This is a genomic window from Pseudomonas sp. HS6-2, from assembly GCF_049325675.2.
Taxonomy (GTDB): domain Bacteria; phylum Pseudomonadota; class Gammaproteobacteria; order Pseudomonadales; family Pseudomonadaceae; genus Aquipseudomonas; species Aquipseudomonas putida_N.
Genome location: NZ_CM143906.1, coordinates 3789457 through 4010513, shown reverse-complemented (window position 1 = coordinate 4010513; position 221057 = coordinate 3789457). Strand labels below are relative to the sequence as shown.

At 63.4% G+C, this 221057-nt stretch carries 216 protein-coding genes, 1 tRNA gene, 2 pseudogenes and 2 riboswitches (2 of these 221 only partly in view); of the genes and pseudogenes, 89 read left to right on the top strand and 130 right to left on the bottom strand.

Annotation, left to right across the window (positions count from 1 at the left end):
* Positions 1–1382, bottom strand: partial view of a glycogen synthase GlgA gene (gene glgA / locus ACOKS3_RS18595; protein ID WP_103448097.1) — the 5' portion only. Its footprint begins 178 nt before the window's first position; 1382 of the gene's 1560 nt are visible here — the first part of the coding sequence; its start codon is at positions 1380–1382; its stop codon lies off the left edge, out of view.
* 521 nt (positions 1383–1903) lie between these two features.
* Positions 1904–2071, bottom strand: a complete 168-nt coding sequence (locus ACOKS3_RS18590; protein ID WP_165837327.1) for a DUF6026 family protein — start codon at positions 2069–2071, stop codon at positions 1904–1906.
* A gap of 204 nt (positions 2072–2275) precedes the next feature.
* Here ACOKS3_RS18590 and gnd point away from each other — a divergent pair, with 204 nt between their 5' ends.
* The 7 genes from gnd to ACOKS3_RS18555 all read left to right on the top strand — a co-directional run bounded on the left by gnd (position 2276) and on the right by ACOKS3_RS18555 (position 8410).
* Positions 2276–3256, top strand: coding sequence for a phosphogluconate dehydrogenase (NAD(+)-dependent, decarboxylating) (gene gnd, locus ACOKS3_RS18585; RefSeq protein WP_103448096.1), 981 nt, complete (start codon positions 2276–2278; stop codon positions 3254–3256).
* Complete coding sequence (gene zwf, locus ACOKS3_RS18580; RefSeq protein ID WP_422763517.1) at positions 3256–4761, top strand: glucose-6-phosphate dehydrogenase; 1506 nt, start codon at positions 3256–3258, stop codon at positions 4759–4761. The genes gnd and zwf overlap by 1 nt, the downstream gene beginning before the upstream one ends.
* A 128-nt stretch (positions 4762–4889) precedes the next feature.
* A complete protein-coding gene (locus ACOKS3_RS18575; protein ID WP_422763518.1) occupies positions 4890–6686 on the top strand; it encodes a glycoside hydrolase family 15 protein in 1797 nt (598 codons plus the stop codon).
* Between the two features lie 106 nt (positions 6687–6792).
* Positions 6793–7071, top strand: a complete 279-nt coding sequence (locus ACOKS3_RS18570; protein ID WP_103448093.1) for a type II toxin-antitoxin system RelE/ParE family toxin — start codon at positions 6793–6795, stop codon at positions 7069–7071.
* Positions 7072–7086: 15 nt separating this feature from the next.
* On the top strand, positions 7087–7374 hold the full coding sequence (locus ACOKS3_RS18565) for a HigA family addiction module antitoxin (RefSeq protein WP_103448092.1): 288 nt from the start codon (positions 7087–7089) through the stop codon (positions 7372–7374).
* A 59-nt stretch (positions 7375–7433) separates the two neighbouring features.
* Positions 7434–7790 carry a VOC family protein gene (locus ACOKS3_RS18560; RefSeq protein ID WP_422763519.1) on the top strand — a complete coding sequence of 119 codons (357 nt, stop codon included), beginning with the start codon at positions 7434–7436 and terminating at the stop codon, positions 7788–7790.
* Entirely contained in the window at positions 7790–8410 is a 621-nt protein-coding gene (locus ACOKS3_RS18555) for a TetR/AcrR family transcriptional regulator (RefSeq protein WP_103448289.1), read from the top strand. The genes ACOKS3_RS18560 and ACOKS3_RS18555 overlap by 1 nt, the downstream gene beginning before the upstream one ends.
* Positions 8411–8450: 40 nt before the next feature.
* Here ACOKS3_RS18555 and preA read toward each other — a convergent pair whose 3' ends face one another.
* The 3 genes from preA to hydA all read right to left on the bottom strand — a co-directional run bounded on the left by preA (position 8451) and on the right by hydA (position 12627).
* Complete coding sequence (gene preA / locus ACOKS3_RS18550; protein ID WP_422763520.1) at positions 8451–9725, bottom strand: NAD-dependent dihydropyrimidine dehydrogenase subunit PreA; 1275 nt, start codon at positions 9723–9725, stop codon at positions 8451–8453.
* Positions 9726–11093, bottom strand: a complete 1368-nt coding sequence (locus ACOKS3_RS18545; RefSeq protein ID WP_422763521.1) for an NAD(P)-dependent oxidoreductase — start codon at positions 11091–11093, stop codon at positions 9726–9728.
* A 94-nt stretch (positions 11094–11187) separates the two neighbouring features.
* Positions 11188–12627 (bottom strand): dihydropyrimidinase, encoded by a 1440-nt coding sequence (hydA, locus tag ACOKS3_RS18540; protein ID WP_103448088.1) that lies wholly within the window; start codon positions 12625–12627, stop codon positions 11188–11190.
* A gap of 617 nt (positions 12628–13244) precedes the next feature.
* On the opposite strand from hydA, the gene ACOKS3_RS18535 reads away from it, so the two are divergent.
* Together ACOKS3_RS18535 and ACOKS3_RS18530 are read left to right on the top strand one after the other, a co-directional pair.
* The gene (locus ACOKS3_RS18535) at positions 13245–14744 is read left to right on the top strand and encodes an NCS1 family nucleobase:cation symporter-1 (protein WP_422763522.1); all 1500 of its coding nucleotides are present in this window, start codon (positions 13245–13247) and stop codon (positions 14742–14744) included.
* Positions 14745–14755: 11 nt separating this feature from the next.
* The gene (locus tag ACOKS3_RS18530; protein ID WP_422763523.1) at positions 14756–16039 is read left to right on the top strand and encodes a Zn-dependent hydrolase; all 1284 of its coding nucleotides are present in this window, start codon (positions 14756–14758) and stop codon (positions 16037–16039) included.
* A gap of 39 nt (positions 16040–16078) precedes the next feature.
* On the opposite strand, the gene ACOKS3_RS18525 is transcribed toward ACOKS3_RS18530, so the two are convergent.
* The 3 genes from ACOKS3_RS18525 to ACOKS3_RS18515 all read right to left on the bottom strand — a co-directional run bounded on the left by ACOKS3_RS18525 (position 16079) and on the right by ACOKS3_RS18515 (position 18374).
* The gene (locus ACOKS3_RS18525; RefSeq protein ID WP_422763524.1) at positions 16079–17041 is read right to left on the bottom strand and encodes a ribonuclease Z; all 963 of its coding nucleotides are present in this window, start codon (positions 17039–17041) and stop codon (positions 16079–16081) included.
* A 60-nt stretch (positions 17042–17101) separates the two neighbouring features.
* Positions 17102–17665: a lipocalin family protein gene (locus tag ACOKS3_RS18520; RefSeq protein WP_103448084.1), complete on the bottom strand. Its 564-nt coding sequence runs from the start codon at positions 17663–17665 to the stop codon at positions 17102–17104.
* A gap of 73 nt (positions 17666–17738) precedes the next feature.
* A complete protein-coding gene (locus tag ACOKS3_RS18515; RefSeq protein WP_422763525.1) occupies positions 17739–18374 on the bottom strand; it encodes a dihydrofolate reductase family protein in 636 nt (211 codons plus the stop codon).
* Between the two features lie 163 nt (positions 18375–18537).
* Between ACOKS3_RS18515 and ACOKS3_RS18510 the strand changes: the two genes are divergently transcribed.
* Together ACOKS3_RS18510 and nudC are read left to right on the top strand one after the other, a co-directional pair.
* Positions 18538–19350, top strand: a complete 813-nt coding sequence (locus ACOKS3_RS18510; protein WP_422763526.1) for a crotonase/enoyl-CoA hydratase family protein — start codon at positions 18538–18540, stop codon at positions 19348–19350.
* Positions 19351–19386: 36 nt separating this feature from the next.
* The gene (gene nudC, locus ACOKS3_RS18505; protein WP_422763527.1) at positions 19387–20217 is read left to right on the top strand and encodes an NAD(+) diphosphatase; all 831 of its coding nucleotides are present in this window, start codon (positions 19387–19389) and stop codon (positions 20215–20217) included.
* Positions 20218–20346: 129 nt separating this feature from the next.
* Here nudC and ACOKS3_RS18500 read toward each other — a convergent pair whose 3' ends face one another.
* The 5 genes from ACOKS3_RS18500 to ACOKS3_RS18480 all read right to left on the bottom strand — a co-directional run bounded on the left by ACOKS3_RS18500 (position 20347) and on the right by ACOKS3_RS18480 (position 25448).
* On the bottom strand, positions 20347–21126 hold the full coding sequence (locus ACOKS3_RS18500) for a TSUP family transporter (RefSeq protein ID WP_027919712.1): 780 nt from the start codon (positions 21124–21126) through the stop codon (positions 20347–20349).
* A gap of 175 nt (positions 21127–21301) precedes the next feature.
* Entirely contained in the window at positions 21302–22132 is an 831-nt protein-coding gene (locus tag ACOKS3_RS18495) for an alpha/beta fold hydrolase (RefSeq protein ID WP_103448080.1), read from the bottom strand.
* Positions 22133–22252: 120 nt separating this feature from the next.
* Positions 22253–23599: a glutamine synthetase family protein gene (locus ACOKS3_RS18490; RefSeq protein ID WP_422763564.1), complete on the bottom strand. Its 1347-nt coding sequence runs from the start codon at positions 23597–23599 to the stop codon at positions 22253–22255.
* Positions 23600–23614: 15 nt separating this feature from the next.
* Entirely contained in the window at positions 23615–24166 is a 552-nt protein-coding gene (locus ACOKS3_RS18485) for a helix-turn-helix domain-containing protein (protein ID WP_054887258.1), read from the bottom strand.
* The gene (locus ACOKS3_RS18480) at positions 24159–25448 is read right to left on the bottom strand and encodes an NAD(P)/FAD-dependent oxidoreductase (protein ID WP_103448077.1); all 1290 of its coding nucleotides are present in this window, start codon (positions 25446–25448) and stop codon (positions 24159–24161) included. The genes ACOKS3_RS18485 and ACOKS3_RS18480 overlap by 8 nt, the downstream gene beginning before the upstream one ends.
* 131 nt (positions 25449–25579) lie before the next feature.
* Between ACOKS3_RS18480 and ACOKS3_RS18475 the strand changes: the two genes are divergently transcribed.
* The 3 genes from ACOKS3_RS18475 (at position 25580) to ACOKS3_RS18465 (ending at position 28767) form a co-directional block, all read left to right on the top strand.
* On the top strand, positions 25580–26467 hold the full coding sequence (locus ACOKS3_RS18475) for a LysR substrate-binding domain-containing protein (protein ID WP_103448076.1): 888 nt from the start codon (positions 25580–25582) through the stop codon (positions 26465–26467).
* Between the two features lie 93 nt (positions 26468–26560).
* The gene (aguA, locus tag ACOKS3_RS18470; RefSeq protein ID WP_422763528.1) at positions 26561–27670 is read left to right on the top strand and encodes an agmatine deiminase; all 1110 of its coding nucleotides are present in this window, start codon (positions 26561–26563) and stop codon (positions 27668–27670) included.
* Entirely contained in the window at positions 27670–28767 is a 1098-nt protein-coding gene (locus ACOKS3_RS18465) for an extracellular solute-binding protein (protein WP_422763529.1), read from the top strand. Before aguA ends, ACOKS3_RS18465 begins: the two co-directional genes overlap by 1 nt.
* A gap of 112 nt (positions 28768–28879) precedes the next feature.
* On the opposite strand, the gene ACOKS3_RS18460 is transcribed toward ACOKS3_RS18465, so the two are convergent.
* The 8 genes from ACOKS3_RS18460 to ACOKS3_RS18425 form a co-directional block, all read right to left on the bottom strand.
* Positions 28880–30823: a DNA topoisomerase III gene (locus tag ACOKS3_RS18460; RefSeq protein WP_422763530.1), complete on the bottom strand. Its 1944-nt coding sequence runs from the start codon at positions 30821–30823 to the stop codon at positions 28880–28882.
* A gap of 204 nt (positions 30824–31027) precedes the next feature.
* Entirely contained in the window at positions 31028–31456 is a 429-nt protein-coding gene (locus ACOKS3_RS18455; protein ID WP_060511170.1) for a GNAT family N-acetyltransferase, read from the bottom strand.
* Complete coding sequence (locus ACOKS3_RS18450; RefSeq protein ID WP_103448072.1) at positions 31449–32615, bottom strand: ribosomal protein uL16 3-hydroxylase; 1167 nt, start codon at positions 32613–32615, stop codon at positions 31449–31451. The genes ACOKS3_RS18455 and ACOKS3_RS18450 overlap by 8 nt, the downstream gene beginning before the upstream one ends.
* Positions 32616–32696: 81 nt before the next feature.
* Positions 32697–34067 (bottom strand): adenylosuccinate lyase, encoded by a 1371-nt coding sequence (gene purB, locus ACOKS3_RS18445; protein WP_422763531.1) that lies wholly within the window; start codon positions 34065–34067, stop codon positions 32697–32699.
* 77 nt (positions 34068–34144) lie between these two features.
* Positions 34145–34771, bottom strand: coding sequence for a high frequency lysogenization protein HflD (gene hflD, locus ACOKS3_RS18440; protein ID WP_103448070.1), 627 nt, complete (start codon positions 34769–34771; stop codon positions 34145–34147).
* Positions 34768–35892 carry a tRNA 2-thiouridine(34) synthase MnmA gene (mnmA, locus tag ACOKS3_RS18435; protein WP_103448069.1) on the bottom strand — a complete coding sequence of 375 codons (1125 nt, stop codon included), beginning with the start codon at positions 35890–35892 and terminating at the stop codon, positions 34768–34770. Before mnmA ends, hflD begins: the two co-directional genes overlap by 4 nt.
* A gap of 59 nt (positions 35893–35951) precedes the next feature.
* On the bottom strand, positions 35952–36392 hold the full coding sequence (locus tag ACOKS3_RS18430; protein ID WP_103448068.1) for an NUDIX hydrolase: 441 nt from the start codon (positions 36390–36392) through the stop codon (positions 35952–35954).
* Positions 36393–36520: 128 nt separating this feature from the next.
* Complete coding sequence (locus ACOKS3_RS18425; protein ID WP_103448067.1) at positions 36521–38746, bottom strand: NADP-dependent isocitrate dehydrogenase; 2226 nt, start codon at positions 38744–38746, stop codon at positions 36521–36523.
* 427 nt (positions 38747–39173) lie between these two features.
* Here ACOKS3_RS18425 and icd point away from each other — a divergent pair, with 427 nt between their 5' ends.
* Positions 39174–40430 carry an NADP-dependent isocitrate dehydrogenase gene (gene icd, locus ACOKS3_RS18420; RefSeq protein WP_103448066.1) on the top strand — a complete coding sequence of 419 codons (1257 nt, stop codon included), beginning with the start codon at positions 39174–39176 and terminating at the stop codon, positions 40428–40430.
* Positions 40431–40502: 72 nt separating this feature from the next.
* Here icd and cspD read toward each other — a convergent pair whose 3' ends face one another.
* Positions 40503–40763: a cold shock domain-containing protein CspD gene (gene cspD, locus ACOKS3_RS18415; RefSeq protein ID WP_103448065.1), complete on the bottom strand. Its 261-nt coding sequence runs from the start codon at positions 40761–40763 to the stop codon at positions 40503–40505.
* A 230-nt stretch (positions 40764–40993) separates the two neighbouring features.
* On the opposite strand from cspD, the gene clpS reads away from it, so the two are divergent.
* Positions 40994–41356, top strand: coding sequence for an ATP-dependent Clp protease adapter ClpS (gene clpS / locus ACOKS3_RS18410; RefSeq protein ID WP_016488124.1), 363 nt, complete (start codon positions 40994–40996; stop codon positions 41354–41356).
* Positions 41357–41386: 30 nt separating this feature from the next.
* Positions 41387–43657 (top strand): ATP-dependent Clp protease ATP-binding subunit ClpA, encoded by a 2271-nt coding sequence (gene clpA / locus ACOKS3_RS18405; protein WP_152955990.1) that lies wholly within the window; start codon positions 41387–41389, stop codon positions 43655–43657.
* 87 nt (positions 43658–43744) lie between these two features.
* Here clpA and infA read toward each other — a convergent pair whose 3' ends face one another.
* The 3 genes from infA to aat form a co-directional block, all read right to left on the bottom strand.
* Positions 43745–43963, bottom strand: a complete 219-nt coding sequence (gene infA / locus ACOKS3_RS18400; RefSeq protein ID WP_002553999.1) for a translation initiation factor IF-1 — start codon at positions 43961–43963, stop codon at positions 43745–43747.
* A 101-nt stretch (positions 43964–44064) separates the two neighbouring features.
* Positions 44065–44772 (bottom strand): arginyltransferase, encoded by a 708-nt coding sequence (locus ACOKS3_RS18395; protein WP_054886817.1) that lies wholly within the window; start codon positions 44770–44772, stop codon positions 44065–44067.
* 56 nt (positions 44773–44828) lie between these two features.
* The gene (gene aat, locus ACOKS3_RS18390; protein ID WP_103448063.1) at positions 44829–45509 is read right to left on the bottom strand and encodes a leucyl/phenylalanyl-tRNA--protein transferase; all 681 of its coding nucleotides are present in this window, start codon (positions 45507–45509) and stop codon (positions 44829–44831) included.
* A 302-nt stretch (positions 45510–45811) separates the two neighbouring features.
* Between aat and ACOKS3_RS18385 the strand changes: the two genes are divergently transcribed.
* The 6 genes from ACOKS3_RS18385 to cysG all read left to right on the top strand — a co-directional run bounded on the left by ACOKS3_RS18385 (position 45812) and on the right by cysG (position 53483).
* The gene (locus tag ACOKS3_RS18385; protein WP_374755304.1) at positions 45812–48385 is read left to right on the top strand and encodes a DNA translocase FtsK; all 2574 of its coding nucleotides are present in this window, start codon (positions 45812–45814) and stop codon (positions 48383–48385) included.
* Between the two features lie 62 nt (positions 48386–48447).
* A complete protein-coding gene (gene lolA / locus ACOKS3_RS18380) occupies positions 48448–49071 on the top strand; it encodes an outer membrane lipoprotein periplasmic chaperone LolA (protein WP_422763532.1) in 624 nt (207 codons plus the stop codon).
* Positions 49072–49083: 12 nt separating this feature from the next.
* Positions 49084–50409 carry a replication-associated recombination protein A gene (locus tag ACOKS3_RS18375; protein ID WP_103448060.1) on the top strand — a complete coding sequence of 442 codons (1326 nt, stop codon included), beginning with the start codon at positions 49084–49086 and terminating at the stop codon, positions 50407–50409.
* Complete coding sequence (gene crcB / locus ACOKS3_RS18370; protein WP_103448059.1) at positions 50406–50780, top strand: fluoride efflux transporter CrcB; 375 nt, start codon at positions 50406–50408, stop codon at positions 50778–50780. Before ACOKS3_RS18375 ends, crcB begins: the two co-directional genes overlap by 4 nt.
* Positions 50781–50810: 30 nt before the next feature.
* Positions 50811–52091: a serine--tRNA ligase gene (gene serS / locus ACOKS3_RS18365; RefSeq protein WP_103448058.1), complete on the top strand. Its 1281-nt coding sequence runs from the start codon at positions 50811–50813 to the stop codon at positions 52089–52091.
* The gene (gene cysG, locus ACOKS3_RS18360) at positions 52092–53483 is read left to right on the top strand and encodes a siroheme synthase CysG (RefSeq protein WP_422763533.1); all 1392 of its coding nucleotides are present in this window, start codon (positions 52092–52094) and stop codon (positions 53481–53483) included.
* A gap of 33 nt (positions 53484–53516) precedes the next feature.
* Here cysG and ACOKS3_RS18355 read toward each other — a convergent pair whose 3' ends face one another.
* From ACOKS3_RS18355 to ACOKS3_RS18320, 8 genes are all read right to left on the bottom strand, one after another.
* Positions 53517–54476, bottom strand: a complete 960-nt coding sequence (locus ACOKS3_RS18355; RefSeq protein ID WP_103448056.1) for a glutathione S-transferase family protein — start codon at positions 54474–54476, stop codon at positions 53517–53519.
* A 93-nt stretch (positions 54477–54569) separates the two neighbouring features.
* Complete coding sequence (locus ACOKS3_RS18350; RefSeq protein ID WP_422763534.1) at positions 54570–55574, bottom strand: glycosyl transferase family protein; 1005 nt, start codon at positions 55572–55574, stop codon at positions 54570–54572.
* Positions 55571–55906: a TusE/DsrC/DsvC family sulfur relay protein gene (locus ACOKS3_RS18345; protein WP_103448054.1), complete on the bottom strand. Its 336-nt coding sequence runs from the start codon at positions 55904–55906 to the stop codon at positions 55571–55573. Before ACOKS3_RS18345 ends, ACOKS3_RS18350 begins: the two co-directional genes overlap by 4 nt.
* Positions 55903–56199: a sulfurtransferase complex subunit TusB gene (gene tusB / locus ACOKS3_RS18340; protein ID WP_103448053.1), complete on the bottom strand. Its 297-nt coding sequence runs from the start codon at positions 56197–56199 to the stop codon at positions 55903–55905. Before tusB ends, ACOKS3_RS18345 begins: the two co-directional genes overlap by 4 nt.
* Positions 56199–56558: a sulfurtransferase complex subunit TusC gene (gene tusC, locus ACOKS3_RS18335; protein ID WP_103448052.1), complete on the bottom strand. Its 360-nt coding sequence runs from the start codon at positions 56556–56558 to the stop codon at positions 56199–56201. The genes tusB and tusC overlap by 1 nt, the downstream gene beginning before the upstream one ends.
* A gap of 1 nt (position 56559) precedes the next feature.
* Complete coding sequence (gene tusD, locus ACOKS3_RS18330) at positions 56560–56952, bottom strand: sulfurtransferase complex subunit TusD (RefSeq protein WP_159409694.1); 393 nt, start codon at positions 56950–56952, stop codon at positions 56560–56562.
* Between the two features lie 87 nt (positions 56953–57039).
* Positions 57040–58419, bottom strand: a complete 1380-nt coding sequence (locus ACOKS3_RS18325; RefSeq protein WP_103448050.1) for a nucleobase:cation symporter-2 family protein — start codon at positions 58417–58419, stop codon at positions 57040–57042.
* 179 nt (positions 58420–58598) lie between these two features.
* Positions 58599–59270, bottom strand: a complete 672-nt coding sequence (locus tag ACOKS3_RS18320; protein WP_060511118.1) for a Bax inhibitor-1/YccA family protein — start codon at positions 59268–59270, stop codon at positions 58599–58601.
* 132 nt (positions 59271–59402) lie between these two features.
* On the opposite strand from ACOKS3_RS18320, the gene ACOKS3_RS18315 reads away from it, so the two are divergent.
* From ACOKS3_RS18315 to ACOKS3_RS18305, 3 genes are all read left to right on the top strand, one after another.
* A tRNA-Ser gene (locus ACOKS3_RS18315) sits at positions 59403–59490 on the top strand.
* Positions 59491–59576: 86 nt separating this feature from the next.
* Positions 59577–60206, top strand: a complete 630-nt coding sequence (locus ACOKS3_RS18310; RefSeq protein WP_422763535.1) for a LysE family translocator — start codon at positions 59577–59579, stop codon at positions 60204–60206.
* A 109-nt stretch (positions 60207–60315) separates the two neighbouring features.
* Positions 60316–60978, top strand: coding sequence for a hypothetical protein (locus tag ACOKS3_RS18305; RefSeq protein WP_181004507.1), 663 nt, complete (start codon positions 60316–60318; stop codon positions 60976–60978).
* Between the two features lie 38 nt (positions 60979–61016).
* On the opposite strand, the gene ACOKS3_RS18300 is transcribed toward ACOKS3_RS18305, so the two are convergent.
* Complete coding sequence (locus ACOKS3_RS18300; RefSeq protein ID WP_422763536.1) at positions 61017–61271, bottom strand: hypothetical protein; 255 nt, start codon at positions 61269–61271, stop codon at positions 61017–61019.
* A 132-nt stretch (positions 61272–61403) separates the two neighbouring features.
* A complete protein-coding gene (locus ACOKS3_RS18295; RefSeq protein WP_103448047.1) occupies positions 61404–61583 on the bottom strand; it encodes a hypothetical protein in 180 nt (59 codons plus the stop codon).
* Between the two features lie 143 nt (positions 61584–61726).
* Here ACOKS3_RS18295 and ACOKS3_RS18290 point away from each other — a divergent pair, with 143 nt between their 5' ends.
* Complete coding sequence (locus tag ACOKS3_RS18290) at positions 61727–62605, top strand: LysR substrate-binding domain-containing protein (protein ID WP_103448046.1); 879 nt, start codon at positions 61727–61729, stop codon at positions 62603–62605.
* Positions 62606–62687: 82 nt separating this feature from the next.
* On the opposite strand, the gene ACOKS3_RS18285 is transcribed toward ACOKS3_RS18290, so the two are convergent.
* The gene (locus ACOKS3_RS18285; protein WP_422763537.1) at positions 62688–63905 is read right to left on the bottom strand and encodes an amidohydrolase family protein; all 1218 of its coding nucleotides are present in this window, start codon (positions 63903–63905) and stop codon (positions 62688–62690) included.
* Between the two features lie 273 nt (positions 63906–64178).
* On the opposite strand from ACOKS3_RS18285, the gene ACOKS3_RS18280 reads away from it, so the two are divergent.
* Both ACOKS3_RS18280 and ACOKS3_RS18275 read left to right on the top strand, forming a co-directional pair.
* Positions 64179–65333: an MFS transporter gene (locus tag ACOKS3_RS18280; protein WP_422763538.1), complete on the top strand. Its 1155-nt coding sequence runs from the start codon at positions 64179–64181 to the stop codon at positions 65331–65333.
* 108 nt (positions 65334–65441) lie between these two features.
* On the top strand, positions 65442–65831 hold the full coding sequence (locus tag ACOKS3_RS18275; RefSeq protein WP_103448044.1) for an NUDIX domain-containing protein: 390 nt from the start codon (positions 65442–65444) through the stop codon (positions 65829–65831).
* 47 nt (positions 65832–65878) lie between these two features.
* On the opposite strand, the gene ACOKS3_RS18270 is transcribed toward ACOKS3_RS18275, so the two are convergent.
* From ACOKS3_RS18270 to ACOKS3_RS18260, 3 genes are all read right to left on the bottom strand, one after another.
* Complete coding sequence (locus ACOKS3_RS18270; protein WP_422763539.1) at positions 65879–66064, bottom strand: hypothetical protein; 186 nt, start codon at positions 66062–66064, stop codon at positions 65879–65881.
* Between the two features lie 345 nt (positions 66065–66409).
* Positions 66410–67183 carry an AraC family transcriptional regulator gene (locus ACOKS3_RS18265; protein WP_103448286.1) on the bottom strand — a complete coding sequence of 258 codons (774 nt, stop codon included), beginning with the start codon at positions 67181–67183 and terminating at the stop codon, positions 66410–66412.
* Positions 67184–67217: 34 nt separating this feature from the next.
* Complete coding sequence (locus tag ACOKS3_RS18260; RefSeq protein ID WP_103448042.1) at positions 67218–68453, bottom strand: MFS transporter; 1236 nt, start codon at positions 68451–68453, stop codon at positions 67218–67220.
* Positions 68454–68722: 269 nt separating this feature from the next.
* On the opposite strand from ACOKS3_RS18260, the gene ACOKS3_RS18255 reads away from it, so the two are divergent.
* Positions 68723–69010: a DUF3303 domain-containing protein gene (locus tag ACOKS3_RS18255; protein ID WP_103448041.1), complete on the top strand. Its 288-nt coding sequence runs from the start codon at positions 68723–68725 to the stop codon at positions 69008–69010.
* A gap of 9 nt (positions 69011–69019) precedes the next feature.
* On the opposite strand, the gene ACOKS3_RS18250 is transcribed toward ACOKS3_RS18255, so the two are convergent.
* Both ACOKS3_RS18250 and ACOKS3_RS18245 read right to left on the bottom strand, forming a co-directional pair.
* Positions 69020–69256: a hypothetical protein gene (locus ACOKS3_RS18250; protein ID WP_103448040.1), complete on the bottom strand. Its 237-nt coding sequence runs from the start codon at positions 69254–69256 to the stop codon at positions 69020–69022.
* Positions 69249–70028 carry an MlaA family lipoprotein gene (locus ACOKS3_RS18245; RefSeq protein ID WP_103448039.1) on the bottom strand — a complete coding sequence of 260 codons (780 nt, stop codon included), beginning with the start codon at positions 70026–70028 and terminating at the stop codon, positions 69249–69251. The genes ACOKS3_RS18250 and ACOKS3_RS18245 overlap by 8 nt, the downstream gene beginning before the upstream one ends.
* Positions 70029–70195: 167 nt before the next feature.
* Between ACOKS3_RS18245 and ACOKS3_RS18240 the strand changes: the two genes are divergently transcribed.
* Positions 70196–70906, top strand: coding sequence for a response regulator (locus tag ACOKS3_RS18240; protein ID WP_422763540.1), 711 nt, complete (start codon positions 70196–70198; stop codon positions 70904–70906).
* Positions 70903–72258 (top strand): sensor histidine kinase, encoded by a 1356-nt coding sequence (locus tag ACOKS3_RS18235; protein WP_103448038.1) that lies wholly within the window; start codon positions 70903–70905, stop codon positions 72256–72258. Before ACOKS3_RS18240 ends, ACOKS3_RS18235 begins: the two co-directional genes overlap by 4 nt.
* Here ACOKS3_RS18235 and ACOKS3_RS18230 read toward each other — a convergent pair whose 3' ends face one another.
* Together ACOKS3_RS18230 and ACOKS3_RS18225 are read right to left on the bottom strand one after the other, a co-directional pair.
* On the bottom strand, positions 72259–72723 hold the full coding sequence (locus tag ACOKS3_RS18230; protein ID WP_103448037.1) for a nuclear transport factor 2 family protein: 465 nt from the start codon (positions 72721–72723) through the stop codon (positions 72259–72261).
* A gap of 150 nt (positions 72724–72873) precedes the next feature.
* On the bottom strand, positions 72874–74325 hold the full coding sequence (locus ACOKS3_RS18225; protein ID WP_422763541.1) for an alpha/beta hydrolase: 1452 nt from the start codon (positions 74323–74325) through the stop codon (positions 72874–72876).
* Positions 74326–74405: 80 nt separating this feature from the next.
* Here ACOKS3_RS18225 and ACOKS3_RS18220 point away from each other — a divergent pair, with 80 nt between their 5' ends.
* Positions 74406–74879 carry a sn-glycerol-3-phosphate transporter gene (locus ACOKS3_RS18220; RefSeq protein ID WP_422763542.1) on the top strand — a complete coding sequence of 158 codons (474 nt, stop codon included), beginning with the start codon at positions 74406–74408 and terminating at the stop codon, positions 74877–74879.
* Positions 74880–74921: 42 nt separating this feature from the next.
* Here the strand turns inward: ACOKS3_RS18220 and dkgB are convergent, their stop codons facing one another.
* The 4 genes from dkgB to ACOKS3_RS18200 all read right to left on the bottom strand — a co-directional run bounded on the left by dkgB (position 74922) and on the right by ACOKS3_RS18200 (position 79738).
* A complete protein-coding gene (dkgB, locus tag ACOKS3_RS18215; protein WP_422763565.1) occupies positions 74922–75671 on the bottom strand; it encodes a 2,5-didehydrogluconate reductase DkgB in 750 nt (249 codons plus the stop codon).
* 239 nt (positions 75672–75910) lie between these two features.
* Positions 75911–77479, bottom strand: coding sequence for a hypothetical protein (locus ACOKS3_RS18210; RefSeq protein WP_422763543.1), 1569 nt, complete (start codon positions 77477–77479; stop codon positions 75911–75913).
* Between the two features lie 128 nt (positions 77480–77607).
* Positions 77608–78102, bottom strand: a complete 495-nt coding sequence (locus ACOKS3_RS18205; protein ID WP_422763544.1) for a DUF934 domain-containing protein — start codon at positions 78100–78102, stop codon at positions 77608–77610.
* Positions 78086–79738 (bottom strand): nitrite/sulfite reductase, encoded by a 1653-nt coding sequence (locus ACOKS3_RS18200; protein WP_422763545.1) that lies wholly within the window; start codon positions 79736–79738, stop codon positions 78086–78088. Before ACOKS3_RS18200 ends, ACOKS3_RS18205 begins: the two co-directional genes overlap by 17 nt.
* A gap of 214 nt (positions 79739–79952) precedes the next feature.
* Between ACOKS3_RS18200 and ACOKS3_RS18195 the strand changes: the two genes are divergently transcribed.
* Positions 79953–81029, top strand: a complete 1077-nt coding sequence (locus tag ACOKS3_RS18195) for an ABC transporter substrate-binding protein (protein ID WP_103448031.1) — start codon at positions 79953–79955, stop codon at positions 81027–81029.
* 276 nt (positions 81030–81305) lie between these two features.
* On the opposite strand, the gene ACOKS3_RS18190 is transcribed toward ACOKS3_RS18195, so the two are convergent.
* Positions 81306–81524 carry a DUF2970 domain-containing protein gene (locus ACOKS3_RS18190; RefSeq protein ID WP_103448030.1) on the bottom strand — a complete coding sequence of 73 codons (219 nt, stop codon included), beginning with the start codon at positions 81522–81524 and terminating at the stop codon, positions 81306–81308.
* 154 nt (positions 81525–81678) lie between these two features.
* A complete protein-coding gene (metH, locus tag ACOKS3_RS18185; protein WP_103448029.1) occupies positions 81679–85386 on the bottom strand; it encodes a methionine synthase in 3708 nt (1235 codons plus the stop codon).
* Positions 85387–85575: 189 nt separating this feature from the next.
* On the opposite strand from metH, the gene ACOKS3_RS18180 reads away from it, so the two are divergent.
* From ACOKS3_RS18180 to ACOKS3_RS18160, 5 genes are all read left to right on the top strand, one after another.
* Positions 85576–87876, top strand: a complete 2301-nt coding sequence (locus tag ACOKS3_RS18180) for a fatty acid cis/trans isomerase (RefSeq protein WP_103448027.1) — start codon at positions 85576–85578, stop codon at positions 87874–87876.
* 104 nt (positions 87877–87980) lie between these two features.
* Positions 87981–89015, top strand: a complete 1035-nt coding sequence (locus tag ACOKS3_RS18175; RefSeq protein WP_422763546.1) for an acyltransferase family protein — start codon at positions 87981–87983, stop codon at positions 89013–89015.
* Positions 89016–89073: 58 nt separating this feature from the next.
* The gene (gene nfuA, locus ACOKS3_RS18170; protein WP_027919855.1) at positions 89074–89658 is read left to right on the top strand and encodes a Fe-S biogenesis protein NfuA; all 585 of its coding nucleotides are present in this window, start codon (positions 89074–89076) and stop codon (positions 89656–89658) included.
* Positions 89659–89855: 197 nt separating this feature from the next.
* Entirely contained in the window at positions 89856–90464 is a 609-nt protein-coding gene (locus ACOKS3_RS18165) for an SCO family protein (RefSeq protein WP_060511040.1), read from the top strand.
* On the top strand, positions 90465–90947 hold the full coding sequence (locus tag ACOKS3_RS18160) for a copper chaperone PCu(A)C (protein ID WP_103448025.1): 483 nt from the start codon (positions 90465–90467) through the stop codon (positions 90945–90947).
* Between the two features lie 48 nt (positions 90948–90995).
* Here ACOKS3_RS18160 and ACOKS3_RS18155 read toward each other — a convergent pair whose 3' ends face one another.
* From ACOKS3_RS18155 to ACOKS3_RS18120, 8 genes are all read right to left on the bottom strand, one after another.
* Positions 90996–91223: a hypothetical protein gene (locus tag ACOKS3_RS18155; protein ID WP_027593874.1), complete on the bottom strand. Its 228-nt coding sequence runs from the start codon at positions 91221–91223 to the stop codon at positions 90996–90998.
* A gap of 73 nt (positions 91224–91296) precedes the next feature.
* The gene (locus ACOKS3_RS18150; RefSeq protein WP_103448024.1) at positions 91297–92130 is read right to left on the bottom strand and encodes an AraC family transcriptional regulator; all 834 of its coding nucleotides are present in this window, start codon (positions 92128–92130) and stop codon (positions 91297–91299) included.
* The gene (locus ACOKS3_RS18145) at positions 92127–92441 is read right to left on the bottom strand and encodes an AzlD domain-containing protein (RefSeq protein ID WP_103448023.1); all 315 of its coding nucleotides are present in this window, start codon (positions 92439–92441) and stop codon (positions 92127–92129) included. The genes ACOKS3_RS18150 and ACOKS3_RS18145 overlap by 4 nt, the downstream gene beginning before the upstream one ends.
* Entirely contained in the window at positions 92438–93139 is a 702-nt protein-coding gene (locus ACOKS3_RS18140; RefSeq protein WP_103448284.1) for an AzlC family ABC transporter permease, read from the bottom strand. Before ACOKS3_RS18140 ends, ACOKS3_RS18145 begins: the two co-directional genes overlap by 4 nt.
* Positions 93140–93234: 95 nt before the next feature.
* Positions 93235–93900, bottom strand: coding sequence for a hypothetical protein (locus ACOKS3_RS18135; RefSeq protein ID WP_103448022.1), 666 nt, complete (start codon positions 93898–93900; stop codon positions 93235–93237).
* 182 nt (positions 93901–94082) lie between these two features.
* Positions 94083–95177, bottom strand: coding sequence for a hypothetical protein (locus ACOKS3_RS18130; RefSeq protein WP_103448021.1), 1095 nt, complete (start codon positions 95175–95177; stop codon positions 94083–94085).
* 39 nt (positions 95178–95216) lie between these two features.
* Positions 95217–95846 (bottom strand): LysE family translocator, encoded by a 630-nt coding sequence (locus ACOKS3_RS18125; protein ID WP_103448020.1) that lies wholly within the window; start codon positions 95844–95846, stop codon positions 95217–95219.
* A 2-nt stretch (positions 95847–95848) separates the two neighbouring features.
* Positions 95849–96631, bottom strand: coding sequence for a YqcI/YcgG family protein (locus ACOKS3_RS18120; RefSeq protein ID WP_422763547.1), 783 nt, complete (start codon positions 96629–96631; stop codon positions 95849–95851).
* A gap of 161 nt (positions 96632–96792) precedes the next feature.
* Here ACOKS3_RS18120 and ACOKS3_RS18115 point away from each other — a divergent pair, with 161 nt between their 5' ends.
* A complete protein-coding gene (locus ACOKS3_RS18115; RefSeq protein WP_103448018.1) occupies positions 96793–97713 on the top strand; it encodes a LysR substrate-binding domain-containing protein in 921 nt (306 codons plus the stop codon).
* On the opposite strand, the gene ACOKS3_RS18110 is transcribed toward ACOKS3_RS18115, so the two are convergent.
* The gene (locus ACOKS3_RS18110) at positions 97694–98590 is read right to left on the bottom strand and encodes a LysR family transcriptional regulator (RefSeq protein ID WP_103448017.1); all 897 of its coding nucleotides are present in this window, start codon (positions 98588–98590) and stop codon (positions 97694–97696) included. The genes ACOKS3_RS18115 and ACOKS3_RS18110 overlap by 20 nt on opposite strands.
* Before the next feature lie 118 nt (positions 98591–98708).
* On the opposite strand from ACOKS3_RS18110, the gene ACOKS3_RS18105 reads away from it, so the two are divergent.
* The 7 genes and pseudogenes from ACOKS3_RS18105 to ACOKS3_RS18075 all read left to right on the top strand — a co-directional run bounded on the left by ACOKS3_RS18105 (position 98709) and on the right by ACOKS3_RS18075 (position 109691).
* Positions 98709–99893 carry an MFS transporter gene (locus tag ACOKS3_RS18105; RefSeq protein ID WP_422763548.1) on the top strand — a complete coding sequence of 395 codons (1185 nt, stop codon included), beginning with the start codon at positions 98709–98711 and terminating at the stop codon, positions 99891–99893.
* 34 nt (positions 99894–99927) lie between these two features.
* A complete protein-coding gene (locus ACOKS3_RS18100; protein WP_422763549.1) occupies positions 99928–102288 on the top strand; it encodes a DNA polymerase II in 2361 nt (786 codons plus the stop codon).
* A 77-nt stretch (positions 102289–102365) separates the two neighbouring features.
* Complete coding sequence (locus ACOKS3_RS18095) at positions 102366–106850, top strand: NEL-type E3 ubiquitin ligase domain-containing protein (RefSeq protein WP_422763550.1); 4485 nt, start codon at positions 102366–102368, stop codon at positions 106848–106850.
* Between the two features lie 275 nt (positions 106851–107125).
* A complete protein-coding gene (locus ACOKS3_RS18090; protein WP_103448013.1) occupies positions 107126–107689 on the top strand; it encodes a DUF4174 domain-containing protein in 564 nt (187 codons plus the stop codon).
* A gap of 121 nt (positions 107690–107810) precedes the next feature.
* Positions 107811–108065: pseudogene (locus ACOKS3_RS18085) on the top strand (HvfA family oxazolone/thioamide-modified RiPP metallophore); the annotation flags it as partial.
* Positions 108066–108175: 110 nt separating this feature from the next.
* On the top strand, positions 108176–109012 hold the full coding sequence (locus ACOKS3_RS18080; RefSeq protein WP_103448012.1) for an HvfB family MNIO-type RiPP peptide maturase: 837 nt from the start codon (positions 108176–108178) through the stop codon (positions 109010–109012).
* Positions 108993–109691, top strand: a complete 699-nt coding sequence (locus tag ACOKS3_RS18075) for an HvfC family RiPP maturation protein (protein ID WP_103448011.1) — start codon at positions 108993–108995, stop codon at positions 109689–109691. Before ACOKS3_RS18080 ends, ACOKS3_RS18075 begins: the two co-directional genes overlap by 20 nt.
* 34 nt (positions 109692–109725) lie before the next feature.
* Here ACOKS3_RS18075 and ACOKS3_RS18070 read toward each other — a convergent pair whose 3' ends face one another.
* The 4 genes from ACOKS3_RS18070 to ACOKS3_RS18055 all read right to left on the bottom strand — a co-directional run bounded on the left by ACOKS3_RS18070 (position 109726) and on the right by ACOKS3_RS18055 (position 113014).
* A complete protein-coding gene (locus ACOKS3_RS18070) occupies positions 109726–110214 on the bottom strand; it encodes an HvfX family Cu-binding RiPP maturation protein (protein ID WP_422763551.1) in 489 nt (162 codons plus the stop codon).
* A gap of 15 nt (positions 110215–110229) precedes the next feature.
* Positions 110230–110850 (bottom strand): ferric reductase-like transmembrane domain-containing protein, encoded by a 621-nt coding sequence (locus tag ACOKS3_RS18065; protein ID WP_422763552.1) that lies wholly within the window; start codon positions 110848–110850, stop codon positions 110230–110232.
* Positions 110851–110993: 143 nt separating this feature from the next.
* Positions 110994–112277: a sensor histidine kinase gene (locus tag ACOKS3_RS18060; RefSeq protein ID WP_422763553.1), complete on the bottom strand. Its 1284-nt coding sequence runs from the start codon at positions 112275–112277 to the stop codon at positions 110994–110996.
* Positions 112274–113014 carry a response regulator gene (locus ACOKS3_RS18055; RefSeq protein WP_103448008.1) on the bottom strand — a complete coding sequence of 247 codons (741 nt, stop codon included), beginning with the start codon at positions 113012–113014 and terminating at the stop codon, positions 112274–112276. Before ACOKS3_RS18055 ends, ACOKS3_RS18060 begins: the two co-directional genes overlap by 4 nt.
* Before the next feature lie 221 nt (positions 113015–113235).
* Here ACOKS3_RS18055 and ACOKS3_RS18050 point away from each other — a divergent pair, with 221 nt between their 5' ends.
* On the top strand, positions 113236–113511 hold the full coding sequence (locus ACOKS3_RS18050; protein WP_103448007.1) for a DUF2790 domain-containing protein: 276 nt from the start codon (positions 113236–113238) through the stop codon (positions 113509–113511).
* Positions 113501–114040: a thioredoxin family protein gene (locus tag ACOKS3_RS18045; protein WP_103448006.1), complete on the top strand. Its 540-nt coding sequence runs from the start codon at positions 113501–113503 to the stop codon at positions 114038–114040. Before ACOKS3_RS18050 ends, ACOKS3_RS18045 begins: the two co-directional genes overlap by 11 nt.
* Before the next feature lie 88 nt (positions 114041–114128).
* Here ACOKS3_RS18045 and ACOKS3_RS18040 read toward each other — a convergent pair whose 3' ends face one another.
* Together ACOKS3_RS18040 and aroQ are read right to left on the bottom strand one after the other, a co-directional pair.
* Positions 114129–114977, bottom strand: a complete 849-nt coding sequence (locus ACOKS3_RS18040) for a shikimate dehydrogenase (protein WP_103448005.1) — start codon at positions 114975–114977, stop codon at positions 114129–114131.
* On the bottom strand, positions 114974–115423 hold the full coding sequence (gene aroQ, locus ACOKS3_RS18035; protein ID WP_103448282.1) for a type II 3-dehydroquinate dehydratase: 450 nt from the start codon (positions 115421–115423) through the stop codon (positions 114974–114976). The genes ACOKS3_RS18040 and aroQ overlap by 4 nt, the downstream gene beginning before the upstream one ends.
* A 217-nt stretch (positions 115424–115640) precedes the next feature.
* On the opposite strand from aroQ, the gene ACOKS3_RS18030 reads away from it, so the two are divergent.
* Genes ACOKS3_RS18030 through ACOKS3_RS18020 form a run of 3 tightly spaced genes read left to right on the top strand, consistent with a single transcriptional unit; the run spans position 115641 to position 121252 of the window.
* Positions 115641–116894: a TolC family protein gene (locus tag ACOKS3_RS18030; RefSeq protein ID WP_103448004.1), complete on the top strand. Its 1254-nt coding sequence runs from the start codon at positions 115641–115643 to the stop codon at positions 116892–116894.
* Positions 116887–118098: an efflux RND transporter periplasmic adaptor subunit gene (locus ACOKS3_RS18025; protein WP_103448003.1), complete on the top strand. Its 1212-nt coding sequence runs from the start codon at positions 116887–116889 to the stop codon at positions 118096–118098. Before ACOKS3_RS18030 ends, ACOKS3_RS18025 begins: the two co-directional genes overlap by 8 nt.
* A gap of 16 nt (positions 118099–118114) precedes the next feature.
* Positions 118115–121252 carry an efflux RND transporter permease subunit gene (locus ACOKS3_RS18020; protein ID WP_422763554.1) on the top strand — a complete coding sequence of 1046 codons (3138 nt, stop codon included), beginning with the start codon at positions 118115–118117 and terminating at the stop codon, positions 121250–121252.
* A gap of 33 nt (positions 121253–121285) precedes the next feature.
* Here ACOKS3_RS18020 and ACOKS3_RS18015 read toward each other — a convergent pair whose 3' ends face one another.
* The 6 genes from ACOKS3_RS18015 to ACOKS3_RS17990 form a co-directional block, all read right to left on the bottom strand.
* Positions 121286–122620: an MFS transporter gene (locus ACOKS3_RS18015; protein ID WP_103448001.1), complete on the bottom strand. Its 1335-nt coding sequence runs from the start codon at positions 122618–122620 to the stop codon at positions 121286–121288.
* A gap of 350 nt (positions 122621–122970) precedes the next feature.
* A complete protein-coding gene (locus ACOKS3_RS18010) occupies positions 122971–125121 on the bottom strand; it encodes a TonB-dependent receptor (protein WP_422763555.1) in 2151 nt (716 codons plus the stop codon).
* Between the two features lie 68 nt (positions 125122–125189).
* A complete protein-coding gene (locus ACOKS3_RS18005; protein WP_103447999.1) occupies positions 125190–125600 on the bottom strand; it encodes a DUF2946 family protein in 411 nt (136 codons plus the stop codon).
* A gap of 64 nt (positions 125601–125664) precedes the next feature.
* On the bottom strand, positions 125665–126441 hold the full coding sequence (locus ACOKS3_RS18000) for a ParA family protein (protein WP_103447998.1): 777 nt from the start codon (positions 126439–126441) through the stop codon (positions 125665–125667).
* Positions 126442–126584: 143 nt separating this feature from the next.
* Positions 126585–127604 (bottom strand): UV DNA damage repair endonuclease UvsE, encoded by a 1020-nt coding sequence (gene uvsE / locus ACOKS3_RS17995; RefSeq protein ID WP_103447997.1) that lies wholly within the window; start codon positions 127602–127604, stop codon positions 126585–126587.
* 80 nt (positions 127605–127684) lie between these two features.
* Positions 127685–128164, bottom strand: coding sequence for a hypothetical protein (locus ACOKS3_RS17990; protein WP_422763556.1), 480 nt, complete (start codon positions 128162–128164; stop codon positions 127685–127687).
* 108 nt (positions 128165–128272) lie between these two features.
* Between ACOKS3_RS17990 and ACOKS3_RS17985 the strand changes: the two genes are divergently transcribed.
* Together ACOKS3_RS17985 and ACOKS3_RS17980 are read left to right on the top strand one after the other, a co-directional pair.
* Positions 128273–128773: a GNAT family N-acetyltransferase gene (locus tag ACOKS3_RS17985; RefSeq protein WP_422763557.1), complete on the top strand. Its 501-nt coding sequence runs from the start codon at positions 128273–128275 to the stop codon at positions 128771–128773.
* A gap of 105 nt (positions 128774–128878) precedes the next feature.
* A complete protein-coding gene (locus ACOKS3_RS17980; RefSeq protein WP_103447994.1) occupies positions 128879–129190 on the top strand; it encodes a hypothetical protein in 312 nt (103 codons plus the stop codon).
* On the opposite strand, the gene ACOKS3_RS17975 is transcribed toward ACOKS3_RS17980, so the two are convergent.
* From ACOKS3_RS17975 to lpxO, 9 genes are all read right to left on the bottom strand, one after another.
* A complete protein-coding gene (locus ACOKS3_RS17975; protein WP_103447993.1) occupies positions 129176–130522 on the bottom strand; it encodes an OprD family porin in 1347 nt (448 codons plus the stop codon). The two genes, ACOKS3_RS17980 and ACOKS3_RS17975, sit on opposite strands and share 15 nt — an antisense overlap.
* 18 nt (positions 130523–130540) lie before the next feature.
* Entirely contained in the window at positions 130541–131320 is a 780-nt protein-coding gene (locus tag ACOKS3_RS17970; protein ID WP_422763566.1) for an ABC transporter ATP-binding protein, read from the bottom strand.
* 5 nt (positions 131321–131325) lie between these two features.
* Positions 131326–132339, bottom strand: a complete 1014-nt coding sequence (locus ACOKS3_RS17965; protein ID WP_103447991.1) for a FecCD family ABC transporter permease — start codon at positions 132337–132339, stop codon at positions 131326–131328.
* The gene (locus tag ACOKS3_RS17960; RefSeq protein WP_103447990.1) at positions 132336–133349 is read right to left on the bottom strand and encodes an ABC transporter substrate-binding protein; all 1014 of its coding nucleotides are present in this window, start codon (positions 133347–133349) and stop codon (positions 132336–132338) included. The genes ACOKS3_RS17965 and ACOKS3_RS17960 overlap by 4 nt, the downstream gene beginning before the upstream one ends.
* A gap of 108 nt (positions 133350–133457) precedes the next feature.
* Positions 133458–133659: riboswitch (cobalamin riboswitch) on the bottom strand.
* A 30-nt stretch (positions 133660–133689) separates the two neighbouring features.
* Positions 133690–134856 (bottom strand): acetyltransferase domain-containing protein, encoded by a 1167-nt coding sequence (locus tag ACOKS3_RS17955; protein WP_422763558.1) that lies wholly within the window; start codon positions 134854–134856, stop codon positions 133690–133692.
* Between the two features lie 141 nt (positions 134857–134997).
* On the bottom strand, positions 134998–137115 hold the full coding sequence (locus ACOKS3_RS17950) for a TonB-dependent receptor (RefSeq protein ID WP_103447988.1): 2118 nt from the start codon (positions 137113–137115) through the stop codon (positions 134998–135000).
* 109 nt (positions 137116–137224) lie between these two features.
* Positions 137225–137430: riboswitch (cobalamin riboswitch) on the bottom strand.
* A gap of 34 nt (positions 137431–137464) precedes the next feature.
* The gene (locus ACOKS3_RS17945) at positions 137465–138034 is read right to left on the bottom strand and encodes a GNAT family N-acetyltransferase (RefSeq protein WP_422763559.1); all 570 of its coding nucleotides are present in this window, start codon (positions 138032–138034) and stop codon (positions 137465–137467) included.
* Positions 138035–138112: 78 nt separating this feature from the next.
* Positions 138113–138457, bottom strand: a complete 345-nt coding sequence (locus ACOKS3_RS17940) for a carboxymuconolactone decarboxylase family protein (protein ID WP_027919898.1) — start codon at positions 138455–138457, stop codon at positions 138113–138115.
* Between the two features lie 130 nt (positions 138458–138587).
* On the bottom strand, positions 138588–139487 hold the full coding sequence (gene lpxO / locus ACOKS3_RS17935; protein WP_103447986.1) for a lipid A hydroxylase LpxO: 900 nt from the start codon (positions 139485–139487) through the stop codon (positions 138588–138590).
* Positions 139488–139644: 157 nt separating this feature from the next.
* Between lpxO and thpR the strand changes: the two genes are divergently transcribed.
* Positions 139645–140190: an RNA 2',3'-cyclic phosphodiesterase gene (gene thpR, locus ACOKS3_RS17930; protein ID WP_103447985.1), complete on the top strand. Its 546-nt coding sequence runs from the start codon at positions 139645–139647 to the stop codon at positions 140188–140190.
* A 6-nt stretch (positions 140191–140196) separates the two neighbouring features.
* Here thpR and ACOKS3_RS17925 read toward each other — a convergent pair whose 3' ends face one another.
* Positions 140197–140796: an NAD(P)H-dependent oxidoreductase gene (locus ACOKS3_RS17925; RefSeq protein WP_103447984.1), complete on the bottom strand. Its 600-nt coding sequence runs from the start codon at positions 140794–140796 to the stop codon at positions 140197–140199.
* A gap of 93 nt (positions 140797–140889) precedes the next feature.
* Here ACOKS3_RS17925 and ACOKS3_RS17920 point away from each other — a divergent pair, with 93 nt between their 5' ends.
* Positions 140890–141489 (top strand): TetR/AcrR family transcriptional regulator, encoded by a 600-nt coding sequence (locus ACOKS3_RS17920; protein ID WP_103447983.1) that lies wholly within the window; start codon positions 140890–140892, stop codon positions 141487–141489.
* Between the two features lie 12 nt (positions 141490–141501).
* Here the strand turns inward: ACOKS3_RS17920 and ACOKS3_RS17915 are convergent, their stop codons facing one another.
* Positions 141502–142407, bottom strand: coding sequence for an AraC family transcriptional regulator (locus ACOKS3_RS17915; RefSeq protein ID WP_103447982.1), 906 nt, complete (start codon positions 142405–142407; stop codon positions 141502–141504).
* A 181-nt stretch (positions 142408–142588) separates the two neighbouring features.
* Between ACOKS3_RS17915 and calA the strand changes: the two genes are divergently transcribed.
* Both calA and ACOKS3_RS17905 read left to right on the top strand, forming a co-directional pair.
* Complete coding sequence (gene calA, locus ACOKS3_RS17910; RefSeq protein ID WP_103447981.1) at positions 142589–143641, top strand: vanillin reductase; 1053 nt, start codon at positions 142589–142591, stop codon at positions 143639–143641.
* Between the two features lie 164 nt (positions 143642–143805).
* Positions 143806–145005: a sugar transporter gene (locus ACOKS3_RS17905; protein WP_103447980.1), complete on the top strand. Its 1200-nt coding sequence runs from the start codon at positions 143806–143808 to the stop codon at positions 145003–145005.
* Here the strand turns inward: ACOKS3_RS17905 and ACOKS3_RS17900 are convergent.
* Both ACOKS3_RS17900 and ACOKS3_RS17895 read right to left on the bottom strand, forming a co-directional pair.
* Positions 144983–145180 (bottom strand): annotated as a pseudogene (locus ACOKS3_RS17900) (AraC family ligand binding domain-containing protein); the annotation flags it as partial. The gene ACOKS3_RS17905 and the pseudogene ACOKS3_RS17900 overlap by 23 nt on opposite strands.
* Before the next feature lie 53 nt (positions 145181–145233).
* Positions 145234–146133 (bottom strand): LysR family transcriptional regulator, encoded by a 900-nt coding sequence (locus ACOKS3_RS17895; protein ID WP_422763560.1) that lies wholly within the window; start codon positions 146131–146133, stop codon positions 145234–145236.
* A gap of 104 nt (positions 146134–146237) precedes the next feature.
* Here ACOKS3_RS17895 and nfsB point away from each other — a divergent pair, with 104 nt between their 5' ends.
* Together nfsB and ACOKS3_RS17885 are read left to right on the top strand one after the other, a co-directional pair.
* Positions 146238–146891, top strand: coding sequence for an oxygen-insensitive NAD(P)H nitroreductase (gene nfsB, locus ACOKS3_RS17890; protein WP_103447978.1), 654 nt, complete (start codon positions 146238–146240; stop codon positions 146889–146891).
* A 109-nt stretch (positions 146892–147000) separates the two neighbouring features.
* On the top strand, positions 147001–147375 hold the full coding sequence (locus ACOKS3_RS17885) for a DUF1801 domain-containing protein (RefSeq protein ID WP_103447977.1): 375 nt from the start codon (positions 147001–147003) through the stop codon (positions 147373–147375).
* 7 nt (positions 147376–147382) lie between these two features.
* Here ACOKS3_RS17885 and ACOKS3_RS17880 read toward each other — a convergent pair whose 3' ends face one another.
* Together ACOKS3_RS17880 and ACOKS3_RS17875 are read right to left on the bottom strand one after the other, a co-directional pair.
* Entirely contained in the window at positions 147383–148537 is a 1155-nt protein-coding gene (locus tag ACOKS3_RS17880; protein WP_103447976.1) for a cysteine desulfurase family protein, read from the bottom strand.
* Between the two features lie 192 nt (positions 148538–148729).
* Entirely contained in the window at positions 148730–149656 is a 927-nt protein-coding gene (locus ACOKS3_RS17875; protein ID WP_103447975.1) for a LysR family transcriptional regulator, read from the bottom strand.
* A 138-nt stretch (positions 149657–149794) separates the two neighbouring features.
* Here ACOKS3_RS17875 and ACOKS3_RS17870 point away from each other — a divergent pair, with 138 nt between their 5' ends.
* The gene (locus tag ACOKS3_RS17870; RefSeq protein WP_103447974.1) at positions 149795–151024 is read left to right on the top strand and encodes an acyl-CoA dehydrogenase; all 1230 of its coding nucleotides are present in this window, start codon (positions 149795–149797) and stop codon (positions 151022–151024) included.
* Between the two features lie 137 nt (positions 151025–151161).
* Positions 151162–152298, top strand: a complete 1137-nt coding sequence (locus ACOKS3_RS17865; RefSeq protein WP_422763561.1) for a PAAR domain-containing protein — start codon at positions 151162–151164, stop codon at positions 152296–152298.
* A gap of 1053 nt (positions 152299–153351) precedes the next feature.
* Here the strand turns inward: ACOKS3_RS17865 and ACOKS3_RS17860 are convergent.
* The 7 genes from ACOKS3_RS17860 to ribBA all read right to left on the bottom strand — a co-directional run bounded on the left by ACOKS3_RS17860 (position 153352) and on the right by ribBA (position 161509).
* Positions 153352–154416 carry a TerC family protein gene (locus tag ACOKS3_RS17860; protein ID WP_103447971.1) on the bottom strand — a complete coding sequence of 355 codons (1065 nt, stop codon included), beginning with the start codon at positions 154414–154416 and terminating at the stop codon, positions 153352–153354.
* 159 nt (positions 154417–154575) lie between these two features.
* A complete protein-coding gene (locus ACOKS3_RS17855) occupies positions 154576–155883 on the bottom strand; it encodes a substrate-binding domain-containing protein (protein WP_103447970.1) in 1308 nt (435 codons plus the stop codon).
* Positions 155884–156112: 229 nt separating this feature from the next.
* Complete coding sequence (locus ACOKS3_RS17850; RefSeq protein WP_103447969.1) at positions 156113–157261, bottom strand: ABC transporter ATP-binding protein; 1149 nt, start codon at positions 157259–157261, stop codon at positions 156113–156115.
* 19 nt (positions 157262–157280) lie between these two features.
* Complete coding sequence (locus tag ACOKS3_RS17845; RefSeq protein ID WP_027919924.1) at positions 157281–158090, bottom strand: ABC transporter permease; 810 nt, start codon at positions 158088–158090, stop codon at positions 157281–157283.
* Positions 158091–158096: 6 nt separating this feature from the next.
* The gene (locus tag ACOKS3_RS17840) at positions 158097–159014 is read right to left on the bottom strand and encodes an ABC transporter permease (protein WP_422763562.1); all 918 of its coding nucleotides are present in this window, start codon (positions 159012–159014) and stop codon (positions 158097–158099) included.
* Entirely contained in the window at positions 159011–160036 is a 1026-nt protein-coding gene (locus tag ACOKS3_RS17835) for a polyamine ABC transporter substrate-binding protein (protein WP_103447967.1), read from the bottom strand. Before ACOKS3_RS17835 ends, ACOKS3_RS17840 begins: the two co-directional genes overlap by 4 nt.
* Before the next feature lie 351 nt (positions 160037–160387).
* Positions 160388–161509 (bottom strand): bifunctional 3,4-dihydroxy-2-butanone-4-phosphate synthase/GTP cyclohydrolase II, encoded by a 1122-nt coding sequence (gene ribBA / locus ACOKS3_RS17830; protein WP_103447966.1) that lies wholly within the window; start codon positions 161507–161509, stop codon positions 160388–160390.
* Between the two features lie 78 nt (positions 161510–161587).
* On the opposite strand from ribBA, the gene ACOKS3_RS17825 reads away from it, so the two are divergent.
* Positions 161588–161881 (top strand): DUF1330 domain-containing protein, encoded by a 294-nt coding sequence (locus ACOKS3_RS17825; protein WP_025339641.1) that lies wholly within the window; start codon positions 161588–161590, stop codon positions 161879–161881.
* Between the two features lie 98 nt (positions 161882–161979).
* Here the strand turns inward: ACOKS3_RS17825 and ACOKS3_RS17820 are convergent, their stop codons facing one another.
* Complete coding sequence (locus tag ACOKS3_RS17820) at positions 161980–162702, bottom strand: pirin family protein (protein WP_103447965.1); 723 nt, start codon at positions 162700–162702, stop codon at positions 161980–161982.
* 55 nt (positions 162703–162757) lie between these two features.
* A complete protein-coding gene (locus tag ACOKS3_RS17815) occupies positions 162758–163777 on the bottom strand; it encodes an alpha/beta hydrolase (RefSeq protein WP_103447964.1) in 1020 nt (339 codons plus the stop codon).
* 146 nt (positions 163778–163923) lie between these two features.
* On the opposite strand from ACOKS3_RS17815, the gene ACOKS3_RS17810 reads away from it, so the two are divergent.
* Positions 163924–164808 (top strand): LysR family transcriptional regulator, encoded by an 885-nt coding sequence (locus ACOKS3_RS17810; protein WP_103447963.1) that lies wholly within the window; start codon positions 163924–163926, stop codon positions 164806–164808.
* Positions 164809–164884: 76 nt separating this feature from the next.
* Here ACOKS3_RS17810 and ACOKS3_RS17805 read toward each other — a convergent pair.
* The 7 genes from ACOKS3_RS17805 to purU all read right to left on the bottom strand — a co-directional run bounded on the left by ACOKS3_RS17805 (position 164885) and on the right by purU (position 173187).
* Positions 164885–166257 (bottom strand): IS3 family transposase gene (locus ACOKS3_RS17805; RefSeq protein WP_422764683.1). Its coding sequence is split into 2 segments (ribosomal slippage): positions 164885–165781 and positions 165784–166257, totalling 1371 coding nucleotides; the frame shifts between segments, so codons are not numbered across the junction.
* Positions 166258–166362: 105 nt separating this feature from the next.
* Entirely contained in the window at positions 166363–166968 is a 606-nt protein-coding gene (locus ACOKS3_RS17800; protein ID WP_103447962.1) for an aminomethyltransferase family protein, read from the bottom strand.
* A 3-nt stretch (positions 166969–166971) separates the two neighbouring features.
* On the bottom strand, positions 166972–169875 hold the full coding sequence (locus tag ACOKS3_RS17795) for a 2Fe-2S iron-sulfur cluster-binding protein (protein ID WP_422764335.1): 2904 nt from the start codon (positions 169873–169875) through the stop codon (positions 166972–166974).
* Positions 169872–170177 carry a sarcosine oxidase subunit delta gene (locus tag ACOKS3_RS17790; protein WP_103447960.1) on the bottom strand — a complete coding sequence of 102 codons (306 nt, stop codon included), beginning with the start codon at positions 170175–170177 and terminating at the stop codon, positions 169872–169874. Before ACOKS3_RS17790 ends, ACOKS3_RS17795 begins: the two co-directional genes overlap by 4 nt.
* A gap of 12 nt (positions 170178–170189) precedes the next feature.
* Positions 170190–171431: an FAD-dependent oxidoreductase gene (locus tag ACOKS3_RS17785; protein ID WP_103447959.1), complete on the bottom strand. Its 1242-nt coding sequence runs from the start codon at positions 171429–171431 to the stop codon at positions 170190–170192.
* Positions 171413–172324 (bottom strand): bifunctional methylenetetrahydrofolate dehydrogenase/methenyltetrahydrofolate cyclohydrolase FolD, encoded by a 912-nt coding sequence (gene folD / locus ACOKS3_RS17780; protein WP_422764336.1) that lies wholly within the window; start codon positions 172322–172324, stop codon positions 171413–171415. The genes ACOKS3_RS17785 and folD overlap by 19 nt, the downstream gene beginning before the upstream one ends.
* Positions 172321–173187, bottom strand: coding sequence for a formyltetrahydrofolate deformylase (gene purU / locus ACOKS3_RS17775; protein ID WP_103447957.1), 867 nt, complete (start codon positions 173185–173187; stop codon positions 172321–172323). The genes folD and purU overlap by 4 nt, the downstream gene beginning before the upstream one ends.
* Before the next feature lie 224 nt (positions 173188–173411).
* Here purU and ACOKS3_RS17770 point away from each other — a divergent pair, with 224 nt between their 5' ends.
* From ACOKS3_RS17770 to ACOKS3_RS17750, 5 genes are all read left to right on the top strand, one after another.
* Entirely contained in the window at positions 173412–173813 is a 402-nt protein-coding gene (locus tag ACOKS3_RS17770; RefSeq protein ID WP_103447956.1) for a hypothetical protein, read from the top strand.
* A gap of 88 nt (positions 173814–173901) precedes the next feature.
* Positions 173902–174123 (top strand): MbtH family protein, encoded by a 222-nt coding sequence (locus ACOKS3_RS17765; protein ID WP_103447955.1) that lies wholly within the window; start codon positions 173902–173904, stop codon positions 174121–174123.
* The gene (locus ACOKS3_RS17760; RefSeq protein ID WP_422764337.1) at positions 174120–174839 is read left to right on the top strand and encodes a thioesterase II family protein; all 720 of its coding nucleotides are present in this window, start codon (positions 174120–174122) and stop codon (positions 174837–174839) included. The genes ACOKS3_RS17765 and ACOKS3_RS17760 overlap by 4 nt, the downstream gene beginning before the upstream one ends.
* Positions 174840–174896: 57 nt before the next feature.
* Positions 174897–175448 carry a hydrolase gene (locus ACOKS3_RS17755; protein WP_422764338.1) on the top strand — a complete coding sequence of 184 codons (552 nt, stop codon included), beginning with the start codon at positions 174897–174899 and terminating at the stop codon, positions 175446–175448.
* Positions 175449–175474: 26 nt separating this feature from the next.
* Positions 175475–176527, top strand: coding sequence for a DUF1615 domain-containing protein (locus tag ACOKS3_RS17750; protein ID WP_103447953.1), 1053 nt, complete (start codon positions 175475–175477; stop codon positions 176525–176527).
* A 49-nt stretch (positions 176528–176576) separates the two neighbouring features.
* Here the strand turns inward: ACOKS3_RS17750 and ACOKS3_RS17745 are convergent, their stop codons facing one another.
* The 9 genes from ACOKS3_RS17745 to ACOKS3_RS17705 form a co-directional block, all read right to left on the bottom strand.
* On the bottom strand, positions 176577–177446 hold the full coding sequence (locus tag ACOKS3_RS17745; protein WP_103447952.1) for a metal ABC transporter solute-binding protein, Zn/Mn family: 870 nt from the start codon (positions 177444–177446) through the stop codon (positions 176577–176579).
* On the bottom strand, positions 177443–178342 hold the full coding sequence (locus ACOKS3_RS17740; RefSeq protein WP_103447951.1) for a metal ABC transporter permease: 900 nt from the start codon (positions 178340–178342) through the stop codon (positions 177443–177445). The genes ACOKS3_RS17745 and ACOKS3_RS17740 overlap by 4 nt, the downstream gene beginning before the upstream one ends.
* Positions 178342–179088 carry a metal ABC transporter ATP-binding protein gene (locus tag ACOKS3_RS17735; protein WP_103447950.1) on the bottom strand — a complete coding sequence of 249 codons (747 nt, stop codon included), beginning with the start codon at positions 179086–179088 and terminating at the stop codon, positions 178342–178344. Before ACOKS3_RS17735 ends, ACOKS3_RS17740 begins: the two co-directional genes overlap by 1 nt.
* Entirely contained in the window at positions 179085–179987 is a 903-nt protein-coding gene (locus ACOKS3_RS17730) for a metal ABC transporter substrate-binding protein (protein ID WP_103447949.1), read from the bottom strand. The genes ACOKS3_RS17735 and ACOKS3_RS17730 overlap by 4 nt, the downstream gene beginning before the upstream one ends.
* A gap of 15 nt (positions 179988–180002) precedes the next feature.
* Positions 180003–180587 (bottom strand): DUF6162 family protein, encoded by a 585-nt coding sequence (locus ACOKS3_RS17725; RefSeq protein WP_103447948.1) that lies wholly within the window; start codon positions 180585–180587, stop codon positions 180003–180005.
* An 11-nt stretch (positions 180588–180598) separates the two neighbouring features.
* Positions 180599–180919 carry a hypothetical protein gene (locus tag ACOKS3_RS17720; protein ID WP_103447947.1) on the bottom strand — a complete coding sequence of 107 codons (321 nt, stop codon included), beginning with the start codon at positions 180917–180919 and terminating at the stop codon, positions 180599–180601.
* Positions 180916–181455: a thiamine pyrophosphate-binding protein gene (locus tag ACOKS3_RS17715; protein WP_103447946.1), complete on the bottom strand. Its 540-nt coding sequence runs from the start codon at positions 181453–181455 to the stop codon at positions 180916–180918. The genes ACOKS3_RS17720 and ACOKS3_RS17715 overlap by 4 nt, the downstream gene beginning before the upstream one ends.
* Entirely contained in the window at positions 181452–182645 is a 1194-nt protein-coding gene (locus ACOKS3_RS17710; protein ID WP_103447945.1) for a PepSY-associated TM helix domain-containing protein, read from the bottom strand. The genes ACOKS3_RS17715 and ACOKS3_RS17710 overlap by 4 nt, the downstream gene beginning before the upstream one ends.
* Before the next feature lie 168 nt (positions 182646–182813).
* Complete coding sequence (locus ACOKS3_RS17705) at positions 182814–184148, bottom strand: lysine N(6)-hydroxylase/L-ornithine N(5)-oxygenase family protein (RefSeq protein ID WP_103447944.1); 1335 nt, start codon at positions 184146–184148, stop codon at positions 182814–182816.
* A gap of 200 nt (positions 184149–184348) precedes the next feature.
* Between ACOKS3_RS17705 and ACOKS3_RS17700 the strand changes: the two genes are divergently transcribed.
* Positions 184349–184786: a hypothetical protein gene (locus ACOKS3_RS17700; protein ID WP_103447943.1), complete on the top strand. Its 438-nt coding sequence runs from the start codon at positions 184349–184351 to the stop codon at positions 184784–184786.
* Between the two features lie 58 nt (positions 184787–184844).
* Here the strand turns inward: ACOKS3_RS17700 and pbpG are convergent, their stop codons facing one another.
* The 3 genes from pbpG to ACOKS3_RS17685 all read right to left on the bottom strand — a co-directional run bounded on the left by pbpG (position 184845) and on the right by ACOKS3_RS17685 (position 186632).
* Positions 184845–185771: a D-alanyl-D-alanine endopeptidase gene (pbpG, locus tag ACOKS3_RS17695; protein ID WP_103447942.1), complete on the bottom strand. Its 927-nt coding sequence runs from the start codon at positions 185769–185771 to the stop codon at positions 184845–184847.
* A gap of 242 nt (positions 185772–186013) precedes the next feature.
* Positions 186014–186196, bottom strand: coding sequence for a hypothetical protein (locus tag ACOKS3_RS17690; protein ID WP_103447941.1), 183 nt, complete (start codon positions 186194–186196; stop codon positions 186014–186016).
* 94 nt (positions 186197–186290) lie between these two features.
* The gene (locus ACOKS3_RS17685; protein WP_103447940.1) at positions 186291–186632 is read right to left on the bottom strand and encodes a hypothetical protein; all 342 of its coding nucleotides are present in this window, start codon (positions 186630–186632) and stop codon (positions 186291–186293) included.
* Positions 186633–186793: 161 nt separating this feature from the next.
* Between ACOKS3_RS17685 and ACOKS3_RS17680 the strand changes: the two genes are divergently transcribed.
* Entirely contained in the window at positions 186794–187627 is an 834-nt protein-coding gene (locus tag ACOKS3_RS17680) for a shikimate 5-dehydrogenase (protein WP_103447939.1), read from the top strand.
* On the opposite strand, the gene ACOKS3_RS17675 is transcribed toward ACOKS3_RS17680, so the two are convergent.
* From ACOKS3_RS17675 to ACOKS3_RS17665, 3 genes are all read right to left on the bottom strand, one after another.
* The gene (locus ACOKS3_RS17675) at positions 187597–187878 is read right to left on the bottom strand and encodes a hypothetical protein (RefSeq protein ID WP_422764339.1); all 282 of its coding nucleotides are present in this window, start codon (positions 187876–187878) and stop codon (positions 187597–187599) included. The two genes, ACOKS3_RS17680 and ACOKS3_RS17675, sit on opposite strands and share 31 nt — an antisense overlap.
* A gap of 96 nt (positions 187879–187974) precedes the next feature.
* A complete protein-coding gene (gloA, locus tag ACOKS3_RS17670; RefSeq protein WP_054883228.1) occupies positions 187975–188502 on the bottom strand; it encodes a lactoylglutathione lyase in 528 nt (175 codons plus the stop codon).
* 227 nt (positions 188503–188729) lie between these two features.
* Positions 188730–189089 (bottom strand): histone-like nucleoid-structuring protein, MvaT/MvaU family, encoded by a 360-nt coding sequence (locus ACOKS3_RS17665; RefSeq protein ID WP_103447938.1) that lies wholly within the window; start codon positions 189087–189089, stop codon positions 188730–188732.
* 358 nt (positions 189090–189447) lie between these two features.
* On the opposite strand from ACOKS3_RS17665, the gene ACOKS3_RS17660 reads away from it, so the two are divergent.
* Both ACOKS3_RS17660 and cobF read left to right on the top strand, forming a co-directional pair.
* On the top strand, positions 189448–190737 hold the full coding sequence (locus tag ACOKS3_RS17660) for an OprD family porin (protein WP_103447937.1): 1290 nt from the start codon (positions 189448–189450) through the stop codon (positions 190735–190737).
* Between the two features lie 21 nt (positions 190738–190758).
* Positions 190759–191508: a precorrin-6A synthase (deacetylating) gene (gene cobF / locus ACOKS3_RS17655; protein ID WP_103447936.1), complete on the top strand. Its 750-nt coding sequence runs from the start codon at positions 190759–190761 to the stop codon at positions 191506–191508.
* Positions 191509–191524: 16 nt separating this feature from the next.
* On the opposite strand, the gene ACOKS3_RS17650 is transcribed toward cobF, so the two are convergent.
* Positions 191525–191875 carry a response regulator gene (locus ACOKS3_RS17650; RefSeq protein WP_103447935.1) on the bottom strand — a complete coding sequence of 117 codons (351 nt, stop codon included), beginning with the start codon at positions 191873–191875 and terminating at the stop codon, positions 191525–191527.
* Between the two features lie 237 nt (positions 191876–192112).
* Between ACOKS3_RS17650 and ACOKS3_RS17645 the strand changes: the two genes are divergently transcribed.
* Genes ACOKS3_RS17645 through ACOKS3_RS17625 form a run of 5 tightly spaced genes read left to right on the top strand, consistent with a single transcriptional unit; the run spans position 192113 to position 198612 of the window.
* Positions 192113–195580 carry a response regulator gene (locus ACOKS3_RS17645; RefSeq protein ID WP_103447934.1) on the top strand — a complete coding sequence of 1156 codons (3468 nt, stop codon included), beginning with the start codon at positions 192113–192115 and terminating at the stop codon, positions 195578–195580.
* The gene (locus ACOKS3_RS17640; RefSeq protein WP_103447933.1) at positions 195577–196398 is read left to right on the top strand and encodes a CheR family methyltransferase; all 822 of its coding nucleotides are present in this window, start codon (positions 195577–195579) and stop codon (positions 196396–196398) included. Before ACOKS3_RS17645 ends, ACOKS3_RS17640 begins: the two co-directional genes overlap by 4 nt.
* Positions 196395–196970 (top strand): chemotaxis protein CheB, encoded by a 576-nt coding sequence (locus tag ACOKS3_RS17635; RefSeq protein WP_103447932.1) that lies wholly within the window; start codon positions 196395–196397, stop codon positions 196968–196970. The genes ACOKS3_RS17640 and ACOKS3_RS17635 overlap by 4 nt, the downstream gene beginning before the upstream one ends.
* Positions 196964–198190 carry a hybrid sensor histidine kinase/response regulator gene (locus ACOKS3_RS17630; protein ID WP_103447931.1) on the top strand — a complete coding sequence of 409 codons (1227 nt, stop codon included), beginning with the start codon at positions 196964–196966 and terminating at the stop codon, positions 198188–198190. Before ACOKS3_RS17635 ends, ACOKS3_RS17630 begins: the two co-directional genes overlap by 7 nt.
* 44 nt (positions 198191–198234) lie before the next feature.
* Positions 198235–198612, top strand: a complete 378-nt coding sequence (locus ACOKS3_RS17625) for a response regulator (protein ID WP_023629509.1) — start codon at positions 198235–198237, stop codon at positions 198610–198612.
* Between the two features lie 50 nt (positions 198613–198662).
* On the opposite strand, the gene ACOKS3_RS17620 is transcribed toward ACOKS3_RS17625, so the two are convergent.
* From ACOKS3_RS17620 to ACOKS3_RS17610, 3 genes are read right to left on the bottom strand one after another with little or no spacing between them, the layout of a single operon-like run.
* Positions 198663–199244, bottom strand: coding sequence for a TetR/AcrR family transcriptional regulator (locus ACOKS3_RS17620; protein ID WP_103447930.1), 582 nt, complete (start codon positions 199242–199244; stop codon positions 198663–198665).
* Positions 199245–199256: 12 nt separating this feature from the next.
* Positions 199257–200105, bottom strand: a complete 849-nt coding sequence (locus ACOKS3_RS17615; RefSeq protein WP_103447929.1) for a 3-hydroxybutyryl-CoA dehydrogenase — start codon at positions 200103–200105, stop codon at positions 199257–199259.
* A gap of 12 nt (positions 200106–200117) precedes the next feature.
* Positions 200118–201302: an acetyl-CoA C-acyltransferase family protein gene (locus ACOKS3_RS17610; RefSeq protein WP_103447928.1), complete on the bottom strand. Its 1185-nt coding sequence runs from the start codon at positions 201300–201302 to the stop codon at positions 200118–200120.
* A gap of 168 nt (positions 201303–201470) precedes the next feature.
* Here ACOKS3_RS17610 and ACOKS3_RS17605 point away from each other — a divergent pair, with 168 nt between their 5' ends.
* Entirely contained in the window at positions 201471–202517 is a 1047-nt protein-coding gene (locus tag ACOKS3_RS17605; protein WP_103447927.1) for an AraC family transcriptional regulator, read from the top strand.
* On the opposite strand, the gene ACOKS3_RS17600 is transcribed toward ACOKS3_RS17605, so the two are convergent.
* Together ACOKS3_RS17600 and ACOKS3_RS17595 are read right to left on the bottom strand one after the other, a co-directional pair.
* Positions 202486–203937: a catalase gene (locus ACOKS3_RS17600; RefSeq protein WP_258035873.1), complete on the bottom strand. Its 1452-nt coding sequence runs from the start codon at positions 203935–203937 to the stop codon at positions 202486–202488. The genes ACOKS3_RS17605 and ACOKS3_RS17600 overlap by 32 nt on opposite strands.
* 198 nt (positions 203938–204135) lie before the next feature.
* Complete coding sequence (locus ACOKS3_RS17595; RefSeq protein WP_099814564.1) at positions 204136–204678, bottom strand: WYL domain-containing transcriptional regulator; 543 nt, start codon at positions 204676–204678, stop codon at positions 204136–204138.
* 218 nt (positions 204679–204896) lie between these two features.
* Between ACOKS3_RS17595 and ACOKS3_RS17590 the strand changes: the two genes are divergently transcribed.
* Positions 204897–205142, top strand: a complete 246-nt coding sequence (locus tag ACOKS3_RS17590) for a type II toxin-antitoxin system Phd/YefM family antitoxin (RefSeq protein ID WP_103447925.1) — start codon at positions 204897–204899, stop codon at positions 205140–205142.
* Positions 205132–205362, top strand: a complete 231-nt coding sequence (locus ACOKS3_RS17585; RefSeq protein ID WP_103447924.1) for a type II toxin-antitoxin system RelE family toxin — start codon at positions 205132–205134, stop codon at positions 205360–205362. Before ACOKS3_RS17590 ends, ACOKS3_RS17585 begins: the two co-directional genes overlap by 11 nt.
* Before the next feature lie 47 nt (positions 205363–205409).
* Here ACOKS3_RS17585 and ACOKS3_RS17580 read toward each other — a convergent pair whose 3' ends face one another.
* Positions 205410–206330, bottom strand: coding sequence for a LysR family transcriptional regulator (locus ACOKS3_RS17580; RefSeq protein WP_422764340.1), 921 nt, complete (start codon positions 206328–206330; stop codon positions 205410–205412).
* Between the two features lie 154 nt (positions 206331–206484).
* On the opposite strand from ACOKS3_RS17580, the gene ACOKS3_RS17575 reads away from it, so the two are divergent.
* Genes ACOKS3_RS17575 through ACOKS3_RS17565 form a run of 3 tightly spaced genes read left to right on the top strand, consistent with a single transcriptional unit; the run spans position 206485 to position 210082 of the window.
* Complete coding sequence (locus tag ACOKS3_RS17575; protein WP_422764341.1) at positions 206485–207789, top strand: MFS transporter; 1305 nt, start codon at positions 206485–206487, stop codon at positions 207787–207789.
* A gap of 29 nt (positions 207790–207818) precedes the next feature.
* Entirely contained in the window at positions 207819–209060 is a 1242-nt protein-coding gene (locus tag ACOKS3_RS17570) for a Zn-dependent hydrolase (RefSeq protein ID WP_422764342.1), read from the top strand.
* On the top strand, positions 209060–210082 hold the full coding sequence (locus tag ACOKS3_RS17565) for a histone deacetylase family protein (RefSeq protein WP_422764343.1): 1023 nt from the start codon (positions 209060–209062) through the stop codon (positions 210080–210082). Before ACOKS3_RS17570 ends, ACOKS3_RS17565 begins: the two co-directional genes overlap by 1 nt.
* Positions 210083–210180: 98 nt before the next feature.
* Here ACOKS3_RS17565 and ACOKS3_RS17560 read toward each other — a convergent pair whose 3' ends face one another.
* The 4 genes from ACOKS3_RS17560 to ACOKS3_RS17545 all read right to left on the bottom strand — a co-directional run bounded on the left by ACOKS3_RS17560 (position 210181) and on the right by ACOKS3_RS17545 (position 214073).
* Complete coding sequence (locus tag ACOKS3_RS17560) at positions 210181–210447, bottom strand: hypothetical protein (protein ID WP_422764344.1); 267 nt, start codon at positions 210445–210447, stop codon at positions 210181–210183.
* The gene (locus tag ACOKS3_RS17555) at positions 210444–211421 is read right to left on the bottom strand and encodes an S-type pyocin domain-containing protein (protein WP_422764345.1); all 978 of its coding nucleotides are present in this window, start codon (positions 211419–211421) and stop codon (positions 210444–210446) included. Before ACOKS3_RS17555 ends, ACOKS3_RS17560 begins: the two co-directional genes overlap by 4 nt.
* An 8-nt stretch (positions 211422–211429) precedes the next feature.
* Positions 211430–212188, bottom strand: a complete 759-nt coding sequence (locus ACOKS3_RS17550; RefSeq protein WP_422764346.1) for a hypothetical protein — start codon at positions 212186–212188, stop codon at positions 211430–211432.
* A 460-nt stretch (positions 212189–212648) separates the two neighbouring features.
* Entirely contained in the window at positions 212649–214073 is a 1425-nt protein-coding gene (locus ACOKS3_RS17545) for an aminotransferase-like domain-containing protein (protein ID WP_103447916.1), read from the bottom strand.
* 324 nt (positions 214074–214397) lie between these two features.
* Between ACOKS3_RS17545 and ACOKS3_RS17540 the strand changes: the two genes are divergently transcribed.
* A complete protein-coding gene (locus tag ACOKS3_RS17540; protein WP_422764347.1) occupies positions 214398–215810 on the top strand; it encodes an amino acid permease in 1413 nt (470 codons plus the stop codon).
* Between the two features lie 3 nt (positions 215811–215813).
* Here the strand turns inward: ACOKS3_RS17540 and ACOKS3_RS17535 are convergent, their stop codons facing one another.
* On the bottom strand, positions 215814–215993 hold the full coding sequence (locus ACOKS3_RS17535; RefSeq protein ID WP_103448281.1) for a hypothetical protein: 180 nt from the start codon (positions 215991–215993) through the stop codon (positions 215814–215816).
* A 97-nt stretch (positions 215994–216090) separates the two neighbouring features.
* On the opposite strand from ACOKS3_RS17535, the gene tam reads away from it, so the two are divergent.
* Positions 216091–216867 carry a trans-aconitate 2-methyltransferase gene (tam, locus tag ACOKS3_RS17530; protein ID WP_103447914.1) on the top strand — a complete coding sequence of 259 codons (777 nt, stop codon included), beginning with the start codon at positions 216091–216093 and terminating at the stop codon, positions 216865–216867.
* Here the strand turns inward: tam and ACOKS3_RS17525 are convergent.
* Both ACOKS3_RS17525 and ACOKS3_RS17520 read right to left on the bottom strand, forming a co-directional pair.
* Positions 216864–217229 (bottom strand): DUF2784 domain-containing protein, encoded by a 366-nt coding sequence (locus ACOKS3_RS17525; protein ID WP_422764348.1) that lies wholly within the window; start codon positions 217227–217229, stop codon positions 216864–216866. The genes tam and ACOKS3_RS17525 overlap by 4 nt on opposite strands.
* Positions 217230–217309: 80 nt before the next feature.
* Positions 217310–218179 (bottom strand): LysR family transcriptional regulator, encoded by an 870-nt coding sequence (locus tag ACOKS3_RS17520; protein ID WP_103447912.1) that lies wholly within the window; start codon positions 218177–218179, stop codon positions 217310–217312.
* A 243-nt stretch (positions 218180–218422) separates the two neighbouring features.
* Here ACOKS3_RS17520 and ACOKS3_RS17515 point away from each other — a divergent pair, with 243 nt between their 5' ends.
* From ACOKS3_RS17515 to ACOKS3_RS17505, 3 genes are all read left to right on the top strand, one after another.
* The gene (locus ACOKS3_RS17515; RefSeq protein ID WP_103447911.1) at positions 218423–219739 is read left to right on the top strand and encodes an MFS transporter; all 1317 of its coding nucleotides are present in this window, start codon (positions 218423–218425) and stop codon (positions 219737–219739) included.
* Positions 219740–219864: 125 nt separating this feature from the next.
* On the top strand, positions 219865–220575 hold the full coding sequence (locus tag ACOKS3_RS17510; RefSeq protein ID WP_051097568.1) for a YebC/PmpR family DNA-binding transcriptional regulator: 711 nt from the start codon (positions 219865–219867) through the stop codon (positions 220573–220575).
* A gap of 123 nt (positions 220576–220698) precedes the next feature.
* A protein-coding gene (locus ACOKS3_RS17505) for a LysR family transcriptional regulator (RefSeq protein WP_103447910.1) crosses the window boundary here: on the top strand, positions 220699–221057 show its 5' portion. 586 nt of this gene lie beyond the right edge of the window; only the first 359 of its 945 coding nucleotides appear in the window; it begins with the start codon at positions 220699–220701; the stop codon falls past the right edge of the window.

Sequence of the window (221057 nt, the reverse complement as noted above, 5' to 3'; positions counted from 1 at the left end):
GTCGACTCATCGAACAGGAAACCAGTGACGCCGTTCTCGATGGTGTCGGCCAGGCCACCGGTGTTGCGTGCCACCGGCAGCGAACCAAAGCGCTGGGCGTACATCTGGCTCAGGCCGCAGGGCTCGTAGCGCGAGGGCATCAGCAAGAAGTCGCTGCCGGCGAACATGCGCCGGGCGTCGGTTTCGTTGAAGCCGATGCGCACGCCGATGCGGCCTGGGTGACGCAGGGCCAGTTCACGCATGGCCTGCTCTTCTTCCGGCTCACCGCGGCCGATGATCGCGATCTGCCCACCTTGCCCGACGATGTAGTCGGCAACGCCAAGGGTCAGGTCCAGGCCTTTCTGGTAGACCAGCCGCGAGACCACGGCGAACAGCGGCCCTTCGGACGGCTCCAGTTCGAACAGTTTGCGCACTTCGGCGCTATTGCGAGCTTTGCCGTCCCAGTCATTGATGCTGAAGTTGTGTTGCAAGTGCTGGTCGGTGGCCGAGTCCCAGCTTTCGTCGATGCCGTTGGGGATGCCGCCGAGCAGGCCTTGCTGGGCCTTGCTGGCCAGGAAACCATCGAGCCCGCAGCCAAATTCCGGGGTGGTGATTTCCTGGGCGTAGGTGGCGCTGACCGTGGTGATGTGGCTGGAGTAGGCAAGGCCGGCCTTGAGGAACGACAGCTTGCCGTAGAACTCCATGCCTTCCTGTTGCATGGCATGGTCGGGGATCGCCAGCTCTGGGCTGCAGCCGCGGCTGTAGACGCCCTGATAGGCCAGGTTGTGAATGGTGAACAAGGTCGGCGTGTTCAGCCCGCGCCAGTGCATGTAGGCCGGCGCCAGGCCGGCGGGCCAGTCATGCGCATGGACCACTTCGGGCTTCCAGTGGATCTTGCCTTCGCCGGCCGCGATCTCGGCTGCGGCCAGGCCCAGGCGGGCGAAACGGATATGGTTGTCGGGCCAGTCGCGGCCATTGTTGGCACCATAGGGGGTGCCGTCGCGTTGGTACAGCTCGGGGCAGATCAGCACGTAGATGACCAGCCCGTCGGCCATGTCCATGCGGCCGATCTTGCACGGTGGCAGGGCCGCGTGGCCGCCGAGTTCGCCGACGATATGAATCGGGTTATCGCTTTCCATCACTTGGCGGTAGCCGGGGATCAGCACCCGCACATCGTGCAGGTGCGCCAGCGCGCGGGGCAGCGCCGCAGACACGTCGCCGAGGCCGCCGGTCTTGACCAGATCAGCAATTTCAGAGGTGACGAACAGGATTTTGCGCTTGTTCGGGTTGTGCTGGCGCTGGGCGCCGGGTGCCGTGCCTGTCTTGGCGAAGTCCGGGGTGAGCGGTTCGCGGTTGTCCGGGTTGAATGAATCTACGTGAGGCTCGACAGCGGCACTGATCATACTTCTCTCCGTCCCTAAGTGTTGGCAGGGTGCTGGCACCCGTTGCGATCTTTCGTGTTGGTCTCTCTGAATTTTGTCGTTGCGTAAAGCGATCCATGCCCCGAAGTCGTGCGCACAGGCACAACGCGATCAGCATTCCGGCCGACGGCGATTGGACTGGCTGGGGTAGGCGGGCCGTGCGAAGGAAGTCCTTTTGCGTTTGGCCTACTCAGTAGCTGACACGCCCCCGTTTCCAAAAGTTCGACTTTTTTACGTCGCTCTTCCTCTGAGCAAATGGCGGGCCGAAACCTGAGTGTAGGAGAGCGGGAGATAAAAAAGTGACCCATTGGTCACTTTCGTTATGACGCGAGATAGACGCAAACGTTGGCGTGTGTGACCGAATGTGAACCGAGGTGTTCTAGGGTGGGGCAGGGCTAATTTACGCGTGCGCCATCGGGTGGCCGGCCAGCGTGTTGCGCACCATGATGGGGCGAGATTTCAGCAGTGTGGGAGCGGGAAGCTCCCACCGGGGAGGGGATAAATCAGAGGCTGACGGTTTTGCCGTCGCTACGCGCCTGTTCCAGCAACATATGCAACTGAGCAACCTGCTGGCGCAGCTGGTCACGTTCGTCCTTGAGTTTACGCAGCTCATCGCGGCGCACGGAGACATAGAGGGTCTGGGTTGGAGTAGCAGGCATCAAGGTACCCATGAGCACACCTCGCGGTTTTGGCTGGTGACAGTTAAAGCGTAGTCGCTTCACGCGGCGCGCATTCTGAATTCTTTCTCGGCTCATGGGAACTTTTTTGTTTAACGTTGTCGCGCCGTTCGTCGCTGAACCCTCAGGCGTCGTGCTGGACTAATCTGGAAAGTTGAACTGTGTTTGTCATCCATTTCGAAAGGGGAGCATCGGCTCATGCAATTGGGAATCGTCGGGCTGGGCCGCATGGGCGGCAATATCGCAAGGCGGCTGATGCGCGCCGGCCACCAAACCGTGGTGCACGATCGTAACCGTGATGCCGTCGATACCTTGCATCGCGAGGGCGCCCTGGGCGCCCATGACCTCGGCGCGCTGGTGCAGAAGCTCAAGGCGCCACGCGCGGTGTGGGTGATGCTGCCGGCGGGCGAGCCTACCGAGCAGACCATCGCCCAGCTGGCCGAGCTGCTGGAGCCGGGCGATGCCATCATCGACGGTGGCAACACCTTCTATAAGGATGACATGCGCCGTGCGGCCGAGCTGAGCAAGCGCGGCCTGCATTACCTGGACGTCGGCACCTCTGGCGGTGTCTGGGGCCTGGACCGCGGTTACTGCATGATGATCGGTGGCGAGCAGGAGGTCTTCGAGCGCCTGGAACCGCTGTTCAAGGCGCTGGCACCGGGTGTCGGCGACATTCCGCGTACCCACGGCCGCAACGGTGAGCACCAGCGTGCCGAGCACGGCTACATCCATGCCGGCCCACCGGGCGCCGGGCATTACGTGAAGATGGTGCACAACGGTATCGAGTACGGCCTGATGCAGGCCTACGCCGAAGGCTTCGACCTGCTGCGCAGCAAGGGCGGCAACGAGCTGCCGGAAGACCAGCGCTTCGACCTGAACGTGGCCGAGATCGCCGAGGTCTGGCGACGTGGCAGCGTGGTCACCTCCTGGCTGCTCGACCTCACCGCCGATGCGCTGGTAGCGGACCCACAGCTGGCGCAGTTCAGTGGCTCGGTGTCCGACAGCGGCGAAGGTCGCTGGACCATTGACGCCGCCGTTGAACAAGCGGTGCCGGTGCCGGTGCTGTCCAGCGCGCTGTTCGCCCGCTTCCGCTCGCGTCAGCAGCAGGGCACCTATGGCGACAAGATTCTCTCGGCCATGCGCCTGGGCTTCGGTGGCCACGTCGAGAAAAAAGACTGATGAGCAAACAGACCATTCCTGCTGCTCCGCCCTGCACGCTGTTGCTGTTTGGCGCCAACGGTGACCTGGTCAAGCGCCTGCTGATGCCGGCGCTTTACAACCTCAGCCGTGACGGTTTGCTGGACCGCAACCTGCGCATTGTCGGCGTCGACCACAACCCGGCCACGGCCGATGAATTCGCCGGGCGCCTGCATGCCTTCATGCAGGAACGCGACAAAGGCGGCGAGGGCGCTGCCAAATGCCTGGACGAAAAACTCTGGGCCCGGCTGGCGAAACGTCTGGACTACCAGACTGGCGACTTTCTCGACCCTGCGACCTATGCGGCGTTGGCCAAACGTATCGAAAAAACCAGCCACGGCAACGCCATCTTTTACCTGGCCACTTCGCCGCGCTTCTTCCCCGAGGTGGCTCAACGCCTGGGCGCAGCCGGCCTGCTCGACGAGTCTGCCGGCGGCTTCCGACGTGTGGTGGTGGAAAAGCCCTTCGGCACCGACCTGGCCAGTGCCGAGGCGCTCAATGCCTGCCTGCTGAAGGTGATGAGCGAGCGGCAGATCTACCGCATCGACCATTACCTGGGCAAGGAAACGGTGCAGAACATTCTGGTCAGCCGTTTCTCCAACGGCCTGTTCGAGTCGTTCTGGAACAACCACTACATCGACCATGTACAGATCACCGCCGCCGAGACGGTTGGTGTCGAGACCCGCGGCGCGTTCTATGACACCACCGGTGCCCTGCGTGACATGGTACCCAACCACCTGTTCCAGCTGCTGGCGATGGTGGCCATGGAGCCACCGGCGGCGTTTGGCGCCGATGCCGTGCGTGGCGAGAAGGCCAAGGTGATCGGTGCCATCCGCCCCTGGTCGGCAAAGATGGCCCTGAAGAACTCGGTGCGTGGCCAATACGTGGCGTGCAGGCAGGGCCGCAAGCCGCTGCCGGGGTATCGCCAGGAAAACAACGTCGCAGCCGACAGCCAGACCGAAACCTACGTGGCGCTCAAGGTGATGATCGACAACTGGCGCTGGGCCGGGGTGCCGTTCTACTTGCGTACCGGCAAGCGCATGAGCGTACGCGACACCGAGATCGCCATCTGCTTCAAGCCGGCGCCCTACGCGCAGTTTCGCGAGTCGGAACTGGAACGGCCCAAGCCCAATTACCTGAAGATCCAGATCCAGCCCAACGAAGGCATGTGGTTCGACCTGCAGGCCAAGCGGCCAGGGCCGGAGCTGGTGATGGAGAACATCGAGCTGGGCTTTGCCTACAAGGACTTCTTCAAGATGACCCCGGCCACGGGTTACGAAACGCTGATCTATGACTGCCTGACCGGCGACCAGACTTTGTTCCAGCGGGCCGACAACATCGAGAATGGCTGGCGCGCGGTACAGCCATTCCTCGATGCCTGGGCCCAGGGGGGCGAGGTGCATGAGTACCCGGCAGGGCAGGATGGCCCCGAAGAAGGCAATGAACTGCTGACTCGCGACAAGCGCGAGTGGCACAAGCTGGGGTGACAGTGCTTTGTTGCCTGCTCGGGCCCCTTCGCGGGGCAAGCCCGCTCCTACAGGAGTACGCAACTCCCTGTAGGAGCGGGCTTGCCCCGCGAAGAGGCCGGCACAGGCAACCTCATAAAGGAGGTTGAATGCCCGCCCACATCGAAGACTACGCCCTGCTCGGCAATTGTCGCAGCGCCGCCTTGGTCAGCCGCGATGGCTCGCTCGACTGGTTATGCCTGCCGCGCTTCGACGCCCCGGCCGTGTTTGCCGCGCTGCTGGGCAACGAAGAGAACGGCCGCTGGCGCCTGGCACCCAGCGACCCCGTCGAGCACTGCAGCCGCCAGTACCTGGGCGACACTCTGGTGCTGGAAACCACCTGGGTCACCGCCAGCGGCCGCGCCCGGGTGCTCGACTTCATGCCGCTGGACGAGGTCAACTCGGTAGTGCGCATCGTCGAGGGGCTGTCCGGCGAGACCAACTTTGAAATGGACCTGGTGCTGCGCTTCGACTACGGTCGCAGCGTGCCGTGGGTAGAGAAAATCGACCCGCTGACGCTCAGCGCGGTGGCCGGCCCCGATCGTGTGATCCTGCGCAGCAGCGTGGTACCCCACGGCCTCGACCACCACACCGTCGCCCGTTTTCGCGTGGGGGCTGGTGAGCGCCAGCTCTTCAGCATGCGTCACCAGCCCTCGCACTTACCGGTGCAACCCGACTGCGACATCGACCAGGCGCTGCATCACACCCTTACCCACTGGCAGGCGTTTGCCGACCGTTGTCCCGAGGTCGGCCCCTACACCGGCCTGGTCCGCCGTTCGCTGCTCACCCTAAAGGCCATGACCTACGCGCCCACCGGCGGCATCGTCGCAGCGGTCACCACCTCGCTGCCCGAACGCATCGGTCACGAGCGCAACTGGGATTACCGCTTCTGCTGGCTGCGCGACGCCACCATGACCTTGCTGGCGTTCATGAACCTCGGCTATTTCGACGAAGCCCAGGCCTGGCGCGAATGGCTGCTGCGCTCGGTGGCCGGCAACCCTGAACAGATGCAGATCATGTATGGCCTGGCCGGCGAGCGCGACCTCACCGAGTACACCTTGCCCTGGCTGGCCGGCTACGAACACTCGCAGCCGGTGCGGGTCGGCAATGCCGCGTCGGAACAGGTGCAGCTGGACATCTATGGCGAACTGGCCGATGCCATGACCCAGGCGATCAAGGGCGGCCTGCCGCGCCACCCGCGCAGTGCGGCGATCTCCCGGCTGATCCTGCCTTATGTCGAGCGCATCTGGCGCGACCCTGACGAAGGTATCTGGGAAGTGCGCGGTGGCCGTCAGCATTTCGTCCACTCCAAGGTCATGGCCTGGGTCGCCTTCGACCGTGCGGCGGGGCTGGCCGACACCACCGAGGAAGGCCGTGAGCATGGCCGCCACTATCGGCAGGTGGCTGACGAGATTCATCGGGAGGTCTGCGCGCGCGGGCTCGATGACAGCGGCCAGCACTTCGTCCAGGCTTACGGTTCGAGTGAGATGGACGCCAGCCTGTTGCAGATCGCCTTGACCGGTTTCCTGCCAGCCGAGGACCCACGCTTTCAGCGCACCTTGGCGCAGATCGAGCAGCGCCTGCTGAAGAATGGCCTGCTGCTGCGCTATGACAGCGACAGCTGCAGCGACGGGCTGACGCCGGGGGAGGGCACGTTCCTGGTGTGCTCGTTCTGGCTGGCGGATGTGTACGTGCTGCTGGGGCGCGAGGCCGAGGCCCGGGCGCTGTACGAAAAGCTCACCGGGCTATGCAACGACGTCGGCCTGCTGGCCGAACAGTACGACCCTGCTGGCAAGCGCATGCTCGGCAACTTCCCCCAGGCGTTCAGCCATATCGGCATCATCAACACGGCGCTGAACCTGCACCGGGCAGAGTGCCCGGTGCGCGATCGGGCACGTTGTGGCTAGGGATCAACTTAGTGTGTGACGCATTGCGTCACACATGATACTTTGCTTCGTGTGATGCATGGGGTCACACTCTGGCTGTCTCCCAAATGGACGCGGCGAGCTACCCATGATCATCAGTTTTCGACACAAGGGACTGCGATTCTTCTACGAAACGGGTAACACCCGGGGTATTCAGGCCACTCACGCAAAACGCTTGCAGCGGCAGCTGCAGTTTCTCGACCGCGCCATCGTTGCGCAGGACTTGAGTCTGCCAGGCTGGCAACTGCATCCGCTCAAGGGTGAGCTTTCGGGCTTCTGGTCAGTGAGTGTTTCCGGTAACTGGAGGTTGATCTTTCGTTTCGTGGGTTCGGATGCCGAATTGGTCGATTACCTTGATTATCACTGAACAGGAGGGCTGATCATGCCTTTGCACAATCCGCCGCATCCCGGCGAAACCTTGCGTGAGGATGTCTTGCCAGCGCTTGGCCTGACGGTTAAGGACTTCGCAGCGCATCTGGGTTTTTCTCGAGAAGCGCTTTCGCGGGTACTGCATGGCCGCGCGGCCATGTCGCCAGACTTGGCAGTGCGCCTGGAAATGGCAGGTATCAGCACTGCACGGCTGTGGCTGGCCATTCAGGCCGACTATGACATCTGGCAGGCTCGCCATCGCCATCAGCCCGTAATCACCCGGTTGTTTCAGGCGGCCTGATTCTATCGGGTGAACGTACCGGAGTAGACTAAGGCAACCCCATTCGGCAAGGAGCACGCATGAGCGTTCGTGGCCACGATCGGCAGATCGACAACATCGAGTTCAACGTCAGCGACATCGCACGGAGCAAGGCTTTCTACGGCAGCGTGTTCGGCTGGCGCTTCACCGACTACGGGCCGACCTACACCGAGTTCAGCGATGGTCGCTTGACCGGCGGCTTCTCCACCGGCGAAGCGGTGCGGCCGGGCGGGCCACTGGTGATCCTGTATGCGGACGACCTGGAAACCACGCTACAGCGGGTCGAGGCGGCCGGGGCAAGCATCAGCCGGGCAACCTTTGCCTTTCCGGGTGGCCGGCGTTTCCACTTCATCGACCCGGACGGGTACGAACTCGCTGTGTGGACGGCCCAAGCCTGATGGCCAACCACAAGATCGAAATCCGCCGTCGCAATATCGAGAAAATCCTCATCGCAGCGGAAAAGGTGTTCGCCGAAAAAGGCTACGGCGCCACCTCGATGGGTGACATTGCCGAACAGGCCGAGCTGCCGCGCTCCAACCTGCACTACTACTTCAGCACCAAGGACGAGTTGTTCCGCGCAGTGCTGCAGGACCTGCTGGATGTGTGGAAACAGGACGCGCTGTGCTTCGAGAACTTCGATGACCCGCGGGTGGTGTTGACCAGCTACATTCGCGCCAAGATGGGCCACTCACGTTCACGGCCGCTGGGCTCGAAGATCTGGGCCGAGGAAATGCTGCATGGGGCACCGGTGCTGGGGGTGAACCTCGCTGAGAGCCTGGTGCCTTGGGCGAAACTCAAGGAAGACAAGATCCGTCGCTGGGTGGCGGAGGGGCGCATCCTGCCGGTGGAACCTTCGGCGCTGCTCTACATGATCTGGGCGTCGACCCAGCACTATGCCGATTTTGGTTATCAAGTGATGTTGCTGAACGAGGGTGAGCCTTTGTCGGACATGGCATTCGAGAGTGCGGTGCAGACGGTGACCTGTGTGATCTTGCGCGGTATCGGGCTGGAGCCATGAGTGGATGGGGCTGCGAAGCAGCCCCATCGACCGCCAGTATTCAGCTGGCCTCGCGGTAGGGGTTGCGCGGATCCTGGGTCCAGTTCAGGTAAGGCTTGCCGGTATCCTGTGGCACCATCTCGATGCAGTTCTCCACCGGGCAGGTGATCTGGCACAGGTTGCAGCCCACGCATTCGTCCTCGATCACGCTGTAGGCATGCGTCCCGTCTGCCTTCAGCGTGCTGGCAATCGCCTGGTGCGAGGTGTCCTCACAGGCGATGTGGCAACGCCCGCAACCAATGCACGCCTCCTGGTCGATCTGCGCCACCGACTTGTAGTTGATGTCCAGGTACTTCCAGTCAGTGGTGTGCCCCACGGCCTGGCCGCGGAAGGCCTCCAGGTTGCGGTGGCCGTGCTGGTCCATCCAGCGTTCCAGGCCATCTTTCATGTCTTCGACGATGCGGAAGCCATGCAGCATCGCCGCCGTGCACACTTGCACCGCACCGCTGCCCAGGGCGATGAACTCGGCAGCATCGCGCCAGTTGCCGATCCCGCCGATCCCGCAGATCGGCAAGCCTCGGGTTTCCGGGTCGCGAGCGATTTCGGCAACCATGTTCAGGGCGATAGGCTTGACTGCCGAGCCGCAGTAACCGCCGTGGGTGCTCTGGTCGCCAACGATGGGGTGGGCGACCATGCGGTCCAGGTCGACGCTGGTGATCGAGTTGATGGTGTTGATCAGCGACACCGCATCCGCGCCACCGCGATGGGCCGCACGGGCCGACTGGCGAATGTCGGTGATGTTTGGCGTGAGCTTGACGATCACCGGCAGCGAGCAGTGCAGCTTGCACCAGCGGGTGACCATCTCCACGTACTCCGGCACCTGGCCGACTGCCGCCCCCATGCCGCGTTCAGGCATGCCGTGGGGGCAGCCGAAGTTCAGCTCGATGCCATCGGCGCCGGTGGCTTCCACCAGTGGCAGGATGAACTTCCACGACTCCTCCACGCAGGGCACCATCAGCGACACGACCAGTGCGCGGTCGGGCCAGTCCTTCTTCACCTGGGTGATTTCCCGCAGGTTGATCTCCAGCGAACGGTCGGTGATCAGCTCGATGTTGTTGATGCCCTGCACCTGGCGGTTGGGGCCGTAGTGCGCGGAATAACGTGACGACACGTTGACCGCCGCCGGGTCCTCGCCCAGGGTCTTCCAGACTACGCCGCCCCAGCCGGCTTCGAAGGCGCGGACCACGTTGTAGGCCTTGTCGGTCGGTGGCGCGGAGGCCAGCCAGAAAGGGTTGGGCGCCTTGATGCCGGCGAATTCGATGGACAGGTCGGCCATTTACGCTGCCTCCACGTTGAGCATGAGTTGGGCATGGATGGCTTCGGCGGCCAGCTTGCCGTGTTGCACGGCCTGGACGGTGAGGTCCTGGCCCAGAGCGGTGCAGTCGCCGCCGGCGTACACGCCTGGGAGGCTGGTGCGCATGTGGTCATCGACGCGGATACGCTCGCCGTCGCGGGCCAGTTGCGCGGCGACCGGGTCGCCGAGGCTGGCATCGTCGAAGTGTTGGCCGATGGCTTTGAAGATGGCGTCGGCGGCCAGCTCGAACGTTTCGCCAGTGTCGCGCAGGCGGTCGTCGGCCAGTTCGGTACGCATGAAGCGCATGCCGCAAACACGGCCGTCGTCATCGAGCAGCACGGCATCGGGGCGGGCCCAGGTGTGCAAGCGCACCTGATTGGCCTTGGCAATGTCCTGCTCATGGCCGGTGGCGCCCATGTCGCCGTGGCCACGGCGGTACACCAGGTTGACGTCGCGGGCACCCAGGCGGCTCATCTGCACGGCCATGTCGATGGCGGTGTTGCCGGCACCGATCACCAGGCAGCGGTCGGCCAGTGGCAGTTGCGCCAGGTCGTCGGCCTGACGCAGTTCGCGGATGTATGCAGTGGCGGCGAGCAGGCCAGGGGCTTCTTCGTCGGCCAGGCCGAGCTGGCGCACGGCGTTCAGGCCCAGGCCGAGGAACACTGCGTCGTACTGGTCGCGCAACTCGCCCAGGCCAAGGTTGGCGCCCAGGCGCTGGCCGTGACGGATCTCGATACCGCCGATGCCGAGCAGAAATTCCACTTCGCGCTGGGCGTAGTCATCCACCAGCTTGTAGCGGGCGATACCGTATTCGTTGAGGCCGCCGGCTTTCTCGCAGGCCTCGAACACCACCACGTTATGGCCATGCATGGCCAGGCGATGGGCACACGACAGCCCGGCGGGGCCGGCACCGACCACGGCGATGCGCTTGCCGGTGGCGGGTGAGCGCTTGAACGGGTGCTCGCTGAAGTGGGCATTGTCCAAGGCGTAGCGCTGCAACTGGCCAATCAGCACCGGGGCGCATTCCTGGGCGTTGTTACGCACGCAGGCTTGTTGGCAGAGGATTTCGGTGGGGCACACGCGGGCGCAGCTGCCACCGAGGATATTGGCCGAGAGGATACGCTCGGCGGCGCCTTGCAGGTTCTCGTCGCTGATGCGGTGGATGAACGACGGGATGTCGATTTCGCTCGGGCAGGCGTTCACGCAAGGGGCGTCGTAGCAGTACAGGCAGCGGGCACTCTCGACCGCAGCCTGGCGGGCGGTGAGCGGCGGGGCCAGGTCGGTGAAGCGCTCGGCCAGTTGGTCGCTGCCGGCACGCGGGCGCGGCAAATGGTTCAGGGCATCGATCACGGTTGTAGCCTCTCTTTTCTTTTTTGGTTGTGGCAGTCAACGGCAATACGGCGCCGCCCGGCCTCTGGGGGCTGGTACGGCAATGCGGGTCAGCTCAGCGCTGAACGGGTGTCGGGCGCTGTTGCTCGGCGCGCCGGCCCAGCACCTCGTACACCGAAGGGTAGGCCGGGCGCTCCACGTAACGACCGGCGCCCGGCTCGGCACGCAGGTCGCCATCTGCCCAGAGCACCTTGCCCTGGCTGATGGTGTGGCTGGGGATGCCGCGCACGGTGCGGCCTTCGAAAATGTTGAAGTCGACCCGCTGGTGGTGGGTCTGGGCGGAAATGGTACGCGTGCCCTGCGGGTCCCACAGTACCAGGTCGGCGTCGGCACCGACGCGGATGGCACCTTTGCGCGGGAACAGGTTGAAGATCTTCGCGGTGTTGGTCGAGGTCAGCGCGACGAACTCGTGCATCGACAGTCGACCGCTGTTGACCCCGGCGTCCCACAGCACCGCCATGCGGTCCTCGATGCCGGCAGTGCCGTTGGGGATGCGGCTGAAGTCGTTGCGGCCCATGGCCTTCTGCTCGGCGCAGAAGCAGCAATGGTCGGTGGCGGTGGTGTGCAGGTTGCCCGATTGCAGTCCGCGCCACAGCGCCTCCTGATGTTCGCGCGGGCGGAATGGTGGGCTCATCACATAGCCGGCGGCGGTCGCCCAGTCCGGGTGGCGGTAGACGCTGTCGTCGATCAGCAGGTGGCCTGGCAGCACCTCGCCGTACACTGGCTGGCCCTTGGCCCGGGCGTAGGTGATTTCGTCCAGCGCTTCACGGCTGGAGATGTGCACCACGTAAAGCGGCGTGCCGATGGTCTCGGCGATGCGGATGGCGCGGCTGGCGGCTTCGCCTTCGACTTGTGACGGGCGCGACAGCGGGTGCGCCTCAGGCCCGCTCAGGCCCTGGGCCAGCAGCTTCTGTTGCAGGTGATAGACCAGTTCGCCGTTCTCGGCATGCACCGTGGGCACGGCGCCCAACTGCAGGCAGCGCTCGAAGCTGGCCACCAGGGTGTCGTCGGCCGCCATGATGGCGTTCTTGTAGGCCATGAAGTGCTTGAAGCTGTTGACCCCATGTTTGCTCACCAGCTCGCCCATTTCTTCGGCGACCTGCTCGCTCCACCAGGTGATAGCGACGTGGAAACCATAGTCGGACGCACTTTTCTGCGCCCAGCCGCGCCAAGTGTGGAAGGCCTCCAGCAGCGACTGCTGGGGGTTGGGGATGACGAAATCGATGATCGAGGTGGTGCCACCGGCCAGCCCTGCGGCGGTGCCGCTGAAGAAGTCCTCGCTGGCGACCGTGCCCATGAAGGGCAACTGCATGTGGGTGTGCGGGTCGATGCCGCCGGGCATCAGGTACCGGCCGCTGCCGTCGAGGATCTCGCAGTCGGTCGGGGCTTCGAGGTCTTTGCCGATGGCGCGGATCTGGCCATCGACACACAGGACATCGGCGGGATAGCTCTCTTCATGGGTAACCACGGTGGCGCCACGGATCAACAGGGACATGCCGTCTTCCTCGCAGGCTGACCGGTCTGTGCCGGTTCTTGAAGTTGTTATGTGCCAGGGGCTGAAGGCGGCGTACTAATCCTGTCAGACCTGACAAGATTGGAATTTAGATGCAGTTTCAGGATTGTTCAAGAAAATAATTTATATGCTTATGACACTAATAACTAATTGATAATTAACGATTAATTGTTGAAATCACCAAAATGGTGAGGCCTTTCACCATTTTGACGCACTTGACAAGAAGCCAAATTGGTCAAGATTTTCCATGCAAAATCAGCTGCTTGATTCCTGGCTTCGAGGCGCAGGCCGCGCCGTTGAAAAACCAGGCTGCACCAGTTTGAACCTGTTGCAGGGGCCAAGGCCGGCCCACGGCGGCGCAAGCGGCAGGCGAGGGGATAACCGTGCCCGCGCCTGCCGCGCAACAATGCTATGCAGATCAGTTGTTTACCTCCGGTCGGCGGCGGCCGGCCGGGTAGGCGCAAGCCAACCCGGCACGCAATTTGAGTACGGCCACAACCGCCAGGCCGGACCGGAGGAGCAGTACTGGTGGTGTGTGTACTCCGGCCATCGCGTTAGCCCGATGAGCAAACAACTAGAAGAAATCTGGAGAAGGCCCCATGCAACAGAGCAGATCGGAAGTGATCGAGCAGGCAGGCCTGTTCGAGCTGTCCGCGGGCAGTGACGTCCTCGACAGCCCGCGCTACAACCACGACATCGCGCCGACCAAGGTGCACCAGCGCACCTGGAACAAATGGCACATCACTGCGCTGTGGGTGGGCATGTCCATCTGCGTGCCCACCTACACCCTCGGCGGCGTGCTCACGGCCTACTTCGGCCTGAGCGTGGACGAGGCACTGCTAGCGATCCTGCTGGCCAACCTCATCGTGCTGATCCCGCTGACCCTCAACGCCTTTCCCGGCACCAAGTACGGCATTCCGTTCCCGGTGTTGCTGCGCTCGTCGTTCGGCATCCTCGGCTCCAACGTGCCGTGCCTGATCCGCGCGGTGGTGGCCTGCGGCTGGTTCGGCATCCAGACGATGTTCGGCGGCCTGGCCATCCACCTGTTCCTCGGCTCGATCTTCGACGGCTGGAAGGCGCTGGAAGGTACCGGCGAGGTGATCGGATTCATGATCTTCTGGGCGCTGAACCTGTGGGTGGTGCTGCGTGGCGCCGAGTCGATCAAGTGGCTGGAAACACTGTCGGCACCGCTGCTGGTAGCGGTCGGGTTCGGCCTGCTGTTCTGGGCCTTGCCGCACATGTCGATGAGCGAACTGCTGGCGCAGCCGCCCAAGCGCCCGGAAGGGGCCAGCGTGGTCGGTTACTTCTGCGCCGGGCTCACCGCCATGGTCGGCTTTTGGGCCACCTTGTCGCTGAACATTCCCGATTTCAGCCGCTATGCCAAGAGCCAGAAGGACCAGATTCTCGGGCAGATCTTCGGCTTGCCGTTGACCATGTTCCTGTTCGCTTCGCTGGGGGTGGTGATGACCGCCGCCTCGGCGTCGCTGGTGGGGGAAACGGTGTCCGACCCGGTCAGCCTGATCGGCAAGATCCACAGCCCTGGCTGGGTGGCGCTGGCTATGGCGCTGATCGTGATCGCCACGCTGTCGACCAACACCGCCGCCAATATCGTTTCGCCAACCAACGACTTCCAGAACATCGCCCCACGCCTGATCGGGCGCAGCCGCGCCGTGTGGCTGACCGGCTTCATCGGCCTGGCGCTGATGAGCCACGAACTGCTGAAGAAGCTTGGCTGGATCGTTTCCGACCTGAGCCTGGAGAGCGTCTATTCCAACTGGTTGCTGGGTTACTCCAGCCTGCTTGGGCCGATCGCCGGGATCATGGTGGTGGACTACTTCCTGGTCCGCCGCCAGCGCCTGGACCTGGCCGGGCTGTACCGCGACGACGTGTATCCGGCGTGGAACTGGGCGGGCTTCGCCGCCTTCGCCTTGCCTGTGGCGCTGACCGTGCTGGCCATCGGCAACAGCAGTTTCAGCTGGTTCTACGACTATGGCTGGTTCACCGGGTCACTGCTGGGCGGGGCGCTGTACTACGCCCTGGGCGGCATGGCGGTGCGCGAGCCGGCGATCGCGCCAGTACAAACCAAAAAAAGTGCCTGAGGAGAAACACCATGAGCCAATCCCAGCATGTCTTGAAATCTACCGAACGCCACGTCGACAGCGCACGCCTGTGGCAGTCGCTGATGGACCTTGCCCGCCTCGGCGCCACGGCCAAGGGCGGCGTGTGCCGGCTGGCACTGACCGACCTCGATCGCCAGGCGCGCGACCTGTTTGTTCAGTGGACGGAGGCCGCTGGTTGCACCGTCAGCGTCGACGCGGTGGGCAACATCTTCGCCCGCCGCCCCGGGCGTAACCCCAAGCTGCCACCGGTGATGACCGGCAGCCATATCGACACCCAGCCAACCGGCGGCAAGTTCGATGGCTGTTTCGGCGTGATGGCCGGGCTGGAAGTGCTGCGTACCCTCAACGACCTGGGCATCGAGACCGAGGCACCGCTGGAAGTGGTGGTGTGGACCAACGAAGAAGGTTCACGCTTCGCGCCCTGCATGATGGGCTCGGGTGTGTTCGCCGGCAAATTCACCCTGGAAGAAACCCTGGCCAAGCGCGATGCCCAGGGCGTTTCGGTCGGCGAGGCGCTGAACGCCATCGGCTATGCCGGCCAGCGCGCGGTGCTCGGCCACCCGGTCGGTGCCTATTTCGAAGCGCATATCGAACAGGGGCCGATCCTTGAGGACCAGGCCAAGACCATCGGCGTGGTGCTCGGTGCCCTGGGGCAGAAGTGGTTCGACCTGACCCTGCGTGGCGTCGAAGCCCACGCCGGGCCGACGCCGATGCACCTGCGCAAGGACGCCCTGGTAGGCGCCGCGGCCGTGGTCGAAGCGGTCAACCGCACCGCCCACGCGCATCAGCCGCACGCCTGCGGCACGGTCGGGTGCCTGCAGGCCTACCCCGGCTCGCGCAACGTGATCCCGGGCGAGGTGCGCATGACCCTGGACTTTCGTCACCTGGAGGGCGACCAGCTGGATGCGATGATCGCTGATGTGCGTGCAGTGATCGAGACGACCTGTGCCAAGCATGGCCTGAGCCATGAGCTGGTCCCCACGGCGGACTTCCCGGCGCTGTACTTCGACCGCGGTTGCGTCGATGCCGTTCGCCAGTCAGCGCAAGCGCTGGGGTTGCCGCACATGGACATCGTCAGCGGGGCAGGGCATGACGCGATCTTCCTCGCCGAACTGGGGCCGGCGGGGATGATCTTCGTGCCTTGCGAGAATGGCATCAGCCACAACGAGATCGAGAACGCCACGCCGGAGGATCTTGCAGCAGGTTGCGCGGTGCTGCTGCGGGCCATGCTGGCGGCGTCGGAGGCGATTGCCAACGGGCGCTTGGCGGCATAGCAGCGCACTGACAGGGGCCGCCATGCGGCCCCAGCGATCTCAAGACTGAACGGTGACCAGGCACCCATCACGGTCGATATGATAACGCTGCAGATCCTGGGCCAAAGTCAGGTGCCCACTGTAGTGTGCCAACGCCTCATCCCGCACATCTTCAATGGATGGGCTGCGTTTCGGGTCTCCCTGGTACCGCGCACTGAAATGCGTCAGCACCAGATTGCGCACCCCAGCCGCTTCAGCGAACTGCGCTACCGCCGCCGCCGTACTGTGGCCAAACGCATTGCCGCTGCGCTCGACAATGGGCTGGGTATAGGTCGCCTCATGCACCAGCACATCCGCGTCCTTGGCAACCTCGGCGAGCAATGCCGGGCTGTCGTTATCGCCACAGACGATCACCCGCCGCGGCGGCCGCGAGGCTTTCAGGTAGTCACGCGGCTCTAGCCGCTTTCCGTCCAGCTCGACCACCAGTCCCTTGGCCAGGTCACCCCACAACGGCCCGCGCGGGACCCCTTCGGCTTCCAGCCGCTGAATGTCCAGGCGTGGTTCAGGGTTAAGCTCGGTAAACACGAAGCCAACGCTCGGCACCCGGTGCGACAGTTGCACGGTACTGATCTGGACGTGCTCGCTCTGCCACTGCCCCAGGTGCTCGACCGGCACCAGGCGCAGTTCGAACGGCAGGTAGGTTTCGCTGGCTGCCAGGCTCAGGCGCACCCAATCCTGCAAGGCGGCGGGCAGGATCACGTCGAGCGGTTCGCTGCGCCCGCCCATCCCGGCACTGGCCAGCAGCCCCGGCAGGCCGAAGCAATGGTCACCATGCACATGGGTGATGAAGATGCCGCGCAGGTCGCGGACCGAGAGTGAGCTGCGCAGCAACTGCTGCTGGGTGCCTTCGCCGCAATCGACCAGGTACCAGTGCTTGCCGCTGGCTTCAATGACAGCGGTGGCGCTGACGTTGCGGGCTTTGGTGGGCACCCCGGAAGAGGTGCCCAGAAACTGCAGGTCCAATGTTTCGCTCCATGCGTGGGGGAGCCACACCTTAGACGGATTGCTGCAGGGCGTCGATGCTCATGGCACGGTAGGGGCGTCCTGACGCCAGATCAGCTTGCTGGTGTCGTAACCCTGCTTGCGGGCAATCGCCAGCAGTTGGTCGCGGGTCTGGTCGGTGATCGCCGGCGTGCGCGACAGCAGCCACAGGTATTCGCGGTTGGGGTGCCCGACCAGCGCCACGCGGTAGTCCTTGTCGTGGTACAGCACCCAGTACTCGCCCTTGGTCATCTCTGGCGCCAGGCGGCTGAACCAGTTGTCGAAACGCACCCAGAGCTTGTCGGTCTTGCCCGGCACCTGGGCTTCGGCAATGCCGCGGGCTTCGTTCCATGTGCCGTCTTTTTCCTTGCAGCGGTTGGTCACGTCGATGCGGCCATCCTCGCGTAGGCCGTAATGGGCTTCGGACTGCACGCAGTTGCGCTGGAAGAACATCGGCAGGCGCGCCAGCTCGTACCAGGTACCCTGGTAGCGTTGCAGGTCGACCTGTTCGGTGGTCGGCGGGGTGTGGTGATCGTCGTTGGAACCGACGCAGCCCATCAGGGCCAGGGTCATGCAGGAAAGCATCAGGGCCGTGCGCATCGCCATGGCAAACCTCCTGTCAGTGAATGTGGGGCTCACCCTTGGTTCGATGCGGTCACCGCGCAAAAGTTGTATCGGTTCAGGCATTGTCCGGTGGCAGGTCGAATGAGCCGGTCTGTACTTCGCCCACACGCACATAGCGGGCAATGATCACGCCCTTGGGCGTAACCCGCGAATGTTGCAGAGTGAAGGCCCCTGGTGCAGCATCGTCGCCGAACAGGCGCTTGCCATGGCCCAGTAACACGGGGTGAATAAGCAACTGAAGCTCATCGACCAGCCCGGCAGCGAGCAGTTGTTGCACCACATCGGCACTGCCCTGGGTCAGCAGATCGGCACCCTCCTGCTGCTTGAGGGCACGTACCGCCGCGACAACATCTGTGCCCAGCGCATGGCTGTTGTGCCAATCAAGGCTGCTTGGATCATGGGTGGCGACATGCTTGGCCACGCTGTTGAACAGGTTGGCGATGGAGAAATCCTCGGTATCGTCTTTCACCTTCGGCCAGTAGCCGGCAAAGATGTCGTAGGTGCGCCGGCCTAACAGCAATTCGAAAGGCTGGCTGAACAGCGCCTGCATGGCCTGGTCGAACACTTCCTCGGCATGGGGCACGAGCCAGCCGCCAAAGGTAAAACCGCCGCTGGTGTCTTCCTGTGGGCCGCCGGGGGCCTGCATGACGCCGTCGAGGCTGACGAATGCGGCTACGATGAGTTTGCGCATGGGGGGCTCTCCTGAAAGGCTTGTCGAGGGTGATGATTCACCTATGGTCGAACGGCGTGCGGCGATTTCGACAGGGCATGCAGTCCCGTTTTTGGCACAAGCACGGTCATCCGCCTGAGTTACCATCCACGCCGTGAACCCTATCCCCACAGGAGTGCCGCCCGTGACCGAATACACCGCGTTCAAGGTCGAACTGACCGACAACATCGCCCATGTACAGATCAACCGCCCGGAAAAGATCAACGCGATGAACGCGGCCTTCTGGTCGGAAATCGTCGACATCTTCCAATGGATCGACGACACCGATGCCGTGCGCGCGGTGGTGATCAGTGGTGCCGGCAAGCATTTCTCCGCCGGTATCGACCTGATGATGCTGGCCTCGCTGGCCGGGCAGATGGGCAAGGATATCGGCCGCAACGCACGCTTCCTGCGCAAGACCATCCAGCGCCTGCAGGCATCCTTCAATGCCGTGGACAACTGCCGCAAGCCGGTGCTGGCGGCGGTCCAGGGCTACTGCATTGGCGGTGCCATCGACCTGATCTCCGCCTGCGACATGCGCTACTGCAGCCGCGATGCGCAGTTCTCGATCAAGGAAATCGACATGGGCATGGCCGCCGATGTCGGCACCTTGCAACGTTTGCCACGTATCATCGGCGACGGCATGATGCGTGAGCTGGCCTTCACCGGGCGCAATGTAGAGGCCGACGAGGCGCTGCGTATCGGCCTGGTCAACCGGGTCTATGATGATCAGGCCGCGTTGCTCGACGGGGTCTTTGCCATTGCCCGCGAGATTGCCGCAAAATCGCCGATCGCCGTGGCCGGCACCAAGGAGATGCTCAGCTACATGCGTGACCATCGCATCGACGATGGCCTGGATTACATCGCCACCTGGAACGCCGCGATGCTGCAGTCCGAAGACCTGCGCGTGGCCGTGGCGGCGCACATGAGCAAACAGAAACCGACGTTCGCCGACTGACCGGGCCGGGGGACGCGCAGTAAAGGAACCCCCGACATGTCAGCTCGCTGGACTACCGCAGTACTTGACCCACAGCTCACCGGGGGGCTGGCCGTGGCCCGCAGCCCGGAAGGGTTCCTGGTGGACGCCAACGGTGCGCTGTTCCCCCGTGACTGGCTCAAACGCCAGGACCTGGACGTGCTGTGCGAGCACGGTATCGGCCACTTCGACGGCGAGCCGGTATTTCTGTTGGAGTTGCGCAGCGCGGTCGAGGTGCCGGGCTGTAGCTGGCATGGCTTGCGTGCATTCATGCTGGAAGGCGACTTCGACACCTACAAAGTGCTCGGCTATGCCGCGCAGATCGGCACCTGGGCCCGCGAACACCGCTTCTGCGGCAGCTGCGGCCAGGCGATGACGCAGATCCGCTGGGAGCGGGCGATGTACTGCCAGCCCTGCGACCTGCGCAGCTACCCGCGCATCTCGCCGAGCATGATCGTGCTGGTGACCCGTGGCGACGAGATCCTGCTGGCCCGCTCGCCGCGCTTCGTCACGGGCGTTTACAGCACCCTGGCGGGCTTTGCCGAGCCGGGCGAATCCGCCGAGGACTGCCTGGTGCGCGAGGTGCGCGAAGAGGTGGCGGTGGAGGTGCGCAACATCCAGTACGTCGGCAGCCAGTGCTGGCCGTTCCCGCACTCGATGATGCTGGGCTTCCATGCTGAATATGCCAGTGGCGAGATCGTCATGCAGCCGGATGAGATCGAGGACGCCAAGTGGTTCAGCGTCCATGACCTGCCGCCGCTGCCGGCCGGGCGCTCCATCGCCCGCTATCTGATCGACCTTTATGTGGCGCGGCGGCTGGGCTGTGATACCCCTGCTTTACCGTCCTAGCTGCAGTGAGAAATGTTCTCCGACTAGGCGCAGGGCTTGGCAATGGTCATTCCATTGCCAAGCCCTGCAACGACGGCGGAGGACATTTCTCGCGCAGATAGGGCGGCAAAGCAGGGGTATCACAGCCCATCAGGCCTGCCCGAACCAGTGCTGCCACGCTAGGCGCACGGTCAATGCCAGCACCACGGTGATGAAGACGGGGCGGATGAACTTGCTGCCACCGCTGATCGCCGTGCGTGCGCCGAAGAAGGCGCCGACCATGACCGACAGGCCCATGCACAGGCCGACGATGTAATCCACCTGCCCGGAAATGATGAACACCGTCAGCGCCGCGATGTTGCTGACGAAGTTCATGCTGCGCGCCACGCCGCTGGCGCGGACCAGGTCGATGGGGTAGAGCAGCAACGTGCTCACGGTCCAGAACGCACCAGTGCCAGGGCCGGCCACGCCATCGTAGAAACCGAGGGTGAAGCCTTGGGGGAACTGCCACTTCTTCTTGATCGGCGCATCGGCATCCAGCGGTGCCTTGGGCGTGCCGCCGAACAGCAGGTAGATGCCGCAGGCGAAGACGATCACCGGCAGCATCTTGTTCAGCCACTCGGCCGGCATGTAATGGGCCACCACCGCACCGATCGAGGCACCGACCAGCGTTGCGAACAGGGCCGGGCGCCATTGTGCCGGGTGGAACAGCTTGCGCTTGTAGTAGGTGAAGCCGGCGGTGGCTGAGCCGAAGGTCGAGCTGAGCTTGTTGGTGCCGAGCACCAAGTGCGGCGGCATGCCAGCGGTGAGCAGCGCTGGCGTAGTCAGCAGGCCGCCGCCGCCGGCGATGGCATCGATGAAGCCGGCGACAAAGGCGACCAGGGCGAGGATCAGCAGGGTAAGCGGTTCTACGGTAAGTTCGAAGGGCATGGGTGTCTGGCAGGCAGAGGGTATGGCATGCGGCAAATGGCCGCACTGGAAGGGAGACATGGTAAGCCTGGGTGCAAACGGTTGCCAGTGCCGGCCTCTTCGCGGGACAAGCCCGCTTCCACAAACTCTGTAGGAGCGGGCTTGTCCCGCGAAGAGGCCGGTACAGGTAAACCAATCAGCTCTGGATGAATGCCAGCAGATCCGCGTTGATCACATCGGCATGGGTAGTCGGCATGCCATGCGGGTAGCCCTTGTAGGTCTTCAAGGTTCCATTGGGCAGCAATTTGGCTGACAGCGGCCCGGAGTTTTCATAGGGCACGATCTGGTCGTCATCGCCATGCATCACCAGCACTGGCTGCTTGATACCCTTGAGATCCTCGGTGAAGTCAGTCTGCGAGAACGCCACGATGCCGTCGAAATGCGCTTTGGCGCTGCCGATCATGCCTTGGCGCCACCAGTTGCCGATGATGCCTTCCGACGCCTCCACACCCGGCCGGTTGTAGCCATAGAATGGCCCGGTCGGCACATCACGATAGAACTGCGCGCGGTTGCTGGCGACCTGGGCCTGGAAGCCATCGAACACCGACTTGGGCAGGCCGCCAGGGTTGGCCGGTGTCTGCACCATCAGCGGTGGCACGGCGGCGATGAGCACGGCCTTGGCCACCGGGTCACCAGGGTGCCGAGCCATGTAGCGCACCACTTCGCCGCCACCGGTGGAGTGGCCGACATGCACCGCGCCCTGGGTACCGAGGTGCGCGACTACGGCGGCCACATCGTCGGCATAGTGGTCCATGTCGTGGCCATCCCACACCTGGCTGGAGCGCCCGTGGCCGCGGCGGTCGTGGGCGACCACGCGAAAGCCCTTGGCGAGGAAGAACAGCATCTGCGCGTCCCAGTCGTCAGCGCTGAGCGGCCAGCCGTGGTGGAAGTGGATGACCGGCGCATCGCGCGGGCCCCAGTCCTTGTAGAAGATCTGAACGCCATCCTTCGTGGTTACATAGCTCATGGTCGTGTCTCCTCAGTGCAGGAACCGAAGTGAGCTGTTGAGAATAGGAGGGATTTCGAAATTTGTGCTGGTAGTCCGGGCCTTTTCGCGGGCAAGCCCGCGAAGAGGCATTCACTTATGTCACATGAACCAGCGATACTCCCGCGCACTGACCTCCTGCATGAACGCCAGATGGTCCTGGCGCTTGTTCTCGCAATACACCATCACGAACTCTTCCCCCAGCCCTTCGTTCACCGCCGGGTGGCTGCGCATGGCCGCAACTGCACCGAGCATGTCCTTGGGGAAATCGATGCCGCTGCTGCGATCTTCGTTCAGCGGTGCAATGGGTTCCTGCCCGGCATCCAGCCCATGCTCCATGCCGCACAGGATCGCCGCCAGCACCAGGTACGGGTTGGCATCCGCCCCCGCCAGCCGATGCTCGATGCGCAAGTTGCGGGCATCCGATTCGGGAATGCGAATGCACGCATCGCGGTCTTCGAAGCCCCAACTGGCGCGGCTGGCAGCATTGACCATGGCGCCATAGCGGCGGAACGCGTTGTGGTTGGCGGCGAAGATCGGCATGCAGTGCGGCAGCAGCGCCAGGCAGCCGGCCACGGCATGGCGCAGCGGGCGTTGCTGGTCGGCGGCCAGCAGGTTGTTGCCGGCCTGGTCGTACAGGCTCACGTGCACATGCATGCCGCTGCCCGGTGCCTGCAGGTAGGGCTTGCTCATGAACGAGGCGCGCAAACCGTGCTTGAGCGCCACACCCCGGGTGCTGCGGCAGAACAGGGCGGCCCAATCGGCGGCTTGCAGGCCGTCGTCGCAGTGGCCGAAGTTGATCTCGAACTGGCCGGGGCCCAGCTCGGCGGTGATGACGTTGGCGTCCACACCTTGCACGTTGGCGGTCTCGACCATGTCGTGCAGCACCTCGCTGAAGCGCGACAGCCGTTCGATGTGCATGTTGGGCTGGTCGTCCGGGTCATCGCTGAGCGGGTCGCGGGGGAACTGTGGCAGGCCTTGCTTGAGCGCGCGGTCGAACAGGTAGAACTCCAGTTCGAACGCCACCACCGGGCGAATGCCGCGTCGCTCCAGGCGCTGCAGCACACGGGCGAGGACCTCGCGGGGTTCGAACTCGATCGGTGCGCCAGTGCCGTCAGAGCTGATCAGCATCTGCCCCAGCGGCTCGCGCTCCCAGGTAACCGGCTTGAGCGTGCCTGGGATCAGGCGGCGGATGGCATCCGGGTCGCCGTCGTTGAAGCAGTAGTCGCCAATCGGGAACAGCCCACCTTGTACGCCTAGTAGTACGCAGTTCTGCGGCAGTTTCAGCGGGCTGCCGGCGGCGACTTTTTCCAGCATGTCGATGGGGTAGCGCTTGCCATAGAAGTGCCCGGGGATGTCCAGGCTGAGCAGGTCGACATGGCTGACGTCGGGGTAGCGGGCACGGAACGCGCGGACTTCACTGAGCAGATCGGGAAAGCCTGTTGTTATGGTCATGCTGTGCTCTCATCGGAAAACCCAGAGGACGCGGGTCGTCTGGTCGGTCAGGTTGGCGTAGCGGAAATGACGGTTGGGCGGCAGCTGGAAGCTATCGTTGGGCGCGAGGGTCACGGCTTGCTCGTCGTCTGCCAGCCAGAGGGTCAGTTCACCTTCGAGGACGAAGCCGCCTTGCTCGGAGCTGTCGTCCAGGTGCCCCTCGCCACTGCTGGCGCCGGGCGCCAGGTGGCTTTCGAGCATGGCGAAACGACCGTTGAGGGTGGGCGAGACCAGCACGTCGCTGATGCCTTCGGCGTAGTAGATGGTGCGCCGCTCGCCGGGGCGGGTGACCCAGTCCAGCGCGGGTGGTTGGCTGGCCTGGTAGAAGTAGGTGGTCGGCACCTGCAGGGCTTCGCTGATCGCTGTCAGGTCGGCCACGGTAGGTTGCGACAGGCCGCGTTCGACCTGGGACAGAAAGCCCAGCGAGCGTTTGACCTTGCCCGCCAGCTCATCGAGGGTCAGCCCGCGGTGCTTGCGCAGGTCGCGGATCAGCAGGGCCAGGCCCTGGGCGTCTTCAGACATGATCGCGCATCCGGTACCAGGCCTTGGCCGCGGCCTCCAGCGGCGCAGCCAACAGGTCGCCGCCCGGGAAGCGGCCGTTGTCGATGCCCTGGTACAAGGCCAGCAGGTCGTCGTCGCCGAGGATGGCATCGCTCACTGCCCGCGCGGCGGCCAGGGTCGGCAGCACGCCGTGGCCGGAGAAACCTTGCAGCCAGTAGCGCTGGCCCTCGCGACCGACGTCCGGGGTGCGCTGGATGCTGCAGTCGATGTGGCCGCCCCAGGCATAGTCAATGGCCACCCCGGCCAGTTGCGGGAACACCCGTTCCAGGTAGGGGCGGGTGGCGCTGGCGACGTCCTTGGGGATACCGCCCAGGTAGGTGCAGCCGCCGCCGAACAGCAGGCGGTGGTCGGGGGTGATGCGGAAATAGTCGGGCACGAACTGGTTGTCGATCACGCAGCTGTTGCGCGGCAGCAGCGAACGGGCAAACTCGGCATCCAGCGGCGCGGTGGCCACCTGGTACGAGCCGACCGGGAGCAGCCGGCGCGAAAGGCCGCGGTCGAGGCGGTCGATGTAGGCGTTGCAGGCCAGTACCAGCACCCCGCAACGTACCTCGCCATGCTCGGTGCGGGCCACATAGCCGTCGGCGCCGGGTTGATAGTCGAGCACCTGGCTCTGCTCGAAGATGCGCCCGCCATGGGCTTCGATTGTCGCGGCCAGGCCCTGGGCCAGTTTCAGCGGGTTGAGGTGCGCGCCCCTGGCGTCGTACAGCGCGGCCTGGTAGCGCGGGCTGTCGATCCATTGCGGCAGCTCGTCGCGACCGATCAGGCGCAGGGCGTCGTAGCCCCATTTGTGCTCAGCATCGTGCAGGGCTTCTTCGAGCATCTTGATCCGCCGAGGCAGCACGGCGGTCCACAGGCTGCCAAGCCGGTAGTCGATGTCGAAGCCATGGCGCAGTGGCAGCTCGCGCATCTCGTCGGCGGCCCAGCACATGCTGTCCCATAGGCGCCGGGTGCGTTCCACGCCCAGCGCTTTCTCCAGTGGCGGCATGTCGCACGACCAGCCCAGCAAGGCCTGGCCACCGTTGCGCCCGGAGGCGGCCCAGGCAACCCGGCTGGCTTCCAGCAGGGTCACGCGCTTGCCGGCAAGGGTCAGGCGCAGGGCGGTGTGCAGGCCGCTGAAGCCGGCGCCGACGATCAGCACATCGGTGTCTTGCGGGCCTTGCAGGGTAGGGCGCAGGGGGATGCTGGCGGGGTAGGTTTGGGCGTAGTAGCTGGCGACGTGCTGGGCGGATTGCTTGAACATGCCTTGGCCTCGTGAAATTTATTGTGGTTATTTTCATGAAAATTTAGCAGGTAATTTTCATGGTGCCAGCACCGTTCGTCTTTCTTGATGGGTTGTATATGATCCGCAGGCCGCTCTGACAGGAGATCCCGATGCGCCGTCTGCCTTCCCTGACTGCCCTGCGTACCTTCGAATGCGCCGCCCGCCATGGCCATTTCGGCCGCGCCGCCGCCGAGCTGTGCGTCACCGACAGTGCCGTCAGCCACCAGATTCGCCAGCTCGAAGAGCAGCTCGGCGTTGCCCTGTTCGAACGCGTGGGGCGCCAGGTGCGCCCCAGTGCCGAAGCCGAACGCCTGCTGCATCATTTGCAACAGGCCTTCGAGCTGATCGGCAAGGCCTGCGACGAACTGCGCGACCCGGCCTCGCAAGCGGTGCTGCGGGTCGCGGTGACGGCGGAGCTGGCGCAAAAGTGGCTGGTCGCACGCCTGGCCGACTTCAGCAGCCGTTACCCGCACATCACCTTGCACCTGCTCGATCAACCGATCGATGCTGGCGCCCCGGCGCTGGACGTCGACCTGGCCATCACCTACGGCACCAGCGCCCTGGACGCCAGTACCCACTTCGTCCGGCCACTGCCGCTGCTGCAGTTCTTCCCCGTCTGCAGCCCGGGCCTGTTCAACCAGGGCGGCCTCAAGCGCCCGCGCGACCTGGTCCGCCACTGCCTGCTGCACGACGACCAGGATGGCCGCACCTGGACCACCTGGCTGGCGACCCATGCCGAGGACGCCTTGCCCACCCGCCAGCTGTACTTCCCCCATGCTGCGCTGGCGCTGGAGGCCGCGTTGCTGGGGCAGGGCGTGGCGATGGGCGATAACCTGACCTGCCAGGCCGACCTGCAGAGCGGCCGGCTGGTGCGCCCTTTCAGTGCCAGCGTGACGGCCCAGGGGCAGTACGCACTAGTGTGCGAACGGCTGCGGCTGGAGCGGGCGCCAGTGGCTGATTTCATCGAATGGTTCATCGAACAGCTGGGCGATAGCTGAATTTAATTCAGCTATCGCTGAGTTTTCATCGTTGGATGCCGCAAGCGGGGCGGCGTAGCGTGCAGCCATCACTCACCGACACGAGGTTGACCCATGGCACGTTCGCTCACCACCACTCCCAAGGCCGATGGTTTCCGCCTGCCCGGCGAATTCGAGCGCAAGGCAGGCTGCTGGCTCGGCTGGCCAGAGCGACCGGATGTCTGGCGCAATGGTGCCAAGCCTGCGCAGAAAGTCTGGGTCGAGATCGTCAGCGCGATCGCCTCCAGCGAGCCGGTCACGGTCTGCGCCTCCGCTGCCCAGTACGCCAATGCCCGGCGCCTGCTGCCACCGCAGGTGCGGGTGGTGGAAATGACCTGCAACGACACCTGGTTCCGTGACAGCGGTGCCTGCTTCGTGGTCAATGACAACAGTGGTGAAGTACGTGGCGTCGACTTCGAGTTCAACGCTTACGGCGGGCTCGAGGGTGGCCTTTACTACCCGTGGGACAAGGACGACCAGATCGCCCAGAAGATACTCGAGATCGAAGGCCTGGACCGCTACCGCGCGCCGCTGATCGCCGAGCTGGGCGGCATCCAGAGTGATGGCCAGGGCAGCTTGCTGACCACCGAGCAATGCCTGCTCAACCGCAACCGCAACGCCCACCTGGGCAAGGCCGAAGTGACCCGTCGCCTGGAAGACTACCTGGGTGCCGAGCAGGTTATCTGGCTGCCGCGTGGCTGCAAGTTCGACGAAACCGATGGCCACGTCGACGACCTGGCCTGCTTCGTACGGCCTGGTGAAGTGGTGCTGCAATGGACGGACAAGCGTGACGACCCGCAGTGGGAAATCTACCAGGAGGCCTACGACATCCTGCGCAGCACCCGCGATGCCCGTGGCCGTGAACTGAAAGTGCACAAGCTGCCACAGCCCGACGTGCTGCAATGGACAGCCGAAGAAGCCGCAGGGCTGGACCAGGTCGAAGGCACTCACTTGCGCGAGGCAGGCACCCAGATTTGTGCTTCGTACATCAACTACTACGCGGGCAACTCGGCCATTGTCGTGCCGCTGTTTGGCGACCGCAATGACGCCATTGCCCAGGCGACCCTGGCGGAGCTGTTCCCCGGTCACCGCATCATCGGTATCGAGAACTCCCGCGAGATCCTGCTCGGTGGCGGTAACGTCGCCTGCATCACCATGCCGCAATACGCTGGAGGCCGCCGCTGATGAAGCTGAGCGCACTCACCCTTGCGCTCGCCCTGGGCTGCGCCGCCTCGGCGGCCCAGGCTGCCGACGCACAACAGCCGACCGTCAACCTGTACATCTGGGGCGAGTACCTTGCCCCCGATACCTTGACCCAGTTCGAGAAGGAAACCGGCATCCGCGTGGTCGCCGACCACTTCGACTCGCTGGAAACTGCCGAGACCAAGCTGTTGACCGGTGGTAGTGGCTATGACGTGGTGCTCACTGCCGGCCAGCACCTGAGCCGGGCCATTGCCAGCGGCGCCCTACAGCCGCTGGACAAAGCCCAGTTGCCGCACTTGGCAGGGGTGGGTGAAGAGTTTCGCCAGCACATGGCCCTGTTCGACCCAGGCAACCGCTATGCCGGGACCTATGCCTGGGGCACCACCGGGGTGGGCTACCAGCAGCAGGCGGTGACTGCGCGCATGGGCGATGCACCACTGGACAGCTGGGCGATGCTGTTCGACCCGCAGGTGGTGGCGAAATTCGCTGACTGCGGGGTGAGCCTGCTCAACGACCCCAACGAAGTGTTCGCCGCGGTGATGCGCTACATGGGCCTGGACATCAACCAGCAGCGCCTTGAGGACCTGAAGGCGGCAGAGGTGCAACTGCGCAAGGTGCGCCCGCACATTCGCTACTTCGACAATGACCGCAACATCAACGACCTGGCCAATGGCGAAACCTGCGTGGCGATGTCGTGGAACGGCAACGTGGCCATCGCCGAAGGACAGGCGCAGCAGGCCGGCAAGGCGTTTGTGCTGGACTACAGCATCCCGAAGGAGGGCACGTTGATCTGGCTGGACGCGCTGGTGGTGCCCAAAGATGCGCCGCATCCGGATGCGGCGTGGAAGCTGGTGGATTACCTGATGCGGCCGGATGTGATTGCGCCGATTACCGACACCATTCATTACGCCAATGCGATAACGGCGGCGGATGGGCTTGTGGATGCACGGATCAGGAATGCGCCAGGGACCTATCCACCGGCCGAGGTGCGGGCGCGGTTGTATGGCAAGAATGATAATGGCAAGGCGTTCAACCGCGAGTTGACACGGGCATTCAGCCGGTTGAAGAGTGGGACCTAGCTTGTGTGGTGGCTGTACCGGCCTCTTCGCAGGACAAGCCCGTTCCTACAGGAGTACGCAAATCCCTGTAGGAGCGGGCTTGTCCCGCGAAGAGGCCGGTGCAGGCAACCCATCAACTGGAGGCTTTACGCTTCGGTTGTCGTGGCTTGCCACCGGTCGCCTTGGCCTTCCCGCTGCTCCGCCGCTTCTTCTTCCAGGGCGCCGCCTTGCCCACCGCTGGCCCGGTAATGGTCATGCGCATCCCGCGGCAACGCTCCACCAGCTTGCCCATCCACGCCGACTGCCGGGCAACGAACTCCTCCAGGCTCATCTCGCCACTCTGCACCATGTCCAGCGCCTGCTCCCAGATTGCCGTTGTGCCAGGGTCGGCAATGGCGCGGGGCACGGCGTCGATCAGGCTGAACGCTGCTGGGGTGGCGGACAAGGCCTTGCCGTTCTTCACCAGGTAGCCGCGGTCAAGCAAGCCCTGGATGATGCTGGCACGGGTGGCTTCGGTGCCGATGCCGGTGGTTTCCTTGAGCTTCTGTTTCAGCCTTGGGTCATCCACCAGCTTGGCGACGTTCTTCATCGCCTTGATCAGGTCGCCTTCGGTGAAAGGTTTGGGCGGCTGGGTCCACAGGTCCTTCAGTTGCAAACCGTGCACATTGCAGTCCTGTCCCTCACGCAGGGTTGGCAGCACCTGGGTTGGCTGGGCCTCGCGGCCCTTGGCCGGGGTCAGTGCCTCGGGCAGGGCGCGGCGCCAGCCGGGTTCGACGATCTGCTTGCCGACGGCGCGCAGGGCATTGCCGGCGCAGTCGAATTCGGCCTGGGTACGGTCGTATTCGTGGTTGGGCAGGAACTGCGCCAGGTAGCGGGCACGGATCAGGGTGTAGACCGCCTTGTGCTTGGCTGGCAGGCGTGCCGGGTCGCTGGCGGCTGCCGTGGGGATGATGCCGTGGTGGGCGCTGACCTTGGCGTCGTTCCACGCGCGTGAGCGGCGCTGCGGCTCCAGATGCGCTTGCAGCGGCGCCAGGCTGGCGTCGGCACGTTGCAGCGCGGCAAGGATGGCTGGCGCCTCGCCGTGCTGGCTGACCGGCAGGTAACCGCAGTCGCTGCGCGGGTAGGTGATCAGCTTGTGGGTTTCGTACAGCGCCTGGGCGATGTCGAGGGTTTCCTGTGCGCCGAGGCCGAACTTTTTCGAGCACAGCTCCTGCAGGGTGCCGAGGTCGAAGGGCAGCGGTGCGGCCTCGCGCACGCGTTCTGTGGCAACTTTCAGTACTCGCGCCGTACCCGCATTGCTCATGTCGGCAGCGGCCTGCTGGGCCAGCGCCTGATTCAGGCAGCGGCCCTGGTCGTCGCAGGTGTCTTCCGGTGCGCGCCACTGGGCGTTGAAAACCTGGCCCGCGCTTTCCAGTTGGACATCGATGGCCCAGAACGGCACCGGCACGAAGTCAGCGATGCTGCGGTCGCGGTCCACCACCAGGCGCAGAGTCGGAGTTTGTACCCGCCCCACCGGCAGTACGCCCTGGTAGCCGGACTGGCGGCCGAGCAGGGTGAACAGCCGGCTCATGTTCATGCCGATCAGCCAGTCGGCGCGGGAGCGGCCCAGGGCCGAGTGGTACAGGTTGAAGGTTTCCTGGCCAGGCAACAGGCGCGCCAGGGCCTTGCGGATCGAGGCGTCATCCAGGGCCGACAGCCACAGGCGCTGGATCGGGCCACGGTAGCGACAGTGCTCGACCAGCTCGCGGGCGATCATCTCGCCTTCGCGGTCGGCGTCGGTGGCGATCACCAGTTCGCGGGCTTCGCCAAGCAGGCGCTTGACCGCCTTGTACTGGCTGGCGGTCTTGGGCTTGACCAGCATCTTCCACTTTTCCGGAATGATCGGCAGGTCGGCGAGGTTCCAGCGCTTGTAGCGGTCGTCGTAGCTGTCGGGCGGGGCGGTTTCCAGCAGGTGGCCAATGCACCAGGTCACGCAGACGTCGGTACCCTGCCAGCAGCCGTCAGCCTTGCGGTTGGCACCGAGCACCTTGGCGATGTCTTTGGCCTGGGAGGGTTTTTCGCAGAGGAACAGGCGCATGGCCGGGAACGCTTCATCGGGGAATGATGGGCACTAGGATGCGCAAGCGGGGGCGCGGAGGCAAGTTTTATCTGGATGGATGTACAGGTTTTGTCAGCTGATGTGTTGCTACCTGTGCCGCCCTTCGCGGGAAAAGCCCGCTCCTGCAGGCCCGTGCGGTACCTGTAGGAGCGGGCTTGTCCCGCGAAGAGGCCAGTGCAGGGATCAGGCGCGCGAGTCGCGCACCATGTCCACATGCGGGATGCCGGCTTCGAGGAATTCTTCGCTGACTACGCGAAAGCCCAGGCGCTCGTAGAACGGCGTGGCATGCACCTGGGCACTGAGCATCTGCTGCTTCAGGTCACGGTCCTGCGCCTCGACGATCACTGCATTCATCAGCGCATCGCCGACCTTCAGGCCGCGCCAGTCCTTGAGCACCGAGACCCGACCAATGGTGCCGTCGGGCAGCAGGCGCGCAGTGCCGATCGGGTAGTCGCCTTCCAGCGCCAGGAAGTGCGCGGCGCTCGGATCGTCCGAGTCCCACTCCAGCTCTGGCGGTACATGCTGCTCGGCAATGAACACGGCTTCGCGGATACGGCGGATATCAGCGTTGTCCTTGTGCCAGTCGGCTAGGCGCACACGAATCTTATTCATTGGCGAATCCCAGGCTTCCTTGTTTGATCAGCTGCTGTACCAGCATAAGGCCATCTTCATCCTGCAACCACTGCTCAAGGTTGTCGATGTGTAACGCATCGGCCGAGCACACCAGCTTCAGCAGTTCGCGCAGCTTGGCCGGCAGTGGGCAGCTGCGGCCGCTGGCGAACAGCATCAGGTCGTCGCCGAGCTCGGACCAGGCCATGCGGGCGCTAGGATTGCGGATCAGGATGGCACCGTCTTCCAGGGCTTCGATCAGCTCGTCTTCGTCCATTTCTTCACCAACCACCTGCTCCGGGTAGCGCGGCTCGGTCATGAACTGGCCGAACCAGGTCAGCAGCAGGTCCTTGTCGTTGGTGTGCTTGTCGATCAGCGCCTTGAGGCGGTCGAGAGCGTCGTGCTGGATCTGGTGCGGGTCGCTGGCAGGCTGCGCGTCGGCGTCGCTGTAGCGCTCTTCTTCCGGCAGGAACTGGCCGAGGAAGTCGGTGAAGTGGGTCAGCACTTCGGCGGCGCTTGGGGCGCGGAAGCCGACCGAGTAGGTCAGGCAGTTGTCCACGGCGACGCCGTAGTGGGCCAGGCGCGGTGGCAGATAGAGCATGTCGCCGGGCTCCAGAGTCCACTCGTCGCTCTGTTCGAATTCGGCGAGGATGCGCAGGTCGGCGTGCTCCAGCAGCGGGCTGTCGCTGTTGCACATCTGGCCGACTTTCCAGTTGCGCTCGCCGTGGCCCTGCAGCAGGAACACGTCGTAGTTGTCGAAGTGCGGACCGACGCTGCCACCCGGGGTGGCAAAGCTGATCATCACGTCATCGATACGCCAGCTTGGCAGGAAGCGGAAGTGCTCCAGCAGCTCGGCGACTTCCGGGACGAACTGGTCGACGGCCTGCACCAGCAGGGTCCAGTCCTGTTCCGGCAGCTCGGCGAAGGTGTCTTCGGTGAACGGGCCGCGGCGCAGTTCCCACGGGTGGGCGCCGTGTTCAAGGACGATGCGCGACTCGACTTCCTCTTCCAGGGCCAGGCCGGCCAGCTCGTCGGGGTCGATCGGGCTTTCGAAGTCCGGGAAGGCCTGGCGCACCAGCAGCGGCTTCTTCTGCCAGTAGTCGCGCATGAATTCGCGGGCCGAGATGCCGCCGAGCAGCTGCAGTGGAGTATCAGGATTCATGTTCAACCTATTGAAAAAACGTAATTTTCGTCCGGGAATAAAAACGCCCGGCCAGGCCGGGCGTTGAACGCGACGGTCAGCTTAGATGCGTTTGGCCTGGGCTGCCGCGTTACCGATGTAGGTAGCGGGGGTCAGCAGCTTCAGTTCGGCCTTGGCGTCGGCCGGCATGTCGAGGCCGTCGATGAAGGTCAGCAGCGCTTCTGGCGTGATGCCCTTGCCACGGGTCAGCTCCTTGAGCTTCTCGTAGGGGTTCTCGATGTTGAAGCGGCGCATCACGGTCTGGATCGGCTCGGCGAGGACTTCCCAGCAGGCGTCCAGGTCGGCAGCGATACGGGCTTCGTTGACTTCCAGCTTGCCGATGCCTTTCAGGCTGGCTTCGTAGGCGATGACGCTGTGGGCAAAGCCCACGCCCAGGTTGCGCAGCACGGTGGAGTCGGTCAGGTCACGCTGCCAGCGCGAGATCGGCAGCTTGCTGGCCAGGTGCTGGAACAGTGCGTTGGCGATGCCCAGGTTGCCTTCGGAGTTTTCGAAGTCGATCGGGTTGACCTTGTGCGGCATGGTCGACGAGCCGATTTCGCCGGCCACGGTCTTCTGCTTGAAGTAGCCCAGCGAGATGTAGCCCCAAACGTCGCGGTCGAAGTCGATGAGGATGGTGTTGAAGCGGGCGATCGCGTCGAACAGCTCGGCGATGTAGTCGTGCGGCTCGATCTGGGTGGTGTACGGATTGAACTGCAGGCCCAGTTCGTCTTCGATGAAGGCGCGGGCGTTCTGCTCCCAATCGATCTGCGAGTAGGCCGACAGGTGGGCGTTGTAGTTGCCCACGGCGCCGTTGATCTTGCCCAGCAGCGGCACGGCAGCGACCTGGGCGATCTGGCGCTCCAGGCGGTACACGACGTTGGCCAGTTCTTTGCCCAGGGTGGTCGGCGAAGCCGGCTGGCCGTGGGTGCGCGACAGCATCGGCACGTCGGCGTGGGCGTGGGCCAGGGCGCGGATGGCGTCGGCGATCTGGCGCATCAGCGGCAGCAGCACGTCGTCACGGCCAGCGCGCAGCATCAGGGCGTGGGACAGGTTGTTGATGTCCTCGCTGGTGCAGGCGAAGTGGATGAACTCGCTGACCTTGGCCAGCTCAGGCAGCTTGGCGGCCTGCTCCTTGAGGAGATATTCGATCGCCTTGACGTCGTGGTTGGTGGTGCGCTCGATTTCCTTGACGCGTTCGGCGTGCTCGAGCTTGAAGTCGGTGGCCAGGCTGTCCAGCAGGGCGTTGGCTTCGGCGGAGAACGCCGGCACTTCACTAATCTGCGGGTGGGCGGCCAGGCGCTGCAGCCAGCGCACTTCGACCAGAGCGCGGAAACGGATCAGGCCGAATTCGCTGAAAATGGGGCGCAAGGCCTGGGTTTTGCCGGCGTAACGGCCGTCTACAGGGGAAACCGCAGTGAGCGAAGAAAGCTGCATGGGGTGTTCTCGGACAGTCAGGCTTTTGGAAGGGCGCATATCATACATGAAAATTGCGCCCGAGTCGGTGTCGCCTATCAGGAAGGCGAACGCATCATGTCGTACAGTTCGTTGAGCAGCTTGCGCCGGCTGAACACCAGCTGCCAGCGATGCCCGCCCAGCTGGCGCCACAGGCGCGCGGCGCGGATGCCGGCGAGCAGCAGGGCGCGGATCTTCGAGGCGTTGCTGGCCTGCTGCAGGAAGCGCATGTCGCCGTGCACCTGGATGCGCTGGCGCAAGGTGCTCAGGGTGTCCTGGTACAAGGCTCCGCTGGAGGCGATGACATTTTCGTGAACCAGGCCGAAATGGTCGGCCTGGGACTGGATCTGTGGCAGGCGGTTGCCGATGGTGTCGAGCAGGTCGTCGCGTTTGTTCAGCTGGCGCTCCAGGCCGAGCATCGACAGCGCGTAGCGCAGCGGCTCGCGCTGCAGGCTGCTGGGGTCGCGTTCGAGGGCGCCAACCAGGGCACGATAACCGTCACGCAGGTTGAGGTCGTCGCCGCCGAACACCTCCAAGGTATCCTTGGGGTCACGTACCAGCAGGCTGCCAAGCATGCAGCCAATGTTGGCTTCGCTGGCCTGGCCGGTGCGGGCGATGCGGTCGACCAGCACGGCGGCCTGGAACACACCGCCCAGGGCAATCAACTGCTCCTGCAGGTTGCTCATGCGCGCGGGCTCCACGGCTCGGCGGTTTCGATCACGCCGCCGCCCAGGCACACCTCGCCGTCATAGAACACCACGGACTGGCCCGGGGTCACGGCGCGCTGCGGCTCGTCGAACACGGCACGGTAGCCGGTTTCGGTCAGCTCCAGGGTGCATTGCTGGTCGCTCTGGCGGTAGCGCACTTTGGCGGTCAGCTGGCGCGGGCTGCTCAGGTCGATCGGGTTGACCCAGAAGATTTCCGAGGCGAGCAGGGCGCGGGAGAACAGCCATGGGTGTTCGTTGCCCTGGCCTACCACCAGCACATTGCGGGTCAGGTCCTTGTGCAGCACGTACCACGGCTCGTCACCAGCGTCCTTCAGGCCGCCGATGCCCAGGCCCTGGCGCTGGCCGATGGTGTGGTACATCAGGCCGTGGTGGCGGCCGATCACTTCACCTTCGGTAGTTTCGATGTTGCCTGGCTGGGCCGGCAGGTATTGCTTGAGGAAGTCGCTGAAACGGCGCTCGCCGATGAAGCAGATCCCGGTGGAATCCTTCTTCTTGGCGGTGGCCAGGCCGTGTTTTTCGGCGATGGCGCGCACTTCCGGCTTTTCCAGTTCACCGACCGGGAACAAGGTACGGGCAATCTCTTTGCCGCCGACGGCGTGCAGGAAGTAGCTCTGGTCCTTGTTCGGGTCCAGGCCCTTGAGCAGTTCGGTCAGTTCGTCAGTGTCGCGGCGGCGCACGTAGTGGCCGGTGGCGATCAGGTCGGCACCCAGCGACAGGGCGTAGTCGAGGAACGCCTTGAACTTGATTTCGCGGTTGCAGAGGATGTCCGGGTTGGGCGTGCGGCCGGCCTTGTATTCCTCGAGGAAGTGCTCGAACACGTTGTCCCAGTATTCGGCGGCGAAGTTGGCGGTGTGCAGCTTGATGCCGATGCGGTCGCACACGGCCTGGGCGTCGGCCAGGTCTTCACGGGCGGTGCAGTATTCGGTGCCGTCGTCTTCTTCCCAGTTCTTCATGAACAGCCCTTCCACCTGGTAGCCCTGTTCCATGAGCAGAAGGGCGGAGACGGAAGAGTCCACGCCGCCGGACATGCCGACGATGACGCGGGTCTTGGCGGGGTCTTTGAGTGCTGGGCTGGTCATGGGTACCGGTGTGTATCAAGGGGGAAAAACGCCGATTCTATCAAAACCGGCGCGGCGCGTCAGTCACGCAGCAATTCGAGGCTGTGCAGCGGGCCAGCGAGGTAGTCGTCGAGGCAGCGCGGGACGAGCTCGCTGCGCCAGCGGGTGGGGTCGGCCAGCAGTTCTTCGCGGGTCAGCCACACGGCGCGGACGATGTCGCTGTCCAGGGCCAGGTCCTGGTGGTGGCGCACGGGGCGGGCGGCGAAGCAGATGCGCTGGTAGGTCACGCCGTTGCTTGGGGCGGTATAGAGGTAGATGCCGACCACGCCAGTGAGCTCGACTTCCCAGGCGGTTTCTTCCAGGGTTTCGCGCAGGGCGGCCTGGGGCAGGGTCTCGTTGGGTTCGAGGTGGCCGGCGGGCTGGTTGAAGACGTGCTGGTCGGCCTTGAATTCTTCGACGAAGAGGAACTTGCCCTCGTGTTCGACGATGGTGGCGACGGTGATGTGGGGTTGCCAGGTCATTAACAGCTCCATCAGGGCCAGCGCGAACCCTGTGGGAGCGGGTTTGCGTTGGCCGCTGGAAATCATTAATCCAGAAAGCACAAACCCCGGTGCGTGGCCGGGGTTTGTGCTGTTACTTCAAGCGAACCTTACAGGGCGGCAATGGCGCTGTTAAGGGTCTTGCTTGGGCGCATCACCTTGGCGGTCAGCGCGGCATCCGGAGCATAGTAGCCACCGATGTCGGCTGGCTTGCCCTGGACGGCGTTGAGCTCGGCGACGATGGTCTCCTCGTTCTCGGACAGGGTCTTGGCCAGTGGGGCGAAGCGCGCCTGCAGGGCGGCGTCGTCGCTCTGGGTAGCCAGGGCCTGGGCCCAGTACAGGGTCAGGTAGAAGTGGCTGCCGCGGTTGTCGATACCACCGACTTTGCGCGAAGGCGACTTGTTGGTGTCGAGGAACTTGCCGGTAGCCTGGTCCAGGGTGTTGGCCAGGACCTTGGCGCGCGGGTTGTCGTAGGTGTTGCCCAGGTGCTCCAGGGAAGCGGCCAGGGCCAGGAATTCACCCAGCGAGTCCCAGCGCAGGAAGTTCTCTTCCACCAACTGCTGCACGTGCTTTGGTGCCGAACCACCGGCGCCGGTTTCGAACAGGCCACCGCCGTTCATCAGCGGCACGATCGACAGCATCTTGGCGCTGGTGCCCAGTTCCATGATCGGGAACAGGTCGGTCAGGTAGTCGCGCAGCACGTTGCCGGTCACCGAGATGGTGTCCTTGCCTTCGCGGATGCGAGCCAGGGAGAACTTGATCGCGTCGACCGGTGCCAGGACGCGGATGTCCAGGCCTGCGGTGTCGTGATCCTTCAGGTACTGCTGCACCTTCTCGATCATCACGCCGTCGTGAGCGCGGGCCGGGTCCAGCCAGAACACCGCCGGGGTGTTGCTCAGGCGGGCACGGTTGACGGCCAGCTTGACCCAGTCCTGGATCGGCGCGTCTTTGGTCTGGCACATGCGGAAGATGTCACCGGCTTCGACGTTCTGCTCCAGAACGACCTTGCCCTTGCCATCGACCACACGGACAACGCCGTCGGCCTGAATCTGGAAGGTCTTGTCGTGGGAACCGTACTCTTCGGCCTTCTGCGCCATCAGGCCGACGTTCGGTACGCTGCCCATGGTGGTCGGGTCGAAGGCACCGTTGGCCTTGCAGTCTTCGATGGTGGCCTGGTAGATGCCGGCGTAGCAACGATCCGGGATGATCGCCTTGGCATCCTGCAGTTCACCGGCGGTGTTCCACATCTTGCCCGAGTCACGGATCATCGCTGGCATCGAGGCGTCGACGATGACGTCGCTCGGCACGTGCAGGTTGGTAATGCCCTTGTCGGAGTTGACCATGGCCAGCGCTGGGCGCTCGGCGTACAGGGCCTGGATGTCGGCTTCGATCTCGGCCTGCTTGTCAGCTGGCAGGTCCTTGATGCGGGCGTACAGGTCGCCGATACCGTTGTTGGCGTTGAAGCCGACTTCAGCCAGGACAGCGGCGTGCTTGGCCAGCACGTCGTTGTAGAACTCTTCGACGATGACGCCGAACATGATCGGGTCGGAGACCTTCATCATGGTGGCTTTCAGGTGCACCGACAGCAGCACGCCGGAGGCCTTGGCATCGGCGATCTGCTCGGCGATGAAGGCTTTCAGGGCTTTGCGGCTCATGGTGGCGCAGTCGACGATTTCGGCGGCCTTGACGGCGGTCTTGGCTTTGAGCACGGTGGTGCTGCCATCTTTGCCGACCAGCTCGATGCGCAGGCTGTCGTCAGCCTCGATCAGTGCAGCTTTTTCGCTGCCGTAGAAGTCGCCGTTGTTCATGTGGGCAACGTGCGACTGCGAGTCGGCAGCCCAGGCGCCCATCTTGTGCGGGTGCTTGCGAGCATAGTTCTTGACCGACAGCGGCGCGCGGCGGTCGGAGTTGCCTTCGCGCAGCACCGGGTTCACCGCGGAGCCCTTGATGCGGTCGTAGCGGGCGCGGGATTCTTTCTCGGCCTCGGTGGACGGCTCGTCGGCGTAGTCAGGGATGTTGAACCCCTTGCCTTGCAGTTCCTTGATCGCGGCCTTGAGTTGCGGTACCGAGGCGCTGATGTTCGGCAGCTTGATGATGTTGGCTTCAGGGGTGGTAGCCAGCTGGCCCAGTTCCGCCAGGTGATCGCCTACTTGCTTCTCTGCGCCCAGTTGCTCCGGGAAGGCGGCAAGGATACGGCCAGCCAGGGAGATGTCGCGAGTTTCGACGGCGATGTCAGCGCAAGCTGTAAAGGCTTCGACAATCGGCAGCAGCGAGTAGGTGGCGAGGGCGGGGGCTTCGTCGGTGAAGGTATAGATGATCTTGGAACGGGTGGGCATGCGGGTTAACTCTCTGTGTGCTGAGCGTGCTCGAGTCTCGTGTTGCGCAGGGTAGGCGCATCGCCCTGGCAACGCCATGAGCGGAAAGTCGAGAGGCTGCGAGCGGTGATGGTGGATGCATCAGTCGAGCGTCAATGCTGAGCTGCGGTAACAGTCCAGACTTTTCTGGCCAGGCTTTTCGGCCATTCATGGCCAAGGGCGGTCCGCATTTTCCTGGGATTCGCCCCGATGACCCTTCGGTCGCGGCGGAGTATACCAAACCATTTGGGCTAATCAGCAAGGCGAAGTGACATCGGCGCCATTTATAAGACCAAAGACGTAGGGGCAATGTGGTGTATTGCCGCAGTGCTTGCAGGTCAGCAGATGTGGTTTAGGCTCAGTGGATCGCACGATGTCCAATCACACCCGACAGCGGAGTAGTGCAAGCATGGGATACCAGAAAATCAAGGTTCCGACCGACGGCACCAAGATCACCGTCAATGCAGATCATTCGCTCAACGTTCCTGACAACCCGATCATTCCTTATATCGAAGGCGACGGGATTGGCGTCGATGTCTCGCCGGTGATGATCAAGGTGGTCGATGCCGCCGTGCACAAGGCCTACGGCGGCAAGCGCAAGATTGCCTGGATGGAGGTGTACGCTGGCGAGAAGGCCACCCAGGTGTATGACCAGGACACCTGGCTGCCCCAGGAGACCTTGGATGCGGTGAAAGACTATGTGGTCTCGATCAAGGGGCCGCTGACCACGCCAGTCGGTGGCGGTATCCGTTCGCTCAACGTGGCCCTGCGCCAGCAGCTCGACCTGTATGTGTGCCTGCGTCCGGTGCTGTGGTTCCAGGGGGTGCCGAGCCCGGTGAAGAAGCCCGGCGACGTCGACATGGTGATCTTCCGCGAGAACTCCGAAGACATCTATGCCGGGATCGAGTGGAAGGCCGGCTCGCCCGAGGCGAACAAGGTGATCAAGTTCCTAAAGGAGGAAATGGGTGTCACCAAGATCCGTTTCGACCAGGACTGCGGCATCGGCGTCAAGCCGGTCTCGCGCGAGGGCACCAAGCGCCTGGTGCGCAAGGCCCTGCAATACGTGGTCGACAACGACCGCGAGTCGCTGACCCTGGTGCACAAGGGCAACATCATGAAGTTCACCGAAGGGGCCTTCAAGGACTGGGGCTATGAAGTGGCCCGCGACGAGTTCGGTGCCGAGCTGCTCGATGGTGGTCCGTGGATGAAGTTCAAGAACCCGAAAACCGGCCGTGAGGTGATCGTCAAGGATGCCATTGCCGACGCCATGCTCCAGCAGATCCTGCTGCGCCCGGCCGAGTACGACGTGATCGCCACCCTCAACCTCAACGGTGACTACCTGTCCGACGCCTTGGCGGCGGAGGTGGGCGGCATCGGCATTGCGCCGGGTGCCAACCTGTCCGATACCGTGGCCATGTTCGAGGCTACCCACGGCACTGCGCCCAAGTATGCGGGGCAGGACAAGGTCAACCCCGGTTCGGTGATCCTCTCCGCAGAGATGATGCTGAGGCACATGGGCTGGACCGAGGCGGCTGACCTGATCATCAAGGGCACCAATGGCGCGATTGCGGCCAAGACCGTGACCTACGACTTCGAGCGCTTGATGGATGGCGCTACATTGGTGGGCAGCTCGGGCTTTGGTGATGCAATGATCAAACATATGTAAGGCAATTGAAAACCGGCCGCTTCTGCTAAAGAAGCGGCCGGTTCTTTCGTATACCGGCAGAGAGCGGGGTGGTCAGACTTGCACGGTCTCGTCCTCGGACTGGCCGACAGCCTTGGCGGCTGCAGCCGTTGCGGCGTCGATGATCTTGATCGCGTGCAGGCCTTTGGGGCCCTGGATGATCTCGAATTCCACGGACTGGCCGGCCTTGAGCGTCTTGTAGCCGTCCATCATGATCGCCGTGTAGTGGGCGAACAGATCCTCGGCTTTACCCTCCTCATTGACGAATCCGTAGCCCTTGGCATTGTTGAACCACTTGACTTTACCGCTTGCCATCCCTATGTCCCTCTGCAAAGGACTCCATCACTGGAGTATCATCCACTTCATCCGCATACGAACCATGCGAAAAATCTGGTTGACTGCGCGGATCTTTATCGACCACGGTGGGTTCTTATTGGTTGTAACACCGTTTTGCCGATAGTCAAGGTCAGGTGGCGCGTGCGCCAGCGGCCGCAATTGCAGTCAACCCACAACCTTAACCTGACGCTCATGATGAAATTCTTTCCATGCATGCACCCAGTGAGATTCGACTAACATTCAATCAGGATCGCCCGCAAACGAACGAGGACGACGGCTCAGGTCTTGCCGTTCAGGAAGCCAAGCCGATCCTGCAGGCACCACCTATGTACAAGGTGGTTTTGTTCAACGATGACTACACGCCGATGGATTTCGTCGTCGAAGTGCTCGAAACGTTCTTCAGTCTGAACCGCGAGCTGGCGACCAAGATCATGCTGACCGTCCATACCGAAGGGCGGGCAGTGTGCGGATTGTTTACCCGTGACATCGCCGAAACAAAGGCCATGCAGGTCAACCAATACGCCAGGGAAAGCCAGCATCCGCTACTCTGTGAAATCGAGAAGGACGGTTAATCGCCGACCACTTGGGTATGAGGTGAAGCTATGTTAAACCGCGAGCTCGAAGTCACCCTCAATCTTGCCTTCAAGGAGGCTCGTTCGAAGCGTCATGAGTTCATGACCGTCGAACATCTGCTGCTGGCACTCCTTGACAATGAGGCTGCTGCGACCGTTCTGCGCGCCTGTGGCGCCAATCTCGACAAACTCAAGCACGACCTGCAAGAGTTCATCGACTCCACTACACCCCTGATCCCCGTCAACGACGAAGACCGCGAAACCCAGCCGACCCTGGGCTTCCAGCGTGTGCTGCAACGTGCCGTGTTCCATGTGCAGAGTTCCGGCAAGCGCGAAGTCACCGGTGCCAATGTGCTGGTGGCGATCTTCAGCGAACAGGAAAGCCAGGCCGTGTTCCTGCTCAAGCAGCAGAGCGTGGCCCGTATTGATGTGGTCAACTACATTGCCCATGGCATCTCCAAGGTGCCGGGCCATGGTTCGCATTCCGAAAGCGACCAGGAAATGCAGGACGAAGAAGGTGGCGAAACCTCCTCTTCGAGCAACCCGCTGGATGCCTACGCCAGCAATCTGAACGAGCTGGCCCGTGCCGGCCGTATCGACCCTCTGGTGGGGCGCGAGCAGGAAGTCGAGCGCGTGGCGCAGATTCTGGCCCGCCGACGCAAGAACAACCCGCTGCTGGTCGGTGAGGCCGGCGTCGGCAAAACCGCCATCGCCGAAGGCCTGGCCAAACGTATTGTCGACGGCCAGGTGCCTGACCTGCTGGCACAGAGCGTGGTCTATTCGCTGGACCTCGGTGCACTGCTGGCCGGTACCAAGTACCGCGGTGATTTCGAAAAGCGCTTCAAGGCGCTGCTCGGTGAGCTGAAGAAGCGCCCGCAAGCGATTCTGTTCATTGACGAGATCCACACCATCATCGGTGCCGGTGCGGCGTCGGGCGGGGTGATGGATGCGTCCAACCTGCTCAAACCACTGCTGTCGTCTGGCGAAATCCGTTGCATCGGTTCGACCACCTTCCAGGAATTCCGCGGCATCTTCGAGAAGGACCGTGCCCTGGCGCGGCGCTTCCAGAAGGTCGATGTCAGCGAGCCATCGGTGGAAGACACCGTTGGCATCCTGCGTGGGCTGAAAGGCCGCTTCGAGAGCCACCACAACATCGAGTACAGCGACGAAGCCCTGCGCGCCGCCGCCGAACTGGCCTCGCGCTACATCAATGACCGGCACATGCCGGACAAGGCCATCGACGTGATCGACGAGGCAGGTGCCTATCAGCGCCTGCAGCCCGAAGCCAATCGGGTCAAACGCATCGATGTGCCGCAGGTCGAAGACATTGTCGCCAAGATCGCGCGGATTCCGCCGAAGCATGTCACCAGTTCCGACAAGGAGCTGCTGCGTAACCTCGAGCGCGACCTGAAGCTGACCGTGTTCGGCCAGGACCAGGCCATCGACTCGTTGGCCACCGCCATCAAGCTGTCCCGGGCCGGCCTCAAATCGCCGGACAAACCGGTCGGTTCGTTCCTGTTCGCCGGCCCGACCGGTGTGGGCAAGACCGAAGCGGCGCGGCAGCTGGCCAAGGCGTTGGGGGTCGAGCTGGTGCGCTTCGACATGTCCGAGTACATGGAGCGTCACACCGTGTCGCGCCTGATCGGTGCGCCGCCTGGCTATGTTGGTTTCGACCAGGGTGGCCTGCTGACCGAGGCGATCACCAAGCAACCGCACTGCGTGCTGCTGCTCGATGAAATCGAGAAGGCCCACCCGGAAGTCTTCAACTTGCTGCTGCAGGTGATGGACCACGGTACCCTGACCGACAACAACGGGCGCAAAGCCGACTTCCGTAACGTGATCCTGATCATGACCACCAACGCCGGTGCCGAAACCGCCGCGCGGGCCTCGATCGGCTTTACCCATCAGGACCACGCGTCCGATGCCATGGAAGTCATCCGCAAGAGCTTCACGCCGGAGTTCCGCAACCGTCTGGACACCATCATCCAGTTTGGCCGCCTGAGCACCGAGACGATCAAGAGCATCGTCGACAAGTTCCTCATCGAACTGCAGGCACAGTTGGAAGACAAGCGTGTGCTGCTGGAGGTCAGTGATGCCGCCCGCGGCTGGCTGGCGGTTTCCGGCTACGACGTGCAGATGGGTGCACGGCCGATGGCGCGGCTTATCCAGGATAAGATCAAGCGGCCGCTGGCCGAGGAGATCCTGTTTGGCGAGCTGGCCGAGCACGGTGGCGTGGTGCATGTCGACCTGCGCGATGGCGAACTGGTGTTCGACTTCGAGACCACGGCTGAGGTGGCTTGATCGTACGGGGCCGCTTTGCGGCCCCCTCTGCAATCTGGCAGGCACAAAAAAGCCCGGCACATCGCCGGGCTTTTTCATGGCTAGAACTTAGCGCGCACGGTAAGTGATGCGGCCCTTGCTCAGGTCGTAAGGCGTCAGTTCGACGCGGACCTTGTCGCCAGTGAGAATACGGATGTAGTTTTTGCGCATCTTTCCGGAGATATGCGCGGTTACGACGTGCCCGTTTTCCAACTCCACGCGGAACATGGTGTTGGGCAGGGTGTCGACGACAGTGCCTTCCATTTCGAAGCTGTCTTCTTTCGACATGCAGTAGAGCCCTCGGATCCAGTGTTGGCCCGACGCATAACCGCACCGGGCAAAAAAGTGGCGTGGATTATGCCCGAAAACTGTGTGTCAAGCCAATGCTTTCAGTTGAGGGTGACCCAGCGCTGGTTTATCAACAACTCGATAGGCCGATACTGCGTCTTGTAGTTCATTTTCTTGCAGTTTTTGATCCAGTAGCCCAGGTACACCGCCTCCAGGTCCTGGCGCAGGGCTTCGGTGATCTGCCAGAGGATGGCAAAGCGCCCGAGGCTGCGGCGTTCTTCTTCAGGCTCGTAGAACGTGTATACCGCCGACAGGCCGTTGGGCAGCAGGTCGCAGACGGCAACTGCCAGCAGGCGGCCTTCCAGGCGGAACTCGTAGAACCAGCAGAACGGCAGGTCGCGGACCAGGAAGGTGGAAAACTGGTCGCGGCTCGGCGGATACATGTCGCCATCGGCGTGGCGGGTTTCGATGTAGCGCCGGTACAGGTCGAAATACTCTTCCTTGAACGCCGGGCGGGCAGCGGTCACGGTCAGGTCGGCGTTGCGCTTGAGGATGCGCCGCTGCTGGCGGTTGGGAATGAAGCGTGCGGCGGGGATGCGCGCCGGTACGCAGGCATTGCAGTTCTGGCAGTGCGGGCGGTACAGGTGGTCGCCGCTGCGGCGGAAGCCCATTTCCGACAGGTCGGCATACACATGCACGTCCATCGGCTGGCTGGGGTCGAGGAACAGCGTGGTGGCCTGTTCGTCCGGCAGGTAGCTGCAGGAGTGGGGTTGAGTGGCATAGAACTTCAACCGCGCCAACTCTGTCATGATCAACCCCCTCGGTGAGACTTTGCTTTAAGTGTAAGCCAGCTGGCAGAACTCGCCTAGCAAACCCAGGTGGCGCTGTTGGGCTGGTCGAGGTGGTGCGCCAGGTAGTCGGCGAAGCGGGCGCGGCTGATGGCGCGGGCGCCAAGGCTGTGCAGATGGTTGGTTGGCATCTGGCAGTCGATCAGCACGAAACCGGCCTGGCGCAAATGTTCGACCAGCGTCACGAAGCCAACCTTGGAGGCATTGTCGGCGCGGCTGAACATCGATTCGCCGAAGAACAGCTGGCCGATGGCCAGGCCGTACAAGCCGCCGACCAGCTCGCCGCGCTCGCGCACTTCCACCGAGTGGGCGATGCCGCGTCGGTGCAGTTCGCAGTAGGCATTGCGCATGGTGTCGGTGATCCAGGTACCGTCCGCGTAGTCGCGCGGCGCCGCGCAGGCGGCAATCACCGCCGGGAAGTCGCTGTCGAAGCTGACCTGGTAGCGGCCCTGGCGCATCAGCTTGGCCAGCGAGCGCGAGACGTGCAGCTCGTCCGGGAACAGCACCGTGCGTGGGTCGGGCGACCACCAGAGGATCGGCTGGCCGTCCTGGTACCAGGGGAAGCAGCCATGCCGGTAGGCTTGCTCCAGGCGCTCGGGGCTCAGGTCGCCGCCGGCGGCGAGCAGGCCGTTGGGGTCGTGCAGGGCCTTTTCCAGGGGCGGGAAGGTCAGCGAGTCGCGGGTTAGCCAGGTGAGCATGGTCTATTGTGCGGTGGGGGAGGGGAGAGCGCAGCATGGCGCGCAGGGCTTGCGGGGTCAATGCTGGCAGGGTCAAGAGTCATTGGCGGGCAGCAGAATAGGTAATTTCCTACACATTCATGAAAGCATAGGCACCATCCGCTACATTTGCTGTCACACCTGTGCAAAAACACAGCATAAGCCTTTGTCACAAAAGAAAATGCATGCTCAAATTGCACCTATACGAAAGTCGCCCCCACGCGAGAGCCATACGGCGTGCCGTCATGGCGGCTGGCGGGCAGTAATGTTAAAAATAGTGGTTCATTGGCCAGACACCGGCCGATCACTACTGGACGCGCAGCACGCGCAGGAATAGACGCGTTTTGAAGAAATCCACCGCAACTCCAGCTCCCTTGCCCGTGCCCCTGTGGCGCCAGCAGCTGCATTACCGCCTCAAGGAAGGTGCGTTGATCGCTGTCGGTGCCCTGTGCCTGTACCTGTGGATGGCACTGCTGACCTACGACACGTCGGATCCGGGCTTCAGCCACACCAGCAACATCGACCAGGTGCAGAACGCCGCCGGGCGTGCCGGTGCGTACTTCGCCGACATCCTGTTCATGGTGCTGGGCTACTTCGCCTACATCTTCCCGCTGCTGCTGGCGATCAAGACCTGGCAAATCTTCCGCGAGCGTCATCAGCCGTGGCAGTGGAGCGGCTGGCTGTTCTCCTGGCGGCTGATTGGCCTGGTGTTTCTGGTGCTGTCGGGCGCGGCCCTGGCGCATATTCATTTCCATCCGCCGGCGAGCCTGCCGTTTTCTGCGGGCGGTGCGCTGGGCGAAAGCCTCGGCGACCTGGCGCGCAACCTGCTGAACGTGCAGGGCAGCACGCTGATGTTCATTGCTCTGTTCCTGTTCGGCCTGACCGTGTTCACCGACCTGTCGTGGTTCAAGGTGATGGACATGACCGGCAAGATCACCCTCGACCTGTTCGAACTGGTGCAGGGCGCGGCCAGCCGCTGGTGGGAAGCACGCAACGAGCGCAAGCGCCTGGAAGCGCAACTGCGTGAAGTTGACGAGCCGGTGTTCGACCTGGCGCCGAAGGCCACCGACAAGCGTGAACCAGCCAAGCCGGCCTTGCGTGAGCGCATCTTCAAGCGTGAGGAAGCGCCGGCCCAGCCCGCTGAACCCCGCGAGCCGACCCTTGGCCGTGAGCCTGTCGTGCGCAGTGAACCGACACTTTCCCGCGAACCTGTCGTGCCGCGTGAACCCGTGGTCCCGCGCGAGCAGCCGCCTGCAGTGGCCCCGACCATTGTGCCACCGGCTGCGGCCAGGGCGCCGGAGCCGAGCAAGCGGGTGATGAAGGAAAAACAGGCGCCGCTGTTCGTCGACAGCGCCGTGGAAGGCACCTTGCCGTCGATTTCCATTCTCGACCCGGCCGAACAGAAGAAGATCGAGTACTCGCCAGAATCCCTGGCCGGGGTTGGCCAGTTGCTGGAAATCAAACTCAAGGAATTCGGCGTGGAAGTCTCGGTGGACTCCATCCACCCGGGTCCGGTGATTACCCGTTACGAAATCCAGCCGGCTGCTGGCGTCAAGGTCAGCCGCATCGCCAACCTGGCCAAGGACCTGGCGCGATCGCTGGCGGTGACCAGTGTGCGGGTGGTCGAGGTGATCCCCGGCAAGACCACCGTGGGTATCGAGATCCCCAACGAAAACCGGCAGATGGTGCGCTTCTCGGAAGTACTTGCCACGCCGCAGTACGACGAGCAGAAATCGCCGGTCACCCTGGCCCTGGGTCACGACATCGGCGGCAAGCCGGTGATTACCGACCTGGCCAAGATGCCGCACCTGTTGGTGGCCGGTACTACCGGTTCCGGTAAGTCGGTGGGTGTCAACGCGATGATCCTGTCGATCCTGTTCAAGTCCAGCCCGGAAGACGCGCGGCTGATCATGATCGACCCGAAAATGCTCGAACTGTCGATCTACGAGGGCATTCCGCACTTGCTGTGCCCGGTGGTCACCGACATGAAGGACGCCGCCAACGCCCTGCGCTGGAGCGTGGCCGAGATGGAGCGGCGCTACAAGCTGATGGCGGCCATGGGCGTGCGTAACCTGGCCGGCTTCAACCGCAAGATCAAGGACGCCCAGGAAGCCGGCGAGATCATCCATGACCCGCTGTACCGCCGCGAGAGCATGGACGACGAGCCGCCAGCGCTGAAGACCCTGCCGACCATCGTCGTGGTGGTCGACGAATTCGCCGACATGATGATGATCGTCGGCAAGAAGGTCGAAGAGCTGATTGCCCGTATCGCCCAGAAGGCGCGGGCCGCCGGTATCCACCTGATCCTCGCCACCCAGCGCCCGTCGGTGGACGTGATTACCGGCCTGATCAAGGCCAACATCCCGACCCGCATGGCGTTCCAGGTATCGAGCAAGATCGACTCGCGGACCATCATCGACCAGGGCGGCGCCGAACAGCTGCTCGGTCACGGTGACATGCTGTACATGCCGCCGGGCACCAGCCTGCCGATCCGTGTCCACGGTGCATTCGTCTCCGACGATGAAGTGCATCGCACGGTCGAGGCGTGGAAGCTGCGTGGCGCGCCGGACTACAACGACGACATCCTCAATGGCGTCGAAGAGGCCGGCAGCGGCTTCGACGGCGGCGGTGGCGGTGGCGATGGTGACGATGCCGAAACCGATGCCCTGTATGATGAAGCCGTGCAGTTCGTGTTGGAAAGCCGCCGCGCTTCCATCTCGGCGGTACAGCGCAAGCTGAAGATCGGCTACAACCGCGCCGCGCGGATGATCGAGTCGATGGAGATGGCCGGCGTGGTCACCCCGATGAACAGCAACGGCTCGCGGGAAGTGATTGCCCCGGGCGGCCCGCGCGACTGATGAACACCTTGCCGGGCGCCAACGGTGGCGCCCGGCCATTTCAATGCTCAATGAGGATTCCCATGCGCGCGATTCGCATGCTGTTGGTTTCTGCCCTGACCCTGGGCTCGGTTACTGCTTATGCCGGTGAGCAAGACGTACAACGCCTGACCCAGTTGCTGGAAAAATCCCAGACCATCGAGGCCAATTTCTCCCAGCTGACCCTGGACGCCGGCGGCACTAGCCTGCAGGAAACGTCCGGCGAGATGACCGTGAAGCGCCCAGGCTTGTTCTACTGGCACACCAATGCGCCGCAGGAGCAGGTGGTGGTGTCCGACGGCAAGAACGTCACTCTGTGGGACCCGGACCTGGAACAGGCGACCATCAAGAAGCTCGACCAGCGTCTGAACCAGACCCCGGCATTGCTGCTGTCCGGTGACGTGTCGAAGATCAGCCAGAGCTTCGACATCACCTCCAAGCAGCAGGGCGACGTGATGGACTTCACCCTCAAGCCGAAGACCAAGGACACCTTGTTCGACTCGCTGCGTGTGTCGTTCCGCAAGGGCCTGATCAATGACATGCAGCTGATCGACAGTGTCGGCCAGCGCACCAACATCCTGTTCAATGGCGTCAAAGCCAACCAGGCGGTGCCGGACAGCCAGTTCAAGTTCGACATCCCCAAAGGCGCCGACGTCATCAAGGAGTAAGCAGAGCTCGCCATGGACCTGTTTCGAAGCGAACCCGTCGCCCAGCCTCTGGCAGCCCGCCTGCGCCCGTCCAATCTGGATGAGTACGTCGGCCAGGAACACCTGCTGGCGCGCGGCAAACCGTTGCGCGAGGCGCTGGAGCAGGGTGCGCTGCACTCGATGATCTTCTGGGGGCCGCCGGGTGTGGGCAAGACCACCCTGGCGCGGCTGCTGGCACAGTTCTGCGATGCGCACTTCGAGACGGTGTCGGCGGTGCTGGCCGGGGTCAAGGAGATCCGCCAGGCCGTCGAAGTGGCCAAGCAGCAGGCCGGCCAGTATGGCCGGCGCACCATCCTGTTCGTCGATGAAGTGCACCGCTTCAACAAGTCCCAGCAGGATGCCTTCCTGCCCTACGTGGAAGACGGCACGCTGCTGTTCATCGGTGCCACCACCGAGAACCCGTCGTTCGAACTGAACAACGCCTTGCTGTCGCGGGCGCGGGTGTATGTGCTCAAGAGCCTGGACGAAGCGGCGTTGCGCAAGCTGGTCAACCGTGCCCTGACCGAGGAGCGGGGCTTGGGCAAGCGCAACCTGCGTGTGGGTGACGACGCCTTCAAGATGCTCATGGCCGCCGCCGATGGCGATGGCCGGCGCATGCTCAACTTCCTTGAGAATGCCTCGGACCTTGCCGAAGATGGCAGCGAGATCGACGTCGAGATGCTGCAAAGCCTGCTCGGCGACAGCCGTCGGCGCTTCGACAAGGGCGGCGAGGCGTTTTACGACCAGATCTCCGCGCTGCACAAGTCGGTGCGCGGCTCCAACCCCGATGGCGCCCTGTACTGGTTCGCACGCATGCTCGACGGCGGCTGCGATCCGCTGTACATCGCCCGCCGCGTGGTGCGCATGGCCAGCGAGGACATCGGCAACGCCGACCCACGGGCCCTGAGCCTGTGCCTGGCCGCCTGGGACGTGCAGGAGCGCCTGGGCAGCCCCGAGGGCGAGCTAGCGGTGGCCCAGGCCATCACCTACATCGCCTGTGCGCCAAAAAGCAATGCGGTGTACGTGGGCTTCAAGACCGCGTTGCGCGAGGCCGCCGAACATGGCTCGCTGGAAGTGCCGCTGCACCTGCGCAATGCCCCGACCAAGCTGATGAAGCAACTCGGCTACGGCGACGAATACCGCTACGCCCACGACGAGCCCGATGCCTACGCTGCCGGCGAAGATTACTTCCCGGAAGAACTCGAGCCGCGTCAGTACTACCAGCCCGTGCCGCGAGGCCTGGAGCTGAAGATCGGCGAGAAGCTGCGCCACCTGGCCGACCTCGACCGCAACAGCCCCCGCCAACGGAGAAAACCGTGATTGCACTGATAGCCGCCGTCAGCGCGGGCGGTATTGCCGGTACCTTGTTGCGCTTCGCCACCACCAACTGGGTCGCGACCCACTGGCCACGGCACTTCTATCTCGGTACGCTGGCGGTCAACCTGGTCGGCTGCCTGCTGATCGGCCTGCTCTATGGCCTGTTCCTGCACAAGCCGCTGGTGCCGGTCGAACTGCGCGCCGGCCTGATCGTCGGCTTCCTTGGCGGCCTGACGACCTTTTCCTCCTTCTCGCTCGATACCGTGCGCCTGATCGAAAGTGGGCAAGTGCCCCTCGCCTTGGGCTATACCAGTATCAGCGTGGTGGGCGGGCTCCTGGCCACCTGGGCCGGCCTGTCCCTGACCCGATTCTGAACCAACACCTACCTATAACGAGAGAACGATATGCTCGATTCCAAACTGTTACGCGGCCAACTTCAGGAAGTGGCGGATCGCCTGGCCTCCCGTGGCTTCAGCCTGGATGTCGCGCGCATCGAATCACTGGAAGAGCGCCGCAAGGCGGTGCAGACCCGCACTGAGCAGCTGCAGGCCGAGCGTAACGCCCGTTCCAAGTCGATCGGCCAGGCCAAGGCCAAGGGCGAGGACATCGCCCCGCTGATGGCTGACGTCGAGCGCATGGCCAATGAACTGGCCGCTGGCAAGGTTGAACTGGACGGTATCCAGGCCGAGCTGGACGGCATCCTGCTGACCATCCCCAACCTGCCGGACGCCAGCGTACCGGTCGGTGCCAGCGAAGACGACAACGTCGAAGTGCGCCGCTGGGGCACCCCGGCCTCCTTCGATTTCGAGATCAAGGACCACGTCGCCCTGGGCGAAGTCAGCGGTGGGCTGGACTTCGAGGCCGCGGCCAAGCTGTCCGGCGCGCGCTTTGCCGTGCTGCGTGGGCCGATCGCCCGCCTGCACCGTGCCCTGGCGCAGTTCATGATCAACCTGCACACCGGCGAGCACGGCTACGAGGAGCACTACACCCCGTACCTGGTGCAGGCCCCAGCCCTGCAGGGCACCGGCCAGCTGCCGAAGTTCGAGGAAGACCTGTTCAAGATCACCCGCGAAGGCGAAGCCGACTTCTATCTGATCCCGACGGCCGAAGTGTCGCTGACCAACCTGGTCGCCGACCAGATCCTCGACGCCAAGCAGCTGCCATTGAAACTGGTTGCCCACACCCCGTGCTTCCGCAGCGAAGCCGGTGCGTCCGGCCGTGACACCCGTGGCATGATCCGCCAGCACCAGTTCGACAAGGTCGAGATGGTCCAGGTGGTCGAGCCGTCCAAGTCGATGGAAGCCCTGGAAGGCCTGACCGCCAACGCCGAGCGCGTGCTGCAGCTGCTGGAGCTGCCGTACCGCGTACTGGCCCTGTGCACCGGCGACATGGGCTTCGGCGCCGTGAAGACCTACGACCTGGAAGTGTGGGTGCCGAGCCAGGACAAGTACCGCGAAATCAGCTCCTGCTCCAACTGTGGTGACTTCCAGGCGCGCCGCATGCAGGCCCGCTGGCGCAACCCGGAAACCGGCAAACCTGAGCTGGTGCACACCCTCAACGGTTCCGGCCTGGCTGTAGGCCGTACCCTGGTGGCCGTGCTGGAAAACTACCAGCAGGCCGACGGTTCGATCCGCGTACCGGACGTGCTGAAGCCGTACATGGGCGGCGTCGAGGTCATCCGCTAAATGGATTACCTGCCGCTGTTCCACAAGCTGCAGGGCGGCCGGGTTCTGGTCGTCGGCGGCGGTGAGATCGCCTTGCGCAAGGCGCGCCTGCTGGCAGATGCCGGCGCCGCGCTGCGCGTGGTGGCGCCGGATGTCGACGGCCAGCTGGCTGCGTTGGCCCGGGAAGGTGGCGGTGAAGTGCTGGTGCGTGGCTATCAGGCGGCCGACCTGGTCGGTTGCCGGCTGGTGATCGCGGCCACCGACGACCCTGGGCTCAACGCCCAGGTGTCGGCCGATGCGCAGGCGTTGAGCCTGCCGGTCAACGTGGTGGATGCGCCGGCCCTGTGCACGGTGATCTTCCCTGCCATCGTCGACCGTTCACCGTTGGTGATCGCGGTGTCCAGTGGCGGTGACGCCCCGGTGCTGGCGCGGCTGATCCGCGCCAAGCTGGAAGCCTGGATTCCGTCGGCCTATGGCGAACTGGCCGGGCTGGCAGCGCGTTTCCGGCACAAGGTCAAATCCTTGTACCCGGACGTCAATCAGCGCCGTGGCTTCTGGGAAACAGTGTTTCAGGGCCCGATTGCCGAGCGCCAGCTGGCCGGGCAGGGCGCCGAAGCCGAACGCCTGTTGCAGGCGATGGTCGACGGTGCGCCGGTGCAGCAGGGCGGTGAGGTGTATCTGGTTGGGGCGGGTCCGGGCGATCCGGACTTGCTGACCTTCCGTGCCTTGCGCCTGATGCAGCAGGCCGACGTGGTGCTGTACGACCGCCTGGTGGCACCTGCCATCATCGAGATGTGCCGGCGTGACGCCGAGCGTATCTACGTTGGCAAGCGCCGCGCCGACCATGCCGTGCCGCAGGACCAGATCAACCGCCTGCTGGTCGACCTCGCCCAACAGGGCAAGCGTGTGTTGCGCCTCAAGGGTGGCGACCCGTTCATCTTCGGCCGGGGTGGCGAAGAGATCGAGGAGCTGGCCGAGCACGGCATTCCGTTCCAGGTGGTGCCGGGGATTACCGCGGCCAGTGGTTGCTCCGCCTATGGCGGCATTCCGCTGACTCACCGTGACTATGCCCAGTCGGTGCGCTTCGTTACCGGGCACCTCAAGGATGGCACCAGCAACCTGCCGTGGGATGACTTGGTGGCGCCGGCCCAGACCCTGGTGTTCTACATGGGGCTGGTGGGGTTGCCGACCATCTGTGCCGAGCTGATTCGCCATGGGCGGGCGGCGAGTACGCCGGCGGCACTGGTGCAGCAGGGGACTACGCGCAATCAGCGCGTGTTCACCGGTACCTTGGCGGATTTGCCGGAGCTGGTGGCCCGGCATGAAGTGCATGCGCCGACCTTGGTGATTGTCGGGGAAGTGGTGCAGTTGCGCGACAAGCTGGCTTGGTTCGAAGGTTCGCAGAACAGCTGAAGCCGTCGGGGCCGCAAGGCGGCCCCGGCTATCTCAACCCTGCCAGATCCCGTTGCCCACCAACCGTTCCCGATCATGGGGCGCAGTGAAGTCCTGCAACGGCCCCTTGGGCACGATCCCGTTCGGGTTGATGGTCTTGTGGCTCATGTAATAGTGCTTCTGGATATGCTCCATATCCACCGTCCCAGCCACCCCCGGCCACTGGTACAGCTCGCGCAGCCAGTTGGACAGGTTGTGGTAGTCGCTCAATCGCCGTAGGTTGCACTTGAAGTGCCCGTGGTACACCGCATCGAAGCGCACCAGGGTAGTGAACAGGCGCACATCGGCCTCGGTCAGGTACCCGCCAGCCAGGTAGCGATTGCGGCCCAGCAGCGCTTCCAGGTGGTCCAGCTCGTTGAATACCTCGTCGAACGCCGCCTCGTAGGCATCCTGCGTGGTGGCGAAGCCTGCGCGGTACACGCCATTGTTCACCGCCGGGTAGATGCGTTCGTTCAGCGCCTCGATGGTCGGGCGCAGCGGCTCGGGGTAGAGGTCCAGGGTATTGCCTGTCAGCTCGTTGAACGCGCTGTTGAAGATGCGGATGATCTCCGACGACTCGTTGTTGACGATGCGCTTCTCTTGCTTGTCCCACAGCACGGGCACGGTCACGCGGCCGGTGTAGTGCGGGTCGTCCTGGGTGTAGCGCTGGTGCAGATACTGCAGGGCATCGAGGTGGTCGCCGGTGGAGCCTTGCTGCTGGTCGAAGGTCCAGCCATGGTCCTGCATCAGCCAGCTCACCACGGATACGTCGATCAGCGGCTCCAGACCTTTGATGGCGCGCAGAATCAGGGTGCGGTGAGCCCATGGGCAGGCCAGTGAAACGTACAGATGATAACGGCCGGCTTCTGGCGCGGGCAGCTGATTGCGGCGCTGGGCGTTTTCCCGTTTGAAGGTGCCGTCCTTGCCGTTTTCATACCACTGGTCGTGCCAGCGGCCGTCGATCAAAAGGCCCATGGTGAGCTCCTCGGAAACAAAGTTGTTTGTCGTTGGAGCCCAGTCTAGGGCAAATCGTTCGAATAACTAACGCAAAGACAGCGCCTTTATTATCTATTTATTCGATTGGTTTCGTGCGGCCCAGTAAGCACGTGCGGTGGCGAAAGCCTGTTCGCGATCCTGGCCCAGGCCACGCAGCGCCAGGGCCATGGTTGCTACCACGGCCATTTCGCCGTAGCTGTCTTCGGCTTCGCCACGCCAGACTGCCAGTAGCTGCTCGGGCAGCAGGCTCGGTGGTTTCACATGGCGGCGTTCGCTCAGCGCCGGCCATTCCTCGTCCCAGGCTTCGCCTGCGCTGGTGCCATACAGGTGGCTGATGACATCAGGATTGACCTCAATCTCGCCGCCATCGCCCTTGATCACCACGGCATGGTCGCCGAGCAGGCGGCTGGCTTCGCGGTGCACCGCCTGGTAGCCGGGGTGGAAGATGCTTTGCAGGCCACAGCGTGCTCCCAGCGGATTCAATACCCGCGCCAGGGAATGGATTGGCGAGCGCAGGCCAAGGGTGTTGCGCAGGTCGATCATTCGCTGCAACTGCGGCGCCCAGTCGTGCAGCGGGGCAAAGGCCAGGCGCTGCTGGTCGAGCGCCTGGCTGGCCGCAGGCCAGTCACGGCACAGCGGAATCTCCAGCAGTGCCAGCAGCTGTTCGGTATACATGCGCCCGGCGGTGTGTGCGCCGCCGCCATGCATGAGGATACGCACGCCATTGGCGGCCAGGCACTTGGCGCTCAGCAGGTACCAGGGCAGGTGGCGCTTCTTGCCGGCGTAGGTCGGCCAGTCGATGTCCACGGCGATGCGCGGCGCCTGCAGGTGGGCACGCAGGGCTTCGGTGAAGCCGGCAAGCTCTTCGGCGCTTTCTTCCTTGTGCCGCAGCAGCATCAGGAAGGCACCCAGTTGGGTGTCCTCGACTTTGCCTTCGAGCAGCAAGGTCATGGCGGCGCGGGCTTCTTCGCGGGTCAGGCCGCGGGCACCGCGCTTGCCTTTGCCAAGGATGCGCACGAATTCGGCGAACGGGTGTTCGGCTGGGGTTTCCAGGGTCAGCGGGCGGGCGTCGGTCATATGCAATTGGTCGGCTTGGGCAGGCCCGCCAGCTTGGCGGCGAGTTTGGCGGGGGTGCCGTTGAACAGGCGGTTGAGGTGCGGGCTGTTGCCCTTTTCCGAGCCCAGCTTGAGCGCGGTGTACTTGATCAGCGGGCGGGTGGCCGGCGACAGCTGGTATTCATCGTAGAACTGGCGCAGCAGCTCGAGGACTTCCCAGTGGTCGGCGGTCAGGGCAATGCTTTCGCGCTCGGCCAGCGCCTCGGCGACGGGGTGCGACCAGTCTTGCAGGTCGACCAGGAAACCGTCCTTGTCCAGGGCGATGGCGCGATCGCCAACGTTCAGCGTACTCATAGCCAGCTGTTGACCTTGTCGTAGTGCAGCGACAGCTCGACGAAGGCCTGGTAGCCCACGGCCTTGGCCAGCGCGCCGCTGATGCCACGGGCCTGCAGGTCTTCGTCGAGGGCGAACAGGCGTTGTGCCAGGTTGGCAGCCTGCAGCTGGCGTTGAGTGTCACTGCCCTCGCGCAGGGCATAGACCGCATCGCCGCATAACAGCACGCCGTCGTCAGCGCCCAACAGGCGCAGGCAGCTGTCCAGGCGCTCGTCGCCGAACGGGGAGTGGGATAACACGTGCAGGGTTGCCATCAGAGCGTCACCACTTGGTCGAAACGGGCAATCAGGGTTTGCAGGGCAGTGTCGTCCAGCACTTCCACCGGCAGCTCCAGGCCATCGGCGGCCAGGCCACGGCGCGCCAAGCTGTGCTGGCAGGCAAACAGCTCTTCGACGCCGAACATCGGCAGCGCCTGCAGGTTGGCAGCGAGGTTCTTCTGCTCCACGGCGGCGGGTTGCTGGCCGGGCGCCAACTGGAACACGCCGTCATCGAGGAACAGCATGGCCAGCGGCAGGTCGAAGGCGCCGCCGGCCAGGGCGATATCCAGCGCCTCACGGGCGGACGGACCGTTCCACGGTGCCTGGCGGCTGATGATCAACATGGATTTGGCCATTTCAGTCGCCTCCGAAGCAGACCAGGCGGTCGGCCGTTTGTGCAGCTTCATGCAGCTGGCCGAGGCCAGACAGCTCCCACGGCTTGGGCAGGTTCACTGCCGGGCGCTGGTAGCGGCTGGCTTCGGCTTCATCGAGCACGCCACGGCGCAGGGCGGCGGCGATGCACACCACCGCGTCGAGCCGGTTGATTTCGATGAAGGCCCGCCACTGTGCGGCGATGTCCTGTTCATCCTGGGGGGTGACCACGTTGGCCGAGGCGCTGTGCACCCCGTCCTGGTAGAAGAACAGCCGGGCAATCTCATGCCCGCCAGCCAGCACTGCCTCGGCGAAGCGCAGGGCGCGGCGCGAGGAGGGCGCATGGGCCGGGGAAAAAACCGCGATAGCGAATTTCATGGGCAACTCGTGTAAAGGAATGCCGCCATGATAAAACAAAAAGCCCGCGCAAGTGGGCGCGGGCTTTGTCGGCAGGGCAGGCGCGGATCAGGCGTTTTCCTTGCTCTCCGGCAGGAACCAGTTCAGCACCAGGGCGCAGATGCCACCGGTAGCCACACCCGATTCCAGCACATTGCGGATCGCCGCCGGCATGTGCGCCAGGAACTCCGGCACCTGTGCCACACCCAGGCCCAGCGCCAGCGACACGGCGATGATCAGCAGGGCGCGACGGTCCAGGCGAGTACTGGCCAGAATGTTGATGCCCGACGCGGCAACCGCCCCGAACATCACCATCGCTGCGCCACCCAGCACTGGCTCAGGCACCGCCTGGATCACACCGGCCACGCTCGGGAACAGGCCCAGCAGCACCAGCATGACGGCAATCCAGATACCGATATGGCGGCTGGCAATACCGGTCAGCTGAATCACGCCGTTGTTCTGGGCGAAGATCGAACTCGGGAAGGTGTTGAACAGGCCGGCCAGCAGCGAGTTGGCACCGTTGACCAGCACGCCGCCCTTGATGCGCGACATCCACAGCGGGCCTTCGACTGGCTGGCGCGAAACCTTGCTGGTGGCCGTTACGTCACCAATGGCTTCCAGCGAGGTCACCAGGTAGATCACCAGCATCGGGATGAACAGCGCCCAGGAGAAGCCCAGGCCGAAGTGCAGCGGCGTTGGCACCTGGAACAGCGCGGCTTCGTGCATGCCGGTGAAGTCCAGGCGGCCGAGGTAACCCGCCAGGGCGTAGCCGACCGCCAGGGCAATGACGATCGCGCAGCTGCGCATCCACACCACCGGGATGCGGTTGAGGATCACGATCACCGCCAGCACGGCGCCCGACAGCAGCAGGTTTTCACCGTTGGCAAAGGTGCCATTGGCCATGGCGCCGAAGCCGCCGCCCATGCTGATCAGGCCGACCTTGATCAAGGTCAGGCCGATCATTAGCACGACAATACCGGTCACCAGCGGGGTGATCAGGCGTTTGACGAACGGCAGGATGCGCGACACGCCCATCTCGACGAACGAGCCCGCAATCACTACCCCGAAGATCGCCGCCATCACGCTTTCGACCGGCGTGCCCTGCTTGACCATCAGCGCGCCACCGGCAATCAGCGGCCCGACGAAGTTGAAGCTGGTGCCCTGCACGATCAGCAGCCCTGCACCGAATGGGCCGAAACGCTTGCACTGGACGAAGGTGGCAATACCGGAGATCACCAGCGACATGGAGACGATGAGGTTGGTATCGCGAGCCGAAACGCCCAACGCCTGGCAGATCAGCAGGCCAGGGGTGACGATTGGCACGATGATCGCCAGCAGATGCTGCAGCGCTGCCAGCAGGCCGATCAACAGCCGTGGCTTGTCCTCAAGGCCAAGTACCAGTTCGTTGGCAGGCGCCGTGGCGCCCGGGCTGTGTTCGTGTGAGCTCATCGCTGAAGCTGCCCCGGAAGAAAAAAGGAGCGCATTCTACGGGCAGAAGTGCGATTGCGGTAGGGGAATGCACGATGCCGACAAGATCGGCGATCATTTGCATAGTTATCTGACTTTTAAGTCAAAGAATGGGCGCAAAAAAGCCCGCCGAAGCGGGCTCTTCCGTAAAGCCAACCCAATCAGTCGTCGCGGCCCATGATGCCGAACAGCTGCAGCAGGCTGATGAACAGGTTGTAGATCGATACATACAGGCTGATGGTCGCCATGATGTAGTTGCGCTCACCGCCATGAATGATCGCGCTGGTCTGGAACAGGATGCAGACCGACGAGAACAGCACGAAGCCAGCACTGATCGCCAGTTGCAGGCCGCTGATCTGGAAGAAGAAGCTGGCGACCACCGCGCCCAGCAACACAAAGAAGCCAGCAGTGATGAAGCCGCTGAGGAAGCTCATGTCCTTGCGGGTGATCAGCACATAGGCCGACAGACCACCGAACACCAGCGCGGTCATGGCGAAGGCCGAACTGACCACTTCGGCGCCACCGGCCATGCCCAGGTAACGGTTGAGGATCGGGCCGAGGATAAAGCCCATGAAGCCGGTAAGGGCGAAGGTGGACACCAGGCCCCAGACCGAATCACGCAGTTTGTTGGTCAGGAAGAACAGACCGTAGAAGCCGATCAGCACGACGAACACGTTCGGGTAACCGACGCGCATCTGCTGGGCAACGAAGGCCATGACACCGCTGAAGGCGAGGGTGAGTGCCAGCAAGCTGTACGTGTTGCGCAGGACCTTGCTGACCTCCTGCTGCTCGGCTTGCTGGCCGTGGTGTACGGCGTAATCCTGTTCGCGCATGGCGACACTCCTTATGGATCCATGGTTTTGGACGTTCAGATGCAAGCAGTCTAACAGAGGCTCCGCAACCCGCGACACAGAGAGTTTGACAGCGTGTTTCATTACGGTATTATGGCGGCCGCAAAACGAGCTGGAAGCGTGGCCGAGTGGTTTAAGGCAACGGTCTTGAAAACCGTCGATGGGCAACTATCCTAGAGTTCGAATCTCTACGCTTCCGCCACATTCAAAGCCCTGATTATTCAGGGCTTTTTGCGTTTCTGGGGCATGGAAAAACCTCCCGTGGGAACACACTTGGGAATGGCTGTGATGATCGATCTACCGATGCTCCTCGCCTTCATCGCCGCTGCCTCGGTACTTGCTGTAACTCCGGGTGTCGATACGGCCATGGTGCTCCGGGCTGCGGCAGTAGATGGACGTCGTACGGCGCTCCTGGCAGCCGTGGGTGTCGCGCTTGGCTGCCTGGCCTGGGGCGGCGCCGTTTCGCTGGGACTGGGTGTGCTGCTGCAACGTTCCGAGGTTGCCTACACCGTGCTGAAGTCAGCCGGTGCCGCATACCTCCTGTGGGTTGGGATCAAGCTCCTGCTCAAACCCCGTCAGTCCTTCCAGAACAAATTGGAGGGCGATAACACCGTGTCAGGCTGGAGCGCCTTTGCCCGTGGCCTTCTGACCAATCTCCTGAACCCCAAGGTCGGTATCTTCTACGTGACCTTTCTACCTCAATTCATCCCGGCCGGTGTTGCACTGTCGATGTACTCGTTCTTCCTGGCGTCCATTCACGTGCTCTTGACAGTCGTCTGGTTCGGCCTGCTGATCGCGGCCACGATGCCTCTGAAAAACCTGCTGAGTCAGCCGTTAACTGTCAAAGCGCTGGATAGGGTCACTGGGGGTATCTTCATCGCATTCGGGCTGAAAATCGCGGCCTCGTCTGCTCGATAGTCCCCAAGCCTTCCCTGAGATTCCGCAGCGCGGTCGGCATCTGCACCTGAATCAATGCCGCCTCAAGGAACAACCGTAGCGACTCAAGTTCACGTGTCGACGCCACATCATGCCGCGGCTGGCGACTTGGGCTGTAGCAGCATCGCTTGCAAGGCTGACGCTGCTGCAGACGAGTGAGCAAGCTGCAAGAAAGCGAAAAATCTGGTTTCCTGACACGTTCGAACGAATGGTTTCCGAATGCCGACAAGCCACCAGGAATGAAATGAGAAAGTACCTCACCGTAGCAATCTCACTACTGGCCCCGCTGGTGCTCTCTGCCTGCTCCACAACGGGCACCGCAAAGTCGCCCAGCGAAACGGCCATCACAACGCCCAAATACCTGAAAAGTGACCTGTACGGCGTCTGGTACTCCAACGCCGATGACGGCACTTCCCAGGCGCTGGCACTGTTGCTGCTCAAGGCGGACGGTACAGCCACCGACTTCATGATCCTCAACGAAAAAGACTCGATGCAAAAAATCGTACAACAGTCGTCATGGTCGTACGACGCTGAACGTAATGTCTTCGAGCAGACAATCAGCGAGGTATCCGTCCAGAAGGGCAAGGCCCCCGCGCAGGTCACTCATCCGCATGAAGTCATCCGGGCGTCGGTCGAGTTGGTAAAGCTGGATAACAAAGTGATGGGCATCAGGTTCAAGCGGGAAGATGGCGAGGTCACCGGTTACCTCAAAGGCAGCGCCGCCATGCTTGAGAAACTCAAGCACATCCAGTAAGCACTAATCGAAAGCCCGCCGAAGCGGGCTGATTGCTTTCACTGTTCCATGACCGAGCATTCCACTCGCAAGAAGGGAAAAAGCTCGTCTGGATTTCGGCATTCATCGTTGAATTTCACGCGTGCCGCTTCTGCCAGCGACCGGGTCGAGTAGCTCGGCTTCAGGCGCAGTTTTTCTTGATTGTCGTAAATGTCGAAACCGCCTGAAATGGTTGCGGCGTAGAAGCGCGACCCTGCTTGAAAGGATTCTTTTTCGATGGGTACAGCTGGAACGATAACAAATCTTGTTTGCATGATTCGCGCCTCCCCAGGCATTAACCTTAGTATTAGCCTGAGGTGTGAAGGCATCAATATGACTCATCGAGACGATTCAATGGCGCGTCGTGTCAGTGCTGTCAGGCAACCGTTTGCGGCGTGGGCAGCTGATCAACGTTGGGCTTTCTGCCGCTGCGAGCGCTGGATACGGTTGACCGCGATCTGTACGCAGGCTGCCACAACGCAGAGCAAACCGACTTTCCAGCTACCCTCAAGGCCAAAATGCTCAGCCAGTTTCCCCGCGATGATCACACACACGAAGATGGCCACAGGTAGGATCAGTTTGTTCATCAGGTTTTCCAGGGAGGGGCAAAGAAAGGCGCCAGTCTACTTCACTGGGCTAGCCCCGTGACAACGGACACCAATAAGCGCTTCCCCGTGGCCCAGCTTCAGGCATCATGCTCCCAGCCTCACTCGAAAACCGACCTCAGCCAATGACCGACAGCACCAAACCCAACCGCGCCATCTACGACCTGGACATGCTCCGCGCCGTGGTCATGGTGGCCGACTGCGGCAGCTTCACCACCGCCGCCGCACGCTTGCATTCCACCCAGTCCACGGTCAGCCAGAAGGTGCGCCGGCTGGAGGAAATGGTCGGCCACCAGCTGCTCGACCGGAGCAACCGCGAGGTGCATCCGACCGACGCCGGGGAAACCCTGCTGCGTTACGCACGGCATCTGCTTTCGGTGAGCAACCAGCTGAGCGAAGTGATGTCGGGCGGGGTCTCGGTCACGGTGCGCATCGGCCTGCCGGACGATTTTGTCGCCGGCAAGACGATGCAGGCGCTGGCGGCCTTCAACCGGCTCAACCCGACGGTCAAGCTGGAAATCACCGGCGGCCTGAGCCGTGACCTGATGAGTACCTACGACCGTGGTGAGCTGGACCTGGTGCTGGTCAAGCAGCGGCGTCATAGCCGCGAGGCCAATGCCTGCCAGCCTGAGCGCATCGAGTGGATCGACAGCGCGCAGTATCCGAGCTTTGCCCAGGACCCGATCCCGCTGGTGACCTTTCCGCCGCGTGGCCTGTACCGCGATGACATGATCAGCGCGGTCGAGGCCATGGGCCGCAGTTGGCGCATCGGTTTTACCAGTTCGAGCCTGGCGGGTATCCAGGCGGCGGTGGCCAATGGCTTGGGCGTCAGCCTGTTGCCGTCGCGGGTGGTGACAGATGCGCATCGGGTGCTGGGGGCGGAGCAGGGGTTCAAGCCGATCCGGGTGTTCGAGGCGGCGATCTTCCATCGGCCTACGGCGGACCCGATGGTCAAGGAGCTGGCCGAGATTCTGATCGGCATCCTGCGGGCGGAGGCTGAGTGAGAGGGGGCTGCTTCGCAGCCCATCACCGCATTCGTAGCAGCGCTTGCCGGCGATGGACCGCAAAGCGGCCCTAAAGAACTCGCTAGCGACGCAGTTCAGTGGCGAACTGCGCAGCCTTCAACTGCAACTGCGCAGGCCCGCCCCAGAACGCGCCGTGGCGCACGATCACCCGTTCATGGATGGCTGCCGCCACCGCAGCCGCCGCATTTGGCGCCTTGAACAGGATGAAGCTGGCTTCATTGCCCACCTTCAACCCGTAATCCTGCTTGCCCATCACCTCGGCACTGGCCACGGTCGCCATCTCCAGCGCGACCCGCAGTTCCTCGTCGGTATTGAATCCGGAGCGGTAGCTGACCAGCATTGCCCGTTGCAGCATGTCGCCGTTGCCGTAGGGCCACCAGGCGTCCTGGATATTGTCGTTGCCGGTAAATACTCTCACGCCACCTGCGCGCAGGCGCAGTACGGGCGGGAAGTCGTGCTCGCCGGGGGCGTTGGTCATGATCGACACGCCAGCAGTAGCCAGCACCTCGGCAGTGCGGTCAACCACGGTGTCGGTGACATCACCCAGGCCGTAGGCGTGGCTGACCGCCACCAGGCCCTGCATGCCCAGTGCCTGGGTACGGGCGGCGATGCGCTCGAGCTGGGCGATGCAGATGTCGCCCGGTTCGTGCAGGTGGATATCGACCTTCACACCCTGCCGGTCGGCAATGCCGAAAACGATATCAAGCTGGGCTTCGGCGTCGCCGTCCAAGGTGGTCGGGTCGATGCCGCCAACCACCTGAACGCCTTCGCGCACGGCGGCTTCCATCACTTCGGCAGTGCCGGGGCAGGTCACTACACCGGCTTGCGGGAAAGCCACCAGCTCGATGTCGATCAGGTCTTTCCACTTGTCGCGGGCTTCGAGGATGGCGCGCAGGTTGGTCAGGCCAGTGGTGGCGTCGACGTCGACATGGCAGCGCATGGCCAGGGTACCGAACGAGGCGGCCTGGCGCATCAGCGCGTCGGCGCGCTCGACGATCGGCGGGGCGCTGGCGAGTTCGCGCTTCTCCACGGCCAGGCGTTCGCGCAGGCTGGTGACGGGCTGGTGCGGGCGCCAGCGGTCGCCGACGAAGCTCTTGTCCAGGTGGATGTGGCCATCGACGAAGCCGGGCAGCACCAGCAGGCCTTCGAGGTCGATGGTCTCACTGCCAGCGGTGCTGGCGCGTTGCGGGCCGATGTGGCTGATGCGGCCGCAGCGCACGGCGATATTCAGGGGTTGGCCATCGGCGTCGATGGCATTGATGAACTCACGGTCGTTCATGATGGGGCCTTTTTTTCCGAGGCTTGTGTACCGCCATACGGTAGGGATGATCCAGGCCCCCCACAAATTAATTATCAGGATCGACCGCAGTGCATTTCTTGATGCAGTTGGACTGCATTAAAAAGTGCACTGAAGTGGATTCCGATAATTAACTTCCAATGCTTTCGAACTCGGCCCAGGATTCACTGCATGACCGGCCCGGCCGCCTGATACGGCGCTTTCAGGGCTGCTCAACACCCACAATAAAAACAAATGCCGTGTCGGAGTCCTCCCATGATCAATGATTCCAAGCTGCTGCGTGCCGCCTTGATTTTCATTGCCTGTACTTCATTCATCGTCTGTGGCGTGCAACCCATTTTCATGGGGTTGGTCACCGAGCAACTGAGCCTGTCGCTCGACCAGCAAGGCTGGCTGGTGTCGGTCGAGATGATCGGCATGACCCTGGGCACCTTGCTATGCCCGACCCTGATGAAGCGCCACGCAGGGCGCAGCCTGTGCCTGTCGGTCGGTGCGCTGTGTGTGGCCCTGAGTGTCGCCACTGCCTTCGCCAGCACCAATCTGGTGTTGCTGATCGTGCGCCTGGCAGCCGGCACCTGCGCCGGGCTGGTGTATGCCTATGCAGTGTCGACGCTGGGTCGCCTGCCCAACCAGGACCGTTCGTTCGGGCTGATGCTGTTGCTGCAGACCCCTGAGTACTCGCTGTTTTCCGCAGCCTTGCCGATGCTTGCCGCACACAGCGGGACGGTGACCGCCTTGTGCGCATTCGGCCTGTGGTACCTGTTGATCTGTGGCGCCAGCCTGGTGTTGCCGCGTCGCCCGGCAGTATCGCTGGCAAGCGGCGAAGGCTCGCCCGCCCAGGGTGGTTCGGCGCGCACGGGGCGCACGGCGCTGGTGGGCATGCTGTTCATGCAGATCGCCATCTATTGCGTGTGGGGCTTCATCGATCAGTTGGCGCGTGACCAGGGCATCGACGCTGTCGATATCGGCTGGGCGTTCGGCCTGTCGGCCATCGGTGGCCTGCCAGGGGCAGGGCTGCCAAGCCTGCTGGGGGCGCGGGTCAACCGTCAGCTGATGATCGCGGTGGGGCTGGTCGCGGTGTTCATCTCCATTGCCATGCTCACCGGTCACACCCGCACGCCGATGCAGCTGTTCGTCGCGCTGCTGCTGATCAACTTTGGCTGGGTGCTGTCGCTGTCGTACTACATGGCGCTGATCACCACCAATGACCCGACTGGCAAGCTCACGCCGCTGGTCAGCATCACCTTGATGGGCGCTGCGGCGGTGACCCCAGCGTTGATCGCCTTGCTGGTGGCGGGCTCCAACCAGCAACTGATCTTCCTGCTGGGCACTGCGGCGTTGCTGGTTGCCTTCGCCGTGACCTGCCTGGGGGCGGGGACCCGGGCGGTCCGCAGCAAGGCAGCCATCTGAACCATCGCGCGTTGGTAATGGTCATTCAATCGACACATTACCCCCCTACAGTCGGGACAGGAGCCTTGCACGGCTCCTGACCGATCAACCGAATGGGATCGCGCGCGCATGAAGGCAATGGACACGGCTACAGCCAGACGCAAGGGCATCAAGCTTCGCGCCACGGTGATCTACCGCAAGGATGGCGAGGTGCTGTTCGTACGCAAGCGCAACGCCAAATGGAACCTGCCTGGCGGCACGGTGGAACACGATGAAACGCCGTTGCAGGCGGCGCATCGCGAGATGGTCGAAGAGACAGGCCTGGCCTTCGACGAGTTGCGCTACATCGCCGAGTTCAGGGAAGACAAGGTCATCCACTACCTGTTCGAGGCCCGAAAGAGCGCGTCTAAACCGCGCCCTTGCAACGAAATCGACGCCTGTCGCTGGATCAAGCCAAAGGCAGTATCGAAGCGTCGGGTGAGGCGCCCGATCAAGACCATTCTCAAGCGCTGCGCCTGAGCTGGCGCACGCGCAAAACGCCCCGTGTTGACGGGGCGTTGGCTTTTCTACTGCAGCGTCGGCGGTTTGGCCGCCTCTGGCAACGCAGCCACCACGGCTTCGATCCGCGAAATTTCCTGCGCAAGCCGTTCAGCTTCCTTGTGCTTGCCCTCGGCTTTCAAGCGATCGCGCTCTCGGCGCAGGTTGAGTAAGTTCTTCTGCAAGGCCAAGCCAGATTTATTGTATTGATCCATGTTTCTCTCGTGCCATTTGCATCCATGCTGTTGTAGGAAAAATGGACCGTAGCAGCGATAAAACCCTGCGGAAACTGAGGTTTCATACAGGAAAATCCAGAAGTCATGATTCTTCTTACATAGCCTGGAAGAAACGTCCTACAAATAGGCTTGCAACCTGTTTCAAGTCATTTAAGTCAGATATCTACCCGATAGCCGAATTTGCCGTGTGTTGCGGCACAGTTTCAGTTTCTGGCGCAGGCGTAAGGCGGCAAGGCGATTCAGCCTTGGCTGAAACGTTATGTAGTAATTGTCACGTCTACTACCGCCATCCAAGCTGCGTGGCCGAGCGCTGTTGCGCCATGGCTACTTGAAGAACTGGCTTGGCGTGATGCCGAACTGGCGCTTGAACATGCTGGCGAAGGCGCTGGGGCTGTCATAGCCGAGCGTGCCTGCAACATCGATGATGCGCTCGCCCAGGGCGATGCGCTCCAGTGCCTGCATCAGCCGCGCCTGCTGGCGCCACTGGCCGAAGGTCATGCCGGTTTCCTTGCGGAACAGGCGCTGGATGGTCTTCTCGTCTATGCCCAGGTGCGCGCCCCAGTCGGCCACGGTCGAGGTGTCGTGGGGCCGCTCGTGCAGGGCCGAGCAGATGGCCCGCAGGCGTTTGTCGCTGGGGTGCAGCAGTTTCAGCGGCAGGGTCGGCAGCACGCAGATCTCGTCGAGGATCAGGCGCATGATCCGCGCCTCTCGCGAGTCCTCGACAAATGGCCCTGCAAAGTCGACCGAGGCCTTGATCAGTTCACTGAGCAGCGGCGAGATGCTGATGGCCTTGCTTTCCAGCGGCAGCCCGCACGCCGCATCGGGGCGCACGAACACGCTGCGCATCTTCACGTCACCGACGCAGCGAATGGCATGCACCTGCCCGCAGGGCATCCATATGCCGCGGCTGGGCGGCACGGTCCAGCGCTCGGCCTCGGACTCGACCAGCATCAGGCCCTTGATGGCGTAGATCAGCTGGTGCTTGGCATGCGAGTGGGGGGCGATGTGCCAGTCCGACGGGTAGTCGGTTGCCCGGCTGCCCACCTCCCAGGTCCAGTCATCGACCTCCATCAGCAGTTCGTGCTGGGGTTTGACCATGATGCTCTCGTCCAGTCCAACAAGCGTGGCCATGTTAGCAGCAGCGGGTGGGCCGCGCCTTCGAACGGGTTGCCGGCAGCAGTGCGGTGGCAAGGCCGAGCAGCGGCAGGAACGAGATCACTTGGTACACCCACTCGATGCCATGCAGGTCGGCCAGCTCGCCAAGGCCCGCAGCACCGATGCCGCTGATGCCGAACATCAGGCCGAACATCACCCCCGACACCATGCCGACGCGGCCAGGCACGGCTTCCTGGGCGTACACCACCAGCGCGGCGAAGGCCGACGACATCACCAGGCCGATGGCCACCGCCAGCACCGCGGTCCAGGCCAGGTTGGCGTAGGGCAGGGCGAGGGCGAATGGGGCAACGCCAAGGAACGAGATCCAGATCACTGCCTTGCGCCCGATACGGTCACCGACCGGCCCGCCGGCAAAGGTGCCCAGGGCCACGGCGGCGAGGAACACGAACAGGTACAGCTGGCTTTGCTGCACGCTCAGGCCGAAGTGCTCGATCAGGTAGAAGGTGAAGTAGTTGGTGAAAGACGCAATGTAGACGAACTTGGCGAACATCAGCACGGCAATCACGCCCACGGCGCGCCACATGGCACCTTTCGAAAGGCCGGGCGCCTGTTGCCCTGCCAGGCCCTTGAGCTGGGTCTGCCCGTGGCGGATGGTCCATCCGGTAACGCGCAGCAGCACGAAGATCGCCAGCCCTGCCGCCAGCATGAACCAGGCAATGGCGGGCTGGCCATGGGGGATGACGATGGCGGCGGTCAGCAGCGGGCCGATCGCCGAGCCGGTGTTGCCACCGACCTGGAAGGTCGACTGCGCGGTGCCGAAGCGCCCGCCGGAGGCCATGCGCGCGACCCGTGAGGCTTCGGGGTGGAAGGTTGCCGAACCGATACCCACCACAGCAGCGGCGAACAGCAGCATCTCGTAGCTGTTGGCGAAGGCGAGCAGGGCGATGCCGACCAGGGTGAACAGCATGCCGGTGGGCAGCAGGTACGGCATGGGGCGCTTGTCGGTGTACATGCCGACCCAGGGCTGCAGCAGCGAGGCGGTGACCTGGTAGATCAGGGCGATCCAGCCGATCTGGGCGAAACTCAGCGAGAAGTCACTCTTGAGCATTGGGTAGATCGACGGCAGCACGGCCTGGATCAGGTCGTTGAGCAAATGGGCGAAGGCGGCGGCACCGACGATCCTGACCAGGAAGCCCTGGGGTTGGTCGGCGGCTGTGGCGGGTTGGGCCAAGGAGGCGGCAGGAGTCGTCATGGGCGAGGCTCTTTTTCGAGTGGTGGCAAGGCATTGCCCGACGGAGGTTATCCAGCCGGGCAATGCCTGTCTCACGCCGAACAGGCACTCACTGTCGCGATTCGGGCATTTCGGGCTTTGGTCTGTACTGGCCTCCAGATTCCGACAACCAGCCAGGCAACCGGCTGTCCATCCTGCTATGCCTAAATATGGCGCATTCACCCGCCCCAGGCCCCGGCGCCCCCGGGGTGGGTGTCTGGCACAGGTGCCGAACAACTGGGAGGTGCCATATGCTTTTCATCATTCAATGGAGCATTGCCCCGGAAAACCGCAACGCCGTGATGGCCCGCTTCGCCGAGACCGGCGGCAAGCCTCCCGCTGAGCTCAAGGTCCATGGCCGTTGGCATGCGGTAGGCGAGCTGCAGGGTTTTGCAGTGGTCGAAAGCAATGATCTGCAGCCGGTATTGCACTGGACGATGGACTGGAGTGACCTGGCGCACATGCAGGTCAGCCCGGCGATGACTGATGCCGAGCTGGCTCCGATACTGGTGGCCGCAGTGAGCAAGATGACCCGCTGAGCAACGTCATCAGGATGGCTGGGGGGGCGTGCCTGCTCTGGCCATCCACTTCAACAGCATGGCGATCGGTACGCGGCGATGTACCTCGTGACGCCGGGTATCGCCACCGTCGGCATATCGTTCCCGATAACGGCTGACAATCAGTTCGCGCCCATCCTCCGAGACGCGGGCTTCGAGCTCGTGCAACAGTACAGGCTGCTCGGTCCCGCACTCCACGCGGCGGAACAGTGACACGGCATCATTCACTGGCAGGCCCTCGCTGGCACTGGCCCGGGCGCTTGCCTGGCGCGCCGAGCTGGCCCTCGACCACCCGGTTGGCGCGCTGTTGCGCGGTGAAATCGCGCACGGCCTGGTAGTAATCCGGCTGAGTGCGCAGTTTGTCGGTCAGCGGTAACACCTGCGCTCGACCATCCACCATGCCACCGGCCAGGGCCACAGTGCCCAGGGTCTCGACCGTATCGCTGTTGTCGCCGAACGGGTCCAGTGCCAGGCCCAGTATCCGGCCCGTCGCATCGCGCAGGTTGTGCGAGCCAAGCAGCGGCAACTCGACGATCGGGCCATCGGCGATGTTCCACACACCGAAGGTCTGGCCGAAGTCCGACTCATGGCGGGCAAGTCCCATCTTGCCGGAGACATCGATCAGGCCAGCCACGCCGAGGGTGGTGTTGAAGATGAAGCGGCTCAGGCTGGTCATCGCCCGCTCGCCGTTGCCTTGTAGCAGGTCGTTGGCGAACACCTTTGGCTCACCGAAGTTGGCGGCGAAGTTGTGTACGCCTTGCTGGGCGAAGTTCGGCAAGGCGGTATAGCCGCGGGCGACCGGCGCCAGCAGGTAATCGTCGACGCTGCGGTTGAAGGCGAACACGGCGCGGTTGGCAGGTTCGGCCGGGTCGCTGAGTTGATAGGCGACCGGGCCGCAGGCAGTGGCCGGCGGGCGCTGGCTGCAGCCGCTGGCGGCCAGCAGTGACAAGGCCAGGACCGTGTTGCGGGCAGATAACCAGGCAGCGGAAGGGGTAGGCATGGGCACATTCCTGTGAAGAAGTGGCGCCGATGCTGCGGGGGTTTGATTGCTTGGGAATGTCCAAATTATCTCGCGGCTGACACTTTGTTTCCGGGTTGAAATATATGACGGCAGCCCGCTGATGGCCTTACAGTACACGGTAATTGCCTTTGTTTTCGGTGCCTGTTTTGAGCCATTTGCTGATTGTCGACGATGATGTCGAAGTACTCGATCTGCTGCAGAAGTTTCTCCGCCAGCATGGCTACGAGGTCGACGTGGCCCGCGATGGCAAAGGGCTTTGGCAAGCCCTGGAGCGGAGGGTGCCGGACCTGGTCATTCTCGATGTAATGCTGCCGGGTGACAGTGGCCTGGTGCTGTGCCAGCGCCTGCGTGCCGAGCACAAAGTGGCGGTGATCATGCTCACCGCCATGGCAGAGCTGAGCGATCGCGTGGTCGGCCTGGAGCTGGGCGCCGACGATTACTTGACCAAGCCATTTGCCGCCCGCGAGCTGCTGGCGCGGGTGCGGGCGGTGTTGCGCCGGGCAGGCGAAGCAGCGGACGGCGCGGCTGACTCCCCGCGCACGCTGCTGGAGTTTTCCGGCTGGCAACTGGATGTGGTGCGGCGTGAACTGCGCTCGCCGGAGCAGGTGATGATCCCCCTGTCCAACGGTGAATTCGAGCTGCTGCTGGTGTTCGCCGAGCATCCCCGGCGAGTGCTCAGCCGCCAGCAGTTGCTCGATCTGGCCAGGGGTGAGTCCTATGAAGCCTATGACCGTAGCATCGACGTGCAGGTCAGTCGGCTGCGGCGCAAGCTGGAGAGCGAGGCGGGCGCCGAACCGCTGATCCGCACCCTGCGCAATGTCGGTTACCTGTTCACTGCCACCGTGGTCAGGCGATGAAGTTGTTGGCCAAGCTGCACAAGGCCCTGCCGCGGCCACGCATCACCATCGCCCGCTGGATTGCCCTGACCACCCTGACGGCGATGTTCATCCTGCTGCTGCTCAAAGGGCTTTTCAGCCTGTTGCTGAGCGTGTGGGCACTGCCGCCGTTGCTGGAGAGCGGGGTAATCGAGAAGGTCGCCACCGTCACCCGCATCCTCGATGCCGCGCCCGTGGCGCAGCGCGCCAGCATTGCCAACGCGGCAGGGGATGGCTCTTACTCCGTGCATTGGTTGCGCAGCCATGACGAAGCCGGAATGCCTGAGCTGGTCGATGCCGAGTCTCGCAAGGGCACGCCAACCCTGCGTGCCTTGTTGAAGCGGCCCGAGGCACGGATCGAAGCCTTCGAGCCGTCCGACCTGCTGGAGTATGAACCGGCGCGCGGCTATGCGCTGATGATCGAATTGAGTGACAAGAGCTGGGTGCTGTACCGTGCCACGGACCGCAGCTGGGGCCTGGACGAACTGCCACGCAACCTGATCATCCTCACCTTGATGCTGCTTTCCAGCCTGGTGGTCGCGCTGTTCGCCACGCGCTATCTGGCCCGTCCGCTGGAGCGCTTCGCTGAAGGCGCACGGCGTTTCGGCAAGGACTTCAATGCGCCGCCGATCCCGGTAGTCGGCCCCCATGACCTGCGCCAGGCCATTCTCGCCTTCAATGCCACCCAGGCGCAGCTCAAGCACTTCGTGAATGATCGCACGCAGATGCTGGCGGCGATTTCCCATGACCTGCGCGCGCCATTGACGCGCATGCGCCTGCGCGGCGAGTTCATCGAGGACGCTGAACTGCAGGCCAAGCTGTTCAAGGATGTCGACGAAATGCAGACCATGGTCGATGCCGCACTGGAGTTCTTTCGCGACGATGCGCGGCTCGAACAGAGCACGGCGTTCGACCTGGCCGAGATGCTGCAAACGGTGGTGGACGACTTCAAGGACGCGGGTATAAAGGTTGCGCTCGATGCGCCGCGGCGCTGCGTCTATGTCGGCCGGCCGGTGGGTATCAAGCGGGTGCTGGTGAACCTGGTCGATAACGCCGTCAAGTATGGCCTGGCGCCCGAAATGCGGCTGGTGGTCACTGCCGAGCAACTGGAAATCACCGTGCTGGATCGTGGGCCGGGCATCGCGCCTGAATTGCAGGAGCGTGTGTTCGCGCCCTTTTTCCGTATTGAGGTTTCGCGCAATCGCGACACCGGTGGCGTCGGGCTCGGCTTGCCGGCGGTGCGCGCGATCGTGTTGGAGCAAGGCGGCAGCGTGACCTTGGCCAATCGCCCAGGCGGCGGGCTGGAGGTCAAGGTCAGCTTGCCAGTGGGCTGATCAGAGCCCCAGGTCGCTCAGGCCCGGATGATCATCCGGGCGCCGGCCCAGCGGCCAGTGGAACTTGCGCTCTGCTTCGCTGATAGGCTGTTCATTGATGCTGGAAAAGCGGTTTTGCATCAGGCCATCTTCGGCGAATTCCCAGTTCTCGTTGCCATAGGCACGGAACCACTGGCCGCTGTCGTCGTGGTATTCGTAGGCATAGCGCACGGCGATGCGGTTACCGGTGAAGGCCCACAGCTCCTTGATCAGGCGATATTCCAGTTCGTGGTTCCATTTGCGGGTCAGAAACGCCTCGACCTCGGTGCGGCCACGGGGGAATTCGACGCGGTTGCGCCAGGCAGTATCGACGGTGTAGGCCAGTGCCACTTTGGCAGCGTCGCGGCTGTTCCAGCCGTCTTCGGCGAGGCGGACCTTCTGGATGGCGGTTTCGTGGGTGAACGGAGGCAGTGGAGGGCGGGACATCGGGTGGCTCCTGGGAGTGGTTGGCAGGGAGTAGCGTAGTACTCGCTGGCATAGCCGAGAATCCGTGCCTTTGGCATTTCATTGTTGCGCTTGGTGGAATAGTGGGCGGGAAGCGGGGGCATCAATCGCAAAAAGCCCTAAGTCAGGCCCTCAGCGCAACCGCAACGCCCCATCCAGCCCGTCGAGCATCACCTTGAAAAACGGATTCGAGGTCGCCCGCGAAAAGCTCCCCGCATCCACGATCAGCGCCCCACGCTCCCCGCGCATGTTCAAGTTGCCCAGGTTCACCCCGTAATTTTCCTGGCCATCAGGCTGCTGCCCATAAAGCGGATCATCGATGGGAAAGGGCAGTGCCACATGGGACAGCGAGATCAGGCTGCGCGGATACACCGCATCCAGCATCTGTTCGTCAGCCGTGGTTGCCAGGGCCGCGAAGTGTGACGACTTGAGCTGCGCATTGCCCAGGCCTCGGGTCGCAATCAAGGTGCGCGCATAGGGGCGGGCCTGGGGTTTGAACATCCTGTCGCGAAGGGCCGCCACCGACGGCCTGAGCATGTCGTCGATACCCAGCGAGCCATTGGTGTCGAACACCACCAGCGCACTGCCATTGGCGGGCAGGCGGTCGTACAGATCGGTCTGGATGGCTTCGGTGCTGACCGTGCCATCAACCAGCGATTGGTAGGTGAGAACCGGTGGCAGCGTAGCAAGACGCTGCGGTTCGCGGGTTTGCGCGAGCAGCTGTTGGCGCACGGCTTCGGTCAGTTCGTAGGACTGGCGCGCGGCATTGACCGGGAACGAGTTGTACTTGAAGGGGTTGAACTCAGGCAGCACGCTCAGCCAGGCGGCCTTGGCGAACGCTGGGAACAACGCCGGCAGGCCGGCGATGCCGGCAAAGCGGGCAAAGCGGCTGACGCCGATCATGGGCGAGATCAGCACCAGATGGGTGGGCTTGACCAGGTGCGGGTCCTCCAGCGCGTCGAGGCTGTATTTGACGGCCAATGCACCGCCATTGGAGAAGCCGACGATGTACAGCGGGGTGCCTGCGGGGGCGCGGCGGGTAGCTTCGCGCACGGCCAGGCGGGTGGCGGCCATCCAGTCTTCCCAGTGGGCAGCGGTGAGGCCGGCCGGGACTGTGCCATGCCCGGGCAGGCGTGGGGCGACTACCACATAGCCCAGGTCCTGAAAGTGCCGGGCGAAATGGCGCAGGCTGTACGGCGAGTCGGTCAAACCGTGCAGCAGCACCACCGAGCCTTTGGCGGTTTGGCTGGGTTCGGTGATATAGGAGCGGTTCCAGTCATGGCTGAGATTGCCCGGAAACACCCGGCTGCCGGCTACGAAGCGGTTGTAGGCGGACGGCTGCTCGCTGGCCAGCTGCTCGCGCATTTCCCGGTTGACCTGGTTGAGCACGCGTTGCTCGGCAGCGAGGTAGTCGCCCCAGCTGGCGTGGTCGATGTCGCTGGCCGGCATCTCGTCCGGCACGTAGGTGTGCCAAGGCTCCAGCTGGAAATCGGCAATCGCGGTAATGCGCAGGGCGAACAGCGCACTGACCAGCAGGGCCATTACCACGAGTACCACAGGCACCAGCATTCGGCGTATCGGCATCATTGCTCCCTGAACTGTTCCTATGGCGCAATCGGACGGGCCCGGCTAGTGTCACTGGATTGTCCAGCGAGGCATCGAGCATGAATGGGACGTCAATTGCAGCGATCGGGCTGCTGGCAGTCAGTCTGGCCGCAATTGCCGAAGATGGCGAGCGCGAGGGGGATTACTGGTACGTGCAGACCAGCGCCTATACCAAGCACTGGACCCACGACCCGGAGCACAACAACCACCAGGAGCTGATCGGCATCGAGCGCATCTACACCGACGGCCTGCTGTGGGGAGCGGCGACCTTCAAGAACTCGTTCTCCCAACGCTCCTACTACGCCTATCTGGGCAAGGTCTGGGAGCACGAGCGCTATCCCGTGTATGCCAAGCTGAGCGCGGGGTTGATCGAGGGCTACAAGGGCGAATATGACGACAAGATCCCGTTGAACCATTTCGGCGTTGCGCCGGTGATCATTCCGTCGTTCGGCGTGCATTGGGGGCCGGTGGGGGCCGAGTTCGTGGTGCTGGGCGGGGCGGCGGGGATGATCAACGTGGGGTTGAGGTTCTGAGCTGGGCCATGGGGGCTGCAAGGCAGCCCCGCTATCAATGTCTCAGTCCCAGGCCGGGGCCAGGTTGGCGGGGCTGACTTCGCGGCCATTGCGTTCGAGCGTGGCAATGCGCGCCATGTCGTCGGCATCCAGGCGCAGGCTCTGGGCAAGCAGATTGCTGGCCAGGTTCTCGCGCTTGGTCGATGACGGGATCACCGCGTAACCCAACTGCATGGCCCAGGCCAGGGCGACTTGGGCGACCGTGGCCTTGTGCTTGCTGGCGATCGCGGCCAGCACCGGGTCTTTCAGGACCTTGCCATAAGCCAGGGTCATGTAGGAGGTGACGGTAATGCCTTGCTCCTTGAGGAACGCGGTCAGCTTGCTGTTCTGCAGGTACGGGCTGAGTTCGATCTGGTTGGTGGCGATTTCGCCTTTGCCAACCACGGCGATGGCTTGCCTGGTCAGCTCGATGTTGAAATTGGACACGCCAATCTGACGGGTCAGGCCCAGCTTCTTGGCCTCAGCCAGGGCTGTCATGTATTCGGCCAGTTCAACGCCGTTGCCCGGGGCCGGCCAATGGATCAGCAGCAGGTCGACATGGTCGGTGCGCAGTTTCTGCAGGCTGTCGCGCAGGCTGGGAATGAGCTTGTCCGCGGCGTAGTTATCAACCCAGATCTTGGTGGTGATGAATAGCTCGCTGCGCGGCACGCCGCTCTCGGCGATGGCCTGGCCGACGTCGGCTTCGTTCTTGTAGATCTGCGCGGTGTCGATGACCCGGTAACCCAGTTCCAGCGCCGACTTGACCGAATCTATGACGGTTTAGCCGGTCAGGCGGAAAGTGCCGAGGCCGAAGGATGGAATGCTCATGAATCTGCTCCTGGAGAGTGAAAGGCGAACCGACTGAGCCTAGTCGCTCAGTGGCGGTCGAGCGTCGAATGGGGAGCAGTGTGCGGGTTTCAGCGTGTTCGATTAAGGCAGGGCACGGCCAAGGTCATTTGACGTGAAGTCACGAATGGATCATTGGCTCATGCAGATCCGACAAGGCGACGCTATCAATCCTTGATCAGTGTCGGGCTGGACTGCAGCAACCACAGCTGGCTCAGGCCCAGCAGCTGTTGCTCCAGCGTGGACTGTGCACCGATGCGCTGTGCTTTACGGTCCTGGCGCAGCAATGCGTCGAGGGAGCCCAGCAGGTCACGGTCCTTGCTGCTGGAAGCATTGTTGACTACGTCCGAAAGCTCGATGCCATTCTGGTAGGTGCGAACCCGCTCTTTCTGGGTCGCCTGCTGCGACACACTGGCGTCGGTCAGCACGCCATTGCGCAAGCCCAGGCGAGTAGTGCTGTTCGACTGATCGTTGACTTCGTGGTAGCGGTAGTTCTGCGATTCGCTGTCGCGGGTCAGTTGCAGGGCCACCAGTGGCTTGAACCTTTCGTGCCAGGCGGCCTTGAGGTTGGCCTGTTGTTGCTGCTCCACGCTCAGGTTGGCGCCGCCCTTGATCCTGGTCGACTGTGAAACCTGGTAGTTGAAGCTATCTGGCTCGTCCGGCTTCGCCGGGTTGGGCTGCTGCGTGGGCTGGCTGATCGATGCGTTGAAGTCGGCCAAGCCGCTGAGCAGCAGGCGGCTGTTCTTGTTCATGGCCGTTGCCGAGTTGGCCAGGCGGTTGTTGTCGTCGACGCTGTTGAGCTGGCTGAAAGCATCCTTGAACAGGCTCATCAGCTGTGCGTCGCCGTGGCCGCGCGCTTGTGCGGCGTCAAATTGGCTCAGGTAGTTGGCCACTGCAGCCTGGCGCATGGCCTGGCTGCCCAGCAACGCGCCGCCCTGAGTGTCGAAGTTCATCTTCACTTCACCACCGGGGCCCTGCAGTTTCAGGCTACGGGTCTGGTCGTCCAGGCGCAGTTCGAAGGCTTGCTGCTCGCCGCTGCTGGTCACCAGCTGCGCGTCGAGTTGCAGGCCGGTGAACAGGCTCGGGTCGAGCTTGACCAGTGCGCCCAGCTGGAAGCTCGGCGGTTCCTGGGTCAGGCCGTTGATAGCCGACTGGAAGCTGCTGGCCAGCGCGGCCAGGCCATCAAGCTCCTTGGCACTGAGCGTGCCGCCCTGCACCTGTGCATCCACGGCCAGGCCTTGCTCGCTGCTGTACAGTCCCAGAGACACGGTCGCGCCGGAGGCCGTGGTGAGGTTGAAGGTGATGCTGTTGCTGGCGTATTCGCGTAGGCGCGACTGCTGCAGGCCCAGTATCAGCTCATTTGGCGCAGATGCGTCGTTTATCAGCAAGCCGGATTGGGCAATGGTCGCACCGCCATTGGCGGCCAGTTGCGCCAGCAGCGCTGCCCCCAGGCCCTGGAAGCGCGTGCTGGTCGAACTCGATTGCACGACGCCGGCCATGTACTGGCTGAGCTTGTCGACACCTGGCGTTTCCCAGACGTAGCGGCTGGATGAGCTCTCGAGGGTACCTTTGGCAGAGTAGATGTCGCTGCCCATGCTGATCGATTGCTGGCCGAGAACCACCTGTGTACTGGCACGGGTCAACGTGCCGGCGGCTTGGCTGGTTGCGTCCAGCTGAGCAGTCGCTGCAGGCGCAATCTGGACGGGGAGGGTACGAACGGTAGCAATCGGGTTCATCTTCGGCTTTCCATGCAGATTTTGTGGGTATCCATGCTATCGGCGTGCCATCAGGAAACCTGAGTGTGTATTGCGTACAAAAGAAACGGCCCGCCAAAAGGCGGACCGTCGGGCATTGCTGGTGACGATCAGCGGCGGCGGAACAGTGGCAGCGGCTCATCGGTGGCGCCCTGATAGGTCACCGAGAAGTCCTTCAGGCCCTGCAGTGCGTCTTTCGGGTCCTTGTCGGCACGGATGGCGAACGCGTCGAAGCCGCAACGGGCCATGAAGAACAGCTGGTCGCGCAGCACGTCGCCGATGGCGCGCAGCTCGCCCTTGTAGCCGTAGCGGTCACGCAGCAGGCGCGCATTCGAATAGCTGCGCCCGTCGGTGAAGGCCGGGAAGTTCAGGGCGATGACCTGGAAGTGCTGCACGTCGTCGCCGATTTCTTCCGCTTCCTGGTCGCTGTCCAGCCACACGCCCAGGCCGCCGTCGCGGGCCTTGAGCACGTGGGCATGGTCGCGCCACATCTGCAGCGGGACGATGTAGTCGTCGCAGTTGCTCAGCTCGTCGAACGAGAAGTCCTTGGGCAGCAGGTGCCAGGTTTCGTCGACGATCTGGTTGTTCTTAATGATTCGCTGCATAGACGCGTTCCTTGAAGGGGTCGATGCCGATACGCTGGTAGGTGTCGATGAAACGCTCTTCCTCGGTACGTTCTTCGATGTACACGGTGATCAGCTTCTCGATCACATCGGCCATGTCATTCTGGGCGAAGGACGGGCCGAGGATCTTGCCCAGGCTTGCGTCGCGCGCGGCATTGCCGCCCAGCGATACCTGGTAGAACTCTTCGCCCTTCTTGTCCACCCCGAGGATGCCGATATGGCCGACGTGGTGGTGGCCGCAGGCGTTCATGCAGCCAGAGATGTTCAGGTCGATCTCGCCGATGTCGAACAGATAGTCCAGGTCGTCGAAACGGCGCTGGATGGATTCGGCGATCGGGATCGACTTGGCATTGGCCAGCGAGCAATAGTCACCGCCCGGGCAGCAGATGATATCGGTCAGCAGGCCGATGTTCGGCGTGGCGAAGCCGCCCTCGCGCAGTTCCATCCACAGCGCGTGCAGCTGGCGCTGCTCGACGTCGGCGAGGATGATGTTCTGCTCGTGGGAGGTCCGCAGGAAGCCGAAGCTGTAGCGCTCGGCGAGGTCTGCCACGGCGTCCAGCTGCTTGTCGGTCAGGTCGCCAGGGGCAACGCCGGTCGGCTTGAGCGACAGGGTCACGGCTACGTAGCCAGGGCGCTTGTGGGCGCGAGTGTTGCGCGAGCGCCAGCGGGCGAAGCCTGGGAATTCGGCATCCTGGGCGCTGTAGTCGACGTTGTCGAGGGCCAAGTAGTTCGGGTCGACGAAGTGGCGCGAGACGCGCTGGACTTCGGCTTCGGTCAGGGTGGTGCTGCCGCCACGCAGGTGGGCCATTTCGGCCTCGACCTTCTCGGCGAACACTTCCGGGGTCAGTGCCTTGACCAGGATCTTGATCCGCGCCTTGTACTTGTTGTCACGGCGACCGTAACGGTTGTACACGCGCAGGATGGCGTCGAGGTAGCTGATCAGGTCCTGCCATGGCAGGAACTCGTTGATGAACGAGCCGATCACCGGGGTACGGCCCAGGCCACCACCGACCAGCACGCGGAAGCCCAGCTCGCCAGCGGCGTTGCGCACCGGCTCCAGGCCGATGTCGTGCACTTCGATGGCGGCGCGGTCTTCCTTCGAGCCGTTGATGGCAATCTTGAACTTGCGCGGCAGGTAGGCAAATTCCGGGTGGAAAGTGGTCCACTGGCGGACGATTTCGCACCATGGGCGCGGGTCGACCAGTTCATCCGCGGCAACACCGGCGAACTGGTCGGTGGTGGTGTTGCGCAGGCAGTTGCCGCTGGTCTGGATCGCGTGCATCTGCACGGTGGCCAGCTCGGCGAGGATGTCCGGGATGTCTTCCAGCGCCGGCCAGTTGAACTGCACGTTCTGGCGGGTGGAAATGTGGGCGTAGCCTTTGTCGTAGTCGCGGGCGATCTTGGCCAGGGTGCGAACCTGATTGGCGTTCAGCTGGCCGTACGGCACGGCGACACGCAGCATCGGCGCGAAACGTTGGATATAGAGGCCGTTCTGCAGGCGCAGAGGGCGGAATTCTTCTTCGCTCAGCTCACCGGCCAGGTAGCGGCGGGTCTGATCCCGGAACTGCTTGACGCGGTCCTCGATGATCCGCTGATCGTACTCGTCGTATACGTACATAAAAGTCCTGTCTCAGGCTGCATGCAGCTATTCGCGCGCACGGCCGCGCACTCCGGTTCGGAGCCGGGAAACGATAGCAGGTTGGGTTTATGCGCTAAAGTGATGTTTTTGCATATGAAAAGAACCAAAAGAACTAAGTGAGACTGACTGCCATTTGTTACCCCAGGGTGCGACAGGTTTATACTCGGCGGTTTGTTTCAAAAGGTGTATCCGCATGCTCAAGGTGCTTTGCCAAAGCTTGTGCCTGGGCCTGCCACTGGCAGCCTCCGCTCAGGCCGCCTCGGTGGTCTTTCTCAACCCAGGCCTGTCGGACGAGACGTTCTGGACCAGCTATTCGCGTTTCATGCAGGCCGCTGCAGATGAGCTGGGCATGTCGCTGCGGGTGGAGTACAGCGAGCGCGATGCAGCGCTGGCGATGAGCCAGGCGCGGGCCATTCTCAAGGGGCCGCAGCGGCCGGACTACTTGGTGCTGGTCAATGAGCAATACGTCGCGCCGGAGATCATCCGCCTGTCACAGGGCACAGGGGTCAAGCTGTTCCTGGTCAACAACGGCCTCACCGCCACCCAAGCCAGAAGCATCCAGGCCCAGCCCGACCGTTACGGGCAGATACTCGGCACCTTGACTTCCAATGACGAGCAGGCAGGCTTTCGCATGTTGCACGAGATGGTCGCCTTGCTGCCGCGTGACAATGAGCCGATCGACCTGGTGGCCTTTGCCGGGGTCAAGACCACACCGGCTTCACAATTGCGAGAAGCGGGCATGCGCCGGGCACTGGCCGACTTCCCCCAGGTGCGCCTGCGCCAGGTGGTGTACGGCGGCTGGAACCGTGAACGCGCCTACGAGCAGGCGCAGCAATTGCTGCAGCGCTACCCGAAGACCCGGCTGGTGTGGGCGGCCAACGACCAGATGGCCCTCGGTGCGATGCAGGCGTTCGAGGAGGCCGGGCGCAAGCCTGGGCGCGATGCAGTGTTTGCCGCCGTCAACAGTTCAGCGCAAGCCTTGCGCGCCCGTATCGATGGGCGCCTGGGCGTGCTGATGGGCGGGCACACCACGCTGGGTGGCTGGGCCATGGTGATGCTGCACGACGATGCCCAGGGCCTGGAGGTGAATCGCGACGGCAAGCGTGAGCACACGCTGCCGGTGCTGCAGTCGATCGACCCGGCCAAGGCGCGGCGATGGCTGAAGCTGCTGGAGCGGGACGACTACGGCGTCGATTTCCAGCATTACAGCGCCGAAGGGCGTCCGCCGAGCTACCAATACCCGTTTCTGACGTCACCCGTCGACTATTGAAAGACCTTGCTTGAGAGAAGGGCATTGCTCGTCTTAACTGCTGGTGGTGAAGTGCATTCCCATAACCACTACAAGAGGCAATGCAATGGGAAACTCTACCAAAGTCCGCAAAGCTGACAGCAGTGTCGATGCCTGGGCGATCCTCTGCCTGATCGTCCTGGTGGTGGTCACTGCCGTGTATTGGGTCAGCCACCAGTGACTTGAATCTCAAGATCGTGATGCCGCCAGAACGCCTGCGGGAGGGAACCCGCAGGCGTTTTACTTTTTGTAGAGCGCTCAGTGGGCGGTGAGGTGCAGCGCCAGTTGTACCAGGCCGATCAGCACGGCGATGAACACCAAGGTGAACAGCGTGCCCATCACGATGAAGTGGCTGGCCTTGCCGTGGGTGAAGTCGCGGGCGCGGTTCTTGCCGCTCTGCACGCCGAAGGCGGCGGCGAGGATGCTGTGCAGCATCTGCCAGAAGGTTGGGGGTTTGCCCTGGCTGGAATCGTCCATGGTGGCTCCTGAAGAAGCAGAGGCAATCAGGGACAGTGTAGGCAATGAGTGAGAGGTTGCTGTGCTGGCCTCTTCGCGGGGCAAGCCCGATCCTACAGGCGCATGCGTTACCTGTGGAGGAGCGGGCTTGTCCCGCGAAGAGGCCAACGCGGTCTTAGCTGTCGTACCCGAGGTTAGGCGCCAACCAGCGTTCGCTCACGCTGATGTCCTGCCCCTTGCGCACGCTGTAACGCTCGATCTGGTCCTTGTCGACCTTGCCCACCGCAAAGTACTGCGCCTGCGGGTGAGCGAAGTACCAGCCGCTGACCGCCGCTGCCGGGAACATCGCGAAGTGCTCGGTCAGGAACACACCGCTCGGCCCGGTTTCGCCGATGGCGGTGCCATCGAGCAGGCGGAACAGGGTTTCTTTCTCGGTGTGGTCCGGGCAAGCCGGGTAGCCCGGGGCAGGGCGGATGCCGCTGTACTGCTCCTTGATCAGTGCCTCGTTGTCCAGCTGCTCGTTGCGGGCATAGCCCCAGTGCTCTTTGCGCACCTGCTCGTGCAGCCACTCGGCACAGGCCTCGGCCAGGCGGTCGGCCAGGGCCTTGACCATGATCGAGCTGTAGTCGTCGCCCTTGTCCTGATAAGCCTTGGCCACTTCCTCGGCACCGATGCCGGCGGTGGTGATGAAACCGCCGACGTAGTCGGTGACGCCGCTGGCCTTCGGCGCGACGAAGTCGGCCAGGGACAGGTTCGGCTTGCCATCGGGCTTGATGGTCTGCTGGCGCAGGTGGTGCAGGGTGGCCAGGGCCTGGCCGTCCGCACCGTAGACTTCGATGTCGTCATCGGCGACCTGGTTGGCCGGCCAGAAGCCGAACACCGCACGGGCACTGATCAGTTTCTCGTCGATCAGCTTGTCGAGCATCTCGCAGGCATCCTTGTACAGCGCGGTGGCGGCCTCGCCAACCACTTCGTCGGTGAGGATGCGCGGGAACTTGCCGGCCAGGTCCCAGGAGATGAAGAACGGCGTCCAGTCAATGTACTCGGCCAAGGTGCGCAGATCGATGTCTTCCAGCACCTTGACACCGGTGAAAGAGGGCACTGCTGGCTGGTAGCCTGCCCAGTCGTACTTTGGCTTGGCGGCAATGGCCTGGGCGTAGCTCAGGCGCTCGGTGCGGGCGCTGCGGTTGGCGGTGCGCTCACGCACTTCCACGTAGTCCTGGCGGGTCTTCTCGACGAAGCCGGGCTTGAGTTCCTTGGACAGCAGCTGGGTGGCCACACCCACCGCACGCGAGGCGTCGGTGACGTAGACCACAGCGTCGTTGCTGTACTTGGGTTCGATCTTGACCGCGGTGTGTGCCTTGGAGGTGGTGGCACCACCGATCATCAGCGGCAGGTGGAAATCCTGGCGCTGCATCTCGCGGGCGACGTGGACCATCTCGTCCAGCGACGGGGTGATCAGGCCGGACAGGCCGATGATGTCGCACTTCTGTTCGCGGGCGGTCTGCAGGATCTTCTCGGCCGGCACCATCACGCCAAGGTCGACGATGTCATAGCCGTTGCAGCCCAGTACTACGCCGACGATGTTCTTGCCGATGTCGTGCACGTCACCCTTGACCGTGGCCATGAGGATCTTGCCCTTGGCTTCGGGCTTGTCGCCTTTCTCGGCTTCGATGAACGGGATCAGGTGCGCCACGGCCTGCTTCATCACCCGGGCCGACTTGACCACCTGTGGCAGGAACATCTTGCCGGCGCCGAACAGGTCGCCAACCACGTTCATGCCGTTCATCAGCGGGCCTTCGATAACTTCGATCGGGCGTGCGCACTGCTGGCGGCATTCTTCGGTGTCTTCGACGATGAAGGCGGTGATGCCCTTGACCAGCGCGTGTTCCAGGCGCTTTTCAACGGGCAGCGAACGCCACTCTTCGTTTTCCACTTCCTTGGTTGCGCCGCCGCCCTTGTAGTCGTCGGCAATCGCCAGCAGGGCGTCGGTGCCGTGCGGGGTGCGGTTGAGCACCACGTCCTCGACCTTCTCGCGCAGCGCGGCCGGGATCTCGTCGTAGATCTCCAGCTGGCCGGCGTTGACGATACCCATGGTCAGGCCGTTCTGGATCGCGTGGTACAGGAAGACCGAGTGGATCGCCTCGCGCACCGGGTTGTTGCCGCGGAACGAGAACGACACGTTGGACACGCCGCCCGAGCTCAGCGCGTGGGGTAGGTGATCGCGGATGTAGGCACAGGCCTCGATGAAATCGACGGCGTAGTTGTTGTGCTCTTCGATGCCGGTGGCGACGGCGAAGATGTTCGGGTCGAAGATGATGTCTTCCGGCGGGAAGCCCACTTCATTGACCAGGATGTCGTAGCTGCGCTGGCAGATTTCCTTCTTGCGCGCGGCGGTGTCGGCCTGGCCGACCTCGTCGAAGGCCATCACCACCACGGCGGCGCCATAGCGCTTGCACAGGCGGGCGTGGTGCTTGAACTGCTCGACGCCTTCCTTCATGGAGATCGAGTTGACGATGCCCTTGCCCTGGATGCACTTCAGGCCCGCTTCGATCACTTCCCACTTGGAGGAGTCGATCATGATCGGCACGCGGGAGATGTCCGGCTCACCGGCGATCAGGTTGAGGAAGCGGACCATGGCGGCCTGGGAATCGAGCATCCCTTCGTCCATGTTGATGTCGATCACCTGGGCGCCGGCCTCGACTTGCTGAAGGGCGACTTCCAGGGCCTCGGTGTAATTCTCTTCACGGATCAACCGGGCGAACTTGGCGGAGCCGGTGATGTTGGTGCGCTCGCCGACGTTGACGAACAGCGACTGGCGGTCGATGGTGAACGGCTCCAGGCCGGACAGGCGGCAGGCCTTGGCGATTTCCGGGATCTCGCGCGGTTTGTACTTGGCCACGGCCTCGGCGATGGCCTGGATGTGGCCCGGGGTGGTGCCGCAGCAACCGCCGATGATGTTGAGGAAGCCGCTGGCGGCAAATTCCTCGACCACCGCCGCCATCTCGGCCGGGGTCTCGTCGTATTCACCGAAGGCGTTCGGCAGGCCGGCGTTGGGGTGGGCGGACACGTGGGTGTCGGCCTTGGTCGCCAGCTCTTCCAGGTACGGGCGCAGGTCCTTGGCGCCGAGGGCGCAGTTCAGGCCCACGGAAATCGGCTTGGCGTGCCGCACCGAGTTCCAGAACGCTTCGGTGGTCTGGCCCGACAGTGTCCGGCCGGAGGCATCGGTAATGGTGCCCGAGATCATGATCGGCAGTTCGATGCCATCGTCCTCGAACACCTGTTGCACGGCGAAGATCGCCGCCTTGGCGTTGAGGGTGTCGAAGATGGTCTCGATCAGTATCAGGTCGGCGCCGCCCTCGATCAGGCCGCGGGTGGCCTCGATGTAGTTTTCCACCAGCTCGTCGAAGGTGACGTTGCGGTAGCCGGGGTCGTTGACGTCCGGGGAGATCGAGCAGGTGCGGCTGGTCGGGCCGAGCACGCCGGCGACGAAGCGCGGCTTGTCCGGGGTTTCCAGGGTCTTGGCATCGGCCACCTGGCGGGCGATGCGCGCACCTTGGACGTTCAGCTCGTAGACCAGCGATTCCATGCCGTAGTCGGCCTGGGAGATCTGCGTGGCGTTGAAGGTGTTGGTTTCGAGGATATCGGCGCCGGCATCCAGATAGGCTTTCTCGATGGCGGCGATCACGTCCGGGCGGCTGAGCAGCAGCAGGTCGTTGTTGCCTTTCACGTCGCTTGGCCAATCGGCGAAGCGCGTGCCACGATAGTCGTGTTCCTCGAGGCGATAGCTTTGGATCATAGTACCCATGCCGCCGTCGAGGATCAGGATGCGCTCTTTGAGTGCGTGCTGGAGTGCTTGAAGACGAGCGCTGCGGTCGGACATAGGAACTACCTGGTCGGGCAAATATCAGAAGGTGCCGAATCATAACAAAGCTGCGCGGTTTTTAGGCGTATTGCCCATTTGCATGAATTCTGTTCATGTTGGACGGTCGTTGCGCAAGCTATGCAAACAGAGCACCCAAGGACGACCAGGCAAATCGTGATGGCTTTCAATACCCAGGACTTTCCGCACATGGTGCATCGTATCCTTGTCAGCGTCTTCGCCCTGCTCATCAGCAGCGTGGCGTTCGGACAGGCCCCCCAATCGAGCCCGGTCATTTCCTACACCCGGGACATCCAGCCGATCTTCACCGAGAAATGCGTGGCCTGCCACGCCTGCAACGACGCCGCCTGCCAGCTCAAGCTGGAAAGCCCCGAAGGCGCGGTGCGCGGTGCCACCAAGGTGCCGGTGTACCAGGGCGAACGCAGCAAGGCCGTGCCCCCCACGCGGTTGTTCTACGACGCCCACAGTGAAGATGCATGGCGCAAGAAGGGCTTCTACTCGGTGCTCGACAACCAGGGCAGCCAGGCGGCGCTGATGGCGCGCATGCTCGAGCTGGGGCACAAGACCCCTCTCACGCCCAACGCCAAACTGCCCGAGGAGATTGTCCTGGGGCTTAGCCGCAACAACATGTGCCCGCTACCCGAAGAGTTCGACGCCTATGCCGGCGCCCACCCCAAGGAGGGCATGCCATTGGCGGTCACCGGCCTGACCGACAAGGAATACGACACGATGCGCCGCTGGCTGGCCGCCGGCGCGCCGGTCGAGTACCAGCCGATTCAGCCAAGTGCGGCCGAGGCCAGGCAGATCGCCGACTGGGAAGAGTTGCTCAATCGTCCGGGCTCCACCGAGGCGCTGGTCGCCCGCTGGCTGTACGAGCACCTGTTCCTGGCGCACATCTACTTCGTCGGCGGCGAGCAGGGCCACTTCTTCCAGTGGGTACGCTCGCGCACGCCAAGCGGCAAGCCGGTCGATATTATCGCCACGCGCCGCCCCAACGACCCGCCAGGCACCGACTTCTATTACCGGCTGATCCCGGTGCAAGGCGTGATCGTCCACAAGACCCACATCACCTACCCAATGGGGCCGCAAAAGCTCAAGCGCGTGAAGCAGCTGTTCTACGCCGGCGACTGGCATGCCAGCGCGCTGCCGGGCTACGGCCCTCGCCACCGGGCCAACCCGTTTGAAACCTTCGAGGCGATCCCGGCGGTGGCGCGCTACCAGTTCATGCTGGATAACGCCGAGTACTTCGTGCGCACCTTCATTCGTGGGCCGGTGTGCCGCGGGCAGATCGCCACCGATGTGATTCGCGACAATTTCTGGGCGCTGTTCCAGGAACCGGCCCACGACCGCTACATCACCGATGCCAAGTACCGCGGCGAAGCCACGCCGCTGCTGGCCATGCCAGGCCAGATCGACGATGTCGGCAGCGTGCTGAACCTGTGGCATGCCTACCGCGACAAGCGCAACGAGTACGAAAAACTGCGCCGCGAGGCCTATGCTGAAATGCCGGCGCCGGGCTGGGCAACCCTGTGGGCCGGCAACGACAATGCACTGCTGAGCATTTTCCGCCACTTCGACAGCGCCTCGGTGACCAAGGGCCTGATTGGCGACGTGCCGCTGACCGTGTGGTTGTTCGACTACCCGCTGTTCGAGCGCACCTATTACCAGTTGGCGGTCAACTTCGATGTGTACGGCAACGTCTCGCACCAGCTGCAGACGCGCCTGTACTTCGACCTGATCCGCAACGGCGCCGAGGTCAACTTCCTGCGCCTGATGCCGGCCGACCAGCGTGGCGAGATCCTCGGCAGCTGGTACCAGAACAGCGGCAAGGTGAAGATGTGGCTGGACTACGAGGACATCGACACCGACACGCCGAGCGGCATCAAGCTTGACCCGCGCGACCCCAAGCGCGACTTCGGCCTCAAGCTGCTGCAACGCACCGGCAGCCTGAACGCCGCGCCGGACCCGATCAACCGCTGCACCGGCGCCTATTGCTCGCGGCCGCAGATGAACGAGGAATTCCGCAACGTCGAGCAGTCGCTCAGCCGCCTGGTGTCGCGCCCGGCCGCCGGCCTGAAAGTCATCAGCCAGCTGCCCGAGGCGACCATGCTGCGCATCGAAGGCGAGGGCGGCCAGCGCCAGGTCTACAGCCTGCTGCGCAACCGTGCGCACAGCAACGTGGCGTTCCTGCTCGGCGAGGCGTACCGCTACCAGCCGGGGCTGGACACTCTGACGCTGTACCCGGGCGTGCTCAGCAGCTACCCGAACTTCATCTTCAACATCCCGGCCAAGGATGTGCCAGAGTTCGTCGAGGACATGGAGTACGCCAAGGATGACCCGGCGAAGTTCGAGCGCATCGTCATGCGCTGGGGCGTGCGTCGCAGTCATCCGGAGTTCTGGCGCTACTTCCATGACCTCAGCACCTACATCGAGGAAACCGATCCGGTGGAGGACGGGGTGCTGGACATGAACCGCTACGAGAACCTCTGATCGGGTCGGTTGACCTTTGCCAATACGCTGCGGTCGGAAACGGTAGGTGGCCCGGGGGCTGTATAGCCTCCGGGCCTCAATACACCGGCAATCGCAGGTATTCCATGCTGTATTCGCTTCAGGCACTGCGGGCGTTCGCCGCCTGGGTGGTGGTCTGCCACCACTTCATGCAGATCTTCTTCGACTTCCATGCCACCGGCCCCATTGCCCAGCTGCTCACCGACCGCGGCGCTGTAGGCGTCGACATCTTCTTCATCATCAGCGGGCTGGTGATCTACCTGTCGACTCGCGACAAACCCATCGAACCGCGCCAGTTCCTCCTCAACCGGGCCCTGCGCATCGTCCCCGCTTATTGGTTCTACACCGCGCTGATGGCGGCGTTGCTGTTGGCGTTCAGCCAGTGGATGCCGCACCAGGCCTTCAATTGGCATCACCTGCTGCTGTCGCTGTTGTTCATCCCGGCGGAAAACCCCGGCGGTTACGGTTTATATCCGACCCTGAACGTGGGCTGGACGCTGAATTTCGAGATGTTCTTCTACCTGTTGTTCGGCCTGGCTTTCCTCGTGCGCCAGCGCCACCACCTGCTGCTGGTGACCGCTGCATTGCTGCTGGTCAGTGAAGTGCTCGGCCGCATGGGCGTGCTCAGCCGCTTCTACAGCAACGACATCATCTACGAATTCCTGCTGGGCATCGGCCTGGGCGTGATCCAGCGTCGCGGGCTGATCCGCGAGGGCCTGTGGCTGCCACTGGCGGTGCTGGGCGTGGCGGGCTACGCGCTCTATCACCTGGACGCTTCGCAGCGCCTGCTGCACTGGGGCGTGCCAAGCGCCATGATCGTGCTGGCGTTCATCGCCCTGGAGCCGTACTTCAAGGGCAATCGCCTGCTCAAGGCACTGGGTGACTGCTCCTATTCGGTGTACCTGATCCACGTGCTGGTGCTGTATGCCGGCTGGTTCGCCGCCCAGCGCCTGCACCTGAACCCGTACCTGGTATTCGCCGTGTGCGTGCCGTCCATTGGACTAATGTCTTGGTTCAGCTACCAGTGGCTGGAGCGCGGCCTGTACCGGCGGATGCAGGCCTGGCTGGCGGCACCACGGGAGCAAACTCGCGAATTTGCGCTTTCCCGAGTCAAATACTAGGACTTTGTACAAAGGCCAGGTTGGCGTACACTTGGCCGCAAGTCTGTGAGGAACTTCCATGAGCGCTATAACCATTACTGACGCCGCCCATGATTACCTGGCCGATCTGCTCTCCAAGCAGAACACGCCTGGCATTGGCATCCGTATTTTCATCACCCAGCCGGGCACCCAGTACGCCGAGACCTGCATCGCCTACTGCAAGCCGGGCGAAGAGAAGCCCGACGACGAGCCGGTCGGCCTGAAGAGTTTCACCGCCTACCTCGACGCGGTCAGCGTGCCGTTCCTGGAAGACGCGCTGGTCGACTACGCCACCGACCGTATGGGTGGCCAGCTGACCATCAAGGCGCCGAACGCCAAGGTGCCGATGGTCAACGAAGACAGTCCGATCAACGAGCGTATCAACTACTACCTGCAGACCGAGATCAACCCGGGCCTGGCCAGCCACGGCGGCCAGGTGAGCCTGGTGGACGTGGTCGACGACGGCATCGCCGTGCTGCAGTTCGGTGGCGGCTGCCAGGGCTGCGGCCAGGCCGACGTGACCCTCAAGGAAGGCATCGAACGCACCCTGCTCGAGCGCATTCCGGAGCTCAAGGGCGTGCGTGACGTGACTGACCACACCCAGAAAGAGAACGCCTACTACTGATCTTTCCAGGTCAAGGCCTAGCAACAAAGTGTTACGGTTTCAACCCCTGCGACAACAGGCCGCAGCCCGTATTCAAAGGGCTGCGGGCCATCACCGCCTTGGTCGGGTAGAAGCCCACCGGGTGTCATGCCAGAATGCCCCGGTTTTTCGGCCGGCCCGTCCCGAGGGCCGGCACCTTCCCTGTAAAGGATGGTTCAATGAATGATCAGTTTACCCGGCGCGCGGTTGTCGCCGGGATGGGCGTTCTCGGGCTTGGCCTGCTGGCAGGCTGCAACCCGGCCCGGGGGCTCGAGTTCAAGTACGGCAAGAACATGAGCAACGAGATCCTTGGGCGCAAGTTCAGCCTCAAGGACCCCCAAGGCAATGTCCGCACCCTGTCGAGCTTCTACGGCAGCATGCCGATGATCTTCTTCGGTTTCACCCAGTGCCCGGCCGTGTGCCCGACCACCCTGGCGCGTGCGGCACAGATCAAGAAGCTGCTCAGGGGCCGCGACCGCGAGATTTTCCAGGTGGTGTTCATCACCCTGGACCCGGAACGCGACACCCCCGAAGTGCTCGACGCCTACGTCAAGGCCTTCGACCCGTCGTTCACCGCCCTGACCGGCACCCCGGAAGAAATCGCAGCGGTGGCCAAGGAGTTCAAGGTGTTCTACGAAAAGGTCCCGGCCGGTGACACCTACACCATCTCTCATTCGTCCACCAGCTACGTCTACGATACACGTGGCACCCTGCGCCTGAGCCTGGGCCATTCGCTCAATGCCAAGGAATGCGCTGAAGACCTGGCAACCCTGATGGAGATCTGCTGAATGTCGATGCAACCAATCAAGCGCGGCCTGGCCGCCCTGGTACTGATGGGCCTGGCCCTGCCGGCCCTGGCGCAGACCACCGTGAGCGACGCCTGGGTACGCGCCAGCGTGCCGCACCAGCCGTCCACTGGCGCCTTCATGACCCTGACCGCCAGCACTGACAGCAAGCTGGTCGGCGTGGCTTCGCCAGTGGCCAAGACCGTGCAGGTGCACGAGATGACCATGAACGGCGACGTGATGGGCATGAAGCAAGTGAAGGCCGTGGAGCTGCCTGCGGGCAAGCCGGTGAGCCTGGACCCCAATGGCTACCACGTGATGCTGATGGGCTTGACCCAGCAGGTGAAAGAAGGCGAGAAGGTACCGCTGACCCTGACCATCGAAGATGCCAAGGGCGCCAAGGAAACCGTCGAGGTACAGGCAGAAGTGCGTCCGCTCAATGCCGATGCCGGCGGTGGGCATGACCACATGCACATGAACCACTGACCAACGAAAGGGCCGCATCAGCGGCCCTTTTTCATTGTGCTGCGCGCTTCAGCTACGGAAGCGTGGCAGCGGCCTGTCGAGGGTGAGCGAGGTCAGCGTCTTGCGGACCTGGGCCTCATCGGCCTCCAGCGCCTTCAGGCTGGCGCGGATCTTGCCCGCAGCGGGCACATCGCCCTGGCGGTCGATCCAGTCGGCAATTTCCTTGCAGGCACTGCTCAGGCAGGCTTGGCGCTGGTTCATCAGCGATATCAGGGTGGTGAGCTCTCTTTCGGACATGACAGATCCTCCGTTCTGCTCTGTCAGTGTAGCAGTGGCTTGCCGGCTTGCCTGAGGCCTGGCGTCGCAGGCGCTAGCTGTGCAGGCAGGCGCTGCGATAGGCGCCCGGCGTCACGCCAAAGGTCTGCTTGAACTGCCGGCTCAAGTGGCTTTGGTCGGCAAAACCCAGGGTAAAGGCCACGTCAGAGGCTGCCAAGCCGCTTTTCAGAAATTCCCGTGCTCGCGCCAGGCGCCGTTGCTTCAGCCAGGCATGCGGCGGCAGGCCGGTGGCCTGGCGGAACACCCGGGCAAAATGGAATGGCGAAAGATTGACCGCAGCTGCCAAGGCCTCCAGCGACGGCGGGTCTGCCAATTGGCTTTCCAGCATCTCCCGGGCACGTGCCACCGCCAGCGGTTCATTGCCGGGGGCCGTGGGTTCCGGGCAGTGGCCGTGGCGCTGCACCAGCGCCAGCACCGCCTGGCGCCAGGCGGTCTGTTGTTCCAGGGCGCTGGCGCCGGCTTCCGACAGCTGATGCAGCTGGCTGAAGGCCCGGGCCAGGGCCGGGTCCTGGATCACGCTGTCCTTGAAACGCGGCATGCCGTGCTGGCCCAGTTCCAATTCGTCCAGCACGCCAGTAACCCGTTCATGCTCCGGATAGAAACCCCGGTAGCGCCAACCGGCTTCGTGGGCGGTGGCGCCGGTGTGCAGCTCGTCCGGGTTGATCAGCACCATGCTGCCGACCGGCGCCAGGTGCTCGCTACCGCGGTGCCAGAAGCGTTGTGCGCCCGACTCGATCACGGTGAACACATAGCCTTCATGCACATGCGGGGCGAAGCGCTGCTGGAAGTAGCGCGCGTGCAGCATCTCGACGTCGCCGAGGGCCGGCGCCTGCCAGAGGTGGGTCTGTTCGCGCAGGGGCGTGCTCATGCCAGCCAGCTGCGCAGCAGGAAGAAGATCAACATGCTCGCCAGCATGCTCAGCAATACGCTGCGGGTCAACAGCACCAGCGCAACGGCCACCAGCGCGCCGAGCAGGTAGGGGTTGAGCGGGCTCAGGTCGAGCTGGTGGCCGGGCAGGAAGATGATCGGCCCACAGATCGCCGTGAGCATGCCGGGCACGGCAAAGCCGAGGAACTGCCGGGCGTTCGAGCTCAGGCGCAAGGGCAGGCGCGGTTCCAGGAAGGCGTAGCGGTTGAGGAATACCACGGCGCCCATGGCGAAAATCAGCAGCCAGATCATGGGCGGCCTCCGGTGAATTTCTGGCAGACGAAGCCAGCAGCCATGCCCAGCAGGCCGGCGGCGACCAAGGCGGTTTCCCAGTGCCAGTAGCTGAACAGCACCGAGCAGAACAGCGACACCGCCACGCACACTACGGTGGGGAGGTTGCGCACCAGTGGCGCGATCAGCGCGACGAAGGTGGCGACGATAGAGAAGTCCAGGCCGAGCTGGTCGAGGTGCGGGATGTTCTGGCCCAGCACGATGCCGGCCAGGGTGAACAGGTTCCAGGCGACGTAGAAAGTCAGGCCCACGCCCAGGGCGTACCAGCGGTTGAATTGCTGCTGGTCGTAGTGGCTGGTCAGGGCGAAGAACTCGTCGGTGAGCAGGAAGCCCAGGCCCAGTCGCCAGCGCAACGGCTGGTTGGACAGCACCGGGCGCATGGACAGGCCATAGAGCAGGTGTTGGGAGGTCAGCAGCAGGGTCGTGAGCAGGATCGACAGCAGGCTGGCGCCGCCCTTGAGCATGCCGATGGCAACCAGTTGCGCGGCACCGGCGAAGACGATCGCCGACAGGCCTTGGCCTTGCCAGGCGCTGAGGTTGGCCTCGATGGCCATGGAACCGGCGAGCAAGCCCCAGGGGGCGACGGCCAGGGACAGCGGCAGGATGGCGATGGCGCCGTGCAGGAAGGCTTGGCGGGCGATGGGGGGACTGCTGGGCATGATGGCTGCGACACATTTTGCGAGGTAGGGCAGCATGACAGAGCCGTGGGGTGGGTGGCTTGAACGATCTTGCTTGTTTGCTGCCTGTACCGTGCTCAGCGGCGACTGGTCAGCCGGTGCTGCGCCGCCATGCAGCCATTGATGTCCACGGCCCTCTGCAGCAGTACCTGGCGATGCTGTGGATCGAGGTCGCTCAGCAGCCGGTAGACCTCGGCCTGGTAGTCGCGTTGGCGCCCCCATTGCATCTCCAAGCCCTGCGGGTGGCTGCGACTGCACGCCAGGCGGGTGGCTGGCTGCGGGTAGTAGGGCGCATACAGGGTTGCCATGCTCGGGATCGCTTCCAGCGCTTCGCGGTAGGCCGGGCTGGCATTGTAGTTTGGGCACCAGGTCGCAATCGCTGTCGCCGGCGGTGCAAAACCTTGACTCAGGCTGGCTTCCAGCAGCGGGCAGGCGGCATCGGCGATCTGTGCCGCGGGCAGGTAGGTGGTGTAGTAAAGCGCCAGGCGATACTGCGCCACCGGGTGACCAAGCTCCACTGACTTTTTCAGTAAGGCCACTGCTGTCGGCAGGGTGTGTGCCAGCGCCCGGCCCTGGCGGTTGAGCTCCGGATCGACGCCCATGGCGGTGCGCAGGGGGCCGGTGTCATCCTGCGTGTCGGCCTGCTCCAGCAGCGGCAGCGCCTGGCGGTAGAGCAGGTCGGCGTGTGGATCGATACGGACCTCGAGCGCGTTTGCGGCCATCGGGGCCAGCGCGACGAACATTGCCGATGCCAGAGCGACGCGGCTCACAGGTGTGCCTCGCGCGATGAACGGGGCCGGCAGGCTGCCAGGTAAGGGAGGGCGGCTTGATGATTGATCACAACTTCGCGTACGCCTCGGGCGAATCGGAACGACGGGTATTCTAGCCAAGCGAGGGCCGAAACCGAAACCCCGTCGCTCGTCTGTCAGACGAGCTTGATCGGTGTGACCTTGCGCCGGGCGTATCGTTCCTGGGCCAGCCCCAGCTTGGCGGTGATCACCTTGGCCAGGGCATTGTTGCCCAGGTCGTTCAGGTGCAGGCGGTCGATGAACAGATCGGCACCAAATACCAGCGAGCTACTGAGCATGCTGTTCATGTCATAGCAGGGCACGGGATCTGCCTGGCTCTTGATGCGACGGAAGAATGCCATGTGCAGTTGGCTGTCGAATGCCCCGTCGAGTAGGCGATCGAAATTCCCCGGGTGTTGCTTGAGGGCGGCCAGCATCGCCTGTTCACCCGCCGGCAGGGTTTCCCGACACCAGGGCAGCAGGGGCTGGAGGATGAAGGTCAGGGTGGCGTGGCTGTCAGCCAGCATGCGCTCCCATTGGCGCAAGGTGCGGCCGATGTTGTCGGCCGCCCGGGCCAGGCGTTCTTCCGGAGCAGACAGCGACCAGTTGGGGAGCGGTTCGTGACGCCGTGGTGCCAGTGCCTGGCCCAGGCGCTGCCACAGCGACTCGCGGCGAGCCGGGCCTACAGGTGGCATGCCTTCGTTGAAACTGTTCAGGTAAGCCTGGTGAGCCTTGGCCTTTTGCGGGTCGTGCGGGCCGGCCAGGACTTCGCCGAGGGCTTCATGGGCCAAGGTGTTGAGGCCGCTGAGCAGCACCACATGGCCCACTTCGCCCAGGCGGTGCTGGTGGGTCAGGAACAGCAACAGTTCCTGGCTGGCATTGAGCCCGCAGCCGGCCAGGCTCAGCCATACCTCACCGGTCAGCATCGACAGGTGCGAGGCCACCGTATGTTCATCGGAGCTGGCGCCGATGCCCAAGGCGGTCGAACCGCCGACCAGCAGGTTGATGCGCGGTGCACTGCCGCGTTCGGCGGCCGAGAAGCGCTTGCCGGCGCAGTGGCTGTAGCGCAGGCCAAAGGCATCGGTGTTGATGGTGCCGGAGCGGTAGCCGCTTTCATGCACATGCAGGGTATGCGGTGCGCGGCGGTTGCCCAGCAGCAGAAAACGCTGGTAGTCGTGATGCAGTGGCGAAGCGAGGCCCTGGATGTGCGTGGCGGTTACGGACGGTGTCATGGGCGCTCCTTCTCGGCTGGCGTGCGGCGGTGCAGGGCTTCAGCCCGCCAGTTCCTTGAGGTTATAGGCCAGGCCACCGACGGCGATCAGCAGCAGGACGACCCCTGAAGCCAGGGAAATCAGGCGGTTGCTGCGCTGCGAGGTGATCTTGCCGATGGCGAAGATGTACAGGCTGAGCACGGCGAAATCGATCAGCACCCACAGCAGCGACAGCACCACCATGCTCTTGCCGAACGACTCGGTGATCTGGATGAACTGCGGGAAGAAGGCGATGAAGAAGATGATGTCCTTCGGGTTGGAAATGCCCACCATGAAGCCTTGCCACAAACCGCCGCGGCCGGGCTTGGCCGGCTGCAGTTCGGCCTCCTCGGCGACAGGCGCCTGCAGGCACTCGCGCAAGGTGCCGACGGCGATGTAACCGATGAACAGGCAGCCCAGCAGGCTCATGCCGCTGAGCCAGGCCTTGTCGATGGCTGCGCTGGTGAGGATGACCCAGGCAGCGGCGCCGATCAGCACCAGTGACGCCCAGTTGGTGCCGACGGCGGTGAACATGGCCTTGCGCGAGCCGGAGGCCGCAGCGGTGTTGACGATCAGTGCCACCACCGGGCCGGGGGTGGCGATCAACAGCAGGACGGTGAGTGCATAAGTCAGAGTCAGGGCGGTATTCACGGTCAATTCTCGATCAGAGTGTCGGGTGTCGCGTGGGCGTGTGCATGAAAGGGGCAGCGCGACGGATTGAGCGAGCCTGCTTCCTGCAGTTGGTACTGCTTCCATTCGAAGTTGTCGTCCTGGCCAAAGAAGCCCAGGGTTTCGGGCATGACCCCGTCGTTGTAATGGCGTACGCGGTCACGAATGCGGGCACGAATGCGTTGCCCGCTTTCGGTGCTGGCGTTGGCCACTTCGTCGAAGTTCTCCCGCGGGTTGATGACGAAAGTGATGTGCGGGCCGAGATTGCGGCTTTTCATCTGCTGGTGGCCGGGGAAGTTCATGTTGATGAACAGCGGCATGCCGGCATAGCAGAACGACCAGGCGTTGTCGTGCGGGTCGGTGGGAACTGCTTGAGGCCACGGATGCGGGTCTCGGGCATGAACCCCGCGCAGTACTTTCCAGGCCAGTGCCTGTTGTTCGGCCAGGCTGCTGTCGGCGGCAGTTTCGAGAAACACCACCAGCGGGCTGCCGATGCGTTGCTTGATCGGCACAGGCGTGATGGTGCGGATATAGTCGGCCAGGCCCTGAGCGATATCGTCGGCCAGTTGTTCGGCACGGGCGAAGAGGATGTGGCAGGATGCGCCGGCCACCGCCTTGCGCCCGAACAGGCACGGAAAGTCGGGGTTGGCGAGTACGCTGCGAAAATGTTGTAAGGTTTGTCGCGTCCAGTGCTGAGGGTTCCGTACATGTTCATCGGCCAGCTCTAGCGCATCCAGGCGATAGCAGTTTCCATAAACCGTAAACATGATTTCCCCAGGAGATTAAAGTAAGAGAGAGTTCCACTCATATGCAGGCAGGTTGGTTACTTATCTTTGTTATTTACCTGCATTTTCTGAGACGCTCTTCACGTTGTAAAACGCGTGGAACTATGACCTACTATTAGTCTCACTCATGCTTCGAGGGCATCATGTCGGAACGGATTCAAGCACTGCACGCCTTGCGTGCCTTCGAGGTTGCCTCGCGCTACGGCTCGTTCACCCGCGCCGCCGAGGAGCTGGCGCTGACCCAGGGGGCGGTCAGCCATCACATCAAGACGCTCGAATCCATGTTCGGCTGCGACCTGTTCGAACGCCGTGGCCCCAAGCTGAGCCTCACCGAGCATGGGCGGCTGCTGGCCCAGGAGCTCAAGGTCGGTTTCAAGATCATCGAAAACGCCTGTGCGCTGCTGCGCCAGGACCGCTATGGGCTGCGTCTGAAAGCCCCCTCGACGCTGACCGTACGTTGGCTGCTGCGGGCGCTGGACGGTTTCAAGAAACTCGAAGACAACTGCAGCGTGCAGCTGTCGAGCGTGTGGATGGACATCGACTCGGTGGACTTCTACTCCGAGCCCTATGACTGCGCCATCCTCCTGGCCAACGGCCGTTTCCCGGCCGACGTCGAGAGCGTCAAGCTGTTCGATGAGTGGCTGATCCCGGTGTGCCACCCGGACTACATGACGCAGGCGCAACCGGAGCTGGCCGACCTGCGTCAGTGTGAATTCCTCCACCCATCACCGGACCGCCGCGACTGGCGGCGCTGGTTGGCGCGCATGGATGCGCTGGACATCAGCATCGACCAGGGCCAGGTGTTCGATACCCTCGACCAGGGCATCTCGGCGGCACAGCAGGGCCTCGGTATTTCCGTGGTCGACCTGGTGCTGGCCAGTGCCGATCTCGCGGCCGGGCGCCTGGTGACGCCGTTCAAGCATGCGGTGTCGACCGGTGACGGTTATTACATGACCTGGCTCAAGAGCAGCCCCAAGGCGCGGCAGATGCACAAGCTGCGTGACTACCTGCTCGGCCAGGTGCCACCGCTGAGCTACAAGGACATCAACTACCTGTACGGTTGAACACGCGTTCCAGCATGAAGTCTATGAACACCCGCAGCTTGGGCGGCACGTGGCGCCCGGATGGCCACAACAGGTAGAAGCTGCCACGCCGTTCGATGAAGTCGTCGAGCACGCTCACCAGCGACCCTGCGGCCAGTTCGCGGCGCACGCTGAAGTCCGGCAGGCAGGTAATGCCACGGTGGTTGAGGGCGAAGCAGATACGTGTCTCGACATGGTTGCAGACCATCGAGATGGGGATGTCGTAGCCCTGTTCCGGGTGCTCCTGGCGCAGCGGCCAGATTTCCAGCTTGCCGTTGCTGGGGAAGCGGTAGTGCAGGCAGGTGTGAGCGCTGAGTTCACGCGGGTGTTGCGGCGTGCCGCGCGCGTGCAGGTACTCGGGCGAGGCCACCAGGCAATGCTGGAAGTGCCCGAGAAACTTGGCGTTGAGCCGCGAGTCCAGCGGCTGGCCGCCGCGCATCACCACATCGAAACCTTCACCGACGATGTCGACCATGCGGTCGGTGAACTCCAGGTCCAGCTCCACCTGCGGATAGCGCTCCATGAACTCGGCCAGGGCCGGCATCACCAGCCCGGTCACTTGCGGCAGGCTCACGCGCAGGCGGCCGCGTGGTGTTTCACTGGCCTGCGACAGTGCCTGTTCGGTGGCCTCGATCTCGGCCAGGATGCGCCGGCTGCGTTCGAGAAACAGTGTGCCCTCAGCGGTCAGGGTGATGCTGCGGGTGCTGCGGTGGAACAGGCGCACACCGAGGCGGCTCTCCAGGCGCGCCACACGCTTGCCCACAGCCGAGGCGCTGATGCCCAGCGACTGGCCGGCTGCGACGAAGCTGCGGGTTTCGGCGACCCGGTTGAAGACCACGAAGCCGCTGAGGCTGTCCATCCTGTGCTCCTGATTACGGACATCCACGTCCGGGGTGAGCGGCATTGTAACCATCTTTTTCCGTAATGGCGGGCCTTGCAGACTGTCGGCCTTGATCGAAACCACAAGGCATCCTGCAATGTCCCAGACATCGACTATCCCTCTGACCCGCGCCGAGCGCCTGCCTTTGAGCGGCCTGCTGGCACTGGCCATGACCGGCTTCATCGCCATCCTCAGCGAAACCTTGCCAGCGGGCCTGCTCGACCAGATCGCCGCGGGCATGCATATCAGCCAGGCCATGGCCGGGCAATGGGTGACGGCCTATGCGCTCGGCTCCTTGCTGACGGCCATCCCGTTGGTGACCCTGACCCAGGGCTGGTACCGGCGCCGGGCGCTGCTGCTGGCGATCATCGGTTTCGTGCTGTTCAACGGCCTGACCGCGGTGTCGCCCTCCAACCACCTGACGCTGTTGCTGCGGTTTCTCACCGGCGCCGCTGCGGGCCTGGCCTGGGGCCTGATCGCCGGGCATGCCCGGCGCATGGTGCCGGCGGCCCTGCAGGGGCGGGCGATGGCTGTGGCCATGCTCGGCCAGCCGATTGCCTTGTCGCTGGGCTTGCCGATAGCGACCTGGCTGGGCGCCGGGCTGGGCTGGCGCGCCACCTTTGTCGTGGTCACGCTGGTGGCGCTGCTGCTGGTGTTCTGGGTGCTCAGGGCGGTGCCGGACTATCCGGGGCAGGCGAGCGGCCAGCGCCCGTCGGCGGCGCAGGTGCTGCGCACGCCGGGCGTGGCCCTGGTGCTGCTGGTGATCCTCGCCTGGGTCTTGGGCCACAACATCCTCTACACCTACATCGTGCCGCTGTTGGCGGCGGCGGGCATGACGGCCGAAGTCGGCCAGGTGCTGATGCTGTTCGGGCTCTCGGCGCTGGCCGGGATCGGCCTGGTCGGGCTGATGGTCGATCGGCACCTGCGCAAGCTGGTCGTGCTGAGCCTGGCAGGGTTTGCCCTGGCCACCCTGTTGCTGGGGCAGGCCACACCCTGGGCCATCTACCTGAGTGTGGCGCTGTGGGGCCTGACCTATGGCGGTGCGCCCACCCTGCTGCAGACCGCCTGCGCCGATGCGGCGGGTGAGGGCGGCGATGTAGCGCAGTCGATGCTGGTGACGGTATGGAACAGCGCCATTGCCCTGGGCGGGATCGTTGGTGGCGTGTTGCTCGCCGGCGTGGGCGTCGAGGCATTTGGCAGCGTGGTACTGGCGCTGATCGCAGTGGCGGTGCTGGCGGTGCTGGCAGCACGCAGAAGCGGCTTCGTGGCGGGGCCTCGCTAGCGTAGAATCGTGCTTTTCAGCAGAGGTCGACGCGGTGGAGTTGCAGCAGGGCTTTGTCCTCACCCGGCATTGGCATGACACGCCCGAGGGCACCTGCGTGGAATTCTGGCTGGCCACCGATGCCGGGCCACGGCTGCTGCGCCTGACCCCCCAGGAATCGGTGGCCTTCATCCCGCAGGCGCAGGCCGAGCACGCCCGGGTGTTGTTGGCCAAGGAGCAAGGCGTGCAACTCAAGCCGCTGCGCCTGAAGGACTTTGACCAGCGCACGATGCTCGGCCTCTACACCCGTCAGCACCGCCAGCTGATGCAACTGGAGCAGCGCCTGCGTACGGCCGGTATCGACGTCTTCGAAGCCGATATCCGCCCGCCGGAGCGCTACCTGATGGAGCGCTTCATCACCGCCCCAGTGCAGTTCACCGGCCAGCGCGACGAGCAGGGCGTGTACTGCGAAGCCCAGCTCAAGCCGTTGCAGGGCTACCGCCCGACGTTGCGCCTGGCGTCGCTGGACATCGAGACCAGCGAGCGCGGCGAGCTGTACAGCATCGCCCTGGAAGGCTGCGGCCAGCGCCAGGTGTACATGCTCGGGCCGGCCAATGGTGATGCCGATGGCGTCGATTTCGACCTGCACTATTGCGCTGACCGCGCCGAGTTGCTGACTTGCCTCAACCAGTGGATGGCCGAACATGACCCGGACGCAATCATCGGCTGGAACCTGATCCAGTTCGACCTGCGCCTGCTGCATGAGCACGCCAAGGCGCTGCAGGTGCCGCTGGCGCTGGGGCGCAACGGCGCGCCGATGACCCTGCGTACCCATGCCGGCGGCGGCCACGTGTTCGCCGATGCCCCCGGGCGACTGTTGATCGACGGCATCGAGGCGTTGCGCTCGGCGACCTGGAATTTCCCTTCGTTCAGCTTGGAAAACGTCGCCCAGACCTTGCTCGGCGAGGGCAAGGACAGTGACACGCCTTACCAGCGCATGGATGAGATCAACCGCCGCTTCGCTGAAGACAAACCGGCCCTGGCGCGCTACAACCTCAAGGACTGCGAGTTGGTCACCCGCATCTTTGCCCATACCCGGTTGCTCGACTTCCTGCTGGAGCGTTCGTCGGTCACCGGCCTGGCGGTAGATCGCAGTGGCGGCTCGGTCGCCGCGTTCTGCCACCTGTACATCCCGCACATGCACCGCCTGGGCTTTGTCGCGCCCAGCCTCGGCAGCCGTCCGGACGAGGCCAGCCCCGGCGGCTTCGTCATGGATTCTCGCCCAGGGTTGTACGACTCAGTGCTGGTGCTTGACTACAAGAGCCTGTACCCGTCGATCATCCGCACCTTCCTGATCGACCCGGTGGGCCTGGTGGAGGGCTTGCGCCTGCCCGAAGACGAACACTCGGTGGAAGGCTTTCGCGGTGGGCGGTTTTCGCGCACCGAACATTGCCTGCCGGCCATCGTCGAGCGTGTATGGCAGGGGCGCGAAGCGGCCAAGCGGGAGGGCAACGCACCGCTGTCGCAAGCGCTGAAGATCATCATGAATGCCTTCTACGGCGTGCTTGGCTCCAGCGGTTGCCGCTTTTTCGACCCGCGCCTGGCCTCGTCGATCACCATGCGAGGTCACCAGATCATGCGCCAGACCCGTGCACTGATCGAGACGCAGGGTTATGAAGTGATCTATGGGGACACCGACTCCACCTTCGTCTGGCTCAAGGGTGCCCATGGCGAAGAGGCCGCGGCCCGGATTGGTCGTGATCTGGTGGCGCAGGTCAACGCGTGGTGGCGCGAGCACCTGCAGGCGACCTTGAAGCTGGACAGCGCGCTGGAGCTGCAGTTCGAGGTGCACTACCGGCGTTTCCTGATGCCGACCATCCGCGGCACCGACGAGGGCAGCAAGAAGCGCTATGCCGGCCTGGTGCAACGAGGCGATGGTCGTGAAGACGTGGTTTACAAGGGCCTGGAGTCGGTGCGCACCGACTGGTCGCCACTGGCCCAGCGCTTTCAGCAGGAGTTGTACGGGCGGATCTTCCGCGGCCAGCCGTATCGCGATTACCTGCGTGAGTACGTGCGTCAGACCCTGGCGGGCGAGCTCGACGAGCTGCTGGTGTATCGCAAGCGCCTGCGCCGGCCTCTGGCCGATTACCAGCGCAATGTTCCGCCGCACGTGCGCGCCGCGCGCCTGGCGGATGACTACAACAGTCGTATCGGGCGCCCCAGGCAGTATCAGCGCGGCGGCTGGATCAGCTACCTGATCACCACCGCAGGCCCTGAGCCGTTGGAAAACCAGCAGGCCCCGATCGACTACGAACACTACCTGAGCCGCCAACTGCAACCGGTGGCAGATGCCATCCTGCCTTTTGTCGGTGATGACTTCGCTGCTTTGACCGATCGCCAGCTGCTGTTGTTCTGACAGCGCGGTAACTATCTAGCCCTTGGCGCTCAAGGCCGGCGATTAGCGTCGCACTTCCAGACATTCGGAGGTGCGCCATGCATAGCAGTGATAACCAGACATCCATACGCTCGGCCAACCTGGCGCTGGAGCAACGCTTTCAGGATGGCTTGGTTGCCGGTCGCCTGCCGGCCTGGATCCGCAACCTGCGCGTCGCCAGCAACACGCCCGGCCAGCCACCTGCAGGTGCTTCGCTGACTGCCGAGCAACTCAGGTTCGTGCTCGATGCGCTCGCAACCAGCTACGCCTGCCGTCAGCGCCTGAGCCGCGAGATTGGACGTATACAGGACATACGCCAGTATTGCGGGCAGTTGTTGCAGCGTGAGCTAAGCAACAGACTGTATGCGTCGGTCGACAGTGAGGCATTGTTCCTGCGCCACTTCTATTACAGCATTGCGCCCGAGCCAGAGTTCGCAACCGGCCACCAGCCACAGCAGGAAAAGAACAGCTACGACATCCCTTTGCTCGACGCGGCAATGGCCAATTTTACCGAGGACGAGGCCCGGGAGGGTGGCCTGCCGCGCAACGACCGCGTGGTGACAGGCGATGGCAGCACGTTCAAGCAGATGAGCGCTTCGGCGTTTGCCAAAGGCTGTCGCAAGCTTGATGTGGGCCAGCGCTATCAGCAGCACCTGGACGCGATCCTGTTTGCACCAGCCGTGGATGGCCACAGTTTCATGTCTTCGATCAAGGATATGCAGGCTGCCTCGATGTTGCTGGATGCCTGCAAGGCCAAGACCGAGGGGATATTGTCGGCCGATGAGCTGGCTGTAGTGATCGCAATCTGTCAGGGCGCGAATGCTGCCACGTTGCAAGGCAAGCCGGTGATTGCCAGGCAACTGAGCGTCTTCGGGTGCAAAGTCGAGCAGTTGGTGGTGTTCGAGCAGACCACGACATCGTTGGGTTTCGGCGCCAGTGAGCGCGTACTGGTGTTCATCCCAGGTGATCCGGTCAGCCCCTGGAGTGCCGCCCGGGATCTGGATACGTTCATCCGGCGAATTCTGGGTAAACGGTTGGCAGATAACGCCTACCAGCGCTTTTTCAGCCGGTTCATCCGCCTACGAGATAACGCAGCGTTTTTTGCCAAGGTTGCCAGTGAGTTGATGGATGTCGCGATTTGGGCGTCGCGGGACATGGACCAGCACATGGCTGCCTATCCATTGCCTTTGTTCGACCATCTGGCGCAGGCGTACATAGACCGGGTCAAGGATGATGCGGCGTTCATTGCCGTGCCCGTGAAGGTCATCGACGACAGTCAGCGCCAAGCCGAGCACGACCGCCTGATCGCGGCCGCCTGGGCCGTGGCCAGCCTGGCGGGTCTGTTCGTGCCCGGCATTGGCGCCATGCTCGGTGCGGTGATGGTCTGGGACATGCTCAAAGATGTTTTTCATGCCGTCGAGGACTGGCAGGAGGGCGATACCCAGGCGGCGCTGGACCACCTGGTGAAGATTGCCGAAACGGTGGCCATGGTCGGTGTCACTGCAGCGGTCGCAGGTTCAGCAGCGCGGGAGTGGCATCTGGTTGATGGCTTGGCAACGGCCCGCCTTGAGGACGGTAGCGAGAAACTGTGGCGCTTCGACCTGACACCTTTTCGCAGCGCGGCACCGCCCCTGCAAGCCCTTGCCGATGCTACTGGGGTCTACCGCCTGAAAGGGCGTTGCTGGGTAAAGATGGATGGCTATTTTTATCAAGTGATGGAGCAGGGCGACGAACAGTGGCAGATCGTGCCGAAGCAAGGGCATGGCCCGCAACTACGAAACAACGGCGCTGGGGCCTGGCGCGTCTGGTGCGAGCAACCTGTCGAGTGGGACGAGCCCCAGCGTCTGTTTCGTCGCCTGGGCAATGAATTCAGCGATCTTGGGGCTGAACAGATCGATCAGGTGCTGGCCATTCATGGCCTGGACGCCAGCCATTTGCGGGGGCTGCATATCTGTGGCCAGGCGCCGGAGGCCTGCGTGGTCGATTCAGTCAGCCGCGTCGCGCTGGTGGCGCGGGTCCAGGCGCTGGTCAGGCAACTGCGCACGGGCAGCCAGGTGGCGGACTCCGTGTTGCTTGCCAGAGTGCGCCGATGGCAGGGAGCCGAGTCGATGCCCGATGCCCGCTTGGCCGAGCTGGTTGAAACCAGGCAGCGGTCATTGGTGGGCCAGCTTTACTATGAAAAGTATCCCGTGACGGCTGCCACCCAGGAGCTGCAAAGGGACTTTGTCAGCCTGCATCGACTTGGGGCCGAAGCGCTGCTGGACACGGTCGACCGGGATGGCATAGGCCTGGCGGCCGCAGCGCTGGTCAGGCGCATCCGCTGCATACGGGTGCATGAGGCATTGCTGTTTGATACGCCGCAGAGCCTGGACCTTGCCCGTGTGGTGCTGAAGTTGCTCGAGACAACACCGGGTGCCGAAAAGGGGCCGTATTGGCAGCTGTTCGATGGTGACCTGGCGGCACCCCTGTTGAGCAATAGCGGCCAGGGACGCATCTTGCGTCTTCGCTATCGGGACGGGGCATATCAATTGTTTGATGAACGGGATCAGGCGCTGGGGGAGCCAGGTGAGCTATTTGATCAGTTGGCTGCCGGGTATACGTATGAGCAGCGCGCTGCGCTGGGTGTGGGTGAGCCGTTTGTGCGGCAGTTGCGATCGCAGATGGCAAGCCGGGTTGCTCAGCGGCGGGAGGTGATCGCAGAGTTGCTCGACATGAAGCAGGACGCTGTTGGTTTCAACGCGCCACAGCGTCTGGCCAACGGCCGGATCGGTTACCCGTTGAGTGGCTGGCGGCAGCGGTTTCATCGCGGCCGGGGCGCGGTGAGAAACCTCACTGCGGAATTGCGCGATCTGTACCCCGGCTTCGATGATGACGACGTCGAGCGATGGCTGACTCATTTGCGCCAAGCGCAGCGTGATCCGGGGGCCGAGCTGGTCGATCTGAAGCGTCAGCTCAACACACTGCGCAAGGCCCTTGGCGTCTGGCGTATTTCGACGCTCAAGGGCTGGAACTGGAAAGCGCGTCGGGAGTTTGCGCAAGGGCTGATCGCGTGCTGGCGGTATCTGATACCCAAGCAGTTGATAGCGGCAGAAGAGAGCGCGGGATACCTCTTGAGCACCTACCACAGTAACCTGGATGAGTTGCCCGATATTCCGCTGGGGGTTCGTTTTTCACACGTATCGGACCTGGCGCTGCGATCAGTGCAGATACGCCGAGTGCCTGACAGCTTCCTGCGCGCATTCGATGCGTTGCAGTCCCTGAGCATTACCAATTGCCGGCTGACCCATCTGCCGCTGACTGCGCAGATGGCACAGCGCCTGCGCATCCTCGACCTGTCGGGTAACCAGTTGAGCCTGGACGACGATGGCGTTGAGCTGCTCGCCAGCTGTCAGCATCTGATCTACCTCAATCTTTCCCACAATCCGTTGCAACGGGTGATTTCCATCGCTCGGATACCCAGCCTCAACGCCTTGATGCTGCGCAATACGCAATTGACTGCGATTCCCGTTGGCGTGATGGAGGCTGGGAGCTTGCACACGCTTGATGTAGGAGACAACGCGATCCGTTCGCTGCCATTTGGCTTCTATCGTTCTGCGCTGTGGCGTTCCGGCCGGGTCAGATTGGCCGACAACCCGCTGCAGGGGGTGGAGGATGCCTGGAGTGAAATGCTCGATAATCAGGTACCCGTGAAGCAGCGCTGGCTGGATTTGGTGGCAGACAACCAGCGAGATCACCTGGCCAATCTCTGGGGCAAGTTGAATGGCAATCCCGCCGCTCGGCACTTCTTTCATCTGTTGGAACGTTTGACGACTTCGGCGGATTTCCAGAGTGAATTTCTCTCCCGGTACCTGGCAATGCGCGTGCTGCGCATGCTCGACTACATGAGCGAACGACCCGCGTTGCAAACCGAACTGTATGAAAATGCACTGACGGAGCACTGCCAGGACAACGCCACGCTGCGCTTCAGCGACCTTGAAGTGCGCGTTCGTGTGTGGAAGGCCCTCAACCGCGACATGCCCGGCAATCAGGTCCGGGCACTGCTGCACCTGGGAGGGCAATGCTGGCGGCTGGACATGCTCGATGAAGTGGCAGGGCTGCATGCCGCTCGGGTCGGCAGGCCCGAGGAATCGCTCGAGTTTGCCCTGGCTTATCGCCTGGGGCTGGCTGACCAGCTGGATTTGCCCATCGAGCACGACGAGATGCTCAACCCTGGTGTGGCCAACCTGTCGAGCACGGACCTGCGCGCGGGCGCAAATATCGTCAGGAGTGCGCAGTCCAGGGATGCGTTGGTCGATTACCTGGCGACGACGCGCTTCTGGCGCGATTATCTGGCGCAAACCTATCCCGGGCGCTTGCAGGTGCCGCAGGTCTTTCACGACGAACGAGAAGCACTGGAGGCACGCCAGGCGACAGCCCAAGCATTCAATCTTCTGCAGGATCGCGTGCAGCAGCGGGAGCTCAACATCTACAAGCAGCTCACCCGGGAAGCCTTGGGCCAGCACTTGACGGCGGTCATGGTTGCGCCGGCAACCCGGTGGCAGTGAGGCCAGACGTTCTGGATGAGGGCACGGTGGCCTCGCGTTTTCGTTCTCGTGCAGGCTTGTGCATGCACGGCGGGAACGATGCAGTGAATACGAAGGTGCATCGATGAACTATGCTCAGGTCGAGTACCGGCATTTTGCGTTTGGCAGCGACTTGGGGGACATGCGAAGTTACTTTTGTGTCAGAGATCCACCGGGTGAGTTGGTTTAGTCTCGCACGTCGGATCTTTCTCCCTGATCTGTAGTCTTTGGTTTATCGAGAGAATAAGGAGATTTGCATGCTCGTCCGCTCACTGACCCTCGCCATCTTGCTCGCTGTTGCCGGTCCGCTGCTAGCGGCCGACAGTGATGCGCCGCTGGCCAAGGAACTGGGCAAGGCCAGGCCATTGGTCGTCATCGCTCCAAGCAGCGCCGACCCCACTCTGCGAGGGTTGAACGAGGCCCTCAAGGATCCGGCGACCCAGGCGGGCTTCAAGGAGCGCAACCTGGTGCTGTTCAGCGTTGCCCAGATGATGGGCAAGCGTGAAGACAAGAACCTCGAGCAACAGACCACGATGGCCTTGATTCGCGAACTCAAGTTGGGCGCCAGCAAGGGCACCAAGGTGATCCTGGTGGGCCTGGACGGTGAGCGTCACGTGCTCAAGGATGATGAGTCAGGCGACAAGATCGACCCGAAGGTGATCTTCGATGCAGTCGACAAGCTGCCCGCGACTGAAAAAGCAGCGACTGCGCCAGAGCCCGTAGCGGCTGCTGTAGCCGAACCGAAGGCCAAGGACAGCAAATCCGCGAAACCTGCGAAGCCGGCCAAACCGGCGGCCCCTCCAAAGCCGTTGGATGACTGAGTGGCGCCAACTGTTGCCAATGGTTGGTGAGCTCCTACATGAGTAGCCGAATCCGGCGATATCGGCCAGGCCTTGAGCACGGTTGAATAGCTCCACTTCCTGACCAGAGTGGAGCTTTACCATGACTCATACCCATAACAAACTCGGACTGTTCGGCGCTGCGCTTATCGGCAGCATGGCCGTTGGCAGCCAGGCGTTGGCTGTCGAACCGCTTGCCCACGGTTACCAGCTGGCTTCGGCCAAGGCCCAGGGTGAGGGCAAGTGTGGCGAAGGCAAGTGCGGTAGCAGCGGCAAAGCCGTCCAGGGCGAAGGCAAGTGTGGCGGCAGTGACAAGGCCGGCAAAAGCGAAGGCAAGTGCGGCGAAGGCAAATGCGGTGGCAGTGGCAACCATGGCAAGAGCCAGTCCTGATTCGAATTCCTGAGAAATGTGACGACGCCCCGTCTGCTGGTCAGACGGGGCGTTGTGCTTGTTATGGAGACGCAAAGATGAACACCTCGCCCATGCACGCCGGCCTTGGCCTGCGTCGTAGTCTTTTGCCCGACTTGCTCACACTGGACCCAGGCGCAGTAGACTTTCTGGAGTGCGCCCCGGAAAACTGGATCGGTGTCGGTGGTGCTTTCGGCCGCGACCTTGCGCAGTTGGCCGAGCGCTTTCCCCTGGCCTGTCATGGTTTGTCGCTGTCGCTGGGCGGCAGCTTGCCACTGGATCGTGAGTTGCTCGAGCAGATCCGGCAGTTCCTTGAGCGCCATCAGGTACGCCATTACAGCGAGCACCTGAGTTACTGCTGCGATGATGGCCAACTCTATGATCTGCTGCCGTTACCCTTCACTGAAGCGGCCGTGCGGCAGGTCAGTGCGCGTATTCGCCAGGTGCAGGATGTACTGCAGCGGCGCATCGCCATCGAAAACATCAGCTACTACGCCGCGCCTTACCAGGCGATGAGCGAGCTGGAGTTCATCCGGGCGGTGCTCGACGAAGCAGACTGCGAGCTGTTGCTGGACGTCAACAATGTTTACGTCAACGCCTGCAACCATGGGTACGACGCGTTGGCCTTTCTGCAGGGGCTTCCCGTGATGCGGGTTACCGGCATGCATCTGGCTGGGCACCATGACGAGGCACCCGATCTTAAGGTCGACACGCATGGTGCAGCGGTCAAGCCTCAGGTCTGGTCACTGTTCGCCAGCGCTTGCGAGCGTTTCGGCATCCAGCCGACGGTGCTAGAACGCGACTTCAACTACCCGACCATGGATGAACTGCTGGCAGAAGTTGCGCACATTCGCACCGTGCAGCAGGAGGTGGTGCATGCACCATGTATTGCGTGAGCAGCAATTCTGTCTGGCTCGTCACCTGCGAGATCCTGAACGCCATGCGCCACCGGAGGGGCTCGAGGATCGACGCTTGAGGCTGTACAGGGAATTGTTCTACGGAGGCATCGAGGCCCTGTTGGCGGGGAACTTCCCCGTGCTGCGCAAGACGCTGGGCGATCAGCTTTGGCATGCGCGGGTGCATGATTTCTATGCCAGCTACCGCTGCCGCTCGCCGTTGTTTACCAAAGTCGCGGAGGCCTTCGTTGACTATCTGCAGGGTACCGAACCTGATACCCCCTGGCAGCGGGAGTTGGCCCATTACGAGCTGATCGAGTCGCAGCTCTACCTGAGCGATGTCCAGGACCCTGATCACGATCCGCAAGGTGACCTGCTGCAAGGCGAGCCAGTGTTGTCAGGCACGGCCAGCGTTGTAGCCTACCGCTGGCCAGTGGAGCGTATCGGTCCGGCGTTCCAGCCGCTTGAGGCGCCTGCATTGCCCACTCTGCTGCTGGTCTACCGCGATGCTGCATTGCAGGTGCGTTTCGCACGGCTTTCGCCCATGGCCTACTGCTTGCTGATGCAGGTTCAGGGCAATGGGCGGGAGCGGTTGCAAGCGCTGGCTGCGGATCAGCAGGAGGGCTTGGCATTGCTCGAAAACCTGCGTGAGCTGGGTGTCGTCATCGGTACGCGATAACGGCTGAAGGGGCTGCCTGGCAGCCCCCTGATCTTTACCCCAGTACGCGGTTCCTGATCCAGTGGTCCAGGCTCAAGCGCCCCGACCCTTTGAGCAGCAGCGGCAGCAGGGCGACCAGATAAATGAGCGGCAATTTGAAGTTGCCGAAGCCCTGGTCGGTGATGGCATAACCCTGCGCCAGTTCTGCCAGGCTCGACCAGTGGCTTGGCCAATGCACTGCCGCGATCGCCACCACGGTAACCACCATCAGCCCGGCCGATGCGAGCCGTGTGCCCAGGCCAAGCAACAGCAGCAGGGGGAGCAGCAGCTCTGCCCACATCGACAACTGCCAGTTGAGCTCCGCTGGCAGCACATTGAAAGGGAACGGAAAGCTCGACTGCAGATCGCCGAACCAGTTGCTGCCGTTGAATTTCTCCCAGCCGGACTCGAAAAACTCCCAGGCCAGGAACAGCCTTAACGGCAGGTCGGCACTCCAGCTGCCAAAGCGATCGAAGGTGGTGAAGGTACGGGTCAGTGTGGTCATGGTGATCATCTCGTTTCAGGAAAGGGCAGAAGCCGTTCGGCGTTGCTGTTGGGCCAGCTTGGCGGTGAGCTTGAAGGTGATGGCGCTGAAGATCAGGGCGAAGGCCAGCGGGTACCAGCCGCCCATGGGGATGCGCTTGTAGAACGACAGGCAGAACACCCCGGCCAGCACCCACATGCCGCTACTGTGCAGGGCCTTCCAGGCGCGGCCGCCGAGCAGGCGCATCGGTGCCTTGAACGAGGTCAGGGTGAGCAGCAGCAGGAACAGGTAGCCGATGCTTCCCGGCAGGCTCGAGGTGACCGTACGCCCGGCCCAGAACAGCTCCGGGAATTGCTGGGCGTAACGGTAGATCAGCAGCCCATGCACGGTGTGCGAGAAGGCGAAGGCCAGGGCCAGGTAGCGTCGCTCGCGGAGCACGCGCCGGCTGCCGCTGCCGGGCAGGAACGTGACCAGTGTCGAGGCCAGGAAGGCCAGCAGGAACAATGCGAAAGAACTTCGGGCGGTGGCGCGGATGGCGCTGCGCAGGCCATCCGCACCGGGCGGGTAGCTGAGCAGTACCGCGGCGGTCATGAGCAAGGTCAGGGCAGCAAGGGCGGCGAACAGCTTCCAGCCGGAGGGCAGGGTGAGCGGCTTCATGGGTGAGGTCTCCCGGAGTGTCGTTGTGTGACCGGGAGTGTGTGGGGAATGGGTATCTGCAGTGTGTCGGTGAAAGCAGTTTTATGTATCGGACTGTAGCCCCAAGGGCTGTAGGGTGGCCCGAGGGGCCACCGTCCAGGGCGTTACAGCTCGATCTGGGCGCACAACCCGCCGCTTTTGCGGTTGCTCAAGGTCAGCCTGCCGCCCATGGCCTGGGTCAGTTGCTGGGCGATGGCCAGACCAAGTCCTGTACCACCGGTGCTGCGGTTGCGTGAGCTCTCCACGCGGTAGAAGGGCTTGAGCACTTCATCCAGCTCCGCCTGCGGAATCCCCGGGCCGTCATCGAGCACCCGGATCAACGTCCTGCCATTATCACGGCTGACCTCCAGCTGCGCCTTGCCGGCAAACTTCAGGGCGTTGTCCACCAGGTTCACCAGCACGCGGCGCAACGCGTGCGGGCGGGTTTCCAACAGGCTGCCGGTATTGCCGTGGCGCTCCACCTGAGCACCGCTGTCCTGGTAGTCGAACACCACGCTGTCGAGGAAGGCGTCGAGGTTGATCCGGCATGGCGCCTCGGTGTTGATGTCCATGCTGCGGGCGTAGGCCACACCTTCGCGGACCAGATGCTCCATGGCGTCAAGGTCATGCCAGAGCTTGTCCTTCTCGACGCCATCGTCCATGACCTCGACCCGCAGCTTCATGCGCGTGATCGGTGTTTGCAGATCGTGGGAGATGGCGGCCAGCAATTGCATGCGTTCTTTCAGGTAGGCAGCGATGCGTGCCTGCAGGGCATTGAACGCCACGGCGGCGTACTTGACCTCGCGCGGGCCGCTTTCATCCAGCTGTACGCCGGGTTTGTCCGGGTCGAGGTCGTCCACGGCCTGGGCCAGGCGGGTGAGAGGCCCGATGGCCAGGCGCACCGCCAGCCAGGTGCAGAACAGCAGCACGGCCAGCTGGATCAGCAGTACCAGCGGCAGCCAGCGCGCCACCGGGACGGGGGATGGCGTGACATCGATGGTCAGCGGCGCACCATCGGCCAGGCGCAAGTGGGCCTGGAAGTGAGCGTTGGGACCGGGGATGTCCTGGAAGGTCAGCGGGTACTGGGCGCCGATGGCCTTGACGATCGATTCGGCGGCCATCGGCGGGTCGGCGCTGGGCATCGCTGACCCCGGCTGGCCTTCGTCCAGCCGGTAACGGTAGGTGCGCCGTTCCAGCCGCGGCAGCCAGGCAGCACGTTCGGCGGCAGGCAGGCGTTCAAGGATGGCCACCGAAGTGCTCACGTCCTGTTCAAGGTTGCTGAGCATCATCGAGCGGCTGCTGATGTAGCGCTCGTAGGCCTGCAGGCTGAACGACAGCCCATAGGCCAGTACCAGCCCGGTGAAGAAGATCAGGGCCAGGCGCGAGGCGAGGGTGCGGGGCCATTTCATGAGGGTGACTCAAGCAGTTGTACGGCCAGCGAGAACACATAGCCCTCGCTGCGCACGGTCTTGATGCAGCTCGGCTCGCGGGCATCGTCGCCCAGGCGTTGGCGCAGGCGGCTGACCAGCAGGTCGATGGAACGGTCGAAAATGTCTGCCTCGCGCCCCTGGGTCAGGTTCAGCAGCTGCTCGCGGCTGAGCACCCGCTGTGGATGGTCGAGGAACACCCGTAACAAACGGTACTCGGCACCACTGAGGGCCACCAGGGTGCCTTCATTGTCGAGCAGGTGACGGGCGGTGGTATCCAGGCGCCACTGGCCGAAGGCGAGCAGGCGGCTGCTTTCGCTGATGGTCAGGTTCGGTGGCAGCATGCGCGTGCGGCGCAGCACGGCATTGATGCGGGCCAGCAGTTCGCGAGCGGAGAACGGCTTGGTCAGGTAGTCGTCGGCGCCCATTTCCAGGCCGATGATACGGTCGGTCTCGTCATTGCGTGCCGTCAGCATCAATACCGGCGTGTTGCGGTGCTTGCCGGCACGCAGTTCGCGGCACAGCAGCAGGCCGTCGTCGCCGGGCATCATGATGTCGAGAACGATCAGGTCGACACTGTTGGCTTCGAGGAAGGCGCGCATCTGCCGCCCGTCGGCGACGATGCTGGTGCGCAGGCCGTTCTTTTTCAGGTAGTTGCCGACCAGTTCGCGGATCTCACGGTCGTCGTCGACGATCAGGATGTGATCGACATGTTCCATTCGCGGCGTTCCTGTTCAAGGGGGAGTGGGCGCAGTGTACCGAGCACATGGGGGCTTGCCTGCGGGGTTTTGTATTGCAGTGTATCTGGCCTGGGTAGAGATACAGCAGGAAGCAGATCACAGCCTGCGGCGACACAAGCGAGATACCTGGCGGACGTGAAATGGCTCTCGACCGGGGAGCACAGATCCCCCCCCTGAAAGTGTTGCCAAGGAGAGATGCCATGAACTTCAAGACTATCGCCAGCGCCAGCCTGTTCGCCGTGCTCAGCCTCGGTGCCGTTGCCGCCAATGCCAGCTCCACCTCGATGAACGACGCCAGCGTGATGCAGTATCGCTATGGTGATCTTCTGGATGTTAAGAAAGTACTGTCGGTGAAAGATGACCAGAGCAATGCCTGCGGCCCGGTCAAGACGCGCATGGACTACCTCGACTCCAAAGGCCAGCGTGAGAGCGTCGAATACCGCACCTATGCCACGAGCGGTTGCCATGACAACTGATCGCCGACCGCTGTTGAAAGTGGGGGGCGTGGCCTTGGCGCTGGTCGGCCTGGGCCTCGCGGGTGGTCAACTGATGGCTCACGATAACTACGGCGCCATGCCGTCACTGGCTGGCGCCAGCCAATGGCTCAACTCACCGCCACTGGACGCCCCGGCGCTCAAGGGCAAGGTGGTGCTGGTGGACTTCTGGACCTGGGACTGCATCAACTGCCAGCGCAGCCTGCCGCACGTCAACGACTGGGCGCGGCGCTATGCCGACCAGGGCTTGGTGGTGGTGGGGGTGCATACGCCGGAGTACGACTATGAGCATGACGTGGGGCTGCTGAAAAGTAAGGTGGCCAGCCTGGGTATCGCTTATCCGGTGGCGGTGGATAACGACTATCAGGTGTGGAATGCCTGGGGTAACCAGTTCTGGCCGGCGCATTACTTTGTCGATCGGCAAGGGCAGGTGCGGCATGTGCACTTTGGTGAGGGCGACTATGCCGGGCAGGAGAAAGTCATACAGGCGCTGCTGGATGAGAAAGGGTAAGCCTGTGCTGGCCTCTTCGCGGGACAAGCCCGCTCCTACAGGCCCTTGTAGGAGCGGGCTTGTCCCGCGAAGAAGGCGGTGCGATGTGTCAGGAGAAGCTGGCGAAATGCGCCTGCATCCGCTCAGCATCCGCCTGTTTGCCACTGAACAGCTCGAATGCCTTCACCGCCTGGAACACCGCCATGTTGCTGCCATCCAGCGTGCGGCAACCCAGCGCCCGTGCTGCTTTCAACAGTTCGGTCTGCAGCGGGAAATAGATGATTTCAGCCACCCACAAGCGCGGGTGCAACAGCGCCACGGGCAGAGGCGTGCCGGGCAACTTGGCCATGCCCACCGGCGTGGTGTTGACCAGGCCATCGGCTTCGGCCACCTCTACCGCAAGGTCCGTTCCCAGCACCGCACGACCTGGGCCGAAATGGCCGTTGAGGTTGTCCACCAGCGCCTGGGCGCGCGCCGAATCCACTTCGAACAGCACCAGTTGCTCGACGCCTTCGCCCAGCAGCGCATGGGCCACCGCCGAGCCGGCACCGCCAGCACCCATCTGCACCACACGCCGCCGCGACACATCCGGCAGGCCACGGCGCAGGCCTTCGGCAAAGCCCAGGCAGTCGGTATTGTGGCCGACCCGCCTGCCATCCTTGAGCACCACGGTGTTCACCGCGCCAATGCCGCGCGCCTCCTCTGACAGCTCATCGAGCAGTGGCAGGATTGCCTGCTTGAACGGGTAGGTGATGTTGAGCCCGGTAAAACCGGTGTGCTGGGCGGCATCGAGCAGCTGCGCCAGGGCGCTGTCCTCAAGCTTGAGCTGGTCGGCATCAATCAGGCGATAGAGGTAACGCAGGTGCTGGGCGTCGCCTTCGTGTTCGTGCAGGGCAGGGGTGCGCGACAGCTGAATGCCACGCCCGATCAGGCCGGCAAGGATGGCGGGCTGGCTCATGCGCGCGGCTCCTTGAACATCTCGGCAAAGTGGCTCAGGGCCATGCGGTAGCCGTGGCTGCCCAGGCCGCAGATCACGCCCACGGCAATCGACGAGACGAACGACAGGTGGCGGAACGGTTCGCGTTTGTGGACGTTGGACAGGTGTACTTCGATGACTGGGAGCTCACTGGCCACCAGGGCGTCACGGATGGCTATGGAGGTGTGGGTCCAGGCGCCGGGGTTGATCACGATACCGGCGCAGCGACCGCGTGCGGCGTGGATCCAGTCGATCAGCTCACCTTCGTGGTTGGTCTGGCGGAATTCGATTTCCAGGCCGTGGGCATGGGCAGTGTCGGCGCAACCCTGGGCCAGGTCGGCGAGGGTTTCATGGCCATACTGGGTAGGCTCACGGGTCCCCAGCATGTTCAGGTTGGGGCCGTTGAGCACGAGAATAAGGGGCTTCATGGCGAGCATCGCTTTGTTGTTGTTGGATGCCTCTATGTTTGTACCGGGTGGTTAATTTCGTCAATTGGATCAGGGGTCGCAGCTGGGCAAAGTGGGCGATTATCGAACTTGCTCGGTCAGCTCGCCGGATTACGCAATTGTAATGTTCGCGCCACCGCCTCGATAACCAGCCCTCCTTACAGTCCCTCGCCAATGCTTGCCGACGAGGACTTCCGAAGTGCCCACCCCCCGCAAGATCGCCTTGCTCAGCCTGTTGCTGGCTGCCACCGCAAGCGCCCAGGCCGGGCCTGGCATAAGCCTGCCCGAGGCGCTGAGCGCCGCCTTCGCCAACAACCCCGAACTGGCCGCTGCCGGTCGCGAAATCGGTATCGCCGAGGGCGAGCGGCGTCAGGCCGGGTTGATCCCCAACCCTGAACTGGCCTGGGAAATGGAGGACACCCGCCGCGATACCAGCACCAGTACCGTCACCCTCAGCCAGCCACTGGAGTTGGGCGGCAAGCGCGGTGCACGCATCGCGGTGGCCGGTGCCGGCCAGGCCATTGCCCAACTGGACCTCGAACGCCAGCGCAACGGCCTGCGTGCCGATGTGGTCCAGGCGTACCACGCCGCCCTGCGCGCGCAGACTGGCGTGGAACTGGCGCAGCAGTCGCAGGCGCTGACCGAGCGTGGTTTACGGGTGGTCCAGGGCCGGGTCACGGCCGGCCAGTCGTCACCGGTGGAAGCCACCCGTGCTCAGGTGCAACTGGCCCAGGCCCAGGCCGAGGTACGTCGCGCCGAAACCCAGCGCACGGTGGCCTACCAGGCCTTGGCGCGGTTGACCGGCAGCCCGCTGGCGACCTTCGACACGCTGTCGGCGGCCAGCCTGTCACCTGGAGCTGCTCCTTCAGCCGATGCCTTGCTCGGCCAGGTCGAGCGTACCGCCGAATGGCGCCTGGCTGCCGCTCAGGTCGAGCGCGGCGAAGCATCGCTTGGCTCGGAAAAGGCCCTGCGCATTCCCAACCTCACCGTCAGCGTTGGTAGCCAGTACAGCCGCGAGGACCGCGAGCGGGTCAACGTGGTCGGGCTGTCGATGCCCTTGCCGTTGTTCGACCGTAACCAGGGCAATGTGCTGGCCGCCGCACGCCGCGCCGACCAGGCCCGCGACCTGCGCAACGCGGTCGAACTGCGCCTGCGCAGCGAAACCCGCAGCGCCGTCGATCAGTGGCGCACGGCGATGCAGGAGGTGCAGGCCTACGACCGCACCATCCTGCCGTCGGCGCAGCAGGCTGTGGACACCGCCACCCGTGGCTTCGAGATGGGCAAGTTCGCCTTCCTCGACGTGCTCGATGCCCAGCGCACCTTGATCGACGCGCGCGGGCTTTACCTGGAGGCCTTGGCCGCGGCAACCGATGCACGGGCACAGGTCGAGCGGATCTACGGCGACCTGGATGGTTTGAGCAACATTTCGAGCAGCAGGAGCAACAATGACTAACCCCCGCAAACTCGCCCTCCTGGCCACTGCCATTGCTGCTCTTGGCATGGGCGGCCTGGCCTGGACCGGCAACCTTGGCCAGGCCAGTAAAGGCCAAGCCAGTACAGCAGAGCCCCGCCATGACGATCATGGCGAAGACAGCCACGGCCACACTGATGAGGTTGACGATGAGCACCAGGAAAAGGAAGGCGCACTGCACCTGTCGATCGCCCAGATCGAGTCGGCCGGTATCCAGCTAGCCGCCGCCGCCCCCCGCGAGCTGGGCACCGCCATCAGCTTCCCCGGCGAGATCCGTTTCGATGAAGACCGCACGGCCCATGTGGTGCCACGGGTGCCTGGAGTGGTCGAGGCGGTGCAGGCCGAGCTTGGCCAGTCGGTCAATCGCGGGCAGGTGCTGGCGGTGATCGCCAGCCAGCAGATTTCCGACCTGCGCAGCGAACAGCAGGCTGCCCAGCGCCGCCTCGAACTGGCCCGCCTGACCTTCCAGCGCGAGCAGCAACTGTGGCAGGAGCGCATCAGCGCCGAGCAGGACTACCTGCAGGCGCGCCAGGCCTTGCAAGAAGCCGAGATCGCGCTGGCCAATGCCCGGGAGAAGGTGGCTGCGGTCGGCCCGGCAGGTGCCGGTAACCGCTACGAATTGCGCGCCCCCTTCGATGCCGTGGTGGTGGAAAAGCACCTGACCGTGGGCGAAGTGGTCGACGTGACCAGCAATGCCTTCACCTTGTCCGACTTGAGCCGGGTCTGGGCCACTTTCGCCGTCGCTCCCCGCGACCTGGCCCGGGTTACCAGCGGGCGCAGCGTGACCGTCAGCGCACCGGACCTCGGCGCCGAAGTCGAGGGCGAGGTCAACTACGTCGGTAGCCTGCTCGGCGAGCAGAACCGCGCCGCCACCGTGCGCGCCACCCTGGCCAACCCCAACGGTGCCTGGCGCCCTGGGTTGTTCGTCAACATCGCGGTCAATGTCGAGCGCTTCAAGGCTGCCGTTGTCGTGCCTGAGAGCGCGTTGCAGAGCTGGGAGGAGCAGACCGTGGTGTTCGCCCGCACCGATGAAGGCTTCGAGGCCCGCCCGGTGAAGACTGGCCGCCGCGACGCTGGCCAGGTGGAGATCACCGCAGGCCTGGCAGCCGGTACCCAGGTGGCTGCCGCCGGCAGCTTCGTCCTCAAGTCCGAGCTCGGCAAGGCTTCTGCCGAGCACAGCCATTGATCGCGGGGACGCTTGAATGTTCGAACGCCTGATCCAATTCGCCATCGAGCAGCGCCTGGTGGTGATGCTCGCCGTGGTGCTGATGGCTGCCGTGGGCATCCACAGCTACCAGAAACTGCCGATCGATGCGGTGCCAGATATCACCAACGTCCAGGTGCAGATCAACACCGCTGCGCCGGGCTATACGCCGCTGGAGGCCGAGCAGCGCATCACCTTCGCCATCGAGACCGCCATGGCTGGCCTGCCAGGCCTGAAGCAGACCCGCTCGCTGTCGCGCTCGGGGCTTTCGCAGGTGACGGTGATCTTCGACGATGGCACTGATATCTTCTTTGCCCGGCAACTGGTCAACGAGCGCCTGCAGGTAGCCCGCGAGCAATTGCCCGAGGGCATCGAGGCCAGCATGGGCCCGATCTCCACGGGGTTGGGGGAAATCTTCCTGTGGACCGTGGAGGCTGAGCAGGGCGCACTCAAGGACGACGGCACCCCCTACACGCCGACCGACCTGCGGGTGATCCAGGACTGGATCATCAAGCCGCAGTTGCGCAATGTGCCCGGCGTCGCCGAGGTCAACAGCATCGGCGGCCACGCCAAGCAGTACCTGATCGCCCCCGAGCCCAAGCGGCTGGCGGCCTACAAGCTCACCCTCAACGACCTGATCGCGGCGTTGGAGCGCAACAATGCCAACGTCGGCGCCGGCTACATCGAGCGCAACGGCGAACAGTTGCTGATCCGTGCGCCGGGGCAGGTCGCCTCGGCCGAGGATATCGCCAACATCGTCATCTCCAGCGTCGACGGCACGCCGATCCGCGTCAGCCATGTCGCGCAGGTTGGCTTGGGCGAAGAGCTGCGCTCCGGCGCGGCCACCGAGAATGGCCGCGAAGTGGTGCTTGGTACGGTGTTCATGTTGATCGGCGAGAACAGCCGCACGGTGTCCCAGGCGGTGGCGGCCAAGCTCGCAGAGATCAACCGCAACTTGCCCGAGGGCGTGGTGGCGGTCACGGTCTATGACCGCACTCACCTGGTGGAAAAAGCCATTGCCACGGTGAAGAAGAACCTGGTCGAAGGCGCGATCCTGGTGATTGCCGTGCTGTTCCTGTTCCTCGGCAACATCCGCGCCGCACTGATCACGGCCATGGTCATCCCGCTGTCGATGCTGTTCACCTTTACTGGCATGTTCAGCAACAAGGTCAGTGCCAACCTGATGAGCCTCGGTGCCCTGGACTTCGGCATCATCGTCGATGGCGCGGTGGTAATCGTCGAAAACGCCATCCGCCGCCTGGCCCATGCCCAGCAGCGCCATGGCCGCATGCTGACCCGTGCCGAGCGCTTCCACGAGGTGTTCGCCGCTGCCCGCGAGGCGCGTCGGCCGCTGATTTATGGGCAGTTGATCATCATGGTGGTGTACCTGCCGATCTTTGCCCTGACCGGGGTCGAGGGCAAGATGTTTCACCCGATGGCGTTCACCGTGGTGATGGCACTGCTGGGTGCCATGATCCTTTCGGTGACCTTCGTGCCGGCGGCCATCGCGCTGTTCGTCACCGGCAAGGTCAAGGAAGAAGAGGGCGTGGTCATGCGCACTGCTCGCCGGCGTTATGCGCCGGTGCTCGACTGGGTGCTGGGCCGGCGCAAGCTGGCGTTCGCCGCCGCCACGGGGCTGGTGCTGCTGTCCGGGCTGGTGGCCAGCCGCATGGGCAGCGAGTTCATCCCCAGCCTCAGCGAGGGCGACTTCGCCTTGCAGGCGCTGCGGGTGCCAGGCACCAGCCTGTCGCAGTCGGTGGACATGCAGCAGCGCCTGGAACAGGCGATCATCGCCCAGGTGCCGGAAGTGGAGCGGGTGTTTGCTCGCACCGGCACCGCCGAGATCGCCTCCGACCCCATGCCGCCGAACATCTCCGATGCCTACGTGATGCTGCGCCCGCGCGAGCAGTGGGGCGACCCCGGCAAACCCCGTGAGGAACTGATTGCCGAGGTCCAGCGTGCTGCTGCCAGCGTGCCGGGCAGCAACCACGAGCTGTCGCAGCCGATCCAGTTGCGTTTCAACGAGCTGATTTCCGGCGTGCGCAGCGATGTGGCGGTGAAGGTGTTCGGTGATGACATGGACGTGCTCAACCGCACCGCCGCGCAAATCGCCAGCAGCTTGCAACAGGTGCCCGGCGCCTCGGAAGTGAAGGTCGAACAGACCACCGGCCTGCCGGTGCTGACCATCGACATCGACCGCGACAAGGCTGCACGCCATGGCCTGAATGTGGGTGACGTGCAGGACGCCATCGCCATTGCCGTTGGCGGGCGCACGGCGGGCACGTTGTATGAGGGCGATCGTCGCTTCGACATGGTGGTGCGCCTCCCCGAAACCCTGCGTACCGATGTCGATGGCCTGGGCAGCCTGCTGATTCCGGTACCCGCCAGTGCTGCAGTCGGCGCGGCACAGATCGGCTTCATCCCGCTGTCGCAGGTGGCCACGTTGAACCTGCAACTGGGGCCGAACCAGGTCAGCCGCGAGGATGGCAAGCGCGTGGTGGTGGTCAGCGCCAACGTGCGTGGGCGTGATCTGGGGTCGTTCGTCGAGCAGGCCGAGCAGACATTGCGCGAGCAGGTGCAGATCCCGGCGGGTTACTGGACCCGCTGGGGCGGCCAGTTCGAGCAGCTGCAGTCGGCGGCCGAGCGCCTGCGGGTGGTGGTGCCAGTGTCGCTGTTGCTGGTGATGGCGTTGCTGCTGATGATGTTCAACAACCTCAAGGACGGCCTGCTGGTGTTCACCGGGATTCCGTTTGCCTTGACCGGCGGGGTGCTGGCGCTGTGGCTGCGGGATATCCCGCTGTCGATTTCCGCAGGGGTGGGCTTCATTGCATTGTCGGGTGTGGCGGTGCTCAATGGCCTGGTGATGATTGCCTTCATCCGCAGCCTGCGAGAGCAAGGGCGCGGTCTGCGTGCGGCAGTCGAAGAGGGGGCGTTGACGCGCTTGCGGCCGGTGTTGATGACCGCTTTGGTGGCGTCGCTAGGGTTCGTTCCAATGGCGCTGGCCACCGGAACCGGGGCAGAAGTTCAGCGGCCGCTGGCGACGGTAGTGATTGGCGGGATTCTGTCGTCGACGGCGCTGACCTTGCTGGTGTTGCCGGCCTTGTATCAATGGGCATACCGGCGCGAAGAGGATTGAGATCGCCGGGGCCGCATAGCGGCCCCGAGTGCCTCAAGTCGAAGTGCGGACCTGAGGGCTCACATCATTTCCGGCTTCATCATGCAACGATATCCGCGATGTCTCCGGCAGCGCCAAGCCGCCCACCAAGGCCACCAGCGCAATCACCACCAGATAGAACGCCGGCGCCAGGCTGCTGCCGGTCTGCCCTATCAACCAGGTCGCCACCAGCGGCGCAGTACCGCCAAACAAGGTGTAGGCCACGTTGTAGGTAATCGCCGAAGCGGTATAGCGGGTACGGGTCGGGAAACTCTCCGACAGCAACGCCGCCGTCACCACGCCGCTGCACAGCGCGCCCACCGCCAGCAGGATCACCCCCAGCAGCGCCCCCGACATCGACCCGGAGCTGGCCAGCCAGTAAGCGGGGAACACGCAAACCATCACCCACAGGCAGGTAAAACCAATGGTCTTGCGCCGCCCGACCCGGTCCGAAAAGGCCCCGGCCAGCGGGCAGCCAACGGCCGCGAACAGCAACGCCACGGTGGTCACCAGCAGCGACTGGGCACGGGTCAGGTTGCCGACCAGTTGCAGGTAAGTGGCGAAGTAAGTGGTGAACATGTAGAACGACAATGCCGTCAGCGAGATGAACATGCCCAGGTTGCGGATCGCCCGGCCGTGGTTGCGCAGGGTTTCCTTGAGCGGCGAGTGTTCATGTTCCTTGCCCTGGGCGACCGCTTCGCGAAACGCTGGGGTTTCCTCCATGCGCCAGCGCAGGTACAAACCCACCAGCCCCAGCGGCGCGGCCACCAGGAACGGGATGCGCCAGCCCCAGGCGGCCATGGCCTCGGCCGACAGGCTGGCCTCCAGGCCATAAGCGATCACCGCCGCACAGGCAAAGGCGGAGAAGGTCGACACCGGCACGAAGCTGCCATAGAACGCACGCTTGTTCCGGGGCGCATGCTCCATCAGGTAGGCGCAGGCGCCGGCGTATTCACCACCGGCGGAGAAGCCCTGCAGGCAGCGCGCCAAGGTCAGCAGCGCCGGTGCCGCAAGGCCGATGCTGGCATAGGTCGGCAGCAGGCCGATCAAGGTGGTGGAGCCGGCCATCAGCAGGATGGTCAGCGACAGGATGCGCTTGCGCCCCAGGCGATCGCCAAGCGCGCCGAACACGATGCCGCCGAGCGGGCGCAAGGCGAAGGCCACGGCGAACACGGCGAAGGTCTTGAGCAGGGCGACGCTGGCATCTTCGCTGGCGAAGAACTGGCTGGCGATCAGCGTGGCGAGGAAGCCATAGACGGCGAAGTCGAACCATTCCACGAAGTTGCCGATGGCCGAGGCGGCGATGACCCTGCGCAGGGTGGCGGGGGATACCTCATGCGATGCAGACATACGGAAGCTCTCCGGTTTCCATAGGCAGCCTGAATGAATGTGGCGCACTCAGGGCGCGCCATCGTTGTTATCAGGGCCAGTAGACCGAGGAGCGTGGTGGGGCGCTTCGTTCAGGGCGACATCGGGATATCTGTTTCGACCGCAGGCGATTATTGCCGGCCGACCCGCCACGCCGTGCATGTCTGCCGAAAACAAAGGAACCACCTTGACTTGCCTGAGCCGGTGCTTCATGTGCCGGCGTGGATGAGGTTGCACATTATCAGAGATGGTGAGCTAGGAATTGAGAGGCAAGAGCTGTAGAAAATTTCTTAAAGTCTATGCCGGCTCGATAGCCGGCATAGACTTGAGCGTCAGAAGCGCAGATCCAGCGCTACTTCGAATGTGCGCGGTGCCCCCATGTAGTACTGCAGCCCATAGGCCTGCTTGGCATACACCTCGTCGGTCAGGTTGCGCACGCGGCCGGTGATGGTGGTGTGTTCATCCAGCCGGTAGCGGGCAAAGGTGCCGAACAAGGTATAGGCAGGCGCCTTGAGGGTGTTGGCGTTGTCGGCGTACACCGAGCCGACATAGCGTGCATCCACCCCCGCCGACCAGGCCGAGGTGAAGCTGTAGGTCAGCCACAGGTTGGCGACATTGGCCGGCACGTTGACCGGGGCATTGCCCTTGCGCGATACCGACACGCCGTTGACCGCTTCATTGAACTCGTCGTATTGCGCATCGACATAGGCGTAGTTGCCCTCGGCCAGCAGCTTTGGCGTGACCTGCAGCCGCCCGGACAGCTCGACCCCGCGCGAGGTCTGCTGCCCGGCCTGGACAGTCAGGTTGGGGTTGCTCGAATCGCGCACGGCAAAGTCCTTGCGCACGATCTGGTACAAGGCCACGGTCGCCGCGCCGCGCCCTTCAAGGAAGTCGAACTTGCTGCCCACTTCCCATTGCTCGCCCTTGGACAGGTCGAAGGTGCCGACGTTGGCATAGGTGGCCGCCGCCAGCGAACCGGCTGGCAGGTCGGCGGCGGTGCTGTACTGGGCGTAGATGCTGGCCGACGGCGTCAATTCGTAGGTCAGCCCGACGCGCCCGGACAGCGGTTCCCAGCGCCGCTCGAAGAACGCCGGCGAGGTCGGTGTCACCGCGCCGTAGTTGGTTACCTCCATGTCCAGGTAGTCGTAGCGCAGGGCCGTGAGCAAGGCCAGGCGCTCGGTCAGTTGCAGGCGGTTTTCGGCGAACACGGCGCGGTTGCTGGTGACATGCCGGCGCTGCTTGGTCAGCCCGGCGTTTACCCCGGGGATGTCGTTGAAACTGCCCGGGTCGAAGTGGTCCGGGTCGACCACATCGGTCCAGCTCCCGGACGTCGGGTATACGCTCTGGCGCATGTGCGAGTAGTCCAGGCCCAGCGACCACTGGCTGGCCAGGCCGAACAGCTGGTTGTCGTGGCGCAGTTCGATGCGGTCGCCCAGCACGTTCTGTTCATGGCGCTGCAGGTAAGGGCTGCCACGCTGCACATTGCCGTCGCCGGTGTAGCTGTAGCGCTCGACGTTGCGGTAGTCGCGCTGGGCGCGGTAGTGGTACAGGGTGTTGTGCACGCTGGTGCTGTCGTTGACCTGGTAATCGAGCATCGAGCGCAGCCAGCGCACCCGTTGTTCGTAGCGGCCGTCGGCGACGTTGTAGTTGTCGAAGCGGCGGCTGTTGTCGATCTTCATGGTGCTGCGCCCTGGCAGGATCGGCGCGCCCCAGTAGGGGCTGTCTTCGCGGTCCTCCTGGTATTCCAGCGCCAGGGTGTGGGTCAGGTCGGGCGTCAGGTCGCTGAGCAGGGAAAACGCCAGGCTGTCGGTGTTGCGCTGGTTTCGGTCGATGTAGCCATTGCTGCCGGTATGGCTGAAGTCCAGGCGCATGAAATGGCGGGTATCGGCCGGGTGGCTGGCCAGTGCCTGGTTGATCCCGAAGGCCACTTCCGAGTCGTCGTAGCTGCCATAGCGCACGCGGCCATCGATGATCTGCTGGTCGCGGCTGGCGGTCTTGGTGATGTAGTTGATCGAGCCACCCACGGCGCCTGCGCCATGCAGGAAGGACGACGGCCCGCCAAGCAACTCGACGCGGTCCAGCACCCAGGCGTCCACCGGCCGGGTAGCACTGCTGTAGCCGAGGTTGATGCCGTTGTAGAGCTGGGTCACCTGGTTCTGGGTGAAGCCGCGGTAGCTGACGAAACCGCCGTAGCCGGGGTTGGCCGATGCGTTCACGCCGGTCATGGCGTTGATCACATCCTGGCTGTCCTTGGCGCCGCGTTCTTCGATGATGCGCCGGTCCGATACGCTGACCGACGCGGGGGTCTCCCGTGCGGTGAGGCCAAGGCGCGAGCCGGTGCTGATCGGCACGTCCAGTTGCACGCCGGAAGGTGCATCGCGCTCGCCATCGATGGTGGTGGCGGTGAGTTCGACGGCGGCATCGTCCGCCCAGGCAAAGGTGCAGGTGCCCATGAGGAGCACCAGGGAGGTATTGCGGAGCATGTTGTTCTGTCTTCCACGCAAAGGTCATGGCTGACGGCGAGCGCGCAGGCAGGCGCGCCCGGCTGAAGTCAGGCGATATGAGTGATGGCTGCGGGGAGTACGACAGGGGGAGCGCGGGGGGTGAGGGCAGGGCGTTGGTAACGGGGCGGCGGTTGCGCCCAGCTGCGTACGACGATGGGCGAGATGGCAGCGGCGTGTGCAGGGCTGAGCGACCAGCTGCTGCTGGCGAGCGGCACGGCCAGGCCGAACGAGGAGCATACCGGGCAGTCGAGCTGGGCCATGTGCTGGTCGCCGCCGGCGCCGTCGAGGTCGATGGCCACGCCGTGCTCGCTGTTGATCGAGCAGAAGCCACCTTCCAGGCCGGCCAGGCGCAGTCCGCCCATTTGGCCATGGTGCAGGCCACACAGCAACAGGCTGAACAGGACGCTGGCATAGAGCGTCCAGGCAGTCAGCGTGCGAGTGTGCCGGGTGATTTTCATGGCGGCGAATCTATCACCCGGACGAACGGCGGGGTAGTGCGAGGCTGTGGTGTGTTGTCGCAGTTCAGGCAGCGCGTTCGAGCACGTCCAGCAGCTCGATGAACTCCTGCGTTAGCTTGTGGCGGGGCGCCATGTGCACCAGCGGCACCGAAACCAAGTGCGATTCGCGCATCTTGATCGAGCTGCTGAGGTACACCGGCAGCACCGGCATGCCCTCGTCGCGCAACTGCTCGACCAGGGTCTGGTGCAGCGCGGTGCGCCCGGCGAACTGGTTGACCACTACGCCCTCCACCTGCAGCGCCGGGTTGTGGTCCTGGCGCAGTTCCTCGACTTGGGCCATGACGCTGAGCAGCGCCTGGCGCGAGAAGCTGTCGCAGTCGAACGGGATCAGCAGGCGCTCGGCAGCCACCAGGGCGCTGAAGGTGTAGAAGTTCAGCGCCGGCGGGGTGTCGATGTAGATTCGCTCGTAGTCGTCGCCCAGCTCTATCAGTAGCTTGCGCAGCTTGTTGATCTTGTACTTGCTCTCCAGTTTGCTCTGAAGGTCGCTGAGGTCGGGGCTGGCCGTTACCAGGTGCAGGTTGTCGTAGCGGGTTTCGGTGATCGCCACGCGGTGCTTCTTGCCGGAGGCGGTGACCGGCGAGAGGGTCTGGCGGAAGAAGTCGGCGATACCGGCGGGGATGGCATCGTCGGTCAGCCCGGTGAGGTAGTAGGTGGCGTTGGCCTGAGGGTCGAGGTCGACCAGTAACGTGCGATAGCCTTCGGCGGCGCTTGCCGCGGCGAGGTTGCAGGCGATACTCGATTTGCCCACGCCACCTTTCTGATTGAAAACCACACGACGCATGAGACGCTCATCCATGAAGAGAGAAAATGTCAGGTTGGGGTCAATCCTATGACTGAAACACGACAGATTTATGACAAGTCTTGAAACAATAGTTAAGTTCATCTTTTTCGAAGCGCAAGCGCTCTGTTACGGCGTTTTTACGGTCATGGTCGCTCGACATATCGCCGGTAGAAATCCAGGGTCGCCAGGTTCTTGTCCTTGGCCTCGAACATGATGTCGAAGCGATCGATGAACTGCAGGGCGTAGTGGTTGGTCCAGTCGTTCCACATCTGCGCGCTGTGCTGATACAGGTCACGCTTGTTCACCTTCTCCAGCAACGCCGGGATGGTCAGCTTGCGGTCAGCGTCGAAGCCCAGTGCCAGCAAGCTCTCCGGCGGCTGTGAGTAGTGCATGGTCGGCCGCACTCCTCGCCAACTGTCGATGATGCGCGCCACGCGCGGGTCGTGGGGGGCGATGTAGTCGCCCTCGTGGATCCAGCAGTGGTGAATGTCCAGCACCACCGGCGCAAGGTCGGCCAGTGCCAGGCAATCGTCGACGCCATAGGTCTTCTCGTCGTTCTCGAAGGTGATCACGTGGCGCGCTACCTGCGATAACCTTGGCCACACCTGGCGTACCCCGGCTGCGCCGAGGCGCCCGGCAATATGCACATTGCACTTGAAGTCCTGAAAGCGCTGACCAAAGCCCATCATGCGGATCATGTCGGCGTGGTATTCGAATTCGGCCAGGCTGTTCTCCACCACCTCGGGGCGGTCCGAGCCGAGCACGCAGTACTGGCCTGGGTGGAATGACAGGCGGATATCCTGATCGCGGGCCAGCTTGCCGATGGCCGCAAAGCGTTCAGCCATCAGGGCCTGAAACTCGGTGTCGCGATAGATCGGCCCTACGCTGGGGTGGCTGTAGAGCGGCAGCAGGTCGCTGCTCAGGCGCACCATGCGCAGCATCGGCGGCAGTTCACTGACGTAGGCCAGCAGGCGCAATTGGGCGTCGAGGTTGTGCTGCACCAGCTCCAGCAGCTTGAGCCGGGCCGCTTCCTGGCTGGCACTGGACAGCCAGCGCAGCGTGGTAGTGCGCGGGTTGAAGGTGCGTTCGATGGCCTCAAGCTCTTTCACCGACAGGCTGCGGTGAGGGTGGCGGTACATGCAGGCGAAGCCCAGACGGGGCATGGTTGGTCTCCAGTTTTTGAATGATGGTTGGACACGTCAGCCGAGTGAACGATCAGTTCAACCTGTGCCATGCAGGCACATCAGGAGCCCGGCTTCTCCAGCTCTTCCAGTTCATCCTCCACCTGCTGCATGCGCTGCTCGGCCAGTGCCTGCACCTTCTCATCCCGCGCTGTCTCGCGCATCAGCCCGGTGAGCTTGTCGCTCAGGTGCTTGCCTTCGTCGGTCTGTTCAAGCGCCTTGGCCTTGGCCGGGTCGCGGGTGGCGGCGACGATGGTGGCGAATTCGGCGTCGCTGAAGTTCTTCTCGCTGTAGAGCTTGAACAGGTCCTGACGCTGGTCCTCGACGGTGAGGTGCTTGCGCAGGACCTGGCTGATGGTGGCTGCATCCAGCTGCGGGTGGGTGCGTGTGAGCAGCGCGGCCATACGCTCGATGTTGTGGTCGTAGGCTTCCTGCAGCGGCAGGTTGGCCAGGATCTGCTCTTCGCGGGTGGGCTTCTGGTCGCAGGCGGCGAGGGCGGTAATGAACAGCAAGGGCAACAGCAGCTTCTGGATGGGGGGCATGGGGTGGCCTTGGGCGCGTTTTGCAGAGGGTGATTATAGCTGTGTCGGGTTGCCAGCCATCAGTCCCTGAGGTAGAAAACCCGCCGTTCAGACCACGTTTCCACGCCCATGCCCCACTTGATCATCCAACCGCCCACTCACGAGCACATCAGTGAAGTCGTGGCCTTCATCGACAATGCCCGTCGCGGGCTGTTCCCGATGCTCGCTGGGTCGCTATTGCCGAAGGACCTGGCCCATTTTGCCGAGACTTACCTGTACGGCCATGGCCATTTTCTGGAAGCACGTGATCAAGGCCGGTTGATTGCAGGCATCGGCTATTTGCCCTACGACCATCGCTTCAACCAGCTCGACTATCACGGCAAGCGCGTGGTCGAGGTGGTGCGCCTGTTCGTGCTGCCCGAGTACCGTCGTCGTGGCCTGGCGGCGGCATTGTTCGCCGCCTTGCGCGAGCACGCCCGTGCCGCTGCGGTCGAATGCCTGTACCTGCATACCCATCCGTTTTTGCCTGGTGCAATACGCTTCTGGGAGCGGCAGGGCTTTGCGTTGATCGACGTGGAGGACGACCCGCTGTGGGGCACGACGCACATGGAGCACTGGCTCGCCAGGTAGGACCATTCCTACTTCCTGCGGCTGACCGTCACCACCTCGTTCATTTCAATTGCCGGGCGATTTGCTTACCGTCTTCTCCTTCACGATGAAAGAGGAAGGATGCCCATGGCACATCTCGCGCTGTACAAACTCGACCTGCTCGACGCGTTCGAGAATCGCAGGGACGACTGGACCTATGTCGATTTCGAGAAACTGCTGACCAAGGTCAGGCCGTCAGCCAATTACCAGGATGCCAAGGGCATCATCATTGCGGCGCACAAGGATGGCAGCTGGCCGAAGACTGTGAAACGCTACCTGCTGAGCAACTATCGCGCACACCAGAACGTCAGCTCCGAGTTCAACGAGGTGTTTGCCGCCGTCGTGGCGACGCTGACCGAGCAGGAGAAGCAGGTCTGGGGGCTGTCAGAAACCGCCTGATAACGGCCATTCCACCGCCAGGCGGATCTGGTTGCCATCGAGCTCCGCCTGCGCCGTGTTGCCCCGGTGCACGTTGTGCCGCAGTGAGAACGTGGTGCCTTTGGCCTTGCCACTCTGCACCACGTAGCGCGCTTCGAGGTCCCGCTCCCAATGTTTGCCACCCTTGCCATAACCCAGGTACGCATAGCCGCCGTTTGGGTCGACGTGGGTGCCGTCGATATCGAAGCCGCGCACATACAGGGCGGTCAGGTTCAGCCCCGCAATGCCATAACCGCCCATGTCCAGGTCATAGCGCGCCCGCCATGATTTTTCGTTCGGCGCGTTGAAGTCGGACATCTGCACGGCGTTGGCGATGTAGATCGCCCCACGGGTGACGTAGTCGAACGGCGTGTTGCCATCCACCTGCTGCCAGCCGAGGCTGACGCTGTGCGGGCCCTGGCTGTAGCGCGAGACCAGGCTCCAGGTGGTGTTGTCGATGCGCCCGGACAGCGCCTTGCCGGTGTCGGTGGTGCGGTACAGGTTGAGGTCCAGGCTCAGGCTGCGGCGGTCGTCCAGGGCGTGGGTGAGGGTGCTGCCAAGGTAATGCTGGTTCCAGGTGTCTTGGTAGCACGAGGTGTACAGGCTGCCGGTGAAGGCGGCACCGGGGTTCCACACCAGGCCGGCGAGGTCGAAGCTGTTGCCCTGGCGGCCGTCGGAGTAGTTCACCACAAAGCCCTGGTCGTGGCTGGACGCATTGCGGTCGGTGCTTTCGTTGAAGTGGCCAGCGACCAGCTTGAGGGTGTCGATCTCGCCGCTGGTCAGGAAGAAGCCCGTGGCGGTCTCGGGCAGCAGGCGGCTGTCCGAGGAGCTGAACACCGGCGTCTTCACCCGCTGTTCGCCCCATGACAGTACGGTATTGGATACCCGCAGTTTCAGCGCCGCGCCGCCCCGGCTGTATTCGTTCTTGGGATGGCCGTGGTTGTCCAGGCTCAGCAGGCGCGCCTTGCCGGCACGGCCGCCACCGCTGTCGAGCTGCACGCCCTGATAGGCGTGGGCATCGACGCCGACGCCGATCAGGCCTTGGGTAAAACCGGACTGGAACGTGCCCATCAGGCCGTAGGCCCATTCCTCGGCCAGGCCGTTACGTTCGCTGCGTGGCTTGTAGGCATTGCGCGCGCCGCTATTGCGCCCGCCGTGCTTGTAGTCACGCTGGTCGTAGACAGTGCGGTTGAGAATGTTCCAGCTGCTGTCTTCGACGAAGCCGTTGCTTTGTGGTTGCGCCGAATCTGCCTGGGCAAACGGGGCGAGGGTTGCCAGTGGCAAGGCGAGCAGAGCAGCGGGGCGCAACAACATGCGGCAATGGCCTGTCATTCAAGGGGCGCGAAAGCGCAGGATGCGCGCGCCGTCGAAAGGGTCGGTGAGGTAGTGGGCGTGCACGCCGAAGGTGCTCAGCAAGCGTTCGGGGGTGAGCACCTCCAGCGGCTTGCCGAGGGCCACCAGGTGGCCTTTGTCGAGCACCGCCACGCGGTCGCAGGTCAGCGCCTGGTTGAGGTCGTGCAGGGCCACCAGGGTGGTCACCGGCAGGGCCTGTACCTGTTGCAGCAGGCTCAGCTGGTGCTGGATGTCGAGGTGGTTGGTCGGCTCGTCGAGCAGCAGTACCTGCGGGCGCTGGGCCAAGGCGCGGGCGATGTGCACGCGCTGGCGCTCGCCGCCTGACAGCGAACTCCAGACCCGTTCACCCAGGTGCGTGGCGTCGAGGTCGGCCAGGGCCTGTTCGACGATGGCACGGTCCTCCCGGGAGAATGGTGCCAGCGCCGACAGCCAGGGTGTGCGCCCCAGGGCGATGGCATTGAACACGCTGATCGCATCGAGGGTGTCGGCCTGCTGCTCGACCAGCGCCAGCGCCTGTGCGATGCGCCTTCGTGGCAGACGCGCCAGGGGTTCGCCGAGTAGTTGCACACTGCCGGTGCCCGGCGTGCGCAGCCCGGCCAGCAACTTGAGCAGGGACGATTTGCCCGAACCGTTGGGGCCGACGATGCCCAGGGTTTCACCGGCCACCACGTTGAGGTCGATGTTGCACAGCACGGTGTTGCCCGACAGTTGCAGCCCCAGCCCCCGGCAGGTGAGTGGAGCGACGTGCACGGTATTCATGACGGTCATGGGCGCCCCCGGCGGCTGACCAGGATCAGCGCGAACACCGGCGCGCCGATCAAGGCGGTGACCACGCCGACCGGAATCACCTGGCCAGTTATCAACGTGCGCGACAGCACATCGGCGGCAATCAGGAACAGCGCGCCGCCCAGGGCGCTGGCCGGCAGCAGCCGGCCATGGCCGGGACCGAGCAGTAGGCGCAGGGCGTGGGGGATGACCAGGCCGACGAAACCGATGGCACCGACGATCGACACCATCACGGCCGTTACCAGTGCCGCGCAACTGATCAGCAGCAACTGCGTGCGGCGCACGGCGATGCCCAGCGAGGCCGCCGAGTCGGCGCCGAAGGTGAAGGCATCCAGCGCCCGGCGGTGCCACAGGCACACCAGCAGCCCGAACAGCGCCACCGGCAACGCCATCCACACCGACGGCCAGCGCACACCGCTGAGGTTGCCCAGCAACCAGAACAGGATGCCGCGCGCCTGCTCGGCGGTGGCCGACTTGGTGATGAGGAAGGCGGTAAGTGCCGTGAACAGCTGCGAGCCGGCAATGCCGGCGAGGATCACCTGGGCGTTGTTGTTGCTTGGCCCGGCCGCACGGGCCAGCACCAGCACCAGGGCAAAGGCTGCCAGGGCACCGATGAAGGCGCCGCCGGACATGCTCAGGGTGACACTGCCCAAGCCCAGCAGGCCGACCAGCACTGCACCGGTCGAAGCGCCGGCGGACAGCCCGAGCAGGTAGGGCTCGGCCAGAGGGTTACGCAGCAGAGCCTGCAGGATCACCCCGCAGGTCGCCAGACCTGCACCGCAAGCGGCAGCGACCAGCGAGCGGGTCAGGCGGTAGTTCCAGACGATGCCGGCATCGATCGGGTCGACCGGGTAGCCGGCCTGCCACAGGTGGTTGGCCAGCACCTGGCAGACCAAGTTCGGTGGCAGGTTGGTCTCGCCGATGGCGGTACCAGCCAGCACGGCCGCGAGCAGGGCCAGCACGGCCAGGGCGGTGTAGGGCAGGGCGTTCATCGCTGCGCCGCTTTACCGCTGGCGAAGGCCGCAGACAAAGTCTGCAGGCCGCGGAACAGGCGGATGCCGGCCTGCATGGCGTCGGCGTCGAGGATGATGATGCGGTCGTTCTTTACCGCGTCCATGTTCTTCGTCACCGGGTCGCTGCGCAGGAATTCGAGCTTCTTCTGGTAGTCGTCTGCAGGGAAGCGGCGGCGGTCCATGCGCGCGATGATCAGCCAGGTCGGGTTGGCCTTGGCCAGGGTTTCCCAGCCCACGGTCGGCCATTCCTCGGTCGATTCGACCACGTTGCGCACGCCCAGGGTGCGCAGCATGAAGTCGGCCACGCCCTGGCGGCCGGCGACGTAGGGGTCGATGTCGAGGTCGGCGCTGGAGAACCAGAACAGTGCCGAAGTCTGCGACAGGTCCTTGCCTGCCAGCTGCTGCTTCGCACTATTCAGGCGTGCCTTGAGGTCGTTGTTCAGCGCCGCGCCACGGTCCTGCACGTCGAAGATCTCGGCCAGCTGGCTGACACTCTTGTAGAGGCTCTCGACCTGAAACGCCTGCAGGCGGGTGCCGTCGGCGCCGACCAGGTTGTCCTTGCCTTCGCAGTCCGAGGGCAGCAGGTAAGTGGGGATCTTCAGCTCACTGAACTGCTCGCGGGTGGCGACTACGCCTTGAGCGCCGACCATCCACTCGAACTGCACGGCCACCAGTTGTGGGCGCTTGCCGACCACCGCCTCGAAGCTTGGGTCGTTGTCGGCCAGGCGCGGCACCTTGGCGTTCACCGCCTGGTATTCGGGGAGCACGTTGTTGAACCACAGCGAGGTGCCGGCCAGCTTGTCGCCCAGGCCCAGGGCATAGAGCATCTCGGTGCCGGCCTGGCCGATGGTGACCGCGCGCTCGGGCGCCTGAGCGAAAGTCTGCGGCGCGCCGCAGTTGTCGACGGTCAGCGGGTAGTGGGTGGCGGCAGCCTGGGCCAGGCCAGTCAGGCTCAGGCCCGCCAGCAAGGATGTGAAGCGCAGCAGCATGCGGGGCGATCTCCTATCGGTCAGTTCTGGTGAGGAACGCACGGACAGGCATCGCCGGCCCTCGCAGGCGCGAGGGCAGCACAGATGGCCATCCCGGACACCCCGCCGGTTGGTGAATGTATGCCGGCAGGTCTCCTGACTGGTGCGTCGTCACCTGGCTCCGGCCTTCCCGGATCATTGATCCAGTGGCATCGATGGAGCAGGCTCGGCACCTACAGTTGCGGGGGCAGTTCCGTTTGGCGCGCCAATTGTGGCGGGCCTGGGATTCCCTGTTAGTTCCGTGGCGGAAACCGGCGGGCCGCATGGTAGACCATCAGACCTCCGGGTGAAAACGTTTAAATCAGAAGTACTTGAGCCAGGCGATGTCACGCCGACGCGCCTTGAGCCGGGCGAACCAGCGCACGGGCAGGTACAGCGCAACGGCCAGCAACACCGCGCTTAGCCACACCGCGCCGATGCCGTCGAAGCCGAAGTAGTCACCATGGTTGAGGCCCAGCAGCGCCACGCACGCCAGGTACAGCAACTTGAGCACGTACAGGTGCAGCAGGTAGAAGAACATTGGCGCTGACCCGAACACCGCCAGGGCGCTGATCCAGCGGGCCAGCCCGGCGCGCTCGAAGGCGCGCAGCAACAGCAGGCCGCAACCCAGGGTCAGGGCCAGGAACAGCAGCGAGGGTGGGTACTTGGTGATGTTGAAGAAGCTCATCAGCGTCTGGGTGACGCTCGGGTAGCCGCTCCACGGCGCCTCGCCGTAGCCGTTGTAGATGCGCAGCACCATGAAGCCGAGCAAGGCGATGACACCGGCCAGCAGCAGGCGGTGCTGGCGCTCGCCGCCGTCGCTGCCACGGGCGAACCACGGGCCGAGGCCGTAGCCCAGGGCGATCACGCCGATCCACGGCAGCACCGGGTAGGAGGTGCGCAGGCGCAGGTTCTCCGAGACGTCGAGCCAGCCGCGGTCATGCAGGATCGCCCACGGCACATGCAGGGCCGATTTCACGCCGAAGTGCAGGCCATCGAACAGGTTGTGCCCGGCGATGATCAGCGCGCCCAGGGCGAGCAGGGCAGGACGCGGCAGCCACACCAGCAGCGACAGCGCGATCATGCTTACGCCAATGGCCCAGATCACCTGCATGTAGACCACGCTCGGCGGCAGCTGGAAGGTCCAGGCGAAGTTGACCAGAGTGAACTCCAGCACCACCAGGAACAGCCCGCGCTTGAACAGGAACGCCGACACATCGCTGCGGCCTTGGTATTTCTCGCCATACAGCCAGGCCGACAGGCCGGTGAGCAGGACGAACACCGGGGCGCACAGATGCGCCAGGGTGCGGCTGGCGAACAGCGACGGGTCGGTGGCATCGATGGTCATCGGATCGCTGACCTGGCGGTGCAGGAAGAAGGTTTCACGTACGTGGTCGAGCAGCATGAACAGGATCACCAGGCCGCGCAGGGCATCGATGCTCTGCAGGCGCTGGGTGAGCTGAGTGGGGAGGGCTGAGGCGCTGGTCATGGAGGGGTCGCAGGCAGGAATGAATGTCAAATGAAACGTTATCTTATAACTATTTCATTTTCTTCCGATAGCGTTTTTTTGTGTCGCCTGTGCCGGCCTCTTCGCGGGGCGATCCGACTTGTCCCGCGAATGGCCATCAAGTCAGAAGGTGTAATCCACGGTAGCGAAGTAGGACCGCGGCGCGCCCATCACCCACTGCTCGTCACTGAATACCGACGCCACATACTCGCGATCGAACAGGTTGTTCACCTGCAACCCCAGGCGCACATCCGGCAGCACCTGCCAGCCAATGTTGGCATCGACCACGGTATATCCCGGCGCACTTTGGCTATTGGCCGTGTTGGCATAACGCTCATCCACATACCGCGCGCCAATCCCGGCCTCGACTTGCTGGTCGAAGCCTTTGCTCAGCCACAGGTTGGCCGTGCGCCGTGGCACATTGGCCGGGCGGTTGCCGGCACGGTCTAGTGCAACGCCATCGACCACCTCGTCGAAATCATCGTACTTCGCCCGTACCAGCGCGGCATTGGCCGACACCTGCCACTGCTGCCCCAGGGCCAGTTCCAGCGACGCCTCCAGGCCGTTGGAGGTCTGCTGCCCGGCCTGTTGCGCCTCGTGGGTGATCGGGTCATCCACCAGCAGCTTCTTCTTGACGATATGGAACGCCGCCAGCGTCCACTCGCCACGGCCCTCCCAGAAGCGCTGCTTGAGGCCTAGTTCGGTCTGCTTCGCTTCGGTCAGGTCGTAGTGCATCTGCGACGGGCTGAGGCTGACCAGGTTATCCACGCCGTCCTCGCTGGTGGAGTACTGGCCGTACAGCGACAGATTGTCGTTGAGCGCGAACACCAGCCCGGCGCGCCAGTTGCCGCCCTGCAGGCTGCGGTCGCTGCGGCTGCCGTCAACCAGGTTGTCGCGGTCGATGTTGTTCTGGTCGCGGCGTACGCCGGTCACCAGCGACAGGCGCTCGCTGAGCTGCAGGCGGTTCTCGGCGAACATGGCAAAGGTGTGGGTGGTGGACAGCGTCTGCGGGCGGGTTGGCGAGTCGCTGTGGAACCAGCCTGCGGTCGGCTGCCACGGGTCGATGTAGTCGCCGCCCACGTCGTTGTAGGGCCGGTTGCTGTCGACGTTGAAACGCACCTTGTTGTATTCGACACCGACCAGCGTCTTGCTGGCCAGGCCGAACAGGCTGTGGTCGAAGGTGAAGGTCTGGCGGTCGCCGATCTGCTCCTGATTGTGCTTGATCTCCAGGTAGCTCTGACGCTCCAGCATCGCGCGATCGGCGTCCCAGCTGTAGTTTTCGGCATTGCGCCAGTGGCGGCGGCTCTTGATGTAGTAGAGCTGGTTGCTGGCACTGAGCTGGTCGTTGATCGTCCAGTCGGTGGTGAAGCGGGTCCACTCGTCGTGGTAGCGTTGCTCGTCGTTCTGGATGTTGTAGTTCTTCTTGCGCAGGCTGCTGCGGTAATGGCCGTCGATCAGCGGCGTGCCGTAGTAGTTGGCGGGCTGGGCGTCGCCGCGCTCGTGGGCGAGGGTGAAGCTCAGGTCGTCGCTGGCATCGAAGCGCAGCGCGGCACTGAGCGCCAGGCTGCGCGAGTCGGTGCGGTCGACCCAGCCGTTGCCGCCCTGCTGGTTCAGGGTCAGGCGGTAGCTCAGGCGTTCACTGAGGCTGCCGCCGCTGTCCAGCCCCAGTTGTTGGCGATCCCAGGAACCGTAGCCCAGCCGCACGCGGTTGCGGATGTCGCCAGCGAAGGTTTTTTTCGGGATCACGTTGACCACCGCGCCGGTCGCGCCTTCGCCATACAGCACCGAAGCCGGGCCGCGGATGATGTCGATCTGCTCGACCATCCACGGGTCGACCGGGAAGGTCTGGGTGCCGGCCCCGGTATACAGGCGCGCGCCATCGAACAGGGTCATCACCGAGCCATGGCCGGTGAAACCACGCGCCGACAGGCCGGTGCCGCCATCGCCCGGGTTGCCGATGAAGGTGATGCCGGGCGAGCGGGTCACGGCGTCCTGCACGGTGAGGTTGTTGCGCTGCTTGATCTGTTCGGCAGTGATACTGCTGGTGCTGGCCGGGGTTTCCAGGGCAGTGAGGTTCAGCCGTGAACCGGCCTCGGTCGGCGTGGCCAGGTCGACGCGTTGTGGGTCACCGCTATCGGTGATGGCCGTGGAGGGGAGGTTCAGCACGGGTTCGTCGGCCAGGGCTGGCAGCGTGACGGCCAGGCAGGCCGCCAGGGGTTGAAGCTTGAGGAATCGGGACATGTCGTTCCACTGCTGCAGGAATGAATGGATCCCGGTGGAAAACACGCAAAGGCACACCACGCGTGCAGGGGCGCACGCGGATACCGGCCTGCGCCCGCCCACCGCGGGTTGCCAAGTGAGGCTTCAGGCCGGTCTCCGGGCTTGCGAGGGGCATGAGGCCTTCACCTTCCCATGCTGGCGCACAGTGGTGTGTCGAAGGCATCGCTCGCTTACCGTTGCGGGGGCAGCGCCGGACTTGTCGTGAACCACGACGCACCGGCTTCCCGTTTCACCCTGCGTACGGCGGCGCAGGACACCTGAAACTGGCGGGCATCTGACCATCGAATGGCCAGCACGTCAAATGTGCGTGTCAGCGCCCTCGGCGGCGCGACACCCGTGCTTCGATGTTCTTGCGCCCGATCAGCAGGGGAGGCTTTTCCACCACCGGCTCATCGGCCAGCCACTTGTACATCACCAGGCAGTCGACCAACCTGAGGCGGGCATGGCGATAGGCTTTGGGCAGGCGGCCAACGGTCTCGAAGCCGAGCTTGGTCCACAAAGCCACCGCCACTTCGTTGCTCGCCACCACCGAATTGAACTGCAATGCCAAAAAACCTTCCTGGCGCGCCAACTTCTGCGAGTGCTCGCACATCAGCCGGGCCACGCCACGGCCACGGGCGGCGTCGCAGACCATGTAGCCGCAGTTGCCGACATGGGCGCCAGGGCCGGCGGCGTTGGCCTTGAGGTAGTAGGAGCCGAGCAGCTCACCATCGGCTTCGGCCACCAGGGTGTGCAGTGGCAGTTGCAGCCACAGCTGGCGTGCCTGCTCGACGTCCAGTTCGGGGTCGAAGGCGTAGGTTTCGCGGGCCTGGACGATGGCCTGGAAGGTCGGCCAGAAACGCTCGAAGTCTTCGGGCGTCATGGGGCGGATGTGGATCATGGCGGTTCCTGCAATGGCTAGGCCGCCAAGTCTGGGTGGCGCGGCGCCGTCGCGCAAGGGCGGCGACGCCGTCGGGCTTCAGCCGTTGGCCTTGCCCACCGCATCCATGGCGCGGGCCGAATAGACCAGCGCGGCCCCGGCATTCATCGCCACGGCCACACCCAGCGCCTCGGCGATCTCTTCACGGGTGGCGCCGTGCTTGACGGCCTGTTGCGAGTGCACGGCGATGCAGCCGTCGCAACGGGTGGTGACGGCCACGGCCAGGGAGATCAGTTCGCGGGTTTTGGCGTCCAGGTGGTTGGTCTTGGCGCCCGCGCCGCTGGCGGTCATGTAGCCGGCCACGGTGTCGGGGGACAATTGCTTGAGATCGCCGATGCCGGCCATCAGCTGCTTACGGTAGGCGTCCCAGTCCATCATGCTCATCGTCTTCACCTTGGAAAGGTTGCGAGTGGAGCTTTCATGCTAGTCGAAGCGTGGGAAGTGAGGCTTGTACTTTGGTGCTGGCTGGCTTGAAACGGCCAAACAAGGCCGTTTCTGCCATTGCCAACGTGCGTCAGATGTAGACGAACACCAGCACCAGAGCGGCGACCACCAGCCACTTTTCCAGGTAGTAGCGCATGCGGTTGCGCTTCTTCAGCGCCTTGCCACGCTCGCGAATCTTGTAGATACGGGTGAACAGGCGGTTGATGCCACCGGTCTTGTCGCCGGCGTCGTTGGGCGCGGCGGCGGCGGCCATGACGTTGCGGCTGAACCAGCGGTTGAACGCGGTGGCCCAGCGGTACTTCAGCGGGCGCTCGATGTCGCAGAACAGGATGATGCGGTTGTGCTCGGTGGTGTTGGCGGCATAGTGGATGTAGGTCTCGTCGAAGACCACGCCCTCGCCATCGCGCCAGGAGTACTTCTCGCCGTCCACGTCGATGTAGCAACCGTCATCGTTCGGCGTGTCCAGGCCGAGGTGGAAGCGGTACGAACCGGCGTACGGGTCACGGTGGCGGACCAGCTTGGCACCCGGTGGCAGGGTGGCGAACATCGCCGCCTTGACCGTGCCGATGCCTTGCAGCAGCTCGGTAGTGCGGGGGCACAGGGTCATGGCCGACGGGTGGCTTTCGCCGTACCACTTCAGGTAGAAGCGCTTCCAGCCGGTCTTGAAGAACGAATTGAAACCGACGTCGTCATAATTGTCGGACTTCTTGATCTCGCCCACGTGCAGCAGCTGCTGGCCTTCGGCACGAATCTCCTGCCAGTGCTCCATGAGCGGCTGCAGTTCCGGGAACGCCTCGACCGGCAGGTAGGGCTTGGCCGGGTGCTTGGAAAACAGGTACAGGAAGCTGTTGACCGGGGCCAGGAAGCTGGAATGGTCGCCCAGCTGACGGGTCAGCTTGTGGCGCACCCGACCGCGCAGGTGAACATAGGCGATCGAAAGGACGAAGATCAGTACGAGTGCAATTTTCATGGACGGTTACTTGTCGAAAAATGGCCATGCGCCATGGCATAAGCTCGCCAGCATAAACAATCATGGGGGCAGTTTGTACTTATTGTTACGTTAATGCGGGGCGACATTGGTGTAAGGCCCTATAGCGTGCAAAAACGTTTCACGTGATGGAGTTCACATGATTCAGGACATTCGCCCGAGTGGCACCCCGTTCAAAAGGTTGTTCTTCGCCTTGCCTGTCAGCGACGCCCAGCGCCGTGCGATCAGCCAGTGGCGGCGCGGTTTGAACCTGCGCAGCGGCAAGCCGGTGCCGAGCGAAAACTTCCACCTGACCTTGCTGTTTCTGGGGGATGTAGATGCGGCGCAGGTGCCGGCCATCTGCGCGGCGGTAGACAACTTGGTGCGGCCGGGGGCGCCGCTGCGCCTGCTGCTGGACCAGCTGAAGACTTGGCAGCGCGCCAATGTGCTGGTGCTGGAGCCGCAGGACACGCCGGCCGCCTTGCGCCAGCTGATCTATGGCCTGCAGCAGGCGTTGCTGCCGATGGGGTTCGAAGAACAGGCCCGCGAGTACCGCCCGCACCTCACCCTGTCACGGGACTTTCGCGGCCAGGCCCCGGAGGCGGCTGTGGCGCCTGAGTTCCATCTCAGCGCCAGGCATTTCACCTTGTATGAATCGCGCAAGGGCCGCTACTGGCCGCTGGCGCAATGGCCGCTAACCGACTAGCGCCGCTCAGGCGATCTGGCTGCGGGCCGGCGTGAACAACTGCTCGCCCAAGGTGCGGGCGGTACGCAGGTGCAGGGCGGCATCCGGCCCTTCGCTGTCATCCAGGAGGGTCGAACTGAGCACCTCGGCGCCGCAATAATCGAAGATGCCATGCTCGATCTGCACGCGCATCGCCTCACCGTAGCCATGGCGCTCGAAGCTGCTGGCATCGGCACCTGCCACACCGACCAGGTGCACCTTCATGCCACGCAGTTTCTTGGTAGTGACGCCGCCCTGGTAGTCGAACGCCCAGCCATTGCTGAACACCCGCTCGACCCAGCCTTTGAGCAAGGCCGGCAGCGACCACCAGTAGATCGGGTAGACAAGCACCAGGGTATCGGCGCGGTCGATGCGGGCTTGCTCCAGCAGCACGTCGGCCGGTGGAGCGGCCAGGCCCCGGTGCACGGCGTGGTCAGCCAGACCGAAACGAGGGTCGAAGCCTTCGCGGGCCAGGTCGGCGATTTCGCTACCGTGGCCGGCGCTGGCCAGGCCGTCGGCAATCTGCCGGGCCAGGGCATGGGTAAGGGACTCGGGGTCGTGATGGCCGATGACGATCAAGGCTTGCATGGTGGTCTCTCCAGTGTGAAGGTGCTTTGCTGCCTTGAGCGCTATATACTCAAGGCAAGTTACGTTTAGTAAGTTACTTTTGGTAGGTAATTGATGTCAAGCGATGACAAGGCTCAGCCACGCAAGCGACTTTCCCGGGAAGAGCGGCGGCGCCAGCTACTCGACGTGGCCTGGCAACTGGTGCGCGAGGAAGGCACCGAGGCCCTGAGCCTCGGCCGCCTGGCGGAGCAGGCCGGAGTCACCAAGCCGGTGGTGTATGACCATTTCGAGACCCGCACCGGGCTGCTGGCGGCGCTGTACCAGGATTACGATGCGCGCCAGTCGGTGATGCTCGCGCAGGCCCTGGACGGCTGTGAGGCGACCTTGCCGGGGCGTGCCGGGGTCATTGCCGCGGCCTATGTCGATTGTGTGATGAGCCAGGGGCGGGAGATGCCTGGGGTGTCGGCGGCGCTGGCCGGGTCGCCGGAGCTGGAGGCGTTGAAGCGGGCCTATGAACAGCCGTTTCTAGACAAATGCCGCGCAGCGTTGGGCGAGTTTGCACCGACAAGGGGTGAGATTGGCGCGGCGGGCATGCGCCTGCTGGTGGGCGCGGCCGAGGCGCTGTCGCAGGCGGCTGCGGCAGGTGAACTGGAGGCGAAGCAGGCCAAGGCCGAGTTGCAGGCTGCGATCATTGCCATGGTCGAGCGGCAGTGAACCGGGCCGGGGTCAGACCGGCAGGCTCTGGTAGGGCAGCTCATCCCCCGGGCTGCGGGCAAACTGGCGCTTGTACTCGCGGCTGAACTGCGAGGTGCTCTGGTACCCCACCCGATGCGCCGCCTGCGCCACCCCCAGCCCTTCACCGATCAGCATCTGCTGCGCCTTGAGCAGGCGCAGGCGCTTGAGGTACTGCATCGGCGCCATGTCGGTGCAGCGTTTGAAGTGCTCGTGGAAGGTCGACACGCTCATGTTGGCGCAGGCCGCCAGCGCCTCGACACTCAGCGGCTCGGTGTAGTGCTCGCGCAAGTGCATGAGTGCCGCACCGATGCGGGCGAAGTGCCCCTGTTGCTCCACCAGTGCCCGCAGCACCCCTGCCTGGGGGCCGCGCAGGGCGGTATACAACACCTCGCGGATGCGCGCCGGGCCCAGCACCTTGGCATCTAATGGGTCCTGCAGGCAGTGCAGCAGGCGTTCCACGGACTCACGCATCGGTGCATCGAGCGCCGCCGAGGTCATCGACTGTGGCGTTTGCGCCTGTACCGCCGGGTCGGGTGCCAGGTCCATGCTCTGCACCAGTTCGCCAAGCACACCACGGTCGATATCCACCGCCACGCCCAGGAGTGGCTCGTCGGCGGTGGCAAAGGTTTCGCACATGAATGGCACCGACAGCGCCTGCACCAGATAATGGCCGGCACCGTACTCCAGGGTGCGCGGGCCCAGGCGCGCCAGTTTGCTGCCCTGGGCCAGGATCATCAGGCTCGGCTCGTAGATCTGCGGGCTGCTGGCCACGTAGTGGTCCCAGCTCAGTACCTGCACCTGGGGCAAGTACGTGGGCGCGAAACCGGGGCGGGTGGCCAGGCTGCGGATCAGCGAACACAGCGGGGCGTTGGCGTCGACGTGGCGGGTCAATTGCATGATGAAACCAGGGCAGAGAATCAGACAGTTTCATGATCGCAGATTGGCTGGCCAGCGCCAGATGGCCGCTGGCAGGTTCGGAGAATCAGGCATGGATGCCGGAGAATCAGCCGTGGGCCGGGAGGACGATGGCGAGCAGAATGCGCGCCCTGAATCGTTTCACTATCCCGTGAGGTCCCGCATGTACACCGCCATCGGTTACGCCGCCCAAACCCCGACCAGCCCTTTGGCCCCCATGACCTTCGAGCGCCGTGCGCCGCGCCCGGACGATGTCGCCATCGAGATCCTCTACTGTGGCGTGTGTCACTCCGACATCCACCAGGCACGCAACGAGTGGGGCATCGCCGTCTACCCGCTGATGCCTGGCCACGAGATCATCGGCCGGGTCACCGCCGTGGGTGACCAGGTCAGCTCGCACAAGGTCGGCGACCTGGTCGGCGTCGGTTGCATGGTCGACTCCTGCCGCCACTGCGAGGCCTGTGCCAAGGACCTTGAGCAATACTGCCTGGAAGGCCCGACCATGACCTACGCCACCCCGGACCGGGTCGATGGCAGCAACACCATGGGTGGTTACTCCAGCAGCATCGTGGTCAGCGAGCACTTCGTGGTGCGCATCCCGGCCGGCATGGACCTGCCCAGCGCAGCGCCGATCCTCTGTGCGGGCATCACCACCTACTCGCCGCTCAAGCACCATGGCGTCGGCCCCGGTCACAAGATCGGCATCCTCGGCATGGGCGGGCTGGGCCACATGGGCATCAAGCTGGCCAAGGCCCTGGGCGCCGAAGTGACCCTGTTCACCCGCTCCCAGGCCAAGGCCGAGGAAGCCCGCCGCCAGGGCGCCGACCACGTGATCGTGTCCACCGATGCCGAGCAGATGCGTGCCGCCGCCGGCCGTTTCGACTTCCTGCTCGACACCATCCCGGTGCAGCACGACCTCAACCCGTACCTGGAGACCCTGAAGTTCGACGGCGTGCACATCCTGGTTGGCCTGATCGAGCCGATCGATCCGGCCGTGCATGCCGCCAACCTGGTAATGAAGCGTCGGGTGCTGGCCGGTTCGCTGATTGGCGGCATTGCCGAAACCCAGGAAGTGCTGGACTTCTGTGCCGCCCATGACATCCGTTGCGACATCGAGATGCTGGACATCCGCAACATCAACCAGGCCTATGAGCGCATGATCGCGGGCGATGTGAAGTACCGCTTCGTGATCGACATGGCGACCCTGCAGGGCTGAACCTGGCGATAGCCTGGCTTGGCCTTCTCGTGGTTGTGAGGGCCAGGCTTGGCGCGTACCATGCGGGCAATCCTTCCAATAACAAACCCGTGCCTCAGCGCGGCCGATACTTGGCCCCTGACGCGCGTCCTTTCGCCTTGCCTGCGGAGAACAGATTCCAGCCCATGAACGGACCCATACCCACCGACCTGCCCCCGACTGCGGGTGACGGCAGCTGGCTGAGCGTGATCGCCCTGGCCCTGGCGGCCTTCATCTTCAACACCACCGAGTTCGTCCCGGTGGCGCTGCTCAGTGACATTGGCAGCAGCTTCGACATGACCACCGCGCAGGTCGGCCTGATGCTGACCATCTATGCCTGGGTGGTGGCGCTGGCTTCGTTGCCGATGATGCTGCTCACCCGCAACATCGAGCGCCGGCGCCTGCTGCTGTTCGTGTTTCTGGTGTTCATTCTCAGCCACCTGCTGTCATGGTTGTCGCAGAGTTTTGCCATGCTGCTGGTCAGCCGAATTGGCATCGCCCTGGCCCACGCCGTGTTCTGGGCCATCACCGCGTCGCTGGCCGTGCGCGTGGCACCGCCGGGGCAGCAGGCCAAGGCACTGGGGTTGCTGGCGACGGGCACGACCCTGGCGATGGTACTGGGCATACCGTTGGGCCGCGTGGTAGGCGAAGCACTGGGCTGGCGCATCACCTTCCTCAGCATTGCCGGTGTAGCGCTGGTGACCATGCTGTGCCTGATGAAGTCGCTGCCGTTGCTGCCGAGCCAGAACTCCGGTTCGCTGCGCAGCCTGCCGATTTTGTTCAAGCGCCCGGCGCTGGTGATTACCTACCTGCTGGTGACCCTGGTGATCACCGCGCAATTCACCGCCTACAGCTACATCGAGCCATTCGCCCTGCACGTGGCGCAGATCGGCGGCGAGCGCACCACGCTGTTGCTGCTGTTGTTCGGTGGCGCTGGCGTGTTCGGCTCGCTGTTGTTCAGCCGTTACAGCGAGCGCTTCCCCCATGGCTTCCTGGTGGGCTCGATCGGCGTGTTGGCGGCTTGTCTGCTGTTGCTGCTGCCGTTGTCCGGCAACTTCTATGTGTTCTCGGCGTTGAGCATGTTCTGGGGCGTGGCGATCCTCAGCTTCAGCTTGTCGCTGCAGTCCAAGACTTTGAAGCTGGCGTCCGATGCCACCGACGTGGCCATGGCGCTGTTCTCCGGCATCTACAACATCGGCATCGGTGGCGGGGCACTGCTGGGCAGTATCGTCAGTAGCCAGATGGGCGTGGCCGATATTGGCATGGTTGGCGGCAGTGTGGCGGTGGTCGGGTTGATCCTGGCAGTGGCCAGTACCCGGCGGTTTCGTGAGGCCCTGAGTCACTGAATACCTGCACCGGCCCAGTTCCTGGCCATGCACCGCAGCTCGTGTCCAGCCAGTTCGGTTCCAGGTACAGGGTCGAATAAGTGAAGCCTTCGGCAGTCGGCGCGTGGCCGTCGTGAAGGTCGCCGGGTTCGAGCAGAAAGACCGGGCCTGCGGTGCTCTGATGTTGCTCATGGCGCTGCGCTGCTGACGGATAGGGCAGTTCACCTTACTGCAGATGCGTCAGCCGGTTTAGAACAATTGTGCAGGCTGCAGCGCGGCAAAACGCTCGCGCAGCCACAGGTGCAGTTGCGTCACGGCGGGCGACAGCTGCTTGCGGTGCGGGCACACCAGCGTCACCGGCGTGGCTTCGCCCTGATGCTCCGGCAGCAGGATTTCCAGTTCACCGGCGGCGATGTTGGCGCTGACGTCCAGCCACGACTTGTAGACGATGCCTTCACCCTCCAGCGCCCACCGCCGCACCACGTCGGCATCGTCGCTGACCAGCGGCCCGCGTACCTGCACGGTGCGGTTGCCAAGCTGCCACTTGTCGTACACGCGATTGTGCTGCAGGTACAGCAGGCAATCATGTTGCTGCAGGTCATCAGGTGTGCGGGGGTGGCCGTGGCGGGCCAGGTAGCCGGGCGCGGCCACCACCACCCGACGGTTCCAGGGGGCCAGCGGCAGGGCAATGTAGTTGGCGTCCTGGTTGAGGCCATAGCGGATGGCGATGTCCACCGGATCACGGCTGAAATCGGCCATCTGGTCGGAGAGGAAGAAGCGCAGGCTCAATGCCGGGTGCTCGCGGCGAAAGGCGCTGAGCCACGGCAGCAACAGGTTGCGGCCGATGTCGGAAGGCGCGGACACCTGCAACACCCCGCGCAAGGTGCTGTGGCTAGCGTGAAGCTGCTCGTGGCCCTGGCGCAGGGTGTCCAGTACACGCTGGGCGGTGGGCAGGTACAGCTCGCCCTCGGCGGTCAGGCGCAGGCTGCGGGTGGTGCGGGCGAACAGGCGCACGTCGAGGTCGCGCTCCAGGCGCTTGATCGCGGCGGCCACTTGCCCCGGCAGCAGGTCGGCTTCATGGGCGGCAGCGGTGAAACTGCCCAGGGCGCTGCTGCGCACAAACAGTTCGAGGTCGGTGAAACGGAGCATTTTCACTCCAAGGGTGAAAGTGTTGCTGCATTCTGCCGCTTTTTTCGGTTTGCAGGAAAGATAAGATGCGCGACAGATCCCGTTTAGTTGATTGGAGTTGCAGCATGGATACCGTCTCCCTGGCCAAGCGCCGCTATACCACCAAGGCCTACGATGCCACCCGCAGGATTCCCCAGGCTACGGTCGATGCGCTGCTCGAACAGCTGCGCCACAGCCCGTCCTCGGTCAACTCGCAGCCTTGGCATTTCGTTGTCGCCGACAGCGCCGAAGGCAAGGCCCGCCTGGCCAAGGCCACCGACGGCCGTTTTGCCTACAACTCGCCGAAAATCCTCGATGCTTCGCATGTGATCGTATTCTGCACCCGTACCGAGATGACCGAGGCGCACCTGAATGCGGTGCTTGACCAGGAACAGGCCGATGGCCGCTTCCGCGACGAGCAGGCACGGGCAGGGCAGAACCAGAGCCGTCGCGGCTATGTGGACCTGCACCGTTTCGATCAGAAAGACCTGCAGCACTGGATGGAGAAGCAGACCTACCTGGCCTTGGGTACCGCGCTGCTCGGTGCAGCGGCCCATGGCCTGGATGCCACGCCGATCGAAGGGTTCGACAGCAAGGTGCTGGATGCCGAATTGGGTCTGCGTGAGCAGGGCTACAGCAGCGTCGTGGTATTGAGCCTGGGCTATCGCAGCGAGGCGGACTTCAATGCCGGCCTGAACAAGTCGCGTCTGCCGGCTTCGACGGTATTTACCTTCCTGTAAGTGCGTTGTCGGCAGTGCCGGCTTGTCCCGCGAAGAGGCCAGCACTGCCAACACAATCCTCAAGCATGAACGATACTGAGAAGCCCACTGAGCGCTTCTGGATCTTGCCATGCCTGACCTGACCCCCAGCGAACAGATCGACACCCGCATCGCCGCCTTGGGCGACTGGCGCGGCCCGGCCCTCGCACGCCTGCGAGCCCTGATCCACCAGGCCGACCCCGAGGTGCTGGAGGAAGTGAAATGGCGTGGCGTCCCGGTCTGGTCCCACGCCGGCATCCTGTGCACCGGTGAAAGTTACAAGGACAAGCTCAAGCTGACCTTCGCCAAAGGCGCACACCTGGCCGACCCGACGGGCCTGTTCAATGCCAGTCTCGACGGCAATACGCGCCGCGCCATCGACGTGTTCGAAGGGGATGATATCGACGAGCAGGCGTTCATCAGCCTGATCCGGGCAGCCGTGGCACTCAACGCGAGCAAGGGCTGAGTGCGCGTTACCAAAGCGCAGCCGAAGCCGCCGTCAAAGCCCGCCCGAACACCGCGATCGCCGTGTCCACTTCGGCCTCGCTGGTAAACCGCCCGATACTCACGCGCACGCTCTTGCGTGCCCGCGCTTCATCCAGCCCCAGCGCCAACAGCACATGCGAGGCGGCGTTGCTGGCCGAGTTGCAGGCCGAGGTGGTCGACAGCGCCAGCTCACTGGCCAAGGCCATGCTGTTGAAGCCGTTGGCTTCGATGCACAGGTTCAGGGTGTGAGGTATCCGCTGCAGGGCACAGCCATTGAGGCTGACCCCCGGCAATGCCAGCAAGCCTTCACGTAGGCGCATGGCCAAGCGTTCGATACGCTGGTGCTCGCTGTCTCCCGGCTCACCGGCCAGGGCAAAGGCACTGCCCATGCCGACGATCTGGTGCGTCGGCAAGGTCCCCGAGCGCAGCCCTTGCTCATGCCCGCCACCGTGGATCTGCGCGCACATCAGCTCACGGGCACGAGGCCCGACATACAGCGCGCCGATGCCTTTTGGCCCATACACCTTGTGCGCCGAGAACGACATCAGGTCCACCGCCATTGCCTGCAGGTCAATGGCCAGCTTGCCGACCGCCTGGGCCGCATCCACATGCAGCAGGGCGCCATGGGCGCGAACCCGTTCGCCTATGGCAGCGAAATCGGTGACGGTACCCAGTTCATTGTTGACGGCCATCAGCGACACCAGGCGGGTGTCCGCGCGCAGCGCTGCCTGCACAGCGTAGGGCTGGATCAGGCCGCTGGCGTCCGGCGCCAGACGGGTGATGGCCCAGCCTTGGCGCTCCAGTTCCTTGACCGTGTCGAGCACGGCCTTGTGCTCCAGCTGGCTGGTGATCAGGTGGCCCGGCTGGGCCATGCCCTGGGCGATGCCCTTGAGTGCCAGGTTGTTGGACTCGGTGGCGCCCGATGTCCAGACGATGTCGTCGGCGCGGGCACCGACCCGCTCGGCCACTTGCCGACGGGCCTGTTCGACTACTTCGCGTGCTGCTTGACCGTAGGCGTGGCCACGGGATGCGGGGTTGCCGAAGTTAACCTGGCGACCGAGACAGGTGAGCATGGTTTCGATGACCCGGTCATCGACCGGAGTGGTGGCGGCGTAGTCGAAATAGAGCGGGGCGCTAGGCATGGGGCGGGTCCGTGCAATGTTACCGTGGTGTCGGCAATCGTTGCATCAAGCCTAAGCGCTGGGGAGAAAATGATTTTGCTTTTTATGCTGCAGATAGCCGGTTAATGGAGAATATTTTTCTCTATCGTTAGACCATTTAAGAATGGTTTTTCTCTCTGTGGGCCCAGGCGAGCCCACAGTGCCATGAGCGCTTCAGGCAGGCTCCAGCGCACGTTCTTCTTCGGCCACCACGCGCTCGCACAATTCGATGATTTGCTCGCGCATCCAGCGGTTGGCCGGGTCCTGGTCGGTGCTCTCATGCCAGTACAGGTGAGTCTCCAGCGCTGGCACCTCCACCGGTAGCGGCTGGAAACGCAGCTGGTGACGGCGGGCGAAGCGCTCGGGTACGGTCATGGCCATGTCGGTCTGCTGCAACACCTGCGAAGCCATCAGGTAATGCTGGGAGCGCAGCGCGACCTTGCGTTGCACGCCCATCTTGCCCAGTGCCAGGTCGACGTAGCCCAGGCCGTTGCGGCGGCTGGAGATATGGATGTGGGTCATGCCCAGGTAATTGTCGAGGGTCAGCTTGGCATCCGCGAGCGGGTGGCCCTGGCGCAGGGCGCAGACGTAGCGGTCCTGCATCAACTTGACGTGGCGCACCTGCGGGTCGGTGTTCAGCGGGGCATCGACGGCGAAGTCCAGGCGCCCGGCGGCCAGTTCCTTGGTGGTTTCGCGGCGTTTGCACAGGAAGCTTTCAATCAGCACTGCCGGGGCCAGGCGGCGCAGGCGCTGGAACAGCGGCGGCAGGATCACCGCCTCGGTGAGGTCGGTCATGCTGATGCGGAAGGTCTTGTTGGCCTGCTGCGGATTGAAAATGCGGCTTTCCTGCACCGAGGTGCGCAGGAGTGCCAGGGCATTGCGCACCGGGCCAATGATGTTCTGGGCCATGGGTGTGGGCACCATGCCCTGGGCGGTACGTACGAACAGCGGGTCGTTGAAGGTTTCGCGCAGTCGCGACAGGGCGTTGGACACTGCCGGCTGGGTGATGCCGACGATCTGCCCGGCGCGGGTCAGGTTGGCTTCGGTGTAGATCGCGTCGAAGACGATGAACAGGTTGAGGTCGACCTTGCTGAGGTTCATGGCGCCGCTCTTTGTTGGAATTATTGGCCGATCATATATCGGTTATGAATGTTTATACACGCGGAAAATAGACTAGGTAGATCGAGGCTGGCTGCTCTAGGCTCTGCCCATGTACTTCGAACCGTGAAGGTAACCCCGATGGATTTCGCCTATTCGCCCAAGGTCCAGGCACTGCGAGAGCGCGTCAGCGCCTTCATGGATGCTTATGTCTATCCTGCCGAACCGGTGTTCGAGCGCCAGGTCGCCGAGGGCGACCGCTGGCAACCCACCGCGATCATGGAAGAACTCAAGGCCAAGGCCCGGGCCGAGGGTTTGTGGAACCTGTTCCTCCCGGAGTCGGAATACGGCGCCGGTCTGAGCAACCTGGAGTACGCGCCGCTGGCCGAAATCATGGGCCGTTCGCTGCTGGGCCCGGAGCCTTTCAACTGCTCGGCGCCGGACACCGGCAATATGGAAGTGCTGGTGCGCTATGGCAGCGAGGCACAGAAGCGCCAGTGGCTGGAGCCGTTGCTGCGCGGCGAGATCCGTTCGGCATTCGCCATGACCGAACCGGACGTGGCTTCTTCGGACGCAACCAACATGGCTGCCACAGCCGTGCGTGACGGTGACGAGTGGGTGATCAATGGTCGCAAGTGGTGGACATCCGGCGCCTGCGACCCGCGCTGCAAGGTGATGATCTTCATGGGCCTGTCGAACCCCGACGGCCCGCGCCATCAGCAGCATTCGATGGTGCTGGTACCGACCGATGCGCCGGGGGTGAAGATCGTTCGCCCATTGCCGGTGTTCGGTTATGACGATGCGCCCCATGGCCATGCCGAAGTGCTGTTCGAGAACGTGCGGGTGCCCTATGAGAACGTGGTCCTCGGCGAGGGGCGTGGTTTCGAGATCGCCCAGGGCCGCCTTGGCCCAGGCCGCATCCACCATTGCATGCGTTCGATCGGCATGGCAGAGCGGGCACTGGAGCTGATGTGCAGGCGCTCGGTCGAGCGCACGGCTTTCGGCCGGCCCTTGGCGCGGCTGGGCGGCAACGTCGACAAGATCGCCGACTCGCGCATGGAGATCGACATGGCGCGCCTGCTGACGCTGAAGGCGGCGTACATGATGGACACCGTCGGCAACAAGGTCGCGCGAAGCGAGATCGCGCAGATCAAGGTGGTGGCGCCGAACGTGGCGTTGAAGGTGATCGACCGGGCCATCCAGATGCACGGTGGGGCTGGGGTGAGCGGCGATTTCCCGTTGGCCTACATGTACGCCATGCAACGAACGCTGCGCCTGGCTGATGGGCCGGATGAGGTGCACCGGGCGGCGATCGGCAAGTACGAGATCGGCAAGTATGTGCCGGTTGAGATGTTGCGTAGCGGAAGGTGATGCAAGCCTGTACTGGCCTCTTCGAGGCGTAAGTTCATCGAACCTGTAGGAAACGTCTATTTTCCCACTTCAGGCACTAAAAGCCTCTGGGCAGCTGTTAGGTTTCAAGCCTGATAAATGCACAGGGATTATTGCCAATGCGGGTCAATCTGGATGGCAGAGGCCAGGCGGTCGATGGTGACGCCACGACCACCGGGGCCATTTGCATCGCCACCGGTACTGGGTACACGTCCGATGGACGCGAGGTGCTCAGGGAAGGCGACCCCACTACGGAGTGTCCGCTTTGTGGGCAGGAGGGGGTGGTTGCTGAAGGGGTGGAGTTCTTCATCTCTTCCGGCAGGCGGGTGGCGATGGATGGCGCGCTGGTCGTCTGTGCCTGTTCGCCTGGCAGTAACCGGGTGGTTGCACCGTTGAATCAGGCACCGCCATCGAGGCAGGCCAGGCCAGCCGTACAGGTGTCTGGGGCTCACACTGAGCACTTCGCGCAATCTGCGATGACATCCATGCCCGGCTCGTTGGAGCCGGGGTTCTATGTGGTGCCCCGGCACATGTCGTTCCCGCAGGTGCTGCTGCAGTTGCAGGCACACGACAGCACCCTGCCGATCTCGCATTTGCAGCGGCTCAACCCCACCTTCGAGCAAGGGTTCAAGGCAGGGGAGATTTTCGTTATTGGTGACCCGGACAATGGCAACGCCTGCACCCGCGAAGAGGCCCAGCTGATGGCGGCCGCCGAGCATGCGCGGCGGGCACTGGCAGCGCTTGATATTGCCGAATCGGATTTCATGATGCAGCACCAGGCCGAGATTGCGGGATTGCTTGCCAACGCCAGCCAATCCATGGGGGTGGGCAAGGACATGCTCGATCAAGGGCTAAAGCAAGTCAGCGGGACATTGACCAAGATCGAGCAGCTGCATCAACGCGAATTCTTGCGCCATGGCCATCTGAACAGCCCGGGTTTCTTTGCTGAGCGGCGGCAGTTGTTGCAGCAACTGGACGGGCAGTTGAAAGCGGCGTTTCTCAACAAAAAGCTCAATCTTGGGAGCTATGAACGGCTGAAGAAGAGTTTGAATATTTCGACCAAAAGCCTTGTGCATCATTGGTCGAAAGCCGGCGGCCCGGGGCAGATACCGGGGTATGCGACGCATCTGGATAAGGTGGCAAAGCTTGGTAAGTACCTTCAGTGGGGGGGGGCATGCTGCGGTTGGGCTAGCTGGTACTTCGTCATACATGAAAGTGCAAGAAGTTTGTCGTGCCGGCGAAACCGAGGCTTGTAGGAAGGTGCGGCTAACTGAGACAGGCAGTTTTACTGCTGGTGTTGCCGGGGCAACGCTTGGATCATATGCGGCGACCGCAGCGGTGGGTACATTATGCGGTGTTTTTGCAGCGGGAACAGGAGGTCTAGGCACTCCGCTGTGTGGCATCGTGTTAGTCGGGGGAGGTGGGTTGGCAGGAGGCCTCTTGGGCGCGGACTTTGGAGAGTCAGCGGGTGAGTTTATCTACGAGGTGATCAATGATTGATATTTCAACTTGGTCCTCAGGTCTTAAGCTAATCATTTTGCTTAGCCCCTTCATTGTGGGACTGCCCGGCCTTGTCATGGGTGCTTACATTACGCTGTCCAAAGACTATGGCACTGTCTGCTCTTCAATTACCAGTAATCCATATCTAGAATTATTGAAGAGCACTTGGGGCAATGGTAGCTTCAAGTGGCGATGGATGTTGGTGGGGGCAGTGGGCGGATTGGTTTCATTTCCTTGGTTGGTATTGCGAACTGGGAAGTTGGATGTAGAAGAGTTGAAGGCGTTTCCACTCAGCCTCAAACGAAGGCTCGTAATCTCATCTTGGCTGACTGTGAGCGGATTCGTCGGGATGGCGGCTATGTGGGCATTTGTCCAATTCAAGTAGATCTATGAATCACACAGTGGTTGATATAAATATGTGGCCACTAAATCTTCAGTTGGTCTTCGCAATAACACCTTTTGCATTCATAGTGATTGGTCTGAGCGTCTGCGCGAGTGTCGCCTTCTCCCGCGAGTTTGAAGTCGTAAACCGCTCCATACGTAGCAGCGCTTATCTAGAGCAAATTAAAATGCATTTGGGTACGAGTAGCCATCGCGCGCGGTGGATGATCGTCTGTGGAGTTTGTGCAGCTCTTAATTCTCCTGGGTTCCATTCCCGGATTGGGTTGTTAGTGCTGATGAGATAAAAAATTCCCATCTGCGATCAAGCGTAAGCTTGTTTTTTCTTCCTGGATGACAATTGTTGGTTCATGTTGGTTGTTACTTGTTTTTCTGTTGATCAAGCTAGCAAAAAATTAAAAAATGTATCTTTAGACCCGCAACTGCGGGTCCTCCTCCTTCTTCCCTGCTTTGTCATTCCCATCCGATACCTGTTCCAACGCCGTACCGTCCACCACCACCTTCTTCCCCCGCGTCTTGATCAACGAAACCACCACCCCTCCCAGCAACAACCCGAACGTCACCCCCAACGACAGCAACGCCGGCACCTTGCCCACCATGCCGTGGTAGAAAATCTTGCAGCCAATGAAGATCAACACCAGCGCCAACGCATACTTGAGGTAGACGAACCGGTGCATCAGTGCCGACAAGGCAAAGTACAGCGAGCGCAAGCCGAGGATGGCGAAGATGTTCGAGGTGTAGACGATGAACGGATCCTGGGTGATGGCGAAGATCGCCGGCACGCTGTCGACGGCGAACACCAGGTCGGCCAGTTCGATCAGCACCAGCGCCAGGAACAGCGGTGTGGCATAACGCAGTGCCTTGCTTTCGCCGGGCGGGGTAAGGCGCACGAAGAAGTGCGAGCCATGGATCTGGTCGGTCACGCGCATGTGCCGTCGGACAAATCTCAAGATCGGATTATTGGCCAGGTCCGGGTGGCTGTCCTCCTTCGACAGGGCCATCTTCACCCCCGTGAACAGCAGGAAGGCGCCGAAGATATAGAGCACCCAGGCAAAGTTCTGCACCAGCGCCGCCCCCACGCCGATCATGATCGCACGCAGGAACACCACGCCCAGAATGCCCCAGAACAGTACGCGGTGCTGGTAGCGGCGGGGGATGGCGAAAAAGCCGAAGATCATCGCCATGACGAACACGTTGTCCATCGACAACGACTGCTCGACCAGGAACCCGGTGTAGAACTCCAGCGCCGACTGCGCGCCCAGCTCATGCCAGACCCACAGGCCAAACAGCACGCCGACGCTGAAATACCCCGAATACAGCAGCAGACTCTCGCGCATTTCGATCTCGCGGTCCTGGCGGTGCAGCACACCCAGGTCGAGTACCAGCAAACCGATGACGATGGCCATGAACACCAGCCACAACCAAGTGCTGGTGCCAAGAAACGGGGAGGTGAGGAATGTCTGCAGAGCTGTCATGAGCCCCTCCTTGAATGTCGACGTTGCCAAGTGAAGATCGCAACAGTGATCCGACATCACGGCTTGGCAGCCGTCAGAGGGGCCCGGTATCACATGAGCTTGAGCCTAGACCCGTTTGCCAGTGATGCCGAATGGTGAGCTGTTACATTTCTTTGCCTGTCAGTACACCCAGACTTCAACACGACGGTTACGCAAGCGGCCTTGCTCCATGTCATTGCCGGCGATCGGCAACTCGTCGCCCATGCCGGTCACTTCCAGCACCTCGACGCCGCCGCGTGCCAATTCGCGGCGTACGGCCTGGGCACGCAAGCGCGACAGCAACGCTGCACGGCCGGGCGTTTCCTTAGGGTCGCCGAAACCTACCAGCACCGCCTTGCTTTGCAGCTTGCCAGCCTGGCGCAGGTATTCGGCAACCCGCTGCACATCGCGCAGGGCCTTGTTGTCGAGGCTGGCGCTGCCTTCCTGGAAGCGGAAATTGACGCTCAAGCGTTGCGCCTTCTGGGCCAGGCTGCGATAGCGCGGCGGCATGTCGGCCTGCGCTGCTACTGGTTGCGCCTTGACCTGCTGCGAGACGAAGCCCTGTTCGGCGACAATGGCTTGGCCGGCCGCAGTCTGGGCGAAGTCGGCCAGCGCCCGGGCCTGGGGTTTGGCATTGGCTGGCAGGTAGAAGTACAGCCGCCGCGACAGCGGATAGTCCTCACTGGCGACCAGTGGGCGGTCAGGCAGCATGGCCGGTGCATCGCCCTCGGCCACTGCCAGCACCTTGGCCCCATGCACCGCTGCCAGGCTGCTGAAACCGATGGCGTGACGATCAGCGCCGACCCGCTCGGCCAGTGCTTCGCTGGACTCGAAGCGCTGCGCCTGCCTGGCCAGCGCGCCATGGTGCGGTTCCAATACCAGTGCCTTGAAGGTCTCATAGGTCCCAGAGCGATCATCGCGGGCATACAGGTGAATGGCCCCACCCGCCACACCCAGTTGCTCCCAGCGCTGAATCTGCCCGGAGAAGATCTGCGCCAGTTGCTGGGTGGTCAGTTGCGGCAGCGGGTTGTCGGGGTGGACGATGACGGCCACACCATCCAGGCCGATGACCTGTTCGGCACTGGCTGAGCGCAGGTCGCCCAGGACCTTGAGCTGGTTCACTTCGGCATCGCTGATGGGACGCGAGGCCGCCGCCAGGTCTGCCTGGCCCTGGCCGAGGGCGACAAAACCGGTGCTCGAGCCGTGGGCGGCAATCTCGATACGCAAGGGTTGGCCATGCGCATCGCGGGCCTTGATCATGGTTTCGTTGGCCACCTCGCCTGGCAATTGCTCGATGTTCGTCGCCTGCTGCGCGCGCAGCTGCGCTTGCACCAATGCCGGCAGCAACGCCGCGCCAATAGTGTTGGAGCCCTGCACGCGCAATTGCGCAGGTTCGGCCTGGGCCGTCAGGGTCAGCAGGGGAAGCAGCAGGAGCAGCAGGCGGCGCATGCCGGGCAACCTTTGGCATAGAGTTGCCCGGCAGATTACGACGGTGGCGTGACCGAAATGTGACAGTCAGGCGGCATCCAGTGCATCGGCGATGGCCTGGCCGACCGCCTGGGTCGAGCGGCTACCTCGATTCTTCCTTCAAGTGGCCCGCCGTGCGAGCTTTGCGGCGGTGGCCGAGGCCCGTGGCATGTCGGCTGCCTTCGTCACCAAGCGCATCCGCCCACTCGGATCAGTGCGCGCCGGCCGACTTGCTCAGATCACTCTCAGCCCACTCGGTATAGATGCAGGCATCCGCCACCGCCCAGCGCACTTTCACGGTATCCCCAGGCTGCATCGGCATCCCGGCGGCAGACAGCGCCTTCACCGTCAGCTCGGTACCGCCCGCTGTCACCACGTGGCAGGTCTGGCTCTCACCCAGGAACAGCACTTCACCGACCTTGGCACTGACCTCGTTCCAGCCCGCAGGCAATGGCTCGCGCGTGGCCTGTTCGGCGGTCAGGGCCAGGGCTTTCTCCGGGCGCACCATGATCAGTGCATCCTGCTGTGCGCTGAGGCCCGGGGTCAGGCGAATCGCCACCGGCTGGCCTTCGAAGCTGCCCGCGCCATTGCTGCTGGCCTTGATCCGCAGGAAGTTGGAGTTGCCCAGGAACGACGCGACAAAGGCATTCGGCGGGTTCTGATAAAGGTCGTAGCCGGTACCCAGGCCAACGATCTTGCCATGGCTGAAGATGGCGATGCGCTGGGACAGGCGCATGGCCTCTTCCTGGTCATGGGTCACGTAGACGATGGTGATGCCCAGCCGGCGGTGCAGCTGGCGCAGTTCGTCCTGCAGGTCTTCTCGCAGCTTTTTGTCCAGCGCACCGAGGGGCTCGTCCATCAGCAGGATGCGTGGTTCGTACACCAGCGCCCGGGCAATCGCCACGCGCTGCTGCTGGCCACCGGACATCTGCGATGGCTTGCGGTGGGCGAACTTCTCCAGCTGCACCAGCTTGAGCATGGCATCGACGCGCTTGCTGGTCTCGGTGGCGCTGAGCTTGCGGATGGCCAGCGGGAAGCCGATGTTGTCGCGCACGTTCAAGTGCGGGAACAGCGAATAGCGCTGGAACACCATGCCGATGTCACGCTTGTGCGGCGGTACGTTGACCAGCGACTGGCCCTCGACCAGGATCTCACCGCTGCTCGGCGTTTCGAAGCCGGCCAGCATCGACAGCGTGGTGGACTTGCCCGAGCCGCTGGAGCCGAGGAAGGTCAGGAACTCGCCGTCCTGGATCTCCAGGTCGAGGTTGTCCACGGCGGTGAAGTCGCCGTAGTGCTTGTTCAGGCCACGCAGGCTGACCAGGGTCTTGCCGTGGGCGTTGTCTTTGATGACTGCACTCATTGTTGTTTTCTCCGCACGCTCAGGCGTTGACTTCGGTGCGCCGGCGCAAGGCGGCGGCAATGAACATGACAAGCAGCGACAGGCCGATCAGCAGGGTCGAAGCCACGGCAATCACCGGGCTCAGGTCCTGGCGCAGGGTGGTCCACATCTTCACCGGCAGGGTCTGCAGGTCGGGGCTGGCCATCATCACGCTCAGCACCACCTCGTCCCACGACACCAGGAAGGCGAACAGGCCACCGGCGATCATGCCCGGGCGAATCGCCGGGAAGGTCACCTTGAAGATCGCCTGCAGGCGCGAGGCACCGCAGATCACCGCAGCATCTTCGATCGACTGGTCGAACAGCTTCAGCGAGTTGATGATCGAGATGATGGTGAAGGGCAGGGCGACGATCACATGGCTAACCACGAAGGCGAACAGCGTGCCGGTGTAGCCCAGCTTGAGGAACAGCGCGTACACCGCCACGGCGATGATCACCAGCGGCACGATCATCGGCATGGTGAACAGCCCGTAGAGCATTTCGCGGCCGGGGAAGCGGCCACGCACCAGGGCGAAGGCGGTGGGCAGGCCCAGCAGCACCGCGGCGATGGTGGTCAGCACGGCGACCTTGAGGCTGGCCAGGGCGGCGTCCATCCACTCCGGGTTGGAGAAGAACTGGCCGTACCACTTGAAGGTCCAGCCCGGTGGCGGGAACACCAGCCACTGAGACGAGCCGAACGACAGCAGCACGATGAACACCACCGGCAGCAGCAAGAAGGCCGCAATGACCCCGGTGGTCAGGTACAGGCCCGTCCGCAGCGGGCGGCCCATGGCATTGGGAGACAGGAGCATGGCGGTTTACCTCGCATTGCCAACCGGGGATTCCGGCTGCAGCTTCAGGTACAGGTAGAAGAGCACCAGGGTGATCACCACCAGCAGTGCGGCGGCGGCGCTGGCCAGGCCCCAGTTGAGGAACGACTGCACCTGCTGGATGATGAATTCAGGCAGCATCATGTTCTGCGCACCGCCGAGCAGCGCTGGGGTGACGTAGTAACCGAGCGACATCACGAACACCATCAGCGCCCCGGAAAACAGCCCCGAGCGGCACAGCGGCAGAAACACCTTCCAGAAGTTGGTCCAGGGGCCGGCGCCGCAGATTGAGCCGGCCTGCAGCACCATCGGGTCGATGGCATGCATGGTCGCTTGCAGCGGCAGCACGATGAACGGGATCATGATGTAGCTCATGCCGATCACCACGCCGGTGAGGTTGTGCACCATCTCCAGCGGGGTATCGATGATGCCCATGGCCATCAACGCCTTGTTGATCACCCCCGAGCTCTGCAGCAGCACCAGCCACGAGTAGGTGCGCGCCAGCAGGCTGGTCCACATCGACAGCAGCACGATGTTCAGCAGCCAACGGCCCCAGCCCTGGGGCACCAGGGTGATCGCCCAGGCCAGCGGGAAGCCCAGCAGCACACTGATCAGGGTGACCACGCCGGCCACCGAGAAGGTGTTGAACAGCACCCGTGCATAGGCCGAGTTGGCGAACAACTGCTCGTAGTTGCCCAGCCCTGGCGTTGGCTCCAGCACCCCGCGCAGCAACAGGCCGACCAGCGGGGCGAAGAAGAACAGGCCGAGGAACAGCAGGGCCGGCAGCAGGTTGCGGCTGCCTTTCCAGCGCTGGCCCAGGCTCACGCGGCGAGGGGCCGTTCCCGGGGCGCCGGTGCCCGTGGGGGCACCTTGCGCGTTCTGCAGGGCATTGATGGCGACTTTCATTTGACCAACCACTCATTCCAGCGGGCTGCGATGGCCTGGCCGTTTTTCGCCCAGTAGGCGAAGTCCAGGGTGACCTGGTCCTGGGCGTAGGCGGTCGGCAGGTTCGGGGCGAGGTCTTTGTCGAGCTTGGCCACGCTGTCGACGTTCACCGGGGCGTAGGCGGTCTTGTTGGCGAACGCGGCCTGGCCTTCGGCGCTGCTGGCATTGGCCAGGAACTTCATGGCAGCGTCCTTGTTCTTCGAGCCTTTCGGGATGACCAGGAAGTCGGCCATGACCAGGTTCTGCTTCCAGCTCACGCCCACTGGTGCACCGTCTTGCTGCAGGGCATAGACGCGGCCGTTCCAGAACTGGCCGAGCGACGCTTCACCCGAGGCCAGCAGCTGCTGCGACTGGGCGCCACCGCCCCACCAGACGATGTCTTTCTTGATGGTGTCGAGCTTCTTGAAGGCGCGGTCCAGGTCCAGCGGGTAGAGGTCCTTGGGCGCTACGCCGTCGGCCAGCAGGGCCAGTTCCAGCACGCCGGGGCTTGGCCATTTGTACAGGGCGCGCTTGCCTGGGTAGGTCTTGGTGTCGAACAGCGCGGTCCAGTCGACTGGCTTGTTGGCACCGAGCTTGCCTTCGTTGTAGCCGAGCACGAAGGAGAAGAAGAACGAGCCGACGCCGTGGTCTGAGACGAAACGCGGGTCGATCTTGTCGCGTTTGATCTGGTTGAAATCGAGGGGTTCAAGCAGGCCTTCGCTGGCGGCACGCAGGGCGAAGTCGGCTTCGACGTCGACTACGTCCCATTGCACGTTGCCGCTCTCGACCATGGCCTTGAGCTTGCCGTAGTCGGTCGGGCCGTCCTGGACGACTTTGATGTCGGTGCTTTTGCTGAAGGGGATGGCCCATGCTTCTTTCTGGGCGTCCTGGGTGGTACCGCCCCAGCTGACGAAGTTCAGGCTGTCAGCGGCCTGGGCGGCCTGACAGGCCAGGGTCAGCAGGCTGGCGGACAGCACTGCGGTTACACGTTTGCTCAACAGCATGGTTACGCCCTCGTTGCTTTTGTTATTCGAGGCGGGGCTTCTGGTGCGCCCGCCAACAGTATTCGGGGAGCAGCTAAAACAAAGTGTCTGGTGGCCGTTTGTAATTGTAGGTGCCGGCCTGCAGATTCAAGGTCTACGGGATATCATATTATGGTATTCCAAACTTTTGGCAAGAGGAATGAGGCTACCGGCCATCACTCCGTTGTCAGTTCGGGGTGGTCTTGCAAGGGAACGAAAGGTTTGCCTGGTTCCTGTAGGAGCGGGCTTGCCCCGCGAACACGGGTGAAGCCCGTGCCATGCACCGCGTCGCCTGCTTCGCGGGACAAGCCCGCTCCTATGGGAGTATGTATTTCAGCCAACCATCCCTGGCTCGAACGGAATGCTCTGCACCACTTCCAGCTCGTACCCGGCCAACCCTGCATATTTCAGCGGCGGGCCCAGGTGACGCAGCTTGCCTACGCCCAGGTCCTGCAGAATCTGCGCTCCGGTACCGACCTCCGAGTACACCTTGGACTGCCCACGCTGATAAGGCCGCACCGGCTGAGTCAGCTGCGGTACGCGTTCGAGCAAGGCTTGTGAGGATTCGTGGTTGGCGAGGATCACCACCACCCCGGCACCTTCCTCCGCCACTCTCTGCAGTGCCGCCCACAGCGTCCAGTTGGCGGGGCCGGCGTATTCGGCACCCACCAGGTCGCGCAGCGGGTCGATCACGTGCACCCGCACCAGAGTCGGCTGCTCACGGCGGATATCACCCATGACCATGGCCATGTGCACGCCGCCTTCGATGCGGTCCTCGTAGGTCACCAGGCGGAACGTGCCGTGCACGGTCGGCAGTTCGCGCTCGCCGATGCGCTTGATGGTCTGCTCGTTGCTCAGGCGATAGTGGATCAGGTCAGCGATGGTGCCGATCTTGATGCCGTGCTGCGCGGCGAACACTTCCAGGTCCGGGCGGCGAGCCATGGTGCCGTCATCGTTGAGTACCTCGACGATCACCGAAGCCGGGGTGAAACCGGCCAGGCGGGCCAGGTCGCAACCGGCTTCGGTATGCCCGGCACGGGTCAGCACGCCGCCTTCGCGGGCACGCAGGGGGAAGATGTGGCCAGGCTGCACCAGGTCTTCGGGGCGGGCATCGGGCGCCATGGCCGCAGCCACGGTGCGCGCCCGGTCGGCGGCGGAAATGCCGGTGGTGACGCCGCTGGCGGCTTCGATCGACACGGTGAAGGCGGTGCTGAACACGCTGCCGTTGGCCGGTACCATCTGCTCAAGGCCCAGGCGCTGGCAGTGGTCGTCAGTCAGGGTCAGGCAGATCAGCCCGCGCGCTTCGCGGGCCATGAAGTTGATGGCCTGGGCATCACAGCGCTCGGCGGCGATCAGCAGGTCGCCTTCATTTTCCCGGTCCTCGTCGTCCACCAGCAGGACCATCTTGCCTTGCCGGTAGTCCTCGAGGAGTTCCTCGATGGTGTTGAAAGCCATGTTGCACGCTCACTGTGGTGGGGTGATTTTTATGGTATACCATCATACACAAAAATCGTTGTAACAGGAGAGCAGCGGATGAAAGCCTATTGGATCGCCCACGTCGATGTGACCGACCCCGAGCAGTACCAGCAGTACACCCAGCGCGCTCCCGCTGCCTTCAAGGCATTCGGCGGCCGCTTTCTGGCCCGCGGCGGGCGCAGCGAGGCGATGGAAGGGCGGCCCACTCCACAGCGTAGCGTGGTGATCGAGTTCGATTCGTATGAGCAGGCGCTAGCGTGCTACCGGTCGGAGCTGTATCAGGAGGCGTGCAGCCATCGCCAGGGGGTGGCCAAGGCTGAGGTGATCATTGTCGAAGGGTTCGAGCCTTGAGGTAAAAGCTGACGGCCCTTTCGCGGGGCAAGCCCGCTCCTACAGGATCGCGCAGTGCCTGTAGGAGCGGGCTTGCCCCGCGAAGAGGCCGGTCCTGTTTATGGCATGCCAGGCAATTCATGCGGTCGCAGGTCGAACACCAGCACCTCGGCATCCACGCCATTGCTCAGGTCCAGCAGCTGTTCATGCCTTACCCGCACCCCATCCCCCTCATTCAGCACCTGGCCATTGAGCTCGATGCTGCCGCGAGCCACATGTACATAGGCATGACGGTTCTCCGGCAAGCTCAGCGTCGCGCGCTCCGCGCCATCGAACAGCCCGGCATATACCCGCGCGTTCTGTCGCACCTGCAATGATCCTTCGGCACCATCTGGCGAGATGATCAGGCGCAACGTGCCGCGCTTCTCCTCGGCACTGAAGTGCTGCTGCTGATAACGCGGCGTCGCCCCTTTGACGTTGGGTACGATCCAGATCTGCAGGAAGTGCACCGGCTGCGCCTGGCTGTGGTTGAACTCGCTGTGCGCCACGCCATGGCCAGCGCTCATCAGCTGCACGTCACCCGGGCGGATCACCGAGCCCGTACCCAGGGTGTCCTTGTGCTCCAGCGCGCCTTCGAGAACGTAGGAGAAGATTTCCATATCGCGGTGCGGGTGCTGGCCAAAGCCCTTGCCAGGGATGACGCGGTCGTCGTTGATCACCAGCAGGTCGGAAAAACCTTGCTCGTCGGGGTTGCGGTAGTGGCCGAAGGAGAAGGTGTGGAAGGATTTCAGCCAGCCGTGGAAGGCCAGGCCGCGGTCTTGGGCGTTACGGACGGTGAGCATGACGAATCTCCAGTAAGGGCAGGGCACCTGGGCCCTGCCGTGCGGTTGGCTGGCGTTATTGCAAGTGCACGTTCAGTTCGTTTGCGGCCTGGCGCATCGCCGCTTTCACCGCCGGCACCTGGCTCAGCGGGTTGAGCAACCCATAGTCATGGATCATGCCGTTGTAGCGCACCGAGGTAACGGTCACGCCGGCCGCATTCAGCTTGCGTGCATAGGCCTCACCTTCATCCCGCAGCACATCGAACTCGGCGGTCTGCACCAGTGTCGGCGGCAGGCCCTTGAGCTGTTCGCTGCTGGCACGCAGCGGCGAGGCGTAGATCTGCTCCCGCGCCTTGGCATCGGTGGTGTAGTTGTCCCAGAACCACTTCATCATCCCGGTGGTGAGGAAGTGCCCCTCGGCGAACTGCTTGTACGACGCTGTCTCGAAGCTGGCATCGGTCACCGGCCACAGCAGCAGCTGGAAGCGCAGGGCCGGGGTGCCGGCCTCTTTGGCCTTGAGGGCGACCACCGCCGCCATGTTGCCGCCGACGCTGTTGCCGGCCACGGCCAGGCGCTTGCCGTCGACACCGATTTCCTTGCCGTGCTCGGCGACCCATTGGGTGGCGGCATAGGCCTGGTTGATCGCCGTCGGGTAGTGCGCCTCGGGTGACGGGGTGTAGTCCACATAGACCGCCACCGCGCCTGAGCCAACCACCAGGTCGCGGATCAGCCGCTTGTGGGTCGGGAAGTCGCCAAGCACCCAGCCGCCGCCGTGGAAGAACATGAACACCGGCAACTCACCTTTGACATTGGCCGGGCGCACCACCTGCAGCGTGATCGACTGGCCGTTGGCCTGGATGGTGCGTTGCTTGACCTCGATACCGGACAGGTCGACCTGCACCGAAGCCTGGGCACCGGTCAGCACGGCGCGGGCGTCTTTCGGGCTGAGCTGTTCGAGCGGTTTGCCGCCACCCTGTGCCAGCGCTTCGAGGAAGGCCTGGGTGTGCTGTTCGACGCCTGGGCTGCCGGCGGCGAAGGCGCTGGAGACGGACAGGGCGAGGAGGGAAGCGGTGAGGGTCTTGTGGACAATGTTCATGAGCGAATCCTTTTCTGGGTAAGTGCTGGTAATGGGCGTCTTGCCTGGCCTTCAGGGCCATCGCTGCGACCTGTGTGTAGATTAGGGAGATGCACTGACGGGAAAAAGCCGCTATAAAGCGTTTGACTGTCACCAAGAGCGAGACAATGAACCCCTACGAAGACATGCGCATCTTTGCCCAGGTCATGGAGGCCGGCAGTTTCACTGCCGCCGCCGAGCGCCTTGGCATGTCCAAACAATCGGTCAGCCGCCGCCTGATGCAGCTTGAAGAGCGCCTCGGCGTGCGCCTGCTCAACCGCTCCACCCGTCGGCTGGACGCCACGCCGCTGGGCCAGCACTACTACCAGTCGGCGCTGCGCCTGCTGGGCGAGGTGCAACAGGTAGAACACGACATCAGCGGCCAGGCCCAGGCTCTGCGCGGCACCTTGCGCCTGAGTGCACCGCTGTCGTTCGCCGTGGCCCACCTGGGCTGCCTGCTGACCGAGTTTCTGCAGTTGCATCCGCAGGTGGATGTGGAGGTGGACCTCAGTGATCGTGCCGTGGACCTGATCGGCGAGGGGTACGACCTGGCGCTGCGCATTGGCGCGCTGGAAGACTCCAGCCTGATCGCTCGGCGCATTGCCGATGTCGAGCGGGTGTATTGCGCGAGCCCGGCGTACCTCGATGTACATGGCGTACCGACAAAGCCTGAGCAACTGGCCGAGCATGATTGCCTGCCCTATGGGCATTCGCGGCAAGTGCAGTGGCAGTTCAGGCAGGGCGGCAAGGTCCAGGTGATTCAGGTGACCGGGCGGATGCGCGCGAACAACGGCGAGTTGCTCCGGGATGCGGCGATTGCCGGGATGGGGGTGACCTATTTGCCGACCTTCATCGTCGGCCAGGCGCTGGCAGACGGGCGGCTGGTGACGGTTCTGGATGAGTGGGTGCCGCCGGCGTTGCAGTTGTCGGCGGTGTACCCGCAGCACCGACAGGTGGCGCGGCCGGTGCAGGGGTTTGTGAGCTTCCTGCGCGAGCGGTTGACTCAACTCTGAGGCCAGGCTGGGCCCTTCGCGGGACAAGCCCGCTCCTACAGAGTGAACTGCGCCCCATTTGTTGGACAGTCTGTGATTAGGCTGCTGCAGCCTGACTCCTGTATGCCACGGGAGTCAGGCCGCCCAGCCCCATCTTGATTCGATCATGGTTGTAGTAGTTGATGTATTCATCGATTGCCGCCCTCAGCTCTGCGATGCTGGCGAAGCGCTGACCATGGTACATCTCTATCTTCAGTGTGCCGAAAAAACTCTCCATTCGTGCATTGTCCAGGCAGTTGCCTTTGCGCGACATGCTCTGCTCCAGCCCCTTTTCTTCGAGTCGATTCCGGTAGGCGTAGTATTGATACTGCCAGCCCTGGTCGGAATGCAGCATCGGCTTGGCTCCTTCCGGTAGCTTCGCAAGCGCCTGCTCCAGCATCTGGCCGACCAGAGGATAGTGCGGCGAAGTATCGATCTGATGCGCCACGATCTCCCCGCTAAACAGGTCCAATATCGGCGATAGGTACAGTTTCTCACCCGCCACCTTGAACTCGGTCACGTCTGTTACCCATTTCTCGTTGGGCTCTGCTGCCGTGAAATCGCGCTCCATTGTGTTGGGCGCAATGCGTCCGGGCTGACCGCGATAGGACTTGTACTTTTTCACGCGCACCGTGCATTTGAGGTCGAGTTCACCCATCAGCCGGCGCACAACTTTACTGTTTACTATTTGGCCAATGTTGCGCAGCGCTGCAGTCATGCGTCGATAGCCATAGCGCCCCTTATGCCGCCCCTGGGTCTCACAGATATGAGCCTTTAACGGGGCCAGCTTGTCACCTGCAGCCATCACCTTGAGTTGGTAGTAGTACGTACTGCGCGCCAGCCCAGCCAACTTGAGCAGGTTGTTGAGGGGGAATCGGTTACGCAAGGCCGAGATGATCAGGACTTTTTCTTCTCGGCCTTCTTCTGCCTCGCCTTCTCCTCGCGCAGCTCTTTTAACTTTTTTAGATAGGCGATCTCCATCTCGGCATGGCGCAGCTTGGCCAGCAACTCGGCGTGCGAGAGATCTTCATCGGCTACAGGTGGGGTGTTGGCGGGTGGAACAGGTGGTTTAGGCATGAGACTGCGCGGACCTTTGCTCTTTGCTGTCAGGGCTTTGATGCCGCCACTGTAGTACTGCGATTCCCATATGCCTATCTGGCTGGAGTGGCTCATATTGAAAACGGCTGCCGTCTGGCGCAGCGATAGCTTGTCGCGCCACATCCGCTCAAGCACCGAAAGCTTGAACTCAGGGCTGAAAGTCCGTGTTTGTCCGCAGAGGCTAGCCTCGCCATGGATGCGATAGCTCGCGACCCAGCGCCGAAGCAAGGAGGGATCCATCTGCAACTCAGATGCGATGGTGCGATAGCCAATGCCTCGCTGCAGAAAGGCATGGATGGCTGAAAGTTTGAACTGCTTGGTGTGCTTGCTCACGTAAAACGCCCCTGAGGTTGGATTTTTTGTCCAACATCAGGGGCGCAGTTCAGAGTCGCGATTCCCTGTAGGAGCGGGCTTGTCCCGCGAAAGGGCCAGTGCAGGTCAACGCATCAATTGATCCACCCCAATCCACCCGCCATCGAACTCATCCATGGCATCCAGCACCGCTTCCTGGAAGTAGGCCAGCGATGCCCGGTCAAACAGCAGCTGTAACGCCGGCAACTCATCACTGCCGACATTCACCACAATCACATTGATCCGCGCCGCTGAAGTCTGCGCCACGGCCCCGACCGCAAACGCCTGCGCCCGCAGGTCGACCCCGCACAACTTGGCCATCACCGCACTGCAATGCTCCCCCGACAGCTGCAACCAGGCGTGGCTGTCCTGACGCGGCAGCAGATAGTTGCGCCGGGCATCCTGCCTCCACGCAGCCTCTTCGGCAGCTACCCGTGCGCCCTGATCGGCAACGCTGCCCAGCAACAGGTACTCGCTGGCCGACAGGCGCGCCACCCAGCCCCCGTCATCCTGGCGCGAGGCCTGGTTGGACTGCGCTGGCAAACGGTAGCCACGCGCCTCCAGATACGCCGCACTGTCCCCGCCGCGAAACCCGACCCGCGCCAGTTCCGTCAGGTCGGTCAACGCACAGCTGTGCAGCAGCTCGGCCCTCGGGGTGCGTGGAATGAAGGCTTCAGCTTTCAAACTGGTCATGGTTCAGAGCTCCTGGCGCAGGTTGTCGGGATCATGGAAGGGCAGTTGCACCACCTTGGCATTGACCATCACGCCGCCTTCCACGCGGATCGGGATGTGCATGCCAGGCGTCGCCTGATGGGCGCCGGCGTAGGCCAGGCCGATGATCTGCCCCAGGGTCTGCGAATACTCGCAGGAGGTGACGTTGCCGCTGATGTTCGGGCCGTCCAGCACCAGGTGGCCTTCCAGCGGCTGCGGGCTGCCCTTGGGCAGGGTGAAGCCGACCAGCTTGCGCTTGAGCGGCTGCGCTTCGAGGATTTCGATCGAACGCTTGCCGACGAAGAATGGCTTCTTGCGGCCGATCGCCCACTGCATGTCGATCTCCGCCGGGTGGGTCATGCCGTCGGTGTCCTGGCTGATGATCACGTGGCCCTTTTCCAGGCGCAGCAGGCGCTGGGTCTCGACGCCGAACGGGCGTATGCCCAGCCCGGCACCGGCCTGCATCAGCGCGTCCCACAGGCGCTCGGCATGACGCGCCGGCACGTGCATTTCATAACCCAGCTCGCCGACGAAGCCGACCCGCAGGATGCGCGCCGGAATGCCGGCCACCGTACCCAGGCGTACCCCCAGGTAGGGGAACGCTTCGGCCGATAGCTCGACATCGCCACACACCTTGGTCAGCACCTGGCGCGACAGCGGCCCGGCCAAGTTGACCGCGGCCAGGGCGGCGGTGACGTTGGTGATGTCCACGTCCAGCCGCCACTGCGCGTTCCACTTGAGCATCTGCTGGTAGATACGATCAACGCCGCTGGTGGTGGCGGTGACGTAGAAGTGCTGCTCGGCCAGGCGCGCGCAGACGCCGTCGTCGATTACCACGCCGTGCTCGTTGGTCATCAGTGCATAGCGGGTGCGACCGATGGCCAGTTTGGCGAAGCCGAAGGTGTACAGGCGTTCCAGCAGTTCGGCGGCGTCAGGGCCGCGCACGTCCAGGCCGCCCAAGGTGGAAACGTCGATCAGGCCGACCTTCTCACGCACATGGCGGGCTTCCTCCTGCATGCAGCGCTCGCGTGCTTCCGGCTTGCCATAGTAGGCCGGGCGCTGCCAGATGCCTGCAGGCATCATCTTCGCGCCCGCTTGCAGGTGGCGGTGGTGCATCGGCGTCTGCCGGTAAGGGTCGAACGCACGGCCGGCGACGTGCGCCAGCTTCTCTGCCTGGAATGGCGGGCGGGCGGTGGTCACGCCGGTATCGCTGATGCTGCGGCCGGTGGCCTGGGCCACCAGGCGTGCAGTGGGCAGCGCCGAGTGGCGGCCCTGGGACGGGCCCATGCCGACCGTGGAGAAGCGCTTGACCAGTTGCACGTCGCGGTAGCCGCTGCGGGTGGCGTTGACGATATCGCGCACTTGCAGGTCCTCGTCGAAGTCGACGAAGTCCTTGCCCTTGGGGTGTGGGAAGATCGGCCAGGGGAAGTTGACCTTGGCCTCGGCAACGTAGGCCGACGGCGTTGCTGCTTGCAGGCCCAGTGCCGCGAGGGCTTCGGCGGCGCTGCGGCTGGCGTCGGTGAGCACGTTGTCCAGGCGATGGCGGCCGTTCACCGAACCGGCGATATCCAGGCCAGTGGGCAGGTTGCTGATGGCAAACTCGTCACGGTTGACGTCATAGGCCAGCTTGCCACCGGCCTGGCACAGCAACTGATACACCGGCATGTAACCGGCGGACATGCACAACAGGTCGCAGGCCACGCGCAGGCCGTGTTCGCCAACTTTGCCTTGGCCGGTGATCGGGCGAATGTCCACGCCCGTAACGTGGCGCATACCTGCTTCGTGCAGGGCTTCATAGACGGTACTGCCCAGGTGCACGGGAATGTCGCGACGCTTGAGCTCGCTGGCCAGTGCAACATCGGCAGGTGCGGCGCGCATGTCGACCAGGGCGGCGACTGCCACGCCTTGCTCCTGCAGGTCGAGCGCGGCCAAGTAGCCGTCATCGTGGCCGGTGAGAATTACCGCGCGTTGCCCCGGCTTGACCGCGTACAGCTTCATCAACCGCTGCGCGGCGCTGGTCAGCAGCACCCCGGGCAGGTCGTTGTTGCGGAACACCACCGGCTGGTCGAACGACCCGGCCGCCACCAGGCAGCGAGTGGCGCGTACCTTGTACAGGCGCTTGTGCTGGATCACAGGCAGGTAGTTGTCGGTGAACCAGCCATTGCAGGTGGCCTCGCACAGCACCTGGATGTTCGGGTGGCCTTCGACGGCGGCGAGCAGTTCCTGGCGCAGGCTGGCGGCGCGGGTGCCGGCGATGTCGAAGCGGGCGTAGGTCAGCGAGCCGCCGAGCACCGGCTGTTGCTCGATCAGCAGCACCTTGGCCCCGGCATTGGCGGCGTCCAGCGCGGCGCGCAGGCCGGCCGGGCCGGCACCGATCACCGCCAGGTCGACAAACAGATAGGCCTTGTCGTAGTACTGCGGCCTGAAGCCGAGGTCGAGCACGCCGAGGCCGGCCTTCTTGCGGATCAGCGGCTCCCACACCTTCCACATGCCCTTGGGCTTGTAGAACGAGCGGTAGTAGAAGCCCACCGGCATGAAGCGCGAGAACTTGCCCAGGTAGGCGTCGCGGTCGTGTTCCAGGCTGCCGTTGAAGTTCTGCCCGGCGACCACCAGGCCATCACGGGCGGCCTCCAGGTCGGCCAGCACGTTGGGCTCTTCGGCGAGCTGCACCAGGGTGTTGGCGTCCTGCCCGGCCATGCTCAGCGGGCCACGCGGGCGGTGGTACTTGAACGAGCGCGACAGCAGCCAGCGGCCGTTGCCGAGCAGGGCACTGGCAATGGTGTCACCGGCAAAACCCGGGCAGGCCTGGCCATCGAATTCGAAACGCAGGGGTCGCTCGCGGTCGATCAGCAGGCCCATGGGCGCGGGGAGGCGAGTGAGGCTGTTCATCCGGCGATCTCCGGGGTGGCGGCGGGGGTGAAGTCGACGCGGCGGTCGAACAGATCTTTCGGGTCGAAGGTGCGCAGCACCTGGTCGCTGACGGTGTGGCGCTCGGCCAGGAACCAATAGCTCGAGGCGTTGTGCAGCCACCACTCGATGACCACGCCGGCCAGGTTGTCGCTGTTGAACACGTAGTCGGCCCACTCGGCGTCAGTGCAACTGGCCGGGTCGGGCATGGGCTTGAACTCGCCGCCGTAGGTGAACTCGCTGATGTTGCGCGGGCCGTTCAAGGGGCAGGTCAGGATTTTCATCGTCGTGTGCTCCTAGTGGCTGGCCGCGGTGGCGCCCATCTCGTTGACTTGCTGGAAGCGGCTGAAGCGCTCCAGGGCAAAGGGCGCGATCATGTCCGGGACCTTGCCGCCGCTGGCAACCAGCTCGGCCATGGTCTTGCCGCAAATAGGCGTGGCCTTGAAACCCCAGGTGCCCCAGCCGGCGTCGAGGTAGTAGTTGTCGACCGGCGACAGGCCCATGATCGGGCTGTAGTCCGGGGTCATGTCGGTGATCCCGGCCCACTGGCGCATCAGCTTGGCGTTGGCCATGAACGGGAACATCTCGATGGCGTGGGCCAGCAGGCTTTCCTTGAGGTCGAGGGTGGAGCGGGTGTTGTACAGCGGGTACGGGTCGGAGCCGCCACCGAAGACAATCTCGCCACGGCTGGTCTGCTGCACGTAGCAGTGCAGCGCCGAAGAGCTCACCAGCGGGTCGAGGAATGGCTTGAACGGTTGGGTGACCATGGCCTGCAGCGGGTAGGTTTGGATCGGCGCACGGATGCCGGCCTTGGCCAACAGCTGCGAACTGGCCCCGGCCACCGCCTGCACCACGCAGCCGCACTGCACGGTGCCGCGGTTGGTCTTGACCGCTTCGATGCGGCCATTGCGGATCAGCAGATCCTGCACTTCGGTGAGCTGGTGAATTTCTACGCCGCGCTTGGCGGCCTGCTTGGCGTAGCCCCAGGCCACCGCATCGTGGCGCGCGGTGGCGCCGTCGATGTGCCAGAGGCCCGCCTGCACCGGCAGATGGCCGGGGTCGAGGTTCAGGCTCGGCACCAGCTCGCGGATCTGCTGGCGGTCGATCATTTCGCTGCGCCCGCCAAAGTGCTTGTTGACCTCGGCGCGCTGGCGGAAGGCACGCACGGTGGCGTCGGTATGCGCCAGCGTCAGCTGGCCGCGCTCGGAGTACATGATGTTGAAGTCGAACTCGTTGGACAGGTTCTGGAACATCCGCACCGATTCTGCGTAGAAGCGCACGCCCTCGGAAGTGAGGTAGTTGGAGCGGATCACGGCGGTGTTGCGCGCCGTGTTGCCGCCACCCAGGTAGGACTTCTCCAGCACGGCGACATTGGTCACGCCGTGGTACTTGGCCAGGTAGTAGGCGATGGCCAGGCCGTGGCCGCCGCCACCGATGATCACCACGTCATAGCGCGGCTTGAGTTCGCACGGTGGCGGCAGGTCGACCTCCACCGGGTAGTCGGCGCTCAGGCCGTATTTCAGCAGGGCGAAAGGCATGGGGTGCGCTCCTGGTGGGCGGCCTGCTGCTGCAGGTCGAGGGCGAGCAGGGTGTTTTTCATCAGGTAGGCGATGGTCATCGGGCCAACGCCGCCGGGCACCGGGGTGATGGCGGCGACCTGGGGCAGGGCGGCGGCGAAATCGACATCGCCGACCAGGCGGCTGTGGCCGCCTTCCTCGATGCGGTTGATGCCGACATCGATCACCACCGCACCGGGCTTGAGCCACTCGGCGCCGATCAGCTTCGGCTTGCCTACCGCTGCGACAAGGATGTCGGCCTGGCGGCATAGCACCGGCAAGTCACGACTACGTGAATGCACCACGGTTACCGTACAGTCGGCCTGCAGCAGCAGTGCGGCCATGGGTTTGCCGACGATGTTCGAGCGGCCGACCACCACCGCATGCTTGCCGCGCAGCTCGCCACAAGCATCGCGCAGCAGGCGCATGCAGCCGCTGGGAGTGCAGGGCGTGAGCACATCGCGCCCTTGGGCCAGGCCGCCGACGTTTTCGCTGTGGAAACCGTCCACGTCCTTCAGCGGGCTGATCGCCTGGAGAATGCGGTGCTCATCGACATGCTCGGGCAGCGGCAACTGCACGAGGATGCCGTTGACCTCGCTGTCACGGTTGAGCCTGTCGATCAGGGTCAACAGCTGCGCCTGGCTGGTGTCGGCCGGCAGGCGATGTTGCAGCGAGCGAATGCCCACTTCCTCGGCGCGCAGCACCTTGTTGCGCACATACACCTGGCTGGCCGCGTCGGCCCCGACCAATACCACCGCCAGGCCCGGCTGCACACCGCCTTGGCGCAAGGTCTGCACCTGCTCGCGAACCTCTGCCAGCACCCGTGCCGCGGTGGCCTTGCCGTCGATCCGCTTGATGCTGGGGATGGTGTTCATTTGAAGATCACCGTGCGGTCGTGGTTGAGGAACACCCGGTGTTCGAGGTGGTACTTGACGGCGCGGGACAGGGCGATGGTCTCGGTGTCGCGGCCGATCGCCACCAGGTCGTCGGGGGCGTAGGCGTGGTCCACGCGCTGCACTTCCTGTTCGATAATCGGGCCCTCGTCGAGGTCGCGGGTGACGTAGTGGGCGGTGGCACCGATCAGCTTGACCCCGCGCTGATAGGCCTGGTGGTACGGCTTCGCGCCCTTGAACCCGGGCAGGAACGAGTGGTGGATGTTGATCGCCCGGCCCGACAGCTGGCGGCACAGGTCGTCGGAGAGGATCTGCATGTAGCGCGCCAGCACCACCAGTTCGGTGCCGGTGTCCTCGACGATGCGCATCAGTGCGGCTTCCTGCTCGGCTTTGGTCTCCTTGGTCACCGGCAGGTAGACGAAGCGGATGCCCTGGCGCTCGGCCATTGGCCGCAGGTCGAGGTGGTTGGAGACCACGGCGGTGATCTGCATGTCCAGTTCGCCCTTGGCATGGCGGTAGAGCAAGTCGGCCAGGCAGTGGTCGAACTTGCTGACCATCAGCAGCACGCGCAGTGGCCGGGCGCTGCTGTGCAGGCTCCAGTCCATGTCGAAGCGCTGGGCGACATCGGCGAAGCCTGCTTCCAGTTGTGGTGTATCACCGCTGACGCCGGTGTTGTAGCGGAACACCGCACGCATGAAGAAGCGGCCATTGTCCTCGTCGTCGAACTGCGCCATCTCGCTGATGTAGCAACCGTGCTCGGCCAGGTAGGTGGTCACCGCCGCGACGATGCCGGACACGGCCGGGCAACTGACGCGCAGGATGAAGTGATCGGGAGCGGGGTGCATGTCGGATAGGCCTCGTGATGGAGTGGGGCAGGTCTGGCACAAGGGCAAAAGAAGCTTCGCGGCGGGCGAAGTGGTGTTTCTTGGTGGGAATATAAATTTCCCTTGGGCGATTTATAGGCGAAGCGAGGGGGCGAGGTCCAGCGGTTTATGAAATTTTTTATCCTGTCAGGAAAGTTTTTCTGAAGCGTTTACTGAGAACGGGACGGTGAAGCTATGCTTGCTCCATGAGCACCCCACCCCCTCTTCGCCAACCGTGCCCCCCTGGCGCCTGTGACTGCGGCCGCGACCACCTGGCCGAACAGCCGCCAGCGGCCCAGCGCATCCTCCTGCTCACCCGCCAGGAAGAAAAGCGCCTGCTCGAACGCCTGGAAAACCTCAAGGACCTGGAAGACCTGCAGCGCCTGCAGCTGCGGCTGTACGAAAACCTCGGCATCCGCGTGCACATCAGCCCCGGCTTCAACGAAGTGCGCACCATGCGCGGCATCGTCATCGAACTCGACGACCAGCCCGGCCTGTGCCGCAAGACCCGCCAGTCGATCCCGGCCGCGATCCGCCGGGGCCTGGAGCGCAATCCGCAGGTGGCGTTCCGGTTGCTTGATGCGCATGACCTGCTGAGAGACGCCTGAGGCTAATTTTTCCGTAGTGCCCTACGTCTACCTGAGAACCTCCCTGCGCCAGGCGCGCAGCGGCAGCCATCACTCAAGGAGACAGGCAATGACTTCCGTATTCGACCGCGACGATATCCAGTTCCAGGTAGTGGTCAACCACGAAGAGCAATATTCCATCTGGCCGGACTACAAGGCCATCCCAGAAGGCTGGCGCGCGGTGGGCAAGAGCGGCCTGAAGAAGGACTGCCTGGCCTACATCGACGAAGTCTGGACCGACATGCGCCCCTTGAGCCTGCGCCAGCAGATGGCCGCAGCTACTGCCCAGTGACCACACTCAACTTGCTGTGCCTGCCGTATTCCGGGACCAGTGCCATGGTCTACAGCCGCTGGCGGCGCAAGCTGCCGGCCTGGCTGCAGGTGCGCCCGGTCGAGTTGCCCGGGCGCGGCTCGCGCATGGGCGAGCCGCTGCAGACCGACATGCAGGCACTGGCCCGGCAACTGGCCAACGAGCAACGCCTGGCCGCCAACGCGCCTTATGCCTTGCTCGGCCATAGCCTGGGCGCACTGCTGGCCTTCGAACTGGCCCACGAACTGCGCGTGCTGGGCTGCCCGCCGCCGCTGGCACTGTTCGCCTGCGGCACGGCGGCGCCCACCCGGCGCGAGGATTATGACGGCAACAACTGGCGCGACCCCAAGACCGATGAGCAGCTCAAGTCCGAACTGCGCGAGCTCAATGGCACGCCGGAGGAGGTGCTGGCCAACGCCGAGCTAATGAGCCTGACCTTGCCGACCTTGCGTGCAGACTTCCTGCTCTGCGGCCGTTACCTCTACCGTCAACGGCCTGCCTTGCAGTGCCCGCTGCACGTGCTCGGTGGCGAAGCGGACCGGGCCAGCGCAGAGCAACTGCAGGCCTGGCGCAAGGAAACCCTCGGTGATTTCTCGCTGCAGATGTTCCCCGGCGGCCACTTCTTCATCCATGAGCATGAGGACCGGGTGCTCGGTGCGCTGACGCAGGCCCTTGAAGCACATCGGCTTTCTGCCTGATTGACGGCGTCGCCTGCCTGGGGGAGGCTAGGCCTTTTCCCAGGCAAGGGGCAGACAATGCTGATCGAACATCACAAGGCCACGCTGCTGGTCGTCGACATCCAGGAAAAGCTCATCGGCGCCATGAGCGACCCACAGGGCACCCGCGCCCGAGCGCGCTGGCTGCTCTCGGCCTGCAACGACCTGGAACTGCCGATCGTGATTTCCGAGCAGTATCCCAAAGGCCTGGGCCATACTCTGGCGGAACTCATCGCAGTGGCCCCGGCGGCCGAAGTCGTGGAAAAGACCCATTTCTCCTGCGTGGCCGCCGAGTGCCTGCCGGCCAGCCTGATGGCCCGTGAGCAGGTGATCGTCTGCGGCATGGAAAGCCACGTCTGCGTGCTGCAGACCGTGCTCGGCCTGCTGGCCCTGGGCAAGCAGGTGTTCGTGGTCGAGGATGCCTGCGACAGCCGCACCCCGGGCAACAAGGCCGCGGGCCTTACGCGCATGCGCCAGGCCGGAGCACAGGTGGTGACTCGGGAAATGGTGCTGTTCGAGCTCATGGGCAGCGCCAGCCACCCGCAGTTCCGCCACATCAGCAAGACCTACATGGTCGGTGAACAGCCCTGAACGGCCGACTTTTGGCGGCAGGGCTGATGGCCCTGGCGCTGCTGCAGGGCTGCGCCGGGCGCCGCGAGGAAGAGCCTGAGGCCGACCCGGCCAAGGTGCGTGCCCTGTTGCTGCGCCTGTTGCCGGCCCAGGCCAAGGACCGCGAAGGCTGGGCCAAGGATATCCAGGTGGCGTTCGAGGCCCAGCGCATCGCGCCAAGCAAACGCAACCTGTGTGCGGTGTTGGCGGTGACCGAGCAAGAGTCGACCTTCAACGCCGACCCACAGGTACCCAACCTGGGGCGCATCGCCCGTGAGGAAATCGACCGCCGTGCGGCGCGCCTGCACATTCCCACGCTGCTGGTCGACGGTGCACTGAAGACGCCCTCAGGCAATGGCCAGAGCTATCAGCAGCGCCTGCTGGCGGTGCGCAGTGAGAAGCAGCTGAGCGCGCTGTACGACGAGTTCATCGCTCGCCTGCCGTTGGGCAAGACGCTGCTAGGCGGGTTGAACCCGGTGCACACCGGTGGGCCGATGCAGGTCAGCATCGAGTTCGCGGAAAAGCACGCCAAGGATTATCCCTACACCTATGACGGCACTATCCGCCAGGAAGTCTTCAGTCGCCGTGGCGGCATGTACTTCGGCATTGCCCATTTGCTCGGCTACCCCGCGCATTACGAGCGCCAACTGTACCGCTTCGCCGATTTCAACGCGGGCTGGTACGCCAGCCGCAATGCCGCGTTCCAGGCCGCATTGAGCAAGGTCACGGGGGCGGACCTGGCACTGGATGGCGACTTGATCGCCCCAGGTTCGATCTTGCCCGGCAGCACCGAGCAGGCGGCGCGCAAGCTCGGGGCCAAGCTGGGGCTGCGTAATCCACAGATCCGCAGCCAGCTGGAGCTGGGCGACAGCCTGGCATTCGAGGACAGCAAGCTGTACAGCGGGGTGTTTGCCCTGGCCGATGCGGCGGCGGGCAAACCGGTGGCGCGGGCAATGCTGCCGGGGATCGAGCTGAAGAGCCCGAAGATTACCCGCAAATTGACCACCGCCTGGTTTGCCGGGCGAGTGGATGAGCGCTACGAGCGGTGCATGAACCGATAGATTTATGCCAGTGCCGGCCTCTTCGCGGGACAAGCCGGTGCTGGCGACATCACCCTTCGCTCAATGCCCCGACCACCTGCTCGACACTGGCCTTGAGCCCAGCCACCGCATTCTCCGGATCACTCTCCACCACCAGCAACTTCGCCCCGGCCGCCTCGATCACCTTGGCCAGCGCCGCATCCGGCTGCCGATGGTCCAGCACCAGCGCCACGTCCTGCCCCTTGAGGTTCTCACCCAGTGCTTTCAGCGCAGCCTCATCCCACTTGCCATCCGCCGGCAACGGCTGCTCCACCACATCCAGGTTCAAGCCGCTGGCCAGATACCCCAGGCGCTCGGACAGGCTGACCACACTCAGGTTGTCGACCTTGGCCAGCTGCGTCTGGCTGCTGGCGGTCAGCTCCAGCAACTGGCGCTTGAGCCCCGCCAGGTTGCCTTGGATCCTGCCCTTGTCGGCGGGTGCCAGGCGCTCCAGGTCATTGGCCAGCACATCGGCCATGCGCCCCAGGTTGGTCGGGTTCAGCCAGGGGTAGGCACCATAGGCGTCATCGCCACTCACGGCGATGCCCGGCAGTGCGCCATCGACCGGCCGCGCGGCATCGATCTCGACGATGCGAATGTTGCTGCGCCGCGCCATCGGGTACAGCGGGTCGTCACGCCAGATCGAGCGCACGCCGATCACCGCGTCGGCCTGCTGCGCGGCCTTGGCCAGTGCTGCGCCTCCACGGCTGCTGAAGTATGACGGTTGGCGGCTGGCCGGCAGGTTGGCCGGCGCGGCGCGCGTGAGCTGCACGGCGGTACCGTCGAGCAGGGCACTGGCCAGGCTGTGGGTCACCGGCAGAGTGGCCAGCACTTGTGTGGCCGAGGCGAGTGCGGGCACGCCGGCGAGGGCGACGGCCAGGGTGAGGTGTTTCAGGTTCATGCCGGGTTTCCTTGCAAGCGAGGGACGAGGGCGCGGGCCAGCGCGGCGAGGGCGAAGCAGATGCCGGCGACCAGAATGATCGCCGCGCCCGAGGGCACCGGCAGGTCGAGGACGATCGGCAGGAGGATGCCGAGCAGTGTGCTCAGGGTGGCAATCAGCACTGAGACGAAGAAAAACCCCTTCAACGACTGGCTGACCAGGCGCGCCGCCGCAGCCGGGATCACCAGCAGAGCACCGACCAGTATCGCCCCGATTACCTTCACCGAGGCCACCGTGACCAGGGTCACCAGCACCACGAACAGATAGTCCAGGGTTTTCACCGCCACCCCGCGCACGGCAGCCAACTGTGGGTTGAAGCTGGCCAGCATGATGCGGTTGTAAAGCGGCAGGGCCAGGGCCAGCACTAGCAGCGCGATGATGCCCAGCACCACCAGGTCCTGGGCACTGACGGTCAGTACCGAGCCGAACAGCACGTTCTCGAGAATGTGCACGTTGATCTTGCCGGCCAGCATCAGCAGCAAGCTGGCGCCGAGGGCCAGCGACACCGAAAGGAACACGCCGATCAGCGTGTCCGGCGACAGCCCGGTGCGGTTGCGCAGGAAGTTGAGCAGGATGCCGAACAGCAGGCAGTAGCCGAACAGGCTGCCATAGGGGCCGGTATACGGTTCGCCAAGCAGGATGCCGATGGCGACCCCGGTCAGCGCGGCATGGCCGACCGCTTCGGAGAAGAAGGCAAAGCGCTTGACCACCACCAAGGTGCCGAGGCCGCCCAGCACCGGGCCGATCATCAGGCCGGCCAGCAAGGCATTGATCACGAAACCGTAGGCCAGCGCCTCCGGCAGGTAGCCAGCGCCGGCCCATTCCTGGATCAGCTGGCGGAATGCTTCGAAGCTCATCAGGCAAGGCTCTCGCTGCGGGGATGGACGGAGAACAGGCCGAGCAGGCGCTCCGGGGTCAGGGCTTGGGCGGGTGGGGCGTCGAACAGCACTTGGCGGCTCAGGCCGGTGACCCGATCGGCCAGGCGCAGCACGGCCTCAAGGTCATGCTCGATCCACAGCACGGTGGTGCCGGCCTGGCGCCAGCCTTGCAGCAGTTGTTCGAACACCTGGATACCGGCTTCGTCGAGCGCCGACATCGGCTCGTCGAGCACCAGCAATTGCGGCTCGGGAATCAGGCCCTGAGCCAGCAGCACGCGCTGGCGTTCGCCACCAGACAGCGCGCCCATGCGCCGCTTGCGTTTGTCGAGCAAGCCGACCCGTGCCAGCGCCGCATCGACTGCCGGCTGCACTCGGCGTGACAGGCCGAGGAACGCCGGGCGCCGCTGGCACATGGCAGCCATGAAGTCGTCCACGGTCATCGGCAGCCCGCGGTCGAATTCCAAGGCCTGCGGCACATAACCGATCACCTGCTGCGCGCCTGGCCAGTGCAGGCTCAGCTGGCCCTGATGCGGCATCTGCCCGAGCAGGGTCTTGATCAGCGAGCTCTTGCCGCCGCCATTGGGGCCGACGATGGCATGCACGCTGCCCGCGGCGACGCTGAAGTGCACCTGTTCGAGAATACGCGTGCGGCCCAGGGTCAGGTCGATGCCGGCAAATTCGATGCGTGGCCCGCCGGGCGCCGTGAGGTTGGCAGCGGCGGTCATGCGCGGTTCTCCTGGATGGCGCGGACCACGGTGTCGAGGTTGCGCTTCATCTCCACTTCGTATTTGTCCTTGGTGTATTCGCCGTAGGAAATGTGCGTCAGCGGATACAGGCGCACGCCGGATTCGCGCTGGATGGTTTCGACATAGGCCGAAGGGAAGTCCATCTCCGAGAAAATCACTTTCACGTCCAGCGCCTTGAGCTGGTCGATGGTCTTCTTCAGCTGTGCCGGGCTCGGTTCGATGCCATGGGCGGGCTCGACCACCGCGGTCACTTCCAGCCCGAAGTCACGCACCAGGTAGTCGTAGGCAGCATGGATGGTGGCCACGCGCAAGGTTGCGCTGGGCGCCTCGGTCACCTTGGCCAGCGCCTCGGCACGCAAGGCGCGCAGGCGCTTGGCGTAGGCGCGGGCGTTCTGCGTGTAGAGCTTGGCGTTGTCCGGGTCGAGTTTGCCCAGCTCGCGGGCGATGTTGTTGACCTGGGCGATGGTGGTGCTGATCGACAGGAAGGTATGCGGGTTGACCACCTTGCCGGCGCCGCGGGCGGCGATGCCGGTGGCCGCCAGCAACGGCACGTTCTGGTTGGCTTCGATGGTCTTGATGCCGGGCTTTTCGCTGGCGGCGATCATGCGGTCGGCGAAGTCGTCATGGCCGACGCCATTGAGCACCACCACGTCCAGCGTGCCGATGCGCTTGATGTCCTCGGCGCGGGGCTCGTACGCATGGGGGTTGAAGCCCGCCGGAATCAACGGCACCACTTCGGCCTTGTCACCGACGATGTTGCTCACGTAGCTGTAGTAAGGGTGCAGGGTGATGCCGATGCGTAGGGGCTTGCCGGTGTCGGCCAGGGCCAGTGCCGGCAGGACGCAGGCCAGGAGCAGTGCGAGGGCTTTGCGGAACATGGGGAATCCTTGGGTTCAATGGCGGTGTTCGCGGGTAACCCCGGCGTCGTAGTGGCTGACTACCTGCTGCCAGCCGGCGGCGATCAGCGCGGCCTGGCCGAGGTCGTCGGGGAGCACGGCGGTGCTGTCGCGGCGCAGCCAGACGTCGACCTCGGCACTGTCGGCAGCGGGCAGAATCATCAGGAAGCTGCCTGCCACGTGCGGCGCCTGGCTGCGGCCCAGATAGGCACCGCTGGCCAGCCACTGCCACTGGTGATTGCCACGGCTCTGGCTTCCCGCGTCTGCAACGAACGGTGGCAGGCCTTCCTCGGCCAGTATTTCGACACTGGGCGTGGCGGCGCTTTCATCGCGCAGCAGCTGGATTTCGTCGAAGGCCACGCGCAGGTCGGTATAGATACCCTGTTCGGCGGCGGTCAGGTCGCGGCGGGCGTCGATCTGGTGGCTGGCGATGGTCTGCTCGTCGTCGCGCTCGCCGCGCAACAGCACCACGCTGGCGGCGAGGGCGACGATCAACAGGCTGACCAGCAGCACGTAGAGGGTTTCGTGCCCGGCACCAGCCGGGCGCACCACATGGGTATGGCGCATGGCTGGGCTGCTCATGTCTGTGCTGCTCATGGCTGCGCGATGTCGGCGTGGTCGACTTCCACGATATGGCCCGGGCCTGCGTCGAACAGCACGTAGAACTCGCCGTCGGGGCGCTTGAAGGTCAGGCTCGAGTCGTCACCGAGCTTGCCGCCGACCAGTACCTGTTCATCGTAGCCAATCACGTCGAGGGTCACCCCTGGCGCGCCGCTGCCATCGGAAAAGCCGCCGGTGCATTTCACCTGGCCACCCGCCACTTCCTCGCACTCGCACATCGGGTTGTGGGCCAGGGCCGGGCCTGCGACCAGTACCAGCCAGGGCAGGGCGAGCCTGCGCATCAGGTGTTTCATGGTTTGCCTCCTTGTTTTTCAAGCCAGGCCACAGTGGCTGGCGAAGCCTTGGCCAGCGGAACGGAGGCCTGGTGCAGGCTGCCGTCCCAGCCTTCGAGGGTGATCCAGATCTGCGCATCGGCGGGGGTGCGCGGTGGTATGGGCAGGTTGGTGACCATGCGGTACGGCGCGCCGAAGAAAATGGTGCCGGCGGCGCGCAGGCTGCGCGGCTTGCCGATGCGCAGGTAGATCGCCTTGACCTCGTTCACGCAGGCCTTGCACAGCGCCGCGTTGAACAGCTTGAAATGGCCGGCGGGGCCATCGGCGCGCGGGGGCTCGTTGCGCAGTTCGGCGAGATCGAGGCGGTAGGGGCCGACCTGAATGTCGCTGATCGGGTTGGCACCGAGCCCGGCGTCACCGCGCAACAGCCTGACGTCGGCGAAGTACTTGGGCATGAACCCCAGGGGAATGAGGATCAGCAGGATGTTCAGGTGGAAGCGCCACTTCAACCACCATTGCTTGAATGGGCGTACGGGCAGGGCGTTGGCCTGGCTCATGGGCGGACCTCCAGGGTGGTTTCGCGGCTCGTGTTGCGCGGTGCACGCTCGCCGCGCTTGAGCGCCGCGGCGGTGGCCTGGGCGGTGCGTTTGGTCCAGATCAGCAGGCCGCTGAACACCATCAGGGTCAGGATCAGGCCGAAGAAGAACCACACCAGCTTGATCGGCAGGCCACCGAAGTCGCCGGTGTGCAGCGGGCGCATGGATTCGGTGAAGAACTCCAGGGCCGAGCGATCGCTGAGCAGGAACTGGCTGTCGACCTGGCGGGTATAGGGGTTGACCGACGCGCTCTGGAACATCAGCGGGTACCAGCCACGCCCGCCCATTTCGATGTGGCTGTAGGCGGTAGCCGGCAGCGAGACGGAGGTGATGTCCAGGCTCGGGATGGCCAGACCGGCAATACGTGCGGCCTCGTCTACGTCGATACGCGGTGCCGGGCTGCCATCGGCGGTCTGCGGCACCTGCTCACGCGCGATCACCGGGACGATCGGTTCGCTGGAAATGGTGATCTGGTTGTCGAAGAGGATCGCCCGGGTCAGGAACCAGATGCTGGTGATGGAAATTACCGCAATGAACCAGATCGACCAGACCCCGGCCAGGCGGTGCAGGTCGCCCCAGAAGATGCGCGCGCCATGGCCGGTGCGTACCGGTTTGAAGAAGCCTTTCCAGAACTTCTTGTACACCACCAGGCCGGTGACCAGCGACGCCAGCATCGGCAGGCCGAGTAGCGAGACCATGTACCAGCCCCAGCTGAAGCCATTGGTGAACGGCACCAGCCACCAGCCATGCAGGGCGCGGGTGAAGGCTTCGAAGTTGAAGTCCGGCATCTTGCCCTGGATGGCCCCGGTATACGGGTTGACGTAGAGCATCGGGCTGGCGCCATCGGCATAGGTGACCCGCGCCGTCAGCGCGAAATGCGAACCGTCCGGCTGGCTGAGCGAATTGACGGCCATGTCCGGTTCGGCCTTGTGCAGGGCATCGAGCACTTGCTGGAAGCTCAGGCGTTTGGCGTTGTCGTCGGGCTTGCTGGCACGCACGTCGGGGTTGGCCAGCCAGACGATCTCCTGGCTGACCACGGCCAGCATGCCGGTGAAGCAGACGATCAGCACGAAGAACCAGATCGGCAGGGCGAGCCAGCTGTGGACCAGGAACCACAGCTTGGACTTGGATTTTTTCGGGGATTTGGCCATCGGTCCGTCTTCTGAAAAGGTGGGCGAGCACAGGCCCAACCAAGGGGGCTGCTTTAGAAAGGACGAATGAGAATGAAAATCCTGCTGGTTTAAGTGCAAGCAAATGTTTCAGAGGGCACAAAGGCCGACCGGGCGCATGGCGCCCTGTCGGTGGGTGTGCAGCGTGAATCAGGCGCTGGTCAGGGCCACGGCGGGTTGTGCCATACCCTGCTGGCGAGCCAAGTCGTGATATAGCGCCTGGCCGATCTCTGCGGCACGGGAGGGCAGTACCGACAGCAAGGTGTCGCTGAGGCCGTGGCTGTTCTCGCAGAAGCCTTGCAGGTAGACCGAAGCCTGCAAGTCGGGGCTTGCCAGTACCCGGTAGTTGCGATCGACGCTGAAGTCTTCCACGTAGTTGGCCAGTGGTGCCAGCAGGTCGCGGTGCGAGCGGCGTTCGTAGCCGGTGGCGAGGATTACTGCGTCGTAGCGGTGGGTCTGCTGCTGGCCGGTGGCCAGGTCGCGCAGGGTCAGTTCGATGCCGTCGCGGGTGGCCACCACGGCTTCCACCTGGCGACGGCACAGCACGTTGTGGCGGAACTGGTGGGCGACCTTCTGCCGGTAGAGGATGCCGTAGATGCGCTCGATCAGGTCGAGGTCGACCACCGAGTAGTTGGTGTTGTGGTACTCGCCGAGCAATTTGGCGCGTTGGTCGGCCGGTTCGTTGTAGACCAGTTCGGTGTAGTCAGGGGAGAAGATCTCGTTGACGAACGGGCTGTCATCGGCCGGCTTGAGGGCAGAACCGCGCAGCACCATGTCGACCTTGACCGACGGGTAGCTGTCGTTGAGGTCGATGAAGGCCTCGGCGGCGCTCTGGCCCGAGCCGATCACCGCGATGCGCATCGGTTTGCCGGCCGTGCACGGCAGCTTGTTCAGGCTGCTCAGGTACTGGGAATGGTGGAAGACCCGTGGATCATCCTTGAACGCACCGAATTTTTCCGGGATTTTCGGTGTGCCGCCGCTACCGACCACCACCGAACGCGTGCGTCGGCTGAATTCGCGGCCCTGCATATCACGCGATACCAGGCGCAGGTGCTCGACGCGCCCGGCCTTCACTTCAGGCTCGATGCGCAGCACTTCTTCGCCGTACACCGCCTGGCTGGCGAAATGCTCGGCGGCCCAGCGCAGGTAGTCGTTGTACTCCAGGCGGCAGGGGTAGAAGGTGCCGAGGTTGATGAAGTCGGCCAGGCGCTGCTTCTGGTGCAGGTAGTTGACGAAGCTGTACGGGCTGGTCGGGTTGCGCAGCGAGACCAGGTCCTTGAGGAACGAGATCTGCAGTTCGCTCTGGGTGGCCAGGGTATCGCCGTGCCAGCGGTATTCCTTCTGCTTGTCGATGAACAGCGCATCGAGGGCGTGGCCCTGGCTCTGGGCGAGTTCTTCCAGGGCGATGGCCAGGGCCAGGTTGGACGGGCCGAAGCCCACGCCGATCAGGTCCTTGATAGTTTCCGGGTGTGCAGACTGGCTCATGGCTGCGATTCCATAATGGGTCGAATGTGGGCGCATGCCGGGGCTCCGGCGCCTGCGCTTGTACATTGGGTGGAACGAGCCAGTGGCAGGGGAATTTACTGCCTGGGAGCGCGTCTGCGGCCAACCGGGCCTAAAGGTTTTTGCCTGCCGGCCGATACGCAGGTCAACTCAAGGACCCTTTGCAAGGCAGGGAGAAAGACATGGTAGGCATCGCGGCAGTCAGCATCAGTAACACTTCGGCCCAGACGGCCAGCGCTTCGCAGGTCAGCGACACCGAAAAGACTGAATCGGGCAGCTCGACGCTGCAGGTTGACACTTCGAAGCTGCGTGGCGACGGCCAGGCCAAAGGCGCCGAGGGTGCCGAAGGCAGCAGTGGCAGTGGGGAGCCGGCGCATATCACGCAATTGCGCGAGATGATCAAGAAACTGCAGAAGCAGCTGGCGGACGAGCAGAAACAACTGGCCATCCTGATGGCACAGAAAACCGACGAAACCACCAAGCTGGCGGCCGTCGCTGGCAAGCAAGCCAGCATCGCCACTATCAGCGGCGAAATCATGGAGGCTACTGCGCAGCTGCTGGAAGCGCTGCAGAAAACAGGCGGCAACAGTGCCGGCGGGATGGTCGATACCCAGGCCTGAGTTCGACTGCACTGGCCTCATCGCCGCACGCCGCAGATGAGGCCAGCAAGGCCTGCCGTCACTCCGACGCCAGGCGCCCCTTGCCGTGTTTGTCCGTCTTGTACTGCATGGCCACGGCCGGTGCCGGTTTGGTCGCGCCGGTCTCCAGCCATTGACGCATGCGAGTGGCGTCGGCGAAGTGGGTGTATTTGCCGAAGGCGTCAAGGATCACCATGGCCACCGGGCGGTTGTCCATCTTGGTCAACAGCACCAGGCAGTGGCCGGCATCGTTGGTGAAACCGGTCTTGGTCAGCGTGATGTCCCAGTTGCTCTTGTTTACCAGGTGGTCGGTGTTACGGAAGCCCAGCGTGTAGTTCGGCTTGCGGAAGGCCACGGTCTTTTCGCGGGTGGTCGACAGCTCGCTCAGCATCGGGTACTTGCGCGATGCCATCAGCAACTTGGCGAGGTCATGGGCGGTGGAGACGTTCTGTGTCGACAGGCCGGTTGGCTCGATGTAGCGGGTGTGCGCCATGCCCAGGCTGCGGGCCTTGGCGTTCATTGCCTTGATGAAGGCCGGGTAGCCGCCCGGATAATGGTTGGCCAGGGTGGTGGCGGCGCGGTTTTCCGATGACATCAGGGTGATCAGCAGGGTTTCCCGGCGGTTCAGCTCGCTCCCCAGGCGCACACGCGAATACACGCCTTTCATGTCTGGGTTGTTGGCGATGGTCATGGTGAGCATCTCATCCATGGGCAGCTTGGCATCCAGCACCACCATCGCCGTCATCAGTTTGGTCACCGAGGCAATGGGCACCACACGGTCGGCGTGGTTCGAATACAGCTCCTGGTTGGTGTTCAGGTCGATCAGCAGGGCGCTGCCAGACGCCAGGTGCAGCTTGGACGGGTCGCGTTGGACCTGGGCCGGGGGTTGTGCAGCAGCGGTCGACGGAAGGGTCGCAGTTCCTGTGAGCAACAGCAGCAGGCTGAGGATGGACAGGGATGTTTTCACGTTGAGGCTCACTAAAGGTTGGTATGTCGTTGGCTGTGCAAGGGTTTTCCCCCAAAAAACCGATGCATTGTGGAGTATGGCCTAAGTGCTGTCGATTGCTCGTTGAGCCGCTCCCACGAAATGAAAAAAGCTTCATGCTGTATCGGTTTTCCTGGCTCCGTTCGTCGGTTCGCCCAGATAAAAAAAGACCCGCCAACGGGCGGGTCAGAAGAGGCGTAGGGAGCAACGCACAACAAATTCGGTCAAGCGATCAGGCAATCGGCCTGGAGCTGTTCAGCCAGGGCCTGGGCCGAGGCGCGGGTAGCCAGCGGGCCGCTGACGGCCTCGCCATTGCTCATCAGGTACCAGCAGGCCAGCAGGCCTTGCTCACGCAGGGTGACGGGGACGGCAGTGCCGACGACTGACATGATCTGAATAGTGGCCATGGGGACCTCCTGTGAAACATGGCCCTACCTTACGCATCAGCCGACAGGGTTTGAAATCAACACGCTCAATAGTACTCATCAGTTTTATCAACGGTCACCAGCGTGGCGGGCCGTAATACACCGGTGGCGGGCCATAGTAGGGGTGGTACGCAGGCGGTGGTGGTGCCGGTACGTAGTACGGCTGGTAGTACACCGGCTGCGGTGGGGCCTGCACGTAGACGGGCGGTGGCCCATAGTAGGCAGGCTGGCGCTCAACGTAGACCGTGCGGTCGCGGCCGCCATACACCGTCGCCCCGACCACGGCCCCGACCACGGCAGCGCCGAGCAGCGGCCCTGGGCCATACCAGCCACGGCCGCCGCCACCATGGGCAGAGGCTGGCCCGCTGACGGCCAGGGCACCGACCAGCAGGGCGATTCCGGGGAGAAGACGGTTCATGAGACTTCCTCACAAGGTAACCCCACGCTTGGGGCCTTAATACTATGACTCCGGTCTCTGTCAGCCGAGCGCAGGGAAACGGTAAAGGTTGTGTAAGGGACGACCAGTGGTTGCGTCTGGTAGGCTGAATAAACGATTCAGTTATGAAAAAGGAGCAAGTTATGGCGACAACTCCCAGCAGAGACACCGTGCTGTGCATTTCCTTGGCCGGGCGGCCTGGCACCTTCGGCGTGCGTTTTCATAATCACCTCTACCAGCAGCTTGGGCTCGACTACTACTACAAGGCCATGAGCACCAACGACCTGCCGGCAGCCGTCGCAGGTATCCGCGCGCTAGGCATTCGCGGTTGTGGCGTGTCGATGCCGTACAAGGAGGCTTGCATGGCGCTGGTTGACGAAATCGACCCGTCGGCGGCGGCGATCGAGTCGATCAATACCTTGGTCAACACCGCGGGCCATCTGAAGGCCTACAACACCGATTACCTGGCCGTGCGGCAACTGCTCGAAGAGCACCAGGTCGACCCTGCCACCGCGTTTGCCTTGCGCGGCAGTGGCGGCATGGCCAAGGCTGTGGCCAGTGCCCTGCGTGATGCCGGGTTCCGCGAAGGCATCATCGTCGCCCGCAACGAGCAGGCCGGGCGGCAGCTCGCGGATGTCTGCGGTTATCGTTGGGTGGCTGAACTGGGCGACCTGTGCCCGCCGATGCTGGTGAATGTGACACCGATCGGCATGGCTGGCGGGCCGGAGGCGGATGAGCTGGCCTTCAGCGAGAATGCTATTGCGGCGGCCGAGCGGGTGTTCGACGTGGTGGCGATGCCGGCGCGCACGCCGCTGATCCAGCGGGCCGAGGCGCTGGGCAAGCCGGTGATTACCGGGCTGGAGGTGATTGCGCTGCAGGCCTTGGAGCAGTTTGTGTTGTATACCGGCGTGCGGCCCAGTCGTGAACAGGTTGAAGCGGCGGTAGCTTATGCGCGCGCCGCTCCTGCAGCGAAGTGACCGTGCCGGTCAGAAGGCTTTGTGCCCTTGTCCAGTTGCTCATCCACCAATGCCCGACCATGTGCCAGCGACACATGCTGCGCATTCTCAAGGTCCGAGAAGAACTTCATCGGCATGGACATTCGCTTGCTGGTGTGCCCCTGAGGATCGGTGATCAGGCAACCGGCGGCGTAGGGCAGGGGGGAGTCGGGGTGGGGCATCACGCTGGCGGTGATGGTGTGGTCGCGGTATTCACAGTGAAGAGATTGCATCGTCCTTACCTCGCTGTGGTATGTGAAGCAGTTACCTTCATATACCACAGCAAGGGGCCAGGAGTTCCCGGCCCGACGAGCGCGAGCTGACGGCGATCAGCCCTTCAGTTCGGTGGGCTGGATCACTTCCACCCAGTAACCGTCCGGGTCCTTGACGAAGGCCAGGTGGTTCATGCGGCCATCTTGCAGGCGTTTCTGGAACGGTACGTCGAGGGCTTCGAAACGGGCACAGGCCTCACGCACGTCCGGCACCGAAATACAGATGTGGCCAAAGCCGCGCGGGTCGGTGTTGCCGTTATGGTAGGCGAATTCCGGGTCGTTCTCGGTGCCGTGGTTGTGGGTCAGTTCCAGTACGCCCGGGATCGACTTCATCCACTGGTGGCGCGCGGTGTCGTCGGCAGGGATCTGCGCCGGGTCGACCAGGGCCAGGAAGTACAGGCTGAAGGCCGCTTCAGGGAAGTCGCGCTTGTCGACCAGGCGGAAGCCCAGCACACGGGTGTAGAAGTCCAGCGACTTCTCGATGTCCTTGACGCGCAGCATGGTGTGGTTAAAGACGAACTGGGCGGTGGCGGCGTCTGGCTGCGCGGTGACGCCAGGCAGGGTTTGCAGATCGTGCAGGCTCATGGGTACTCCAGAGACGGGGCTGGCAACCAGGTGCCAGCGAAACAGACAGGGGGCCATGATACGTCAGTGAAGCGTTTGCGCAAATGAAAGCGCCCTGCTCGGGTGAGCAGGGCGCCGGAATTAGAGGCCCGCATGTGCGGGCGCGTGATGGGGTCGCTAGTCCTTTAGCTGTCTCGATACTGCTGCAGCCGTTGTGAAAAAAGTGTGAAGTGGGTGTTGACGTTTCATCAGCGAACCCAGCTCTCCACGGTAGCGGCCCCATACTGTTCTTTCCACGCCTTGAGGCCGCGGTGGTTGCCGCCTTTGGTCTCGATCAGTTCGCCGGTGTGTGGGTTCTCGTAGACTTTCACCACGCGCGGGCGGCGCTGTTGTTTCGGTGCACTGGCAGCGCCACGGGTAACCGCCTTCGGGTCGAGGATGGCGATGATGTCGCGCAGACTTTTGTCATAGCTTTTCATCAGGCCGACTAGTTTCTGCTCGAATTCGATTTCGCGTTTGAGGCCGGCATCCTTTTTCAGCGCCTCCAGTTGTGCCATCTGTTCCTGGAGCGCTTTCTCGGCAGCACGAAACTCTGCAAGTCTGGACACTGTAATCACTCCTGTACGTCTTCCGTGGCAGGGCGTGACGAACATTGATAAGGACTAAACGCCAGCCACGCGGGTGGGTAAAACTGTTCGCTGAGATCGAGTGTAGACACTTGCAGGACTTCGGTAAACCGCAAACTTTTTATAAGTAATCGGGAACTTTCCAAGTTTTCCACGCTGTAATTCAGATGGTTTTTCGATGCCTCTTCGAGGGGTTCTAGACCATGGTCCAATAGCCTGTGGCAGAGCGGCTGGGCGATGATTTCAGATGATGGTCGACTCATGTTCGGCCGCGACGCATTAGCGTGACGCAGGTGCGTCACGATTCGTTTTTTTGCCTTACTTGTGGATGTGCCCTCGCATGTTTTCCCCCCTTCCTCTCGCCCCCGGGCGCCGTGTTGCCGGCGTGTTCCTCATGTGCGCCGGCGCGCAGGCCCAGGCCGCCGGTTTTGTTGAAGACGCTAGTGCCAAGGTCGAAGCACGCAATGTCTATTTCAACCGGGATTTTCGTGACGGCCACAGCAGTTCCAGCCAGGGTGCGTCAAAACGTGAAGAATGGGCGCAAGGCTTCATTCTGAATGTGCAATCGGGTTATACCCAGGGCCCGGTTGGCTTTGGTGTTGATGCACTGGGCATGTTAGGGATCAAGCTTGATTCCAGCCCGGCCGACAGTAACAGTGGTTTGCTGCCATCTTCCGGCCACGACCCACGGCACTCCGCCGACCAATACGCGAAAATGGGCCTGGCGGCCAAGGTCAAGGTGTCCAACACCGTGCTTAAGTACGGCTCGATGATGCCGGACGTACCGCTGTTGAAATACAACGATGGTCGCCTGCTGCCGACCATGTTCCACGGCGCGATGCTGACCTCCGAGGAAGTGCGTGACCTGAAGTTCACCCTGGCCCGCCTGGACAAGTACACTGCGCGTGATTCCACCGATCGCCAGGATATTCGCGTGCATTGCAAGAACAAGCGCTATGCCTGCGATATCCAAGCCGACCACTTTGACCTGGCCGGCCTGGACTACCGTTTCAATGATCGGCTCAGTGCCCAGTATCAAGTCGCCAAACTGGAAAACATCTACCGCCAGCACTTCCTTGGGCTGGTCGCCAGCCAGCCGCTCGCTGTCGGTAGCCTGTCGGCAGACCTGCGGCTGATCAAGAGCGATGACATCGGCAACGCCCGCGCCGGTGAGATCGACCACCGTGCCTTCAGTGGCATGCTCGGCTACAGCCTGGGCGGGCACAAGATCAGCGCCGGCTGGCAGCGCATGTACGGCGAAAGTGCCATGCCATACCTTGATGGCAGCAACCCGTACCTGGTCAGCTACGCCCAGGTCAACGACTTCGCCGCCGCCCAGGAGCGCTCCTGGCAGCTGCGTTACGACTACGACTTCAAAGCCCTTGGCGTGCCCGGCCTGAGCTTCTTCACCCGCTACATCAACGGCGACCACATCAAGGTGCCGGGCAGCAATGCCGAAGGCAAGGAATGGGAACGCGACACCGAGCTCAAGTACCAGGTGCAGAGCGGCACCTTCAAGGATGTCAGCGTGCGCCTGCGTAACTCCACGTACCGCAGCAACTACGAGAAGTGGGCGCGGGACATGGATGAGACGCGGGTCATCGTCAGCTATAACTTCTCTATCTTCTGAGTCGAGATCGCGGGCGGTGCCATGAAAGACGTTCTGTTGATTGGCATCGGCCCGGGCGACCCCCGGCAGATCACCGTCGAGGCAGTCGAGGCACTGCGTCGCGCCAGTGTTTTGTTCATGCTCGACAAAGGCGCTGGCAAGGGTGAACTGCTGCGCTTGCGCAAGGCGATCCTCGAGCGCTACCGGCCCGAGGGTGGCTACCGCCTGGTGCAGGTGGCAGACCCTCGGCGCGATGCCGAGGCGGATGACTACACAGGCGCGGTGCACGACTGGCATCGCCAGCGTGCTGCGCTGTATGCCCGGTTGATCAGCGAAGAGATGGGCGCCGAGGATATCGGCGCCTTTTTGCTCTGGGGTGAGCCCGGGCTCTATGACAGCACCTTGCGCATTCTTGACCTGGTCCGCGAACGCGGAGTGGCGCTACGCCTGCAGGTGATTCCCGGTATCAGCAGTGTGCAGGCCCTGGCGGCGCGGCATCAGATCCCCCTCAACCGCATTGGCGAGCCGCTGACCGTGCTGCCAGGGCGGCGCCTGGCCGAGCAGGGGCAGGTGGATAATGTGGTGGTGATGCTCGACGGGCAATGCGCCTTTGCCACGCTAGAGGATCCGGCGCTGGTGATCTACTGGGGCGCTTACCTGGGCACCGAGGATGAAGTGCTGATCGCCGGGCCCTTGCAGGCAGTGAAGGCACGGATACTGGAGGTGCGCGAGCGGGAGAGGGTGCGGATTGGGTGGATCATGGATACTTATCTGTTACGCCGAGAGCTTTGAGTTACCTGGCCGCTGCTCAAGGCGTACCCAGAATCTCCACCACCTTGTCGCGCAACTGGTCGATGCTGAACGGCTTGCCGATCATGTGCATGCCCTCCGGCACAGGGAAACTCTCGGCATAACCGCTGGCAAACAGCACCGGCAGCAACGGCCGCTCCGCACGGGCCTTGGCCGCCAACTCTTCACCGCGCATGTCCGGCAAGCCCACGTCGGTCACCAGCAGGGCCAGTGATTGGCTGGCATCCTCGATTACCTTCAGCGCTGCCTTGGCATTTTCCGCTTCGAGGGTGCTGTAGCCCAATTCATCGAGCACTTCGACCATCAGCATACGTACGATGTCGTCGTCTTCGACTACCAGAAGTTGCATGGGAGGTTTCCTGTTGAAAAAGTCATGTCCCTACTCTGTGCGCCAGGCAGTGACAGAAGTTCCCGAGGATACCGACTGTGGCACATCGAGGGAACGATTCTCACACGGGGGCTTCAAATACTGGCTAAATGCCCTGCCGAAGCCGCCCAAGCGGGTTAGACTCGCTTGTTAATCGGTGAGCGCAGCGGCAGAGCCGCCACACTTTTCAATGGACCTTTTTCGCGCGGGCGTTTTCAGATGATTCAAGCAGCCTCGATGGACCAGCAAAGCTTCCGCAAGCTGTTGAGCCGAAATATCAGCCTGCCCCTGGCAGTGGGCCTGCTCGGCGCCGTGGCCTTTGTCGCGGTGATCAACTACCTGCTTTCGGCCATGCAGTGGGTCGAGCACACCGATCGGGTGATCGGCAATGCCAACGAAACGGTCAAGCTGTCGATCGACATGGAAACCGGCATGCGCGGTTTTCTGATCACCGGAGACGAACGCTTCCTCGACCCCTACGAGGTAGCCAAGCCGCGCATCCTCGGTAGCTTGCAGAGCCTGCGCGGCATGGTCGAGGACAACTCGCAGCAGGTCGACCGTATCGACCGGCTGATTGCCTTGCAGCATGCCTGGAATGCATTCGCCGGCGAGATGATCAGCCAGCGCCGCAGTGGCGGCGACTACAGTGCTTCGGTCGGCAATGGCCGCGGCAAGCGCATCACCGACGAAATACGCAAGGAATTCGACGACCTGGTCGTCACTGAACAGCAGCTGCGCATGACGCGCACCGAGAAGGTCAGCGCGGTCACCGTTACCGCCATATCTGGCTTCGTGCTGTTGATTGTCGGCCTCAGCGCCTTGCTCGCCTACCTCGGTCGCCGCGATCTGCTGGCCCTGTCGGGCAGCTACAGCGAAAACCTGCAGGCTCAGCAGCGTGCTGCCGAGCGCCTGGAACACCAGGCCTGGTTGCGCAATGGCCAGACCCAGCTGGCCGAACAAGTGCTGGGCCAACTGACCCTGCCGATGCTCGGCGACAACATCCTGCGCTTCTTCGCCAGCTACCTGGGCAGCGTGGTCGGTGCGCTCTACGTGCGCGACGAACATGGTCGCTTGGTACGCGTGGCCACCTACGGCCTGGCAGCCGAGGAGCAGGCCCGTCAGCAGGTGCTGGGTGACCACGACGGCCTGCTGGCCCAGGCCGTGCGCGAGGGGCGCCTGCTGCGCCTGGACGAACTGCCAGAAGATTACTACCAGCTCAGTTCGGGCCTGGGTCGCGGCCTGCCGCGCAGTGCACTGCTGATGCCGGCCCGCGATGACGGCCAGATCAACGGAGTGATTGAACTGGGCTTCCTGCGCCCGCTGCAGGCGCGCGACGACGAGCTGATGCAGCGGGTCGGCGAAAACCTCGGTATTTCCATCGAAAGCGCCCGATACCGCCAGCGCCTGCAGGAAGTACTGGCCGAGACCCAGCAGCTCAACGAAGAGCTGCAGGTGCAGCAGGAAGAACTCAAGACCGCCAACGAAGAGCTCGAAGAGCAATCGCGGGTGCTCAAGGAGTCCCAGGCCCACCTGGAAACCCAGCAGGCCGAGCTTGAACAGACCAATGAGCAGCTGTCCGAGCGTACCGAGGCGCTGGACCGCAAGAACGACGAGCTCAGCCAGGCCCAGGAAGAACTGCAGGCCCGCGCCGACGAGCTGCAGCGTTCGAGCAAGTACAAGTCCGAGTTTCTCGCCAACATGTCCCACGAGCTGCGCACGCCGCTCAATAGCTCGCTGATCCTGGCCAAGCTGCTGGCCGAGAACGGCGAGGGCAACCTCAGCGCCGAGCAGGTCAAGTTCGCCGAGTCCATCTACTCCGCTGGCAACGACCTGCTGAACCTGATCAACGACATCCTCGACATTGCCAAGGTCGAGGCCGGCAAGCTCGAAGTGCGTCCCGAAAGCACGCAGTTGGAGCGCCTGGTCGAAGGTTTGCGTGGCATGTTCCTGCCATTGGCCGAGCACAAGGGCCTGAGCTTCGACGTCACAGTTGAAGCCCAGGTACCGGCCACCTTGTTCACCGACCGCCAGCGCCTGGAGCAGATCCTCAAGAACCTGCTGTCCAACGCCATCAAGTTTACCGAGCGCGGCCAGGTCAGCCTGAACATCGGCTACCAGGCGGGCAGTGGCATTATCTTCTCGGTGCGCGACAGCGGCATTGGCATCGCCGCCGACCAGCAGCAGGCGATCTTCGGCGCCTTCCATCAGGTCGACGGCACCAGTAACCGTCGCTACGGCGGCACCGGCCTGGGGCTGTCGATCTCGCGCGACCTGGCGCATCTGCTTGGCGGGCACATCAGCGTCGACAGCAGCCCCGGCAAAGGCAGCGTGTTCAGCCTGAGCCTGCCCGAGCGCTATGAGGCACAAGGCGAAGAAATCGAAGCCCTGAGCTTGCGTCCGACCGTCGACAGCCTGCCACCGGCACCCAAGGTCGTCGCGCCGGCGGTGGTCAAGCATCCGCTACTGACGTTCGCCGACGACCGCGAGCGGGCGCCGTTCGGCAACCGTTGCATCCTGGTGGTCGAGGACGAACCGAACTTCGCCCGCATCCTCTTCGACCTGGCCCACGAGCTGGGCTACAGCTGCCTGGTGGCCCAGGGTGCCGATGAAGGCTTCGAATTGGCCGTGCAGTACGTACCCGACGCGATCCTGCTGGACATGCGCCTGCCCGACCACTCCGGCCTGACCGTGCTGCAGCGCCTCAAGGAGCAGGCCAGCACCCGGCACATCCCGGTGCACATCATCTCGGTGGAAGACCGCGTCGAGGCGGCGATGCACATGGGCGCGGTGGGCTACGCGGTCAAACCGACCAGCCGGGAAGAACTCAAGGACGTCTTCGCCCGCCTGGAAGCCAAGCTCACCCAGAAGCTCAAGCATATCCTGCTGGTGGAGGACGACGACCTGCAGCGTGAGAGCATCGCCCGGCTGATCGGCGACGAGGATGTCGAGATCACCGCCGTGGCCATGGCCCAGGATGCCCTGGCGTTGCTGCGCGAGAACATCTACGACTGCATGATCATCGACCTCAAGCTGCCCGACATGCTTGGCAACGAGCTGCTCAAGCGCATGACGGCCGAGGATATCCGGTCGTTCCCGCCGGTGATCGTCTACACCGGGCGCAACCTCACCCGCGAAGAAGAAGCCGACCTGCTCAAGTATTCGCGCTCGATCATCATCAAGGGCGCGCGTTCGCCGGAGCGCCTGCTCGATGAGGTGACGCTGTTCCTGCACAAAGTCGAATCGCAGCTGTCCCATGAACGCCAGCGCATGCTCAAGACCGCGCGCAGCCGCGACAAGGTGTTCGAAGGGCGCAAGGTGCTGCTGGTGGACGATGATGTGCGCAACATCTTTGCCCTCACCAGTGCCCTGGAGCACAAGGGTGCCATCGTCGAGATCGGCCGCAATGGTCGCGAAGCCATCGAGCGCCTGGAGCAGCACGATGACATCGACCTGGTGCTGATGGACGTGATGATGCCGGAGATGGACGGCTTCGAGGCCACCCGCCTGATCCGCCAGCAGCCGCGCTGGCGCAAGTTGCCGATCATCGCCGTCACCGCCAAGGCGATGAAGGATGACCAGCAGCGTTGCCTGCAGGCCGGCGCCAATGATTACCTGGCCAAACCGATCGACCTGGACCGCCTGTTCTCGTTGATCCGCGTGTGGCTGCCGCAACTGGAGCGAATTTGACTAGCGAGCGCAATACCGACATTGAGATCCGACTGCTGATCGAGGCGATCTACCTCAAGTACAGCTACGATTTTCGCAATTACTCCGGCGCTTCAATCAAGCGCCGGATCCTCCATGCACTGCGCCAGTTCGACTGCCTCACGGTATCGGCACTGCAGGAGCGGGTGCTGCACGACCCGGGCATGTTCATGCAGTTGCTGCAGTACCTGACGATCCCGGTCAGCGAGATGTTCCGCGACCCCAGCCACTTCCTCGCGCTGCGCCAGGAAGTGGTGCCGCTACTGCGCACCTGGCCTTCGATCAAGGTGTGGATTGCCGGCTGCAGCACCGGTGAAGAGGTGTATTCGATGGCCATCCTGCTGCGCGAAGAGGGCCTGCTGGAACGCACCATCATTTACGCCACCGACATCAACCCGCATTCACTGGACCGCGCCAAGCAGGGCATCTACTCGATGCAGAGCATGCGCGAGTACGAAGAAAACTACCGCCTCGCCGGCGGGCGCCGTGACTTTGCCGAGTACTACACCGCGGCCTACGGCAACGCCATCATGGATAGCAGCCTGCGTGACAATGTGACCTTCGCCGACCACAGCCTGGCCACCGACAGCGTGTTTTCCGAAACCCAGCTGGTGTCGTGCCGGAACGTGCTGATCTATTTCAACAAGGAGCTGCAGGACCGCGCACTCGGGCTGTTCCACGAGTCCTTGTGCCACCGGGGTTTCCTGGTGCTGGGCAGCAAGGAGTCGGTGGACTTCTCGGCCTACAGCAATTGCTTCGAGCCGCTGGTCAAGCCCGAACGGATCTACCGCAAATCATGAACGGCGTACGCGCGGTGGTCATCGGCGCCTCGGCGGGCGGCGTCACGGCACTGTTCACGGTGCTCGGTGCGCTGCCGGCCAGTTTTGCCATTCCGGTACTGTGCGTGCTGCACCTGCCGGACGGCCGCCACAGCCAGCTGGCCGAGGTGCTGCAGCGGCGCTTGCAGCGGCCGGTGCGCCAGGCGTGTGACAAGGAAACCATTGACCCGGGGCAGATCTACGTAGCCGGGCCGGGTTATCACCTGTCGGTGGAAGCCGACTTCAGCCTGTCGCTCAGCCAGGAAGAACCGGTGCACTTCTCGCGCCCGGCCATCGATTATCTCTTCACTTCGGCGGCCGATGCATATGGCCCCGGGTTGCTCGGCGTGCTGCTCACCGGGGCCAACGAAGATGGCGCCGAAGGGCTTGCCTACATCCAGAACAGCGGCGGCCGGACCGTGGTCCAGGACCCCCGCGACGCACAGGTGGCGTTGATGCCGGAGGCCGCCCTGGCCCGGCACGAACCCGACCTTATCCTTTCTCTGAGTGGTATCGGGCAGTTGCTCGCGACCCTGGAACCCAGCGCATGCTAAGCCACACCCCTGCCAAACTGCTGATCGTCGACGACCTGCCGGAAAACCTGCTGGCGCTGGCCGCCCTGATCCAGGGCGAAGACCGCGAGGTGCACCAGGCGCAGTCGGCGGAAGCGGCCTTGTCGCTGTTGCTCGAGCACGAGTTCGCCCTGGCCATTCTCGACGTGCAGATGCCGGGCATGAACGGCTTCGAGTTGGCCGAGCTGATGCGCGGCACGGAAAAGACCCGCAACATCCCGATCGTCTTCGTCACCGCTGCCGGGCGTGAAATGAACTATGCCTTCAAGGGCTACGAGAGCGGCGCGGTGGACTTCCTGCACAAGCCCCTCGACACCCTGGCGGTGAAGAGCAAGGTGTCGGTGTTCGTCGACCTGTACCGCCAGCGCAAGGTGCTCGACCGGCAGCTGCAAGCGCTCGAGCGCAGCCGCCAGGAGCAGGAGCTGCTGCTGGGCCAGTTGCAGGTGGCGCGTGGTGAGCTTGAGCATGCGGTGCGTATGCGCGACGACTTCATGTCGATCGTTGCCCACGAGGTGCGCACCCCGCTCAACGGCCTGATCCTGGAAACCCAGTTGCGCAAGATGCACCTGGCCCGCGGCAACCTCGACGCGTTCAGCGCCGACAAACTGAAGGTCATGGTCGAGCGTGACGAGCGTCAGATAAACAGCCTGATCCGCCTGATCGAGGACATGCTCGACGTGTCGCGCATTCGCACCGGCAAACTGTCGCTGCGGCCGAAGGCGTTCGACCTGGGGCAGCTGGTGGCAGGTCTGGTGGAGAACTTCTCTGCTCAGGCCGCGGCCCTGGACACCCACATCGAACTGCAGCGTTGCGACGCCTTGCAGGGCCTGTGGGACGAATTCCGTATTGAGCAAGTACTGGCCAATCTGTTGTCCAATGCGTTGCGCTATGGCGAGCACAAACCGGTGCATGTGCAGGTATTCGCTCAAGGCGACATGGCCTGGGTGCAGGTGCGGGACCACGGGATCGGCATCAGCGCCAGTAACCAGCAGCGTATTTTCCAGCAGTTCGAGCGGGTTGCCACCCAGCAGGCCAGTGCTGGGCTTGGGCTGGGGCTGTACATATCGGAACAGATCGTCCAGGCGCACGGTGGGCGGATACAGGTCGAGAGCGAGGTGGGGCAGGGCGCGACCTTCAGCCTGGTGCTGCCGTTGGCAGGGGTCAGCGAACAAAACGACCAGCTGCGGGCAACCTCCGCGTAAGCCTGGGGTCAGATGGCAAACTGTATGAATTTCAAGGCGTTGTCATGAGTGAAGATGCACAAGATGTAGTGCTGGTGGTCGAGGATGAACCGGCGATCCGGATGATCCTGCGTGATTACCTGGCGGGAGAGGGCTACCACGTGCTGGTTGCCGAGGACGGTGAGCAGGCCTTTGCGATTCTGGCGAGCAAGCCGCACCTGGACCTGATGGTGACCGACTTCCGCTTGCCCGGTGGTATTTCCGGGGTGGAGATCGCTGAACCTGCGGTGAAGCTGCGGCCGGACCTGAAGGTGATCTTCATCAGCGGCTACCCGGCGGAGATCCTCGAGTCCGGCAGCCCGATCGCGCGCAAGGCGCCGATCCTGGCCAAGCCGTTCGACCTCGATACCCTGCACGAGCAGATCCAGGCCCTGCTGCGTTAGCCTGCACCGGCCTCTTCGCGGGGCTTGTCCCGCGAAATGGCCTGGCCTGTCTATCGCAGGGTCCGCTCGATTCCGCCGACCAACAGGCTTTCCATCAACCCCAGCCCCTGTTCCTCGGGTAAGCCTTTGAGCATCCCCGGCAGTTGGTTCAGCAATGTCGCCACCACATGCGAGGTCGCCACCAATGCCTCGCCCTGCAAGGTCGCCCGTGGCGCGATCAGGCGCAGCAAACCGGCCTCATAGCGCTTGCGCAGCAAACCCAGGCGCGCCTGCTGCTCCTCGCTCAAGCAGCACAGGTCGCGCTCGGCCAGGCGAAACTGCATGGGCCGCTCGGCATGCAACTGCCAGTGCGCGGCAATCAGGCAGCCCATCGCCGAAGCCCCTCGGGCCATGGCCCGGCGCCCTTGCTCCAAGGTGGCCTGCAGTTCCTCGTACAGCTCTTCGATCAGGTCGAACAGCAGGTCCTGCTTGCTGGGGAAATGGTGATACAGCGAGCCGGCGGTCAGGCCCACATGCGCCGCCAGCTCGCGCATGCTGACCTGGCCAAAGCCCTTTTCGGCGAACAGCGCCATGGCCCGGTCGCGTCGCTCTTCGAAGTTGGCACAGCGCATGGCGGCATTGACCGGGGGCATGGCGTGCGCTCCTCAGTAGGTGAAGAAGCCGCGGCCGGTCTTGCGCCCCAGCCATCCGGCCGCGACCATTTCCTTGAGCAGCGGGGCAGGGCGGTATTTGCTGTCGTTGAAGCCTTCGTGGAAGGCCTCCATGATCGCCAGCAGGGTATCCAGGCCGATCAGGTCGGCCAGGGCCAGCGGGCCGATCGGCTGGTTGCAGCCCAGGCGCATGCCGGTGTCGATGTCCTCGGCACTGGCCAGGCCTTCCTGGCGCACGAAGATCGCTTCGTTGATCATCGGCACTAGGATGCGGTTGACCACGAAACCCGGGCGGTTGCCGGCGGTGATCGGCGTCTTGCCAAGCTTCTCGGTGACCACCAGTGCCTGGGCATAGGTGCTGTCACTGGTCTGCAGGCCGCGGATGATCTCGACCAGGGCCATCAGCGGCACCGGGTTGAAGAAGTGCACGCCGATGAAGCGCTCGGGGTGCTCGATGCTGGCGGCTAGCTGGGTCACCGACAGTGACGAGGTGTTGGTGGCGATCAGGCAGTCGGCGGCCACGTTGGCTGCCACCTGCTGCAGGATGCGCTGCTTGAGCTGCAGGTTTTCGGTGGCCGCCTCGATCACCAGCTGCGCACTGCTCAGCTGGGCGTAGTCGGTGCTGGTACGGATGCGGGTTTTTGCCGCCTCGGCGCGCTCGGCGTCGAGCGTGCCCTTGCTCACCTGGCGCTCCAGGTTCTTGCTCAAGGTGGCCACGCCACGCTCCAGCGCGGCGTCGGAAACGTCCACCATCAATACCTGGTAGCCGGCCACCGCGCACACCTGGGCGATACCGTTGCCCATGGTGCCGGCGCCGATCACGGCAATCTGTTCAATCGTCATGGTTCAGTTCCCTCAGACGCGCTCGAAGACCACGGCAATGCCCTGGCCGCCGCCGATGCACATGGTGGCCAGCGCGTAGCGGCCCTGGATGCGTTGCAGTTCGTGGATGGCCTTGGTGGCGATGATCGCCCCGGTGGCGCCGACCGGGTGGCCCAGGGAAATGCCCGAACCGTTCGGGTTGACCTTCTCCGGGTCGAAGCCGAGTTCGCGAGCCACGGCGCAGGCTTGGGCGGCGAAGGCTTCGTTGGACTCGATCACGTCCAGGTCGCTGACATTCAGGCCGGCCTTTTCCAGCACTTTGCGGGTTGCCGGGATAGGGCCCAGGCCCATCAGTTCCGGCTCGACGCCAGCGTGGGCATAGGCCACCAGGCGCGCCAGCGGCTTCAGGCCCAGCCGGCGCACGGCATCACCGGTGGCCAGCACCAGGCCGGCGGCGCCATCGTTGATGCCGCTGGCATTGCCGGCGGTGACGGTGCCGTCTTTCTTGAACACCGTCTTCATGCCGGCCAGTTGCTCGGCAGTCACATCGGCGCGCACATGCTCGTCGACGGCGAATTGCACGGTGCCTTTACGGGTTTTCAGCTCCAGCGGCACGATCTGGCTGTCGAAGCGGCCTTCGGCCTGGGCGCGGGCGGCGCGGCGCTGGCTGGTGAGGGCCAGCTCGTCCTGCATCTCGCGGCTGATGCCGTGTTTGGCCGCGACGTTTTCCGCAGTGATACCCATGTGGAAATGTTCGAACGGATCCTGCAATACGCCGACGGTATAGTCGATGCCTTGCAGGTCGCCCATGCGTGCGCCCCAGCGTGCCTGCGGCAGCAGGTACGGGCCGCGGCTCATGGACTCGGCACCGGCGGCCAGGGCCACGTCGGCGTCACCCAGCAGCAGGCACTGGGCGGCCGAGACGATGGCCTGCAGGCCCGAACCACACAGGCGGTTGACGTTGAAGGCCGGGGTTTCCTTAGGGATGCCTGCGTTCATCGCCGCTACCCGCGACAGGTAGGCATCGCGTGGCTCGGTAGGGATGACGGTGGCCATCACCATGTGGCCGATCTGCTCGGCGGGCACACCCGAGCGCTCGATGGCGGCGCGGGTCACGGCGGTGGCCAGGTCGGCCAGTGGCAGGTCCTTGAGGGAACCACCGAAACCACCGATGGCGGTACGGACGGCACTGACGACGTAGATTTCTGCGCTGCTCATAGAAGCTCCGGTTGCGAAGGCATGGCGGGAGCGGGCCAGGCTCTGCGAGAATGGCCGACGATCCCGAGGTGGGTTCGAGTCTAGGCAAAGGCTCTGTTGCAGCCTATGCCGGATCTGTTCAATCAACCTGGCATTTTTTGCCACTCAGCATAGACAGCGAATTCCGCCATGCGCGATAGCGATTCGGTCGCGGTGTACTTTCTCAATGCCATGCTGCATGCCCTGCGTGACCAGCCCGAAGTGCTGGAGGCGCGGCTGCGTGGGGTGGGCATCGACCCGGTTTTGATCGGCCAACCCCAGGCCCGGGTGCCGGCCAAGGCCTTCGCGCGCTTGTGGCTGGAGCTGATCGAGCTGTTGGACGACGAGTTCTTCCGCCTCGACAGTCATGGCATGCCGCTGGGCAGCTTTGCCCTGATCTGCCGTGGCTTGATCCAGGAACCCAACCTGGAGAAGGCCCTGCGCCAATGCATGAGCAGTTTCGCCCTGTTCCTGCGTGACCTGCGCGGCAGCCTCACGATACGCGGCGGGCGCGCGGTGATCAGCGTGCAGTCGGCGATCGCCGACCCGCTGACCCGGGTGTACGCCGAGGAAACCTATTTGGTGCTGATGATCGGCCTGCTGTGCTGGCTGGCCGGGCGGCGCATCTCTATCGACCGCACGGAGCTGGCGGTGGCGCGCCCGGCCCAGGACGACGACCCGCTGCTGTGGGGGCCGGACCTGCGCCTGGGCAGCGGGCGTACCGAGGTCGAGTTCGACAGTGCCTGGCTGCGCCTGCCGGTGGTGCAGGACCTGGCCGGCCTGAAAACCTTCCTGCGCAGCGCGCCGCAGGGCCTGGTGATCCGTTTTCGCAATCAGAACGGGCTGGTGGCAGAGGTTTATCGGCATTTGCGCGCACGCCGCTATGGGCAATGGCCGACGCTTGCGGCCATGGCCGAGCAGCAGGGGATCAGTGCCAGCACCTTCCGCCGCCAGATGGAGCGCGAAGGGCGTTCGTACCAGCAGATCAAGGATGAAGTGCGCCGGGCGATGGCCTTCGAGCGCTTGCGCGAAGGCACCTTGAGCATCGCCGAGATTGCCGAGCAGGCCGGCTTCCAGGAGCCCAGTGCGTTTCACCGGGCGTTCAAGAAGTGGACAGGGCAAAGCCCGGGCAGCTATCGGGCCAAGTTGGCCGGGCCTGCAAATGTCAATCCTGCAGGTCGGCTGCCAGTGCCTTGACCCGCTTCAGGCTGCCCCCGGCAATTTTTGTAACCCTCGTCCCGTAATCGGCGTCGGCTTTGTACAGGAACGACAGGATGATGTGCTTGCTTTGCTCATCAGCGACGGCCAGCGACTGACCAAAGCTGTTGACCAGATCGCGCTGCTCGCTTTTCGAGTAGGCGCGGTAAAGATCACCGGCCTGCTTGAAGTTCTGTTCCCGGGTGATGCCTCGTTGCTCAGTGGTGCCGCTCAAGGCCAGTTCACTGTAGCGGGCCGAGTCGGTGGTGCTACGCGGCTGCAGGCGGCTGGGCTGGTAGTTGACCATGTCACGGGTGCGGTTGGGGTTGAGTGCACCATCCTGGTTCCCATTGTTGACTGCCGCCCGGGGCTGGTTGATCGGCAGGCTGCCTGCGTTGGCACCGATCCGGTACATCTGGGTGTCGGCGTAGGAGAACAGTCGGCCCTGCAGCAAGCGGTCTTCGGAGGGCTCTATACCTTTGATCAAGTTGGACGGTGCCAGGGCGACCTGTTCGGTTTCCTGGAAGAAATTGCCGACATTGCGCTTGAGCACCATCTGCCCGACCCGGCGCTCGGGCACATCCGGCCAGACCTTGGTGGCGTCCAGCGGGTCGAAATCGAAGGCCGCCAGCTCCTCAGGGCGCAGTGTCTGGATGTAGAGATCCCACTTGGGATAGTCGCCACGGGCAATGGCAGCCACCAGATCCTCGGTCATGTGACTGAAGCTTTTGCCCTGGATCTGCTCGACAGCCTTGGGGTCGAGATTTTCCTGGCCTTGCAGGCTTTTCCAGCGGAATTTGACGTAGGTGGGTTCACCGTTGGCGTTGATGAACTTGTAGGCATGCACACTGTTGCCATCCATGTGCCGATAGCTCTTTGGCGTACCTTCGTTGGAGTAGAGCAGGGTCAGGGTGCGGGTGGCCTCCGGCATGTGCGAGAACAGGTCGAAGCGCCGGGCGTCGTTGCCCAGGTTGTTGCGCGGGTCGGGCTTGAACGCGTGGACCATGTCCGGGAACTTGATGGCGTCGCGAATGAAGAAGGTCGGGAAGTTGTTGCCAACCAGGTCCCAGTTGCCTGCCGTGGTGTAGAAACGGGTTGCGAAGCCTCGCGGGTCGCGCAGGGTTTCCGGCGAGTGCACGCCATGTACAACCGACGAGAAACGCACAAATACCGGGGTCTTTTCACCCGGTGTGAACAGCGGCGCAGAAGTCAGCGCAGACAAGTCTTCGGACGCGGTGAACTCGCCATGGGCGCCAGTGCCACGGGCGTGCACCACGCGTTCGGGGATGCGTTCGCGGTCGAAGCGTTGCAGCTTCTGGATCAGCTGCACGTCCTGCAGCAAGGTCGGGCCAGTGGCGCCGGCCGTCTGGGAGTGCTGGTTGTCGCCTACCGCCGCACCGTTGTCGCGGGTCAGGGGCATGGCGAGGAGCGCGGGGCTTGCAAGAACGGTTGCACACAGCAGCGTCAACGCAGAGCGATGGGAGCGGGTCGGTAGCATGGTCGTGGCACTCGCTAGATCAAGAGAGTGCCGATGCTAGTAATCCTGCAGCAGCCACACAGTAAGGCGGCTCATCTCATGTTGTAGGACATGTCGAGTAGATAGGCAGGTGCAACAGCGTCAATAGCCATCGTCGTTCAACGCCAGGCTCTGGCGCAGCTGTTCGACCATCGACACGCGCAGTGTTTCCGGTGCCTTGACCCGGATCGAGCCGGCCTGGGACAGCAGCCAGCCCATCAGCGCACGGCTGTCTTCGACTGTGGCCGCGAGCATCGCGCCGCCTTTGTCATGCGGAGCCAGGCGCATGTCCTCGGACAGCGGCTGGTCTTCCAGGCGACGGGCGAGGCCATCGTCGACCCAGGCCTGCAGTTCGATCTGTTGCGAGGGGGTGAGTTGGTCTGGTTGCAGTTGCTCGGCCTCATCCAGGCTCAGGCCTGGCTGCCAGTACCAGCCGTAGGGCATGCCCTTGCTGTTGCAGTGCAGCGGGAACAGCGTTGCCAGTTCGTTGAGGTCGCGCTCGACCGTGCGCTTGCTGGTCTTGTGGCCGGCCCTGGCCAGTGCGGCCTGCAATTGCGTGGAGCTCATCCCGGGATGTCGGTCTGGCAGCAGTTTCAGTAACTGCCATTGTCGGGCAATGGTGTGGCGGGTCGGGTGGCTGGGCACGGGAGTTTCGTCCTTGAAGACCAGGTAAAGATACCTAGGTGATGGCACATGGCTACCTCAAGAGCATACTCTGTCAGTGGATGGGATCCAAGTTTAGTGTGTTTTCACATGCTGTGGGAACGCATAGCAAGCCCGCCGACGACAGCTCTCTGAGCAGTTGCGACTCGTTTGTGTCCTATAGATAGACCAAAATATCGTTTTTATTGAGGTTTTAATTCATGCAGAATATTTTCGCTGACGTGGCCGTAAGCGTGTCGGAGCTGAAAAAGAACCCATCCGCAGTGATGACAGGTGCTGCGGGCATGCCCGTCGCTGTGCTCAATCACAATCGTGTTTTGGGTTACATGGTGCCTGCCGAACTGTACGAAGCCATGATGGAGCGTCTGGGGGATCTTGAATTGACCGAGCTGGCCAAGTCGAGGCTGGGTGAAAAGGGCGTACCGGTAACTCTGGATGATTTATAAGCTCGAATTTCTGCCTTCTGCGATGAAGGAGTGGAGCAAGCTAGGGCACACCGTCCGCGAGCAGATCAAGAAAAAGCTTGGCGAACGCTTGCAGTCACCCAAGGTCCAGGCCGATGCGCTGCGTGACCTGCCGAACCACTACAAGATCAAGCTGAAAGCTTCAGGTTATCGACTGGTGTACAGAGTCGAGGATGAGCGGATCGTTGTAGTCGTGGTATAGGCTGGCAAACGTGAGCGTAGCGAGGTCTACCAAACCGCTCAAAAGCGTTAGGTGACCGCGCCGGAAAGGCACTCCTGCAGGGCCCCGATAAACACCTCTTCGGCCCGGCTCAGCCGCTGTTCTCTGTTCCACAACAGGTGAATATCCACATCGGCTATCCCTTCCGCAGGCGGCAGCTTCCACAGCAACCCCGCCACCACATCCGGCGCCACCACATGCTCGGGCAGGCAGCCGATGCCGAACCCGGCAATCACCAGCCGGCGCACCTCTTCAAGGCTGGGCGACGACGCCACGATCCGCCCGGAAAACCCTTGCTGGTCGCGGAAAATGGTCAGCGGCGACAGCATGCCGCCAATCTGGTCGCTGGTGAAACTGACGAAATTCTCCCGCTGCAGATCGCCTTCGTCCTGGCCGAACAGGGCATGGTGTTTGCCGCAGAAAAACGCATAGCGCTGGCGCAGGAACAGGCGCTGTTCCAGCCGTGGCTGCGGCCGGCGGTTGAGGCTCAGGCCAGCGGTGGCGGTCTTTTCCTGCAAGGCGGCGACGATGTCCGAGCTGCGCATTACGTCGATTTCCAGGTCTACCCGCGGGTGCTGGCGATGGAAGTCCGCCAGCAGATCATCGAACCGCTCACTGACGATGCGGCTAATCATCAGCAATCGCACCTTGCCTACCAATTCGTTCGCCGGCTGCTCCAGCAAACCGCCGATCTGCGACATCTGCCCATATACCTCACCGGCCAACTGAAACAGTTGTTCGCCCATGTCGGTGAGTACGAAGCGAGGCCCGCGGCGGGCAATCAACTGGCGACCAAGCTGGTCCTCCAGCCGCTTGAGCGCCTGGCTCACAGCCGGTTGGGTCAGGTGCAGGCGCGCGGCGGCGCGACTGATGGACAACTCCTGGCCAATCACCCGAAAGGTGCGCAGCAGGTTCCAGTCGAGGCGGTCGTTGAGCAGGCGGTCGGACATGGCAGGCTCGATGATAAGCAGGGTTAATAGTTCGAATAATAAATAGAAAATTGACTAATCATAGCCCTGGGACGATAAATCGCACTCATAGCGCCGCCAGAGCGCCACCGTGACCCCGTCAACTCCTGCCAGAAAAACAAGCAAAGGAGCTCCCATGAAGCCTATCGCTTCACCCCAGCCGCGTCGTGCCGCCGCCGCCGCGTTCATCGGCACCATGATCGAATGGTACGACTTCTACATCTACGCCACCGCCGCTGCGCTGGTGTTCGGTGGCTTGTTCTTCCCCTCCGACGACAGCCTGTTCAGCACCATGGCCGCCTTCGGCACCTTTGCCGTGGGCTTCTTCGCGCGGCCGCTGGGCGGCATCGTGTTCGGCCATGTGGGTGACCGCATCGGGCGCAAGAAGTCGCTGGTCATCACCCTGTTGATGATGGGCATCGTCACCGTATGCATCGGCCTGTTGCCGACCTACGCACAGATCGGTGCCGCCGCACCGGTGCTGCTGATCATCCTGCGGGTGATTCAGGGTATTGCCGTGGGTGGCGAGTGGGGCGGTGCCGTGCTCATGGCCGGTGAACATGCGCCCAAAGGGCGGCGCAACTTCTTCGCCTCGTTTGCCCAGCTGGGCAGCCCGGCGGGCCTGATCCTGTCGCTGCTGGCCTTTGGCGCAGTGACCCGCCTGCCCGAGGAAGACCTGATGAGCTGGGGCTGGCGCGTGCCGTTCCTGGCCAGCGCGTTGCTGCTGCTGGTGGGCCTGGCGATTCGCCTGGGGGTCAATGAGTCGCCCGAGTTCATCGCCAGCCGCGAGCAGGCGGCCAGGGCCCAGCGCAAGGAACAGGCGCCGGTACTTGAAGTGCTGCGCACCGCCTGGCGCCCGCTGCTGTTGTGCATTGGTGCCAACACCCTGGGCATCGCCGGGGTCTACTTCACCAACACCTTCATGATCAGCTACACCACCCAGCAGCTGCACCTGGAGCGCTCGCTGATCCTTGAATGCCTGTTCTTCGTGGCAATCATCCAGTTCTGCGTGCAGCCCCTGGCCGCGTGGCTCTCGGAGAAGCTCGGCGCCACCCGCTTCCTGGCCCTGGTCGCACTGCTGGCGATGGCTTCACCATACCCGATGTTCGTGCTGGTCAGCAGCGGCGAAGGCCCGCTGATCGTGCTTGGCATTGCCCTGGCGGCGGCCTGCATGGCCTCGTTCTACGCGGTGATCGCCGGCTACGTCAGCGGCATGTTCGAAACCCGCGTGCGCTACACCGCGATTTCCCTGGCCTACCAGGTGTGTGGCGCCATCGCTGGCGGCCTCACGCCGCTGATCGGCACCTGGCTGGCCCACAGCTACACAGGCCAATGGTGGCCGATGGCAGTGTTCTACACCCTGATCGCCACCATTTCACTGGTCTGCGTGCTTGCCCTGGCGCGCCAGTACGCCCGTTGCCAGCGCCTGGAACTGGCCTGATCGATTCACCTGATTTGGAGTACCCGCACATGTTGAAAAGCAATGGCGAACGCCTGTGGGCGAGCCTGATGGCCATGGCCGAAGTCGGCGCCACCGCCCGCGGCGGCAGCTGCCGCCTGGCCCTGAGCGACGAGGACAAGGCTGGCCGTGAACTGTTCAGCCACTGGTGCCGCGAGGCTGGCCTGACGCTGAGCGTGGATGCCATCGGCAACCTGTTCGCCCGACGCGCCGGCAGCGACCCGGCGGCCGCCCCGGTGATGATGGGCAGCCACCTCGACACCCAGCCAGAGGGCGGCCGTTTCGATGGTGTCTATGGTGTGCTGGCCGGCCTTGAGGTGGTGCGCCGCCTCAACGACCTGAACATCCAGACTCGCAAGCCGCTGGAAATCGCAGTGTGGACCAACGAGGAGGGCGCCCGCTTCACCCCGGCCATGTTCGGTTCGGCGGTGTTCACCGGCACCCTGGCGCTGGACCAGGCCCTGGCCATCCGTGATGCCGATGGCATCAGCGTCGCCGACGAACTGCAGCGCACGGGTTACGCCGGCCAACGCCCGCTAGGCGGCCAGGTCGATGCCTATTTCGAGGCGCATATCGAGCAAGGCCCGATCCTTGAAGACAACGCCAAGGCCATTGGCGTGGTCAGCGGTGGCCAGGCCATCCGCTGGCTGGACGTGACCGTCGAAGGCATGGCCGCCCACGCCGGCACCACGCCGATGCCGCTGCGCAAGGACGCCCTGTACGGCGCCGCGCGGATGATCCAGGCAGTCGAGCAACTGGCGGCTGATTTTGCGCCAGAAGGCCTGACCACCGTGGGCGAACTGTCGATTGCCAAGTCCTCGCGCAACACCATCCCCGGCGTGCTGCGCTTCACTGTCGACCTGCGCCACCACCGTGACGAAGCCATCGAGGCCATGGAGCGTGACCTGACCCTGAAGCTGCAGGCCATCGCCAACCAGCGCGGCCTGCAGGTGCGCATCGAGCGCCACTGGGTCAGCCCGGCCACGCCATTCGATACCGACTGCGTGGCCGCCGTGCAGCAGGCGGTGGACGGCCTTGGCTATGCCCAGCAATCCATCGTCAGCGGCGCCGGCCACGACGCCATCCTGTTGGCCCGCTACTGCCCGACGGCGATGGTGTTCATCCCCTGCGTCGGCGGCCTGAGCCACAACGAAGCCGAAGACGTGCTGCCCGAGGATGCCCGCCAGGGCGTCGACGTACTGCTCAACGCCGTGCTGGCCCGCGCCGGCCAAGTCGAACAAGGAGAAGCCTGATGCGTTGCTACTTCCACCCCGAACAGCTGCTGCACCACCCGCGCAGCTACTACTCGCGCGGCGCCATGCGCACCCCGCAGGAAATCCCCGAACGCGCCCAGCGCCTGCTTCAGGCCGCCAAGGACCTGGGCTTCGACATCCGCCAGCCCGCCGATGCCGGCCTGGCGCCGCTCAAGGCGGTGCATGGCGAGGCCTACCTGGCGTTCCTCGAAGAGGCCCATGCGCGCTGGAAGGAAGTGCCCGAGGACTGGGGCGACGAGGTGATGTCGAATATTTTCGTGCGCGAGCCTAACGCCTTGCGCGGCATCCTCGCGCAAGCTGGCCGCTACCTGGCCGATGGCAGCTGCCCGGTGGGTGAGTACACCTGGCGTTCGGCGTACTGGTCGGCGCAGAGCGCGGTTGCCGGAGCCCAGGCCATTCTCGATGGCAAACCCGCAGCCTATGCGCTGTGCCGGCCACCGGGGCACCATGCGCGGTTCGATGCAGCGGGTGGTTTCTGCTACATCAACAATGCCGCCGTTGCCGCCCAGGCCTTGCGTAACCGTTACAGCCGGGTGGCGATTCTTGATACCGACATGCACCACGGGCAGGGGATTCAGGAGATCTTCTACGAGCGCAATGACGTGCTGTATGTGTCGACCCATGGTGATCCAACCAACTTCTACCCGGGGGTGGCGGGGTTCGAGGACGAGCGCGGCAGTGGCGTGGGGGAGGGGTACAACCTTAACCTGCCGATGGCCCATGGGGCCAGCGAGGCGGACTTCATGGGGCAGCTTGAAATTGCGCTGGCTGCGGTGCAGGACTTTGGTGCCGAGGTGCTGGTGCTGTCGCTCGGGTTCGATATCTATGAGCTGGATCCGCAGAGCAAGGTAGCGGTGACGACGGAAGGGTTTGCGGCGTTGGGTGAGCGAATTCGGGCGCTGCGGTTGCCGTGCCTGATTGTTCAGGAGGGGGGGTATCACCTGGAGACACTGGAGGCCAATGCGCAGGCATTTTTTGCGGACAAGGCTGACTGGAGATAATCGGCAAGTCCCGGCAGCGGTGTTGCTGCTGCCGGTTTTTCAAATGAAAATCCACTTATGACGAGCAGGGGTGCACTACCCAAGACTGTAAAATTAACTCAGAGCTCGTACTTTTTTTGTTTCAGAAAATCTGGCTCTCTCCAATTCGGGCCTTTGACGTAGCCGTTGCCACCATGCTGTATCAGTCCTTCCTGGTCCATTTTTTTAATTAAATTAATCAGTTGTAAGCAATTTCCGATGTTTGCCCATCCATTGCGATTGTATAGGTTGTCAAGTCGGGGGTGAGAAATACCATCTCGCCTGACAAGCCATAGAATGACATCTGTAGGGCTTTCATTGGTTACTATGTCGCTGATGGTATTCATTTGTTTTCTCGCGCAGTCTGTTGATCGTCTGCTTCAATGGCTTCTGGTGTGTAGAGTAACTCAAAAGCTGAGGTGAGTTGGTAGTCCTCGAGTGTTGCAGTATGCGTATTGTTCCATGCCTCTCCACGGTCTTCAGGTCTGATTCTATCTGGCAATCCAAGCGCGCGAAAGCGCTCAAGCTCCCTTATTTCGTGTGTGTAAAAACGCTTGTCGGTGTCGGTTGCTTGTGATTCGCCTTGTAGGATTTTTTCAAGCCTAGCGATCATTATATTGTTGGCGTCGGAAGGTTCGAAGCGACTTATATGTAACTTTACAAGATCAACGCCTGCTCGGCTGAACGTGGCGTCTCGCCAATCCAAACGCTCGATGGGGCCGCCCGCTTTTTCTGGGTTGAAGGGGCGGCCGCTGAAAGTGCCTACAGCCGTCGCGCCAGGATAGGGAGAGTTGAATACGATGTACAAAGGCGGTAGGCCTGACTCCGGTGGGAAGCAGTAGATGCAGTCTTCGAAGTCTTCGGGTTCTAGCGCGGGTAGAGGGGAGGCCTCGATGTGCAGTGGGGTGAGCGTTACGCCGCGATAGGGATAAACAGGTATCTGCTCGCCAGGCTTGATTGTCGAAGCGTTGCCCGGCGTGTGGGCGGGGAACGTTAGCTTGATTGGGAACTGCTGCGAAGGAACAGAGGTATAACTGTTCGTCTCCTTGTCAAAGTAGAGCGGGCGAAGCGGTACTTTATTTTTAGCTCTTGCTGTCTGCGGCTGTTTGATAAGTGTGTAAGTGCCATTTTTTGTATAAACCCGATAGTGCGACTCTGCCACGTCATTGCTAAGGGCTTTTTCGTAAAGCTGATCGGGTAGGTCGGGTATTAATGAGTCTGCCGGAATGCTCAGCGCCGTTTCATGATAGAGGTCACCGTTTCCCAGTTCGGGGGAATAGAAGAGAGCACCTATGCCTACTTTGAAAATTCGCGTTGCCACCGCTCCGGCTAAGCCTGCCAGCAGCTGATACCAGCGCGTAACGCTTTTACTAGTTGACGGTCGTAATGAGAGTCGGCGGCTATCGAGCCCAGGGGGGTGGTGAGTTGGATCGAAGAGGTTGTGCTTAAGGTTATGGTGTTGCTTTTCGAGGTGTCAGCAGCGTTGCGGTAATTATAAGATGCAAGTGTTGAATTGAGAGCTCTTATCTCGTGATGGATTGATTTCAGGCTCTGACCTAAAATGATCTCGACTTGTGCAGCGGTAACGCTTCGCATAAGGGCGTACAGGAAACCCTGCACAATGTCGAACTCTTCTTCAATGTCAATGTGGGCGTCGGTATAGAGCTCGAAGAGGTGAGCTGGAGCTTCGCCTTCGGTGTATATATGTATACCCGAGAACTCATCAGTGGGTAGGCGCTTGTAGATGAGCATTTCTTGGAGCTCTTGCAGAAATTGTCTCTTGGCCTTCAGTTTGCTTAGTTCGTCAGTATGGCGAGTATCAATTGCTGCGTAATGACTGTGCAGGTATTGCTTCAGGCCCGGTGGTTCGGAGGGGCGACTTGCTTCAATTGCATCTATGATCGTTTGTGCGATAGCCTCCGGGTCCCAGCCAACTTCGCTATCGAGTAACGCTTCTATGCTCGGAGGCGCTATCGGAAGCGTATATGGCTTTGCCCAATTCAAAAGGGATTCGATGTCATAGCGGAACGGAGCTGGCGAATAGATTTCTTCAATTTCTGAAGCGGTCATTATCCTGCGCGAGGTCATTCAGCTCTCCTGATCACGTGGTGTAGGAGAGTGGAATGTTCCAGTGCACCACTATGCCCGCAAAGATGGAATTACTTCGTAGGGATTCTGGTCGAGTAGGCTCTCTGCAAAAAGCTTGTGGTAGTCAACCCATTCAAGGATGAAAGGTCTTGCACGCACCGCTCGACCCTTCACGGCTATGGTGCATGGCCTCGACGGCCTGGCGGCTGCCTTGCTGCAAGGCCTCGATGATGGTCCTGATCTCCTGAGTCGACACCGCTGTGCGCTTGGCCAGTTTGGACAGGGAGAGCGTAGCCGTTTGCCATCATTGTTCCAGAAAGGGTATGCGAATGGATGGTTGGGCTGACAGGTGCTTGCCACATTATTTTCAGCGCCTTTGAAATCGAGCGCCGCCCGCGCGGCGCTCGATCTCCCAGGCTCTGAAAATGCCAAGGCGAACACCCCGGCCACACCCCAATCCCTAAATCCCACCCCGCCGCACATGCTTCACCAACACCTTCTCCAACAACTCCCACATCGCAGGATCGGTACTGAACGCCACATTGAAGCGCATCCACCCGGTCGCCTTGGCATCGACCATGAACAACTGTCCAGGTCCGAGCATGATGCCTTTCTCCAACGCATCATCGAGCAACGCCGCGCTGTCCGGAATCGCCGGGTGGCGGGTCCAGATATACATCCCTTCATCCGACTCGATGAACAGTTCGAAGCCCAATCGATGCAGATGCCGGCCGACTTCCTGATGCGCCTCGGCCAGGCGCTGGCGCAGGCGCTTGAGGTGCTTGCGCCAGCGCCCGTCGATGATCGCGGCGTATACCACCCGCTCCATCACCTGCGAGGTGGTCAGCCCCGAGCGCATCTTCAAGTGCAGCAGTTTCTGCATCAGCTCCGGGTTGGCCAGCAGGTAGCCGACCCGCACGTTCGGCGAGATGCTCTTCGAGTAGCTGCCCACGTAGACCACTTGCTGCAGGTGGTCGAGGCTGGCCAGGCACGGCTGCGGTTCGGCAACCATGTCGGCGTACAGGTTGTTTTCCACCAAGCGGAAGCCGTGCTGGCTGGCCAGCTGCAGCAGGCGGTGCAGCTGCGGCAGCGGGGTGCGTGAGCAGGTAGGGCTATGCAGGTGCGGCTGGGTGAAGAAGGCGGTCGGGCGGTGGTGCGCCAGCAGCTGCTCAAGGTGATTGAGGTCATAACCGTTCGGCGTGCGCGGTACGCCGATCAGTGTTGCGCCCTGGGTGCGCAGGATGCTCATCAGGTTGGGGTAGCCCGGGTCGTCCACCAGCACCACGTCACCGGGGCGTACCAAGGTGCGCACGGCCAGGTCCAGCGCCTGGCTGGCGCCGTGGGTCAGCATCAGCTGCGCCGGATTGCAGACGATCGACAGCTCCTGCTGCAGGTTCTGTGCGGTCAGCGCGCGCAGCTCCGGCAGGCCCATCGGGTCGCCGTAGCCAGACAGCTCCAGCGGGCTGCCGGCAACTTGGCGCAGGCCGCGGCGCAGGCCTTCTTCGTACATCCAGTCGTTGGGCAACCAGCCGCAGCCGGGCTTGTACGGCAGTTGGCGGGTTTCGAAGATCTGTTGCAGGTACCACTCGGAATTGAACGTCGGTCGGCCGCTCTCGGCCTCGCTGTTCTGGTTTTCCAGCAGCTCGTTCGCCGCACGATTGACGAAGAACCCCGCATTGCCCTTGCTCACCAGCAGGCCCTGGGCGACCAGGCGGTCGTACGCCTCGACCACGGTGAAGGTGCTCACCGAATAGCTCGCGGCGAAGGCGCGGATCGACGGCACCTTGGTGCCCGGCTTGAGGGTCTGGTTGTCGATCAGCTCGCGCAGGCCGTCGATGATCTGGTTGACCAACGGCGTGGAAGAGTCTGGATGTAATTCGAACATTCGGGGCCTTCAAGAGTGCGAAACGCCAGGTGCAGCGGGTGTATTGCATCGGCGGCCTGTACAGTGCAGTGCGAGATTCATGCCACTGTGCATGGCTCTCTACGTCGGACATTTTTACATTAGGTGTCAGATATCGCCACATAAAGCATGTTCAGTTCGCCCGAGGTGCCAACCCTGGGGCGCGTCAGCAGGCCGCCACGGAAGGCCTGCGTGTGTTTGCGCACACCATCCTGCCCGCATTAGCACTGATGTACAGGTGAAACCGAGAGCCATCGGGGTTTCACAGTTTTCCTTGGATAAAAAGAAGCACGGGGTACACAACTGATGGACGCAACATCCACAACAACCACCGCGAAAAGCGGGCACGAGAGCAAGCTCAGTGCCTCGCTCAAGTCGCGCCACCTGACGATGATGTCGATCGCCGGGGTTATCGGCGGCGCCTTGTTCGTCGGTTCCGGCAGCGTGATCCACAGCGCCGGCCCGGCCGCAGTGCTGGCCTACCTGGCCGGCGGCATCCTGGTGGTGCTGATCATGCGCATGCTGGGTGAAATGGCGACTTCCTCGCCTGACACCGGCTCGTTCTCCACCTACGCCGACCGCGCGATCGGCCGCTGGGCCGGTTTCACCATCGGCTGGTTGTACTGGTGGTACTGGGTCATCCTGATGGCCTGGGAAGCCTATGTGGCGGGCAAGATCCTGCATGGCTTCTTCCCCGACGTGAGCGTCAACGTGTTCGTGCTGGCCACGACCCTGCTGCTGATCACCGTCAACTTCTTCAACGTCAAGCACTATGGTGAGTTCGAATTCTGGTTCGCGCTGATCAAGGTGGTGGCGATCGTCTGCTTCCTGATCGTGTGTGGCGCTGCCGTGATGAACATCTGGCAGTTCGGTGAAGTACGCGGCATCACCCATTTGACCGCCGAAGGCTTCATGCCCAACGGTATCACCACGGTCATTGGTGCGTTGCTGGGTGTGATGTTCGCTTTCCTCGGCGCTGAAATCGTCACCATCGCCGCTTCCGAAGCCAAGGACCCGGCCACCCAGATCGTCAAGGCCACCAACTCGGTGGTATGGCGTGTGTGCCTGTTCTACGTCGGCTCGATCTTCCTGATCGTCTGCCTGGTTCCGTGGAACGATCCGCAACTGGGCGTTTCCGGCTATGGCGCCTACCGCCGTACCCTGGAGCTGCTGGGCGTGCCGCACGCCGAGCTGCTGATGAACTTCGTGGTGCTGACCTCGGTGAGCAGCTGCCTGATCTCGGGCCACTACACCGCTTCGCGCATGCTGTTCTCCCTGGCTCAGCGTGGCGACGCGCCGTCGTTCTTCAAGATCACCCGCGCCGGCACCGGTGTACCGGTCTACGCGATCATCGGCTCCTGCGCCGTGGCCGTGGTCTGCGCGCTGATCAACTTCAGCGAGACCCTGCGCCCGAAAGACGTGCTGGAAACCCTGATGAATACCACCGGCATGATCGCCCTGCTGGTGTACCTGGTGATCGCCTTCTCGCAGTTGCGTATGCGCCGCAAGCTGATTGCCGAAGGCAAGGAAGTGCGCCTGCAGATGTGGCTGTTCCCGTGGCTGACCTACCTGGTGATCGGTTTCATCATCGCCGCCCTGGTGACCATGGCCTTCATGCCTGACTACCAGATCCTGGTGATCTCCACCGGCATCGCCGCGGCGGTCGTGGTGGCCATGGGCGTGGTCCACCAGATCCGCTCTGCCAAGCAGCAGCACTAAGCGTCATTCGCTGTTGGAAACGGCCGGCTCCCTTGGGGACCCGGCCGTTTCGCGTTGTTGGGGCGGGTGTTTTTCCTCGGGCATGTGAAATCGCTGGTTCATCCATGGCGAACCAAGCAGGGCAGCGGCGGCGATCAGGGCCAGGATGGCAAGGGCCAGGGATAGCTTCATCGGCAGGCGCATGTAGGAACTGACCTGAAGCATAGGCTGACAGTTCAGGTTCATCGGAAACGGTACATGGCTTATGCTCAAGCCACTGCCCGCCAGAAAGGAGCCTTCCATGGCCTGGTCCGCCACCCAGTATTCCCTCTTCGAAGATGAACGCACCCGCGCCGTGCGCGACTTGCTGGCCGCCGTGCCGCCGCGGCCGGTGCGCCATGCCACCGACCTGGGCTGTGGCCCCGGCAACTCGACCGAAGTGCTGCTGCAGCGTTGCCCGGATGCCCAGGTGACGGCGCTGGACAGCGACAAGGACATGATCGACAAGGCTCGCGAACGCAAGCGCCTGCACATTCCGCGGGTACGCTGCGAAATTGCCGATATCAGCGAGTGGTCGGCGCCCGAGCCGCAGGATCTGATCCTGGCCAATGCCTCGCTGCAGTGGGTGCCTGACCACGGCTCACTGTACCCGCACCTGGTACGCCAGCTGAGCGAGGGTGGCAGCCTGGCCGTGCAGACCCCGGACAACCTCGACGAGCCGGCCCATCGGCAGTTGCGCGAAATCGCCAGCCAGGGCCCGTGGGCGGACAAGTTCGTCGACTTCCAGCTGCCACTGCGGCACAACGCAGCCTTCTACTACGACCTGCTCACGCCGTTGTGCGCGCGGGTAGATGTGTGGCGCACTACCTATCACCACCCGTTGGCGGGCGGTGCCGAGGCGGTGGTGGAATGGTTCAAGGGCTCGGCGCTACGGCCTTATCTGGCCAGGCTGGATGTGCAGGAGCAGGCGGACTTCCTGCAGATGTACCTGCAGGCCATGCAGCGTGACTACCCGCCAGCCACCGACGGCAAAGTGCTGCTGCCGTTTCCGCGGCTGTTTGTCGTCGCCACCTGTTAAAAGCGACGCCAGCGCCAGATGACACAGGCGTAGATGGCCAGGTTCAGCACCAGCACGACGCCGCCCAGCAGCAGCTGGATCTGCGGCGTCAGGCCGGCGGGGTAGATCAGCGGCCAGATGTAGTGTTCGACGAAGCCGCCGTGGTAGCCCGCGTCACCGGCAGCCAGGCGCATGCGGTTTTCCCAGTCGGTGAGCGGGCATTGCAGGTGCAGGCCTTCCACCGCCAGGCCCCAGGCCAGGGCGGGGAGGTGCAGAAGCAGGGCGGGGCGCCACTTGAGCACCAGCAGGCCGCCGAACAGAACCAGCAGGATGAAGGCCAGGTGCAGCAGGACCAGGGCGTCGGCGGCCAGGCGGAAAAGCATGGTGGGTGGGCCTGGAAATGAGGTATTCCCAGCATAGTTGTATTGCCTGTGATGGCCTCTTCGCGGGGCCGGTACAGGCGCTACAACTCTTCCTGAACCATCTGCAGGAAGGTGGCCACCACCCGGCGCGATCGCTGCTCGCTCAGGCACACCAGTGTCTCGGTCAGATGCCGCTGACAGTCGACGATCGGCAACGCACATACCCGCGCATCCGCACCAAACTCGGCCGCCGACACCACCCCCACGCCAATCCCCACCACCACTGCCTCACGCGCTGCCTCGCGGCCTTCCACCTGGATCGCCGGTCGAATCCGCAAGCCAGCGCGCTGCATCTCTTCCTCCAGCGTCTGCCGCGTCACCGACCCCGGCTCGCGCAGCACCAGTGGGGTGTCGTCCAGGTCTGCCAGGCTGATCGACCCGCGGCTGGCCCACGGGTGGTTGTGCGAGACGAACGCCACCATCGGGTCGCGGCGCAGCGGCACGCAGTACAGCCGCTCGTCATCGACATCGCGTCCGAGCAGCGCCAGGTCGGCCTGGTAGCTGAACAGCCGTGCCAGCGACTCATCGGTGTTGCCGGTCTCGACCTTGACCTGGATACCCGGGTAGCGCTGGCAGAAGCGCGCAATCTGCGGCAGCACGTGCACCGGTGCATCCACAGCCAGCACCAGGCTGCCAGTATGCAGGGCGCGTGAGTCCTGCAGCAGGTCATGGGCTTCAGCCTCGCAGGCGAACAGCCGCTGACTGATGCCCAACAGGCGCTCGCCCAGGTCGGTCAGTTGCACCGAGCGCTTGTTGCGGTGAAACAGCAGCACGCCGAAGCGCTCTTCGAGCTTGCGCACCTGGTCGGATACCGCCGGCTGGGTCAGAAACAGCTTTTCCGCCGCGCGGGTGAAGCTGCCGTGCACGGCCACTGCATGGAATGCCTTGAGTTGAGCGTGGGATACCGACATGCCGACTCCAGTAACAAGCTGAGCTTATGTGTGAAATACGATAAATCGATTTTCTTTATCAGTCAGCAACTGTTTCCATACGTTTCAACCCGAGGCCGTCGCCACAAGCAGCGGCCGGGCCATGGCCCGCACACGGTGCCATCTGACCAGATGACGAGCCTTCGTCATGCAGTGCGCAACACAACAACAAGACAGGCGTTTTTTAACAATCTGCCGGCACACTTGAGCAAGAGGTCAGAGTCAATGAATCAATCACTAGCCGCGTTGAAACGCTGGCGTATCCAGATTTTTGCTATCACTTGGCTGGCCTACGCCGCCTTCTACTTCACCCGCAAAGCCTTCTCGGTGGCCAAGCTCGGCATCGCTGAAGACCCGACGTTCATGCTCGACAAGGCCGCCATGGCCAACCTCGACGCCATCTACCTGGCCGCCTATGCCGTGGGCCAGTTCACCTGGGGCATGCTCGCCGACCGCTTCGGCCCGCGTGTGGTGGTGTTGGGCGGGCTGCTGATTTCGGCAGTGGCCGCGGTGGTGATGGGCAGTTACGCGACTTTCCCGATCTTCGCCACCTGCATGCTGATCCAGGGCCTGGCGCAATCCACCGGCTGGGCCGGGCTGTGCAAGAACATCGGCAGCTTCTTCCCGGCCTCGCAGCGTGGGCGGGTGCTGGGGCTGTGGAGTTCGTGCTACGCCTTCGGCGGCCTGGTCGCTTCGCCGTTCGCCGGCTGGTGGGCCTATACCCTGGTCGGCACCTGGCATGCGGCGTTCTTCTCCAGTGCCGCAGTGGTGGCCGGCGTGGCCGTGCTGTTCTTCTTCCTGCAGCGCAACAAGCCCGAAGATGTCGGCCTGGCAGCGGTCGAGCCGGAGCCACAGAGCATGGCCCCGGCCGGCAACCTGTGCAGCGTCTGGGCGCCATTGCGCGAAATCCTGCGCAACCGCACGGTGCTGACCTTGGGCATGGCGTACTTCCTGTTGAAGCCGGCACGCTACGCCATCCTGCTGTGGGGGCCGGTGATTGTCTTCGAGCAGATGCCGTCGGTGGGCAAGGTTGGCGCGGCGATCATCCCGACCGCCTTCGAGCTGGCCGGGCTGCTGGGCCCGATCATCATCGGCCTGGCTTCGGACAAACTGTTCGGTGCCCGGCGCATGCCGGCCTGCGTGATCAGCCTGGTGCTGCTGACCGTGACCCTGGCAGCGTTCATGGGGGCCATGCACAGCGGCAGCATCGTGCTGGTAGTCGCTTTGCTGTTCGTCATGGGCCTGACCCTGTACGGGCCGGACTCGATGATCAGCGGCGCGGCTGCCATCGACTTCGGCACGGCCAAGGCCGGCGCCACCGCGGCAGGCTTCGTCAATGGCTGCGGCTCGGTGGGTGCGGTGCTCGGTGGCCTGCTGCCAGGCTACTTCGACAGTGTAACGGTGTTCATCGTGTTTGCCGGCTGCGCGTTGTTCTCGGCTCTGGTGCTGCTGCCGCACTGGAACAGCCGCCCGGCCAGTACGCCGCAGGCCGAGGACGTGGCACCCAATACCAGCATGGCGATCAAGCCATTGCGTACCTGAAGCAAAGCGCGCAAGGCCGACAAACCGTGAGATTACTTGTCGATCCACTGCCCGAGGGCGTATAAACTGCTCCCACTTTTGGCCGGTCGCTTCCTGAACCGGCCGTTGAAACAAAGAGAGTCGACATGGGCGCACAGTGGAAAGCCAAACATAGAGAAACAGCTGCCAATGCCAAGGGCAAGATCATGGGCAAGCTGGCCAAGGAAATCCAGATCGCGGCCAAATCCGGCGCCGACCCGGACATGAACCCGCGCCTGCGCCTGGCCATCGTCCAGGCCAAGAAAGCCTCGATGACCCGTGAAACCCTGGAGCGTGCCATCAAGAAAGGCGCTGGCCTGGACGGCGAGGCCGTGCAGTACCATGCCGTCAGCTATGAAGGCTTCGCCCCGCACCAGGTGCCCCTGATCGTCGAGTGCCTGACCGACAACGTCAACCGCACCGTGGCGCAGATTCGCGTGCTGTTCCGCAAGGGCCAGCTGGGCGCCAGCGGCTCGGTGACCTGGGACTTCAACCACGTCGGCCTGATCGAAGCCACACCGGAAGGCGATGCCGACCCGGAAATGGCCGCTATCGAAGCCGGTGCCCAGGACTTCGAGGAAGGTGAAGAAGAAGGCTCGACCCTCTTCATCACCGACACCACCGACCTGGATGCCGTGCAGAAGGCGCTGCCGGAGCATGGTTTCACCGTGACTTCGGCGAAGATCGGTTATACCCCGAAGAACCCGGTGAGCGCGGCCAGCCTGAGCGCTGAAGCATTGGCCGAGGTTGAAGCGTTCCTTGAGGCTATCGACGAGAACGATGACGTGCAGAACGTCTACGTTGGCCTGACCGCTTAATCAGCCGGGGCCGCTTTGCGGCCCATTCGCGGGACAAGCCCGCTCCTACAGGAATATGCGTTTGTCTGTAGGAGCGGGCTTGTCCCGCGAATGGGCCAGCAAAACCTACAGAAGGGAGCCTGCATGAACCCAACCTTCGCCTCCCTCAGCCTCGCCCACCTGCGCACCCTCGACTGCCTCCTGCAACTGAAGAACCTCAGCCACGCTGCCGAGCGCCTGGGTGTCAGCCAATCGGCCTTGAGCCGCCAGCTGGCCCACCTGCGCGAAGCCTTCGACGACCCGTTGCTGGTGCGCCAGGGCCGTGGTTATGTGCTCAGCGAATACGCCGAAGCCCTGGTCGAGCCCCTGCGGCAGGTGCTCGAAGAACTCCAGGCCCTGCGGCAACCCGCCGCCTTCGACCCGGCCCGCTGCGAGCGGCGCTTCTGCCTGGCCGCCTCCGACTACGTGGCCGAGCACATGCTGCCGCTGCTGGTGGCTGCCTT

Bases quoted from the DNA above. Each gene is read 5' to 3' on its own strand.
- ACOKS3_RS18590 (WP_165837327.1), bottom strand. From the start codon at position 2,071: ATGGGTACCTTGATGCCTGCTACTCCAACCCAGACCCTCTATGTCTCC.
- gnd (WP_103448096.1), top strand. From the start codon at position 2,276: ATGCAATTGGGAATCGTCGGGCTGGGCCGCATGGGCGGCAATATCGCA.
- zwf (WP_422763517.1), top strand. From the start codon at position 3,256: ATGAGCAAACAGACCATTCCTGCTGCTCCGCCCTGCACGCTGTTGCTG.
- ACOKS3_RS18575 (WP_422763518.1), top strand. From the start codon at position 4,890: ATGCCCGCCCACATCGAAGACTACGCCCTGCTCGGCAATTGTCGCAGC.
- ACOKS3_RS18570 (WP_103448093.1), top strand. From the start codon at position 6,793: ATGATCATCAGTTTTCGACACAAGGGACTGCGATTCTTCTACGAAACG.
- ACOKS3_RS18565 (WP_103448092.1), top strand. From the start codon at position 7,087: ATGCCTTTGCACAATCCGCCGCATCCCGGCGAAACCTTGCGTGAGGAT.
- ACOKS3_RS18560 (WP_422763519.1), top strand. From the start codon at position 7,434: ATGAGCGTTCGTGGCCACGATCGGCAGATCGACAACATCGAGTTCAAC.
- ACOKS3_RS18555 (WP_103448289.1), top strand. From the start codon at position 7,790: ATGGCCAACCACAAGATCGAAATCCGCCGTCGCAATATCGAGAAAATC.
- preA (WP_422763520.1), bottom strand. From the start codon at position 9,725: ATGGCCGACCTGTCCATCGAATTCGCCGGCATCAAGGCGCCCAACCCT.
- hydA (WP_103448088.1), bottom strand. From the start codon at position 12,627: ATGTCCCTGTTGATCCGTGGCGCCACCGTGGTTACCCATGAAGAGAGC.
- ACOKS3_RS18535 (WP_422763522.1), top strand. From the start codon at position 13,245: ATGCAACAGAGCAGATCGGAAGTGATCGAGCAGGCAGGCCTGTTCGAG.
- ACOKS3_RS18530 (WP_422763523.1), top strand. From the start codon at position 14,756: ATGAGCCAATCCCAGCATGTCTTGAAATCTACCGAACGCCACGTCGAC.
- ACOKS3_RS18520 (WP_103448084.1), bottom strand. From the start codon at position 17,665: ATGGCGATGCGCACGGCCCTGATGCTTTCCTGCATGACCCTGGCCCTG.
- ACOKS3_RS18515 (WP_422763525.1), bottom strand. From the start codon at position 18,374: ATGCGCAAACTCATCGTAGCCGCATTCGTCAGCCTCGACGGCGTCATG.
- nudC (WP_422763527.1), top strand. From the start codon at position 19,387: ATGTCAGCTCGCTGGACTACCGCAGTACTTGACCCACAGCTCACCGGG.
- ACOKS3_RS18500 (WP_027919712.1), bottom strand. From the start codon at position 21,126: ATGCCCTTCGAACTTACCGTAGAACCGCTTACCCTGCTGATCCTCGCC.
- ACOKS3_RS18495 (WP_103448080.1), bottom strand. From the start codon at position 22,132: ATGAGCTATGTAACCACGAAGGATGGCGTTCAGATCTTCTACAAGGAC.
- ACOKS3_RS18485 (WP_054887258.1), bottom strand. From the start codon at position 24,166: ATGTCTGAAGACGCCCAGGGCCTGGCCCTGCTGATCCGCGACCTGCGC.
- ACOKS3_RS18480 (WP_103448077.1), bottom strand. From the start codon at position 25,448: ATGTTCAAGCAATCCGCCCAGCACGTCGCCAGCTACTACGCCCAAACC.
- ACOKS3_RS18475 (WP_103448076.1), top strand. From the start codon at position 25,580: ATGCGCCGTCTGCCTTCCCTGACTGCCCTGCGTACCTTCGAATGCGCC.
- aguA (WP_422763528.1), top strand. From the start codon at position 26,561: ATGGCACGTTCGCTCACCACCACTCCCAAGGCCGATGGTTTCCGCCTG.
- ACOKS3_RS18465 (WP_422763529.1), top strand. From the start codon at position 27,670: ATGAAGCTGAGCGCACTCACCCTTGCGCTCGCCCTGGGCTGCGCCGCC.
- ACOKS3_RS18460 (WP_422763530.1), bottom strand. From the start codon at position 30,823: ATGCGCCTGTTCCTCTGCGAAAAACCCTCCCAGGCCAAAGACATCGCC.
- ACOKS3_RS18455 (WP_060511170.1), bottom strand. From the start codon at position 31,456: ATGAATAAGATTCGTGTGCGCCTAGCCGACTGGCACAAGGACAACGCT.
- ACOKS3_RS18450 (WP_103448072.1), bottom strand. From the start codon at position 32,615: ATGAATCCTGATACTCCACTGCAGCTGCTCGGCGGCATCTCGGCCCGC.
- purB (WP_422763531.1), bottom strand. From the start codon at position 34,067: ATGCAGCTTTCTTCGCTCACTGCGGTTTCCCCTGTAGACGGCCGTTAC.
- hflD (WP_103448070.1), bottom strand. From the start codon at position 34,771: ATGAGCAACCTGCAGGAGCAGTTGATTGCCCTGGGCGGTGTGTTCCAG.
- mnmA (WP_103448069.1), bottom strand. From the start codon at position 35,892: ATGACCAGCCCAGCACTCAAAGACCCCGCCAAGACCCGCGTCATCGTC.
- ACOKS3_RS18430 (WP_103448068.1), bottom strand. From the start codon at position 36,392: ATGACCTGGCAACCCCACATCACCGTCGCCACCATCGTCGAACACGAG.
- ACOKS3_RS18425 (WP_103448067.1), bottom strand. From the start codon at position 38,746: ATGCCCACCCGTTCCAAGATCATCTATACCTTCACCGACGAAGCCCCC.
- icd (WP_103448066.1), top strand. From the start codon at position 39,174: ATGGGATACCAGAAAATCAAGGTTCCGACCGACGGCACCAAGATCACC.
- cspD (WP_103448065.1), bottom strand. From the start codon at position 40,763: ATGGCAAGCGGTAAAGTCAAGTGGTTCAACAATGCCAAGGGCTACGGA.
- clpS (WP_016488124.1), top strand. From the start codon at position 40,994: ATGCATGCACCCAGTGAGATTCGACTAACATTCAATCAGGATCGCCCG.
- clpA (WP_152955990.1), top strand. From the start codon at position 41,387: ATGTTAAACCGCGAGCTCGAAGTCACCCTCAATCTTGCCTTCAAGGAG.
- infA (WP_002553999.1), bottom strand. From the start codon at position 43,963: ATGTCGAAAGAAGACAGCTTCGAAATGGAAGGCACTGTCGTCGACACC.
- ACOKS3_RS18395 (WP_054886817.1), bottom strand. From the start codon at position 44,772: ATGACAGAGTTGGCGCGGTTGAAGTTCTATGCCACTCAACCCCACTCC.
- aat (WP_103448063.1), bottom strand. From the start codon at position 45,509: ATGCTCACCTGGCTAACCCGCGACTCGCTGACCTTCCCGCCCCTGGAA.
- lolA (WP_422763532.1), top strand. From the start codon at position 48,448: ATGCGCGCGATTCGCATGCTGTTGGTTTCTGCCCTGACCCTGGGCTCG.
- ACOKS3_RS18375 (WP_103448060.1), top strand. From the start codon at position 49,084: ATGGACCTGTTTCGAAGCGAACCCGTCGCCCAGCCTCTGGCAGCCCGC.
- serS (WP_103448058.1), top strand. From the start codon at position 50,811: ATGCTCGATTCCAAACTGTTACGCGGCCAACTTCAGGAAGTGGCGGAT.
- cysG (WP_422763533.1), top strand. From the start codon at position 52,092: ATGGATTACCTGCCGCTGTTCCACAAGCTGCAGGGCGGCCGGGTTCTG.
- ACOKS3_RS18355 (WP_103448056.1), bottom strand. From the start codon at position 54,476: ATGGGCCTTTTGATCGACGGCCGCTGGCACGACCAGTGGTATGAAAAC.
- ACOKS3_RS18350 (WP_422763534.1), bottom strand. From the start codon at position 55,574: ATGACCGACGCCCGCCCGCTGACCCTGGAAACCCCAGCCGAACACCCG.
- ACOKS3_RS18345 (WP_103448054.1), bottom strand. From the start codon at position 55,906: ATGAGTACGCTGAACGTTGGCGATCGCGCCATCGCCCTGGACAAGGAC.
- tusB (WP_103448053.1), bottom strand. From the start codon at position 56,199: ATGGCAACCCTGCACGTGTTATCCCACTCCCCGTTCGGCGACGAGCGC.
- tusC (WP_103448052.1), bottom strand. From the start codon at position 56,558: ATGGCCAAATCCATGTTGATCATCAGCCGCCAGGCACCGTGGAACGGT.
- tusD (WP_159409694.1), bottom strand. From the start codon at position 56,952: ATGAAATTCGCTATCGCGGTTTTTTCCCCGGCCCATGCGCCCTCCTCG.
- ACOKS3_RS18325 (WP_103448050.1), bottom strand. From the start codon at position 58,419: ATGAGCTCACACGAACACAGCCCGGGCGCCACGGCGCCTGCCAACGAA.
- ACOKS3_RS18320 (WP_060511118.1), bottom strand. From the start codon at position 59,270: ATGCGCGAACAGGATTACGCCGTACACCACGGCCAGCAAGCCGAGCAG.
- ACOKS3_RS18310 (WP_422763535.1), top strand. From the start codon at position 59,577: ATGATCGATCTACCGATGCTCCTCGCCTTCATCGCCGCTGCCTCGGTA.
- ACOKS3_RS18305 (WP_181004507.1), top strand. From the start codon at position 60,316: ATGCCGCGGCTGGCGACTTGGGCTGTAGCAGCATCGCTTGCAAGGCTG.
- ACOKS3_RS18300 (WP_422763536.1), bottom strand. From the start codon at position 61,271: ATGCAAACAAGATTTGTTATCGTTCCAGCTGTACCCATCGAAAAAGAA.
- ACOKS3_RS18295 (WP_103448047.1), bottom strand. From the start codon at position 61,583: ATGAACAAACTGATCCTACCTGTGGCCATCTTCGTGTGTGTGATCATC.
- ACOKS3_RS18290 (WP_103448046.1), top strand. From the start codon at position 61,727: ATGACCGACAGCACCAAACCCAACCGCGCCATCTACGACCTGGACATG.
- ACOKS3_RS18285 (WP_422763537.1), bottom strand. From the start codon at position 63,905: ATGAACGACCGTGAGTTCATCAATGCCATCGACGCCGATGGCCAACCC.
- ACOKS3_RS18280 (WP_422763538.1), top strand. From the start codon at position 64,179: ATGATCAATGATTCCAAGCTGCTGCGTGCCGCCTTGATTTTCATTGCC.
- ACOKS3_RS18275 (WP_103448044.1), top strand. From the start codon at position 65,442: ATGAAGGCAATGGACACGGCTACAGCCAGACGCAAGGGCATCAAGCTT.
- ACOKS3_RS18270 (WP_422763539.1), bottom strand. From the start codon at position 66,064: ATGGATCAATACAATAAATCTGGCTTGGCCTTGCAGAAGAACTTACTC.
- ACOKS3_RS18265 (WP_103448286.1), bottom strand. From the start codon at position 67,183: ATGGTCAAACCCCAGCACGAACTGCTGATGGAGGTCGATGACTGGACC.
- ACOKS3_RS18260 (WP_103448042.1), bottom strand. From the start codon at position 68,453: ATGACGACTCCTGCCGCCTCCTTGGCCCAACCCGCCACAGCCGCCGAC.
- ACOKS3_RS18255 (WP_103448041.1), top strand. From the start codon at position 68,723: ATGCTTTTCATCATTCAATGGAGCATTGCCCCGGAAAACCGCAACGCC.
- ACOKS3_RS18245 (WP_103448039.1), bottom strand. From the start codon at position 70,028: ATGCCTACCCCTTCCGCTGCCTGGTTATCTGCCCGCAACACGGTCCTG.
- ACOKS3_RS18235 (WP_103448038.1), top strand. From the start codon at position 70,903: ATGAAGTTGTTGGCCAAGCTGCACAAGGCCCTGCCGCGGCCACGCATC.
- ACOKS3_RS18230 (WP_103448037.1), bottom strand. From the start codon at position 72,723: ATGTCCCGCCCTCCACTGCCTCCGTTCACCCACGAAACCGCCATCCAG.
- ACOKS3_RS18225 (WP_422763541.1), bottom strand. From the start codon at position 74,325: ATGCCGATACGCCGAATGCTGGTGCCTGTGGTACTCGTGGTAATGGCC.
- ACOKS3_RS18220 (WP_422763542.1), top strand. From the start codon at position 74,406: ATGAATGGGACGTCAATTGCAGCGATCGGGCTGCTGGCAGTCAGTCTG.
- ACOKS3_RS18210 (WP_422763543.1), bottom strand. From the start codon at position 77,479: ATGAACCCGATTGCTACCGTTCGTACCCTCCCCGTCCAGATTGCGCCT.
- ACOKS3_RS18205 (WP_422763544.1), bottom strand. From the start codon at position 78,102: ATGCAGCGAATCATTAAGAACAACCAGATCGTCGACGAAACCTGGCAC.
- ACOKS3_RS18200 (WP_422763545.1), bottom strand. From the start codon at position 79,738: ATGTACGTATACGACGAGTACGATCAGCGGATCATCGAGGACCGCGTC.
- ACOKS3_RS18195 (WP_103448031.1), top strand. From the start codon at position 79,953: ATGCTCAAGGTGCTTTGCCAAAGCTTGTGCCTGGGCCTGCCACTGGCA.
- ACOKS3_RS18190 (WP_103448030.1), bottom strand. From the start codon at position 81,524: ATGGACGATTCCAGCCAGGGCAAACCCCCAACCTTCTGGCAGATGCTG.
- metH (WP_103448029.1), bottom strand. From the start codon at position 85,386: ATGTCCGACCGCAGCGCTCGTCTTCAAGCACTCCAGCACGCACTCAAA.
- ACOKS3_RS18180 (WP_103448027.1), top strand. From the start codon at position 85,576: ATGGTGCATCGTATCCTTGTCAGCGTCTTCGCCCTGCTCATCAGCAGC.
- ACOKS3_RS18175 (WP_422763546.1), top strand. From the start codon at position 87,981: ATGCTGTATTCGCTTCAGGCACTGCGGGCGTTCGCCGCCTGGGTGGTG.
- nfuA (WP_027919855.1), top strand. From the start codon at position 89,074: ATGAGCGCTATAACCATTACTGACGCCGCCCATGATTACCTGGCCGAT.
- ACOKS3_RS18165 (WP_060511040.1), top strand. From the start codon at position 89,856: ATGAATGATCAGTTTACCCGGCGCGCGGTTGTCGCCGGGATGGGCGTT.
- ACOKS3_RS18160 (WP_103448025.1), top strand. From the start codon at position 90,465: ATGTCGATGCAACCAATCAAGCGCGGCCTGGCCGCCCTGGTACTGATG.
- ACOKS3_RS18155 (WP_027593874.1), bottom strand. From the start codon at position 91,223: ATGTCCGAAAGAGAGCTCACCACCCTGATATCGCTGATGAACCAGCGC.
- ACOKS3_RS18150 (WP_103448024.1), bottom strand. From the start codon at position 92,130: ATGAGCACGCCCCTGCGCGAACAGACCCACCTCTGGCAGGCGCCGGCC.
- ACOKS3_RS18145 (WP_103448023.1), bottom strand. From the start codon at position 92,441: ATGATCTGGCTGCTGATTTTCGCCATGGGCGCCGTGGTATTCCTCAAC.
- ACOKS3_RS18140 (WP_103448284.1), bottom strand. From the start codon at position 93,139: ATGCCCAGCAGTCCCCCCATCGCCCGCCAAGCCTTCCTGCACGGCGCC.
- ACOKS3_RS18135 (WP_103448022.1), bottom strand. From the start codon at position 93,900: ATGTTCGTCGCGCTGGCCCCGATGGCCGCAAACGCGCTCGAGGTCCGT.
- ACOKS3_RS18130 (WP_103448021.1), bottom strand. From the start codon at position 95,177: ATGACACCGTCCGTAACCGCCACGCACATCCAGGGCCTCGCTTCGCCA.
- ACOKS3_RS18120 (WP_422763547.1), bottom strand. From the start codon at position 96,631: ATGTTTACGGTTTATGGAAACTGCTATCGCCTGGATGCGCTAGAGCTG.
- ACOKS3_RS18115 (WP_103448018.1), top strand. From the start codon at position 96,793: ATGTCGGAACGGATTCAAGCACTGCACGCCTTGCGTGCCTTCGAGGTT.
- ACOKS3_RS18110 (WP_103448017.1), bottom strand. From the start codon at position 98,590: ATGGACAGCCTCAGCGGCTTCGTGGTCTTCAACCGGGTCGCCGAAACC.
- ACOKS3_RS18105 (WP_422763548.1), top strand. From the start codon at position 98,709: ATGTCCCAGACATCGACTATCCCTCTGACCCGCGCCGAGCGCCTGCCT.
- ACOKS3_RS18095 (WP_422763550.1), top strand. From the start codon at position 102,366: ATGCATAGCAGTGATAACCAGACATCCATACGCTCGGCCAACCTGGCG.
- ACOKS3_RS18090 (WP_103448013.1), top strand. From the start codon at position 107,126: ATGCTCGTCCGCTCACTGACCCTCGCCATCTTGCTCGCTGTTGCCGGT.
- ACOKS3_RS18080 (WP_103448012.1), top strand. From the start codon at position 108,176: ATGAACACCTCGCCCATGCACGCCGGCCTTGGCCTGCGTCGTAGTCTT.
- ACOKS3_RS18075 (WP_103448011.1), top strand. From the start codon at position 108,993: ATGCACCATGTATTGCGTGAGCAGCAATTCTGTCTGGCTCGTCACCTG.
- ACOKS3_RS18070 (WP_422763551.1), bottom strand. From the start codon at position 110,214: ATGACCACACTGACCCGTACCTTCACCACCTTCGATCGCTTTGGCAGC.
- ACOKS3_RS18065 (WP_422763552.1), bottom strand. From the start codon at position 110,850: ATGAAGCCGCTCACCCTGCCCTCCGGCTGGAAGCTGTTCGCCGCCCTT.
- ACOKS3_RS18060 (WP_422763553.1), bottom strand. From the start codon at position 112,277: ATGAAATGGCCCCGCACCCTCGCCTCGCGCCTGGCCCTGATCTTCTTC.
- ACOKS3_RS18055 (WP_103448008.1), bottom strand. From the start codon at position 113,014: ATGGAACATGTCGATCACATCCTGATCGTCGACGACGACCGTGAGATC.
- ACOKS3_RS18050 (WP_103448007.1), top strand. From the start codon at position 113,236: ATGAACTTCAAGACTATCGCCAGCGCCAGCCTGTTCGCCGTGCTCAGC.
- ACOKS3_RS18045 (WP_103448006.1), top strand. From the start codon at position 113,501: ATGACAACTGATCGCCGACCGCTGTTGAAAGTGGGGGGCGTGGCCTTG.
- ACOKS3_RS18040 (WP_103448005.1), bottom strand. From the start codon at position 114,977: ATGAGCCAGCCCGCCATCCTTGCCGGCCTGATCGGGCGTGGCATTCAG.
- aroQ (WP_103448282.1), bottom strand. From the start codon at position 115,423: ATGAAGCCCCTTATTCTCGTGCTCAACGGCCCCAACCTGAACATGCTG.
- ACOKS3_RS18025 (WP_103448003.1), top strand. From the start codon at position 116,887: ATGACTAACCCCCGCAAACTCGCCCTCCTGGCCACTGCCATTGCTGCT.
- ACOKS3_RS18020 (WP_422763554.1), top strand. From the start codon at position 118,115: ATGTTCGAACGCCTGATCCAATTCGCCATCGAGCAGCGCCTGGTGGTG.
- ACOKS3_RS18015 (WP_103448001.1), bottom strand. From the start codon at position 122,620: ATGTCTGCATCGCATGAGGTATCCCCCGCCACCCTGCGCAGGGTCATC.
- ACOKS3_RS18010 (WP_422763555.1), bottom strand. From the start codon at position 125,121: ATGCTCCGCAATACCTCCCTGGTGCTCCTCATGGGCACCTGCACCTTT.
- ACOKS3_RS18005 (WP_103447999.1), bottom strand. From the start codon at position 125,600: ATGAAAATCACCCGGCACACTCGCACGCTGACTGCCTGGACGCTCTAT.
- ACOKS3_RS18000 (WP_103447998.1), bottom strand. From the start codon at position 126,441: ATGCGTCGTGTGGTTTTCAATCAGAAAGGTGGCGTGGGCAAATCGAGT.
- uvsE (WP_103447997.1), bottom strand. From the start codon at position 127,604: ATGCCCCGTCTGGGCTTCGCCTGCATGTACCGCCACCCTCACCGCAGC.
- ACOKS3_RS17990 (WP_422763556.1), bottom strand. From the start codon at position 128,164: ATGCCCCCCATCCAGAAGCTGCTGTTGCCCTTGCTGTTCATTACCGCC.
- ACOKS3_RS17985 (WP_422763557.1), top strand. From the start codon at position 128,273: ATGCCCCACTTGATCATCCAACCGCCCACTCACGAGCACATCAGTGAA.
- ACOKS3_RS17980 (WP_103447994.1), top strand. From the start codon at position 128,879: ATGGCACATCTCGCGCTGTACAAACTCGACCTGCTCGACGCGTTCGAG.
- ACOKS3_RS17975 (WP_103447993.1), bottom strand. From the start codon at position 130,522: ATGTTGTTGCGCCCCGCTGCTCTGCTCGCCTTGCCACTGGCAACCCTC.
- ACOKS3_RS17970 (WP_422763566.1), bottom strand. From the start codon at position 131,320: ATGAATACCGTGCACGTCGCTCCACTCACCTGCCGGGGGCTGGGGCTG.
- ACOKS3_RS17965 (WP_103447991.1), bottom strand. From the start codon at position 132,339: ATGAACGCCCTGCCCTACACCGCCCTGGCCGTGCTGGCCCTGCTCGCG.
- ACOKS3_RS17960 (WP_103447990.1), bottom strand. From the start codon at position 133,349: ATGCTGCTGCGCTTCACATCCTTGCTGGCGGGCCTGAGCCTGACTGGC.
- ACOKS3_RS17955 (WP_422763558.1), bottom strand. From the start codon at position 134,856: ATGACCAGCGCCTCAGCCCTCCCCACTCAGCTCACCCAGCGCCTGCAG.
- ACOKS3_RS17950 (WP_103447988.1), bottom strand. From the start codon at position 137,115: ATGTCCCGATTCCTCAAGCTTCAACCCCTGGCGGCCTGCCTGGCCGTC.
- ACOKS3_RS17945 (WP_422763559.1), bottom strand. From the start codon at position 138,034: ATGATCCACATCCGCCCCATGACGCCCGAAGACTTCGAGCGTTTCTGG.
- ACOKS3_RS17940 (WP_027919898.1), bottom strand. From the start codon at position 138,457: ATGAGCATGATGGACTGGGACGCCTACCGTAAGCAGCTGATGGCCGGC.
- lpxO (WP_103447986.1), bottom strand. From the start codon at position 139,487: ATGAAAATTGCACTCGTACTGATCTTCGTCCTTTCGATCGCCTATGTT.
- thpR (WP_103447985.1), top strand. From the start codon at position 139,645: ATGATTCAGGACATTCGCCCGAGTGGCACCCCGTTCAAAAGGTTGTTC.
- ACOKS3_RS17925 (WP_103447984.1), bottom strand. From the start codon at position 140,796: ATGCAAGCCTTGATCGTCATCGGCCATCACGACCCCGAGTCCCTTACC.
- ACOKS3_RS17920 (WP_103447983.1), top strand. From the start codon at position 140,890: ATGTCAAGCGATGACAAGGCTCAGCCACGCAAGCGACTTTCCCGGGAA.
- ACOKS3_RS17915 (WP_103447982.1), bottom strand. From the start codon at position 142,407: ATGCAATTGACCCGCCACGTCGACGCCAACGCCCCGCTGTGTTCGCTG.
- calA (WP_103447981.1), top strand. From the start codon at position 142,589: ATGTACACCGCCATCGGTTACGCCGCCCAAACCCCGACCAGCCCTTTG.
- ACOKS3_RS17905 (WP_103447980.1), top strand. From the start codon at position 143,806: ATGAACGGACCCATACCCACCGACCTGCCCCCGACTGCGGGTGACGGC.
- ACOKS3_RS17895 (WP_422763560.1), bottom strand. From the start codon at position 146,133: ATGCTCCGTTTCACCGACCTCGAACTGTTTGTGCGCAGCAGCGCCCTG.
- nfsB (WP_103447978.1), top strand. From the start codon at position 146,238: ATGGATACCGTCTCCCTGGCCAAGCGCCGCTATACCACCAAGGCCTAC.
- ACOKS3_RS17885 (WP_103447977.1), top strand. From the start codon at position 147,001: ATGCCTGACCTGACCCCCAGCGAACAGATCGACACCCGCATCGCCGCC.
- ACOKS3_RS17880 (WP_103447976.1), bottom strand. From the start codon at position 148,537: ATGCCTAGCGCCCCGCTCTATTTCGACTACGCCGCCACCACTCCGGTC.
- ACOKS3_RS17875 (WP_103447975.1), bottom strand. From the start codon at position 149,656: ATGAACCTCAGCAAGGTCGACCTCAACCTGTTCATCGTCTTCGACGCG.
- ACOKS3_RS17870 (WP_103447974.1), top strand. From the start codon at position 149,795: ATGGATTTCGCCTATTCGCCCAAGGTCCAGGCACTGCGAGAGCGCGTC.
- ACOKS3_RS17865 (WP_422763561.1), top strand. From the start codon at position 151,162: ATGCGGGTCAATCTGGATGGCAGAGGCCAGGCGGTCGATGGTGACGCC.
- ACOKS3_RS17860 (WP_103447971.1), bottom strand. From the start codon at position 154,416: ATGACAGCTCTGCAGACATTCCTCACCTCCCCGTTTCTTGGCACCAGC.
- ACOKS3_RS17855 (WP_103447970.1), bottom strand. From the start codon at position 155,883: ATGCGCCGCCTGCTGCTCCTGCTGCTTCCCCTGCTGACCCTGACGGCC.
- ACOKS3_RS17850 (WP_103447969.1), bottom strand. From the start codon at position 157,261: ATGAGTGCAGTCATCAAAGACAACGCCCACGGCAAGACCCTGGTCAGC.
- ACOKS3_RS17845 (WP_027919924.1), bottom strand. From the start codon at position 158,090: ATGCTCCTGTCTCCCAATGCCATGGGCCGCCCGCTGCGGACGGGCCTG.
- ACOKS3_RS17840 (WP_422763562.1), bottom strand. From the start codon at position 159,014: ATGAAAGTCGCCATCAATGCCCTGCAGAACGCGCAAGGTGCCCCCACG.
- ACOKS3_RS17835 (WP_103447967.1), bottom strand. From the start codon at position 160,036: ATGCTGTTGAGCAAACGTGTAACCGCAGTGCTGTCCGCCAGCCTGCTG.
- ribBA (WP_103447966.1), bottom strand. From the start codon at position 161,509: ATGGCTTTCAACACCATCGAGGAACTCCTCGAGGACTACCGGCAAGGC.
- ACOKS3_RS17825 (WP_025339641.1), top strand. From the start codon at position 161,588: ATGAAAGCCTATTGGATCGCCCACGTCGATGTGACCGACCCCGAGCAG.
- ACOKS3_RS17820 (WP_103447965.1), bottom strand. From the start codon at position 162,702: ATGCTCACCGTCCGTAACGCCCAAGACCGCGGCCTGGCCTTCCACGGC.
- ACOKS3_RS17815 (WP_103447964.1), bottom strand. From the start codon at position 163,777: ATGAACATTGTCCACAAGACCCTCACCGCTTCCCTCCTCGCCCTGTCC.
- ACOKS3_RS17810 (WP_103447963.1), top strand. From the start codon at position 163,924: ATGAACCCCTACGAAGACATGCGCATCTTTGCCCAGGTCATGGAGGCC.
- ACOKS3_RS17800 (WP_103447962.1), bottom strand. From the start codon at position 166,968: ATGACCAGTTTGAAAGCTGAAGCCTTCATTCCACGCACCCCGAGGGCC.
- ACOKS3_RS17795 (WP_422764335.1), bottom strand. From the start codon at position 169,875: ATGAACAGCCTCACTCGCCTCCCCGCGCCCATGGGCCTGCTGATCGAC.
- ACOKS3_RS17790 (WP_103447960.1), bottom strand. From the start codon at position 170,177: ATGAAAATCCTGACCTGCCCCTTGAACGGCCCGCGCAACATCAGCGAG.
- ACOKS3_RS17785 (WP_103447959.1), bottom strand. From the start codon at position 171,431: ATGCCTTTCGCCCTGCTGAAATACGGCCTGAGCGCCGACTACCCGGTG.
- folD (WP_422764336.1), bottom strand. From the start codon at position 172,324: ATGAACACCATCCCCAGCATCAAGCGGATCGACGGCAAGGCCACCGCG.
- purU (WP_103447957.1), bottom strand. From the start codon at position 173,187: ATGCACCCCGCTCCCGATCACTTCATCCTGCGCGTCAGTTGCCCGGCC.
- ACOKS3_RS17770 (WP_103447956.1), top strand. From the start codon at position 173,412: ATGAGCACCCCACCCCCTCTTCGCCAACCGTGCCCCCCTGGCGCCTGT.
- ACOKS3_RS17765 (WP_103447955.1), top strand. From the start codon at position 173,902: ATGACTTCCGTATTCGACCGCGACGATATCCAGTTCCAGGTAGTGGTC.
- ACOKS3_RS17755 (WP_422764338.1), top strand. From the start codon at position 174,897: ATGCTGATCGAACATCACAAGGCCACGCTGCTGGTCGTCGACATCCAG.
- ACOKS3_RS17750 (WP_103447953.1), top strand. From the start codon at position 175,475: ATGGCCCTGGCGCTGCTGCAGGGCTGCGCCGGGCGCCGCGAGGAAGAG.
- ACOKS3_RS17745 (WP_103447952.1), bottom strand. From the start codon at position 177,446: ATGAACCTGAAACACCTCACCCTGGCCGTCGCCCTCGCCGGCGTGCCC.
- ACOKS3_RS17740 (WP_103447951.1), bottom strand. From the start codon at position 178,342: ATGAGCTTCGAAGCATTCCGCCAGCTGATCCAGGAATGGGCCGGCGCT.
- ACOKS3_RS17735 (WP_103447950.1), bottom strand. From the start codon at position 179,088: ATGACCGCCGCTGCCAACCTCACGGCGCCCGGCGGGCCACGCATCGAA.
- ACOKS3_RS17730 (WP_103447949.1), bottom strand. From the start codon at position 179,987: ATGTTCCGCAAAGCCCTCGCACTGCTCCTGGCCTGCGTCCTGCCGGCA.
- ACOKS3_RS17725 (WP_103447948.1), bottom strand. From the start codon at position 180,587: ATGAGCAGCCCAGCCATGCGCCATACCCATGTGGTGCGCCCGGCTGGT.
- ACOKS3_RS17720 (WP_103447947.1), bottom strand. From the start codon at position 180,919: ATGAAACACCTGATGCGCAGGCTCGCCCTGCCCTGGCTGGTACTGGTC.
- ACOKS3_RS17715 (WP_103447946.1), bottom strand. From the start codon at position 181,455: ATGAGCCAGGCCAACGCCCTGCCCGTACGCCCATTCAAGCAATGGTGG.
- ACOKS3_RS17710 (WP_103447945.1), bottom strand. From the start codon at position 182,645: ATGGCCAAATCCCCGAAAAAATCCAAGTCCAAGCTGTGGTTCCTGGTC.
- ACOKS3_RS17705 (WP_103447944.1), bottom strand. From the start codon at position 184,148: ATGAGCCAGTCTGCACACCCGGAAACTATCAAGGACCTGATCGGCGTG.
- ACOKS3_RS17700 (WP_103447943.1), top strand. From the start codon at position 184,349: ATGGTAGGCATCGCGGCAGTCAGCATCAGTAACACTTCGGCCCAGACG.
- ACOKS3_RS17690 (WP_103447941.1), bottom strand. From the start codon at position 186,196: ATGGCCACTATTCAGATCATGTCAGTCGTCGGCACTGCCGTCCCCGTC.
- ACOKS3_RS17685 (WP_103447940.1), bottom strand. From the start codon at position 186,632: ATGAACCGTCTTCTCCCCGGAATCGCCCTGCTGGTCGGTGCCCTGGCC.
- ACOKS3_RS17680 (WP_103447939.1), top strand. From the start codon at position 186,794: ATGGCGACAACTCCCAGCAGAGACACCGTGCTGTGCATTTCCTTGGCC.
- ACOKS3_RS17675 (WP_422764339.1), bottom strand. From the start codon at position 187,878: ATGCAATCTCTTCACTGTGAATACCGCGACCACACCATCACCGCCAGC.
- gloA (WP_054883228.1), bottom strand. From the start codon at position 188,502: ATGAGCCTGCACGATCTGCAAACCCTGCCTGGCGTCACCGCGCAGCCA.
- ACOKS3_RS17660 (WP_103447937.1), top strand. From the start codon at position 189,448: ATGTTTTCCCCCCTTCCTCTCGCCCCCGGGCGCCGTGTTGCCGGCGTG.
- cobF (WP_103447936.1), top strand. From the start codon at position 190,759: ATGAAAGACGTTCTGTTGATTGGCATCGGCCCGGGCGACCCCCGGCAG.
- ACOKS3_RS17650 (WP_103447935.1), bottom strand. From the start codon at position 191,875: ATGCAACTTCTGGTAGTCGAAGACGACGACATCGTACGTATGCTGATG.
- ACOKS3_RS17645 (WP_103447934.1), top strand. From the start codon at position 192,113: ATGATTCAAGCAGCCTCGATGGACCAGCAAAGCTTCCGCAAGCTGTTG.
- ACOKS3_RS17635 (WP_103447932.1), top strand. From the start codon at position 196,395: ATGAACGGCGTACGCGCGGTGGTCATCGGCGCCTCGGCGGGCGGCGTC.
- ACOKS3_RS17630 (WP_103447931.1), top strand. From the start codon at position 196,964: ATGCTAAGCCACACCCCTGCCAAACTGCTGATCGTCGACGACCTGCCG.
- ACOKS3_RS17625 (WP_023629509.1), top strand. From the start codon at position 198,235: ATGAGTGAAGATGCACAAGATGTAGTGCTGGTGGTCGAGGATGAACCG.
- ACOKS3_RS17620 (WP_103447930.1), bottom strand. From the start codon at position 199,244: ATGCCCCCGGTCAATGCCGCCATGCGCTGTGCCAACTTCGAAGAGCGA.
- ACOKS3_RS17615 (WP_103447929.1), bottom strand. From the start codon at position 200,105: ATGACGATTGAACAGATTGCCGTGATCGGCGCCGGCACCATGGGCAAC.
- ACOKS3_RS17610 (WP_103447928.1), bottom strand. From the start codon at position 201,302: ATGAGCAGCGCAGAAATCTACGTCGTCAGTGCCGTCCGTACCGCCATC.
- ACOKS3_RS17605 (WP_103447927.1), top strand. From the start codon at position 201,471: ATGCGCGATAGCGATTCGGTCGCGGTGTACTTTCTCAATGCCATGCTG.
- ACOKS3_RS17600 (WP_258035873.1), bottom strand. From the start codon at position 203,937: ATGCCCCTGACCCGCGACAACGGTGCGGCGGTAGGCGACAACCAGCAC.
- ACOKS3_RS17590 (WP_103447925.1), top strand. From the start codon at position 204,897: ATGCAGAATATTTTCGCTGACGTGGCCGTAAGCGTGTCGGAGCTGAAA.
- ACOKS3_RS17585 (WP_103447924.1), top strand. From the start codon at position 205,132: ATGATTTATAAGCTCGAATTTCTGCCTTCTGCGATGAAGGAGTGGAGC.
- ACOKS3_RS17580 (WP_422764340.1), bottom strand. From the start codon at position 206,330: ATGTCCGACCGCCTGCTCAACGACCGCCTCGACTGGAACCTGCTGCGC.
- ACOKS3_RS17575 (WP_422764341.1), top strand. From the start codon at position 206,485: ATGAAGCCTATCGCTTCACCCCAGCCGCGTCGTGCCGCCGCCGCCGCG.
- ACOKS3_RS17570 (WP_422764342.1), top strand. From the start codon at position 207,819: ATGTTGAAAAGCAATGGCGAACGCCTGTGGGCGAGCCTGATGGCCATG.
- ACOKS3_RS17565 (WP_422764343.1), top strand. From the start codon at position 209,060: ATGCGTTGCTACTTCCACCCCGAACAGCTGCTGCACCACCCGCGCAGC.
- ACOKS3_RS17560 (WP_422764344.1), bottom strand. From the start codon at position 210,447: ATGAATACCATCAGCGACATAGTAACCAATGAAAGCCCTACAGATGTC.
- ACOKS3_RS17550 (WP_422764346.1), bottom strand. From the start codon at position 212,188: ATGACCTCGCGCAGGATAATGACCGCTTCAGAAATTGAAGAAATCTAT.
- ACOKS3_RS17545 (WP_103447916.1), bottom strand. From the start codon at position 214,073: ATGTTCGAATTACATCCAGACTCTTCCACGCCGTTGGTCAACCAGATC.
- ACOKS3_RS17540 (WP_422764347.1), top strand. From the start codon at position 214,398: ATGGACGCAACATCCACAACAACCACCGCGAAAAGCGGGCACGAGAGC.
- ACOKS3_RS17535 (WP_103448281.1), bottom strand. From the start codon at position 215,993: ATGCGCCTGCCGATGAAGCTATCCCTGGCCCTTGCCATCCTGGCCCTG.
- tam (WP_103447914.1), top strand. From the start codon at position 216,091: ATGGCCTGGTCCGCCACCCAGTATTCCCTCTTCGAAGATGAACGCACC.
- ACOKS3_RS17525 (WP_422764348.1), bottom strand. From the start codon at position 217,229: ATGCTTTTCCGCCTGGCCGCCGACGCCCTGGTCCTGCTGCACCTGGCC.
- ACOKS3_RS17520 (WP_103447912.1), bottom strand. From the start codon at position 218,179: ATGTCGGTATCCCACGCTCAACTCAAGGCATTCCATGCAGTGGCCGTG.
- ACOKS3_RS17515 (WP_103447911.1), top strand. From the start codon at position 218,423: ATGAATCAATCACTAGCCGCGTTGAAACGCTGGCGTATCCAGATTTTT.
- ACOKS3_RS17510 (WP_051097568.1), top strand. From the start codon at position 219,865: ATGGGCGCACAGTGGAAAGCCAAACATAGAGAAACAGCTGCCAATGCC.